A 230,686-nucleotide genomic window follows, 5' to 3' on the forward strand; every position below is an offset into this window, starting at 1 on the left:
GCTGTCGAATTGTCTTCCTGGTCGGCGGCATAGCGCAAGTGGAGGTCGTACGTCCCGCTACTGGGGACATCCGTCACAGTGAAACGCACCGCCGCGCCCTCTGGCTCGCGGTTCGGGTCGACCGGAACGTAGTGCGCGCCGAAGGCGTTGCGCCAGCGGTCGGCAGTAATCATGCCGTTCAGTGTGCCTGACTGGGCCTGGATGAACTCACCGACGCCGAACGACTCGTCGATATAGGCCTCCATACGGTCGGCAGCCATCTGGATACCGCCCAGATAGTTCGGGTACATCGCGAGCTGTTTGGCGCGCGTAGTCTGGATCTGGTCGCCTTCGCTGTCGTTGAACGTGATGTCGAAGATGCCGGGCTGGTAGCTCGTCGGCCCGGCAAGCATCCGGGTGAACGGAAGAAGGACGTGGTGGTCGCGGCCGACGTTCGCGCCCAGCGAGTCGAAGCCGTCGTACTCCTGGGCCTTGACCACTTCGCGGGCCGCGACGTTCGGGTACGTCCGGATTTCTCCCGTTGGCTTGAGACCCTCGTGAATCTCCAGCATCTGCCGGTTCGCGGCGGCCTGCTGGATGACGAATCGATGGTGGTTGACCGAAATCTGACAGTGTTGGTTGTGCGAGGGGGTCGAGCCGTCGCCGTCAAAGCCCAGTCCGGGGTCCGAGACGTAGCCGTTCTTGATAGACCGAATACCGGCGTTCTCGTAGCCGGAAAAGATGTTGTCGGTGTTGATTTCGTCCTCGTAGGTGACGATGTTTCCGGCCGTCTCGTTGTGCATCGTCATCTTGACGGGGTTCGAGCGGCTTGCACCGTAGTCGGTGACCGCCTGAACGTCGAAATCCGGATAGGATTCGTCGACGGCCATCTCTAACCCAGTGCCGTCCCCGGGGTAGGTGTCCCAGCCCTGATTCCATCCTTCGGCGAGCACACTGTCGATACTGTGCTCGGCGGCGAATTTCATGTACCGCTTCATCCGCTCGGTCCGCGCTCCGTGGACGTACTCGGCGGGGTTGTTGCCGTTGCTCTCGATCTCGCTGTCGCTCTTGTACTCCCAGTTCGCGCTGCCCGCGATCATCGTCCACCAGATACCGGTGTACTTCCGGCCGCTTTCCAGCCAACTGGTGTCGGCGGAACCATCGGAATTCGTCGGGAACGCACTCTCATCCAGCGGGTCAGCGAGCAGTGGCACCAGCTGTGATTCGACGAGATCACCGGGCGAGGTCCCGATCTGGACAGTCCGCCAGGGCGTGACGTGCGGTGCCGACGCCGCCACCTTGTTTCCGTCCGGGAGCGGCGCCAGGTCGACGGCCATCTCCCTACTCCCGCTGTCGGACTGGGCAGCGAGTGCCATCGACGCGTAGTCGTCGAGGTTCGACTCGTGAACGCTGAGATACGTGCCGTCGCCGGCCGCCATCGTCAGCGGGGTGTGTGCACCGGCGCGAACGACGTTGTCGTTGGGACGAATCGTCTTATTCCCGGCCGGAATGTCGCTGAGCGAGCTCTCGGTGTACTCCTGTTCGAAGCGGGGATTGACGTACTCGTTCTCAATCCACCACGCGGTGTAATCGCCGCTGAAGTTGAACTCCGTCGTCTCGCTGCTGATGGTGAAATCGCCGAAGTCGTCGTCGAACGCGACGCGGAAGCCGAGGCCGTCGTTGAACACGCGCACTTCGATGTTCGCTGACCGGCCGGGACTCACCGTTTCTTCGAGGCCGACCCGGAGATAGCTGTACTCCTCGGAGACTGTCGCGAAATCACCCCATTCCGGCTCCCACGTCTCTGTGGTGGTTCCGCTCTCGCTTCCCGTGACAGTGATGTCCGGTCCGGACCCGCTGACGGCTGTGCCAAAGGCCGCCTGATCCGCGAACTCGAACCCGATCGGCGACGGAGCGATGTAGGTCGTCCCGCCGAACGCAACCTCGTACTGCGGGACGCCCGAGGAGACATCGACAGTGACTGCAATGGTGCCATCCGGAGATGTCACCTGCTGGGTATCGGAGCTGTCACCGGCAGTTACCTGTGCTGCCACCGCATCGGGGACCTCCTTGGAGTACGCTGCGGCTGCCACCAGCCCTGAGAGGCCGCTGAGGAAGTCACGCCGATTCACCGAACGATCGTGCCAATCGTCGTCAGTCATCCGTGTTGTAAATTTACAATAATCTTAATAAACTTTTCTTTATATCAGCTGACAGTCGTGTGGTCCGGCGATTACATCATCGCACAAACTATTTTCCGCTCTCCGTAGTGACTACGCAAAAGCGGTCGCCCCAATTCGAAACCCCGACAAGTAATACCATCCGAGAAATAGTGACTCTCATGAGCCTCAAAGCCGATATCGACGACCTCTGGCAACGGAAACAGGACGGCCTGTCAGCGACCGACGCGACGGACGACCACCTCGCCGTACTCGACGAGTTCCTCGCGGCGCTGGAAGCCGGCGAGGTCCGCGCCGCGGAGAAGGCAGGCGGCGAGTGGGACGCAAACGCCTGGGTCAAACAGGGAATTCTGCTGAACTTCGGCCTCCGCGAGACGGTGGCCCGCGAGTACGGCGGCGTCGACTACCACGACGTACTGCCGCTGCGCCAGACGAGCGACCTCGGCGAGCGCGGGACCCGCAACACGCCGGACGGCACGACCATCCGCCGGGGCGCGTACCTCGGCGAGGACTGCATCATGATGTCGCCCTCCTTCGTCAACATCGGGGCCTACGTCGGCGACGGCACGCTCGTCGACTCCTGTGACACCGTCGGCTCCTGCGCGCAGATCGGCGAGAACGTCAAGCTCGGGGCGAACACGCTCATCGGCGGCGTCCTCGAACCGGTCGAGAACGCGCCGGTCATCGTCGAGGACGAGGTCTCGCTGGGCGCTGGCTGTCGCGTCACCAGCGGCTTTGTCGTCGGCGAGGGCTCGATTGTCGGCGAGAACACGCTCCTGACCCCGCGGATTCCCGTCTACGACCTCGTCGAAGACGAAGTGCTGTACGGCGAACTCCCGCCGGAGCGCCGCGCCTTCCAGCGCTTCGTCGACTCCTCCGTCGGCGAGAACGACCTCATCCCCGGCGGGGCGTACAAGCCCGCCGTCGTGGCGACTGATGTGGAAGAGGAGACGCTGGAAGCGACGGAGCGGGAAGACGCGCTTCGGGAGTAGCGAGGGTCTGAGCGCAGCGAAGACCCTCGATAGCGAGCGGGGAGCGGAGTGACCCGCGAGCAGTGACAGGCGCGACCGTGGTGAGCGGGCCTCGACGGAACGGCAAACGTCGTGAGCCGTGGAGTAGCGAGGGTCTGAGCGCAGCGAAGACCCTCGATAGCGAGCGGGGAACGGAGTGACCCGCGAGTAGCGAGAGGCGCGACCGTAGTGAGCGGGCCTCGACGGAACGGCGAACGTCGTGAGCGGAGCGCGAAACCGAGCCCCGCCGACAGCCCTTGAACCTGATTCGTACGGGAAACTGACCCCAGCAGACCTGTAAGGCCACGGGCTGTACTATCGCCTGTTATTTGGTACCACTCAACACACTATTGCACATGAGTCAGCAACACACCGATACTCGCCTCGGGAACCTGATACGGTTCAGGTGGGTCGCCGGGGCCGCGAGCGGGCTGGTCGCCGGTATCGGCATGGGCGTCGTCTTCCACGCGGGGGCGAACCTCATGCCGTTCGTCGGAGCGCTGTAGGGTGGCCGACAGTCGTCGGCGGGTGGGTCGTCCACCTGGTGAACAGCGCCGTCGCCGGGCTGGTGTTTGCGGTCATCGTCTCCCGGCCAGTGTTTCACAGCCAGATCGAGTCTGTCGGGGAGAGCGTCGCGGCTGGCGTGGGCTTCGCGGCCGCGATCGGACTGCTCTCGACGGGCTTCTTGCTCCCGGTCTCGATGAGCGCGCTGGAGGTACAATCGTTCCCGGAGCCGCTGGTCCCGCTGCCGGGCATGCTCGGGAGCTTCCTCGTCGTGGCGTCGGTGGGCGTCGCCCACCTCGTGTACGGCCTGCTCCTCGGCTGGACCTACGCCGCGGCTAGGGGCCGCAAAGCTCCCGACAGCGTGACGAGCGAGGCATGATGGGCGTCGCCAGTCGCTCTCACGCCGCTGGCATGTCGGCGCTCTCGTCGAGTGTTGTCTGCCGGCCGCCTAGAGCCTTCTTCCGACTCCGGTAGGACTCTCGGAGTGTGAGCGCCAGTACACCGAGGCCGAGCAGGAACGCAACCAGTTCAAGCAGGCTGCCAAGGACTGGAATCACGCCGTGGAGAGCGAAGCCGACGAGGCCGACGACAAGCGCGAGCGTAGCGACCCGGAGGTCGTCGCTGGGGAGTCTGGAAGGCATGCGATTTGATTGTGTTAGTAATATTATAAATGTGTGCTGATGATATCAGGCAGCGAGAACGCCACCCGAACAGTGTGAATCGAGCCGCACGCGTCCAGACCGAGCGGTCTGTCCGCGACGCGGCGTTGTCATCGCTGATGGAGAGGAGACACCGAAAACAATGGAGCCAGAAAACGCACTCAGGGAGAAGTGAGTGCGCAGAGTACCGGCCTCAAAACGTGGACATCGGCCTCTGAGGCTGGACTGAAGCGAGTATTTCTGTGTCGCTATCTAAGGTAGTGATAGATCGGCAGCAGTTTCTGACGATGCTCTCCAGCGGTCTCACAGACGACATGTCGACCGTATTTTAGGACTGTATTGGGAAGGGTGTAACCTAAAATAGTTTCTATCTGCCCGATATTTTGATTTTTGTAATCTCTACTGGCTACATTACCCTGAAACCTTAAGTGTTGGTGGCATGAAAGATTTGTCGTAGATATGTCTAGTGACAGCAAGCAACAGAGCGTCACCGAGCGGAAGTCAGCGATAAAGAAGCGTCACACACAGGCGGCAAACGAGGTGCTGCCGGATCGGCGGGAACTGTACATCGGTGGGGAATGGGTCCAGAGCAGCGCCGGGGAGACATTCGAAACCATAGACCCGACAACCGGTGAAACGCTTGCGGAAGTACAAGCCGGCACTGCGGAGGACATTGACAGTGCGGTTGCGGCCGCATGGGACGCATACGACGAGACGTATAGCGAGATGTCGACAGGCGCACGCCAGGCAATGCTGGACAGTATCGCAGATGCCATTGCGGAGCGCAGCGAGGAGTTCGCGAAGCTCGAAAGTTTAGATAACGGGAAACCGATTAGCGAGGCTCGGATCGATATTGACCTCGTTATCGACCACTTCCGGTATTTCGCAGGTCTCGCTCGGTCGGGCGAGGGACGGACCATCGAAACTGACGACAGCCGGCACGTCCAGACACTCCGGGAGCCGTATGGGGTTGTTGGACAGATAATCCCGTGGAACTTCCCGCTGCTGATGGCGGCCTGGAAGCTCGCCCCGGCGCTGTCGGCTGGTAACACCGTCGTACTGAAGCCTGCCGAGGAGACGCCGCTGAGTATTCTCAAACTGATGGAAATTACGGAAGATGTGATTCCTGACGGCGTCGTTAACGTCGTCACCGGGTTCGGTCCGGAGGCGGGGGAGCCGCTCTCGAAACATCCTGACATCCGGAAACTAGCGTTCACTGGATCGACAGAAATTGGGAGTGAAGTGATGCAAAGCGCCGCCGAAACCATAACCGACGTGACGCTGGAGCTGGGCGGAAAGAGTCCGCTCATTGTGTTCCCCGATGCGGACCTGGAACAGGCTGTCCAGACGACGATTACGGCAATCTTCTTTAATACTGGTGAGTGCTGCTGTGCCGGGTCACGGTTGTTCGTCCATGAAGACATCAAAGACGAGTTCCTGAATGAGCTTGCGGCTGCAGCCGAGGACCTAACTGTCGATGACCCACTGCTGGAGGCGACAGACCTCGGCCCGAAAGTGACCGCGGAGCAGGTCGAGCGGACGCTGGGCTACATAGAGGAGGCAGAACAGGAAGGAGCCGCTTTCGTCACCGGAGGGAGTCAGCCGGATGACGAAGCCCTTTCCGATGGATGCTTCGTCGCGCCGACACTCATTGACGAGATTGACCACGACAGCAAACCGGTTCAGGAAGAAATCTTCGGCCCGGTCCAGGAAGTGTTCAGCTGGAGCGAGTACGATGAGATGATGGAACTGGCCAACGATGTCGACTACGGTCTCGCAGCAGGAGTCCTCACAGAAGACCTCTCGAAGGCCCACCAGTGTGCAAAAGACATCGAAGCGGGGAACATCTGGGTTAACACCTACAACGACTTCCCGGCAGGCCAGCCGTTCGGCGGATACAAGCAGTCGGGAATCGGTCGAGAGATCGGCGAGGAAACAATCGAACATTACACGCAGACGAAGACGGTGAATATTTCACTCGATTGATGTGAGCGTCCCGTTCCAGCAAGTCTCTCCCGGACAGATTGAAGCCGCCAACGTGTCCATCGCCCCCGACGGGACGGAATACGCCGTCCCGTCAGGGATGCACGAGCGGCTGTTCCGGGCAGTGGTGCCCGACGCGGCTGCGGGGACACGAGACCCCAAAACCGAACTGGCGCTGGCCGGATGGGTGTCACTGCACACCGATGGGCTGACCAGACGCGTGTACATCGATGCCCCGGATGACTTCACCGAAACGGCCATCCTAAAGCGGTTCGCCCGGTCACACGACGCCGAGTCGATTGTCATGGCACGCCACCCAAGCGGCAACGTGACCCGCTGGCAGTCGCCAAGCACTGTGTCCGTTACCGAACAGTGAACTCACCAGTGAGCAGCCTGTCTCTCAGGGTCGGTCCACCCTAGTACAATCAGGGATGCTGGCTCGCGGCTGGCAACAACGTTATTTTCACTCCGGCTGCCGACCTGTGGCTATGGATGAGCGAATCGACCCGGACGAACTGCTCGCTGCTGTCGGCTTTGATACAGACGAGAGCGTGCTAACGCGCCGGCAAGCGGAGGTCCTTGCGCTCCGGGAAAACGATGTCCGTCAGAGCGATATCGGGGAGTTACTCGGCACGTCACGCGCGAATATTTCGAGCATAGAGCGGAATGCGAGAGAGAACGTCGAGAAGGCACGCCAGACAGTCGCCTTTGCGAACACCCTGACTGCACCAGTTCGTGTCGACATTGCAGTCGGGACCGACATCTACGATGTTCCGCAAACGGTGTACGCCGCCTGTGATGAGGCCGGTGTCGAAGTCAATTACGGCTCCTCGAATCTGTTGCAACTCGTCGATGACGCCGTCGATGGTGCGATTCAGCAGGACACGGTGCAGGTGCCACTCCGAATTGATGTGACAAACGACGGTGTCGTACACGTTCGAGAACGGGCGGCAGAACGAACGGAGTGACCGGGAACAGTACCGCTGGCTCGAATCGGCAGGCAGGGCTCACATATCGAAGCGGAACCCTTGTTAGCCGCCGACACCGTTGTTTCCCCAATGAGCCACGACTCGCCGCCGGTCCGCCGCCTCGCGGACTGGGATCACGAGCGTCTGGAGGCGGTGGCTGCCGAACACGGCACGCCGCTGTACGTCGTCGACCTCGACCGCGTCGCCGAGAACTACGAGCGGTTCACCGCGGCGTTCCCCGACGCCCACGTCATGTACGCCGCGAAGGCCCACACCGGGCAGGCCGTCCTCTCGAAACTGCTTGAGACAGGCGCTGACATCGAGTGTGCCGCCTGGGGAGAGCTCCAGCGGGCTATCAATGCCGGGGCAGACCCGAACACGCTCCAGTACACGGCCGTCAATCCGCCGGATCGCGACCTCGACCGTGCCGTCGAGCTGGCCGCCGAGAACCCCGGGCTGACGATTACAGGAGGTGCGCGGGACACCTTCGACCGCCTCGAAGAGCGCGGCTACGATGGCCGGGTCGCCATCCGCATCAACCCCGGCATCGGCACGGGCCACCACGAGAAGGTCGCCACCGGCAAGGACGCCAAGTTCGGCATCCCCTACGACGAGGTGCCCGAGGTCGCCGCAGACGTGCGCGAGCGGTTCGACCTCGTCGGTCTGCATGCCCACGCCGGTAGCGGCGTCCTCCACGATGACCTGGACGACCACTGTCGGGCCATCGGGAAGGTCGCCGACATGGGCCGGGAGGTCATCGCCGACGGCGCGGAGCTGGACTTTGTCGACTTCGGCGGCGGCTTCGGTGTGCCGTACCGCGAGACGACCGAGCCACTGGACATGGACGTGGTCGGCGAGAAGGTCCGCGAGGCCGTCGGCGACCTCGACGCGCAGGTCAAGCTCGAACCCGGCCGCTACGTCGTCGCCGACGCCGAACTGATTCTGAGCGAGGTCAACACGATCAAAGAAACGCCCGCGGCGACGGTCGTCGGCGTCGACGCCTCGCTGGCGACGCTCATCCGGCCGGCGATGTTCGGCTCCTACCACCCGATTCGGAACGTCACCGCGCCGGACCGGGAGGCCGAGCCGGTGTCGGTCGGCGGCCCCTGCTGTACGAGCGCCGACGTGTTCTGCACTGACCGCCCCGTCGCTCGACCCGAGCGAACTGACCTGCTGGCAATCGGCAACGCCGGCGCATACGGGTACGAACTGGCGAACCAGTTCCACTCCCAGCCCCGTCCCGCGGAAATTGCCTTCGAGGGCGGCGAGACGCGAGTTGTCAGGGAGCGCGAGACGCTGACGGACGTGACCCGCATGGAACAGTAATGTCGTTCGACATCCCCTCATTCCACCGGCGGGCCGTCGAAACGCCGTCACACGAGCGCGTCGACGAGATGCGCTCACTGCTGGTCGACACGCTGGAGGACGCCGGCGAGTACCCGGAGGTAGACGGCCTCGGCAACGTCGTCGTCTCACGAGGCGATCCCGACGGGACCCACATCCTCCTCAACACGCACATCGACACCGTGCCGCCACATCTGCCCTACGAGCGGCGGACGGAGCCGCCGGGACTGGACGAGACCGTCGATGGCACCGGCGGCGACGGAGACGGCGACATCGTCTGTGGTCGCGGGGCCTGTGACGCGAAAGGGCCACTCGTGGCGCTCCTTGATGCCTTCCTCACTGTGACGCCCGACGACGGCCGGGTGACACTGGCGATTTCCACCGACGAGGAGACCACACAGACCGGCGGCGCACACCTCGCGGACACCATCGACGCCGACGGCTACATCGTCGGCGAGCCAACCGGCTTCGACGTGTGTACGGCCGCCCGCGGGCAGTTCGAGGGGACAGTCACCATCCACGGCGAGAGCGCCCACGCCGCCGACCCCGGCAGCGGCCACAACGCGATTCGGGCCGCTGCGCCGATACTGCAGGCGATGGAGAGCTACGAGGACAAGAAAGGCCCGGGGGAACACGAAACGCTTGGCTACCCCATTCTCACGCCGTCGATGGTGGAGGGCGGCGAGGCGACCAATCAGGTCCCGGCAGAGTGTACCATCACCTTCGACCGGCGGAGCGTCCCGCCGGAAACGAGCGAGTCCTTCTGTGCCGACCTGCAGGCCCACCTCGAACAGTGGCTCCCGGAGTCGATGGGCGTCACCGTGGACCTCATCCGCCCGGACACGCCGTTCCCCGAGGCGTTCGCCACCGACGCCGACGCGGAGCTGGTCCGGACGCTACAGGAAGCCAGCGGCGGCGCAGTCCGGCAGTTCGGGGCCGCGACAGAGGCCTCGTATTTTGCAAGCAACGGGCCGACTGTGGTGTTCGGCCCCGGTGACCTGAGCGACGAAACAGGAGCGGTCGCTCACTCGAAACGCGAGTACGTCCGCCTCTCAGAAGTGCGAACCGCCGCGCGAGCCGTACGGGAGACGGTTGAACGGCTGATCTGAGTGGCGGCCTCGCCGACGGACTGGCCTACGCCGACCGTCGCTGGACGAGATCTGAGAGCGCCGTCGTCGCGTCTTCGTCCGTTATGCTGTCGAACTCCTCGTAGTAGTCCGCGGTGGCCTGAAACGCCGCCGGTTTTAGCGGGACGACAACGTCGTCCGCCCACCGTTGCACCTCCTCAAGCACGTCCGGCGGCGCGACGGGGGCGGCGGCGAGAACCTCGTTTGCGCCTGCCTTCCGGAGACGCTGTATCGCGACGCGCATCGCCGCACCCGTCGGAATCCCATCATCGACCAGCAGAACCCGTTTGCCGGCCACGTCAAGCGGCCCCCACGTCTCGCCGTAGTCGACCGCTCGCGACTCGACAGTGTCACTCGCGTGAATCTTCGCCTCTTGAATGTACTCCCAGTTCACGTCCAGAAACCGCATCATCGGGCTGTTGATCCACGAGAAACCGCCGGGGGCGACGGCCCCAATAGTCAGCTCTGGGTGGTTTGGGGCCTGTATGCGCTGTATTACAATGACATCCATCGGGAGCCCAGTCGCGTCAGCGACCACGGTTCCGACGGGGACACCGTCCGGTGCAAGCGTGACGACGATATCGGCGACGGCATCCCGCCGGCGCAGCGCGGTCACGAGCTGTTGCGCCGCATCCGAGCGGTCTGTGAACATACCACATTATATGGAATCGTGCATCCTAACCATTCCGGTCAGTAGTCACCGTGGCTGGCGGACGAGCAGTCAGGTGGCGTTCTCGCGCTCAGTCCTGCGGTGCCGGCTGGTCTGACTCCGGCCCGAGGTCCAGCGTCTCCTCGACCTGTGTGTACGTCAGGACGAGTCCGACAAACGCGAGCGCGGCCCCGGCGGTGAAGGGCGTGCTGAACGAGCCGGCGTTGTACAGCAGGCCCGACGCCAGCGGCCCGATAGCGACGCCGAGGCCGAACGCCATCGTCAGGACCGACAGCGTCGTTCCGGACCCGCGTGCGCCGGCCAGATCACCGGCAAGAGCAAGCGACGGGGCGAACACGAGCGCGACGGCGATGCCCTGAACGAACCGCGCCAGGAGCATGCTCCACGGCCCTGTCACGACACCCTGTGCAAACACCGACGGAACAAGGATGACGAACCCGGCGACGATGAACGGTCGCCGGCCGAATCGGTCGCTCGCTCGACCGATGGGTACCTGAAAGACGACGTTCGCGATAACGACGGCGGCGAACTGAACGCTGAAAAACAGCGTCGACTCGTCCAGTCGCATCCGAATCGGGCCTTCGAGGGTGGCAAACAGCGCGATGGTGGACGCCATCATGAACGTGCCGACGCCGAGGACGAACACCGAATCCAGCCCCTCACCCTCCCGGTCGAAGACGGCTATCGAGAGGTCCTTGCCCGCGTCGGCCTCGAACGGCGGGTCCTGAATCAGCGCCCAGACGAGGGCAAAGCTCACAACAGCGCCCAGTACGGCGATGGCGAAGGCGGCGGTGAAGCCAGATATCGCAGTGCCGGCGACCCAGTAGGTCACCACATCGGTCGCCGCGAGTCCGCCGGTGATGACGACACCGGCGATAATCGGTCCGAAGCCAAAGCCGATGAGCCGGAAGGTGTTGAACACGCCGAAGTTCCCGCCACGCTCGGCGTCACTCGCCGCGTAGTCGTTGACCAGTGCGACCGTCGCCGGAATCGTAAAGGCCGCACCGAGACCCTGAAACGCCCGGGCAGCGAGGACCGTCCAGTACGAGGAGAGGAACGGATAGGCCGCGCTGCCGATAGCGAACAGCACCAGCCCGGTGAGGACGAACACCCGGCGCTTGCCGGTCCGGTCCGAGAGCCGCCCGGTGACGGGCTGGCCGAAACTGTTCAGCAGGCCGAACAGGGACAACACCAGCCCGATAAGCGTCTCCGTCTGGAGTGTGAACCCGAGTATCTGTTGGCCGGCGATACCGGCCAGCGACACCTGCCCGCTGGCGATGTACAGGGGGAGGACGATGATGAGAAACGAGTTGCCGAGCGCGTCCGCCATCCGGGCGAACGCCAGCGTCAGAACTCGCGTGTCAGTGCCGAGAACCATCTATCACTGATGAAGGCGGCCACACTCGTGATAGTTGCGTTCGCCGCGGTGGCGCGTAGCAACCTGAAAACAGCGGTGAAGTAGCGATTCTCAGCTGTCGTCGGCCTGCTGTTCGGCAATACCAGTGTAGTCGGTCGGCGTCAGCGCCTCCAGTTCTGCCCGCACGTCGTCGCTCACGTCGAGGTCCGCGAACATGTCGTGGAAGTCCTCGATGGTGACCTCGCGGCCCCGCGTCGCCTTCTTGACCTGCTCGTAGGCGTCGGCGTACCCCTCGCGCCGGAGGATGGTCTGGACGGCCTCGCCGATGATTTCCGGCGTGTCCGCGAGGTCGTCGGCCATCACCTGCTCGTTGGGGACGACCTTCGCCAGCCCGTTCTGGCACTTGCCGTAGCCGATGAGGCAGTGCGCGAAGGCGGCCCCGATGTTGCGCTTGACCGTCGAGTCTGAGAGGTCCCGCTGGAGCCGGGAGTTCGTCACGTAGTCCCCGAGGAAGACGAGGTCGGAGTTGGCCTTCGAGAGGTTCCCCTCGCTGTTCTCGAAGTCGATGGGATTGACCTTGTGGGGCATCGTCGAGGACCCGGTCTCGCCCTCGACGGCCTCCTGGCCGAGGTAGCGGTCCGAGACGTACAGCCACACGTCCAGGTCGAGGTCGAGCAGGACGTTGTTCGCGCCACGAAGCGCGTCGAACAGGACCGCGAGGTCGTCACAGGGGTTGACCTGTGTCGTCAGCGGTTCGTGTTCGAGGCCGAGGTCGTTGACGAAGGACTCGGCGAACGCCGGCCAGTCCACGTCGGGGTAAGCGGCGATGTGGGCCGCGTAGGTCCCCGACGCGCCGGCCAGTTTGCCCGACAGGCTCTCGGCGGCGCGCTCCACCCGCGTGATGGCCCGGCCCAGCCGGGAGGCGTAGACGGCCATCTCCTTGCCGAAGGTCGTCGGCGTCGCGGGCTGGCCGTGGGTGCGGGCGAGCATCGGCACGTCGGCGTAGGTGTGGGCCATCTCGACCAGCGCGTCCCGTATCTCGCGGAGTTCGGGCACCAGCACCGTCTCGGCGGCGGGCTTGACGAGCAGCCGCTGAGCGAGGTTGTTCACGTCCTCGCTGGTCAGCCCGAAGTGAATCCAGTTGGCGGCGTCGAGGCCCTCGGGCATACCCAGTCGGATGAAGTACTCGATGGCCTTTACGTCGTGGTTGGTCGCCGCGTACTCGCCGTAGCCCTCGGTTTCGAGCTGTTTGACGACGCTCGCGTCCTCGTCGTCGAACTCCTCGTACAGCGCCCGGAGCGTCGCGCGCTGGTCGTCGTCGATGGACAGCGGCGTGGCGTCGAGGTCCGCGAGCGCGATGAGATACTCGACTTCGACTTCCACGCGGGCGCGCATCAGCGCCCGCTCGCTGGCGTACGGGACGAGCGGTTCGGTGTAGCGGGCGTATCGGCCGTCGAGCGGCGAGACGGCGGCCAGTGGCCCTCTCTCGGTCATACCCGAGTGTGCGCGGGAGGCGCGAAAAAGCGTGTCGTTCTCCCGCAACTGTGGCGCGGTGGAGCGGCCCGAAGGCGCGGCGACGGGGACGGACTGGAGGAAGAGACCGTCAGTTGCTGAACTCGTTGCAGACTGGAATACCGACCGTGTTGTAGTCACTCATCGCGGCCAGTTCGTCGGGTACCTGATGGATGTCGACCGTCTCCTCGACCAGTGCAGTCGGGTCGAGTTTGCTCGACTCCACCATATCAAGCATCTCGCTGTAGCGCGACGGCTGGAGGCCGAGCGACCCTTTGAAATCGATTTCTTTGGCGACGAACTCGTCGGTCGGGAGCGGCACCATCCCCTCCTCCTCGCTGGTGGTGAGTCCGATCTGGACGTGCGTCCCGCCCTTGCGTAGCGAGTTCACCGCGTTCTGGCAGGTCGTCGCGATGCCGAGGGCATCTGCAGATACATCGGCCCCGCCGTCAGTGATGTCTCTGACCTCTTTAGCGGGGTCATCGACCTCCTGTGCGTTGACGGTAGCGACAGCACCGAGGTCTTCAGCCCGCTCCAGTTTCTCGTCCATCAGGTCCACCCCGATGACGTTGCCGCCAAGGGCGTTCGCGATGTGGACCGCCGAGAGGCCGATGCCACCGCAGCCGTGGATGACCACGTCGTCGCCGGCGCTGACCGGTGCTCGGTGGGCCATCGCGTGGAACGAGGTCATGAACCGACAGCCCATCCCAGCGGCCGATTCGGCGTCAATGTCGTCCGGAAGCGGAACGGCGTTGAGGTCGGCGTTGGGAATGTGGACCTCCTCCGCGAACGCGCCGGGCGCCTGATTCATGAACCCGAGCCCGATGTGGTTCTCACAGATGTTTTCGCGTCCGTTCCGACAGAGGTCACAGCTCCCGCAGGCAAAGTTGAACGGAATCGCGACCTCCTGCCCTTCCTCGACGTTTTCGACGTTCTCGCCGACAGAGACGATTCGGCCTGTCGGCTCGTGACCGAGGACGTGTGGCGGGTCAGGGCGGTAGCCGAACCAGTCCCAGTCTCCCTGCCAGCAGTGCCAGTCGGACCGACAGATACCACAGCCGATGACCTCGGCGACAGCCCCGTCCGGCTCCGGCTCGGGCCGTTCGACATCCTGTACTGTTAGCGGTTCCTGAAACTCTTCTAGTAGTACTGCCTGCATTACAGTATTAACATTGCATATCTTACTAATGAACATTATGGTTTTCAAACTACCATACTGTCGGGGTCCAGAGACATCAATGCGCTAGTTTTATCATATAATGATGTTCTCTGGATAAGTCTACACTCTCTTTAAATTCTCAGCTACAGCAGCCAAATCCAGCACAACGTGTCAGAAATATCTATACCCACCCGCACCGGAATGCCTTCGAAAGAGAGTGACGATCTGGTCCCCAGCGGACACGCCTCAGCCCAGCCAGCCGTAGTCGCCATCGGCATCGCCAAAGCGGCCGTCCGGCGGGTCAAAGCGGTAGAGGTCCTGTCCGAGTGCGACCCACGCGAGGCCGTATGCGGTTGCCGTCGCAGGCTGGACCTCGAATCCGAGGAACGCGATAGTCCCGAGGCCGAGTACCACGCCAAGCCACGGCGGCTGGATACGCGTCCTGACGAGACCGACAGCGACCAGCAGTGACCCGCTGACCAGTACGAGTACGCCGACCGCGATGATTGCCTCGCCGCCGCCGGAGAGGAGACGGACCAGTTGCCCGGCAGCGAAGACGAGACCGCCGAGGCCGCCGGCCCACGCGCCGACGGTCCCGGGTCGTTTCATCCGTGCACCGTAGAAATCCTCGATGGCATAGTGGCCGGCCACGACGCCGAGTGCGGAAACGATGGTTCCAGCGATAATCGGCAGGCTCGTGGCTGTCTGGCCGGTCGCGGACAGCGCCGCGGCCCAGCCGATCCAGACGATACCGCCAACGGCAGCGACCGCGCCAGCGCGCTGACACCGAAGCTTCGCCATACGGGCGAGTTGGTGGCGGGCTACAAATGCACACCGGACCGACAGACGTCGACACCACGGAGGATAATCATGTATCGTGATCGCATACGACAAGCTTCTCGGGGGTTTCGCAACAACTTTGCACGGGCCGGTCCGTCGGTCGCACATGAAACTCGCCGGTATGGCCAGCAACCGCGGCCGAAACCTCATGAACATCGCGGACCGCGCCCCGGGCGGGGCGTCCTTCGCTGTCGTTCTGACGAACGACGCGGACGCGCCAGTACTGGAAGCAGCAGCCGAGCGCGGCATCCCGACCGAAGTCGTCGAGCGCGACGACGACGAGGCCCGGGGGGCTCACGAGGAGCGCGTCCTCGATGCTCTCTCGGAGTACGACTTCGACCTCGTCACGCTGGACGGCTACATGCGCGTCCTCAGCGAGACGTTCCTGGACGAGACACCGACTGCGCTGAACGTTCACCCGAGTCTCCTGCCGAACTTCACCGGAGCGAACGCACACGAGCAGGTCCTCGACGCCGGTGTGAAGGTCACCGGCTGTACCGTCCACGTCCTCGACGAGAGCGTCGACGGCGGCCCCATCGTCACGCAGGAGCCGATCCCCGTCTTCGAGGACGACGACGAGGACAGCCTCAAGGAGCGCGTCCTCTACGAGAGCGAATTCACCGCCTACCCCCGCGTCGTCGAGTGGTTCGCCGAAGACCGCGTCACAATCGACTGGGACGAAGGCACCGTCTCGGTCGAAGGTGACGACGGCGGCGACTTCCCCGCCCGCCGCATCGTCTCAGACGACCTCGCGTCGAATCTGCGCTACGGGGAGAACCCGCATCAGGACGCCGCGCTGTACACTGACACGACCGTTTCAGAGGCCAGCGTCGTCCATGCCGACCAGCTCAACGAGGGCGCGAAGGCGCTGTCGTACAACAACTACAACGACGCCGACGGCGCGTTGAACCTCATCAAAGAGTTCGAAGAGCCCGCCGCCGCGGTCATCAAACACACCAACCCTGCGGGCTGTGCGACCGCCGACTCCGTCGCCGAGGCCTACGAGCGGGCCCTCTCGACGGACCCGATGAGCGCCTTCGGCGGCATCGTCGCGCTGAACCGCGAATGTGACGCCGCCACCGCCGAGCAGATCATCGACTCGTTCAAGGAGGTCGTCGTCGCGCCCGGCTACACCGACGCCGCCCTGGACGTGCTCTTCGAGAAGGAGAACCTCCGCGTGCTGGACGTGAACCGCGGGGACGGCCGGCCGGGCGAGGCCGGCCGGTCCGACAACTTCGAGGTCACGGACACGCTGACCGAGAAGCCGCTGGTCGGTGGCCGACTCGTGCAGGAGCGGGACACCCAGCACCTCTCGGCCGACGATCTGGAGGTCGTTACCGAGCGCGAGCCGACCGACGAGCAGGTCGAGTCGATGCTGTTCGCCTGGCACACGCTCAAACACGTCAAGTCCAACGGCATCCTCCTTGCCGACGGAACGGAGACGGTCGGCATCGGCATGGGGCAAGTCTCCCGTGTCGACGCCGTCCGGCTCGCCGCAATGAAAGCCGACGAACACGCCGAAGGGAAAGACGCCGCGGGCGCGGTGATGGCCTCGGACGCCTTCTTCCCGTTCCCGGACGGTATCGAGGAGGCCGCCGACGCCGGCATCGAGGCCGTCATCCAGCCCGGCGGCTCGAAGAACGACGACAGCGTCATCGAGGCCGCGGACGAACACGACATGGCGATGGTGTTCACCGGCCAGCGCAGTTTCCGCCACGACTGAGCGGGCCGCGCGGTCGGGACCGGCAACGAAAGAGGTTTTTCGGAGGGTTCTGAACCCGCTCCCGATGGCAAACGACAACGACAGGGAGGAGGCGGTCCGCGACGCGGTGGACGTGTCCCGGAGCGGCGCGCCGGCGGGTGGCAGCGTCATCCGTGACCGGTTCTCCGCCGACGAGATTTTCCAGCGTATCATCGTCGCGGCCGACGAGGAGGTGACGTCCGGAACCCGGGAGCTCTTTTTCAGCGGACTCGCCGGCGGCTTCGCTATCACAGTGACGTTCCTGCTGTACGCGTCGCTGTATGGCACGACCGGTGGCGACCCGATACTGAGTGCGCTGCTGTATCCACTCGGGTTCATATTTATCATTCTCGGGGATTACCAGCTGTACACCGAGAACACGCTCCCGCCGGTCGCGCTCGTCCTCGAACGGCTATCGAGCCTCCCGTCGCTGCTTCGCATCTGGGGCGTCGTCCTCGTGTCAAACGTCTTCGGCGGGATGCTGGGGGCGGCGGCGCTGGCGTTCACTGACGTACTCTCGACCGACGCATCTGTCGCTGCCGCTGGCTTCGCACAGAAAGCCATCGAGACTTCACAGATAACACTGTTCTCGAAAGCGGTGTTCGCCGGCCTCATCGTCGCTGGCGTCGTCTGGGTCGACTACTCGCTACGGGACAGCATCTCGCGGCTCGTGTTGATCTACATCTCGTTCCTGGCGATCCCGTTTGGAAATCTCTATCACGTTGTCGTCTCTGCGACGGAGATGTTCTACCTAGTTTTCATCGGCGAGCTGGCACTTTCCGTCGGTCTCTGGCAGTTCGTTCTGCCGGTACTCATCGGTAACTCCGTCGGTGGCGTCGTCCTCGTCACCGTCGTCAACTACTTCCATACGACCGAGCGACGGCTCGAAACAGCGCGGGATGAAGGGTCCAAGCGCCAGCTCACTATCCGGGAGTGGATCTGGGGCGGATGGTCCGCCTCGGGCCGCTCGTACGTGCCGGCGACTGACGAGATTCCCCGAAGCGATCCGGAGTCGCGAGAGAACGAGCGCTGACACAAACCATTTCAACGCCCTCCGGTTATCGTATGTGTGAACTGGGTGAGAGATAACCGGCTATTGCTTCTGTTTGCCGCTGTCGTTCTGACGACACTGGGCGCTGTCGGGCTGGGGATCGTCGGTGTCGTCGCGACAGTCGGGGCACTTCTGGGTGGCGGCGCGGTTGTCCAGACCTTCGCCGGATTTCTGCTTGGCACGCTGTTGCTTGTGGGCGTCGACATCGTCTTCTCGGTCGCGCTGGTCCGTGCGCTGGCCCGGCGGGCGTCGGTGCCGAAGAGCCAGCGCGTCGCTGGTGGACTCGCCCGTCTCGAAGCCGTCGTCCCACCGCTCGCGTCGCTCGGTCTCTCGGACGTGTTCGCGCCGCCGGAGCCGACAGTCGAGGAGCGACACGAGGCGTTGACGCGCCGGTACGTTGAGGGGGAACTCTCCGAGGTCGAATACGAGCGGGAACTGCGGGCGCTTCTCGACGAAGACGAGGACAGGGGGATAGAACCGCAAGACGCCGCCGATATCGAGTCCGAGCTATCGCGGACCACGGCGACCGATGCCGAGTACGAACCGGCCCGGGAATAATACTGAGCGGGTTTTACATGCTCGCCCGACGACGGGTCGAATATGGACACACCTACGTTTCTCGAAGTCGAGGTGGAGCGGGACGCCGTCGCCTCGGTGCTTGACGCCGTCCCCGGCGTCGCTGTTGTCGACGACGCCACTGCTGTCCCCGCATCTGGACTGGAAGGGCCGGATGGAGCCGAGGATTCCGGTCCCGGTCTCGCGGACCGTCTCGGCTCGCTATGGCGACAATGGGGGCTGCTCGGCACTGGGGTGTCGCTTATCGCGCTCGGCGCAGCGACGGCCGGCCTCTGGTGGTACCGCCGCCGCACTGCCGACGAAACCCATGTCGAGAGCCCCGACGAGGACACGTCGGAATGGGCCACGGAGCGTGCAAGCGAGACGCCACCACCGGCTGAACAGACCGTCGATACGCCATCCCCGACCGACACGGAGTTCGAGCCGAAACCAGCGGTCGCAGAAGCCGAGGACACGCCGACTCCAGAGGCACAGGAAACTGCGCTGGCCGGAGAGGAGCCACAGACTGCGTCCGAGTCCCGGCGGCAGGACACTGGGATTGACACGGAGCTATCTGGCGCTCCCGAGTCAGAGACCGAGACGGACACTCCGGAGCAAGAGGAAACAGAGTCCGCTGGGACAGACACGGAAGACCGACCGGGAGCGAAGATCGACCCGGCACCGCTGCTGGGTGCCGCGTTCCTGATTCTGTCGAGCGCGCTCGGTCGGTGGGCCACGCGCGAACAGAGTGAGCGGACGTAACTGTCGCTTCGAGGTCGGTGGCGATATAGTAACAATTGAAACAATTCACACACCAATCGCACTGCAGCCGTGCGATCGGATATATTGATTTTCAATGACTACTGTAGTCTGGGGCGCGGGCGCTCGGGGCGTCTTCGGGCCGGAGACACACAACAGTCCGACAGGCTAAAGCGAACGGCTCCGATAGCCCGACCATGGAGTTCCACGAGGCCGCGAACTTCCTCTTCGAGTTGCGCCGGTTCGCCCCACGACCCGGTACTGATGCCACGCAGGACCTGCTCTCGTCGCTCGGTGACCCACAGGAGGGACTTCGCTGCGTCCAGATTGCGGGGTCCAACGGGAAGGGGTCCACCGCGCGGATGGTCGAACGAACGTTGCGGGAAGCCGGCCTCGATGTCGGGCTGTACACCTCGCCGCATCTCGACGACGTGCGCGAGCGGATTCGTATCAACGGCCGGAAGCTCTCCGAGGCCGCCCTCGTCGAGTTCGTCGAATCGGTCCAGACATACGTGACCGAACAGGGCGCGGCCAGCGACTCGCCCACCTTCTTCGAGACGATGACCGCGATGGCGCTGTGGGAATTCGACCGTCAGGACGTAGATATCGCGGTGCTGGAAGTCGGTATCGGCGGCCGATACGACGCTACGAGCGTGGTCGACCCGGACGCCAGCGCTGTCACGTCGGTGACGCTCGAACACACCCATATTCTCGGCGATACCGTCGCGGAGATCGCCCACGACAAGGCCCACGTCGCTCCCGAGGACACCCCGCTGGTAACCGGGACGACCGGCGACGCGCTGGCTGCCGTCCGCGAGGTCGCCGACGATGTTGTGACTGTCGGCGAGGGCAGCGACGCCGACGTGACGGCCACGTATGCCGGTCGCGAGGGACTGGAGGGGTCGGTCTCGGTTGACGGTCCCGACTGGAGCGTCGACACCTACCTCCCGCTGCTGGGTGCACACCAGGCACAGAACGCCGGAATCGCAGCCACGCTGTGCCAGCAAGTCGCGGACATCTCACAGACAGACCTCGAACGCGGCCTGCGAAACGCCCACTGGCCCGGTCGGTTCGAGGTCATGAACGAGTCGCCGCTGGTCGTCCTCGACGGGGCACACAACCCCGGAAGCATCGAGCGCACCGCCGAAACGCTGTCCTCGTTCGACTACGACGCCCTCCACGTCGTCATCGGCGCGATGGTCGACAAGGACCACGAGCGCATCGCCGCGGCGCTGCCGGACCCGGACCACGTCGTCGCTTGCCAGCCCAACGTCGACCGGGCTGAGTCCCACCATGTCGTCGCGACCGCAGTGGAAAACGCGACCGACGCGACGGTCGAGACGCGCAGCGACGTTGCGGGGGCGCTCGATATCGCACTCGACGCTGCGGCTTCCAGCGATGCGGTCCTCGTGGTCGGGTCGCTGTACGCTGTGCGGGAGGCCCGGACCAACTGGTCGCGCTCGCTGGTCCCCAAACAGGTCGACTCGCTGGCCGAGGCCCGCGAGACAATGGAGAGCGCCCACGTTACCGCGGCCGGGACCCAGCGGATGCGAGGCAAGGGCGTCCACCGCGTCCTTCGCACCCGCGTCCAGCCGCGACAGGCCCAGTATCTCAAGGAAGAACTGCTGTCACTGGGCGGCGAATGTGCGGTTTCCGGCCTGAGCGGTCAGGACGAGGAGGCCATCGATGTGGTCATGATGGCGACGATGGCCCAGTACAGACGCCTCGCGGAGAAGTTGGACGGTCAGTCCGACGGGCTCGCGTCGTTCACCGACGAACTACGGGCGGCGCTCTCTCTCCAGCAGCCCGAGCCAGGCACGTCGACAGCGTATCCGTGGGACGACGGGACAGCCGTGATGGGCATCTGCAACATCACGCCGGACTCGTTCCACGACGGCGGCGAGTACAACGCCGTTGAAGACGCCGTCGCTCGCGCCGAGCGGATGGTCGAAGCCGGCGCGGACATCCTCGATATCGGCGGGGAGTCGACTCGGCCCGGTGCTGAGCCGGTCCCGGTCGAGGAGGAGATCGACCGCGTGGTGCCCGTTATCGAGGCGCTGTCAGAGCTGGACGTCGCTATCTCGGTCGACACGCGGAAGGCCCCTGTCGCGCGAGCCGCGCTCGATGCCGGTGCAGACATTCTGAACGACGTGTCCGGACTCGAAGACCCGGAGATGCGCCTCGTCGCCGCCGAGTACGACGTCCCGGTTGTCGTGATGCACTCCATCGAGACGCCGGTTGACCCGGATAGCGACATCCACTACGACGACGTGGTCGAGGACTGTATCGACCAGTTGACCGAGCGCGTCTTGCTCGCCGAAAAGGCCGGGCTCGACCGCGACCAGATTATCGTCGACCCGGGCATCGGCTTCGGAAAGTCGGCCACAGAGAGCTTCGAACTGCTCGACCGACTGCCGGAGTTCGAGGCGCTCGGCTGCCCTATTCTGGTCGGACACTCTCACAAGTCGCTGTTCAGGCTGGCCGGACAGGAAGCGGGCGACTGCCTGGAGGCGACCATCGCCGGGACGACGCTGGCGGCCGAGAGAGGGGCCGACATCGTTCGTGTCCACGATGTTCCGGAGAACGTTGCTGCCGTTCGCGTCGCCGAGGCGGCCCGTGACCCACAGAAGTTCACGGACTGAGTCGACCAACCAAACAGACAGTCGGACAACTGCCAGACGGGACCGTCAAACCCAAACGTTACCTCTGGTTATTTATGTTTCTCAATGATGAGAATCAGGGGCGAACATATAACCCCTGTGTCGGTTGACTCCCCGCCATGGCATTCCAGAGCGAGAGTCCAAGCTCTCGAAAACGTATCACTAAATCTGATAGGGCTGGCGTCGATGGCGGGACGCTGACCGACCGTATCGGACTGGACGCCGGGGAGATACGCTGGCGAAAGGAGTTCACTGGATTCGACGAGTCGGATGTCGACAATCTCACCGCGATGGCAGACGAGACGAACGCCCGGGCCGAATCTGTCGTCGACGATTTCTACGATCATCTCCAGTCGTTCGATGAAACCGTCGAGATTTTTGGGCGATCAACCAAGTCAGTCGACCAACTCAAAAACACGCAGACGCAGTACCTCCGGGACCTCGTCGCCGGGAGCTACGACAAACAGTACTTCGAGAATCGGGCCCGTATCGGGAAGATACACGATATGCTCGACCTCGGGCCGAAGATCTATCTCGGGGCTTACAGCATCTATTTCGAACACTTCTTGCGGACAATTGTCGAGGACCTGCAATCGGGTGACGCTGCCCGGGACGAGGCGCTCGAAGAAATGCAGTCGCGGGCGCTCTCCGTGTTCAAACTCCTCAACCTCGACCAGCAGGTCGCGATGGATACCTACATCGACTCGTACAGCCAGCGGCTCGAATCAGCAATCGATGACCAGCAGGCGCTGATGGAGGAGGTCGAGAGCGGATTGCAGGAGCCTATCGACGAACTGAGTACCTCCGCCGAGGCGGTCGCGGAGACGAACAAGCAGATCACTGCGACAGCCGAAACCCAATCCCAGTCGATGGACGAGGTAGCAGGCGAGGTCGCGGATATGAGCGCGACCATCGAGGAGATTGCGTCGACCGCCGAGGAAGTCGCGAGTACCAGCACGTCAGCCGAACAAAAAGCTGCACGCGGAAACGAAGCCGCACAGCAGGCCGCGGCCATGATGAACGACGTCGACGACGCCGTCGATACGGTTTCGGAAGATATCGCGGGCTTACAGGAGCAGGCCGACGAAATCGATGACATCGTCGAAGTGATAAACGACATCGCGGACCAGACCAATATGCTCGCGCTGAACGCCTCCATCGAAGCCGCACGCGCCGGCGAGGCGGGCGACGGGTTCGCCGTCGTCGCCGACGAAATCAAGACGCTCGCCGGGGATTCACAGGAACACGCGAACCGGATCGAAGACACCGTCACGGAGATTCAGGACGAGACTGTCGACGCCGTCGAGAGCCTCGAAACCGTGACCGAACAGGTAACGGAGGGCATCGATCAAGTCGAGACAGCAGCTGAGCGACTCGAAGAGATTGTTTCGGCGGTCAACGAGGCGTCACAGGGCATTCAGGAGGTTTCTGCGGCGACCGACGACCAGGCGGCGTCGACAGAAGAAGTCGCCAGCATGATCGACGAGCTGTCGAGCGGAATCGACGACATGACCGCACAGCTCGACGACCTTGCAGCGACGAACGAACGGCAGACAGAGAAGATTCAGGACGTGGCCGAGACCGCGCGCCGCCTCGATACAGATACGGCGTAACTTCGATTCCCACTCAGCCACGTATGCTGGTGGATACCCGGGTGGTACCCGCTCACACGCCCCCCAAAGAGCTATTCCGGACCGTCGAGAGCACTGCGTATGACTCGACGCGACATCGTCCGCGAGGGCTACGACGATATCGCCGCGACCTATGCGGCCGAGCGTGACGGTGAGGGTCACGAGCGCGATCTGGTCGCGCGCCTCGCGGATCGTCTGCCTGCCGAGAGCCGGATTCTCGATGCCGGCTGTGGCGCTGGGACGCCTGCGATGGACGTTCTCGCAACCGATCACACCGTCACGGGACTGGATCTCTCTCGTGAACAGCTACGAACGGCGCGCGAGCGGGTCCCCGGACCGCGGCTCTGTCAGGGGGACCTGGCAGCGCTGCCGTTCCCGGAAGACACGTTCGATGCGGTCGTCTCACTGCACGCGGTCATCCACGTCCCGCGAGCGGAACACGCCGCCGTCTTCGCGGAGTTCGAGCGCGTTCTCGAACCGGGCGGTCGACTACTGGCCGCGCTGGGCGACGACCAGTGGGAGGGCACCAACGAGAACTGGCTGGGGACCGATACCGAGATGGCCTGGAGCTTCCACGGCCGCGAACGTAATCGCGAGCTACTAACCGAGGCCGGCTTCTCCATCACCGGCGTCGAAACCGTCGACGACGAACTCGGTGGGGTGTTCGCGTTTTTCGAGGCGCGAGCGTAGCCCCCTCCCTGCTCACTCCGTCTCGGCCGGCGGCTCGACGGCCTCGGCCTCCGTCTCGGTGACGCGGATGCCCTTCGAAGCGAGGTGGCGCATCTGTCGGCGGACGAAGTCCTCTTCGGTCGTCCCTCGCGTCGCGAGAATGACCATCCGGGCGTTGCCGGCGGGGCGCATCGTCCGCCCGGCCCGCTGTGCGCCCTGGCGGCGGGACCCGCCAAGTCCGGAGGCGACGATAGCGAGTTCGGCGTCCGGCAGGTCGATGCCCTCGTCGCCGACCCGGGAGACGACCAGCGTGTCCAGTTCGCCCCGGCGGAACTCGTCGAACAGCTTCTCTCGGCGAGCGTGTGGCGTCTCGCCGCTGATGAAGGGTGCGCCGATGGCCTCGCTGATGGCCTCTCCCTGATCGAGGTACTCGATGAACACCAGGGCCTTCGCCGCGGGGTTCTCGGCCAGGGCGTAGCGTATCTCGTCGATCTTCCCGGTGTTGCTTGCGGCGGCCTGCCGTCGGTCGTGGCCCGACGTGGAACTGTACTCGGACTGCTCGGTCTCGTCGCCCCACGGCACGAGGCGGATTTCGACCTCCGGCTCGGCGACGTAACCCTCGTCGAACAGTTTGCCCCAGTCGGTCCCGATTGGCGGGCCGACAAGCGTGAATATCTCCTCCTCGTCGTCGCTCTCTCTGGTCGGCGTGGCGGTCAGCCCCAGGCGGTGTTTAGTCTGGAGGTCCGCGCTCCGGCGGTGAATCGGCGACGGGACGTGGTGGACCTCGTCGTAGACGATGAGGCCCCACTTGCGCTGGTCGAACAGTTTCCGGTGGCGGTCCATCCCAGCGGTGCGGTAGGTGGCGATGGTGACCGGGCGGATGGACTTCTCGCCGCCGTGGTACTCGCCGATGTCGTCGTCAGTGAGCGAGGTATGGCGAACCAGTTCGTCGCGCCACTGGGAGGCAAGTTCGCGCGAGGGGACGAGAATCAGCGTCTCGCCGCCGATGGCGGCCATCGCCCCCATCGCGGCGACGGTCTTGCCCGAGCCGGGCGGGCCGACGAACACGCCCGATCCCTGCTCGGTGAACCGCTCCACCCAGTCTTGCTGGTAGTCCCGCAGGCGCAGGCGCAGATCCATCTCGATGGCGTCGCCCGTTTCGAGGTCGCGGTCGTCCCGGACCGGATAGCCCGCCTCGTACAGCGTCCGCTTGATTTCGGCGGTCGCGTCCTCGTTGACCCACGACTCCGAGTCCGAGATAGGGGCACGGAGGTGGTCGTCGTCGAGTTTCGGCCGGGCGACGTTGCCCATCAGGTCGTCGCTTTCGGCTTCGAGGACGACGTACCCGTCCTCGTGGGTCTTCAGGCGGAACTTCCGGGCGCGTTCCCACTGACTCGTCACCCACTCTTCGAGGTGGGGCGAGCGCTCGCCCAGCACGTCCCGCATCGTCGCGAGCAGGTCGTCCAGCGACTCGTGGGGCGCGGCCCAGATATCCTCCTCTCGGAGTTCGTACACGTAGCCGCCCGAGCGGTTGGTGTCCTGCAGGCGGGCGAACTGCGAGAGTTGCGCCCGGGTGAACTGGTCGGGGTGTTCGACCACCACTTCACGGCGGTCGGGAAACAGGACGACGCGCTCGCGGTCTGTCACCTCTGCGATGTCCGTCGGATACCATACAGACTCGACCTCGGACACGTCCTGGCGCTCGATGTCGCCATCGTCGGCGAGTCGCTTCAGCGCCGCCCGCGCCTCGTCTGGCGTCAGATCCGTTTTGCGGGAGAACTCCGTCGCCGTCAGATGTGGGCGGCCGACGGCGTCGATAGCGTCGTAGACGGCGTCGAGTTCGAGTTCCGTGGCGGGGTCCGAGTCGTCGTCTCGGTCGGCTGGCTCCTCGGCTGTCACTACCGAATGGAGGGTGTCGACGCTCAAACGGGTTTCGTCTGGACACTCCCTGAGACGGGCACGAATACATACCTTAATATGGCGCCACCTAGACCTGCCGGCATGGTTGAGGGAATCGCGGCTGGACCGTGGTCGGTCGTCCCCGCGCTCGTCGCAATCGGGCTCGCCTGGTACACCCGGGACGCGCTTATCGGGCTATTCGTGGGCATCGTCATCACAGGCATGCTCGTCGGCGCGTTACACCCCCAAGCAGTCGGGGTCCCGTCGGACCTGATCACTGCCGGCGGGGAGGTGGCGACAGTCCAGCCACAGGCCGAGGACGGGAGTCCGTGGACGGTCGGCGTCGGTGGCATCGTGCTTGGAGGTATCTTCGGGCTGAAGCTCGTGCCGGAGATAATCGCGACGGCCCCGCTGTTTGGAGAGTGGTACGTCAAGAACGTCCTGCTCGCCATCTTCGCCATCGGCGGACTGATCGGGCTGATGATTCGAGCCGGTGCGATACAGGGCGTGCTGGAGGCGCTTGTGTCGCGGGCCGAATCTGCCGCAGACGCCGAGAAGGCCGCGTTTCTGGCCGGTATCGCCATCCACATCGACGACTACTTCAACTGCCTCGTGGTCGGCTCGATGATGCGGCCGCTGACCGACAAGTTCGACGTTTCGCGGGCCAAGCTGGCCTACTACGTCGACTCAGCGGGATCGCCGGCATCCCGGCTCGCGTTCTACTCGACGTGGGGCGCGGCGATGGTCGGCTTCATCGGTGGCGGCCTCGTCGAGGCACAGCAACAGGGGACGCTCCCGTCGGGCATGACCAACTTCGTCAACACCGGCGGCGAGCAGGTCACTGCGGCGACCGGGGCCGTCTGGCCGCTGTTTTTCAACACGCTGTTTACCGGCTTCTACTCGTGGATTGCGCTCGGCCTCGCTGGCCTTGTCGCGTGGCAAGTCGTCCCGAATATCTACGGGATGGGGACCGAAGAGTCCCGGGCGAGAAACGAAGGGAAGGTCGTCGGCGACGACGCGGACCCGATGATTTCCGCGGAGATGGACGAATACGAGGTGTCCGAAACCGCCACACCGGACTGGCGGAACTTCGCCTGGCCGATTCTCACGATGATTGTCGTCGGCCTCGGCGCGATGTTCTGGCGGGCCAGTCCCGTCATCTACGTCAAAGGGAAGGAAGGAATGGGGACCACACTGCTCCAGCTCGGCAGTTGGCAGCTAGTCACGCCGCCGAGCGGACCGTGGGCGTTCAATATCGGCGGCGTCCAGCTCGGTCTGGCCTCGTTCTCCGCGCTTATCGTCGCCTTCCTGCTGTATCGCTGGAAGGGCGACATCCCGTCCAACGACGACGCGACTGATGCGATGATGGTCGGCTTCAAGGGCATCCTTCTCGCGGCTGTCATCCTGATGTTCGCCAGTTCCATCCAGAACGCAGTGACGATACTAGGTATCTCGTCGTTCGTGACGAACGTCTTTGGCGGCGTGCCGGCGTTCATCATTCCAGTCGGGGTCTTCCTCGTAACCTCGTTTGTCAGCTTCTCTGACGGCTCCTCGTGGTCGACCTACGGCATCATGTTCCCCATCGCCATTCCGCTGGCGTTCTCGACTGGGGCGAACCTCCCGCTGGTCCTCGGTGCAGTGTTCAGCGGCGGCATCTTCGGCGACCACACCTCACCCATCAGCGACACGACCGTGCTGGCGTCGTCGACGAGCGGCAGCGACCACATGGTCCACGTCAAGAGTCAGGCCCCCTACGCCCTCATCGCGGCTGGTGTCGCGGCCGTGTTGTTCCTCGTGTTCGGGTTGGTGCTTCCCGAAGGGTTCCGCGTCATCCCGTACTGACTGGCGGCAATTTGTCCGCGTCGTCAGCGCGGCTGCGTGCTGTTTCGATTAGAGAAGCCCGGTCTCCTCGATTTGCTTCTCGTAGAGGTCCTCGTACGCTGCTCGGACCTGCGAATGGTCGAATTCGGCACAGGATTCGTCGACGGTCCGGCGCTCGAACCCGGCCGATTCAGTGATTTTGTCGGCGATTTCCTGCGGGTTCGTCACTCGAAACGCACGGTCGCGCTGCTCGATGAGTTCGTGGGCCGACGACTCGGCCTGGTACTCCACGATGCCGATACAGCCACAGGCCATCGCCCAGAGGAGGTCCGTGGCGAAACACTCCCGGAACGCCGTCTGGACGAACACGTGCGCGCCCTTGTAAATCGAGACGCGCTCCTCGACATCGCACGCGCCGGCGAAGGTCACGCGGTCGTCGATGCGGAGGTCGGCCGCCTCCTGTTCGTAGTGCGCTCGCTCCGGGCCGTCGCCGATGATCGTCGCCGACCAGCCCTTCTGTCTGAGTTCAGCCAGACCAAGCAGGAGCGACTCGACGTTCGCGCTGCCGTCCAGTCGGTGGGCGTACACCACGTCGATTTCCTCGCCGGCATCGGTCTCTCTAACGAGGTCCATGTCGATGCTCTGTGGGAGAATTGCGGTCTGGTCCGCTGTCGCTCCCCGCTCGCGGACTCGCGTGCGGACGAGTTCCGACGGGGTGACGAGACAGTCCGACGCCCGGAGCGCGAGGGCGGCCCGGCGGCTCTCGGGCACGTCTTCGTCGCCGAACCACTCCGTGAGCATCGGGGCGCGCGACAGTGTTGCACCGGTCTTGGCCGCCAGCGCGACTGATGCCGGCGTCGGGTGGACGTGGACGACATCTGGACGGAACCGAGCGAGCATGACCGGCAGGCGGACACAGAAAGAGGGGACGGTCGGCGAGACGGTGACAGCACGGTACGTGACGCCGTCGCGCTCGCGCTGATTGTCGAACCCCTGCCACCACTGGGAACAGAACACGGTCACGTCGTGGCCGGCCGCGGCGAGTTCGGTAGCCACCCGCTCCAGCCGGGTTCGGCCCACTGTGTCCCGGTACTGACTCGTCTCCATGGCGACGACCGCGACACGCATACAGGGGCGACGACGTGGCCGCTCAAAAAGCCCTCGTTTGCAACAAAAGGTTTTGGCCATGCCCGACCACCCTCCCGTTGTGACTGCGTACGACCTCTCGCGCTATCTCAACGTCCGGAGTGCATACGGCAGTTCGTTCGCGCCGGACGGGACGCTCGCCTTCCTGATGAACACGACCGGCGTCGCCCAGCTCTGGTCGCTTACCGAACCACAGGGCTGGCCCGAACAACTGACCTTCTACGACGACACTGTGAGCTTCGTCGACTACTCGCCCGAGCGCCGGGAACTCGTCTTCGGCATGGACGAGGGCGGCAACGAGCGGGCGCAGCTATACCGGCTCGATACGGATGGACACGTCCACGAACTCACGGGGATGCCCGACGCGAAACACCGCTGGGGCGGCTGGTCGCCGGACGGCGAGCGCTTCGCCTTCGCGTCGAACCGCCGCGACGAGGCCGTCTTCGACATCTACGTGCAGGACCGCGACGCGACCGGCGACGACGCAGAACTGGTCTGGGAGGGCCACGGCTGGCTCTCCGTGGGCGGGTTCTCGCCCGACGGTGACCGACTGCTGGTCAGCGAAGCTCACTCCAGTTTCGACCAGGACATCTACGTACTTGACATCGACAACGAGGACCTCAGCCATCTCACGCCACACGAGGGGAAGGTCCGCTACACCAGCGCGTCGTGGGGGCCGGAAGGGGACGCGGTGTATCTCGTCACCGACGCCGAGAGCGACACGCTCGAACTCGCCCGCCTCTCGCTCGATGGCGGCCTCGACATCGTGCGCTCGGACGACCAGTGGAACATCGACGGCGTCGCACTTGACAAGGACAGCGGCCGCCTCGCGTACTCGCGCAACGTCGACGGCTACAACGAACTCACCGTCGGCGAACTGACGGGGACGGCGACTATCGAGACGTTCCCGACGCCGGACCTCCCGGGCGGGCTGGCCGGCGGCGTCTCGTGGGGACCCGACGCCGAGCGGTTTGCCGTCAGCGTCACCGGGCGGACAGTCAACACCAATGTGTTCGTCGTGGAGGCCGAAACCGGCGAGAGCGAGCAGTGGACGGCCGCCTCGACGGCCGGCATCCCGCGTGAGACGTTTATCGAGTCCGAGGTGGTCCGGTTCGAATCCTTCGACGGACGGGAGATTCCGGCGCTGTTCTCGCTGCCGAACGGTGCAGCCGACGGGGCCAGCGCTGACAGCGACACGCCGGTCATCGTGGACATCCACGGCGGCCCGGAGAGCCAGCGCCGCCCGTCGTTTTCCGGCCTGACCCAGTACTTCCTCTCGCGGGGCTACGCCGTCTTCGAGCCGAACGTTCGCGGGTCGACCGGCTACGGGAAGGCCTACACCCACCTCGACGACGTGGAAAAGCGGATGGACTCCGTGAAGGACCTGCGGGCCGGCGTCGACTGGCTCCACGACCACCCCGCGGTCGACCCCGACCGCATCGTGGCGATGGGCGGCTCCTACGGCGGCTTCATGGTGCTTGCGGCACTGACGGAGTACCCCGACCTCTGGGCGGCCGGCGTCGACGTGGTCGGCATCGCCAACTTCGTCACCTTCTTAGAGAACACCGGCGACTGGCGGCGCGAACTCCGCGAGGCCGAGTACGGCTCCCTGGAGTCGGACCGGGAGTTCCTCGAATCCATCTCGCCCATCAACAACGTCGACCGCATCTCGGCTCCGCTGTTCGTCCTCCACGGGGCCAACGACCCTCGCGTCCCGGTCGGCGAGGCCGAACAAATCGCCGAGCAGGCCGCCGAGCAGGGCGTTCCCGTAGAGAAGCTCGTCTTCGACGACGAGGGCCACGGCATCAGCAAACGCCAGAACCGCATCGAGGCGTACACCGCTGTCGTCGAATTCCTCGACGACCACGTCTGAGCGCTAAGACAGAAACCCGGCGACTGCGACGGCACGGCGTTTTTATAGGGGTGTTTCAAGCGACGAAAACGTTCAGGCGGCTTTATCATGATGCCGAAGCAGCGTTTCGTATGGAGATAGCCGAGCGCTCGCGAGCGCGGGTCCAAGAGCGCCTCGCCCGCCTCGAACAGGAGTTCGGCTCGACACCGGTGGACCAGACCACCTTTTCGGTGGGTGGGGAAGCGTACCAGCGTGCTGTCGAGCGCTCACGAGAGGGACAGGTGGACGTCCACGCGTTCGTCCACAACGAGTCGGGTGACGTGTTGCTGAGGGACACTGACGGGTCCTGGGAGGTCCCCAAGGGCCAGACGCAGGGGGCCGAGCGGCCGGCGGCAGCGGTCAAGCGGGTCGTCACCGAAACCGCCGGCGTCGAGTGTACGGTTCAGGACGCGGTTCGGGCGACCATCTGTGGCGTGCGAAACGAGTCGGACTCGAACGCCGAGACGGTGTACCGACTCAGTATCGTGTTCAACGCCAAAATCAACGGTGCTGCGCTCGACGACGGCGACGGTACCGAGGCGGTCGACGAGACAGAAGCGTCGATTCGATGGGACGACGCCAGCGACGTCGCGGTCGCGGAACTGGTTTAGATGACGCCGGTGACCGTCGCCGCCTCTATCGCCGCTTCCTCGCTCATCCCGTCGCCAAGCACCGTGTAGCGGTCGCGGATCTGGTGGGCCGTGGTCAGCGCTTCGATGACCGTCTCGTCGTCGATGCCGAGTTCATCCGCCGTCGTCGGCGCGCCGATAGCCGCCAGCGCGTCTCTGGCGTCTTTCCACTTGCCTTTCTGGCCGCTGTGGAGGTACTCGGTCATGATGGAGCCGACGCCGACCTGGTGGCCGTGAAGTGCGCCATTGGGGACGAGACGGTCCAGCTGGTGGGAAAACAGGTGTTCCGCGCCACTTGCCGGCCGCGAGGAGCCGGCGATGGACATCGCGACGCCGGAGGAGACAAGTGCCTTCACGACTATCCAGGACGACTCCTCCAGCCCCTGTTTGATCGAATCAGCGCTCTCGACGAGCATCTCGGCGGTCATCTGGGAGAGCGCGCCGGCGTACTCTGAGTAGTGAACGTTTTTGAGACGGTGGGCGAGCTGCCAGTCCCGGACTGCGGTGTAGTTCGAGATTATGTCGGCACAGCCGGCGGTGGTCAGTCGCCAGGGGGCCTCAGCCAGCACCTCGGTGTCGGCGATGACGGCCAGTGGCGGCTCGGCGGCGACGCTGTGGCGCGTATCGCCCTCGGGAACGGACCCGCGGCCGGAGACGATGCCGTCGTGGCTCGCGGCCGTCGGGACCGAGACGAACCCCAGTCCGAGGTCGTCGGCCGCCATCTTCGTGATGTCGATGGCTTTCCCACCGCCGACCCCCAGCAGGAAGCCCGCGTCAATCTCCGACGCGTGGTCGATGACCTGCTGCACGGCGTCGAAACTGGCCTCCTCAATGACGATTTCCGAGGGGTCGTACCCCGCGTCCTCGAACTGTTCGACGACCCGCTTGCCGGCGACCTCGTGTGGCGTCGGACTGGAGACGACGAGCGGCCGGCCGGTCAGATGAAGCTCGCTCACGGCCTCGATTGTCCGGCCGAGGACACCGTGCCCGACCACGACGTTCCGTGGCAGGCGAATCCAGGTACGTTTCTCGAACATGGTTGCCTGTCCCCGGGCACGCGTGAAAACAGTTTAGGTGCAGATGAACTGAGACCGGGTATTTTGTTTCATGCAGCCGAGCGTAGCGGTCACTCGGTCAGACGGTCAATGAGCGCAGTCTCCGTGTCTCGGTCAGGGCCGAACTCCCGGCCGGTTCGCTCGTTCTCCCGATGTTCAGCGACGGTCACGGCCAGTGCCGTGTCATGCGGCGTCGACGACCAGCCCAGGTCGCGGAGCTTCGCCGTCGACAGCAGATGCGGCGAGTCGCGATACATGGGAAAATCGTCGGGGTCCAGCCCCGCGGTCGCGAGTTCACGCTCGCCGACGCCGATTGTCTCGATGTCCGTCTCGTGTACGCCGGCGAGCAGGTCGATCCACTCACGGAGCGTCGGCGCGTGTTCGTCGCCGACGTTGTACGCCTCGCCGGCCGTCCCTCGTTCCGCGACGAGACGGAGCGCACTCGCCACGTCCTCGACGTAGGCCATCTGCCACAGACTGAGGCCGTCGCTGGGAACGACAACGCGGTCGTACTCGGCCACGCGGTCGACCCAGTAGGCGAAGCGTTCGGTGTAATCGTAGGGGCCGTACACGACGGTCGGCCGGACACTCATCGCCCGCACGCCGTCCGCCGCGGCGGCGAACACCTCGCGGTCGCCCTCGGCTTTCCGCGGGCCGTAGGTCTCGCGGCTGTCAGTCGTCGCCTGCGCGTCGGTACAGCCCGCAAGCGGCGTCTCGCCCTCCCGCTTTGGCGTCCGCTCGACGCCGTAGGCCGCGCCGCTTGAGACGTAGACGTACGCCTCGGCGTCGGCGAACACGTCGGTCGCTTCCCGCACGTCGCGCGGGAAGTACGCCACACAGTCAACGACTACGTCCGGGTCGACCCGCTCGCGAGCGGCTTCGAGTGTCTCCCGGTCGTTTCGGTCGCCTCCCACGTGGGCGACGTTGGTGTCCGCGAACGGGTTCGGGCGCTGTCCGCGGGTGAGCATCGTCACGTCGTAGCCTGCGTCGCGGAACTCTGTGACTGTGTGCCGGCCGATGAACCGCCCACCGCCGATGACGAGGACACTGTCCATACACCGTACTCGGACGGGATCCGCAAAACAGTGTGGCTCACCGTGGGCGTCTGCCGCGGGTCCGTCGATTGATGCCGTTTATCTGTTGGAGCGACTGGGAACCGATTTTTCCGCAGAACGGCAAGCTAGGTCTCGAATTCTCCGTTCAGAGTGACATCTCACGACGCTCCCGTTGCGGATATTTTTACGTAGCCAGCGAGTAATAGATCCAGTGGCAGGTGAGTTTCGTGCTGTCTCCTCGGTCATTTCAGTTATCCTCCTCGTGGCGGTAACTGTCGTTCTTGCAGCGGTGCTGTCAGTGGCGACGCTTGGCCTCGCGGAGAAACTGGATGACACCGCGCCTGTGGTCGGCCAATCGGCGGGTGAGTTCGCCGCACAGGATGGGTTCGACGGGGGTATCGTCCGTATCACGCACGTCGCTGGAGATGTCGTCCGTGTCGCGGAGATCGAAGTAGCAGTCAGTGCCGAATGTAGCGGCGACGGGGCTGAAAAGAACGGGCGGTTAGTCGATCTCCCGGCGAAATCCGGTGACCGGCCACAGAGTGACAACATCGAAGGCGACGATATCTTCGACGAGAGTACTGGCTCGCTCACGGAACGCGGTGCCGACGATACCGGGGCACTGGTCACAGATGAGTTCCGCCCCGGAGACGTGATCGTCTTCCGGATCGCAGGCGGTGACTGTGACTTGCAGTCGGGCGACACGGTGACCGTCCGAGTTGTACACACCCCGTCAAACGCGGTTATTATTCGACAGCAGTTAACTGCCTGATTCGACGGGGCTGTGCCCGGCCTGTCCCGATATCGCTACCATGCCGTGCAAGGACCGGTGGTCCTCAGCGACAGGTGACACAGCGAAATAAAAGACGAAACGAGGCGTACCCTCGCGTCTGCGGTCAGTTGCCGCCCGTCGCGTTCGTCACGTTTGTCGAGAACCCGGTATCGGCACTCGAAGTGTTGCCACCGCTGTGCCTGCCAGTCTGCAGGATGATCGGTGTCCCTTCGTCGTCAGTCGCCAGAATGACCTTATCCGAATCGTCGATGCTCTGGACGTACTGCTGTTTCAGCACGACCGGATTGTCCCGCAGCGCCTCACCGCGAATTTCGATGACCCGGGCGTCGGCTTCGGCCCGAATCTCCTGTCGTTCCTTTTCGCGTTCGGCCTGTTGAATCTCGAATTTCTTCTCTTCGACGCGCTGCTTTGCAATTTCTTTGTCGTTGAGCGCCTGGTCGTACGAGTCCGGGAGGTCGACGTCACGGACCTGCACCTCTTCGAGGACGAGCGCTTCGCCCTCGAACGCTGATTTGAGCTTTTGCTGTGCTGCCTCGCCAAGCCGCTCGCGGCCGCTGCTGGTGTATATTTCACTGGTCTGGATACCGGCAGCCTCGTCGCGGAGTTGCGACCGGACGGACGGTCGGATGAGTCGCTCTTCTGCCTGTTCGACGGTCCGCCATTGAACGACGAACCCTGACGCGTCCGCTTCATCCACCTTGTATCGGACGGTGATGTCGATGTCGACCGTCGTTCCGTTGACCGTCTGGACGGTCACTGCATCCGATTGTGTCGCCCTGTCTCCTTCGCCCTCGGTGTTGGCCATGGTGTAGGTCCGCGGCCGGATTTCCACGTCCTGGACGGTGTCCCTGACAGGCACAATAATGTGTGCGCCCGGTTGGAGTTCGGCGCCAGTTACCGCACCGAACGATTTCTGGACGCCGACGTGGCCTTCCGGGACCTGGTGATAGCCGCCAAACAGCGCCGTTGCGACGGCGAGGGCGACAACGACGCTGGCGGCGATGCGAAGGCCTCGGCTGACATCGATGTCGATGTCCGACCCGGAATCGGGATCGGGCCCGGGGATGTCACTCATGCTGTGCTCCGATGTGATACGGCGGCGGTTGTACGGGGACCATGTCCAGCACTTTGGCCCGACAGCTATAGAGCCAGCGGTTGCGTGTCACGGGTTCGCATCGCGGCTGCTGGAGTCCCTTCGAATCATGGTCACAAGAAAAGTAGCTATGGCGTGTACGAAAGCGCCGACCGGCGGCGCTTCAGTCGTCGGTGGAGGCGATGAAGTCAGTCTCGGCGGCTTCAGCGCTCGGCGCGGCCTTGGCCGGCGGTTCGTTGCGCACGTCATCGCGCTCGCGGTCGGCGATGACCTCGGCGTAGGCGTCGGGCATCACCTTCGTGAAGTTCTCCAGTTCGGCGTCCCAGTCATCGAGGAGTTCCGCCGCTCGGTCTGAGTCGGTGTAGGCGGCGTGGTTCTCGACGAGTCGGGTGATCATCTGGCGGTCCTTGCCCTCCAGCGTGTCGGACAGGGACACCATGCCGGTGTTCGCCTTCTCTTCGAACTCGCCGTCGGGGTCGTAGACGTAGGCGACGCCGCCGGACATCCCGGCCGCGAAGTTCTTGCCGGTCTCGCCCAGCACGACGATGGCGCCGCCGGTCATGTACTCACAGCCGTGGTCGCCGACGCCCTCGACGACGCCCTTGACGCCGGAGTTGCGGACGGCGAAGCGCTCGCCGGCCATGCCGTTGACGTAGGCCTCGCCCTGGGTCGCGCCGTACAGCGCGACGTTGCCGATGACGATGTTCTCCGTCGGGTCGAACGGGGCGTTGTCCGGCGTGTTCAGGATGAGCTTCCCGCCGGAGAGGCCCTTGCCGACGTAGTCGTTTGCCGTCCCGGTCAGCTCCATCGTCACGCCCTGTGCGAGGAACGCGCCGAAGGACTGGCCGGCCGTGCCGTCGAAGTCGACCCGGATGGTGTCGTCCGCGAGGCCCTCGCTGGCGTGCTCGCGGGAGATGCGGTTCGAGAGCGTCGCCCCGACCGCGCGGTCGACGTTGCTGATGTCGGCGTCGATTGCGACCGGGTCGCCGCTGTAGATAGCGTCCTCGGCGGCGTCGATGAGGTCCCAGTCGAGTTGCTTGTCGACCTCGTGGGTCTGCTCGCGTTGTTTGTAGCGGCCGTCGTTGTCGGCCGGCTCGGCGATGACCGAGGAGAGGTCGAGCTTCTGGGCCTTGGGCTGGCTCACGTCGTCGCGCTGTTGCAGGACGCTCGGCCGGCCGATCATCTCGTCGATGGTCTCGAAGCCGAGTTCGGCCATAATCTCGCGCAGTTCCTGTGCCACGAACGTCATGTAGTTGACGACGTGCTGTGGCTCGCCGGGGAACCGCTCGCGGAGGTTCTCGTTCTGGGTGGCGATGCCGACCGGACAGGTGTTCTCGTGGCACTGCCGGGCCATCACGCAGCCGGAGGTGACCATCGAGGCGGTCCCGAAGGTGTACCCCTCCGCGCCGAGCAGCGCGGCGACGGCCACGTCGCGGCCGGTCTTCATGCCGCCGTCGGTCGTAACCTTGATGCGCGAACGCAGGCCGGTCGCCCGGAGCATCTGGTTGGCCTCCGAAACACCGAGTTCCCACGGGAGGCCGGCGTTCTTGATGGAGGTCTTCGGCGACGCGCCGGTCCCGCCGTCGTGGCCCGAGATGTGGACCACGTCGGCGTTGGCCTTGGCGACGCCGGCCGCGATGGTCCCGATGCCGTCCTCGGAGACCAGTTTGACGTTGATGTCGGCCTCGGGGTTGGAGGCTTTCAGGTCGTGGATGAGCTGCTTGAGGTCCTCGATGGAGTAGATGTCGTGCAGCGGCGGCGGCGAGATGAGGCCGACGCCCGGCGTCGCGTACCGGACGTGGGCGATCATCTCGTTGACCTTCTTGCCGGGCAGGTGGCCACCCTCGCCGGGTTTGGAACCCTGGGCCATCTTTATCTGGAGTTCGTCGGCCGACGCGAGGTAGTCGGAAGTGACGCCGAAGCGGCCGGAGGCGACCTGCTTTGTCGTACACTCCTTCTCGGTGTCGAACCGCTCGGGCGGCTCGCCGCCCTCGCCGGTGTTGGCGTTGGCCCCGAGCCGGTTCATCGCGATGGCGTTGTTCTCGTGCATCTCGGGCGACAGCGACCCGAGCGACATCGCCGCCGTCTCGAAGCGCTCGACGATGTCCTCGACCGGTTCGACCTCCTCGATGGGGATGGACTCGCGGTCGGAGTCGAACTCAAGCAGCCCCCGGAGCGTCTGGAGCTCCTCGTTCTGGTCGTTGACCAGCTCGGCGAACTCCTTGTAGATGTCGTAGTCGCCCATCCGGACGGCCTGCTGAATCTTGCCGACCGTGTTGGGGTTCCACTGGTGGTGGATGCCGTTCGAGCGGAACTCGTACTCGCCCTGGCGGGGCATGTCGGGCTCCTCCTCGCTCCAGGCGACCTCGTGACGCTGGGTGAGATCGTCCTCGATTTCCTCGATGCCGATGCCCTCGGTCCGGCAGGTCGTCCCCTCGAAGTACTCGGCGACGAAGTCCGAGGAGAGGCCGACGGCCTCGAAGATCTGGGCACCCTGGTAGCTCTCGACCGTGGAGATGCCCATCTTGGCCATCGTCTTCAGGAGGCCGTCCTCGACGGCGGTGATGTAGGCGTCGATGGCGTCGGCCAGGTCCGCGCCGTCCGGGCCGGCCACCAGGTCCTCGATGGTCTGGTAGGCCAGGTAGGGGTTGACGGCTCCGGCCCCGTAGCCGATGAGCGTCGCGAAGTGGTGCACCGCACGCGGGTCGCCGGACTCGAGGACGATGCCGACGTGGTTGCGGAGGCCGTTGCGGACGAGGTGGTGGTGGATGCCACCGACGGCCAGCAGGCTCGGAATCGGCACACGGTCCTCGTCCGCGCCACGGTCCGAGAGGACGAGGATGTCGTGTTCCTTGGCGGCGGCGTCAGCCTCGGCCCGTACGTCTTCGACGGCCTGGCGAAGGTCGCTGCCCTTCTCGTAGGTGATGTCGATGACCTTCGTAGACATGCCGTTCGCGTCCAGGTCCTTGATCGACTGGGTCTCCTCGTCGGTGAGGATCGGCGAGTCCAGGACGAGCTGGCGGGCGTGGCCTTGGCTCTCGTCTAGGATGTTTCGCTGATGGCCCAGACGGGACTCCAGTGAGGTGACGAGTTCCTCGCGGATGTAGTCAAGCGGCGGGTTCGTCACCTGGGCGAACAGCTGCTTGAAATAAGTAAACAGCGGGCGGTTGAACTGTGAGAGGACCGACAGCGGCGTGTCATCGCCCATGGAGCCGACGGGGTCTTTCCCCTTCTCGGCCATCGGCTCGATGAGGTGGTCCACCTCGTCGTACGTGTAACCGTACATGGCCTGGTGGCTCCGGAGCGCGTCTGACGGGTCCCGTGGCGCGTTGTCCTCACGGTCGGCCACGTCGTCGATATCGACCTGTTCCTCGGCGACCCACTCGCCGTACTTGTCGTCGGTGATGTCATCGAAGACTTCCGCGTCGGGGATGACCCGTCCCTCCTCGGGGTCAGCGAGGAAGCACTGTCCGGGCTGGAGCCGGCCGCGCTCTTGAATCTCGCTTGCGTCGTGTTCCAGCGCGCCAGCTTCCGAGGACATCACGAGCGTATTGTCCTCCAGCACGTCGTAGCGGCACGGGCGGAGGCCGTTGCGGTCCAGCACCGCGCCGATGCGGTCGCCGTCGGTCGCGGCGACGAGCGCTGGCCCGTCCCACGGCTCGACGAGCGAGGCGTGGTAGTCGTAGAAGTCGCGTCGGTCGCCGGTCACGTCGTTCATCTCGCCGCGCCATGCCTCGGGGATGAGCATTCGGAGCGCGTGCGGGAGGTCGCGACCGCCCTGAAGCAGGAGTTCGAGCGCGTTATCGACGCTCGCGGTGTCCGACTGCTCGGGGTCGTCGATGATGGGCTTGATCTTCTCTAGGTCCCCCTCGAACTCGTCGCTCTGGATGTCGGTCTCCCGAGCGCGCATCCAGTTGATGTTCCCCTGTATCGTGTTGAACTCGCCGTTGTGGATGACGCGACGATACGGGTGCGCGAGGTGCCACGCACCGAGGGTGTTCGTCGAGAAGCGGGCGTGGACCATCGCGAACGTCGACTGCATCCGCTCGTCACCGAGGTCGGGGTAGTAGTCTTCCAGCTGTTCGGCCTTGAGCAGGCCCTTGTAGACGACGACATCGGTTGCGAGCGAGACGACGTAGAACCGCTCGTGGCCCGGCGGTTTCTCTTCCTCGACGGTGTTTTCAAGCGCCCGGCGGCCGATGTATAGCTGATTCTCGAAGGCATCACCGGTCTTGCCCGTCGCGGAGGTGACGAAAAACTGGACGATGTCGGGCTCGGATTCCAGCGCCGTTGCGCCGAGGTCGCTGTTGTCCGTGGGAACGTCGCGCCAGTCAAGGACATCGAGGCCCTCAGCGGCGAGTTCCGCCTCGACGAGATCTTTCAGACTCTCCGCGACCTCGTCGTCTTCCGGGAGAAAGAGCGTGCCGACGGCGTACTCGCCAGCGGGCGGCAGGTCGGCGTCGACTTCGGCAGTGAAAAACTCGTGTGGAATCTGGAGCATGATGCCCGCTCCGTCGCCCGTATCTTGCTCGGCTCCTGTCGTCCCTCGATGTTCGAGGTTGTCGAGGAGTTCGAGTCCGTCCGATACAACCCAGTGGTCGCTGTCGCCGTCGAGGTCCATGACGACCCCGACACCACAGTTCGACCGTTCGTCCGTAGGTTCTGCAAGCCCGGCGTCGCCTGCAGAGAGACCTGTCTGTCGCTCAACCATGTGTTTCACGACTGGGGATGCCACTATAAGAGGGTAATCCTAATGGTATTAGTGTTGTTTAACCCCACATTAGGGAGTATATATCCTTCATGATTGTTTGAACTGTATCATCATTTATAAACCGTTGTCCGAGAGCAGGCGGTTTTACACGGTGTTCAACCGAGCACAGGTGCAGCTGACTGCTCGATACCCGAAACGTAGGCCGTCATGTCAGTTGTCGTTAACATTCCGACGACACCTTCTGTCTCGTCGACGACCGGGAGATGGTGGACAGTATGGTCCAGCATCAGACTTGCGGCCGCCTCGACGGAGTCGTTTGCCGTTACTGTAACCAAGTCCGTCGTCATGTAGTCAGAGACGGCTAACTCCGTCGTATCGCCGCCCTCCGCGGCGATTTCGACGAAGTCCGTAGAGGTGAGAATCCCCTGCAACTCTCCATCGGCGGCGGCGACAACAACAGAACTGATGTTCTCGTCGAGCATCCGCTTGGCGACCGTTTTCGCGTTCGCATCGGCGGCAACAGTGGTGACAGGCGATGACATAATCCGTCCGACAAATACGTCGTCCATGATAGCAGATAACATGGGCCATGATATAACCGTGTTGGTTCCGGATATCTGTCGGTTCCACCAACTGAGAAATATATAAGGTCTTAATATTCTACGGTTGCCGCGACGAATCCGCCGTCCGAGAAGTCGCCCGCTATCCTTGATGGCCCACGCCTGCTGGTCGACCACCACAGGGATATCGAGGTCGCACTGCTGTCGGAAACTATCGGCTGGATTATGGTTCCCACGACGGTATCTGTTCGCCGTTTGGCGTTTGTATGACCCTAGTCTGACGGCGATTTATATACATAGGGACAGCAGTGGTCATCGGGGGCACGGAGGAAAATGTCACACGCTCCCCGACCCCATCCTTCCTTCATACTACTGGCTGTGCCGTGATGAAGACGCGTGCCACCTCTCGGTAGCAACACATTTTCACGGGCGGACAGCCGGCAGTATCGGTGGGCCGGCACTTATCTATGCAAGCTCTTCCTATATGAATTAAACCATGTCTGGTCATGGCCCCAGCGTCGCCATCGCCTGTCAGGGCGGCGGCAGCCACAGTGCGTTTACCGCCGGTGCGCTGCAGCGACTCCTGCCAGCGGTCGACACAGAGTACGATCTCGTTGGACTGAGTGGCACCTCCGGCGGCGCTCTGTGCGCAGTCAGGGCTTGGTATGGCCTGCTCAGTGACGGCCCCGACCATGCCGGGGAGCTACTCGAAGATGTCTGGTGTGATGTCGCCGCAACAACACCGCCTTCGTTCCTGCTGAACGAATCTCTCGTGTGGCACAAACGACTGCAGAACCGAATGCTCCCCGCGGCCGATATCTCGCCCTACGCGACGCCGGGCGCTGTCGGCCACGATTGGTACCTGTCGCTGCTTGACCGCCACATCGCGTTCGAGGAGTTCGACAGCCTCACCGACGAGGCACCGCCACATGTGACCATCGGCACGGTCAACGTCAACAGCGGCGTGTTCGAGACGTTCACCGACGATGCCATCACGCCGAAAGCGGTGCTTGCCTCGGCCGCGTTCCCGCTGCTGTACGAGGCCGTCGAACTGAACGGCCACTGGCACTGGGACGGCCTGTTCTCGCAGAACCCGCCGATTCGGGAGTTCCTGACCAGCGACCGGCCGAAACCGGACGAGATCTGGGTCATCCAGATCGAGCCACAGACCCGCGACGACCGGCCGACATCGCTGGCAGAGATCACCGACCGCCGGCAGGAACTATCCGGGAATCTCTCGCTGAATCAGGAGCTGTTCTTCGTCCGGAAAGTCAACGACTGGGTGGAAAAAGGGTATCTCCCGGACGATTTCAAACACGTGGAGATACGGCGACTGCAACTCGATAAAACGCTGACAGCAGCCTCGAAACGCGACCGCGACCCCCGGTTCATCGAAGATCTCATGGAAACGGGCCGGGCCGAAGCCGACGCGTTTCTGGACCGATTGCCGGAGTAGACCTCAGTAACTCTTCGCGAAGTACGCCGTCTCTTCTGCGTCCTCGCCGCAGATAGCGCAGTCGTCGTGGATCGGCTCCTCGTCGCGGTCCAGCGGGACCATCACGATTTCGGCCGCGATGGCCTCCTTGATCGGCTCCTCGCAGTCCTCGTCGCCACACCAGCCACATTTCACGTAGCCGCCGTGCTGGCCGATGGTGCCGAGAATCTCCTCACGGGACTCCGCCTCTCGGATTTCGCCTTCCAGCGTCTCCTCGGCCTCGGCGTACAGTTTGGCGTGGACGGTGTCGAGGTGCTCCTCGACCGTCTCGGCGATGCCCTCGCGGTCGACCGTGGCGTTCTCGCCGTCGGGGCGGTGAACGAGCGTCGCTTCGCCGTCCTCGACCTCGTGGGGGCCGATTTCGACGCGGAGCGGGACGCCGTGGAGTTCGTGCTCGTTGTACTTGAAGCCGGGATTGCGGTGTTCGCGGTCGTCGAGTTCGACGCGGACGCCGGCCTCGTCGAGTTCGGCGGCGAGGTCCGCGGCGTAGTCGATGACCTCGTCCTTGTTGTCCTCCTGCCAGATGGGGACGACGACGACCTGGTCGGGTGCGAGCGCGGGCGGGAGCACGAGGCCTTGGTCGTCGGAGTGGGTCATGATGAGCGCGCCCATCGCGCGCCAGGACAGGCCCCACGAGGTGGTGTGGGCGGTGTTCTCCTCCTCGTCGGCGTCGGCGTAGGTGATGTCGAACGCCTCGCCGAAGGAGGTCCCGAGGTAGTGGGAGGTGGCCGCCTGCACGGTCTTGCCGTCGGGCATCAGCGTCTCGATGGTGGTCGTGGTGTGTGCGCCGGGGAACTTGTCGTGGGGCGGCTTGCGGCCCTTCAGCGGCGGCATCGCCATGACCTCCTCGTAGAGGCGGGCGTACTGGTCGAGGCGGGTCATCGTCTCCTCCCACGCGCCGTCCTCGTCGGCGTGGGCGGTGTGGCCCTCCTGCCAGAGGAACTCCTTGGTGCGGAAGAACGGCTTCGTCTCGGTGGCTTCCCACCGGACGACCGAACACCACTGGTTCAGCCGCATCGGGAGGTCCCGGTGCGAGCGGGTCCACTGCGCCATGAACGGGGCGATGATGGACTCGCTGGTGGGCCGGACGGCGAGGCGCTCTTCGAGTTCGTCGTGGCCGCCGTGGGTCACCCACGCGACTTCGGGGTCGAACCCCTCGACCACGTCTTTCTCTTTCTCCAGATAGCTCTCGGGAATAAACAGCGGGAAGTAGGCGTTCTGGACGCCGGTGTCCTTGAACCAGCCGTCGAGGTTGTCCTGGATGCGCTCCCAGATGGCGTAGCCACGGGGACGCGTGACGATGAACCCGCCCATGGGGGCGTAGTCCGCGAGGCCGGCCTTCTGGACGACCTCGGCGTACCACTCGCCGGGTGAATGCTCCTTGCTCTCGGTGATGCCGAGTTCCTGCTCGCCACTCATTAGGTGTGTCGTGGCCCACGGCGGTAATAAACTCCCCGAAGGGTGCTGAGACGCTGGCACGCCGACCGGAGCCGGCGTCCGGGAGTGTCAGGCCCGGACCGCGAGTTCGTCGCCCGGTTCCGGCTGGCCGAAGGCCGCCGCCGCAGAGCCGCCACGCAGGAACAGTTCCTGGTAGGGGTCCCCGCCGCCCGCGGAACCGGGCACGACGGCGAGTGCCCCCTCCGGGACCGCCGAGACGGCGTCCCTGACAACGACCTCACGGGACTCGCCGTTGAGTTCGACGACGACCGTGTCGCGTCCCGGGTCGAACGCCGAGGTCCGAATCGAGGTCTTGACGTTCCCGTAGCCGTCGACGTGACAGACCACGGATTCGGGCGGGGCCGGCACGTCCGCGAGCGACCGCTCCGCGCCCAGCGACGAGCGGTTCCCGTTCGCGATTTCGGCGACGCGCCGCGGGAACAGGTCTCGCGAGCGGAACTGGCCGGTGTCGGCCGGCAGTTCGACCTCGCGGAAGGTCGTGGCGTGGTCGGCGATAAACGAGAGGTTGTAGCCGGCGTCGACAGCGACAACGGGAACGCCGTTGTCCAGTTCGAGGTAGCACAGCGGGCCGCCGGTATCGGCCCGTTCTGGCGTTGATTCCGTCGTTCGCGGTGCCGTATTCGAGTAAATCAGCAGGTCGTCGAAGGAGGGGTTGTGGACGCCGAGCTGTGCGAGCCAAAAGCCCGTCGCGACGGTCGAGAACGGCTGGACCTCCGTCGACTGGACGGTCATCGTCGGGTCGGCGGCAGTGAGACGGTGGACGACCTCCGAAAAGGCCGGGTCAGCCGGGCCGTAATCCGCGACGAGATGGACGAACGTGCTCATGTGAAGCTCCGGTCGCTACCACGTCGGTGCGCCTGTATAATCTTGTGCCTTGATGACAGGGAACGGTGTCGAATGTGTCCGGCGGCACCGTCCGCTCAGGCCCCAATCGTCGTCAGCGAGGCGATAGAGTCGGCGACGCGGCGTTCCATGCCGGTCCCAGTGAATCCCGGAACGGGGTCGACAGCCTGTGCATACACTTCCGATTCGCTTTCGACGAACTCGACGCAGAGCGCCCGCGCGCCAAAACGGTCCAGCAGCTCCCGGACGCGGGCCGCGAGCGTCACCTCGACAGTTTCCTCGTTGATGACGCAGTCCAGCCCGGACACCTCCGACCGGACCTGAATCGCTCGCAGATGAGTCTCGCGGCCGTCATTGACGGCGAAGTACTTGTACTCGACCGGTTCCTCCCGAACACAGGCCTGATAGAAGTCGCCCTCGTCGCTGTCCGCTGGCACACCGTCCCACGAGTAGCGAGTCCGGGCAATGTAGTCACAGTTCGGCTTCTCGAACCAGACGGTTGGGACCTGACAACCGACCTGCTCCAGTCCGTGCAGGGCAACGAGCCGGCAGGCAAGCGCCGTTGTCGGCAGGAAGCCGTTCCACGTCTCGATACCAGTCCTGTCAGCGTACCACAGTGCGCTGAACGACTCGGGCCGAAGCGTCGTGTTGACAAGTGCAGCCAGATCGTCGATATCGGCTTTGGCCACCGGGTTTCCGGGGCGGAGAAACTGGATGTCGAACCCCCGGGCGGAGAGCCGCTCTGCGACGGCACCAAACACCGGGTGTTCAGGCTCGCAGATGAAGCCGATGCAGTCCATACCGCCACGTCTCAGCGGTCCGATAAAAAAGTCGCGCAAAACCGAACAACTGAGGCGTCGTGACTCCGAAGTAGACACCTGATGAAACCGCTCAGTACTGGGGGCCACCTCGGCACCGGGAGCTGGGACATTGCCGCCGTTATTGTCCTCTCTGCTGTGGCCGGCGCAGTCCTGTGTGGGCTCGCTCTGGCCGCGTACCGACAGCGCGGAACGCGTGCATATCTGCTGATTGCACTCGCGCTCGCCGCGCTGTTTGCCCGCCCGCTCGTCGCGTTGCTGTCGGGGTTCTCGCTGGTCTCGGGACCGACACACCACTTCCTCGAACACGCGCTGGATACCCTCTTCGTCGCTCTCGTCCTCGGCGCAGTGTACTACGCGCGAACAGTCGAGAAGCGCCTCGACGAGGAGGGACTATGAACGACACCAGAGCGCGGATTTACCGGCATATCAACGCCAACCCAGGCGTCCACTTCCGAGAGCTAACACGGGCGCTGGACCTCGCAACGGGACAGGTCCAGTACCACTTGGCTCGACTCGACTGCGTTCACAGTGAGTCGGTCAACGGGCGCACACACTACTACACATCGTCGTTCGACCCCTGGGAGCGCCACGCCATCGCCTTTCTCCGGCGGGAGACGGCGAGAGATGTTCTCGTCGCGCTCATGGAGTACGAAACCGCTCGCCCCGGCGAAGTCGCCGACCACCTCGACATCGCGCGGAGTACGCTCGAACACCATCTCAGCGGCCTGATCGAACACGATATCGTCGAGAAGCGTCGGAGCGAGGGACGAGTGACGCTGGCGCTCTGCCGGCCGGACTCGACTGTCGAGCTGCTCGCAGCGGTCGACCCCACGGCATCGGACCGCCTGTCGGATCGCTTCACCCGGTTACTCGACCGCCTCTTGGATGGCGGCTAGCTCGACTGCCCGGGCAGGGGTGCTTTCGAGTCCCGTACCACAATCCAATTGGACAAGCAGGCCATAGAATGGGTGATGACTGAACGCGGGATTTCCCGACGCGAGTTCGCCAAAAGCGCCGTCGCCATCGGCGGCACCGCGGCGCTGGCCGCCTGTCTCGACCGCGGGTCGGGAACGATACCCGAAGGAACCGACGACCCCACGTCGCTCCCGGACCGCCAGCACGCCTGGGACGCGTTGCTGGCGACCGACGACGCGGGGAATCATCGGCTGTCGCGACACCACGTCCTCTTGCTACTGGACTACACCGGGGACGGGACACCGTCGGCTGGCGACCGCGAGCAGGTCGAAACGGCGCTTCGAGACCTCGAACGGGCCTACGAATGGAGCAACGAGGGGCTGCTGTTCACGCTCGGGTACAGCCCGGCTTACTTCGACCGCTTCGAAGCCGACGTGGCTGGCGTCGACCTGCCAGAGCCGATGGCGCTTGCCCCCTTCGAAGACCCCGAACTCGACACGCCCGACGCGCTACTGCATCTCGCCAGTGACGACGAGCGAGTCGTCATCGAGGCCGAGGAGGCGCTGAAAGGCAATCGCGACAGCGCCAACGACCATGAAATGAGCGCGACCTTCGAAGGCGTCCTTCGTGAGGCGGAGCGCCGGACGGGGTTCGTCGGGGCCGGCCTGCCCGCCGAGAATCAGGATGTCGACGGGATTCCGGACTCCGACCCGGTCCCCGAAGATGCGCCGCTTTTCATGGGATTCAAGTCCGGGTTCAAGGAAAATCAGGCCTCAGAGGACCGAGTGACGGTCGATTCGGGACCGTTCGCCGGCGGCGCGACTCAGCACCTCTCGAAGATCCGACTGCAACTCCAGCAGTGGTACGAACAGGATTCCCGGGACCAGCGCGTCTCGAAGATGTTCTGTCCGGCCCACGCCGCCGAAGACAAAGTGGAGGGCGTCGGCGAGAACCTCGGTACGGACAACGGTGCCGGCGAGTGTCCCGAGGACGTGGTCGACAGCGGCCGGCGGGAGGGCGTCGTCGGTCACGCACAGAAGATGTCCCGCGTCAGGGAAGACGGAACACCGACCATTCTCCGCCGGGACTTCGATTCGACCGACGGCGGCGAAGCGGGACTGCACTTCCTCTCGCTGCAGCGCTCTATCGCCGACTTCGTCGCCACGAAACAGGCAATGAACGGAACGGACGTCGCTAACGAGTCCGCCGTCGGTCAGCAGGTGAACAACGGCATTCTCCAGTACATGACGGTCACGCGGCGCGGGAACTACCTGCTCCCGCCGCGGTCACTACGTTCCCTGCCCCGAGCGAACCCGGACGCGTAAGTGGGAGGCGGAGCCACGCAGTCCTGCTTTCGGCCACCGTACCAGAACGGTCTTTCAGATGAGGACCCAAAGGCGGTCCATGAATCGACGACAGTTCCTCGCCAGTGCCGGCCTCGCCGGCACGACGGTCCTGGCGGGGTGTGGTTCGCTGAGTTCCCAGTCGACACGCGCCCCACCGCTGGTCGAGAACCGCCCCGATGCAACGTACCGCCCCACGCACGCCGAGGGAATGGGGATGGCCGGGATGGCACAGGCTGGGGAGTACATGGTCGGACTGAGCTACTCCTTCCCCCACCGCTTCTGGACGGTGACCGGGACGACGGCCGAAAAGGTCGACATCCGGAGCGAGGACAGCGTCCACCTGATGGCGACCGTCTGGGACCCCGAGACCGAGATGGTCCTCCCGGTGTCGGCCGGGCTCTCGATTACCATCGAGCGTGACGGCGAGACGGTTGCCGACAAATCCCCGTGGCCGATGATCTCCCAGAACATGGGCTTTCACTACGGCGACAACTACGCGCTCGATGGCGACGGCGTCTACCAGCTCTCGGTTCGCGTCAACGGCATGAATGAGCGGAGGCTCGGAGCCTTCGACGGTCGATTCGGCGAGGCCGGCGAGGCCACCGTTGAATTCGACTTCGCACAGAGTACCCGCGATCAACTCTCCTTCGAACAGTTCCCGGAGACGCAGGGCGAACGCGCGGCAGTCGACCTGATGAACATGGACATGGTGCCGACCTCACAGGTCCCTGAAGTGTCTGCGCTGCCCGGAACCGTGCTTGGGACAGACAAAGGAAGCGACGGCGTTTATGCCGTCACGTGGCTGCAGGACGCCGCATTCCTCGCCGAGGGGGAGTCGTATCTCGCCGTCTCCGCCCGGACGCCGTACAACCGCGTTCCCATGCCAATGATGTCTCTCGACGGAACCGTAGAGGCCGACGGCGAGACGGTGTTTGACGACGCGCTGACCGCCGCGGTTCACCCCGAACTCGGCTATCACTACGGAGGCATCGTCGAGACAACAGCGCAGGAGCCGTCTGTCGGTGTCGACGTCATCGCCCCGCCACAGGTGTCCCGTCACGAGGGATACGAGACGGCGTTCCTGACGACGCCGTCGTTCTCATTTTCGGGCACCTGACCACGATCAGTCGATCCATTCGACGTAGTCCTGACAGTCGTCGCATTCCGTGCGAGTCGCCCATCCGTCACCACGGTCGTGGTCCGACGGTGCCACCTTGATTACGGTGACGTTCACCGAGCCACACCTCGGGCACTGGCCTGGTATTTTGGAGTTAGACATCAGATGTTATTACCTATTTGAGACATATTTTCCAGCTGTCACTAAGGTATTTTCCCTCAGTCAGGCTCAGCAGCGTGCGACGCAAATGACAGCAATCCCTGATGTAAGTACACGCAACAAGGCCGACCTCACTCTACAGCGAATGGGCTCTCGGTCTGTTGCCACGGCCAGCCCGGGACCCGCGTCTGGACCCCGGCCGCGAGCGCGGCATCGAGATCGTCAGTACCCGCGGTCGCTGTATCGGCTCCGTGGGTTCGCACGTCCGCGACGTGGAAGGTCGCTTCCGCAAGCAGCCGGAGCGGCTGTTCGCCGGCGATCATCGCTGCTAACTCGCGGCCGAGGAGTTCGTCGACAACAAAGCCCGGGTAATCGCCTGCAACGTCCAGCTTTCGGAGTAAGCGGACCAGCGCGGCGACGTTGACCGCCCGGTCGCCGTCGGCGAACACCCCGTCGATGGCGGCCGTGTAGGCGTCGTCTGTAAGCGTGTCAACGTCGACGCCGAACTGCGAGCCCAGGTGGGCTCTCGTTTCGTTTATCAGCGGGACGACCTCGCCACTCCGTTCCTGCACCCAGTCGTACTCTTCACGGACGGTTTCAGGTGTCAATCGCATGCCGGCGTCTCACGTGGAGGCCGCTTACCACTTGTGGGCACACGCAACGGCGGCTGCGGGACAGGTCCGACCTCCGTATTGCGAAGGCTTTTATAACACGAGGGGAATACTGAGAAATAGAGGACGGTTTTCCGGACATCTCTCCACGTCCGGAGGCAACTCACCGATAACTGATGACTTTATTAGAGAGCGTACATCCCGCGGCACCAGGTCAGCCCGCACCAGCCGTGGACGGCCCCGCTACCGGGATGACACCCCGTTTTGAGCTATGAGCACTGTAGACAAGCAACTCGAAGACGTGAAGGCAACGATCGACGAGGAAGTCCCGCGCCGGATCTCCGTCTCTGATGTCACGTACGAGGGACCGGAACTCGTTATATACACGCGGGACCCGAAGGAGTTTGCCGCGAACAGCGACCTCGTTCGCCGGCTCGCATCGAAACTCCGCAAACGCATCACTGTTCGTCCGGACCCGGACGTGCTGGCCCCGCCAGCCGAGGCCGAGGAGGCGATTCGGGACCTCATCCCCGAGGAAGCCGGCGTCATGGACCTGAATTTCCACGCTGACACCGGCGAAGTCGTCATTCAGGCACAGAAGCCCGGCGTCGTCATCGGTCGGCGCGGCGCGACCCTGCGTGAGATCACACAGGAGGTCGGGTGGACCCCCGAAGTCGTTCGTACGCCACCAATCGAGTCCTCGACAGTCGAGAACGTCCGGAACTTCCTCAAGCAAGAGCGCGAAGACCGTCGTGACATCCTCGAACGCGTCGGCCGGCAGATCCACCGCGAGCCGATGTCCGACGACGAGTACGTCCGCATCACGACGCTTGGCTGCTGTCGTGAGGTCGGCCGCGCCGCGTTCATCCTCTCGACGCCGGATACGCGAATCCTCATCGACTGCGGGAACAAGCCCGGCGCGAACGGCGAGCAGCCGTATCTGGACATCCCGGAGGCGTTCGGGGCCGGGACGAACGGTATCGACGCCGTCGTCCTGACCCACGCACATCTGGACCACTCCGCGCTGGTCCCCTTGCTGTTCGAGTACGGCTACGACGGCCCCATCTACTGTACCGAGCCGACGCGGGACCTGATGGGCCTGCTGACGCTCGATTACCTCGATACCGCCGCGGACGACGGCCGGACCCCGCCGTACGACTCCGAGATGGTCCGGGAGGCCATCAAACACACCATCCCGCTGGAGTACGGCGACGTGACCGATATTGCACCCGATATCAAACTGACGCTGCACAACGCCGGCCACATCCTCGGCTCGTCGGTGTGTCACTTCCACGTCGGCGACGGGCTGTACAACGTCGCTTTCTCCGGCGACATCCACTACGACGACACGCGGCTGTTCGACGGCGCTGTCAACGACTTCCCGCGGGTGGAGACGCTCGTGCTGGAGTCGACATACGGCGGCCGCAACGACTACCAGACCGACCAAGAGGACTCGGAGCGAAAGCTCAAGCAGATCGTCCAGAACGCCTACGACCGCGACGGGACGGTTCTCATTCCGACCTTCGCTGCGGGGCGGTCGCAGGAACTCATGCTCGTCCTCGAAGAGGCGATGCGGAACGGCGACATCCCCGAGATGCCGGTCCATCTCGACGGGATGATCTGGGAGGCGACAGCCGTTCACACGACCTACCCCGAGTATCTCCGCGACGGCCTGCAGGACCGCATCTTCGACGAAGACGAGAACCCGTTTCTGGCTGACCAGTTCAACCCGATCGACGGCGGCGACGAGGAACGGGCGGAAATCGCTGACGGCGACTCTGCCATCATCCTCTCGACGTCCGGGATGCTCACCGGCGGCCCGGTCATGTCCTGGCTCGAACAACTCGCCCCCGACCCGGACTCGACGCTTACCTTCGTCGGCTACCAGGCACAGGGGACGCTCGGTAAGCGAATCCAGCGCGGCATCGACGAGGTGCCCGTCGGCCGTAGCGGGCACAGCGAGACTGTCCCGATGGAGATGAACGTGGAAACGGTCGACGGCTTCTCCGGCCACGCCGACCGCCAGGGGCTAGAGAACTTCGTGAAGACGATGAACCCCCGGCCCGAGAAAATCCTCTGCGTCCACGGCGACGAATCCGCGACACAGGACCTCTCCTCGTCGCTGTACCACGACCAGAACATCCGGACCTTCGCGCCGGAGAACCTCGAAACGTTCCGCTTCCGCTGACCGGGTTGCTGTTCTGGGTTCGTTCACTCTCCCCGATAGCCAGACGAACCTCTATACGGCAGGCGGGTGAACTACCGCGTATGGACATCACCCAGTATCTCGACGAGCTCGAACCGGTCGGGATGGTACTCATCGGACTCGTGCTGTTTATCATCCCGGAGCCTGCGACGTCGACACTCGGAATCGGCCTGATGGTGCTCGGTGGGGCATGGTGGTTCTACGAGTGGAACCGCTGAGATAACTCGGAGCAGTCGTCATGAATCACGACCGCATTCACGCACAGGAGCCGTCACACCACCGCGACCGCTGGACGGTCGGCACAATCGCCGAGCTAGCGGAGCGAGACGGCCACTGTGTCGTCACTGTGGAAGACGAGTCCGGCGAGCCAACCGAACTCATCGTCACCATGGCCATTCGTGACCTGTTCATCAGTCGGCTGGACATCGATGCCGACGAAAATCCGGTCGGCGAGCGCGTCTGGTTCCGGAAACGTGGCGGACAGTAGCTAATGCATTTGCTCCGGTTTGACCGTCGCTACGACAGGTCGACGGTCCGGTCGGCAAAGCGCCGGAGTCGGTCGAGCGCGTCCCGCTCGGCCCGTGACACCGGGTCGTCGACGCCCAGTTCGTCGCTGTCGAAGGCGTTGAGGACGGCCACATCCGCCACGTCACAGTAGTCGATGAGCCGGTCGACTGCGGCGGCCTCGTGCTGGAACGGAATCGTCGCGTCGTTGACGAACACCGCTCGCGGGTTCGCCGGAAGCGTGGCCATCTGTCGCTCGGCGCGGCGCGCGTTCTCGCGGGCGAGCGCGACCGCCCCGTCGGCCGTCTCGCTCTCGGCGCGGGGGGCGCTGGCGTCGATGCGACCGACCCAGACCGCCTCGGGCAGCGTGACGAATCGGTCGAGGCGGCCGCCAAGGATGGTCCCGTCCCGTTCGAGTTCCGGTGCGAAATCGAGGACGACGCCGTCGGTTCCCTCGCGGTCGAGCCAGGCGTCGAGGGCGGCGGCGGTCGTCTGCGTCTTGCCGGCGTTCGAGGGGCCGGTGACGAGCGTCGACCCGGACAGCGGGAACTCGACGCCGGTCACGCGAGGAGTTCCTCCCGCAGGAACTTCCCGCCGAGGCCGGCCATGGCGAGAGCGAGCGCGACAGCGAAGGCCAGCACGAACCCGGAGAGCGGGCCGACACCGCCGCCGAGCTGTTCGACGACGAAGTTCGCGGCGAGTCCGCCCGAGACGGCGACGAGCGCCAATCCGCCGACGTTGGCCAGCGTCGAGTTCTGTTCCGGGACCGCGTCGGAGTTCAGGAGGTAGAGGACGAGGGCGATGACAAACGGTGTGCCGACGGTGCCGAGGGCGAGGACGAGGACGAGCTGGCCGAGTACGTTCCCGCCGATGAACGCGCCGGGTGCGGAGAGCAGCGCGACAGCGACGAGGAGCCCGCGGTAGCGGCTGTCCTCGATAGTAGTGCCCCACCCGAGCTTGTCGGCGAGCAGGAACGGCGGGACGATGGTGTTGCCCCCGAGCGTCGACACGGCAGCGCCCCAGAGGCCGAGCAGGAACAGCCAGCGGGCGCTGTCGCCGACGAGCGGCCCCAGCGCCTCCGCAGCGCCGACCGTCGTCAGGTCCCCGGAGGTGAGCACGCTCGCGGTCACCAGGAAGATGGCGAGGCTGTAGACGCCGAAGGCCACCAGCATGGACGCCCCGACGTCGACCGTCGCGAGGTCGTAGTCCTCGCGGGTCCAGCCACGGGCCCGCATCGTGTAGGAGTGCATCGTGATGAGCGTGATGTGGACCGCGCCGCCGAGGATGCCGGCCGCGACCAGCGCGCTCCCGGACGGGACCGAGGGGACCAGCCCGGTCGCCGCCGCGCCGGCGTCGATGGGGACGACGAACAGGCTGGCGACGAACGCGACGACCACGAGCAAGACGAGGACTTTCGCGGCCAGTTCCAGGAAGCGGTAGCCGCCGCCGGCCAGCCCCACGGCGAGGAGGAGCGCCCAGGCGACGCCCCAGACCCGCGCGTCGATGCCCGTCACCGTCGCCGAGACCGTGGCGACGGTCTTCATGATGACCAACTGTGCCACGCCCGCGGCCAGCACCGCGTCGCCGACCAGCAGCCAGGCCCACATTTCGCCGAGGTGGTCCTCGACGACGGCGACGATGCCCCGCTCGGTCAGCAGTCCCAGCCGCATCGCGAGGTACTGGGCCAGCGCCCCCGCCCCCGCGGAGAGGACGACGACCCACAGGAGGCTGTAGCCGAACGCCCCGCCCGCGGTGACGAGGCTGGCAATCGTCGCCGGGCCAGCGGCGATTGCGCCCGCAATCCAGGACGGGCCCATGGCTTCGACGTAGTCACCGATTGTCTCCCTGCTAACAGCCGAACTATCGACAGTTTCGGTCGAACTCATACCTCCGGCTTGGGAGAGGCCCCCTCAAAACACTGCCGACATATTGTTCGGTGGTATTCTGCGGTAATTCGACTTCAGTACAGCGATTACGCCGAGACAGTGTGTTGGACAGGCGACACACCATCCGCCAAGTGGGAGCCGTCGAAAGCGGGAGAACCGCCCCTCTGCTCAGAGCTCGATGGTTCCGAGGTCCGATTCCAGGTCCTCGACGTGCTCGTTGTAGGCGTCGACGAAGTCCGCGAACTGCGGGGCGTACTCGCGGATGTCGGCCGCCGACGGCGGTTCGTACTGCGAGAGGAGATACAGGCCGCTGCTCCCGCCGACCCGGAGATACGACGCGCCGTCGGTGTCCCACTTCAGTTCCCAGCGCGTGCCGTTGATTCTCTCGGTGAACGTGCCGTAGTCGCCGCCCTCGTAGCGCTGGAGTTCCCGGGCGATCCGGTCACAGACCTCGCGGATGCGGCCGAGGACGCGGTCCCGCTCGGCCACGACGCCGTCGGTCGTCGCAATTTCCGGGAACTCTGTCGACACGTCGTCGAGGACGCCGTCGAGCGAGGCGACGTAGTCGTTGAATCCCGCAACGAAGGCGTCGTAGTCGGCGAGCGCGGCCGCGAGTGGCTCCGGCTCAGGGGGCTGTTTCGTCGAGATGACGTAGGTGTCCGAGCCGCGCGAGGGTGAGAACCGGAGGTACTCCAGGTCGCCGCCCTCGTATTTCACGGTCCACTCGCCGCGGTCGGTCTCGATGTCCGCCTGCCCGTAGTCGCCACCCTCCAGTCGAGCAAGCTGGTAGGCGACCTGTCCGGCGTGGTCCCGGACCGCCGCGACCAGTTCGTCACGCTGCTGTGCAACGGCCGATGCGTCGGCGGGGTCCGCCGGTGGCCACTCAGTCACAGTAGACGGAAGCGACGGGACAGCAATAACAGGCTCGGTCGGCTACTCGGACTCCAGGAGCGCGTCGTCGCCGTGGCGCTCTCGGAGCGCCTCGAAGTACTCACGTTGCTCGTCGATGTTCGGCGTCGACTCGGCGTACACGTCGACAAAGAGGTCCGTCGGCTCGGCGGCGTGAGACTCAGCGTTGTCGATAATCTCGCCGAGGCGCTCGTCGATGGTGTCGTCCATCACGTCGAGTTTCCGGTCGTCCAGTAGATTGCAGTTCCGGAGGAACGCCTCCATGCGGTCCAGCGGGTCGCGCTCGCGCCACGCCTCGACCTCCGCGTCGTCGCGGTACACGTCCGGGTCGTCGGCGGTCGTGTGCGCGCCGAAGCGGTACTGTACCGCCTCGATGAAGACCGGCTCTGGCTCGCTTCCGTCGGCCCCAACTGCCCGCTCACGGGCAGCCTCGGTGACGGTGTGGGTCGCGAGCGGGTCCATGCCGTCGACCTGCACGCCGTCGAAGCCGTAGGCATCGGCTTTCTGCGCGAGCGTCTCGCTGGCGGTCTGGCGCTCCCGGGGCACGGAGATGGCCCACTGGTTGTTGTTACAGAAGAACACTGTCGGCGTCTCGAACACGCCGGCGAAGTTCATCGCCTCGTGGAAGTCGCCCTCGCTGGTGGCCCCGTCGCCGAAGTGGACGACACCCGCCCGCTCGTCGCCCTTTTTCTTAGCCGCCCACGACCACCCCACGGCGTGAGGGAGGTGCGCGCCGATGGAGATGTTCAGCGGGAACACGTTCACGTCGCCGAGAGCGGCGTTACCCCCTTCGTGGCCCATCCAGTAGAGAACGTACTCCCAGGGGAGCCCACGGGCGACGAGCGAACCGTGTTCCCGGTACTGGTAGAAGATGGTGTCTTCGTCGGCCAGCGCGTACGTCGACCCGACCTGTGCCCCCTCCTGACCCGCCAGCGAGGAGTAGGTGCCGAGCCGACCCTGTCGCTGGAGGCTTATCATCCGCTCGTCGAACCGGCGGGCAAAACGCATATCGCGGTACATCGACACCAGTTCCGCATCAGAGAGGTCCGGGATGAGGTCCGGGTCGACGATCTCACCGTCTGAATCGAGCGCCTGTATCCGGTCGTCGGGCGCTCGATTGAGAACGTCCTGTGTCATTTCGTACCCTACCCTCGGAGAGGACCGTCAAAAAGCTGTGTTCGGATCTGGTCAGTCGAGCCACTCCAGCACGCACCGACAGTCTGGCCCGAGTATTCATGCCGTTTCCGGCCAACGTGTCCATAATGCTCGGCAAGGAGGGTCCGGAGACAGACAGTGAGAGGGAGACGATCTGGCGAGAACACCACCTGTCGCCTACGCATGCGGTACTCTGGACTGTCGTCCTCGTCGCAACAGTCGGTGACGTCCTCCTGACGATGACCGGCCTCACAGTCGGCCTGCAGGAGGGCAACGTCGTCGTCAGCGCGATGCTTGCGGAGTTCGGGCTGGCGGGCCTCTGGCTCGTGAAGTTCGGGGCAATGCTGTGGCTGGTCGTCGGGTGGCGACTGCTCTCCGAGCGCAACGCGACGGTCTTTCTCGCCCTGTTCGCGGTGGTGACGCTCGCGGTCGTCGCCTACAACTCAGTCACCATCCTGCAGTACCGCGGGATAATAACGGCCGCTGCAGGTATTTGAAGGCCTGATACCTTAGAATTCAGGAACACCGGGGTTAAGTACCACTGGGTGTGACCACGGAGTAATGGATAGACGTTCCTTCCTGACAGCGGCCGGCGCGACGGTGTCCGCCTCGGTTGCCGGCTGTGCCGGGCTGGGCGGCGGTGGCGAGGAATCGAGCACGGACGAGTCGACGGGCACCGGAACGAGCACCGGCGACGCCGGGGGTGCCGACGAGACGCTGGTCGTCGGGACGTACAGCGCGTTCGTCGACTCCCCGTCGACGAGTCCGGGCGCGTGGGTGAAACAGCGCTTCGAAGAGGAGTTCGACGCCCGCCTGATCTGGCAGACGCCGAGCAACGAGGTCAACCACTACATCGAGCGCCGGAACGCCGGCGTCGACATCGAGGCCGACATGTATCTCGGGCTGAACACGGACCACCTCGTCCGGGTCGACGAGAACCTCGACGACGGGCTGTTCGCCGAGGTCGGCGACGTGGCCGGGCAGGACGACATCAAGCCCGGCCTGCAGTTCGACCCCGACGGGCGGGCGATTCCCTACGACACCGGTTACATCAGCCTGGTGTTCGACGGCACAGCCACCACCGCGCCGGAGACCTTCGACGGCCTCCTCGCTGACGAACACGCCGGCGACCTCATCACGCAGAACCCCGCGAGTTCCGCGACCGGGCGGGCGTTCCTGCTGCACACGGTCAAGCAGTTCGGCCCGGACGGCTACCTGGACTACTGGAGCGACCTGCAGGACAACGACGTTCGGGTCCTCGGGTCGTGGAGCGACGCCTACAGCGCGTGGTCGGGCGGCGAAGCGCCGATGGTCGTCTCCTACTCCACGGACCAGGTTTTCGCCGACCGGAACGACGCGAACATGGAGAAACACCAGATTCGCTTCCTGAACGACCAGGGCTACGCCAATCCCGAGGGGATGGCGGTGTTCGAGGGCGCGGACACGCCCGACCTCGCCCGGGAGTTCATGGGCTTCCTGCTGCGGCCGGAGATTCAGGGCGAAATCGCCGTCCGGAACGTCCAGTTCCCGGCGACCGAATCGGCCGACCTCCCGGCGGACTACGCCGAACTCGCACAGGAGCCCCCGGAGCCGGTCACGTTCGGCTACGACGAGCTCAGGGGCTCGGTTTCGGGCTGGATTTCCGACTGGGAGCGGCAGTTCGCCTCGAACTAACGACCACGGACTGTGGCCCGAGATGTCGACGGCGGCGCGGCTGGTGCTGGCAGTGACGACAGCGAAACGGCGACAGAGACAGCGAGTCGTCCGTCCGGCGAGCAAGGCCGGAGCGTCCGGACCACTATCGAGCGTCGGGGGGTCGTCGGACTCGCAGTCGCCACCATCGCGCTGTTGCTCGGCATCTTCTACTACCCGGTGGCAACGGTGTTCGTCGACAGCGTTCTCGTCGACGGCCGCTGGACTGCCCAGGTGTTCGTCTCGATACTGCAGGACCCGTTCTACTTCGGCGAACTGGCCCGGTTGCTCTCCGGCGAACCAGTGAGAGCTGTCATCGAAAGCATCCGCTCGCCGGACCGGCGGCTGGGCGTCATCGGCTTCACGACGTATCAGGCGGCCCTCTCGACCGTCGCCAGCGTTGCGCTCGGCCTGCCAGCGGCGTATCTGCTGGCCCGGTTCGAATTCCCGGGACGACGCACACTCCGGTCGCTGACGATTCTCCCGTTCGTCCTCCCGTCGATAATGGTCGCCGTCGGCTTCGTCGCGACATTCGGTCAGAACGGAACGCTCAACGCCGTGCTCGGCGCGCTCGGTCTGGGAGAAGTCAATCTCCTGTTCACGCTGGAAGCCGTCGTCATCGCCCATGCCTTCTACAACGCGCCCCTCGTCGCCCGAGTGACCACCGCCGCCTGGGAGTCCGTCGACGCCAGCGCGGTCGAGACGGCTCGGAGCCTCGGCGCGAGTCCCCTCCGGGCGTTCCGGGACGTGGTCGCCCCCCAGCTCGTCCCATCGGTGCTGATGGGCGCGGCGCTTACCTTCGTGTTCACCTTCTCGACGTTCCCAATCGTCCTCGCGCTCGGCGGCTTCCAGCTTGCGACCGTCGAGGTGTTCGTCTACCGGCTCATCCGCGACCTGGAGTACGCGGAAGCGGCCGCCCTCGCGCTCATCGAACTCGGCATCTCACTTGGCTTGCTGTACGCATATCTCCGGTACGAGGCCAGACACACCGTTCAGTCACGAGGGATACGGCCGCTCCCGCGGCGGCCACTGACGCCCCCGTCGTTTTCCATCCGGGAACTGCTCCCCAGAGCCGGGCTCGCCGCCTACGCCGTCGTCGCGCTGGCGGTGTTCGTCGCGCCGATAGCGAGCATGGTACTGGCCAGCCTCAGCGGGCCGGAGGGGCTGACGCTGGCAAACTACCGGTTCCTCGTCGACCGCCAGACGACCGGCGCGTCGTTCCAGGTCCAGCCGTGGGATGCGGTCAGGAACTCACTGCTGTTCGGCGTCGCCTCGCTCGCCGTCGCGCTCCCGATGGGCGTCGTCGTCGCCGTCCTCACCACGCGGGACTACCGCGGCCGGAAGGTCGTCGACGCGGTGGCGATGGCCCCGCTGGCCGTGTCGGGTATCGTCGTCGGCCTCGGCCTGCTCCGGGGCCTCGTCTTCGGGTTCGAAATCGGCGGCACCCGTCTCGCCGTGGGCGGCGGCCTCGCCATCGTCGCCGCCCACGCCGTCGCCGGCTATCCGTTCGTCGTTCGGACGGTCGCACCCGGGCTGGAAGGCATCGACCGCACGCTGGTCGAATCAGCCCGCGCGCTCGGCGCGCCGCGTGCCAGAGCGCTGCTGGACATCGAACTCCCCCTCGTGTGGCCAGCCGTCGTCGCCGGCGCGGCGTTCGCCTTCGCCATCTCCATCGGGGAGTTCTCGGCGACGATTGTGCTTGCCTCGGGGACGAACCAGTTCACGATGCCAATCGCCATCGAGCGGTTCATCGGTCGCCGCCTCGGCCCCGCGACAGCGATGGGTGTCGTTCTGCTCGTGGTTACCAGCGCGAGCTTCTTGCTCATCGACCGGCTGGGGGGTGACGACGTTGGGTTCTAAGGGACCCCGATCAGACAGTGCTGCCGTGAACCGGACTGCCCCGCCGGCGGTCGAACTCGACGGTGTCACCAGACGCTACGGCGAGACGACCGCCGTCGAGGACCTGTCGCTCTCCGTGCAAGAAGGCGAGTTCTTTACGCTGGTCGGTCCCTCCGGCTGTGGGAAGACGACGACGCTCCGACTTATCGCCGGTTTCGAGGACCCGACGCGGGGCACGGTCCGGTTCGGCGGCGAGTCCGTCACCGGCGTCCCGCCGGAGGACCGCGACGTGGGCGTCGTCTTCCAGAACTACGCGCTGTTCCCCCACATGACCGTCGGGGAGAACGTCGCCTACGGGCTCCAGTTCTCCGACCCGCCGGGCGGCGGCAGCGACGAGGCTCGGGTGCGTGAACTGCTTGAGCTGGTTGACCTCGGCGGCATGGCGGACCGGGACCCGGACACGCTCTCGGGCGGCCAGCAACAGCGGGTGGCGATGGCCCGCGCACTGGCTCCCGGCCCCGACGTACTCTTGCTGGACGAGCCGATGAGCGCCCTCGATGCGAAGCTCCGGGAGCGCCTCCGCGTGCAGGTTCGCGAGATTCAGCAGGAACTGGGTATTACGACGATTTACGTCACCCACGACCAGGAGGAAGCCCTGGCCGTGTCCGACCGCGTGGCAGTCATGCGCGACGGGACGCCGGAACAGGTCGCGCCACCGCGGACCATCTACCGCGAGCCGGCGACTGAGTTCGTCGCCACCTTCGTCGGCGACAACAACGTTCTCAGTGGTGCGGTAACGGCGGTGCGGTCGGCCGATGCCCCCGACGGTTCTGGGGCTGAGAGGGGACACCCTATCGCGGACGTGACGGTCGACGGGACGACGCTCTCAGTGGCCCTGGAGGGCGACAGCGACCCGGCGGCTGTCTCGTCTGGAGATCGACTCACGTTCTGCGTTCGGCCGGAACGGCTTGCTGTCGACGCCGACCGAAACGCGCTGACGGCGACCGTCACGAGCGCGGAGTTCCTCGGGGAGACCACGCGTGTACACCTCGAATGGGAGGGCCGAGAACTCCTGTTGCGAGCCGAAGACCCGCCGACCGGCACCGTGACAGTCGGCTTTGCCCCGACTGACGCACACATCGTCGACAGGCAGTCGTAAGGTACCAACCCTCACGCCCACACCGGAATGGAGTCTGTTTTAACCCACCTGTGGCTATCGCCGATATCAGTATGACACGCAGTGCCGTCGCAACTGTTCGAAACGGGTGTATCGGAGCGTGTCGACAGGGTTTGCGAAAATCACCGGCCCCAGACCAGAGCCATGCCGGAGTCCTGCCGGATAGGCGCGACGGGGTGCGGTGATGGTCGAGTTCGAACCCCGGCTGTTCGACGATATCGACCCGTCTGAGCGGCCGTCGCTGGGTGCCGCGCTCGTGCCTATCGCGGGAATGATCGTATTCCTCAGCGTAGGCCTCATTGCCTTCGATCTCGACCCACAGTTCCCGCTGTTCTGGGGAATTGCCTTCACCGGCCTGTTCGCACGGTATCACCTCGGGCTGTCGTGGGAAGACCTGTACGACGGCATCGCCAGTAGCCTGCTCATGGGGATGCGGGTGATTCTCATCATGTTCACCGTCTATGCACTCATCGCGTCGTGGATTCAGGCGGGCACGATTCCCGGCCTGATGTACTTCGGGCTGGAGTTGTTCACTCCGACAGTGTTTCTCCCGGTGGCGGCGATTCTCTCTGCCATAATCTCTTTCGCCGTTGGGTCCTCGTGGACGACGGCCGGGACGCTCGGGGTGGCGCTCATCGGTATCGGTTCGGGCCTGGGTATTTCCGAGCCGATGACTGCCGGCGCAATTCTCAGCGGGGCATACACGGGAGACAAGCAGTCCCCGCTCTCGGATACGACGAACCTCGCCGCCGCAGTGACAGACACGGACCTGTACGAACACATCAATGCGATGCGGGCCGGCACGCTCGTCGCGTTCACGATTGCCGTCCTCCTGTACGCCGGCCTCGGACTGCGGGCCGCTGGGGCTATTCCCGCTGACCGCGTTGCGTCCATTCAGGCGGCCATCGAAAGCACGTACGTCGTCTCACCGCTCGTGTTTTTGCCGGTCGTCGTGACCTTTGGACTTGCACTGCGGGGCATCCCCGCCCTGCCGACGCTCGGAACAGGCGTCTTCGCGGGCGTCGGGACCGCGATGCTTGTACAGGGAACCGGATTCGCCGCTGCCTGGTCGGCGGCACAGTCCGGGACGGCCCCAGAGACGGGCATGGAACTCGTGAACGGCCTCTTAGAGAGCGGCGGGCTGATCGGCGGCGCGTGGATCGTGACAATCGCGATTGCCGCACTCGCGCTGGGTGGCCTGCTCGAACGTGCTGGCGTGCTCGCGGTGCTTTCCCACCATCTCGGACGACTCTGCCACAATGTTGCGAGCCTCACGGGCGTGACCGCTGTGTCCGCTGTCTCGATGAATATTCTCGCGGCGGAACAGTATGTGAGTATCGTGGTGCCGGGGATGACGCTCGGGAATCTGTACAACGAACAGGGACTCAAGAGCCAGAACCTCTCCCGGGCCATCGAAGCGTCGGGGACGACGACGAGTGCGCTTATCCCGTGGAGCAGCGGCGGGCTGTTCATGGCCGGGACGCTCGGCGTCCCGACGCTTTCCTACGCGCCGTACTACTTCTTCGGCTTCCTCTCGCCGCTCGTGTTGCTGTTCATGGGGGTGACCGGCTGGCAAATCGTCTATGCGGACCGAGCTGACGCCCAAGACACGGCCGCGAAGTCCGGCGGTGCCGGGTCAGTGACAGCGGGCGAGGACTAATCGACCCTGCACCACCGACAGTGATCGCAGGCTCGCGTTCGCGTGCGCGTGCGCGCGAAGCCCTGATAAGTCCACAGCCCCTACAGTATATGATGACACCACAGAAGCCATCCGCTGACGGCGAGCAGGCTGCCGACAGTCGGGCGAGCGACGCAGGCCCGGCAGTCGACTACGAGACGGTGTCGGTCCCAGTGCTGGTCGTCGGCGCTGGCGCTGCCGGGGCGCGGGTCGCCATCGGGCTTGCCGAGAACGGTGTCGAACCGCTGGTCATCGGCAAGCGGGACCACGGTGACGCCCACACGACGTGGGCGGCCGGCGGTATCAACGCCTCGCTGGGGTCGCTGGACCCCGAGGACGACTGGACCATCCATGCAGCGGATACGCTTGACGAGGGGCATTTCATCAACGACCCGAAAGCGGTCGAGCTAACGGCCAAGCACATGCCCGACCGCATCCGGGAACTCGACGACTGGGGGATGCCCTTCGACCGAACCGACGACGGGAAGATCAATCAGCGGTACTTCGGCGCGCAGTCGTTCCGCCGGACCTGCTTCGTCGGCGACCGCACGGGCGAGGCGATGCTGAATACGCTCGTCGACAAGGCTCAGTCCCTCGAAATTCCCTATCGCGACAACGTGATGATTACGCGCCTGCTGTCGGACGGCGACCGCGTCTACGGCGCGGCCGGCTACGACATGGAGAGCGGCGAGTTCATCCTCTTCGAGTCGGACCACGTCGTTCTGGCGGCGGGTGGCTCCTCCGCGCTGTACAACCGCCACTCCTCGCGCGACGAGGAGAACAACGGCGATGGCCCGGCACTGGCGCTCGACGCCGGCGCGTCGCTGCTGGACATGGAGTTCGTGCAGTTCCACCCGACGGGGATGGTCGGCGACCGCTACGGCGAGGACTGGGACGGCCGCCTCGTCACCGAAGCGGTCCGCGGGGAAGGCGGTCGGCTGCTCAATGCCGATGGCGAGCGATTCATGGAAGAGTACTCGCCCGACCAGATGGAACTCGACGCGCGGGACGTGGTGGCCCGCGCCATCGCACAGGAACTCCGCGAGGGCCGTGGAACGGAGAACGGCGGGGTCTATCTGGACATCTCCCATCGCGACGACGAGTACATCAAATCGCGGCTCCCGCGGATGTACGAGCGGTTCATGGACCTCGGCGTCGACATCACAGAGCAGCCCATGGAAGTCGCGCCGACCGCCCACTATTCGATGGGCGGCGTCGACATCGACTTCGAGACCGGCGAGACGGGCGTCGATGGACTCTACGCCGTCGGCGAGACGGTGGCGGGCGTTCACGGCGCGAACCGGCTCGGCGGGAACTCGCTGGCGGAGACGGTCGCCATCGGCGCGCTCGTCGGCGACCACGTCACGGCGCAGGTGACAGATGACGACCGCGACGACGCCCTGCCGGCTGGTCAGCGTGCCATCGCAGAGCGCGAGTTCCGGTCGCTGCAGGAACTTGCGGCGTCGGACGGCGACGAGACCCCCGAAGAACTCCTCGCGGACCTCGGCGACTTGCTGTGGGCACACGCCGGAATTCTCCGTAACGAGGAGTCGCTGTCGGTCGGGCTGAAGAAACTCCGAGACCTCCGCGAGCGGACGGGAGACATCGGCGTCGACGGCGACCGGACAAGCCTGTCGTTCGAACTCGCTGTCGACCTCTCGTTCAGCCTCACGGTCGCTGAGGCCCTGCTGCTGAGCGCACGCGAGCGCGACGAGTCACGCGGCGCACACTACCGCACTGACGCCTCCGACGTGGAGCCCGACTGGCGGAGAAACATCCTCGTGAACCGCGGCGACACCGGCCTCGAACTGACGACCCGCGGCGTCGCCGAGCCGAGCGAAGCCGTCAGCGAGGCGGTCGACGTCGGCTACGAACTCGACTACCACCACCTCGAATAGCCCGGTCGGCGGCGGGGCGTACCCGCGGGCACGACTTCAATCGCGGTACGCGCAGTGGAAGCCGGCGACCTGCTGGTAGAAGGTCGGAAGCACCTCCGTCCGGAGGTCCGCGTCGGGGTCGTTCTCGAACTCCTGGCGCGTGAACTCCCGGGCGTCCTCGATAGCCGCCTCGACGTGGGGCGGGACGCCGGGTTCGTCAATCGTACCGATGTAGGCCCAGATGAACGCCGCCTCCAGCGTGTCGAAGAACTCCGGCGTCGGTTCGAACGCGGGTTCACCGTCCGCCGCGAGTCGGTTGTACGTCCGGCTGATGAGGACGCTCCCGTCGTCGAGGCCGTGGTCTGCGAACGACTCCGTGGTCGTACACTCCTCGTCGCCGTCGCGGTCTGGCGTGGTGTCACTCGGCATACCTCGACAGAGGGTAGGTAACTAAAAGTAACCAACCGGAGTGTGTCCAGTAATGACACACCCCAGACGCTTTTTTACCACACCGAGATTCAAGCCGGTTCCAGTCGACGCTCTATTCACTGTGGTACCGACCCGCCGAACCGTCCTCGCCCGCGGTGGCTCCGCACTCGCCGGTCTCACCGCCGTTTCAGGCTGTCTGGGTGCCGACGACGCGGACGTGTCGTGTCCGCTCTCAGTCCCGACAGACGCGTCCCTGCGCATCGGCTTCGTCGGCGACGTGATGCTGGGCCGGAGCGTCGACGAACGCTGGCGCGATGCCCCCGACGGACCGACCGCCGTCTGGGGGTCGATGGTCGACCAACTCCAGTCACTCGATGGGCTGGTAGCGAACCTCGAATGCTGTCTCTCGGACCGCGGCGAACCACGGCCCGGCCGTCGGTTCCACTTCCGGGCGAGCCCCGACTGGGCCGTGCCCGCGCTGGAACGTGCCGACGTCTCCTGTGCCGGACTGGCGAACAACCACCTGCTCGATTTCGGCCCGGCGGCGCTCGCGGACACGCCGGCCACCCTCGCCGACGCTGGCATCGCCTCGACCGGCGCTGGTGAGACCCGGAGCGCCGCGTTCGAGCCGGCGGTCGTCGAGATCGGCGGGCTCTCGGTCGCCGTCGTTGCCGTCACTGACCAGTCGCCCAGCTACGCAGCCGACGGCGACAGCCCCGGCACGGCCTACACACCGCTTGACCCGACCCACCCGCTGACTCGCCGCCGCGTCGGGGGCGCGCTGGCGGGGGCTCGCGAGGCCGACCCGGACCTGCTCGTCGTCACTGCCCACTGGGGGCCAAACTGGGTGACAGAGCCGGCTGAGACACAGCAGGCATTCGCCCGCTGGCTGATTGACAACGGGGCTGACGTGGTCCACGGCCACAGTGCCCACGTCATTCAGGGCATCGAGGTGTATCGCGGTCGCCCAATCATGTACGACACCGGCAACTTCGTCGACGACTACGCGGTCAAGGACGGCTACCGCAACGACCGGAGCTTCCTGTTCGAACTGCACATCGAGGCCGGGCGGCTGGCCGCGCTCGAACTGACGCCGGTCGAGAACGCGTACACCCGGGTCAGGCACGCGGACGAGGCAGTGGCTGAGTGGCTTCGTGAGACAGTACGTGAGCGCTCACGGCCTTTCGGAACCGGTATCGAGCGTGCCGGCCGGGGACTCCGGGTCCCGCTGTCGTGTCCGGCATAGCATCTGTTGTGCGTTTCCGGTTCGGCGCGGGTTCGGCTGCTACCTGTCAACAGCCACAACCGCGGCCATTATTTCATCGACGAGCTGTGGGTTGTACGTCCAGAGGCCCCGGAACGGGCCATCGTCCGTTTCTTCGGCGACGAGCGCGCACTTGTTCTGGTCGTCACCCGCAGCGTCGAACGCCAGCAACCACACCTGTTCGAGGGCGGTATCTGTGAGCGGATGGAAGGTGATGCCGGTAGTCGGCGGCGGCTCCCAGTCGTCCTGTCCGTAGACGTGGATATCGAGGGTCGTGTCGCTGGCAAGCGTCTCATACCGGGCGCGCTGAGAGCGGAAGATCGACAGCGACTGGAAGCTCACTCGAAGGACTCCTTCTCCGACGCGGTAGGCCCGGTCCTCGAACTCGTGGGACGTTGCGAGCAGCTGTGCCGGCGTGAGCGATGCCAGAAGCGTGTTCGCAAGCGCCGAGTGGAGAAGCTGTCTGCCCGGATCACTGTCAGGCGGTCCGTTATCATCGGACCCGACCGTCGGCTTGCATAAGAATGCCTGCAGCGCGGTGAGGGGGATAGTCTCGGCGAACACGCCGTCCCGCCGGATGACGGCAAACGCATCTTCATGGCCGGTCGGGAGTTTCCGCCAGGTGGCGTCGATGCCCTGGCTTTCGAGACGCTCGACCACAGCCGTCGCTTCGGATGGGCCGTACACAGTCATGGTCACATCCGAGCGCTCAAACCGTCTGAGAAGCGTGCTGACGGTCATCGGCAGCTCGTCAGTCTCCGTGGTCTGTCTCACCATCCAGTTCGAGTATCGTTGCAAGAACCTCGGCTGTCGACGGCGGCAGCGACACCAGCGTCGCGGTCTGCTGGTCAGCATCGTAGCTAACAATGCCAGCAGCGGCGAGAACGGGAAGGTGGCGGTGGTGGAGCGCGGTGCGGGTTTCGTCCCAGTTGCAGGCGTCGGTGGCTCGCCCACGCGCTTTCGTCCAGCCCACGACCACGTCAGTGAGTTCCGCGATCGTGGCCGAGTCGTGTTCGGCGAGGTAGGTGTATATCATCCGCCGCGGCTCGGCTGCCAGCGCGCGCAACAGCGTATCGAGTTGCTCAGACGAGAGTTGCGGCGTCTTTGCAGGCTGTTCGTGCTGATTCATATCAACCAATTATCCACTCGCAGTATTAATATCATTTGTCGAGAACTAGTCACAGATGTGACGGAATCCATTTACGTGCCAGCACCGTCTAAAATGTATGAACTACGAGTCCGCTCTACAGCGTGCGTATGACGTGCTACCAGACCAGCCCCGGGAAGCCGGTGAACGGCTCTCGATTCCGGACCCCGAAGGCCAAACGGACGGTGCATTCACACGCCTGACAAACTTGGAGGCAGTCGCTGACGCCGTCTCACGGGACGCCCAGCACCTCCACCGAGCCATCCAGCGCGAGTTCGGGACCAACGGCCAGTTCGACGGCGGCGAAGCCCGCTACAACGGTTCGTTCGACACCGCTGACTTCGAGGCCGCCATCGACGCGTACGTCGCCGAGTACGTCACCTGTTCGGAGTGTGGCCTGCCCGACACCGTTCTCAAGAACGAGGACGGCGTCGACATGCTGCGCTGTCAGGCCTGTGGTGCGTTCCGCCCGGTCGCCAAGGGTGCGAGTTCGAACACGCAGCAGGACCGACCGACGCTCGAAGAGGGCGAGACCTACGAAGTCAAGATCACCGGCACCGGCCGCGAGGGTGACGGTGTCGCCGAAAAGGGCAAGTACACCATTTTCGTCTCCGGAGCGCGCGAGGGACAGGTCGTCGACGCCTACATCGAGAGCATCAGCGGCACGCTAGCGTTCGGCCGCGTTCAGTAGGCCGTCCACCGGACAGGAGACACCACAGAAAGCATTTATTTCGCCTGCTCAGTGTCGTAGTATGCTCGACAATCACGGCGAGGCGGGCCTGTACGCCGTCGCACTGCTAGCCCTCGGCCTCGGTGGCGTCCACGTCCTCTCAGGGGGACTGACACTCGTCTCGCTCGGCTCAGCAGGAGCAATGATCCGTGCGGGCAGTCAGGCCGTGCTGGGACTGCTCCTCGTTCCCACCGGCGTCGCGCTCGTGTTCCGGAAACCGTGGAGCCGCTGGGTCGGCGTCGTCGCGTTCGGCGGTATCGCCGTCGTCCAGTTGCTCCCCCTCGTGACGGGCACCACGTTCGCGGTCCCGCTCGCGGGCGTCCTCCTCGCTACTGGGTGCTCGCTGCACCTTCTGCTGGCGGGTGAAGCGTTCGAGACGGAGGCCGACGACCGGGCGCTGACCGAGGACACGAACCCTCACGAGTTCGTCCGGTGAAGCCCGCTCAGTCGCCGTCCCAGAGGTCCGTCGAGAGGTAGCGCTCGCCGGTGTCCGGCAGGACGACGACCACCGTCTCGTCGGGGTTCTCGCCCGCGTACTCCGCGGCCGCGTGCAGCGCCGCTCCCGACGAGATGCCGACCATTATTCCTTCCTCGCCGGCGAGGCGGTGGGACGCCGCCATGGCGGCCGCTTTGCTAGCGGTCCGCACCTCGTCGATGAGGTCCCGCCGGAGGATGTCCGGAACAAACCCGGGACCGATACCCTGGATGTCGTGACTGTCCGGGTCGTCCGCCGAGAGCAGTTGCGACTGTTCCGGTTCGACGGCGACCGAGGTGAGGTCCGCGCCGACCTCCTCCTCGATGTACTCCGAGATGCCGGTAATCGTGCCGCCGGTCCCGACGCCGGCGACGACGGCGTCCACATCGCCGCCCGTGTCAGACCAGATCTCCGGACCCGTCGTCTCGCGGTGGGCGCGCGGGTTCGCTTCGTTCTCGAACTGCCGGGCGCGGACGGTCCCGGGCGCGTCCGCGAGTTCGTTTGCCCGCTCGATGGCCCCGCTCATCCCGCCGTCGGCCGGCGTGAGTTCGAGGTCCGCACCCAGCCCCGACAGCAACTGCCGGCGCTCCTCGCTCATCGATTCGGGCATCGTCAGCACGCAGTCGTACCCCCGTGCAGCACAGACAGCGGCCAGTCCGATACCAGTGTTACCGCTGGTCGCCTCGACGACCGTCCCGTCATCCGGGAGGTCGCCGGAGTCGGCGGCCGCTTCGACCATGTACAGCGCGATGCGGTCCTTGACTGAGTAGGGATTTGCCGCTTCGACCATGTACAGCGCGATGCGGTCCTTGACTGAGTAGGGATTTGCCGCTTCGACCTTGCCGAGTAGATTGTCTGCGAAGCTGTCGAGACAGACCAGCGGCGTCTCGCCGATGAGGTCAGTCACGCTGGCCGCGACAGTGCCGTCATCATCTCGCTTGGCGTACGACTGCATACATCGGGAGAAGAACAGTGGTCCCCGTAACGGAGTACCCAGAATACTGTGGGTCGAATAGATTCACTCGATTCCGAGTCTCCAGAAGCTTATATCGGCCCCATCCGATGTGTCCAGTAATGCCCGAGATTACCGTCTCAGAAGGCCTGTACCGACAGCTATCCGCCGCGGAAAATCAGGTCGACGAAGAGACGCTCTGGAAAATGCTGCACCAGTTCAAGCGCCAGAACACGCCGAGCGAGTAACCCCGTCACTACCCGGCCGGTTCGATGAGTTCCGGCGAGTCGTTGGCCGGACTGTTGACCGCTGACGAAACCGGATAGGTCTGCATGGGCCCGTCGTACGGGTCAAGCAGTGCCGATACGTCGTCGGTGCTACCTTGGAGCCACGTCGACTCCTCGTCGGGGTCGAGGATGACAGCCATCCGGTGATGGAGGTCAGCAACAGCCTCGTTTGGCTCGGTTGTCACTATCGTGAACGACTCGACGATATCGTCTTCGCCGCCCGAATCGCCGCCGCTTGCACCGAACTCCCCCAGTCCGGTCTGGCGCTGTGGCGGCTCCCACCGCTCGTACAGCCCCGCCATCGCGAACAGGTCGTCGTCCGGCAGCGCCACGCGGTACGGTTGCTTGCCGTCGCTCGTCTCGACCCACTCGTAGAACCCATCAGCGGGAACCAGACAGCGCCGGGACTCGTAGGCATCGGCAAACGAGCGTTTTTCCGAGAGAGTCTCGGCGCGGGCGTTGATATGCCCGTGGTCTGTTCGGCTGTCGGCCCAACTCGGAATCAGTCCCCACTCCAGCCGCTGGATTGTTCCGGGCGACTCGCCAGTGATGACCGGCAGGTCCTGACTCGGAGCGGCGTTGTATCGGGGCTCGTGGTCGAAGCTAAATTCGGCATCAAATCGCGCCTCGATGTCTTCGCGGGGGGAAAACAAACTGTAGCGGCCACACATGGCCTGTTCTTGTCGCGCCTGGTGGATAAACCCATTACTCGCGCATCCACTCGCTTGCCTGTGGCTCCGTCGGGTCGGTCCTGACCTCGACGAGCGTCGGCGCGTCCGTCTGAACCGCCTCGCGAGCCGTCGTCCGGATTTCAGACGGCGTGTTGGCCTGCATGGCCTCCATCCCCATCCCGGCAGCGATAGTCCCGAAATCAATCGGCGTCTTGCTCCACCCGTACGCCTGCTGGTCGAGGTCGTAGCTGCGCCCGGCCTCCTCGCTGATAATCGCGTAATCGTCGTTGTTGAGGACGATCACGGTGATCGGGAGGTCTTCGGCCACCGCAGTATGAAGCTCGTGAACGCACATCATGAGACCGCCATCACCTGTCAGCGCAACGACGGGCGTGTCCGGGTTCGCTAGCTGTGCCCCAATCGCCGACGGCAGTCCCGTCCCCATCGTCGCCCACGACCCGGGGTTGACGTAGCTGCGTGGCCCGTGCGCCTCGAACACATTTAGCGCCCAGACGCGGAATCCGCCGGCGTCGACGGCTGTAATGGCATCCGCAGGGAGTGCGTCTCGAAGGATTTGCAGCACATGGACGGAGGTGAGTGGGGGTTCCGAATCCACCAGCGGTTCGATTCGACGCGCAGTGGCAGCACGGACGGCCTGTGCGCGTTCAGTGCCGTCCGTCTTCGGGACGGGAGCGGTGTCAGCCGCCGCAATTTTGTTCTCAATCGCCGCCATCGCCTCCGCAGCATCCGCGAGGATGCCGACGGTCGGGTTATACCCCGTTCCGAGGTCGTCAGCGTCCATGGTGACGTGAACGAGCGTTTCAGGCAGTTCGACGGACCACCCGCGTGTCCCGTGTGCGTCAAGGTCGGAGCCGACGGCGAGGAGGGCATCGGCCTCGGCGAGGCAATCCAGTAGCTCTGGGCTCGCGCTTCCGGCCAACACGCCGGCGCTGAGAGCGTGGTCCTCCGGGAACACGCCTTTGCCTTTGTACGTCGTCACGACGGGCGCAGCAAGTCGCTCGGCGAGGCTTCGGAGTGCCGCCGAGCCCTCCGACGCTCGCACACCGCCGCCGGCCAGAATAAGCGGCCGCTCGGCCGCGAGCAGGTGCTCGGCGACTCTCGAAACCGCTTGCTCCGGGACGGTGCTGGGAGACGGCGTTGCGGGTGTACTTGCACCAGCGAGCGGCACATCCATCTGCAGATAATTCTTGGGGAGTCCGACCCTGACCGGCCCCTTCGGGGGTGTTTGAGCGACCTGCACCGCCCGGTCGATCGTCGCCGCCGTCGTTTCGGGATTTTTCAGCAGGATGTTCTCTTTGACGACGTTGTCGTAGGTGTCCGGTGGGGTTTCGTGAATCGCATCACCGCCCCGGAGTGCCGGCTCGGTTTCGATAGCGAAATGCACCAGCGGCGTACAGTCGTTCAGCGCGTTTTTCAGGCCGTTCATCGCGTTCATATCGCCGGGGCCGGGGACGACGACAGTACTCGCTATCTCTCCGCTCGTCTCTGCATAGCCCCAGGCCTGGTGTGAGACCGCAGTTTCGTGTCGTGCCACGACGAAGCGGATATCGTCTCGCTTGCCGATGGCTTCGTTCAGCGGGAGGGACTGCTTTCCGGGGATTCCAAAGACGGTATCGATACCGTTCGCGACGAGACGGTCTACCACCGCCAGACTAACGCGCATACTGATTCCTCACGCGTAACTCAAGTCACGCTCATGTCTTTAGTTCGCCGCCGGCCATGCTAGACCGCATGGGGTCACCACAGCCGCGGGGAGGGCAGATACAACTGAAGTCTGCATGGCCCGCGAATTTAAATCCGAAAGCGCCCAACTACGTGACAGATGACCACGGACCCCTCGTTCAGCATCCCCGCACACCCACAGCGGCGCTTTCCCCACGGGAGCGGGGTCGAATACGAGGGCGGGACGGAGTTCCGACTCATCCCGGAACAGGAGCAGGCGACGCCGGACCTCGCCGAGACGGTCGCCAATATGCTTGAGGCGGGGCCGTACCGTTTCGGTGATTTCCACGACCTGCCGATGCCGCTGTGGCTGGTCCGCGACGAGGAGACGACCGACGTGTTCCGCGTCGCGGTCCGCGACGGGACGGTGCGACTGCACGTCCTGCCCACCACTGAGTCTGCCGGGCTACAGCGCTTCTTCGAGCGCCTGTCTGAGACCAGCACAGCAGGGTCGTGGGCGGTGCAGCGACACGTCGACGGGCAGTAACCGGACGGCCGAGGGAGTGCAGACCCAAAACCGTCTTACACACCTGCCTCCATGTGTTCGCCATGACCGTCTCTCGCGAAGTCGAGCTAGAGGGCCACATCATCGACTCCGGGATGATGCAGTCCTGTTTCGGCATCATCATGGACCTGGGCGGCTCCTTTTCCGTCCAGGAGTTCGATATCGGCCGCCACAAGGACGAGGAGTCCTACGCCCGGATGCTCGTCGAGGCCGACGACGAGGACCAGCTCCAGTCGATTGTCCACGAACTCCACCAGCACGGCGTCAACCCCTCGGACCCGAAAGACGCCACGCTCGTCCCCGCGCCCGACGACCAGGTCGTCCCGCACGGCTTCTACTCGACGACGAACCACCCGACGTACATCCGTCACGACGGCGAGTGGATCGAAGTCGAGGACATGGAAATGGACTGCGCGGTCGTCGTAGAGGACGGCGACTCCCCTCAGGCATACACCAAGGTCCTCAACGCTATCGAAGAGGGCGATCTGGTCGTCACCGACGAAACCGGCATCAAGGTCCAGCCGCCGGAGCGCCCGCGCGACTCCGGCGGCGCGTTCGGCTTCATGCAGGGCGGGGTCTCCTCGGAGCGACCGTCGGAGTCGACCATCCGCAAGATAGCGAACGCCATCCGTGAGACAAAAAAGGAGGGCGGCAAGGTGCTGGCCGTCTGCGGCCCGGCGCTCATCCACTCCGGCGCGCGCGAGGACCTGGCGCGACTCGTCCGCGAGGGCTACGTCGACATGCTGTCGGCGGGCAACGGCTTCGCCGTCCACGACATCGAGCGGGACATCTACGGCACGTCGCTCGGGATGGACACCGAGAGCCTGGACCACCCCCGCCACGGCCACAAGCACCACATCTACACCATCAGCGAGGTCATCCGCGAGGGCGGTATCGAGGAAGCCGTCGAGTCGGGAACCATCGAGTCCGGCGTCATGTACGAGTGCGTCGACAACGACCGGCCGTTCGTGCTGGCCGGGTCCATCCGCGACGACGGCCCGCTGCCTGACACCATCACCGACGCCGTCGAGGCCCAGAACGCCATCCGCGAACAGGCTCACGAGGCAGATATGGTGCTGATGCTCTCGACGCTCCTCCATTCGGTCGCCGTCGGGAACTGCCTCCCGTCGACGACGCGGGTCGTCTGCGTCGACATCAACCCCGCGACGGTCACGCAACTGCTCGACCGCGGGTCCGCGCAGGCCGTCGGGATGGTCACGGACATTGGGACCTTCGTGCCGATTCTGGCCGAGCAGTTGCTCGACGAGGAGTAGGGCGACCCGAGTGGCTAACTCTCCGCCCGAATTTGTGTACTGATTCTGGACAGACAGTCGTTTCAGGCAGATAAACACCGACCACAGCACTTCAAACAGCACCATAGCCGCAACTACTGTTTCGCGCGTCACCGATTATCACTCGCTGACCTCTCGCGAGATGCTTATTATCCCCCATCCGATACTCCATCTATGTCCTCTTCCGAGCGGCAGTTCACGCAGCTTTCTAGCGGTATCTCTGGCCTTGATTCGCTTCTCAGAGGTGGACTGGTCGAAGGGCGACTCTATCTCGTTATCGGGCCGCCCGGAACCGGTAAAACACTGCTTGGCACGCAGTTTCTCGAAGCAGGGCTCGAAGCTGGCGACGACGTGCTGTTCATTCATGCCGAAGAGTCTGCTTCCGACCTGCTCGCGAACACTGCCGAACTCGGTATCGATATCAGCGACGCGACGTTTCTCGACGTCGGCCCCGACTCGGAGTTCTTCGAGGAGGCCGAGTCATACGACGTGGTCAAGCCGCGCGACGTCGAAGACGGACATCTGATTTCGGATATCCGCGAGGCTATCGAGCGGGTCGACCCGGACCGCGTCCTCATCGACCCGATAACGCACTTCCAGTATCTCGAACCAACCGAGTACCAGTTCCGCAAGCGCGTCATCTCCTTCGCACGCTTTCTGCAGGACAGGGAGACGACCGTGCTGGCGACCAAGACGCCGAGCAATCAGATGGACAGCCAACTCAGGTCGCTCAGCGACGGCATCATTTCGCTCAGCTACGGCGACGAGAAGGCGGGGCGGCGGATTCGACTGCGAAAGCATCGCGGCATCGGCCAGCAGGACGGTTCACACGGAATGGAAATCCGAGAGTCCGGCGTCAAAGTCTACCCGGCGCTCGAACCGGAACAGCGGGCCAGATCGTTCGACCCGACGCAGTTTTCCGCCGGGGTCCCGGAGCTAGACGCGCTTCTGGATGGCGGACTCGAACGCGGGACAGTGACGATTCTCAGTGGCCCCGCTGGAGTTGGCAAATCGACGACAGCAACGGAGTTTCTGGCCTCCGCAGCGGCGGACGGGTCCCCGGCGCTCGCCTACCTGTTCGACGAATCAATCGACACGTTCACACACCGGTGTGAGACGTTTGGAATGCCACTCTCGCGATTACGCGACGAGGGAACGCTGCTCGTCGAGGAGGTCGAATCGCTGGCGCTGTCGCCCGAGGAGTTCGCCAACCGCGTCAAGACCCAGACCGAGGAGCGCGGGGCCGAACTCGTCGTCATCGACGGCATCGCAGGCTACAAGAACGCCATCAAACACGGACAGGACGGCGTGGAACTGCGCCGGCGGCTCCACGCCTTGACACAGTATCTCACGCGCGAGAACGCCGCCGTCATCCTGATAGACCAGCGCAGAGACGTGACAGGCCTGCACGAACCGACGAGTGAGAACGTCAGCTACCTCGCGGACAACATCGTCTTCGAGAACTACATCGAGGTCGAGGGGGAACTCCAGCGCGTCGTCGGCGCGCTGAAAAAACGCGTCGGCGGGTTCGAGACGGTGCCGCGCCGGTTCGAGATAACCACCGACGGCCTGCAGGTCGGCGATCCCGTCTCAGGGATGCACGGCGTGTTCGAGGGCGTTCCTGAACAGCATGGAGACAACGACAGGCACTCGTCCACTCGCTAACGACCGATGGCTGACATCCAGTTACTGCTGGCCGGCGATGGCAACCGGGAGGCACTCGCCTCCGTCGTCGCCGAACACCACACGCCGCTCACGGACGACGAATTCCGGGAGGCCGACCTCCACATTGTCGACGAGTCGTCGTTTCCGAAATACAGAGCGGCGATAGAGGCGTACAAACAACGGGCAGATCCGGTGTTCTGTCCCGTAATTCTGGTCCGTCGCGAGGGGTCCAAAGCAAGGGTCGACCTCCCCGATATCGACGCTGCCGAGCAGCCACTCGTCGTGAACGACATCGTGACAGCACCGATTGACACGCAGGCGCTCTTTCGAACTATCGTGAACCTCCTCGCGCGCCGGCGTCACACTGAGGACCTCGTCGAGGACCTCAGAGAGCAAAACAGCGAACTCCGGCGGTTCAGAAACGCCGTCGAACACGCGGGCCACGCGATTCTGATAACGGACACGAACGGCGTCATCGAGTACGTCAACCCGGCATTCGAAGAACTCACCGGATTTAGCGCCGACGAGGCGATCGGCCGAACGCCGCGGATACTCAAGTCCGGTGAACAGGGCGAGCAGTTCTACGAACGCCTCTGGGACACGATCTGTCGCGGCGAGGTCTGGACGAGCGAGATCGTAAACGAGCGAAAGTCCGGCGAGCGGTTCATCATCAACCAGACCATCGCACCGATTCAGGATGCGGATGGAACGATTCAGGGATTTGTCGGGATGCAGGACGAAATCACTGGTCGTCGGCTGCGCGAGCAACAACTCACCGTCTTTCATCGGATTCTCCGGCACAATCTCCGGAACAACGGCACGACGATCAGCGGACGCGCAGATATCTTGTCAGGGTTAGTCGAGGACGACGATGCTCTCGACCATCTTGAGACGATCAAAACGAACGTGCAGTCCCTGCTCGATATCAGCGAGAAAGCCCACCACGTACAGGAACTGCTCGCGGACTCGCTGACCGACGATGTCGAACGGGAACTCGAAGCCGTGCTCAGTGACATTACGGACGGGCTGGCCGCAGCGTACCCCGACGCCGAGTTCGTCGTCGAAAGCGACTCCGAGCCGTCGACGATAGACGCAAAGGTCGTCCCCGCGTTGCAGGAACTCATCGAGAACGGTATCAAGCACTCGGACGCCTCGGCACCGCGGGTCGACGTCCGGACGGAGCGCCACGGCTCGACAGCGACGGTGACGATTGCGGACAACGGACCGGGCGTCCCAGATCAGGAGCGGCGAGTCATCGAAGCCGCAGAGGAAAAGCCGCTCGAACACGGGTCCGGGCTTGGCCTGTGGTTCGCGTACTGGCTTATCAGCTACGTCGGTGGCGATATCGACATCCAGACCGATGGTGACGGGACGAGAATTGCCGTGACTATCCCCGTGCGGTGACCGCGAGCGTTAGATAGCGACCCATGCCAGCACAATGACAGCAGCTCCGACCGCCGTTGAGCCGACGGCGTGCGTTCGGAGTTCGTCGAGGAGGTCGTGGGAGTGGTCGTGGAGTTCACAGACTTCATCGATCTCGCTGCCGGCCTCGCAGTTCGGCAGGAAGTCCATCGCGACGTGGAGGAAGATGCCGGCGGCGAACCCGAAGATGACTGCGTTGAGGAGCGCAGACTCCGGAACTGGTAGCAGCGCGGACGGAATCGCCGTCAGACCGACGCCGGCCGCGGGGAGCAGCAGTGCCGTGGCGGACTTGTCGCTACGTCCGAGCCGTCGGGCGGCAGCGTAGCCGGCCGGGCCTTTGTGCGAGACGATAGCGAGTCCGAGCAGGATACCCAGTTCCGGCATCGAGGCGTAGACCAGCCCGATGACCAGCCCGGCCGAGAGCGCGTGGGCGGTAATAGCCAGTGTCGTCATGTCGAAAGACGTCTCGACGTGGGTGAGCCGGTGACCGATGGTGTGGGTGCCGTAGCCGACGACCAGTCCGGCGGCGATGCCGACGCCGCCGATTCGCGCGGCACCGGCTTGCCCGCCAAGCCCCATCGCCTGCGGGACCAGGAACATGGCCGCCGACGTGACCATTGCCCCACTCGCGAGCCCGTAGCCCCAGACCAGTCGGTAGGGATTCGTCTTGTCAGCCCGCGAGCCGAGCCACGCGCCCGCTGCCATTGCAACAAACGCAACCCAGGAGATAACGAGTACTTTGCTCGCTCCGCCGGTGACTGCGATGGCCGACAGGAGCAGCAGGCCGACGACACTCGCGAGGCCAGTGGCGGACATACTCCCATTATTATTAAAAACCGAGATTGAGTTAATAGACATTATCTATAATCACCGGCCTATTGCCAATAAACCCATCGATGGCGGTTACCGCGTCGCTGACCGATAGTCGCCCCAGTCGAGGACATCACCGTCCAGCGCTGACGGGTCCGCATCACGGAGCGCCCAGAGAACCATTTCGGCAACGGATTCCGGGTCACGGCCACCGTCACCGGAGAGGTCAGTCGCGACCTGTCCGGGGTCGACTGCACCGACCGGCGTATCGAGTTCGGCCGCGAATCCGCGAGTGACAGCCTCCGCAGCAGCCTTCGAAACGGCGTAGGAGCCGTAGCCGGGCATCCCCTCGCGAGCGACGACGCCCGTCGGGACGACGATGCGGGCATCCGGACCGAGGTGTGGAACGGCTTCCCGGATCGTCGAGAACACGCCACGGGCGTTCGTCCGGAGGTGGTCGTCAAAGGCGGTGTAGGATTCTTCTGTGAGCGGCGTCTCGCCGGCGGTTCCGTGGTAGACGCCAGCGTTGGCGACGACGTACTGTATTGCACCGTTGCCGGCGCGCGTGGCAGTCTCGACCAGCCGTTCCACGTCGTACTCGTCGCGCACGTCCGTCCGAATCGCAGTCACGGAGCCGCCAGCGTCCCGGATGTCGGTTGCGACCGCGTCGAGCGCCTCGGCGTCGCGGGCACAGATGACCGTCTGTGCGCCCGCACCCGCTACCGCGTGGGCTATCTGCTCGCCGATACCTCTGCTCGCACCCGTGACAACAGCGGTTGCGCTGTCCATCGCTGGGACCATAGCGGGGGTACCGGTGCCAGCCACAAGGTCGTTGCTCAAACTCGGTTGGGTGGGAGCGGTAGTCTCTTGTCGAACGCCCGCTACCGACCGGGCATGGACATCACCATTGCCGAGTCGACGGTCGAGGGGACAGCGCAAGCGCCGCCGTCGAAGAGCTACACGCACCGAGCGGTGCTGGCCGCGGGCTATGCGGATGGCGCAGTAGTCCGCGACCCGCTCGTGAGCGCGGACACGAAGGCCACGATGCGAGCGGTCGAGGCCTACGGCGGCGATGTCTCGCTGGCCGACGACGGATCGACGGTCGAGGTGACGGGCTTCGACGGCCGACCGGAGACGCCGGACGATGTCATCGACTGTGCCAACAGCGGGACGACGATGCGACTGGTCACCGCAACAGCCGCCCTGCAGGACAAGCTCGCGGTGCTGACTGGTGACGAGTCCCTCCGGTCGCGCCCGCAGGGGCCGCTGCTCGACGCCATCGAACAGCTGGACGGCGACGCCGAGTCGACTCGCCGGAACGGGCAGGCCCCGCTCGTGGTTGGCGGTGGCATCGACGGCGGCGCAGTCGAGATTCCCGGCGACGTGTCCTCGCAGTACATCACTGCGCTGGTGATGGCAGGTGCCGTCTCGCCGGAGGGCATCGACATCGATCTGACAACCGGCCTGAAGTCGTCGCCGTACGTCGATATCACGCTGGAGGTGCTCGCCGACTTCGGCGTCGACGCCGAGAAGACCGACGACGGGTTCACCGTGGAGGGCGGCCAGTCCTACGCGCCCGACGGCGGCGACTACAACGTCCCCGGGGACTTCTCGTCGATGAGCTACCTGCTCGCGGCCGGCGCGCTTGCCGCCGAGGACGGCCTGCGCGTCACGTCGGCGTTCCCCAGTGCACAGGGCGACGCCGCCATCGTCGACATCCTCGACCGGATGGGCGCAGACCTCGACTGGGACAGGGAAAACGGCGAAATCACCGTCTCGAAATCCGAACTGACCGGTGTCGAGGTGGGCGTCGAAGACACGCCAGACCTCCTGCCGACCATCGCGACGCTAGGGGCTGTAGCTGACGGCGTCACGCGGATTACCGACGCCGAGCACGTCCGGTACAAGGAGACCGACCGCGTGAGCGCCATGGCCGAGGAACTGACGAAGATGGGTGCCGAGGTAGAGGAACACCAGGACGAACTCATCGTCTACGGCGAAGACAGCGACCTCGTCGGCACGACCGTCGAGGGTCGCGTGGACCACCGCATCATCATGTCACTGGCCGTCGCCGGACTCGTCGCCGACGGCGAGACGACGGTGACCGGCGCGGAACACGTCGACGTGTCTTTCCCTGAGTTCTTCGACGCGCTCGAATCGCTCGGTGCGGCCATCAAGCGGTAGGCCCGGCGGTCACCGACGCGCCGGTTTTTGCGACGAAAGACAGTTATATATCTGATAGATAGGTGCGCTTATACTACGTGAAGAGTATTTACAACACACATTGTAAACAAACCGGACGACGCCACGCGGCCCCCCGCGGAGGCCGCGAGAGTCCTCTACGTCGACGACGACCAGCTGCTGCTTGACCTGCAGGCCGACATCGCCGCCGAACGCGAGGCAATCGAACTCGTAACGACGACGGACACCGACCGGGCGAAGGCGCTGCTGGACGACCGCGAGTTCGACTACGTCGTCGTCGGTGGCAAGCGCACTGTCACGGCAGCGTGCAGATTTGCCCGCGAGGTCCGGGCGGCACATCCCGACACGCCCCTGGTACGGTATGACTGGGAGGCCAGTGGAGATGACGTAGACGCAGTATTCGATTCGGTTCTGGAAAAACAGGTCGAAGCGACGGGGACGGTACAGCTCCTCGACCGCGTCAGGTGGCTCGACGACTGAGGGGCGCATCTACAAGGTTCAAATGCCCGCAACCCCGACACCACTGTAATGAACGGCAACGAGTTCGGTCGTCTGTTCCGCATGACGACCTACGGCGAGTCTCACGGGGATGCGATGGGCTGTACCGTCTCCGGTGTTCCAGCGGGCGTCGAACTCTCGGAAGCGGAGATACAGAAGGACCTCGACCGGCGCAAGCCCGGCCAGTCGATGATTACCACCTCGCGGGGGGAACCCGACAAGGTGAGCATCCAGTCCGGGATTCAGGACGGCTACACGACCGGGACCCCCATCGGCATGGTCATCCAGAACAAGGACGCCCGCTCGGGCAAGTACGAGCCGTTCATCACGGCTCCGCGGCCCTCCCACGGCGACTACACCTACTCCGCGAAGTTCGGCACGCGGAACTGGGGCGGCGGCGGCCGCTCCTCGGCCCGCGAGACGGTCAACTGGGTCGCCGCCGGCGGCGTCGCCAAGCAGGTCCTCGAACAGTCCGACTACGACATCCAGATAAAGGCCCACGTCTGCCAGATCGGCGACGTGGTCGCCGACGACGTGACCTTCGAGGAGATGCTCGAACACAGCGAGGAAAACGAGGTCCGCTGTGGCGACCCCGAGGCCGCCGAAGAGATGCGGGAACTGGCCGACAAGTACCAGAAGGAGGGCGACTCCATCGGCGGGGCCATCTACTTCGAGTGTCGCGGCGTCCCCCGCGGGCTGGGCGCGCCTCGCTTCGACTCAATTCCCTCGCGGCTCGGCCAGGCGATGTACTCCATCCCGGCTGTCACCGACTTCGAACTCGGCATCGGCCGCGAGGCCCGCACTGCCACCGGGTCGGAGTACACTGAGGACTGGGAGTTCTCGGCCGACGGCGACCCGGTCCCCGTGGGCAACGACCACGGTGGCCTCCAAGGCGGTATCACGACGGGCGACCCCATCTACGGCGAGGTCACCTGGCACGCGCCCGTCTCCTTCCCGAAGACTCAGAAGACCGTCGACTGGGAGACGGGCGAGGAAAAGGAGATCACCGTCACCGGCCGGCACGACCCAGTCCTGCCGCCGCGAGCCGTCCCGGTCGTCGAGGCCATGCTCGCCTGTACGATACTAGACTTCATGCTGCTCGGCGGCCGCATTAACCCCGACCGACTCGACGGCCGGCCGGGCGAGTACGACACCGACTACCACCCGTCCAGCCCGCAAAACGACCCGGAAGACGCGGACACCCACGCGAAAACCATCGACGACGACTAACATGGACGCACATCAGGAGTCCAAGTCGAACCCGTTCGGGATGGACGAGGAGTGCCAGAACTGCCCCGCGCTCTGTGAGACGCGCGCGAACGTCGTCCACGGCTACGGCGACGTGGGTGCCGAGTTCATCGTCCTCGGTGACTCGCCCGCAGTCGGCACAGACGAGTCTGGCATCCCCTTCACCGGCGAGCGCGAGCGCGAACTGCTCGATATTCTCGCGGCGGTCGACATGTGTTCGGACCCGGACGCCGACAGACCGCAGTTAGAGAATGCCTTCCTGACCTACGTCACGCGCTGTCGGCATCCCGACCGGGCCGCGACCGACGAGGAAGTCGTCAACTGCGAACCGTACCTCAACAGCGAGATACGGATGATAAATCCCGAGATTCTGCTGCCAGTTGGGCAGCGCCCCCTCGAAGAGCTGGCCTTCGAGTACACGACAATGAGTGAAGACGAACTCGACATCGAAGACCGACATGCGACGACGATTCGCGGCCGCGGGTTCGAAATCCTGCCGATGCTCCCGCCCGCCGAACAGACCGACGCGGAACGGACGGCGTTTCTGGAACACTTCAGCGAGACGCTCGGACAGGACTACCGGCAGACGAAGGGCCGACGCGGGCGGTAGTCAGGTGTCAGACTGGACTTCGGTGTCAGCATTTTGAATGCACTCGTCCGGGCTCGACACTGTTCCGTACTCTGTGGCTGCCTGTAGCCGGTTTTCGGCGTCATGGCGGTACTGGCTCGCCTGTGTCGATTCGCCCTGTTCGCTGGCGTAGGTCATCCCGCTGAGCCACTCGGCCGCCTGCCAGAGACAGGTCGCTTTCTTGCGCGCTCGTTCCGACAACTCTGCCAGCCCGTTGTCGTCTGCTTCACGGACAGCCGTCGTAAACTCCTCGACGCTTTCCTCGAAGTCCGCTGCGGCACTGTCGAACCCGCCTCGAGCCAGCGCCATCTCTCCGTCTTCGACAGTCTCCAGTGCGTCGGATAGCTGACGGCGCGCCTCACGATACCGGATGTAGCCGACATGGTACGCCCGCTGGGCCGCTGCGGTCCCGGACAGCGTGGCTTCGCGTTCGCAGTCGCGGCACACGATCTTCGGTTGCGACTCTCCAAGAACACGGTACTCCGACCCACATCCATCACATTTGTAGGTCTGGGATTGCTCCATATAGTTTCTCTTAGTTATCAAATACTACTCACATCTTATAATTGTTCTGTCGCTGCACGGGAACACAAGGGACTAATCACAGTCGGGCCGAGAAGACAGTATGACTACGGTAACTGTGCTGGCTGACCCGCCAGTCGAAGGGTTCGTGTTACAGGATCTGGCTGGCGGCATTGTAGACGACGCCGAGGCTGCTGAGCTATACGAGGCCATGTTGCTCGACGTCTGTCGTGCAGTGGAGATCAGCGGTGCCGAGTTGTTGGTGAACTACCGACCCTCGGAACAGGTCCCGGACGGCGTCGACCCCGAGGCCGCGGTGCGGGAGCCGGTGACGGAGGCCCTCGAATCACCGAGCAACGCTCGGTTTGAGGTACAGGTCGGGTCGACGTTCGCGGGTCGAGTCGGCAACACAGTGACGCACCTCCTTACCCGGGAAGACGTCGCAACTGTCGCCGCCGTCGAACCGACAGCGGTGCTGTTGACACGCCAGCTTATCGACAGTGCGGCGATGAAACTTCGATCCAGCGGCGTGGTTCTCGGCCCCGCTTCGAGCGGCCGCGTGTACTACGCCGGCTTCGGCGAACCGATAGATTTCGAGGACAGTTACGCTACCCCGGCAATCGAAACTATCGGTGAGCGTGCTGCCGACGCCGGTCTCGATGTCGACTTTCTCCCATCGGCACCCACTCTCGAAACACAAACCGATCTCAAGACCATCGTGCCGCTGCTACGCGCCCGAAACCGGGCTGGCCGGGTCGTACCGCAACGGACGATGGCCTTTCTCGATGACCTCGGAATACGCGTTGTCGACGACGATGGCGAGCCGAGCGTGGTCCGAGAGACCGACAGGCCTTAGAAGGCCCACCGAATATGCTTGACTGCGGTGGGATGGCAGAGCGGCCTATTGCGCCTGCCTTGAAAGCAGGTATCCTCACGGATTCCTGGGTTCAAATCCCAGTCCCACCGTATTTTCCCACGAACAAACCGTGAGTGGCAGGTACGCCAGCTGAGATTCGAACCCGAAAAGTTCCGTCGCAGGAACACAGTGAGTGATCCGCCTTGCTCTGGAGCGAATCGGGTCTAAAGCACCAGACTGCGCGTGCAACAACACCGCAATGTGGGACCACAGAATTCGCCTCCTTCTGAGTCGTAAGGACAGTTTACTGGATCGAGGCAATCGGGCGGTTTTATGTCGATGGTCCGGATTATATCCGTATAATGGTACGTGAAGAGAGGTCCCCAAAGCAGCACCTTCCGAGCCTCCTCTCGGTCTGCGTCGTTGTCCTCCTCCTTGCAGCGACGGCAGCAGGGCCCGCTGTCGCTGAACCGAGTCTATTCGTGTCCGGTGCGTCAAAGGACGCAAATACGATACTTGCCGGTGACTCAGTGAACGTCACCGCGACAGTCCAGAACACCGGCAGTTCGGGCGGTGCAATGAACATTGAGTACGTAGTAAACGGCACAACTAGAGTGACTGAGCGGGTAGTCGTCGACGCCGGTTCTTCAGTTGAGCGAACACAGGCGTTGAAGTTGAATACTCCCGGAACATACAGAATTAAAGTCCAGAGTCCGGGGAAATCAGCCGGACGAGTCAGAGTCAAGCCCGCAATTGTAGAGACGACTAGGATGGACCCGACTACGCGGCAACTCAAGATACGAGGTGGGATGGTCCCGACGAACGAACCCTACGTCATGAACGCCTCGGGGCCAGCGAACCGATCATTCACGCTCCAGTCTTGGACAGTCAACGCGTCACGAGAGGCGTTCGCGCAGGATGTGACGGAGTACACCGATCCCAGCGCGGTAGACATCTCAGTGCCATCCGGTGACGACGCAGCAGTGTTTGGCGTGGTTACCGTCGGATCGTCGGCAGGGGTCCAGCCGTCGTCGATGCAGTTCGTGTTGAACCGCTCGAATCTCCAGTCGGCCGGCATAGACGCTTCGGCGGTCCGCGTGTATCACCGTGTGAACGGATCATGGCGAGCCGCCGAAACGAGCGTTGTCGAGGAGCGGACCGAGCAAGTCGTCTACCAGGCGGACACGGCGGGGGCATCGGCCTACGCGATTGGGAAGATCGAACCTGCATTCAGCATCACGCGAACCTCAGTTGTCAGCGAGCAAGTTTCTGAGGGGCAACAGGTCGTCGTTGAAGCAACGGTCTCCAACAGCGGCGGTATCGAAGGGACCTACGACGCGCAGATGCAGGTGGACGATGAAGTCGTCAATCAGACATCGGTAACTGTGCCAGCAGACGCCGAGCGGACAGTGACGCTGTCGACGGTCGTGACGACGCCGGGACAGTTCCAGATCAAATTCAACAACGTCAACGCCGGCGATATTCGGGTGACTGAGAGCGAGGTCCAGACCGACGGAAACGGCGGCGCCGAACCAGAGGCGGAACCGACGGACACGGAGCCAGCGGTCCAGACTGAACCCGCGGTCGGCGGTGGCGGCGGACTCGGACCGCTCCCGGCGACAGTCATGGGTATCAGTACGATGCTGGTCATCGGCGGACTGCTCGGTGCGTTCCTCCTGTTCGGCATCGTCATCGCAATCCTCCGACGGGGCGGCAGCCGGAACGACAGCGGCTTCGAACTGTAGACGGGGAGAGAAACCCTTTTTATGCCAGTGTCCAGAGAACCGCGTATGGATTGGCCACACGATCCGGACGGTGAGGAAGGAAGCGAGGGCCGGCGCAAGTACGGTCACGCTGTGCTGGCGAAGAAAGTCGACGAAGACGAGGACTTCCCACTGACCGCCGAGGAATACGTCGAACAGTACGGCGACCACCCGGTTCGGATCGACTACGAGACGGTCGTTAGCGTGGCGGACATCTTCGACCATGTCGACCAGGAGGAGTTCGAGGACTTCCCGGACTTCCACAAATCGCTCGGGCGCGCGCTGCGCGAGGCGGACTGGTGGCCGTACAGACTCGAACAGGCCTGACTGTGTAGTGTGTGGGCACGACACATACTTGTGGGTGGCCGGTGTAGCGTCGCGTATGGCGACGACATCTTCAAATGGCGATACCGGACAGGGGCTTCCCGAAGAAGTTATTGCTGACCTGTTGTCGAACGACACTCGCCGTCGCGCGCTGTCGATACTGGCTGACCGCGATGAGCCAGTCGTCGTGTCTGACCTCGCCGCGGCGGTTCTGGCGGCCGAGCGTGACATCAAGCCGGCAGCAGTCCCGGACACTGCGAGAGCCGAACTCACCGAGGAACTGTTCACCGAACACCTTCCAAAGCTGACGGCAACAGACATCGTTGCGTACAACTCGATGGTCGGGACCGTCGAGATACAGCAGCGCGACGTAGTACCGACTGACCACTGTTGATACTGGTTCGCGTCCGAAATCCGAGACTGATGGGACCGGGTTACAGTCCCCGCTGCCGGTACATTTCGATAGAGCAATACCCGTTGCTTCCAAACTGTCGATGGACAGTGACTAACACCCAGATAACCCATATACAGATAGACAACTACGGCCCGTGGACCGTGACGCCGGAACCCCGCCGTGAAGTCGATCTTCAAACACTCCAATCTCGGCTGTACGCTGACCTCGCACAACTGTTCGGGAACCGCGACGGCTACATCTTCTTCTCGCGGTTCGACAACATGATCGCCGTGACGAACGGATTGGACGAGGCGGCACACGCACTCATTCAGGAGTCTGTCGGTAACCGCTACCCGGTGACGATGAGCCTCTCTGTCGCGACGGGAACGACACCCGTTTCGGCGCTGGGGACGGCGACGGAACAACTTCAGGAGGCCGGTAGTGCGCAGGACAAGGGGCGGCGAGAAGTGCTACGCGGCCAGACGATCGACGATGAGTTCCGGAAGCCCACAGACGTACAACTCGCGCACTTCGATGTCGACGACGCCACCGAAAAGTACACCGACCAGCTCAACGAGTTTGACACGTTCATCCAGATAGAGCAGGGGTACGCGGCGCTCATGAAGTATATGCGTGAGGCCCACGACTCGCTGTCGTTTTTCGTCGGCGGCGATAACGTCATCGCAGTCTGCCCGGACTTAGACGAGGCGGACTACCACGATGCAATCGACCACGTCCGCGACGCCGTCGACGTGGAGCTGAAAGTCGGCGTCGGACGCGGACGGACGGCAGCGACGGCCGGGATGGACGCTAAACACGCGTTAGAGACCTGTCGGGCGACCGGCGAGGCCGTCACCATCGAAACCGAGACAACCGAGTAATTTGTGATTCACGCGATATAAACGTAGTGGAGGTATCTTTTAGACCGGGCGTGTGGTAACCACACACATGAACGGTGAGGTCACTGTGCGGGAGGTTATGAACCGAGAGTACGTCGGTGCGAGCGAGTCCGACGACCTCCTCGAAACGACGGAGTTGCTGATCCGTGAGGACCAGCACCCGATTCTTGTATTGCGGGGAAACGAACCGGTCGGCGTCGCGACGGACAGGGATGTGCTGGCATACATCGTCGATGGCGGCGACCCGGACACCGCCACAGTTGGCGACGTGATGCGTGAGTCCATTCCAACGATTGACCCTGACGCCGGGCTTCCGGAGGCCCGCGACCGAATGGCGACGCGGTCAGCCGAATTCCTCCTGGTCACGGCGGACAGTGAACCGCTCGGAACGCTGACCGAGCATGACATCCTCTCGACCGCGAGACTAGAGAGCGAGTCGACGACCGCCGTCGAGCAGCCCTCACCGGTTGCAACGACCGGTCAGGAAGCCACCACCGATGGGATGCAGTCCGCCGCCGAAGATTCGTTCGATAATCAGGGCATCTGTTCCGCCTGCAGCACGTTTACACGGGATCTGGCGTCGTTCAACGGACAGCTCCTCTGTGCGGACTGTCGTGATGTCTGAACCGCGCTAGTGGGTCTCTGCTCTTACAGCAGACAGAGACGGCGGCGTAGCCGAACTGTTTTGACCGTACGCCACGGAGTACCACTGTGGAGATTGCCACCGCCTCGATGGATGACGTGGACACCATCGTCGACCTGTGGGTCCGACTGGCGGAGAGCCAGCGTGCCCACGGGTCACATCTGTTCGGGGACCGGAACCGGACCGCAGTCCGAGAGACTGTCGTACAGCGCATCGTCGCCGAAAACGTCTGTATCGCCCGTATAGACCGACACGTCGTCGGGTTCGTTATGGTCACCATCGACAGCGGCCGGTACGAACAAGATAAGACGCGGGGCATCATCGAGAATATCTTCGTCGAACCGGTCCACAGGAACCGAGGAATCGGCAGCGAACTGCTCGATACGGCGGAAGAACTACTCCGCCAGGCCGGTGCGGATATCCTCGCGCTGGAAGCGATGGCTGACAACGAGTCCGCCCGACAATTATATCGCGCACACGGCTACACACCACATCGGATCGAGTTCGAAAAGCCGACCGAAAACGATACTCTCTAAACGGTCCCCACACAACGCTGGTATGCAACCGCGCCAGGGGAGCTTGGGTGGTCCAAGCACTCGACTTGTAATCGAGAGTTCGTGGGTTCAAATCCCACCCCTGGCTTCGCCAGTTCGGTTCGGAACCTGACATTGGACCCCGATCTGAGCCCATCGTTTTTCGATTCAGTCTCGGGCACATAGGTCTACAGCGTGTTTCTTCAGCGCGGCCCGTTCGCCGACCACTGTGACACAGCACCACCTTCGAGGCAGTCTCCAAATGTGGCTGTTTTTGGATGGAAATGCGACTAACAATACAATATGAACGTACGCTCTTGTGAAGTACATTGTTGGTGAGTCAGAGAACTTCTCGGATAATCTGTTTCAGTGCTTCTCGTCCCGGTTTGCGGAGGACTCGTCGCCGAAGTTGGAACGGTCTGAGATACGCTGTCAGTTTGTCTTTTGAGACACCTCGGTGCGGCGAGAGCCACCGTCGCGCCAGCGACGCGTGGCTCTCGCACGTGTTCACGTGTGCGTCTTCATCAACGTACTCGCCGTCACCGTGAATTACTGATTCTCGGTGGAAGCTCTCGTCATCGTCGAGTGGATCGTAGGCCCGAAATCCGTCCGTGTAGACGGTCAGCGACTCCTTCTCGTGGTTGTCGAGAAGGAGTCGCACGGTCGCTTCATCGGTGGATTTCGCTGGGACGACGTATCGCTGACCGCTGCCGCGATCAACGAGCGTGAACACTGGCGGTTTGTCTCCCTCATACGTTCCTCGTCCGCGTTTCGAGAGAGCACGCGAGCGCGACTCTTGGTCGCGCTCGCGGCCTTTCTTCCCAGCAGAGACGTAGAACTCGTCAATCTCGACCGGGCCAACGAGGTTGATGGCTGGCGCGTCGAGCGTTCTGGCGAACTGCTCGACGCGCCGGCGAAGCGAGCGATACGAAACGTCAATTTCAGCGTCTAGCTGGCGGATACTCGTATTGAACCGGAGGAACGAGTAGAACGCGAATAACAGCTTGTCAAGGCCGATCTTCGCGTGCGCGAAGATCGTGCCGGTCTTGTCGTTGAACGTGCGGTCGCAATCCTTACAGAGATACCGTTGATACTCTCGATAGCTGCCGTGTTTGRTCACCGATTCAGACCGGCAGCGCGGGCAACAGAGGCCCTCGCGCCAGCGAACCTGCTCCAGCAGGTTCGCGGCGCTCTCCTCTGAACTCAGCAATTCAAATGGGAACATTGCGTCCGGGTGACGCGTTCGCGTCACCCTTGCCCGCTACGCTTTCACAGCGACAGCTCTACCCGACCAACAATCTGCTTCGGAAGAGCGTATACGATATATAAATTAGCAGAATTAATAGATGATTGGAAACGTGGGCTGAGAGAGGATCCTTCAGGAATCTGCGTACACCTAAATCGAAGTACTTGATATCATCAAGGATAGGGGGACTCCCACCCTTGATGTGGCTACCGGACGAACTCCATATTATCTACTGATGTTCGATAACATCCTCGTCCCGACTGACGGAAGCGACTGTGCACAGGCAGCTGTCGGGTACGCCGCAGATCTGGCGAGACGCTATGACGCGAGAGTACACGCGCTCTGTGTGGTCGATTCCAGAACGCTCGAAAATGCCCCGCAGTACGACCAAACCAAGAAAGAACGTGAGGAGGTCGCTGAAAGGACCTGCGATGACATTTCTGTGAGTGACGTACCCGTTGAACAAGCTGTCCGTACTGACATCCCACACAAGGCGATTCTCAGGTACACGACCGAACAGGACATCGATCTCGTCGTGATGGGGACACACGGTCGGACCGGCGTCGAACGGTATCTACTCGGGAGTGTCACCGAGAAGGTTGTCCGGCTCTCGGATGTGCCAGTATTAACGGTCAAGGCGGAAGACGACGGCAAGGTTACGTACCCCTACACCGACATCTTGGTGCCGACCGACGGAAGTGAGGGATCTGAGGCCGCTATTGACCCAGCTGTCGATGTTGCAAGCACCTACGATGCTCGCCTCCATGCCCTCTCGGTCATCGATACGATGGCAATGGGCATTGATGTCCGTTCAGGTGCAATCCTCGACGCACTCGAAGAATCGGCCCAATCCGCGGTAGAAACCATCGAAAAGCAAGCGACCCAAGCGTCCGTGTCTGCAGTCGAAACCGAGATCGAACACGGGAGTCCCTACCGAGGGATTCGTTCCTACGTTGAGGAGCACGATATCGATCTCGTCGTAATGGGAACCCACGGACGCAGCGGTATCGAGCGATACCTTCTCGGAAGCGTGGCTGAAAAGACAGTGCGCACGTCACCAGTTCCTGTCATGACCGTTCGCCAGTCAGAGTGAACCAGCGGTCAGGAATCTCTTTTGGACTGTCTCACGGCGTAGAATCTACCGTTCTCAATACTGACTCCGTCCTGAATCGCCCCTATGGTCAAAGGGTACCCTGCTTCTGTACTCGACGCTGACCACTAAGTCGCCCCCCAGCGTACTTCCGATAACTAATGGCTGTCTCCGCTTCGACGGACACCGAATCCTGGTATTCGCGGGGGTTAAGCCAGATTTACGACTCTCTTGACGCCGATTCAGATGGTCTCTCGACCGAGGAAGCTGAAAGCCGACGCTCTGAACACGGCCCAAATCGCCTCCCAAAGGCAAAGCCGGTCACCGTGTGGCAGATCTTCCTCCGTCAGTTCAAGAACCCGCTCATCTACATTCTCGCTATCGCGGCAATCGTCTCGTTCGCCATTGGCGAAGAGACTGACGCTGGATTCATCGCCCTGGTGCTGTTGATCAACGCTCTTGTCGGGGGCATCCAAGAGTGGCGTGCGGAACGCAGCAGTCAGGCACTTCAGCAACTCGTCCGTACCCGCGCGACGGTCATCCGCGATGGGGAGACACGCGACATCGATGGGGAAGACGTGGTTCCGGGCGACGTCGTCCTCCTTGAATCGGGCTATCGCGTTCCTGCAGACATTCGTCTGGTCTCCACGCATGGTCTGGAAATCGACGAGTCGGCACTCACTGGTGAATCAGCACCCGTTCTGAAAGACGAGGAGTGGGCAGGCGACGACCGTGCTTCACTCGGGGATCGGCGCAATATGGCCTACGCTGGCACTGTGGTTAATCGGGGACGGGGACGTGGTATCGTCGTCGAAACGGGTGCGGACACGGTCGTCGGCCGACTGGCAGAGGACGTTACGGCCGTCGAGGGTGGGCAACCGCCACTCGTGACGCGCATGGAGCGGTTCACCCGTATTGTCGGTCTTGTCGTCCTCGTCGCCGCGGCGCTCACAGCGCTTCTCGGGATTTTCGTCCAGCAGTACGATGCCGTGGAGATGTTCCTGTTCGCCGTGGCACTGGCCGTGTCGGCGATTCCTGAAGGGCTTCCTGTTGGGATTACGGTCGCGTTGGGCGTCGCTAGCCGACGAATGGCGAAAGTCGGTGTCATCGTTCGTCGCCTAGTGGCTGTCGAGGGGCTTGGCAGCTGTACGATGATCGCGTCGGACAAGACGGGGACGCTGACGGCGAACGAACTGACCGTCAAACAGGTGCAACTTCCCGATGGAAGCACGTTTGAGGTGACCGGCGAAGGGTATGCTCCAGAAGGGAACATCCTCCAAGACGGTCATCCTCCGAAGCCAGACCTCGCCGATGAGTTGTCTCGTCTCGCCCGAGCGTCTGTGCTCTGCAACGAGGGCCACCTGTCTCGACGGAACGACGAGTGGACGTGGCGCGGTGACCCGACTGACATTGCCCTCCTCGCCCTCGGTCGCAAGCTCGGGTGGTCTCGCCAGTCGGCGCTCGATGCGCATCCACAGATCGACGAGATTCCCTTCGAGCCCGAACAGCGCTATGCGGCGACGTTCCACCGGACAGACGACGAGACGCGGGTATTCGTCAAGGGCGCGCCCGAGCGTGTTCTGGAAATGTGTGCGGATGCAAGCGAGGGCGAATTTTCACAGCCAGCCCTCCAGCAACAGGCAAACGAGATGGCCCACAACGGGTACCGCGTGCTCGTTGTTGCGGAAGGAACAGTGGAGACCGACGGGGACCTGGGACAGCCGCCTTCCGAACCAACCGACCTGACGTTTCTGGGCTTTCTCGGGCTGATCGATCCACTTCGAACCGGTGTCGAGGAGGCGATTGCGTCGGCGCAGCAGGCAGGTATCACAGTCACGATGATTACCGGAGACCATCCGGAGACGGCACTCGCCATCGCCCGTAATCTCGGACTTGCCGAGTCGTCAGACGAGGTTACCACTGGTGCCGAACTCATGGACGCCTCGCAAGAGAAACTCGAAGAAATCCTCGAAAAGACCCTGGTGTTCGCACGCGTCTCGCCGGACCAGAAACTCAAGATCGTCGAAGCTGCCCGAGGGATGGGACACTACGTAGCCGTCACGGGTGACGGGGTCAACGACGCACCGGCGCTTCGACAGGCAAACATTGGGATCGCTATGGGGAAGATGGGAACCGATGTTGCCCGGGATGCGGCCGAACTCGTCATCAGCGACGACAACTTTGCGACGATAGTCGCCGGTATCGAACAGGGCCGTGTCGCGTTCGACAACATCCGCAAGGTGATTTTCTTGCTTATCTCCACCGGCGCTGGCGAAGTCGCCCTCGTCCTGTTGAGCCTGGCGGCCGGACTGCCACTCCCGCTGGTGCCCGTCCAGATCCTCTGGCTGAACCTCGTCACGAACGGGATTCAGGACGTCGCCCTCGCCTTCGAACCCAAGGAGGGAGACGTATTGAATCGTCCACCACGCTCGCCGGACGAACGAATCTTCAATCAGATTATGATCGAACGAACGCTCGTCGCCGCGCTGGTGATCGGCGTGATCGGGTTCGGGACGTTCGTCTGGTTGCTGGACCAGGGGCTCTCGGAGGCTGCCGTCCGCAACCACCTGCTCCTCCTGGTAGTCCTGTTCCAGATGGTTAACATCGGTAATGCCCGATCCGAGACGACGTCGCTGTTCCAACTCTCACCGTTCCGGAGCCCGATATTGCTCACCGGGACGATTACAGCGTTCCTGGTCCACCTCGGGGCGATGTACTTCCCGCCCGCTCAGGCGGTCCTCGGAACCGCACCTGTCGCGCTGGAACAGTGGCTCGTTCTCGGCGGGATTGCCCTGACCATCGCTGTCGCTATCGAACTCCACAAACTGAGCTGGAAAGCGCGGTACCCCCCACGCTCTGAGACAGAGGGACAATCACCCTCGAAAACTCACGACAAAGAAGTGTAGGGATCGAAGGGTGTTGGTACCTCAGTCCTACTCCTCGCCCCGAACAGTTAGTACGGGAACAGGCGACCGTCGAACCACTCGTTCGGCGACGCTTCCCATAACGACCCGGTCGAGACCGGTTCGACCGTGGGTCCCCATGATGACCATGTCGATGCCGTGCTCGGAGACGTATGACAGAATCTCTTCGTGCGGATTCCCCTCTGCGATCTCTGTCACGACCGTCAGACCAGCCTGCGTTCCGGCCACCTCGACATCTCGTACTGCTTGGCGACCTTCGTCTCGGAGTGTTTCGAGTAACGGTCCAGAACGGGCTAATCGGGTATCGACGACGTACAGGGCGTGAAGAGTCGCATCCCACTGTGACGCGATTTCTATGCCGTGCTCGAGCGCGGCGTTCGCTCCATAACTTCCGTCTGTCGGAACCAAGATGTCGTCGTACATACCCTCCCTTAGAACGGAGGCGCTATCAAGGCTACACCGGTAACGGCTGTCCGCGTCATCGCTACGCCCACCTGACCTATATTCTCTATCTATTCATCACCGAACGAAAAGCCGTGTTGGAGTCTATTTGATGGGACAATCCTCTGTGGAATCATCATAGACCTATTGAATCAAGTTATGAGATACCACTTGGATATTTCCCGTGCTTCCGGTAGTGGGCAACGACCTTGAGGAATGCACCAATGTGCAGTCCGACGATGATGACGATCGAGAGCGCGTAGAGGAGGTGAAGTGGATCCTCTGTCGGGCCCCCGCCTCGAAGGAAAGTCTGGTCGTAGATATGTACCGTAAAGAGCCAGAACATGACGTACGTTCCGTGGCTCTGGTGCCACTTCCAGGCTTTGGGCCCCATGAGTCGATACGCCCAGATGTTCGACGTGAACAGGAGAACAACAGCGATTACAACACCGACGAGAGCAGCGAACGCCCACGCGCTCATGCCCACCACGAATCCGACGACGTCCCACCCGAACAACTGGAACACCAAGAGCACGTGTCCCAGAGACCAGATTACGAACCAGATGCCGAGTTCAGATCGAAAGTACAGCGGGAAATTCCCCTCGAACCGCTGATTGATCGACGGCCAGATCTTCGTCACCGGCCCGATAATCAGTACCAGAAACAGAAGGAACCAGGGAACGGCGGCGATGATCCGCGAAAACCTGTATCCGGCGGCCCACAACAACGCTGCTAACGCGAGACTTCCAACGACGACGGCAGCGTGGTGATTGCCGCGATTGAACGGATCGACGGTCATTTCCATCATTATCGTTCACGCTCAACAAAAAATCACCGTGCATTGGGGTAGATGCCGGCGACCCCGACTAAATTGGAATAGTGGAGATCGCCCATTCAGCATCGACCATCCTCTTCTGTTCCATTGATTCAGTATGAATGGTGTATGGTATCTCGATGAGGTGTCTCTCCAATGTGCTGATCTCCTCGTAATGACCACTGCCCCCCGACAAAACTAACCACCAACCGACGGAAGTTTCAGTTATCTACTCGGATGGTTGCTGAACTAGCACTAACGACGGATCTTGCGATTATCCTCGTGGCGGCAGCCTTCGTCGCAATTTTCGCACATCAGACCGGCCAGCCCACTCTCGTCGGCTATCTCCTCACCGGACTGTTGCTCGGCCCCGCCGTTCTCGGCATCGTCGAATCCGGTGAGATCACCACAACGATGGCCGAACTGGGGCTGGCGTTCCTGTTGTTTCTGTTAGGGATCAAGATGCGAATCGAGGAGATACGGCCCATCTTTCACCCCATCATCAAGATATCGCTCCCGCAGATGGCCCTCGTCTTTCTCGCCGGACTGGGCACCGCGATGGTACTCGGGTTTCCCGTCTGGGAAGCCCTGCTGATTGGGGCGGTCGTAATGTACAGCTCGACCGCGGTCGTCATCAAGATGTTGACCGACAAGGACGCGGTCACATCCCTCCCGGGGAAGATAGACGTCGGCGTCCTTCTCGTTCAGGATGTTGTCGTCGTGGTTCTACTCACACTATTGGCTTCAGGTCGCCCCGAGAGCGCAGCTGATCTCGGCATCACACTCCTCACGATCTTCGGTCTGGTAGCCAGTATCGGGGTGATAACTGTCGCGGCTACGCGACATCTGTTGCCCGAACTGTTCCGGCGTATCGCGGACGATAAAGACGCGTTCTTTCTGGTCGCAGTTGCGTGGGCATTCCTGTTCATTCTCGTTTTTGACGAGCTCGAGCTCTCCATCGAAATGGGTGCATTTCTAGCCGGTGTGTCACTCGCGCAACTCCCGTATAGTACGGAACTCCGCGACCGCATCTCTCCACTAACGAATCTGTTCATACTGATATTCTTCGTCTCGATCGGGTTGCAGCTGGAGGCAGGAGACCTATTCGTGTACTGGTGGGAGGCCGTTGTCGCCGCCTTCGTCCTGATTCCGGCCAAGTTTCTCATCTTCTTCACACTCCTCGACTGGCAGGGATTCAGCCTCGAGACGACGTTTCTCGGCAGCGTGAACATGATTCAAGTCAGCGAGTTCGCGCTCGTTGCCGGAGCCGTTGCAGTCGCCGAAGGATTCGTCGGGGAACCCATCCTCGGCTTTCTCAGCCTGCTGGCCGTGCTTACGATGAGCATCTCCGTATATGTCATCAAGTACAACCAGCAACTGTACGAGCGGCTGTACCCGTTCTTGAGTCGCTGGGAGACGGCTGGCAAAGAAGGCGTGATCGAACAGAAGCGCTATCGAGACCACGCGGTCGTGATCGGGTACGACGAGTTGACACGGGGTGTCCTCCCTCGGCTTGAAGAGTTCTACGACGACGTCGTCGTCATCGACCGAAAAGTCGCACACATCGAGGAGCTCGAAGACGCCGGGTACGACGTCGTCTATGGCGACTTTCGCCACGCCGAGATTCGGAACGAGAGCGGGCTGAAACGGGCCGATTTCGTTCTCTCGTCGTCAGCCGAACCCGATGTGAACAAGGCGCTACTCGCAGATGTCAGCGAGAGAACGACGGTTTTCGTCGAAGCCGAGTGGCCCCAGGATGCTCGTGAGCTCTACGATCACGGTGCCCATTACGTCGTGTTGAGCCCGCAACTCACCGCCGAACGGCTCGCAGAGTACCTTGACGCGTACTTCGAGGACCGTGAGGTGTTCAGTGTGGCTGCAGAGACCGATATCGTGAACTCACGACGTTCTGGCACGGTTTCCGGGCCGGGCGGGGATTCGGACGGTGGTTTCGGTGAGTGAACTCCTCACTGCGCTCTCGGTGGTCTTTGTCATCGGCGGAGCGTTCCTCTTCGTGGCACATCGGTTCAAGCTACCGATTGTTCCCTTCTTCATCTTTGCAGGAATCGTCGCAGGTCCATTCGTCGAGGAAGAACTCACGCTCGAACTCGCTCGCTATGGTATCGTCTTGCTCGTATTCACGTTCAGCGTGCAGATCCAGTTCGAGTCGGTCAGAACGGTGCTCAGTGACAGCGAGGTCATCGCTCTCGGACAGACCGTGGTACTCGGTGGGATTGGAGTCATTGTTAGCGTGTTGATCGGTCTTCCGGCCGACCAGGCACTCTATATCGGTATCGCTGCTGCACTCTCCTCGACCATCGTCGGGACGGGGCTCCTCCGGACGGGGCGGTACAGAAATCTCGTCTACGGACGATTAGCCGAGTCGATCCACTACGTCCAGGATCTCATTGCGATCCTCCTCATCCTCGTCTTGAGTGCCGAGACGTTTGCCGCCGACCCCGTTGCAACGCAACTGGGGTATGGTGTCGTTCTAATCGGGGCCGCCGTCATCGTCAACAGACAGCTCTTCGATCTTCTCGGCCGAGTGTCGGGAGGATCCGACGAACTTATGCTCGTTAGTGTCATCGCTCTTCTCATCGCGTTCCTCGGCGCGGCTGAATTAGCCGGCGTCTCTCTCGCCGTCGGGGCGTTCGTCGCCGGCCTTGCAGTTCGCCGGGATCCGACCGAACATCTCGGGATGCTCAACGGTCTCCAATCGATTCGGGACTTCTTCACAGCCATCTTTTTCGTCACCCTCGGGACACTCGTGACCGTTCCAACCGTCGAGGTGATTATCATTGCGGGGCTCCTCACGATCCTGACAGTACTTGTCAAACCAGCAGTCACTATCTCCCTTTTACTGTACAAAGGCTACGAGGCGCGGTCAGCGACGCTCACGAGCCTCAATCTCGTGCAAGTGAGCGAGTTCGCTCTCATCATCGCCATCGAGGGACTGGTTGTCGGGATGCTAGCGCAACCAGTGTTCGCTGCCATCATTCTCGCGGCGACGGTGACAATGCTCACTTCTAGTCTCACCAGTCGCTATGACGAACGAATCTACCGGACACTCTCTGACCGTGGGCTTCTAAGAAAACAGTACGAGAAGGTTGACGAACGGAGCGCCGTGCCCGACGATATTGCCCACCACGTCATTATTGTCGGCTACGGTAGACAGGGGCGACGCCTCGTCGAAACGTGTGAAGCAAGCGATAGACCGTACGTCGTCGTCGAGAACGACCCTGTTCTGTTGCAGGACCTAGAATCGGAGTGTGAGGCGTATGTCTTCGGTGACGCGATGGAACAGTATACTTGGACGAAGGCGAATGTTGAACGCGCAGAACTCGTCGTTTCGACTGTGGACTCGAACAGTGTCTCCAATTGGATACTGGCGCTTGCAGAGGACGGAGACGTTGACATCGTCCTTCGTGCTCGAACGGTCTCGACAGCCCGTGACCTAATAGAACGGGGGGCGCTCTACGTGAGTGTCCCAGAGGTTCTGGCTGCTGAGCAGCTCGTCGAACACGTAGAGGCGGTGGCGGCAGGCGAGATCTCGGGGTCTGAAATACGAGCGGACTCTCTGGCGGAACTCGAACAACGGGCAGAGTCTGAGTATTACACCACGGCGGACGAGATCAAGGCAATGCGATGAGGGACCGGCCGGACGCAATCGATAGAACAGAACCGTGAGTGTGCATTTTCGGATCGGATGATTGAATCGGCCTTATTGAAACCCTCAATCGGTGATAAATTCCAGTATCCGTGCTGAATATAGGGCGCGAATCTTGCACAGCCGAACGATTCCACGCGGCATTTTTTATTCGTAAAGTCAGCGCCTGGTAGTGGTACAGAGAGGCGAGAACTGACTGCTCCCGTTCGCTATCGTAAGGTTCGATGGAACACCCCGAGAGATAATACCTGGCAGTGCAAACTTGTAGCATGAACTCTACCCTTGACGACATCAGGTTTCTCGCGGATTCGACGAACCGTGTCGACGCGCTCGTCGCATTACGCGAGGGGCCGTGTGACCGGGACGACCTGCAGGCGACGACCGGGGCGTCCGCGGCTACCGTCGGGCGTATCCTCGGTGACTTCGAGGAGCGGGGCTGGGTCGGTCGCGACGGTCACGAGTACGAACTGACGAAACCCGGTGCCTTCGTCGCGGAACACTTCACGAACTTCTTCGACCGGATGAACACGGAGCGACGCCTCCGCAACGTCTGGGGGTGGCTCCCGAGCGAGGTGAACGGCTTCACGCTGGAGATGATCGCCGGGGCGGTCGTAACGGTCGTTGAGCCCGGCGATCCGTACGGACCGGCAAACCGCTGTGCGCAACTGTACCGGGAGACCGAGTGCCTCCTCGGGTTCGACGCCGCTCTGACGGCACCACACCACTTCGAGGTCCTGTACCACCAGATCGTCGAAGGGATGGACACGGAGATCGTCTTTCCGCCCGCAGTCTCGGCAAACATCGCATCGACGTACCCGGAGAAGGCCGCTGAAGTGTTCGGAAGCGACTCGTTTACGCTCTGGTTGCACGACTCTCTGCCGCTCTTCAGGATCCTCATCTACGACGACCGCATCGGGATCGGCGGGTACGATCCCGACAGCGGGGTGTTGCAGGTGTACGTTGACACCGACGCACCCGAAGCACGTGAGTGGGCGATATCGACGTTCGAGTCGTATCGCCAGGAGGCCCGGCGTGTCACTCCGGACCGAGTCTCCTCGGAAGCCAGCGGATAGGGACACGGTGTGAAACCCCGACACGCCCTGAAAGTCCCACGTGGGTCCGCGTCGTTTCACTAAATAGGTATTTGGACCGATTTCGCATCTGTATGCGTACCCGGGGAACCATCCGCACGATGCCGATGGATCCGGGGTGAATTACCAATGACACAGGAAAGCAACCGGCCCCCGGATCACGACCCGGTCGACGTGGAAGACCGCCAGATGCCGCTATACGGCCGCTACGGGGACGCACCCAGGGAAGCGACGATCACTGACCGGGCGAAGACGACCAGCGGGACCGAGACGGACCCGTTCCACGGCGTCATCGAACCGGGGAGCCGGGATTACGGGATCGCCTGGGAATTCGGTATCCACAGCGCCGTCGGGGGGTTCCACGACGCCCCGAATCCTGGTGACATCCTCTGTGCGGCCCTCGCTGCATGCCTCGATTCGACCATTCGCATCGTCGCCGGACGGCTCGACGTCACGCTCGAGCACCTCGCAGTAGAGGTCACCGCGGACGTGGACGTCCGTGGAACACTGGTCGTCGAGCAGGACGTCCCGGTCGGCTTTCAGGAGATGCAGTGCCACGTCGACATCCGGACGGCGAACGGCACGGACCCCGAACTCGTCAAGCAGCTCATCGACGCTGCGGAATACAGTTGTGTGAACCTCCAGACGCTACGCTCCGGCGTCCCGGTGGAGACGAACGTGGACGTGGACCAAGGGTAAACTCCCTGACGTTCATGTCCCCCAATTCCAACGAGACGATGGACGAGTCCGAGAGGACCATCGATGTCGAGTTCACGTCTGACGAGTACGACCGATTGGTCGAGGTAGCGGACGATCCCGCTGCCATCGTCCGGAGCGCGACGATGGCACGGGTGAACCTCGCCGAGGCTATCGCGTACACCGAGGCGGGGGAGTTCGCCGGACCGGAGGGCTTCGCGAAGCTCGCCAATCAAGACATGCCGTCGTGGCCCTACGGGGCGCTGGCCGGCCTCGAAACCGTCGCGATCGACGAAGGCGAGTCCCGCTGGGCGATGCACATCGGACCGGAACACGCCAACCCGATGGGCACGGTTCACGGCGGTGTGCTCTGTGACTTGGGCGACGCGGCGATGGGGACTGCCTACATGAGCACGGTCGAGCCGGACGAGTCGTTCACGACCGTTGATCTCGCGGCGAATTTCCTTCGGCCGGTCCGGACCGGGCGGATCGAGGCCGTCGGGCGCGTCGTCCACCGGGGACGGACTATCGGCCTCGTCGAGTGTGACATCACCAACGAGGAGGGGGAGCTTGTCTCCCGCCTGTCGAGTACGTGCCTCACTCTCCGCGAGTAGGTGACTCCCACGTTACCGTGACCGAGATGTGTCGCCCTCATCGGTGCGGGCTGGGAAGTGGGTAACCGACACTCCGATCGATTCTCCCAGGCCCTCAAACGGGGAGCAACCTGCCCCTTCCTCCCCTCGCCGAAACGCTAAGATACTCGCTATCCTACATCATGCATGAGATCAGGCATCGACAATATCCAGTTCTTGGCCAACTCGGCCCACCGAGTCGGCGTCCTCGAAGTATTGCGCGACGGACCAACCGACCGTCCGGAGTCGTGTGAAGAGGAGCACAATAAAGCACATAATCCATAATGCGGCTCTCGCCCTAAGGGAAATGCAATGAGTTTCATCGCCGAGTTCGAGGTCGCTTCACCAATCATGCGCGAGAGCGCGAAGGCGGTCCCGGCCATGGTGTTCCGCACTGAGGACCTCCATCTTGGCGAGAATGCGAAGTTCGTCTTTTGGGCCTCCGGCAATGATTTTGACCAGCTTGAATCGGCACTCGTGACCGACCCCACCATCAAGGACTACACCCTGCTTACCGAACTCAGTGACCGGCGGTTGTACCGAGTGACACTCACCGACAAGGGGAAACAAGCGATGACCTATCCGGCAGCAACGGAGTACGATATCGTGTTTCTCGATGTTGCGGCGACACACGAAGAGTCCCGAATTCGTGCCCGGGTGCCGACACGCGAGGCACTGAAAGCGTATCGAGACGCGTGTGAGGAGCGAGGAATTCCTTTCCACCTTGACCGGCTCTATCGTGAAGAGCCCGACGACCTAACTACCCGCTACGGATTGATGCCGGCCCAACGAGAAGTGCTCGTGCGAGCGCACGAACGGGGCTACTTCAACGACCCACGTAGTATCACGCTCGAAGAGTTAGCCGAGGAGTTCGATGTTACCCCGTCTGCACTCGGGCGGCGGATGCGACGTGCGCAGGACGCGCTCATCGAGCACACACTTCGCTCAGAGAACTAATATCGGAGGGCTGACTCAAACCAAACCGGGATGCTATTTAAACTCGCAGATAGCGACTAGAGAGCCTCACCTGTGTACGGTCCTCAGTCATGAGTAGATGAGTTCACGCGAGACCGCTGTCGAGTACGCGTACAATGAGAACCAAGCGCCGAGCGAAGCGGTCGTCGCCGCCGTTGCGGCCGCATGCAACCGTGACCCGCTGGAGATGGACCCACTCTACGAGTCCATCGATCCGGATGCGTTGAACGCTGTCTTCCGTTCCCGCCCCAACACTGATTCGGATCCCGGCGACATCCATATTGAATTCCGTATTGACGCCGGCCACGTTACAGTGACCGCAGAACACGTTCGCGTCCACAATACCGATGACGCGTGAGCCGGCTGATCGAGACACGAAACCAATGAGCGACATGGCTAATTCGGAGAGCGGTCAGGCAATCCGGGAGACGTATACCGAATACCCGCAGGGCGACCACACGATTGCCGAAATCGGCGATCCAGCCAACGAAGACGCGTGGATAACCTCGACCCTCACCTACACTATTGAACCGTAGCGCAATGTCGGATCCTCATCCAATAGATGACGTCGAATCGTTACGATCCGCTCTCACGGAGCTACTGGAAGAAGCAGAGTGCAATGACGTAGAGATCGAGGGTGGGTTGACGATTCGAACGACGACCAGTCAGCACCCCGATTGGGAAGTCCAGGTCTGGCAGATTGAATAAATCTTTGCCCCTACACCAACGGGTCTAATTGAGAGTTACGTCCGATGAAATTGCTTTCGATGATCAGTCGTAGCGGCCATGCTGACTTCATCCTCTCTATTCAGCAGTCCATTTCTCTCAGAATCACGGACATTTGCCCACCTCGTGTGAAATAGCGAGGCTTCGCTCTAGATTGTGAACGATGCACTTGATGGCGAGTTCGCGGAACTGCTTCAACCAGCGGTGTGACCAAACGAATGCCCCGGATTTCTGTTAGATCGTCGCGTTGACTGTCTTGTTCATCTTCCGCCTGTGGTAGAGGTCGCTGTTTCAGTCGAGCATTCCATGCCTTGTGGAGAGATGTGTACTCCCGGTGTTTGATCAGTGGTCGAATATCGTGGTCAGGGGCGAGCTGCCGGAGCTTCTGGTCGTCATATCCCTTGGCACCGGTCAACACCGCGATGGAGGTGATGTTCCGCTTCACTACCTGCGTTGCAATCTGCGTATCGTGTTTCCGGGTCGTCGTTACGTGAATGTCGAGAATAACATTGATCGCTGTATCGACCAACAGCGCCGTCTTCAATAGCTGGATGGTGAGGTTCGTTCGCTTCGTGTAGTGGGTTGGTGCATGCGCCCGGTCAAACCCGGGAACATCAATACCGGTGATACCGTTGAGCGGTAAGTCCGCGAACGAGACGTTCAGCAGCACCCGCCAGACGACCATCTCCAACCGGTTGAACGCCTTGCAGAGTCTCGAGGGTGCAGGTAATCGAATCGAGGTCAAAGGCGTCTCGAATGCACGGCATCTCGATGCGTTTGTCAACAAGTCGCGGTACGCCGTTGTCTTCTTGATCTTCAGAAAGGACAGAACAGAACGACGTGTTGTCGGAGTACAAATCGCTTCCGTGAATATCGGGTTGAGAACCGTGTAACAGCACGTCGAGCCAGCACCATAGCACGCTCAACAAATCAGAAAGGACGTGATTACGGGAGGTATCCATCTTATCTTCCGGTAATCACTCGTCATGTTTCTCAGAAAGGGTTTCAACAAAGCCATTGAATCCATTCTCGTTCCCGTATTACCGACAGTAGACGACTCTCATCCAGTATCTTGTCGTACGGTGAGGACGGGCGCATCGCTCGTGCGCAAGACCCTCTCGGTGACGCTTCCAAGTAGATGACGGCGTATCCCCGAGCGCCCGTGTGTTCCCATTGTTATGAGGTCGATCCCGTGAGCACTGACGAAATTATTGATTACCTCGTGGGGTATTCCGGGCTGCACGTGGGTTGTGAGGGAGACGTCGCGGTCCGATGCTCGCTCCGAAACTGCTTCAAGCACCTCGACTGCTTCGTCACGAAGCGCGTCACCGATTGGTGGAAGTCCCGTCTCACCTTCGATCACACAGAGGACGCGTACTGAGGCTTCCAACCGTTCTGCAATGGATATTCCGTGTTCGACCGCAGCAGTCGCACCAGGGCTCCCGTCTGTCGGGATCAGAATCTTATCGTATCCCTCTCGCTCTCGACCGATTGCATGTGGTGGGACTGCTACCACGGGATCGTTACTCAACCGAATCACGCGCTCGGTGACACTGCCGAGGAGGACACGACTCAGCCCACGTCGCCCGTGCGTGCCCATGACGATGAGATCGATGTCGTTCTCTGATGCATAGGAAAGGATCGCCTCGTACGGGGTTCCCTGCTCGATGACCGACTGGCATGAAAGGTCAGACTCCTGCTCGAAGAGCTCCTCGAGGTGAGAAATGGCGTCTTTGGCCTGTGCTTTCGCAAGTCGTTCATCACGTTCTCTCTCACCAGTGACGCTAATGACGTGGACGGACGCGCCGAATGCTTCTGCGATCACGAGTCCATGGCGAGCGGCAGCTTCTGCGGATGGGCTTCCGTCGGTCGGAACGAGTATTCGGTCGTACATAGCGGAGTCTTAGCGCCCGTCGTACTATGTTTTTGCTTCACATGGTATACGACAACATAGCTTATGCAGTTGCCTCCACTATCTCAAGCGTATGGACGAACGACAGAACGCCAGCGCTTGCCAACCGTCGAGCGACCCGACGACGAGCGCTACAACCGCTCGGAACCTGCCCGATGAGGACCGTCGCCGTCTGTTGACTGCGATGGGTGGTGTCGGAGTCACCGTGCTTGCGGGCTGTCTCGGGGACGGCGAGAGTGACGCCGCCTCGTACACCGTGGTATTTCTCGACCAGGACGGACGGACCGAGGTCGAGATATCCGAAGACGAGAAACTGCTGTACCCGGCACTCGACGCCGATGTCGAGATTCCGTACGCGTGTGAAGTGGTCAGATGTGGACAGTGTACGGGGAAGTACGACGGCAACGCCAACGAGGTAGTCACCCACGACGGGAACCAGTTCCTCGACGAGGACCAGATCGAGGCGGGGTGGCTGCTAACGTGCGTCGCGTATCCCAGAGGCAATTTCGAACTCGAAATTGCCCATCCAGACGAAGAGTGATCCATCTCATACGTGACTGGGTTATTACCCGAGAATCCACCACTCACCGTGTCAGAACCGATTCTATTCGAGGGAGAAGCTCTGATTCTCTGTGTGTGTTCTCGCTGTGGACCTGTACAGCTACCACCGCAAAAACGGCGGTGAGCAGTTATCCGATTTCGAGTTCGCCACCGTCTTCTCCATCTTCCGGCCATTTGAGTTCGAACTCGATGCTCAACTCTTTCGGCCCGTTGGTCGGTCCTTCGCGTTCGGCTTTCACCTCGAACGTCGGCTGAGGAGGAGGAGCGAGAGTCACGGAGTCCCCATCTGCCTGAAGCGTAACCGCATCACCAGCGTTGAGCTTATCGACGACAGTCTGAAGATACGATGCGATTTCTTCCCGGCTCATGCGCTGCTCTGATTTAAACAGGACTTCCTCTGGCATACAGCGAGTGATTACGTGACGAGGGTTATTAAGCAGATGTGGCGACCTTCTATCTTCGAGGTACTCAATCCTCAGTCCCAGCTTCTTGTTGTCCAGTAACCTCGTCAGGCGTGAGCCGGAAGAATCGGAAATCTAGCGTAAGCGGATGACTGTCATACACGTCCACGAACGGAATTCTCACTCGCTGCATCGCCTCGGTAACGTCGGGGTCAAGTGCTGATTTCGTGATTTCGTCCAGTCTACCGGTTGCGATGACGCTTCGCCAGCCACGGTCGGTTTCGTCGTACGTAACGAATGCAATCTCCCTGTCTTCATCGAGGATATCTCTCTTTCCGGCATCCTCGGGACCGACGGCAAGCCGGAAATAGAAATTCCCAGTATCTGGGTCGTATCCATACGAAATTGGCCGGGTGTACGGGGGGCCATCGCTCGGTGGAGTGAACGAAATGACGCCGGTCCCACCACTACCTAAGAATTCGTCCTGTTCTTCCTTACTCATCCGTACCGAGCGGATATCTTCCATACGAATATTTTCGAGGTCGGTCGTCAAAAGTAGTGTCTCCAGTTCGGTGCTCACGTCTCAATCCATATCTTTTCCCGGCAGTTGATGACGATCAGACGCTATTGGGCGACGGAACTGTTGGCAGGACCTCCCCGATAACCCCCAAGTGTGGCGAGAGTGAATACCCGGTAATGAGCGACCTCCCACACAGCCGTTCAGCCGAAGATGTCCTGGCGGATTTCGATGCCTCTGCCGAGGGACTGACTTCGGGGGAGGTCAGACAACGGCTCGCGGAGTATGGCGAGAACGAGGTCGTCCAGGCTAGCGAACGAACGCTGCTATCGATCTTCCTTGTGCAGTTTAACAGCGTGCTCATCTGGGTGCTGCTGGCAGCGGCCGTGCTGTCGGCCTTGGCCGGCCACGCCATCGACGCCGTACTCATCACCGTCATCGTCGTCGTTAACGGAATCTTCGGATTCGTCCAGGATTACCGCGCCGAACAGAGCCTCGAAGCGCTCCGTGAATTGACTGCGCCGACGGCGACCGTCCGACGGGACGGAACGACTGTCGAGGTCGCTGCGACCGAACTCGTACCCGGTGACGTAATCGAACTGGAAAGTGGCGATGTTGTTCCCGCCGATGGACGGCTGCTCGAAGATGTTGACCTCGAAGTTGATGAGGCGGCGCTCACCGGTGAGAGTGCACCGGTCTCGAAGTCGCCGGAGCCTGTCGATCCCGATACACCGCTCGCCGAGCGCGAGAACATGGTGTTCAAAAGCACGAACGTCACGCGTGGCAGAGGAGTCGCTGTCGTCACTGCGACGGGGATGGACACCGAAGTCGGGTCGATCGCACGGGAGCTTGCGGCCACCGAGGAGACACGGACGCCGCTCCAGGGGGAACTGGACGAACTCGGCCGCCGGCTCGGCATCGGCGTGTCCGTACTGGCCGCGCTCGTGATCCCGCTGTTGTTGATGCGGGACACGCCACTCGTCGAAGCAGGGCTCACCGCGGTGTCGCTGGCGGTCGCCGCCATTCCCGAGGGGCTGCCGGCTGTGGTGACATTAACCCTCGCGCTCGGGGTGCGGACGATGGCGGACGAGAACGCGCTCGTTCGACGTTTGCCGGCGGTCGAAGCGCTCGGCTCGGTGGACGTCATCTGTACCGACAAGACTGGAACGCTCACCGAGGGACAGATGACCGTCAGCAGGGTGTGGGTGAACGACTCGGTCGTCGAACTCGACGAAACTGGCGTTGAACCACCGTCCGACCGCATCGACCTGTTGTTACGTGCTGGGGTACTCTGCAACGACGCCACCGCCGATACAGGTGATCCGACCGAGCAGGCGCTGGTCGAGGCCGCCGAGAATCACAGGATCGACGTCGAAGCACTCCGCAAAGAGCACCCCCGAACCGACGAGATTCCGTTCTCCTCTGAGCAGAAGTGGATGGGAACCGTCCACGGCGACGTGGGGTACGTCAAGGGCGCCCCGGGGGTCGTCCTGTCGAAGTGTTCTCGCGTGCTCACCGACGACGGACCGGCCGACCTCACCTCGGAAGGAGCCGACCGCGTCCACGACCAGGTCCGGACGTTCGCTGACGACGCCCTTCGTGTACTCGCGGTCGCCTACACGGAAAACCCAGAGACGCTCTTGTGAAGTACATTGTTGGTGAGTCAGAGAACTTCTCGGATAATCTGTTTCAGTGCTTCTCGTCCCGGTTTGCGGAGGACTCGTCGCCGAAGTTGGAACGGTCTGAGATACGCTGTCAGTTTGTCTTTTGAGACACCTCGGTGCGGCGAGAGCCACCGTCGCGCCAGCGACGCGTGGCTCTCGCACGTGTTCACGTGTGCGTCTTCATCAACGTACTCGCCGTCACCGTGAATTACTGATTCTCGGTGGAAGCTCTCGTCATCGTCGAGTGGATCGTAGGCCCGAAATCCGTCCGTGTAGACGGTCAGCGACTCCTTCTCGTGGTTGTCGAGAAGGAGTCGCACGGTCGCTTCATCGGTGGATTTCGCTGGGACGACGTATCGCTGACCGCTGCCGCGATCAACGAGCGTGAACACTGGCGGTTTGTCTCCCTCATACGTTCCTCGTCCGCGTTTCGAGAGAGCACGCGAGCGCGACTCTTGGTCGCGCTCGCGGCCTTTCTTCCCAGCAGAGACGTAGAACTCGTCAATCTCGACCGGGCCAACGAGGTTGATGGCTGGCGCGTCGAGCGTTCTGGCGAACTGCTCGACGCGCCGGCGAAGCGAGCGATACGAAACGTCAATTTCAGCGTCTAGCTGGCGGATACTCGTATTGAACCGGAGGAACGAGTAGAACGCGAATAACAGCTTGTCAAGGCCGATCTTCGCGTGCGCGAAGATCGTGCCGGTCTTGTCGTTGAACGTGCGGTCGCAATCCTTACAGAGATACCGTTGATACTCTCGATAGCTGCCGTGTTTGATCACCGATTCAGACCGGCAGCGCGGGCAACAGAGGCCCTCGCGCCAGCGAACCTGCTCCAGCAGGTTCGCGGCGCTCTCCTCTGAACTCAGCAATTCAAATGGGAACATTGCGTCCGGGTGACGCGTTCGCGTCACCCTTGCCCGCTACGCTTTCACAGCGACAGCTCTACCCGACCAACAATCTGCTTCGGAAGAGCGAAATCATAACTCCGCGCTGTCACTGACTCAGGACAGGCACCATCGCTGGAGAGACCATATCCCATTCGAGGTCTGCAGGATTATACCATACCGAGCGGTCATCAAAGACGTTACTCACAGTCTTCATCACTGCTTACAGCAGCTTCGCTTCGATGTACCGGTCGATATTCTCATCGTCGTCAAGTTCAGCAAGCGTGTCCAGCGCCCCTTCCATCGAGTCGAGGTCCTCGGCGGTGAAGTCGTCCTGCTGGGCTACCCGCCCCAGACTCACGAGGAGTTTGATCTTGCTCACGTCCGTATCTAGACCCATCACTTTCGTCACGACGTTCTCGTCGTCGGGACCGTCGAGACGGACGAACGCCGGCGGGACCGCCGCGTGTAAGACTGCGGAGACGTGGAGGTCCGCATCAGTGGCATCGGCCGGGATATCGCTGAGCATCTGACCCACAAGGTCGGCGTCGTCGTCAGCTTCGGCGTCCACGACATTACGGACGAATGCCCCCGTATTGACCCGCCGGAGGTCACGCTCCTCGTCGACCGTGACGCGGATCAGTCGCAAGTCTTCGTTGGGGAACGAGCGAGCGATGTCGTCGCGGTGGAGACAGACATCGGCGCCGTACTCGCCTACGTCGAGGGCAGCGAACGGGTCCGCGAGGTCGAGGTCGTCAACCGCTTCCTGTTCGAGGTCTTCGCCGTCGAGAAGATACGCGTCGGGGGATCCTGTTAGTTCCTCTGTGGGGTCGTACGGATGGTCTCGAAGCACGAGCATGATGTGGCCAGTGTCAAACTCTGTTACGCGCCACGCCGGCGTTTGACGCACGCGATCGGGCCCGCCGAACTGTTCGGCGACCGACTCGGAGACGACTGTTATCCACGAGAGTTCGTCGACGTGGGCCGGAATCGGGCGACCATCCGGCACGACGCTCTCGTAGCCGCCGTGTCCATCGGTGATAGAACTCCAGACGTACTCTGGGTCGACGAGAGGGACGAGTGCGCCGACCAGGTCCACGAGTTCCTCGATTCTGGTGTGATACACGGTGTCTTCGTGTAGACTCCCATCTATCTCGGTCGTCTGAAAACTAATACTCGCACGCCCCCACTGCGCTTCGAGTTCGTTCTCTGGTGTGGTGAATCCGACGCGAAGCGTCATCCCGGCCTCGGTCCAGAAAGTTAGCTGCCCGCTCTCTGCCTGGTCGAGGGTCTCCAGCGCGTTTTCTGTGGCATCGTTCGTCCGAGACTCGGTGCCAACTTTGTATCTCGCGACCTGGCCTGTCCGACCGTCGTGCGTGGTCGTCAGACCCTGTTCAAGACACCGTTCGTGGAGTGCTCTGACGTTGGGCGTCTCGTCGGTCACGAACCCGATATGGTATGGTACGTCCATGTTATCCGATAGTCGATGTCTCGTCTGGGGAGACGAACCTGAGGTCACTGTCGGGATCGAACCCGTCGGCGAAGTCCGCATCTTCGATTGCTCTCGAGATAATATCGTTCGAGCGAGGGTTTTCCGTCGGCGTCACAATGACCATTTCGTCTCGATTTCGGGAGACCACGTTGAATTTGTTACGGAGGTCATCGTATAAGTTCTCGCGATAATCGCCCACTGGTGGGACGCTGTCATAGTCCTGATTCTTTGATTCCACACCGATGGTCCTCCCATCCGTGGATTCGATGTCAATGTCTACTTCGGATTCTCGACGCCCCTCACCCGGTATGGTCGCACTCATTCCATCATCGCCATCGACCGACATATCTTTCACAACCACGTTGTCGTTGTTATCCATCAGGTCAGTGGTAATGTCGACCTCTTGATCGAGCCCTTTTAATTGCGTGTCACTATTGACCCCGTTCTTGATCGCACTGTCTAGTCCGCCGACCTCGGACTCTGCAATCTGGTCGATGTCCTTCTGTACGTCGGCGACGTCACGCGTGGCGATGTCGGAGTTACGGTAACTATCGTAGGATGTCAGGAGGTCGTCGACCTCGCTGTCGGTGAGGACGCTGTGTTTCCGACTGCCGAGGTCCGTCGCACCGTTGGTAACTCTGACGCCGTCGGCGCCGAGGTCGTTGACCATGTCCACCGCGGCCTGTTGGCTGTCTCCGTCCAGTGTTTCGACCGCGTCGACAGCGTCACTGAAGTCTTCCTCGACATCGATGTCGGGATCGTTACTCGCTTTCGCGAGTCCGGCCCGGAAATCGGCTTTATCGTCGTCAGACAGGCAACTCCCACTCGCGAGTGCCGCCATAGAGCGAGACGGTGCGTTCACCGAATAGTAGGCCTCGTCAGTCAGCGATCCGGCACCACCGAGACTCGACCGCCCGGGGCCACACCCGAGAGACATGATGTCGTCGAAGGTGTCGCTGTCCGTCCGCGCCGCGAGTTTGGTTGCGTCGTCACCGTTGCGGGCCAGCATGTCGTCGAACTCCTGCTTCCCGTCCGAATCTAGCCCGTCGTACCGTCGCAACGCCGTCCCGAGTTCGTCACCGTCGACCTCGCCGCTATCGTACGCTCTGGTGAACCGCCACTGCGTGTTGGGGTCCATCTCCAGCAGCACGTCGGCGGCCTCGCGGTCGCCGTCGGCGAGGTCGTTCAGCGCCCGACGGCCCTTCGGCCCGGTGTTCTCGAAGAGGTCCGCGGCTTTCAGCGACGCATCGTCGACGTCGGTGTTGCCCAGGTAGTCCGACCCGTCGCTGTCGAGGCGGTCGAACTGCTCGGTGGTCCGCTGGCGCCGCGGCCCGGGCATGTCGTTTAATTTTGCGCTCATGCGCCCGGTCGGCACGTCGGCGTCGGGGACCGCATCGTCGACCTTTCCGGCCCGTCGCAGCGCCGTCGGCTTGATCCCGTTTGGCACCCGACTCGGGACCGCCGAATCGGCGGCGTCGACCAGCCGTCTGAGTTTCGAGGAGCTACGCAGCCCCTTCTGGAGGACACTTCCACTGCCGCCCGAGGCGGCCTTAGCTGCGACCGTTCCAGTCGGTCAGTGCGTGCGACGTTGAGTGTCCAAAGAAACACCAGTCACAGCAGCCGCTCTCGGATGTACTGGTCGACGTTCTCGGTGTCGTCGAGTTCGGCGAGCGTGTCCAGCGCCCCTTCCATCGAGTCGAGGTCCTCGGCGGTGAAGTCGTCCTGCTGAGCGACGCGGCCGAGGCTCACGAGGAGTTTTATCTTGCTCACGGTAGTGTCGAGCTCCATCACCTTCGTCACGACGTTCTCGTCGTCGGGGTCGTTCAGTCGAACGAACGACGGCGGAATTACGTCACGGAGCAGGGCCGAAACGTATAGGTCCTCGTCAGTAGCGTCGGCAGGAACGTCAGCAAGCATCCGCTTGACTACTGAGCGGCGGTCGTTTGAATTGGCCACGACAACGTTTCGGACGAATCTATCGGAGTCGACGCGGCGCAAATCGCGGTTCTCGTCGACGCGAACACGGACCAGTTCCAGAATTTCGTTCGGGAACTCCGTGCTGATGTCGTCACGGTGGACGCATACATCTGCACCGTAGCCACCGACGGCGAGTGCTGCGAAGGGGTCGGCGAGGGGTACTGAGGGGGACTCGGTATCGTCACTCACCTGTCTGTCCCCTCTAACAGATGCCGATCGACCGGATGGTCGCGACCAAGATCTGCCCACGGCGCTCGTGTGCGAACAAGCAGTATGCTGCCAGTCTCAAGTTCCTCAACGTGCCAGGCGGGAGCGCTCATCACGTGGTCACGACCGCCGAAGTCGTTGATGAGCGACGACGAGTAGATACCGAACCACGGAATCCGCTCGAGTTCGAACTCGGCCGCCATCGGAATGACGTCAGTCGGGTCCGGGCCGATCTCTGGCTCCGGGTTCGGTGACATGACGTAGTACGGCTCATATTCGACGGCCAGCGCGCGAACAAGTTCGAGTACGGCACCAGTCAACCCCTGATACTCGCCCGCATCGTCATCTGGAACGAACATCTGTCTCCGCATAGAGATGTCCAAAAAACACTTCGGCATAGCATCGTAGATGAATCCGACAGAGACACGGCCTGGCCCGTCCTGCCAGTATAAATCGAACGCGCCTGACTCATCGACGGAGAAATCCGCCGGTCCAACTGTCTTGTCCGGCGGACCGAGTTCGAAGCCGTCTATCGACCTGCATATTTCCAGTGTCTGTCTGACAAGCTCTTTGGACCGCCACGGCTCGGTCCGATAGAATCCGAACCATATTCGAGACATGTTAGTCGCCTTCGCTAAATCGTTCGAACCTAATTTCAATTCCGAAGTCTGACTCCACTTCAGTTGCGACGTCTCCGAGCGTGGATATCTCGTCGGTGTCCAGTGTTCCAGTGTTAATCCTGCTGCTGGTCCGAAGCTTGTCCAGCACGTCGTCAGAGAACGCACGGTCTGGGCCCCGACTGACGGTGATCGTGATACTCCCGCCGTCCCCGTGCGCCGCAATCGTGTTCAATTTCTTCCAGAGATCGGAGATATCCTCCGCCCGCCGTCGATACGCGAAGTCCGCCTCAGCGAACGGCTCGAAGTCGGTTTTCTTGATTTCGGTACTCGACCCCCCGTCGACGTTGACGTCGATGTCGGTCTCCTCGAAGAGGTCGGTGTCCGGATCGAGGTCAGTCTCGCTCTCCACGTCATCTATGTCGCTTTGGTCGAGCTCGATATCGTCCTCGAGGTGGAGGTTGTTCGGGTCGACACCGTCGTCTAGTTTTTCCGTTGCATCCTGAGCTGCACCGTCAACTCCTCTGAAGTTCTTTGCGTTGCCACCGCCAGTTCGTTCTCGAATCATACTGTCTAGACCATCGACACCCCCATCCTTGGCATTTGCAAGCTGGTCGAGATCGTCCTGGACGTCTCGCGGACTCCGGGCGCCATCGAACTCTGCACGCCGGTAGCTGTCGTATGAGACGATGAGATCTCCGACCTCACCATCGGAGAGCCCGTCGACGCTGTCACTCAATGCATCGGCGTCGTTGACGGTGCTGACCCCCGTGTCACCCATCCCATCGATCAGGTCGGTCGCTGCGTCCTGTCCGTCCCCGTCGAGCTCGCTAATCGACTGTCTGACATCGTTTACATCGTCGGCATCGAGGTCCCCGTCGACGTTCGTGAGCGCATCTTGCAGGTCATTTTCGACGTCGTCGGGGAGGTCCGGACAGCTTCCACCGCTCTGTGCGAGCGTCGATGGCGACGCTTCGACCGAGTGGTATCGGTCGGTCCGGAACGAGCCCGCCCCTCCGAGCGACGGTGCACCGCGAGCCCCACAAGGAGAGATGACGGCGTCGAACGTGTCCGAGTCCGTGCGGCCTGCGAAGTCGGCCGCGTCGTCCCCGTTGCGTGCCAGCAGATCGTCGAACTCGTCCTTCCCATCGCTATCCAACTCATCGTACCGCTTGAGCGCCGTCCCGAGTTCGTCGCTGTCGAGGTCGCCGCTCTCGTAGGCCCGCCGGAACTGCCACTGCGTCGTCCCGACATCCTCGGGCACGACCACGCGGCTCCGGCCGTCGGGACGCTCGAGTACGAAGTCGGAGTTGCCGCTACGGTGCCGGGCTTTACTCCTAGCCAGGTATCGCTACGGTTCCAGTAAGTAGTCCTCTACTCCCGTACTCAGTAGATTGCCGCTGGGTCAAACGTATGGCGTCCCCACTCGTCGGTCGTCACCGACAGGTTGTACCAGAAATCGTCCCACTCGTAGCACTCTCGTTTAATTTCCGCCGGTGAAACCGCTTCGTCAAGCTTCCCGAGAAACGTCCCGAGTCGCTCTCTGTTTACTCGCGCAGGCTCGCTACCTCCCATCCAGACATCACTATGGAGATTTACGGATATCACAGTCTTGTATTCTGTATCGACGGGATCAGATTCTTTGCTCCGGTAGTGAGTAACGCTGCATTCCATTGGTGCTGGAAGGACCCCATCTGGTCGAGGCTCACCTTTCATGTACTGAATGCAATCCTGCCTATCGACGAGTTTGTCACCCTGTCTTAATCGAAGTTTTATCCGCGCCCATCTGATACGAATATCTGTTAAATATGAAACGCCGTTCCCTTCACTTTTAGTCGCCGCTGCGACATCCGGCGGTGATATCTCCTCGCCAGTTAACACTATCTCGTTTCTATCTCTCGGGTTTCGGTCCTGGCCAACATCTACAAGCCTTCGGTCTTCGTCGTGAATCTCAACTTCTGTCTGGATTTCAGTCGGGATGATGAGGTCTCCAAACGCTTCGAATAGCTGTTGATAGCGACGGATACATTCCTCGGTAACCTCCGACAATGTCGTGGCACGCGACGGGACGACGAAGTCCCATGCGGCGGCGCACTCAATCGAGACGCCAACTTTTGACTCGGTATTCTCTGTCATACAGTAACCGTACGAGTAGTCCCGTCGTTTGCGACTATGCGAATCTCCTTGGCATGAACTGTCCCACCATACGAATCGATGGCACTATTAACCGCCATTTCAGCGCTATCAAGTTCACTCTTCGGTTCTGTAGTGCGGACTTCTAGGACGCTTTGATCCTCACTGACTGTAGAGCCTGCCTCGTCGAATTTTTTGTTAACCGACTCAAGTTGCCTTTTTACCCAGTCATCATTGAATTCACCGTCTCCCAGCCTCGTCTTCACCTCGACGTAGTCCGTTCCGGTGTATTGGTTGTCGACTTTCAGGTCGTACGCACCGTCCACTGGCTCCAGTTCAACCTCACTCCCTTCCTGATCAGCGTATCTAAAGGCGCTGGCCGTCTCGCCGTTCTGACTAGGGATCTTAGCAGGTTGGTCGGAGGTTTCGTCCATCAGCTTTTCGGGGTTGGTTATAGAGTCTCTGTTCTTCGCTTCGGCAACGTCATCGATGTGTTGGTTGACGGCGTCATCATCGATATTATCCCGCCTGTGAGCACGGGTCATCTTCGTTCGCCATTTGTCGATACTGTTGAAGTCAGCCTCAGCGTAGGCGTCATTGTTACCGATGTCGAAGAACCGCTCTCTCCGACTGCTGTCCATCTGGTCGACGAATCTGATTCCGTCTGCACCGGTGTCACCGAAGAGCCGTTTCAGACCGTCCTGCCGGTAGCCAGATTGGACACTCTCGACTTTATTTATCACATTGGTACGGCTAATATCGCTGTTCTCTCGCGCTGCTTCGCTGACACTGCTGTAGAAGCGCCCTTCCTCTGCATCAGTGAGTCCGTCGCTACAGCCAGCGGTAGCCAGCGTTTCCAATTCCGGCGAGTCGACGGCATGATATCGGTCACCGTGCAGGTCTGCAGGGGCACCGACTGACGATGTACGGCCACAATTCAAGCCCAAGAACCGGCGAGTCTGGTCCGAATCTAGACCTGCAACGAACCAGACGCCATCATCACCTGCGGCATCCACCAGCTCGTCGAACTCTTGCTTCCCGTTGCTATCCAACTCATCGTACCGCTTGAGCGCCGTCGCGAGTTCGTCACTATCGACGGAATCGCTGTCGTAGGCCCGGGCGAAATCGCTCCGGGTACGGCCATTCATCTCGACCCGGGTCAGAGCATCAATTTCGTCCTGGTCCATTTGCCGGACGGCACGGGCAACGGCTGGATCGTTTTCTGTAAGCAGTGTACCGAGGCGTCGCTGTTGGGCTGGGTCCAACTCCGCCATGTCAACGTCTGTCCGACGGATTGTGTGCCGGATGCGGACTGTATCAATTGCTGTTCTAGCGGGTTTGAGGACACGGCGAGCGCCGTCGTCTGTGAAAAGCTACCGCAGTCACAGAAGCTTTTGTTCGATGTACTGGTCGATACCGTCCTGGTCGTCCATCTCACCAAGCTCGTCCAGTATCCCCTCGATAGTACTCATAACATCGTCGGAGACGTCTGCCGAGCGCGCAGTTCGGGCCAGACTCACCAGCAGGTCGAACTTGCTGGTCACGATGTCCAACGCCATGGTCTTCGAGACGACCGACTCGTCTTCGGGACCGTCCAACTGGACGAACGCCGGCGGAATCGACCCTTCGATGAGCGCCGACAGCCGCTCGTCGTCTTGGTCAACACCGGCCGGTAGCTCGCCGATCGGGCCGTCGTTGATGAGCCGCCTGACGAACGAGTCGTCGTCTATACGACGGAGGTTGTCAGACTCGTCCCGATAGACCCGCTCCAGCGTCAGCGCTTCGTTGGTGAACTCCGGGGCGAGATCGTCCGTCGTAATGACTGCATCCGTCCCGTACTCATCCGGGTCGAGCGCGGTGAACGGGTCCGAGAGACCACGTTCCTCGTCGGCATCCCCACGCTTCAGGTCCCTCCGCTCTGAGTCGGTGAATGGGGGGTTCTGCCAGGGGCCGTCAGCAGTCATGGCCAAGACGTGTCCACTGTCCAGTTCCGCATACCGCCACGGTTCCCCGCCGTACAGCCCATCGAAACCGCCTAGCTCTTCCAGCAGTGACCTAGAATAGACAGCCAGTTGCGGGACCTGATCAATGTGGTCGGCGAACGGCATGCCCGTCGGTGCGATTGCGTTATGGCTCCCAGTTTTGAACAGTGACACGTATTCCGCGTCATATGCAGAGGCTAATTCACAAGCGAGATTGATGATAGCGGCCACGAATTCGGCGTGGTTCTGACTGTTCGACCAGTTCGACGGAAAGAGGATATCCGAGAGTCCCACGGATAGAACGCGTTCGTACGGCGCTCTATCCGAGGAGACATCGAACATGAACGAAACGGTCGTCTTGTCGTAATTGCCGTTGAAATACGGCCAGTCATCATCATCCGGTTCCTGATCTCTGTCAATGTCGAAGCCAGCCGCTTCAGCCGCGTCGAAGCCGGTCGAAACGATGTCACCGGCAAACTCGGGAACGTGGACCGTGAGGTGGCGAGGTGACATTGTTATATGTCACCATAGCTAGTTACTTCAACTGTTACGTCTTTCGATATCCCCAGCTCATCTGCCAGCGTCGTTTCGATGTCGTTTTCCAGTCTGTTGCTCAGAACCTCTCGGGACGATGAGCTACTGCTCCCGCCGAGACGGTTAGCCTCCACGTCGATATAGTCTTGATCCATGGCCACGACGATTTCATCTTCGCCTGCGACTGCGTGGGTCCGTAGCTTCTTTTTCAAGCCGTTCCAGTTGTCTATTCTGAAGAATTCAGCGCTGTCCGGATCGAGGTTTTTGGATTCGATTGCCGGGTCCTCAAGCGTCCGGCCGTTGATTTCTACCTCAGTGTTCACCTTCGCATCGATGTCACTACTTGAGCCACCTCTGGCACTATCAACATTCTTGAACGCATCACTGTTTTCGACATCGTCGGCAATGTCCTGACTGTACTCATCGGCGATATCATCTGCAGAGAGGTCTTTTTCGAGTGCGACATCGCCATCGTTGGCATCGATCTCGGCCCGGTCATCGAGTGCTCTTCCGACATATCCTTCACCGGAAAGACCTTTGAACCCCTTTTTATTACCCTGAATATCTCTCACAATTTCGTCAATCTCGTCGAAACCGTCACGACCTTGCAGATCGTCCAGCAAACCTTCCAGTTCGTCGGCGCTGGTGATTGGCCCGCTATCGACGTCCACTCCCGCATTTAATGCAGAAAGATATTTGCTCTTCTCACTACCCGACAGTCCCAACTTGTCGGGGAGACAGCCATTGTCGCTCTGCAGGGACGGCGACGGTGTTGCAACCGAGTGATACCTATCGGACCGCAGCGAGCCAGCAGCACCGAGAGATGGTGCACTGCTAAGGCCACATCCTCTAAACGTCGAGTCGAACGTGTCCGAGTCCGTGCGGCCTGCAAACTCTGCCGCGTCGTCACCGTTGCGCGCCAGCAGGTCGTCGAACTCTCGCTTCCCATCGCTATCCAGACTGTCGTACCGCTTGAGCGCCGTCGCCATCTCGTCGCTGTCGATAGAATCGCTCTCGTAGGCCTCAGTAAAGCGCCGCTGGGTGGCGGCGTCGTCCATCTGGAGGAGCGCGTCGGCGGCGTCCTGTTCGCTTTCCGCCAGATCGTTGAGCGCGCGACGCCCACTGGGACCGGTGTTCTCGAAGAGATCGGTGGCCTCGTGTGAGTATCGTTACCGTCGAAGTAGTCCTTCATTGACCAATCGAACTGGTCGTTATTCGTTCCGCCAATTATTCGTTGGAGCCACTTTCTTCCATTTCGTTCAGCATCTCCTCCAGTCTCCTTCGGGCATAGGCTGCTTCTTTGAAAAATTGGCGCTTCCCAATATCATGCTTCCCTCGTAGTTCTGGGTCATCGCAGTAAACATCACATGCAAAGAATAACGGTTCGAGTACTTCGTATGGCTCGTCTGGAGCAACATCGTGGTAATCCTCCTTGAACTCAGTCAGATACGTATGCATGAATTCTGACGCTTCTATTTCTCCATCTGTGTAGGAGCGTATAAGATCTAAATACTTGTTGGCTCTCTGAACAGCTTTCATAGTCATCCCCCTCCAATAACTCCCGTGTTTCGTATATTCTTCCTTTGTCCCTGAGTCAATTTGAATCCAGTGAGGAACTCCCCGTCGTCGATGATGATATCATTTCCAGTGTTTGGATTGTATATGTGTGTGACACTTTGGTCACCTTCTAATCGAGTGTATCGACCTTCGATTCGTTCCGTATTTGGATTAACCGCATGCTCAGCGATTGCCTCTCTGAACGCTTCCTGATTTTCTGGGTTGTTGTTACCGGTCACGCCGAAGTCATCAGCATGTTTGTATTTGCGCTCAATTTGGCCGTCTGGGAGGTCTATCTCCCCGACTTGATCCATCCTCCGCAGCGTATCCGTCCCAACAGAGCCTGATTCGTCGTATTGTCTGATCAGCGCTCGTGAGAAGCGATCGTCTCTGTTGATGACATCAGTGACATCACAACCCTCGTCGGTGGCGAGCTGTTTCGTGTCTCCGAGGAGGTCGGCTGCCCGGTCATCGCTTATTTCGCCTCGTTGGACGCCTCCCAATAGATTGTTTCGGAAGGTGGTGGCGTCATTGGAACTGACTGAATCAGTTTGTTTGAGTCCATGCCAGGCCTCAGTGAAACTGTCACAGGGACTGTTACAGACCTGCTCATCGAGGAGTGAGACGCCATCGTCACCGCCACGCATCACCATCGCATCGGCCGTTCGTTTTTCGTTCGCGTCCAACTCGTCGTACCGCTTGAGAGCCGTCGCCATTTCGTCACTGTCCAGTTCGCCGTTATCGTAGGCCCGGGTAAACCGCCACTGGGTAGCGGCGTCGTCCATCCGCAGCAGCACGTCGCGGCGTCAGGGTTGCTGTCGGTCAGGTCGTTGAGCGCTTCCCGCCCACTTGGACCAGTATTTTTGAAGTAGTCGGTCGCTTCGCTCGCGGGATTGTACTGCCCATCGACATCGTCGAAGTGGTTTTTCGTCGAACTGGTTCGAGACGCGCTGGCGGCGAGCGCCGGGCATCCCGTCGAATTTATCCGTGATCTGTCGGGTATAGAAGTCTGCGCAGCTTTCGGCAACTTTCTGGAGGAGGAATTGTTTTTATCAATTCCCATGTACACTTTTTTGAATACTGTCGAGTCGACGCCCAAACCCAGATATAACTCAAAATGCAGCAGATGGCTCTATGCAGTTCCTATTTCATTTCTGATGCTGGTTGTATCCTCCAGCCATCTTGACTATCTTTGACAAATTTTGTTTCATTTTCAGGGTAAATCACTCTCACAGTGGTTCCGTTGTCGTATTTGTCATCCGGTAACCCCTTACCAAGGTATAGTTGTACCTTCTCGTCAGGCGAACTGCCTCGTGTTGAGGTAGCGAGAGGATTCATTTTTTCCTCAATGTACTCCAGTCGGATATCAACCCCGTCAGAATCCATCCATTGGAAATTTTCAAGTACCCACTCGATTGCGTGCTGCTCCTGCAGTGAAGGACACGCGGGGATCTCCTGTTCTAATGTCTGTCGCCCGTTCGAAGATTCGAACATCAGTAATTCTATTTCAGCCGGCGCGATATTATCATACAATCTAAATATCGCAGTTTCCAGCCGTTTGTAATCGATTTTCGCGAGTGGTGTAGTTTCCGGTTGAGAGGTGCTGCCCCCCTCCTTCAGGAGCCAGTGACCCGAATGGCCGATGATACTCACTTTTTGTACTCGGGTAGGTCTGTGAGTACTTGCTTGACCAATTTTGAGTTCAAGAGGTACAAACGGCCCATGTAAATCTTTTTTGTTTTCACTTTTGATTAGCGCACTCCTGTCCGATTCGGGGAGATAATGGACACCATTTGATAGAGTAACACGCGTGCTTTCTGCTATTCTGACCCAACCCAAGCGACGCGTTTCGACGCTTTCAACGGTCTTCCTGATTGTCTCCACGATCTCCTCGGTACCCAGTCCGTCTGAGTCTGTTAGTTTCCGTTCACAATTCCCATTCTGGTCAGAACTAACTATTCCAAATTCAACTGCAGTCGGACGGACAAGATATCTGAACGAATCCAACACCTTTCTAGTCGTACTTATCAGACGGTCGGACTGTCGTTCAGTCTGTAGGTGCCCAATCGGTGCCTCAAATGTTATATCGAAGAGAGAACTGTCGTACGTAATATAGTCGTAGTCTTTAGTTCCCATTGTTTACCTCGTTATACGCCTTGCGGACGGAGAACTTTCCGTTGTCGACGGCTTCGCCGTTATCATTGATTATCTTTACTGTCATGCCAGGGTTATCCCAACCGGATAAGCTCTTAGGCAATCTATTGATGTCTTCGCCATTCCGCTTTGCTCTGATTAGCTCTTTGAAAGATTCTTTCGGTGTGTCAGTGCCCGTAGTAGTCGGGTTGAAGTCGTCAGGGATTTTCCCCTCAGCACCTATTTCAACGACTCGGTTGTGGTCTTTCGAGATTCCGTCGAATGAGCCATCGGCCTTGTGTATTCTGTCCTTCAATTCCAACCCACCTTTGAGGTCACCTTTGACATTCTTTTGTTCCACATACAGTGGTTTAGAGCTGCTTCCCCTGTTAACAAGCAAATCCGGCTCTCCCTGTCCACTAGTTGCTGGCTCTACAGTCACATCGCCGTACTCCTCTGCATAGTATTTTGTTCGACTAGCTTCGAATTTTTGACCGCGAATCTGGCTAGCTGTTGGGTCTTCAATCGTTTCTTCTACGAGCCCTTCCGAATTCTTTATATCTATATTGTCACTGCCTTTTAACTTCTGTATACCACGGACATCCTTTGCATATTGGGCGATACCCTCCGATTGAACGGGAGAGTCTGAATCACCAGACTTCCGAGCAAGCCCGTTTCGCCATTTTGCCATATCGGCGCCTTGCAGATCAGCCTGAATGAACGACTGCAACGCATCTCCCTTTGCTTTGCCTAACTCGTCAATAATCCTGGCACCATCTGCCCCAGTCTCATCAACCAGATCCTTCGCTCGCTCTGCATCTTTTGTATTCAGTTTATTAATCCGATCGTCTACCCGAGTAATCATCGCCGAATCCACACTGTCGTCAGCCAGTAGATCGGCTTTCGTCCGGTCGTACCCGTCGATACCCCCGTCAGCCACCACTCGCTGGACGGTATTGTCGTCGGCTTCGGCGAGGAATTCCGTACCATCGTCGCCCGTATCAGCAATTAGCTCGTCAGCCGCATCCTGCTCTCGGCTATCCAGCTCGTCGTACCGCTTGAGCGCCGTCGCCATCTCGTCGCTGCCGAGGTCGCCGCTCTCGTATGCGCGGGCGAAGGCCCGCTGTGTGGCGGGCACGTCGTCCATCGCGACGAACGTTTCCAGCGCTCGTTGGTCCCCGGAGCTATGCAGATCCAACATCAGCTCCCGTCCAGAATCGCCAGTTCGTCGCATCGACCGACTAACTCGTTCGGTTCGGGATGGGCCTGTAGCGCGCTCTGGGACCGATTCGATGAGTCGTGTCCATCGTGGTGAGTTCAGCCGCTGTGCATGGCGCACACGCTCGGGTATCGCCACCCGGCCGAGTGCGCGTCGGGTTCCTGCTGGCTTGATATCAGTGTCTTTCGAAATGGTTGATGCCATCTTAACTGACCGATGGAATGTCCAGCCTCTCGCTGTCGTTCCAGCATCGCCAACTGTGTCAGTTACCTTCCGCAATTTTGCGGCTTTCGAGACCGTTGAGCCACCACCGGTTGCGAGGCCAATACTGACCTCAGAGCCAGCGGTACCGGTGCCGTATCCCACCAACCAACTTTGACCATAGAGTTTGTAGTTTTCTGTCTCGGTACTCCGGTCGAACGGGTTCTGCCGATCCTGAAGATTCCTGGCTGCAGAGGGAAGGGTCTCAGGCGCTCTCAGCGCTGCGTCAGGAAGCTTTTCGAGATCTCCGAGCCAGGTGACAGCCGTCCACGGATGTGAGAGGAAGTAGGATATATCAAGTGCTGATTGCTGAATACCCCATACCCCTCCGCTTCGGTATGCTATTCCCGAGATCACGCGATCTTCGGTCACCTCGCCAGTAGCCGGATGATCAGCAGCGGTCTTGGCAAGCTCGGGAATTGCCCCCGGAGAAGTGTAGTCACTAGATCGCCTGTTCCTGTTGCTATCAATTGCTGTAACAGTTACCGGAGAGGTTTCGAAGAACTGACCAAGTTCCTGAAGGGCAAACACTCCAGCTTTGTCGACAGGTGTTCGAACGGTGAATTCGACTCGCCTGTACGATGTCGTTGTCTCATTGTCAAACTCGATTGTCTCTCCGTCAACCTGACACGCTGACTGTGGGACAGGGTCTAGATTCGAGCCTGCTTGACGAGCAAGATACTGACAATCCGGCTTCACCACCAATTTGGAGACGCCGCTCGGATCATGGGCACGTAAACGGACGGTGTACCGGTATTTTGCAACGAAAATAGAATTGGGACCATCCGAGTCTGTAACATCGATATTTTTGGGGCTTACCGTTTTTGTAGTACCCTGTTGCCTCACGACCACCTTCGTTGAATCTTTTATACGTTTTGTTCGAATGCCTTCGATCGTTACCGTTGGAGCACGGTGGTCGAACAGGACTGGAGCTGTACCACTTTCGAACTCTGTCTGATCGGGGATGCTGTCGCCATCAGTGTCAGCACGATTTGGGTCTGTCCCACGAAGGTGTTCAACGTTGTCTGCAAGTCCATCATCGTCGGTGTCAGACAGCAGCGGATCAGATATTGCGGTTGTATTCGTGAGATACGCCCGATTCGGTGAAGGGCTATTACCAGCCTCACTGAGCACTGAAACGTTGATATCAGTTTCTTTTGCGATTGCTATCGCGATGGCTCTCGAAGAACGGCTATCTGTACCACGGTTAATTGGGTGCTGGTACGCATCAGTCTCGCCACGGTACAATGAGCGCAGATATGATCTCAGTAATTGTTTCGAGGGATCGGGACGAGAAACGTTCAAATAGCCCTGTGACGCATTTGCACTGGTCGTCCGCTGAACTTCCCAGCCTGCGACTTCCTCCGCGTCGGTCAGGTTGTCGCCGTCAGTGTCGACCTGCCTTGGATTGGCGAGGTGCTTGTAATAGGAGACAGTTGTGCCGCGATACCTGACCTCCGTGTACTGGCCGATTTCTTTGCTGTCTGAGAGGCCGTCGCCGTCGGTATCGGCATCGGTCGGATCTGTTTGGATCGTCTCCCCGCTACCAATCCGTGTCTCAGCCCGCTCGACAGTATCTGGCAGTCCATCGCCGTCGCTATCCCGCTTGACGCGCACTCGGTCGACCGAAACGATTCCATTCTCCGCCGTTACTGCCAGTTCGAGTCGGCCGTTCGTTTCGGTGCCCGACGCATTGAGCCGGTAAACATCCCGCTTGGTAATGGACGCATTATCGAGGACACTGCCATTCGCGGTCTGGAGTGCGACCCGGCCGCCGCCGGTCGACGTGGCATTGATCTGTACAGTGAAGTTCTTGATCCCGTTAATCGATCCAAAGGTGCGCGTCACCTGACCATGCTCAGATGTCTCGGTGGACGAACCATCGTCAGGAGACACAGCAGAGCTGTTGATGATTACCGACTCTCCGAAGTATGACGGATCATCACGGTTGTCAGAAACATGATACTCAATGCCACCGGATTTGAGAGTCGTATCGACGCCAGAGATGTTGGCATACTGGTTACCTTGGGTGTCCGTCACGGTGAGTGATATCTGGCCATCTTTTCCCCATTCGATGCGGCCACGAAGCCAGCGGTCTTTGGGGAGCTGCGTATCTGTTTCCGCGAAAACATACTTGCTAGAACCGTGTTCCCTTCGGAGTTGAATTGGACTGTCACCCTGTCCGAGATAAGCATTGTAGAAGTGGTCAGCTTCATCGGTGACACCGAATCTGAAGCCCAGATCTCGTTCTTGCCCGTATTCGACGCCGTTGAAATGGACCCAGAAATCGAACGTATCACCTGCCGACGGATACCGGTCGAGGCCGCTTCTCGACTGGAGTTTGACACCAGATGCGACCTCGAGCAGGTTGCTCCCGTTCCGCGGTGTCACTTGAGGCGAGTCGGTTACTCTCACGTGATCGGACGAACCCTCGCGAAGATAATATTCGGACAAATCACCGTCTTCGAAGGTATCGATCGATTTCAGGCCGGTAGTCGAATCGTCTCCCGGACTAGTCACCTGCAGGCTGCCGTTCGTTACGCCAGCTTGGACTGCCATCCCTTGGGTCTGGGTCCACGATGGGAGATTCGCGATGGTCGTATTGGTGAAATTCTGATCAACACTCCAAGGAGAGGTGCGATTCCCGTCGAACTGTTTGACCCATTCCGTATAATCCATCGCCACGTACCGCGAGAAATGCGGCGTCTGTGTCCGTACAGTATTGTTCTCCGCATCGACAGTTGTATTCAGCGGGACGTAGGTTTGGGCCGACCGGTTGTATCGGAATATCGCCAGCGTGGATTCGTTGTTCGGAACCGCCGACTCATTGTAGGAGAATGCAATAGTCGCGTTGTCGAACTCGCGTTCACTTTCGAATTCAACGACAGGTGAAACGCTTGCATTCTGTAAGGAGTCAGTGACAACAGGTCCGTCGGTAACTCCCGAAGTACTCACGCTGGACGCGATATCGCCGGAGCCGTTGACTCGGACAGTCAAACCCAAGTCTTCGTCCGCTGTCGTTGTCGTGAACGTCTCGTTGCCGTCGCGGACACCATCGCTGTCCGAGTCTGGATTTGTCGGATCGGTACCCAGTGTGATCTCTTCGCCATCGAGTAAGCCGTCGTCGTCGGTGTCCGGATTCAACGCGTTCGTTCCATGTTCGATTTCACGTCCATCGGTGAAGCCATCGCTGTCGGAATCAGCTACGAACGGATCAGTCCCAGCCTCTAGTTCTTCGCCGGTAGTCAAATTATCCTGGTCTAGATTCCATTCGGAGTCTGAAACACCATCCCCGTTTGTGTCAGGGTCGGTCGGATCAACGCCCTGAAGTCGTGATTCGACCTCATCAGTGAGGCCGTCACCGTCTGTATCGTTGCTGTGAGGGTCAGTACCGAGTCGATATTCGCGATATGCCGGTAATGTATCATTATCCCAGTCTTCTGCGCCGTCGATCACAGCATCTCCGTCAGAGTCTGCTACCCTGGGGTCGGTTTTCGTGACGTTTCGCTCGTATGCATCGGGAAGTCCATCACCGTCAGTGTCGTTCGAGGCCGTCGAGCGTGTGGCGACGAGGAGCCACTGGATATCCCCGACATCGGTTCGGTTGTCTCCTGTGTAATCGTACGCACTCCAGTTGGCACCAACTGCTGTGGACCCCAAGTGACGAGACAGTGCGTCGACGTCGACGATATTGACAGCCCCATCGCCGTTGACATCTTCGTAGAGGCCGTCACCATCTGGATCTGTGGGCTGGTTATCATCGACGAGCGGGTACGGGTGAGAATCGTTTTCTCGGGGCGGTAACTGCGCAATGGCACTCGCATTCGGCTCTGTTGAGCCATTCCAGTTGGTCGAAAGTGGTCCAGTCGCCTGGTTCCCGGCCGCTGCGGCGGGTGTTTGTGTCGGCTCGTTTCCGGCCGTGGTGACAGCCTGGTTTCCGGCACTTGCACCGGGGGTGTCATTGCCGGCCGTCTGCAGCGGGCCAGCCCCGGCCCCGGTCATCATTCCCGAGACTGGACCGACAGTCACTAATAGTAATACACCAAATATCGCTTGTAATTTTGTCGTCGAACTTGTCATATAAACCCCCACCAGAGGTATTGTTGTAAATTTGAATCAGTAATCAGAATACTTAATCCTACTTATTGAGACTATACATTTAATGAGAAAGCTTGCGACAGTATTCGGCGTTTGTATAGCAGTATCCCTCTTGACGGGAGTGGCGATGGGGGCGGGAAYGACCAGTGTCGAAGTCCAGCCATCGACTGAGACCGTTACGGTTGGCAACACAACCACCGTTGATGTCGTCGTCACGTCGACTACAGGCGGGGTCGGCTCACTAGATATCGAGATTGCAAGTACCAACGAATCGGTTGCAACAATCTCAAACACGACTGTTGCTGGGACCCCAGAAACAGTCCAGTCCTCTGAAGAAAGCAATGGCGTTCGCATTGCGGCGACTGGAATGGATACCGCTGACAGTGGCTCGGCGTCTGTTGTYTCGGTGACRCTCACGGGCGAGGCTGTCGGGACGAGCGATGTGGACCTGACCGTTGCAGCCGTCGGTGACGAATCCGGGAACGCGTACAATGTCACCAGTGTAGGTGGTGGAACGCTGACAGTCGAGTCCGGAGATGACACAACAGCAACCCCAACGGAGACGCCAACACCAACTCCAACTGAGACAGAAACTCCAAGTTCAACGGAGACTCCTACCGAGGAAGACTCTTCGAGTTCCGGCGGTAGTAGTGATGGCGACGACGATGATAGCGATTCAAGCAGCAGTGACTCGAGCGACTCCAGCGACACAGCGACAGTAACGGAACCGACGCCCAGTGACACGCCAACAGCGACGACGACCGAAGTGACTGGACGCTCGACCAAAACGGACACCGAGGAATCAACCCCAACCCAGACCAACAGTGGTGGGCCAGCAATCACTCCGAACGTGACGGACACACCGTCTCAGACCGCGACCACAGATGTCGAGCCGTCGGGCGGCTCACCCACGAATCTGCTCATCGGTGGGAGTATTCTCGTGGCTGTTCTCGGTGGGCTCATCATCTATCGTCGGTTGTAGAAGCGATTCCAAGACACACGAGACATTCTCACCTCACTGACGACTCAATTGGAGGGTGTCTGTCAATTCCCTCTGAAGAGCGGCCGGCAACTTACTCACTGCCGATGATATCGTTCGCTTCGTCGCGGGTGCGTTTCGCGGCTTCCTGAGCGTAGCCCTCGTGTGTGGTTTCGATGGACTTGTGCCGGAGTACATCTTGGGCCAGCTGTGGATTCTCGCGATAGATTTCTCGTCCGAGGCCACGGCGAGCGCCGTGGGGCTTCAGGGGTTCCTCGAAGTCATACTCTGACCAGTCACAGAGGTCAGCGAGGACATTTCGTGCTGACTGCGTTGTGATCGACGGCGTCGGTTCCAACGCTTTCGCAGCGTTGTCGAGTCTGGGGAACACAGCCTCGTCATCATCGGGCTCCCGAAGTTGCTTCCAGCGCCGGAGTGGACGGATAGCATCGTCGAGGATCGGCGCAGACTCACGAGTGCGGTTCTTCCCGAACACCTGCATCGTACCGGCGTTGAGATCGACGTGTCGCCATCGGAGGCCGTTGCGGTCTTCATCGTCGGAGACGGCGACGAGTTCTGCGCTGCGAGCACCAGAGTAGGCGAGGAGGAAGACGAGTGCCTGATTGCGGTACGCCGCTGTCCGGTCGATGTCCTCGCTCTCGCCGGCTTCGTCGACGCGAGCAGTGGCAGTCGCACAGATGGCGTCGCGGTCGCGTGTGGTCCAGTACTGCTGGTCGCTCTCTGTCTCGTCGGTTGGAAGCGGGTCTTCGGCGTGGTTGGTCTTGGCTGGGTTTGTCTGGATTAGGCCCTCGTAGACAGCCCAAGTGAGGAACGAGCGCAGATAGGCGAAGTAGCGGCGGGCTGTTTCTGGGGAAATCTCATCTCGATCCTCGGCACGGGCGAGGTCACGAGCGTATTGCCGACAGAGGTCGTCGTCGATATGCTCTGGACTCGTGATACCGTGCTGGTCCCGACTCCATGCTGCGAATTTCCGGAGGACGCTCGCGACGTTGGTTCGATAGCGTCCGGAGTCGATATCGACGAGCCGCTTGTCGATGGCTGCTTCGAGGGCGTCATCCCCGGGAGTAGCGTCGTACTCAGGCGGAAGACGATTCATGCTTCCCGTACAGCGGCGGTGCGGGTAAATCTGGTGGTGCTTATTAGAGTAATACAAACCTAATTCCAAAACCAGAATATCGGCGGTTCAGGTTCTGTATATCGAGCTAGATGGACTTAATGGGTTTGGTAAAGTGCATATCGCTATACAAAATCCCGGGCCTTTGGAAGTTGAGACTACAGCGGGTTTAGCGGGCCTATGATGCGTGGTTTCGGCCGTTTCAGTGATCGGGAATTGGCTCAGATTGCTCTCCAAACGGCTATTCCTATTGAACTTCCAACGGCATGCGCGAATTTCGGCGACTTCCGACAGCATTGCCACTCAGACGCTACGCTAACACGGGTAAAACCTCTCTCTATCCGATTCCGGTTTCCTTCTTCAACAGCGTCAGCGTGTTATCGGCCGTCACAATTGGCGAATGCTCGTAGTCGTCGGTCAACTCAACTTGTACCAGCAGGTCCACCGCTCGCCAAATCGAGTACAGGAGACACGCGAACGCGAAATAAAAGAACCGTAACCCGAAATCCTTCGATGTCGTTGCGGCCATGAATCGCTTAATCGACCTGTAGCCACTCTCGATCTCCCAGCGATAGCCGTATTCAGTGAGGAAGCTACTACCGCGATTGGACATGAACACCGAGTACTGCCGGTGATCATCATATTCAGAGTCCTCCTTCCGTCGGTAGATCAGCGTTGTCTCGTGCCACTCGTTCTTCCCGAGATGGAGTTTGCGGTCGGTTTCGTATCGGTCTTGACCCCGCTGGAGCAATCGCTTGGCCTGTGCTTTCTCGCTCGTCTGCATTCTCTTTGGGACGACGTACGACAGCCCGCGCTGGCTGAGCATCTCTAGAACGTGCTGACTATCAAACTCGCGGTCCATCAGCACGTTATCGACGTGAACGAGGTCCTGGGCAGAGTTGAGCAAGTCTTCGACGATTTCTAGTCGTGTCTCTCCCTTTCGGACCGGGCGCGCATCCAGCACAATTGGAACGGCGTTGCCGACCAGTTGGACCGTCGCCCACTGATAGGCGTACTCATCGGTCTTCTCCTGTGTCCCAATAATCTCGTCTTCGTGCCCGGTCCTGTCGCCTGTGAACGGGTCCGCTTCAGTAATATCGATAGCGACGATCCCCGCTCGGAAGAACTCCTCTGTCTCCGCTACTTCTTCCAATAATCGAGTCACGGCTCGTCGGTACATCTCCCGAATCTGTTCAATCGACAGGTCGCGGATGTGCTCGCGATGGGCGTGGCCCAACGGCGTTCGATCCCGGGTTGATTCGTAGACGAAACTGCGGGCTCCTTCGTTAGCAGCCAACCGTTCTCGAAGCCCGAGATGTGTTTGTAAGTCCCAATACGCGTTCTCGTGGATTTCACAACCACCACCACGATTTAACGAGAAAACTGGGAAGACGATGCGGCTGATGTGGTTCGTAATCGACGCTGTTTCGTCTAGGACGGCTTGGTTACCCGTGTCTGATTCTTCCTCGTCACGCTGAAATGGAAGCTGACGTTCTGGCTCGCGCGGGACAGCAACGTCCGCGTCCTGAGCTTTGATCAGAATCGTCCGCGCAGCTGCTTCAACTGTCTCACGAAGCTCTGTAGTGAATCGTTCATGCCAGCTGCGCCACAGCGTTGACTGGTCTGGGATCGTCTCTAATTCTAGTTGCTCACGGAGTTCAGAGTGGTGAGTGAGATACGTGAGGAGTGCCGTTTCGTGGGTCCAGCCGTGAAGTTCTTTGAGTAGAAATAATCGGAACAGTTGAGCCATCTCGTACTGGGTGGCTCCAGAATACTGGTCATGTGGCCCAAACTCGACATACGCTACTGGGTAGTGAGACACGAACTCGTCGGTGGAGTGGTGTGCCTGATGGTCAAACCATGTGGAGGCAACGATACGTATGTCTTCTTCCAGGCCAGCGAGAGAACTTCGGTCATAGAGTGGTGTCGAATTATATGCTGGCCACTCAGCGTATGATTGCTGGGCGATCCGTCGAAACACACTGCGTTGGGAGTCACAACTCGTTACCACTACGAGATGCTGGCCACGGCAGGCTCAAGAACCCGTTTACTGCTCAGTACAGGCGAGATACTGAGTATATTAGATGAGGCTTCCAGTACCCCTCTCACTAGTCGCTACTAGACCACGACATCAAGCACGTTTTCAGCGAATTCAATAGTATTCCCTTTAGCCTGAGTTTCATCGTTGTGACCCCACGCATGGACACCCATAATATAGGCACCGTCGTCGTCGAGTTCGAAATATGGACATCCTGAATCTCCTCCGTCGGAGTCGTGATCTATGAAAACAACAGGTCCGTCGGTTGACTCCCAATTTACATTATCATACCGAAAGACCTCAGAGTGACTCCGACCCGTTTTGGCACCTTGGAAGCGAGACTTTTCGTTGTTAGCGACCATGTCTTCTATTCTGGAATTTGTTACGATTCCCTGGATATCCCAATCATAGTCTTCACCGGAACCGTTTTCGGAGGCAATCGAATAACGATAATCGTCTGACCGTTGAATGAAGCCTACGTCAGCTTCACCCCACTCACCATACTGATCTGATATCCCGATGGTTCTGCCTTCAGCTGGCTGCTGCATCTTAATCGAGGATTCACGACTGAGGACATGTGCGGCCGTCACCCAGCCGTAGCTATTTCCATCGATACCGTATGCGGGGGTTGTGACTGTTCCCCAATTACCATTCTCCTTTGCGATTTGGCAACCGCCAGGAACAGACGGATAGGATTTATCAAAGTAGTTCTGTTCGTAATCAACAGATTTGGTCAGTTTTACAGGTATATTGCTCCGTGTTGCTTCCTTGCTTTTGGTAGAGACGGACCCAGACACTTCTTTTGGAACGATTTTTCGTAGTTTTTCTAAATTAATGCCCTCGTTCTGCTCGTTCACCTTTTGCCGTCTGTCCGGATATTGCGTCTTTTCGACGACGACACCGAGGCTGGAATTGTTTATGTTTGTTGTGATCCCGATGCTGATCTCCTCCCATTCAGGAAGTTGTTTCCTAATCCCAGAAGATGAAATCTTATTTCCGATCCGCTCAGCAGCATTTTTTGTCGTTTCTATGCGCACCCACCTATCGCGTGGAATTGTATAATACACTGGTTCCCGTTTCGGGGCAGCTTTGTTTTTCTTAATATCGCTGTGATTTGTATGTTTGTAATACTTAATCCGTGGAACTCGATTCTCTGGGTTATCAGTTAGTTTTTTCAGGTCTTCTGAAGTTAAGTTAGCTGCTGCTTTGCCTGTTACCCCCATTGATAGGAGGGCGCTCACGAAGCCACGACGGCCCATCTGACCAAGTCGAGTAGATTTAGTCACCATCGCATGTCGGGTTGTGTAATACAGTTTATTAATTCTATTGGTAAATTCTGATTCACATGTATTATCATTTAGTATTTGTATAGAGTGATATCGTCAGTCAAGTTCTATTGCGTCTTTTGATTAATCCGCAGAAAATATTTATTGGTAGACAATCATATGGTGGTATGAGATTGTCTAGACGAGCAGTCCTTCGGCTGACTGGTGTTGCATTCAGTGGAAGCCTCACAGGGTGTTCGTCAGTAGACTCGGATGAGCCCGCAACACAGTCACCTAAAACCATGCCCCAGCAGCAGCAGCCAGCGCTAAAACTCACGGGAAAGGTTGTACGTCAATCATCAGACGACGCGCCAGCGCGAGTGGGAGCGACGCTAACAAACACTGGAAGTGGCTCTATCCGTCTCGGTTTCGGTCCGACACTGCTATTCACCGATACGGGACCTGACGAAAACATAACCCGAACCGACACCCTTGTGCTTGATCCCGAGTCTCGGGGCGTATTGCGGGCCGACCCTGTGCGAACGTCGTCAGGGTGCTGGCGATATCCCCAGGATGGGAGAGACGGGATTCAGAGTTCTCTGGAGTACCGGGAACTCGCCCCTGAGGACAAACTTACCGAGGAGTACAACATTTACACGGCTGCCGAGGCTGATTCGTGTCTCCCAGCGGGCACATATCGACATCAAGATATCGTCGAAACACCCGAACCAGTTCGGTCAGCGACGCTAACGCTCCGGATAGATATCGACGAACAACAGCGGATCTCAGTATCCGGTGAGGTGTCGGCATTCAGGAGCGAGACACCCACCTAATAGGCTCATAAGTAATGCGGAATGTCGATGACCCTCTTAAAAAGAGTAATCCGTTGAACACCGTTCACGATATTCACTTCCGTCAGTTCCAATAGGTGAAGTTGCCAGTTACCTGTTCCATAGACGTATGCATTGAGAGCACCAGTCTCAACTACCACCGGGCCTTGGAAGTTCACAGTTTCGGAGGATGGACTATTTCTGAGTGAGATTACTGTCGACTCGGGACATTCCGTTCCGAACAACCATCGATATCGAACTAATAACAGGCCACACTTCAAGTGATTGTGATAAAATCCACGTATTCTGGCGCTGCCGAACAGCGTTGCCACTGTCGAACTGCGGATTCAGTGGGAGTTCAGCCCATCAGTCAGGCGGGATCAACGCCGAGACAACAATCTCAACACACTCACCTGCGGTTAGGACCGGCACGTACTCCATCTCACTGTCGACACCCGCTTTCAGCAGGAAGTCGGTCAGCCGCCAGATATTGTAGAGTAGTACTGCGAAAACGAAGTAGAACAGACGCACGCGGTAGTCTTTCGAGGATGTCTTCGCGAGAAAGTCGTTCTTGATGGACTTATACTCGTTTTCGATCTGCCAGCGGCGGCTGTAGCGCCGACAGAATGACTCAGCCTGGTCCGGCCCCACCGGGAGGTTCGTCGCGAACACCGCTGTTCCATCACCTTTCGTCGAGGGGACGTACAGAAACCGCATCGGGTGTGAGCCTGCCTCGACCTCAACAGAGGCCGTTTCGACAGCAACATCTTGTCCGTCTGCCTCCATCGTCTCGATGGCCTCGCGTTCTGTACTGGAGATTCGTTTCGGAATCAGGTAGTTCACGCCGAGATTCGAGAGCGTCTGGTACACGCGCATCGAATCGAACTCCCGGTCACACAGAACTGTCTCGATGGGGACGTGGTCTTTCGCTCGCGTCACGAGTCGCCGGACGACACGATGCACCTGATTCGACTGATTGTCGTCCCAAGCAGAGCTCTCACGAACGGGTTCGATTGCCAGGATGAGCGGCACGTTCTCACCGACAACCGAGAGCGTCGCGAATTTGAACGCTCGTTCCTCCTCGCCTCCGATTCCACTGACCATCGGCATTCCCTCGACATCGCCGTAGTAGGGCACGGTCGTGATGTCGATCGCTGCAGTCACCGGGCGTCGAAACGACGCCTCATCAGCGATTGCAGACAGCAGGCGGTCACTGGCCTGATCAAACCCCTCAACGAGTTCTGTGGGTTCGAACTGCTTGACCGCCCGCAGGTGCGTGTCGCCGTGTGGACCGTACTCCTCGCCGCGCCGGAATTGGAAGCGAGCGGCTCCCTGCGCAGTCCCGCAGCCTACCATTCCCATGAACGTCTGTAACTCGAAAAACTGCGTGTCTTCGTAGGAGGCGTTCTCTGCTCGTCCCGAGTCGAACCCGTCGAAGCCGTGGTCTCGTGCGAGGCGCGTCGTCCGGTGGATCTGTTCGTCCGAAAACGCACGACTACTCTCTTCATCGTCAGCGGGCGAGTCCTCATCAGACTCAATGACGTCCTCTTTCGGCCGTACTGCAGAGACGGCGGGGCCGTGGTCGTGGATCTCTTTGACGACGAAGTGGGCAGCGACGGTCACGTACTCACGAACACCGTCGGTGAATCGATTGCGCCAAGCGCGAGAGAGGACTGACTCGTCGGGGATGTGTTCCAACCCGAACGGTTCAGCGAGTTCCTGGTACGTTTCGAGGGTCCGGTAACTGTCGCCCGTAATCTCCCGATATATGAACAGCCGGAGCATTCCCTGGAACGAATCGGGTGCTGGGTGCCAGTCAGGGTAGCCGTCTTCGAGATGCTCGGTGTGGATGGTGACCTCGCTCACAGCCGTCCGGAGACAGACTCCATCTCGTAGTGTTTCCCTAAGGTGGATCCCGGTCTTGTAGGCGTAAGTCATGCGGCAGGCACGGTCCGAGAGCGGGTCCAGGGTCTCCGACATTGATGCGCGCTTATGTCGGCAGCATAGAAGTGGTCGCGGTCTCGTCTATATCAGTATCCTCCGTCGATAGAAAAGCTCAGTAAGGACTTCGCAGGCCAGCGCAGAACCACCGGATTGAAGCGACTGATCCTAGAAGCCACTCATATTCCACCCGCGCCGATGAGTGAACCAGACCAGCCGCCCACACCCGACCGCCTGGCTGCCCTTCTCAAGGAAGGGGACCACCAGGAGACGGCGGCGTATCTCGACCGGCTCGGTGCGGCTGATGCCGAGACTCGTAAGCGGGCACTACGACCAATCCGGGATATCGCCGAAGAGTCGTCGTGCTCCTTCGAAGATCTCGCTGGCCCACTTTCGACGTTCCTGACCGACGAGGACCGCGCGGTCAGACTGACAACCGCGAAACTGTTTGTCACATTAGCACAGTCTGATTCGGCGGCCGTCCTTCCCGTCGTCGCCACACTCGCCGACCGTCTGGTCGACGATGAGGAGTTCTATTACTTCCGGGCCCGTTGTGCCGAGGCGCTTGGCTACACCGCGGTCGACTCGCCCGAGGAAGTCACCGACCTGGAGACGTTGGCCGACCTCCGTATCGGACTGTCCTTCGACGAATCCGAGGTCAAAGAGAAGCTAGCGAAGGCGCTGGCGTACGTCGCACTCGGCGATCCGGGTTGGCTCCGACACCAAGTCGACTCGCTGGCTGAGGATCTCACGGATGAGAACGAACTCGTCCAGTATCACCTCTGTGTAGCGTTCGTCGTCGTGGGCTGTGTACATCCAAAAAAGTTGGCCGACGCCGATGACGTGCACCGCGGACGACAGCCCGACGAGAACCCGTACGTTCAGGGATGGGCGGTTGAGGCGCTCGGACTGTTGGCGAAGTCGGACGTACCGGTCGAGTCGACCCATTATCTTGAACACATCAACGCCGATGGCGAGGAAACACCATCGTTCCTGAACGATCGCTTACAATTTTATCCGGGACGGCTGGTCGATGAGCTGTCTAGGTCGACGTCGGCACCGTCGAGTTGGATCGAGAGGAGACAGACGCCATGGTTGAGGTGATGACCAGTCCCGATGGAGGGGAGTGTCCCCACTGTGGATTCGCGTCCTCCAATAGCGGCCCGTCGATGTGCCCGTATTGTGGAGCCCCACGCTGAGGGGATTTGGCTGGCCTAAAAATCGGAATATTTTTAATCCTTTAGGCGAGCCTAAATCGCATGGCAGACAACTCCAGCGGCCACGAGGCACCGACACGGCGTAAGTACATGAAGTTCGGCGGAGCAGTTTTAGGTGGGGGATTGCTCGCCGGTTGTGCGGGCCAGTCTGATAGCGGGTCGACCCCGACTGAAACGGAGATTAGCGAGTCAACTACGACCTCAACGTCCGAAGACGATAGCTACACGGTATCGATGGCCCCCGCCGGGGAGATCACCTTCGATAGCATTCCCGAGAAGTGGGCGACCTACTACCCGGGTTATGCGGATATGGGTGTCGCACTCGGTCTGAGCGATGATTTGACCGGTGTCGGCCAGCCCTCGGAGTATTACACCGAGTTCTATGACGCCGTTCCAGGTGTCTCGGTCGATTCCGATTCGCTGACGGCGTTGTGGGCAGATGGGATCGACAAAGAGATCTTCTACGAACTGGAAAATGACGTACATCTTATCAGTCCAGAGAACATGAAACGGTCATTCGACTGGTCCGACGAAGACCTGGCCGAAATCACGGAGAACGTTGGACCGTTCATCGGTAATCGGATCTACCGCCGGTCCGATGAATGGCACGATCACCGCTACTACACGATGTACGAGGCCTTCGAGAAGGTCGCGCAAGTATTTCAGAAAGAGGATCAGTACCAGACGTTCAAGGAATTCCACGACGAGTTCATCGCTGATATTCAGTCACAACTCCCGGCAGAAAGCGACCGGCCGAGTGTCCTGCTCACCTACGAAGCGTCAGATGAACCGGAGACGTTCTCACCGTATCGGCTTGATGATAGGGGGACGAACAAGAAACAATGGCATGACCTCGGGGTTACCGATGCACTCGCCAACACGAGCGTGGAACAACTCAGTGCCGAAAACCGGAGCGAACTCGATTTCGAGAACCTGCTGACGATCGATCCCGAGGTGTTACTCATACGAGGACACGAAGAGAAATCCGCCAGTGAGTTCGAGGAGACGGTCCTCGCCTCTCTGCAGGACCATACAGTCGCTAGTGAATTGACCGCCGTACAGAACGGACGAGTGTATCGTGGTGGACTACTCTGGCAAGGCCCAGTTCAGAATCTCTTCCTAACCGAACAAGCCGCACAACAACTGTATCCGGACATTTTCGGTGAGGTAACCGCCGACGAGAAACTGTTTGACCGCCAGCGCGTCGCAGACATCATCAACGGAAACACATAATCGAGAAGAATCAGTTCACGACCCCGAGATCATCTAAGGTGGATTTTCATCGTTGTGGCCTTGGACATCGACACTTCGCTTTGTATTCTTAGATCGGCCATGTTTAGACGCTAGTAAGAGCGGTTGAGAGCGCTGTTTCCCGAGTCCGTGAGTCAGAATAGTCGTCGAGTCTCGCTAGTTTTCGAGCCGAAGTTAGTCTGATCAGCCCGGATAGGTTGCAATAGCTGGGCAATTCGGTACGAGGAAGTAAATGGACGAGCCGAATTACTGGCGTCTGTTCATCCCCGATCGAGACATAGGCTCTCAACAGTCTGCAATTCGGCGTCTAAACAAGGTCCTTAGATCCACTTCCCGTCTATGGTGTCTCAAGACGCTCCACGAGCTGCAGAGTGACTCGGATCAGTAACGAGGACAGAGACATCATCCGGGAAAGCGATTTAGTGAATGAGATTCTAAACTAAACCCTGATGGATGGGATTACTTTGTGGTTGGGTCCTGATCAGCGACTACGACCGTCGTATGATAGAGGGGACTACGACGGAACACCTCCATCGAAGGGTGTCCGACCATTATCACTCGTCGCTGGCTAATGTCCCATCCTTCATAGCGAGCGGATTCGGGACAGTCGTCCGACAGTAGTCGAGGTCATCGCCACGAATTCGCATGGCTGTGAGAGCCTTGTGGACCATTTTGTCGTCGAACAGCGATTCGCGATGCCAGTCGACCCGGGCTGTCGCCACAGCCGAGTCCGCTTCAAGCTGATCGAAGACCCGCTCACAAACCTCCCTGACAGCTACCCAACAATCGCCTTCGTCTACGGGCTCGATATCGGCCAGCCGGCCGATGAGTTCCCCAAGCTGGTTCTGGAAGAGAGTATACCACAGTTTCTCTCTGGTCGCATCCGGATTGGTCGTAGTGATGTTCGAATCGGGATAAGTTGTCAGTTCTCGTCCCTGGGTTTTAAGGCGAGGTTCGTGAATCCGGATGCCCCCGAAGTCACTGACGAGCACTCCTGTCGGCTCACCGTCCGAAAACACGAGATAGGTGTTCTGGAGATGGGCTTCAAGCGCGATGCCGTACTTGACGAGTAATCTGAGTGTCCCAGGAACGACCGTGTCAACGTACGCCTCGAGGAACCGGTGTACGATGTCCTCGCGAGTAGCCGCCTCAGATCGATTCGCGAACGTGTCGATGACGCCAGACAGAATCGACTTGCGGCCACGGGGTGTGCAGGCGAGAAGACTCGCTGCCGTCACCACGGTACTCTCCGGTCCGACTAACCGATGTGACTGTGGGTGCTGCCTGACTAAGGCCGAGAGGTTCCGTGCATCATCATACTTTTCTCCCTCCGGATGAGGGCCACCGGGGGGATGATAACAGGCTCCAGCAAGTTCCTCAAGTACACCGAGACGGCTAATCGGCTCCGACGAGAACACATCTCTGAGTAGACTCGTGATTGCCGGTCCGTTCGAGACTGCATGAGGTGAGAGTGTTCGGACAACGTTCGTTAACTGGACGCCCAATGGCACTTTAAAGTGGGGCGCAGAGTCAGTCGCTGTCTCACTGTCGTCCGGAACTAGCGTCCGGACAGACAGCAACGGTGTCGCAGGACGCTCGATGCCATGTATCGGGATTATCGTGTCGTTGTGACGGACTTCGTCGTACCGAGAGCTCAGGACGCGCTGAAACTGCCAAGGGTGGGCTGGCAACACGGTATATTCCTTCCCGGATGCCCCTGCGGGGAGCTGCTGATTGACGGTTGATCGAAGCGTCGGGTAACAGTCCAAGACGCGGTCAGTGAGTGATGAGCCGTCAACGCTCGATTCTAGAGTATGTCCGGCATGGATCGCGACGAAGCGGATACCGATAGATCCCGTAAGTTCCGGAGCGAATGACAGTCCAGCAGCCGGATCCATCCCTCGTCTAATCTTTGTCCCTGGGTGAAACGGATGTCCGTCGGTGACCAGCCGGTCCATCGCAGCTGTCGGATCGGTCCCCTCGATATCGACTGTCATGGGTGTTGGCGGGTCAGTCACTGATTGCCATTGAACTTGTTTTGCGAGTCGTGCCAAACCGAGGTTCGCCACACTTTCATCGACTTCGCTCCGGAAACGGTCGGCGTCGGCTGCAGACTCGAATATTCCCGCCTCTTCTAGGCAGTCAACGATAGTTACTGGCGTGCTTACGGTGGCTACATCGTCGTAGCGTTGAATTGTCACCGGCATATCGAATCGATACCGCTTGAAGGATCGAACGGTGACGACAGGCACAACGATCACGACACCTGCCGCGGGGATCGGCACCACGAGGAGCCTTTGATCAGGGTGTGCCGAGACGATCGTCGGAATGTCGAGTCCGTCCGGGAGGTCCGTATCGGCTATCGAGCTGGAACCATCTGTCTCGACTATGCCCGGAGTTTCGACCCCTGATGGACAGTCCCGTGCGAGTCCACCGATCAATCGGCAAAGAATCAATCGTCGGGCCATTGGGAGAATAGCTAGATAGGCATCTTCCGGCGGGGTGGAGAGATCGTTGGTAGCCGCGTATAGCCGTGCAGCCGGGAGTACGTCTCGCTCGCGAGCTGTGAGGTCGTCGAATCCCAACGGATCAGCTTCAGCCCACGTCCCTACTGGTTCGTAACGTGTCATCGATGGATGCTGGTTAATCGAACCGGTGGAGGGGGTTTTCCAGTGTACCGTGATACTGAACTTTCGGCCGGGTACTGCTGTCTTCGTAGCCGTTGTCCAGCATCCGGTTGCGATTCAAACAGTAGTTACGGAATCTAGGTCGATAAAGATCGAACAGATCAAACCGGTCTTCGTATTCTGGGAACCGGTCGTGGTACTTTTGGATGGCACGGTGTAGCTGTTGCCAGAATCGCGATTCCGGATATCCGTGATTGCGTGCGAGCAGATCCGACACAAATCGGCCGATCCCGTCGAGGACCGTTCCGACGATCCGATGGGTCAGCAACACCGGAGGCTTCCGCTTGAGGATGTAGTGTTTGAACTGATCACCGTCTTGGAACTTTTGTGGAAGCTTCTCGATCAGCTCGGGGAAATCCCTGTCGACGAGTGCGACCTCGTCGACGAAATCAGTGATCGCGATGCGTTTCGGTTCACCCTCCTCGTGGATCAGACTCACGTTGGTACCATGGGGCATGAACACCAGCCCGTACTTATAGAGGTAGTGTAGAATAGGGAATAGGAAGACCTCGAAAAATTTGTCAAGCCATGTCTCGATATCGCGACCTGATCGCTCAGCGAGCTTACTAACTACTGGAGTCCCATCGAAGTCTTCGTGGATCACTGCAGCGAGCAAGAGAGATGATTCTTTCTCCCTCACAGGAGCTACCGCGCTCTCTCGCCAGATACAAGCCAGTAGCTCGTGATACTGATAGGGCGCGTCGTCGAGCTGGGAGTATTTCGGATGCTGGTAATTGACACTCGCGATCTCACCAGGCAGCACTAAGTCGAGTTCATCCCGTAAGTACGGATCGTCGTCACGGATCGATTTGATAACCTCCGTGACATCGGGAGCAGCCATAGCCTGTTCACCGAGGATGCCGCGATAGACGTTGGTATTTCGGATCTTGAGAGGGAGTTTCACTTGATGTTTCGTCGGGTCGGTCAGGTTCGTAAACGTCCGAATCGATTGCTGTGGGAGGTATTCGTTGGGACCCTTACCAAGAGGGATGAGCGCTCCAGAGGCGATCTCGCCTGCGAACAACTGTGCGATGCTGTCGTTCCACTGCCAGTCGTGGACTGGCATGAAATGATAGTTATCGGGCTCGTATCCCTGCTCTGAGACGACCGTCTTGAACTGCTGGTACTGCTCACCCAGCTCCGTCGTGAGGAGGTCTTCTGCAGTCACTCCCTCAACAGACTTGAAGGTAGCCCTGTCATTCCGTACGGCAAGCCACGATAACGTTTGTCGCTGTTTTGATTCGGGCACGTACGCGAGGTAGTCGTCGTAATCGAATCCCATCCGACCCTTGTTATAGGTGTACTTGGGGTGCCCCTCCATCTCACCGTCGACTGCGGCAAACGGAAGGTCGAGAATCGATTCATCCTCTCGATCGGCTTTCTGGGCGCGGATGTGTGTGTCTGCAACGAGTGTATTGTAAAACTCGCGGAGCAGATGGCCAGTTGTCACGGAATCGATCCCGATGAGATGGCGTGCATCGAGGATGAACTGGAGTGGATCAGTCGCTTCGGTCCATTCCTCGTTGTCCTTACGTCTGTAAGTCGACCCCACCCGAATCCGATAACAACTAAATGGACGTGGGTTGGCGTCGAATCGGTACTCAACACCATCGTCCACTCCTACAACATAGCGCCCCCAGCTATCGCTTGGTTCGCTCTCCGTGGCTTGGACTGTCCCGATCTGTGTCGGTGTCAGAATCGATTCCCGCATGAACTCCCGGAGAACACGCCGTAGCATCTCGCTATTGGCTGTTTTCCAATGACCGCTTCGCATTACGCTCTGGAGCCGTTCATAGTTCTCCATCGATCAGTCACCTCGGCAGGCACGCATTCCAATTTCCCTATTGTCCATTCTCATTGTTACGTCCAATTTTTAGGCTTGCCTAAAGATTAAAATAGCTAATGTATTAACTCCTAGAGGATGCTAGAATATCATGTTATGAATTTCCATTTTTATTTATAATATAGTGGGGCAAATCACAACGCATCGAGTCGCTTAATAGTGATATATCGGGCTGGCAGGTGAGCGATGACCATGTACAAATCTGCAAGGGAACCGATCTATCCTAAAACGGTAGTTACTGCCTCCTCGAATCGTGTTGCGACCTCGTCGATCTCGTTGGGACTCACCGTCAAAGGAGGGAGAAACCGGGCGACCGCGGAGTCACGACCGCCAGTTTCGATGACGAGTTGTCGTTCAAAGCACTCCGCTTTTACAGCGGCGGCGAGATCACCGTTGGGATCTGGGGGATCGTCGCCGTCGTCATGCTCATCAACAAACTCAACGCCGAGCATCAATCCTCGACCGCGAACGTCACCGATACGCTCGAACTGGGATTCCAATGACTGGAGTCGCGTAAGAAATCGTTCGCCCATCTGTGCAGCGTGATCGTCAAGGTCATTGTCCAATATCTCCCGGATTGTAGCCCGACCGGCAGCCATTGCGAGTTGGTGGCCTCGGAAGGTACCAGCATGGGCACCTGGCTCCCATTCGTCCAGGGAGTCATCGTAGATGACGACCGCCAGCGGCAATCCACCGCCGATCCCCTTTGAACAGGTTACTACATCTGGTATGATGTCTGCATGCTCGAACGCCCACATTTCTCCCGTCCGCCCCATCCCACTCTGAATCTCGTCGACAATCAAGGGTATCTCCTCCTGTCGGGTAAGTCGACGAATGTCCCGAATCCACTCTTCTGGTGCGGGATTGACCCCGCCTTCTCCTTGGACAGGCTCGAAAATCATTCCCGCAGGACTTGTAACACCACTCTTTGGGTCGGTCAACACCCGCTCAATGAACGCCGTCACTGGCTGGTGATTCTGCCCATCTAATCCGAAGGGGTGCCGGTACGGATCAGGGAACGGCAGGTGATGAGTTCCTGGCATCAGTCCTTGGACCGGCTCTTTCGTCGCTTTGTCTCCCATGAGGCTCAACGCCCCGTTCGTCATCCCGTGATATCCACCTTGGAACCCGAGGACTGGCTTATTTCCCGTCGCCGTTTTGACGAGCTTGATTGCCGCTTCGACGGCATCCGTTCCCGCAGGTGAGCAGAACTGTATTTTCGCCGACTCAGTGAACTCGTCTGGTAGACTTTCGAAGACCGCATCAACAAATGCCTCTTTTTCCGGCGTTGTTATATCAAGCGTGTGAAGCGGACGGTCCTCAGTGAGAAGCCTTTCGACTTCCTGAGTCACCTTTGGATGGTTGTGCCCAAGTACGAGTGTGCCCGCACCGGCTAAACAGTCGAGATACGTGTTCCCGTCGGCGTCACGTAGCTCAAGGCCCTGCGCATGATCAACAGCAAACGGTAATGACCGTGGATACGTCCGTGCGCTAGATTCACGTTCTTGCTGGCTTGTCCGGAGTTTTTCATTCGACTCGTCGTATCTCATCGGTTCCATCCCTCTTCTCCTGTCCTTCCTGAAATTGTGGCTTTAGTCATGGCCAATTTTTAGGTTGGCCTAAAAACAAAAAAGTGTTGTGGTATAATATATTATATTTAAATAAATTACCTTAGGTATGGGTCAATAGATCCTTCGAAGGCGATCACGATTCCAGGATCGCGCACTTTCGGTGAAGGCATCCCAGTGACTCCGCTTGACTTCCAGGTACGTCTCGAGTAGTTCGTCGCCAAGCACCTCGCGCATCGTCTCGTTGGTTGCAAGGGCATCTAACGCGGCGCCAAGTGTTTGAGGCAGCCGTTCGATTCCACGCTCAGCCCGTTGGGTCGGTGACAGTGTGCCTGGGTCGACAGTCACCGATTTTGGTGGCTCCAGTTCACGCTGGATGCCGTCCGCACCAGCGGCCAACAGCCCGATTAGAGCTAAATACGGGTTAATAGTATTATCTGCCCCACGGAACTCAATGCGAGTTGACTGCGCTTCGGTGCCGGCTTGGGTAGCTGGGATCCGAACTAGTGCTTCCCGGTTACCTGTTCCCCAGCAGACGAACCCGGCGGCACCGTACTGGGGGCGTAATCGGGTATATGAGTTTGCAGTTGGGGCAGTAAGTGCCAACAGTGCCGACGCATGAGTAAGAATCCCAGCAATAAACTGCTCGCACAGTTCGCTCGGCTCTCCCTTCGCCGAGTCGTAGAACCGATTGGCGTCATCCCAGAGCGATAAATGGATGTGACAGCCGTTTGTAGCGGTACCGAATGGTCTCGGAAGAAAGGTGGCCCGAAAGTCGTCTGTCCGGGCGACACTCTTGACAGTCTCCCGAAGTAGGATATGTTCGTCAACCGCTCGTAATCCTGGTTGGTGTCCAATTACGACCTCATGTTTCCCGGCCGCATATTCCGGGTAGTACTTCTCAACTACTAGGCCCTGGCTTTCGAGCGCGGTTACGATCCGGCGTATCGTCTCATGTGTCTCTCGCGTACTTTCGGTCAGATACACCCCTTTTGTGTCAAGTGGCTGGGCCTCACCGTCAGAGTCTCGGGTGAACAAGTGAAACTCACTTTCGAAGGCTACTGCCGGCTGGTAGGCCATTTCACTGATAAACTTTTGAAGTGACGACCGTGGATCGATAGGCCAGGGGTTACCGGCCAAGGTTTCAATATTACAGAGCATACATCCGGTTTGTTCGGCATATGGGAGCGATCGCATTGTCTCGGGATCTGGCTGAAGCTTAACCTCACCAGCAGCGCCGAGTCGCCCGTCCTTATCGCGCCGTCCGAATGCGTTGTAGCTCTGGACCAACTCAGAAATTGGTGTCCCGTTCTCAACGGCTGTGTCGACTTTCTCCGCGTTGATTTCATGCGCCCGAACGGCTCCACTCTGTGTAACAAAAACCAGACGGACCAAATCGAAGTTGGTATCGTTGGTGGGGACTTTATCTCCAGTCGTCATATTTCACCGATATATATTTTAGGTGGGCCTAAAAAGCTTCGGCTAAAGACGCTCCTGCCGGACTAGTTTCCGCATGCATTCTCAAATATCACTCACTGTGCTATCCGAAAGGACTTAGTTGATTTAGGCTGACCTAAAAATATGGGAACTAGAACACCATATTGGATGACAATATTGTGGCGGCTCCGTCAGAAGAGAGAGTTCAACAGCAACGGATCGACGGTAAACACAGATGAGTGGTGACGAGACATGGTCGGAAGGGATCGAAGCCTATCGAGACGATTCAAGGCGACCCCTAGTTAGATTGTACGACCGATACGGGCGAGCGAAGTCTCGAATACTTGCTATCGGCCTCATTGCCAGTATCCTTTCGTATGCTGCCGCACTCGTGACCCCCGTCGTACTCGGAACAACCATCGATGCGGTATTTACGAGAGAAAGTGAATATACTCTCCCGCTGGTACCGTCAGCATGGTTCCCGACCGAACCCGCTGAGCAATTCTGGATCTCGGTCGGTTTAGTGGGGATAGCGCTTGCAGTGACGACGATCATGGCGTGGCTTCGCGGTGTTGCCATGAACCATTTCGCCCATAGCGTCATGCTGGATATTCGTGCTGATGCTTATAAGCACCTTCAGAAATTAGATATGTCGTTTTTCGATACTCAGGAGACGGGCGAGCTGATGTCCGTACTTAACAACGACACGACGAACCTCGAACGGTTTCTCGACAACGCGATCCGGGAGAGTGTTAGGGTCGGTGTCACAGTCACGGGAATTACAGCCTTACTTCTCTACATGAACTGGCAACTCGCCATCATAACGCTCCTAATCGTGCCTGTACTTGTAGGTTTCACCTGGTGGTTTATGGTAACTATCGAACCTCGGTATACCAAGAAACGGTCAGCCGTAGGGGATCTCAACACGCGCCTTGAAAACGCACTGGCTGGGATCGGATTAGTCAAACGTGCCAGTGCAGAAGACTACGAGGGCGATCGGATTGATAGGGTCGCGTCAGACCTGTTCGACGCGGAAATGGCGGCGATCAGGCTGAGCGTCTTGTATCGACCCGGAATGGAGTTGCTTACGGGAGTCACTGTATTGGCGACGTTCCTCATTGGCGGACTCTGGGTTTTTGCCGGTCCACCGTTGTTTCTTACCGGGACATTGACGGTCGGTGAATTCGTCGTTTTCGTCTTATTGACGCAGCGGTTGGCACCACCACTGGCCCAACTGGCGAAGATTGTCGACTGGTACGAAAATGCGCGAGCCTCGGGGAAGCGCATTGCTGGGCTGTTGGATGCTCCCATTCGGATCGAAGACGACCCGAACCCGTTGGAACTTTCCGATTATGAAGGTCGCGTCGAGTACGACGATGTCACCTTCGCGTACGACGACGGAGATCGCGTCCTCAACGGGATCGATTTCTCTGTCGAAGCAGGTGAAACTGTCGCTCTAGTTGGACCAACAGGATCCGGAAAGTCAACCGCTGCGAAACTTCTCCTCCGGCTATACGAAGTCTCAGACGGTACGATCCGTATCGACGGCCACGATGTGCAGAAACTATCGCTGGAGAGCCTACGGCAGTCGGTTGGCTACGTTAGCCAAGATCCGGTCATGTTCGACGGAACAGTAGCCGAGAACATTCGGTACGGGCAATTCGAGGCGTCTGATCAAGCCGTTCGGGAGGCGGCCCGCGCTGCAGAAGCACACGAGTTTATTGAAGAATTCCCCGACGGATACGACACCCAAGTCGGCGAACGGGGAGTGAAAATCTCCGGTGGACAGCGTCAACGAATTGCGCTCGCAAGGGTTGTACTCTGGGATCCAACGATCCTAGTACTTGACGAGGCAACCGCGAGTGTCGATACCAGGACTGAACTTGCGATTCAGCGATCGTTAGATCGGATTAATACCGAGCGGACAACATTCGTCATTGCCCATCGGCTCTCGACGGTCACAGATGCCGACTGTATTCTAGTACTCAATGATGGCAAGATCGTCGAACGTGGGACTCACGACGAACTCGTTGCGCAAGGTGACCTCTATGCGGATCTCTGGTCTGTTCAATCCGGTGGCCATCGATCACTATCCGACGACGTACTCCACTGAACGACGGCAACAGGCAGCCAGTGCCGCAGTCTTGGCAGGAGACCAACCTATGCGGCACAGTGCAGTTACCGTCGCGAACGTTGCTATGGACGGTTCCGATTCCCCTTCCCCCCATTCACTTCGTTTCATCTGAAACTAGAAAGAACACTGCTCGCAAGCAAATCCGTACCTTATCGATCAATAGTAGTTTTACACCACCGACTAAGACCAACACACACTCATTTGGAAACTACTGCCTGAATAGACCCTCTATCGTGCTCTTTTCTCCAGAATCCACGGAGCCAGAAATATTGGCCCAATCAAGCTCCGAGACCAGTCAGCGTACAAACACTGGCATGATCTCGGCATCAAGGACGCTTGCACTAGAACGTAACAACGTTCACGACTGATCGAGGTATGATTGATTACCAGTCACTGCTGAATCTCGATTCCGAAGTCCTGATGTCCTTCTTGGACACACCGGGCAGTCAAAGATTTCCAGTCGACGGCACTGTCTAGTTCAGCACCTCCACCGGAGTTTTGCCGTCAAGAGCTTGATTCGGCCGCTGCTGGTTGTAATACTGCCGGAATTGCTGGCACCACTCAGTGACGGCCCGCCGACTGCCCACCCAGCTCGTATGGAAGCGGTCGGAGCGCATTTTGAACGTGTGAAACCACTTTTCGATGTGGTTTCGGTCAGCGTGTTCGACTCGACCGCTGAGTCCTAATCGAGAAAGGGCAGTCCGATAGCCATAGGCATCGACGAGAAATTCGGTGTCGGCGAGGTCGTATTTCTCGGTGAGACGGTGGAGGAACGCCGCCGCAGGATCCGTGCCGTGGCGGCTGAAGACGGTACAATCCAGCAGATACAGCGAATCCAGATCGACTGCCGCGTACAGCCACTGCCACTCACCGTCGATTTTGACAGCGGTTTCGTCGACCGCGACCCGCGCCGGCTGGGCCGGCGGCGGGTCTTGCTCGCTGTCGGCCAGCCGATGCGTCCATTGCCAGATCGCGCCGTGGGAGCGTTCGACACCTAGCAAGCCGAGAACGGCACTCGTCTCCCGAACTGACAGCCCAATCGAGTGGAGACGCACCCCGAAACAGCGGACGGGTGTCGGGGTGCGCTCGTTCTCCCAAACGTCTTGGCTGTCCACATCTAAGGTCTCTCTGAGCAGGTCTGCGAGTCGCATGAGCACTTCTCGCTACGACCTGCTCATTTCTAACACCCTCAACTAGACAGTGCCGGTAGTACGAAGTCATATTTTATTATTGTAGCATAGTTTGAAATAAAGGCACACATCAATTTTACCCTCCGAAGTAGTGGAAGTTGAGACTACACCGGATTTAGAGAGGCTGTGATGCGTGAATTTGGCCGATTCAGTCAACGCAAATCACCTCATATCACTCCCTAAGCGGTCATTCTTGTCATACTTTCAATTGTATGGGCGAATTTTCGCGACTTCCAACAGTGTAGCCACTCAGACGGCGCGCTAACCTAGACAGAGTGTCTCTCTACCCAATTCCAGTCTCCTTCTTCAGCAGCGTCAGCGTATTGTCGGCTGTTACGATCGGCGAATGTTCGTACTCACCAGTCAACTCAACCTGCACGAGCAGATCGACAGCTCGCCAGATCGAGTACAGGAGACACGCGAATGCGAAGTAGAAGAACCTTAGCCCGAAGTCCTTCAACGTGGTGGCAGCCATGAACCGTTTGATCGACCTGTACCCACTCTCGATCTCCCACCGATACCCGTACTCAGTGAGGAAGCCACTACCGCGATTGGACATGAACACCGAGTACTGCCGGTAATCATCATGCTCAGCGTCTTCTTTCCGTCGGTAGATCAGCGTCGTCTCGTACCACTCGTTCTTCCCGAGATGGAGTTTCCTATCAGTCTCGTATCGGTCTTGGCCCCGCTGGAGCAGGCGTTTGGCCTGGGCTTTCTCGCTGGTTTGCATTCGTTTCGGCACCACATACGAAAGCCCTCGTTGGCTGAGCATCTCCAGAATGTGCTGGCTGTCGAACTCTCGATCCATCAGTACGTTATCAACGTGAACAGCGTTTTGGGCTGAACCCAGCAGATCCTTCACTACCGCTTTCCGTGATTCACCTCATATCTCAGAGCTTTCCGACTTCGCCGTCGAATCTTACGTAAACCTGGTCGAGAACCTCTCAAAGAAATCGTCCGAACCGTTCTCTGACTCACGAATAATGTGCTTCGCATGAGCGACAATCGAAAATACTATAATTAGAAGACATGAACGATTACTTGCATGTCAATCAACCGACAAGAAGTAGTGAAGACTCTCGGAATAGCAGCCGCAAGTGCAGGGTTCTCTGGAATCGGAAGTGCGACCCAGAACAGTAGTGTTCAGGTCAATTCTATCTACGGTTCAGAGGAGAGTCCGCTTTCCGAAGGCGATATTATAGACACTCAACAGCAGACCAAGGCAAATTCGGAGGCCTCCTCCTCGATAACAGTGAAACCAGACGATTCGTATGGTCGCATTGTTGGATTTGTGTACGGTATCGACGAGTCGGGACGAGCGACTTTTTATGTAGCCAAGGAACCGGAAGAGGAAGCAGTTGAACCACAGGACCAGAGTGAAAGCGCTGTCTCAAAGGCTAAGAAATTTGAATCGGAACTGAAGAAGGCAAATCGATTATTCACCGAGACGAGTGTCGTAAGTCCCAGCGGCATCGACCCGGAGTGGAATCATGTTACTAACGGATACACGCCGTACGATCGCCGTCCGTACGGGAAGCTAGTGGAGTCCGTCGACGTCTACGAACTCGACGAAGACACCACAACCAATCGCTTCGCGATGAGACAAAACGCCAATATTTATCCAGGACAAGCCGAATGGGATAACGGTTATCACTGGTGGTATGCCGAACCTGAACACAAGTGGGATCAAGGAGTACTCGATTACAATCCCGTAGATAGAGCACCGAGAGATGACAAAACTGGGGGGGTTGATAAAAAGAGTGTGGCTATCAGCGCTGGAGGCCCTGAAATTAGTTGGCAGTTCTCTCAGCCCGATGTGGCACGATACGACGAATCGAACTCACAGGTAGCAAAGTGGCACTGGAACGCGATGACTGACCCACTTAGTTATGGGGATAATCAACACGCGCTGTTCAAAACCGGCAGCACTGCGGAGACTAGGGACAATCCGTCCGACGGCGACACGCTACTGGGGTGGGGAACTATGGCGAAATTTACGTCACGGGACCGGGTGGACGCTGACGTCGACGAGTTCGGTGCTGGCGGCCGACTTGAGTACGACGACTGAAAGCGGAATGAAACCGCAATAATTATCAGGTTGGTACAGATCGTGTGAGTATAAATGGAATATCATACACGACGCGCATTTCTTGGAGCGGTGACCCTTTTCTTCGCCGGGTGTACGAGTGCGACTAAGAAGTTTGATGGCAAAAAAACTCAATCTGACTCAGTTTCATTAGACGAGTCGTGGCCACAGTCCCGCGGAAATGCGAAGAAGACTGCGTACAGCCAGAACTCAATTGCTTCCGAGCCCCATCAGAGGCGATGGCAAGCAGATGTTGGCACGCATCCAAACGGCGCATCGATGATTGGAGCCGGACAGATCGTCGCCTCAACTATCGGTGACGGAATATCACTAGTCAATGGGCACGGGGAAGTCATGGACACGGAATCCGTTGGGTTAACTGCGACAACAACACCTGCTCTCATCGGACAAGATTTCGTTGTATCTGCATACGATGAGGCGGTTTATCGAATCAGCTCTGAAGAGAGTTCGGTTCACTGGAAGTCACAAATAGATGGACGGCCTAGTCCGGTTACTGTTACTGAAGACCTGAATAGTGTGATTGTGGGGACATCAAAAGGTGAACTGACAGGAATCCGCGCCGAAGACGGCTATCCTCAGTGGAATATCAACATTGACGATCCAATCAAAGCCTCACCAGCCGTTTTCGACGGGCGCGCGTACGTTGGTGGATATAACAGTGGGATCACAGCTGTTTCTATCGAGAATGGAGAAGAGCTGTGGTCCGTTGATACGGACGGTTGTATTGGGCCTGTGGCAGTTGATAGTAACAATGAGACCACTATCATCGCTGCTGGCCGAGACAAGATTCTCCGAGGGATTAGCGCCACCAGCGGCGATGTTCAGTGGGAAAGGCCGGTGGGGAAACGTTTGACACCTCCAGCTATTGTTGACGGGACAGTGTTCGTCGGTGCTGAGACGAGAGTTGAAAGCTTTGACGTTTCTTCTGGCAATCGTGAATGGAGAGTTGATTTGGAGAATGTGGTTACGCCACCCGTCGTTACCTCCGAGTCGGCAGTTGTCGCCGCCGGTAATGAACTCGTAGCCATTAATCATAACGGGGAAGTTGATCTTACTATTGGTCGGACTAAGAGTCCGGCGATTACCCATCCTGTGGTACTTCCAGAAGGGATTCTCATAGGGACCGAAGACGGCTATTTAGTGGCGTATATATCTTCGTAAGGTAACCTCAACGGGATTTTGAACGACAGAAGCGACTCGGCCGGTTTGTACATTTACTCTGAAGCCACCGCTAAGTCTAAGAGGGGCTGAATTCCGACAGAGGTAACGAACACTCAGCCCTCTCTTGTTTACTCAGCTTTGCACGTTAGCCTCGGGGAAGTCCGTAATCGGCATCATCTGTCCCTGCTGCTACCTACGTAACGCTCCTGCTTCGCCGCAGACCACCAATAAAATAGTATCAGCGGGTTCTTGTAGGATGGATAAGGCTGGCGGTCAGTAACCGCGGAGTTCGCTCTTGACAACCCTTTCCTATCTGTTATGTGAACTGGTACGTGAAAGAGTAGGATGAAAAAATACCGGCTTTAGATAACAAGCGTACAAACATTATTTTGAGTGATTTGGTAACAAGTCTGAAAGAGACATTCTGAGTGTGTCAACTGGAAACTCCACCAGAGTATGAAATCTCAGGATATCAAATTCGACCACACTATAACGCTAGAACCCTTGTAGTACGCAAAATAGAGAAGGATGGGGAGGAGTGAGATTGCGACAACAGTAGCGATTGTCCAAGAGAGGATATCTGCTGGATGTACTGCTATTGCAATGACCATCGATACTCCTAGTAGTCCACAAACGAGTCCACCGGCAGTATGGGCTGGTAGCAATGAGGAGGGGTGAGGGGACATTTTGATGGGTAAAGAAGTCGTAGTGTCTTGCTGCAGCTCGCATAAAGTGGTGCTGTCACCTGCGAGGAGTCCGGTGAGCGACTCTTCGAACACCCACTCCCTGAGAGCGAACATTAGGGCCCTGAATTACTGTTTTGGAGTGGAAAGTTATGTTATATTTCTGCCCTGAAAATCACAGCGAAAAACCACCACTTTCATAATTCGTAGTGCCCAGCTATAGTCGGGCAGCATCTCATGAATGAACTCCGCGGTCGTTACGGATCATTGCAATAAGCCTCCGGAGAACTACTGGATCACGGAGGGTCTTCAGCGGCATTGTATGTTGGAAAAACCGCTAGAAAGGACCATAGAACAAACAAATCCCTCTATCTTACAGATGTACACTTGTTATATCATGATAGTGTTACCTATACTTGTAAATTCAATCTATATGTGTGAGAAATGTTGTATGTCATTACATAGCATGGATGCAGCGTTTTGGTCTGTTACACTATCGGCCACTGCTTCTGATCCCTTAATAGTGCCCGAGAACACCCCGTTTTCGCGCTTTAGCTGTTCCAACCCGGAAGACAAATAATCCTATCGCTAGGTAGGCAACCGCCTGCCCGACCAATACCCCAAGGTCGAATACTGGAAGTTCCCATACGCGGAGTCCATCCGTCATTACTCGTTGCAATAAGTGGCTCCCCAGCGACATTGGAAAGAGCTTCAACAATGCATACTCTCCGACTGGCAAGACAATCAGGGCTGCAAACGAGAGTTGGATCAGTGGGAACACCTTCTCAATTTGCTTGTAGACGAGCGCCACTCCGCCGAAGACGAACCCGAGACCGACCACGGGGAGCAGCGTCAACACACAGAGCACGACGACCGAAAGCGGTGCAACCGAAAGCCAGGTCCCTGTCGTCACCATCATCGATATCAGAAGGGCGATGCCAGTAGCAAACGTTCCCAAGAGGTTAACTAGAGTCTTTACCGCCACAATCTCTGTGAAGCCGAACGGAGACATCGACAGCTGCTCCAGTGTTCCCCACTGCGCCTCGTCAGTCAAGTCATGCGTGAGATCAGCATATGCCGACACTGCCATTGTAAAGAGGAAATACCCTACAACGAGCAGTCCGACTGACTGTGAAACTAAATCTTCTGCCACAAACTGTCCGCCGAAAAAAATGAGTGCGAAAAACACATACAGCGTTATGAGTCCCACCACTGTATTCACGAGATAGCGACGCGAGAGCGTTACTGATTTACTCGCAATCGCTCGAAACAAAGCGAGATGTCGATTCATGACTCTGTCTCCTCTGGTGGCAGTGATTCAGATGTTGTCAGCTCAACGAAAACATCTTCTAGATCGGGATCAATTTCAGTGAACGACCGGACAGTCGCTTCTGCTGTCTGCAGTATGTCGACACACTCGAAGAATTCTTCACTGCCTGCAAGCCCGATCTCAAATTCCACGCAGTCAGTGTCGGTCCGCCAGTTGAGTAGCCGGAAGCGGGTGTCAAGTTGCTCTCGGAGGTGTGCTGGCGGGGTCTCGGTCAGTTGGACACGATATGATTGAGACTGAAAGACATCGAGTAAGTTGTCGACGGAATCATCAGCGACGATTTCGCCGTCATTGAGAACAATCACACGGTCACAGACGACTTCGATGATATCCATATCGTGACTCGTAATCACTATAGTTTTGCCCTCTTCTTGGACGAGGCGTTGTAGTTCGGTTTGGAGGTCACGGGTTGTTTCTACATCGAGCCCAAGCATCGGTTCGTCAAGGAAGAGAACAGGCGTTTCGCGAGCGAGCGCACAGCCAAGGGCGACTTTCTGCTTCATGCCACGCGAGAGGTTCTTTGCCGGTTCGTCCGCCTTTCCAGTAAGTCCAAGCGTGTCGATAATCGCCTCATGTCTGTCGACACGTGCCTGTGGATCGATGCCGTGGAGGCCAGCGAAAAATGCGAGGTTTTCACGAGCGCTCAATCGCCAATATACGTTGCGTGCGCCTTCGAGGACAGCACTCACATAGTTGTATGTGCGTGAACGGGCCTCATGAACAGGGATGCCGTGGATAGAAATATCGCCATGTGTGGGGGTAATGAGCCCGAGAACCGTTTTGACGGTTGTTGTTTTGCCAGCACCGTTTGGGCCGAGGAGTCCGACGATTTGTCCGGGCTGAATATCGAAGGAAATGTTATCAACGGCTGTGACGCGTCCCGATTCTCCTGTATAGCGTTTTGTGAGGCCCGTGACCGAAACTACAGGCTCATGTTCTGGAGGATCAGTTGAGCGGGGGCACATCGTTTGCAGTCCCCTATTCGGTGGACAGTCTTAAGAATACTTAGGATGATAGGCTCTTATATACTGCTACGGAAGGTCCTGATAACGGGTTATTCGATGTTTGGCTCGATTGATTCGCAAGCCAGAGTGAGTGACCGAACGATGCCGAAGGTGTAAACAGCTTGTTCCAAGCCTTGCTTAGTATAAGATTCGGAATTTCCGTAGCCACGGTGAAACAAGCGAAAAGAGGCACTTATGCTTGTTAATGCGGACACCGCATTCGTCTTTAGCTAATACTCACGGTAATACTGTTAGACAGTGTTTTTCGGTCGAATTTGGCCTACACACCACACCAAAACGCCAAAAACCACCGATTTTAGCGAACCTCCTCGCAGGAACTCACAAGGAACAGCTTCTCAACCGACAGAATTGTTTCTTCCAGGACTCATAGTTATAATCATACCTCAAAGAATTACTACTGGTGCTAGCTAAAGACGAATGGCGGACACCGTCAGACGATGAGAATTACAATTGTGAATGAATCCGGAAGTCATGCTCCATCTCTCTGCATGCTTGGAGTCCGTCAGTTCAGGCCCATCTCAGTGGCGGCTCCGTCAGCGTGAGTGAAAGTACGCCCACGCTATGGACGGGACGTGGACCCCTCAAAATTCCTTGAGTCGGCACTCGATGTGGGCAACTAATGGTTCCGTGTCGATCTTGACGCCGAACTCAATCAACTCTTGGAACATTCTGCCGAATACCAGTTGAATAAACCCCACTCTCAGCCTGTCGCTGGCTCAGTGTAACTACAGGTCTATCCATCACATTACACAAGAGCGGTGGCTCTGTACATCACACTCCACCCGAACTTCATCAGCGGGTGAATTAACTCCCACAGAGTGAAAATACTACTATCAGGTGAAAGACTCCCTATCAATTGAGACGAAATTTTCCAGTAGTTATAAGTTCAAACGAGCTACAGGACAATCTGCAATGTCGCACCAAACAGTGGTCGACATCATCGAGCGGTCGATGAGTGACCTAACCTTCGCGCATCGTTTCAAATCAGATCCGGAAAGCATCCTCAAGGAGTATGATGACCTGACTAAAGAGGAGACTGAAGCACTGAAGTCAGGGAATCAGAACAAACTGAATCAGATCGTCGAGAAGCGGGCGAACGGTATCCAGATCGCAGGTATCGTCCTGCCATCGTCCGAGGCTTGAGAAAGTAGCCTCATATTTTTACCAATGACTACAAGCACACAGAGCAACCCGATTGATATATACATCATTGGGACTGGAATGGTGGGCTACACTCAACTGACTCGTGAAGCTGAAAACGCACTCCAAGCTTCTGAGCGGGTGTATCTACTTGACGGTCAACCGATGGTGGAGAATCATATCAAAGAGACCTATACCGAAGACGTAGTTATGCTCAACCGCGAGTACAATGAAGGCGAAGATAGAGTCGCCACATATGACCGGATGTCAGAAGAAGTACTTAAGGGAGCTACAGAGGTCGATGGACCGATCACATTTGCTCTCTACGGACATCCGATGATATTCGTCAATCCAAGCAGGAGCGTCATTCGACAAGGGCGGGAACAAGGATTGAACGTCGAAGTTCAGCCAGGAATATCCGCCATCGATTGTGTATACTCAGATATTGCTTTTGACCCTGCGGCAAACGGCGTTCAAATGTTCGAAGCTACCGATTTATTGCTTCGAGAGTGGGAACTCAATCCGGAAGTTCCAGCAATGATTTGGCAGGTAAGCGTGGTAGAGACTGATCGACATTCCGAAAAGAAAAGTAAAGAAAGTCGATTCACCCGTTTCAAAGAATATCTCCAGAATTTCTATCCGGAAGACCATACCGGGTATTTACTCCAAACAGCCACTTATCCAATTGCCGAATCACAACGACATGAGTTCGAAATATCAAACCTTGAACAGATGGCCCCAATACTCGATAAAGGCTATTACATCCTTCATCTACCCCCAATCAATGAACGTGACCTCCAAAATGAGGAGCTGTTACAAGAAGTTCGGTCAGAAGACCACCTAGAAGAGATAACTGTCAGAGATAATTAAATATACTGTCGTTATTTACCTATGGACAATCCACCCGAGACAAAACGGTCTAACACGAGCGATCTTTTTCATGGTGAAGTCGTCCCTGATCCATACCAATGGCTTGAAAACGAGGACGAAGAAGTATACCACTGGGTAAAGAAGCAAAATCTCTATACTGATAGTGTTCTTTCGACCGATACTCGCGAGTTTCTCAAAGATCAGCCCGAGTTCTCCACTAACATTTCGGATCCAGGGACGATAACCCCGACAAAAAACGGATACTACCAACTACGACGTGAGGCGGGTAAGGACCACTCAAATTTAACGTTTCGACAGACCCTCACTGACTCACCGACTACGATCTGCGATCCCACAGAAGACTTGAATAGTGACCTGAGTGCGATTGATTGGTTTGTTCCTTCTCCACAAGGTGAATACGTCGCGTTTGGCGTATCACAGGGTGGCCGCGAGCAGTATGATATTCACGTTGTTCATAGCGGACAGCGGACCATATTAGTAGAACCGGACTGTGGTCGGACAAACGCTGGTGGGTTTGCGTGGGGAGAAAACGGATTCTACTATCTTCAAACTGAACCCTGCGAGGAGGGTCTCATCAAAAAGAGTGTTGATTACTACGATCTAAGTACTGACGAATCTAACACCGTTGTAGATAGTATAGCGCAACGGTTATGGCCACAAATCGTCCCGCAAAAAGGAACTGATAACGCGATCGTTGCACTGCATGATGGCACGAATCGAACTCAATTATATCATCTTTCCCAATCCGGGTTCGATCCGATATACATTGAGAGTGAAAGCCACTTTAGACCGGTGAAGTACACGGATCTGGGTGAACTCTATGTACTTACAGATGTCCAGTCGTCTACCTATGAGCTTATTTCTCTCTCCGCTTCCAAAACATATCCTGATAAAGCCTCTCTCCAGGCCAGCAGTAAACAGATACTCCAAAGTGACCGGCTTCTCCGTGATGTCTCGGTGCTGGACGATCACATTGTCGGACACTATCAAAAGAACGCTAACTCGCGGCTTACCATTTACGACCGGTCAGGGTGCTTTACTCAACCAGTGGAATTACCAGACTATTGCACTTTAATGGCAAATAGCTTAGCAGCGATTCCGAACGCATTTGTATTCAACCTCACATCCTTTGTGACTTCACCATCCACAATAGAGATTCAGGTTGATCAAAGCGCTGCCAAGTCTAACTCCGACAATTATCTCTCTAAAACAGTTATAAACGAGCCGGCGCTGGATTATCAATCAGAGTTTGAGGTGGCACAGTGCTGGTTTTCAGCCGATGACGGCGCTGAGATCCCATTCTTTATCGTATGTAAAGAGGATATAGAACTCAAGACACCCAATCCTGCCCTCATTAATGTTTATGGTGGATTCGGTGTGACTATGACACCGAGCTTTGATCGCTTTATATTTCCCTTCCTTCGTAACGGTGGCATCTATCTACAACCCAATATTCGCGGCGGTGGTGTATTCGGAGAGTCATGGCATCGGCAAGGAATGCAGGAGCAAAAACAGCGTACTTTCGACGATGTAATCAATTTTGCCGAGCATCTTGTCAAAAATAATTATACTAATCCTGAGAAGCTCGCAATCACTGGGGAGAGCAATGGTGGACTTACTGTCGGCGCGACTGTAATGCAACGGCCGGATCTATTCAGTGCTGCTATCTGTGAAGTCCCCCTGTTGGATATGATCCGATTTAACCAGATTGGGCTTGGAGAAACATGGGTCTCAGAATATGGTAATCCGAATGATAAAGACGCGTATCGGAATCTAAAATCATATTCACCATATCATAATATTAATGAAATTGAATATCCGATAATGCTATTCCGTACTGCAATTGGTGACACGCGTGTCCTTCCATGTCACGCTTGGAAAATGGCCGCAAGGATGCAGTCAAAGGCTCAAGGTGATAGTCCAGTTCTCCTCAGGACTACAGAAAATGCAGGTCATGGAGTTGGAACCTCCACACACGGAGAACTAACCAATGAACTTGACAAATGGACGGTGATTTTTGAAAGTGTAATAAGCTCAAATACGCTTTAATATAAATCATTTTGTCATATATTTTAAAATAAAACTAATACAGTCCGATAACTCTTCCTGATATGTCCCCTCCATCCCCCTCCATTGAGGAATTCATTCCTGAGGTTCACCAACGGATTGATTTTTTTGAGTTCCTATCAAACTCACCTGCTAGCCAGAAGGAACTTAACCGAGAATTAGACAAGTCACAGTCTACAATTTACCGCGGACTCAACTCAATGGAGGAGTACGGTTTAATAGAGAAACGAGATGATGAGTATCAACTAACACCATTTGGAGTGCTGATTTTCGACGAATATCGACGGTTTTCAGAGACTATAAAATCCTTACTACAGAATAGAGAGGTATTTGATACAACACAGCCGATCAACGCAGTTCTTCACCCATCGCTCTTCCAAGGAGCGAGAATTCTATCAACAAATGATTACATCGTGGAGGAGATATATGAGAAGTTACAGTCGTCTATTTCTGAAGCCTCACATCTCTATGGGGTCGCGCCAACAATCTTTCCTAACCAAATTGACCTGCATCTTGAGAAGACGACTGCCAACGAATTGACGGCTGAATTCATTTTGCCACATAGCGCTATTGAGTATCTCCAATCTAATTTTAACGGGAAATTAGATACACTCCAGAGCAGTGATAATTTCTCGATACGGGTCAGTCAAGAGACTCCTCCGGTTGGTCTTATCACCGTCTTAGAACCGAGTAAGAAAGTGGTTATCGTCATCCATGACGAGATTGGTACAATTCGAGGATTGGTCATTTCGGAGAATCCCGAATCTATTACGTGGGGGAAGAGGACCTACCAGAGTTTCCGAGAGGATTCGATTAGTTTTGAATCCTACGCTACTTCATAGACATTTTGAGAAATAATAAGCTCTCGTGATTCGGTTCAGCGGAAGTGAACCTCTCTTGGACTGGAATAGCTGAGGATACGAAACAGACTGGAGTATAATCAATATCTTATATACAAAATAGGATACTCATGGTGGTTTGATGGAGTTGTTTGAGGGTGTCATAGAACGATTAGCACACCAGAGAGCAGGGTGAATGCTGGGGTGGTATGGACTCAGCAACCCTGCAAGATGATCCTTCGATAGAGTCGTTGTTCAATGTCGCGGAGACGGAGACGTTAGCGTTGTTTGAGCATCTCTCCTTTGAGTTTCTCGCATAGTTCAACGTGTTCGCCCCGGCAGAGACGGGGCGAACACGAGAGCATGAGCCACCAGTGATGATGTGTGGCTTCCTCCATTGCTACTACAAAGACATCTACGGCATTGGTCCGGTTGAGGGGGCGCTTCAGAACACGGTTGTTTGTCTGAGCTGTGGCTTCGATCGACCGTGGTCAAGAGACACGGTCAATCGCTTTCCACCGACCTCAAACACGTCGTTGGCGATGTCTTCGACCACCTCGTCGAGCAGGCCGCCCGCCCCGGCCTGCTCGACTTGACCTACTGCATTGATTTGTATGACGTGAGGCGATGCCTGCCGATCAAAACGCTTCGGAGTGCTACGATCCAACCGGTGACGAGTACTACTACGGATACGGCTGTACGATCGTTTCGACCGGGCAAAAGTTCCCAATTGCAGCCGAGTTCACCGAGAGCAAACAAGCGCCAGAGGAACGGCGATGCGTGTCACGCACGACGCGCTGGCCGTCGGCAAGCTGAGATGGATGCTCGGAGACAGTGCCTACGACATCCTCGACTGGCACGACCTCCTGCGGCGTCGTGCCAATCGCTCCGTACAACCCGCGAAACACTGACGACCCGAAAGATATCGAGTACAGAGTTGAAGACCGCATCGAGGAATACAGCAAGGACGTTCAGCTGAAGCAATCCATCTTAGACGAGACGTACAATCACCGGACAGGAGTCGAACGAACCAACGACGTGGTCAAGGACTGCGGCCTCGGGCACGTCCGCGCCCGAGGCCGCGTCCACGCACGAACAGAGGTGTATCTTGCACTGTGTCTCCGACTCGTCATTGCAATCACCAACTACGAGCGGGGCGACGATCCTGGCCGCGAGAAGCTCAAGCTATGAGATGGATTCTATGACAGGCTCATTGTATTGTTCCCTCTGACGCTACTCGTCCTATTCTGGCTCTATAACAGGGGAAAGACCCAAGCATTACGTGAGAGAAATACCTCCAAGCCGAGGTCATCTGTTGATAAGTAAGCAGCTTAACTGAGTAGCTGATCCAGTCAAAGTATTTCTGAATAAAACTGGGGTGGCTCATATTGTATGCATTGATACGGTCAGTCTCGACTACTGCTGTTTGGTGGATGTTTAGACTACAGGGAGTCTAGCAGGCCTGTGATACGCAATTTCAACGATAGTGGCAAGGAAAACTGCTTCAGATCACTTCGTGCGAGTTACTTCATTCCGTAGCCCATCTTTCGCAGTTCATCTTCAACTGTCCGAGATTCATCATTAGCAGCCAATACGATTGCCTCGCAAACATCAATCTTGTACACAGATTCCGATGCGAAGATATCGTCCATGGTATCAACAATCTCTTCAACTCGGGATTCAGCCTCGTCTCGAAGGAAGAAATTTGCGTGGCTTCGTTCGTCTTGAACACTATCACGTCGGTACTTGAACGGCAGTGCCTCAGTGTCTTGATTAGCGGTTTCAATCACCTGTGTCTCGGTGTCGATCTGGTCGGCCTGCTTAGCCTCTTCTCCCGTCTCGTTCCCCTCAGCGTCGTCATCTACGTCGAAATCGTCCTCGAACGGGGACCCTGCGCCGGATTTCATGCGTCAAACGCCTCCTCGATGTCGGCCGCGAGGTCATCGTACTTTTCCAGCGTTTCGTGCTCGCGGTCAGGAACCCGTCGGATGCCCTTCTCGCCGTCCTTGAAGGCCTCATCGACCACCTCATAGGCAGTCGCCCGAGCGTCCCACATCTCCTGCATGAGCGACTCGCGTTTGCGGAATACCGTCGGAACGTCGTAGTCGACATCTTCCTTGAGCGTCGCGAGGTGTTGCTTCTGACCGGTTGTATCACCAAAGGCGATGGGCACGATTCCTAGAACCCCGACCTCGATGCCGAGGTTGTCCTCAAGTCCGTCGACCAACTGCTCCAGGCCGTCGATGCTGAGCGAGCCTTTGCCCGACAGTTCGACCGGGATGAGAACCGTCTGTGTGACCATGACCGCGTTGTAGAGGGCCTGTCCCTCGGATGCTTGTGGGTCACAAATGATGACATCGTACTGTTCGTGGATGCCGTTGCGACCGAGAAGTTGGTACAGTTGCTCTTCTTCAACCCACTCGGCATCAGGATTCATCTGCTCTTCAGTCTCTTTAGCTCGACGCATCGTCGTATCCAGCGATGAGAGCATATTGTGGGCTGGGATGACATCGAGGTTGTCGACACCAGTGTCCTCTCGAATGAGACCCTCAAACGATCCCTTGCCACGGCCTACCATGTGCCGGACAAGGTTGTCCGCAGCACCGTCATCGCGGTCGTCGTCGACGTCGAAGATATACGAGAGTGAGGCCTCCTGTGGGTCGAGGTCGATGACGAGCGTTTTGAGGCCGTTCCGAGCGTGCGCGTGGGCGAGATTCGCTGCGGTCGTTGTCTTCCCGACCCCGCCAGCCTCGCTGTAGGTTGTGTATGCCAGCATTTGCTATTACTGTGTTTTACTACTACTAATAATTAGCGTGTGTTAGTAACGCTTGTTGCCAGTGTATATAACAAACAGTAGTAGTTTGCGCTAGTAATTTACAGTAGTAACTATAGTTAGTAACTAATAGTAATAATTTTCATGTGTAATGGGAAGTAGTAATTTATGTTAGTATTGTCTGGTGGTAACATCCCGGAAATAGAAGGGTGCGATAACATATTGCTGGCGGGGTGTTAGGCTAAAAGAATCTTTCAAATGTTATACCGACACTCAGACCAGTCTCATCACTCATTTTGTATAACCATCCCGACTAAGGGTTCCAAACAATGCACGACCTGTCCGACAGCCAAAACAAAGCATTGCTCACCGAACTCGCAACCTACCAGAACCGAAAGCTCCTGCTCTGGCAACTCGCAGCCGACGGCCGTTCGTTCTGCAGTGTCCGATTCGTTGCTCGGGAACGCGACCTGCAGAACGCGCCCGTCGACGAACAGGTCCAAGCGTTCGTCGACGATATGCTCTCGGACGATGAAATCCGGCCAGAGTACGATACGATGGCTGACTGGGACGCCCTGGAAGCAACCCATGGCGACACTGCCGACCAGTTCCTTTAGATCGGACTCCCTCCCGTAGCGATTTTCTGCGGCCTCCGTGGCTGGAGGCTTTCCAGTATGTTGCCTACAGCCGAAGTCCCGTTTGAACCGATCTTCGTTGAAGAACCACTGCTTATCCCAAACTACCGAGAGGCGATCATCAGCAACGTCGGCTTACCGTTCTACGCCGATGTTGACCGTCCTGATGAGGTTCCCGCAGACGAGCAAGAACGCACAATCGACCTTGCAGAACGTATCCTGCGCGCCGGCGGCGTCCGAACCGGGTTCGGCCATCACGAAGAGGTCCGAACCTCGATGGAGTCGTGGGCTCCCGATGCCGACGAGGACCGTGACGCCGGTCCCGGCTACTGGCGGTCGTCAGTCCTCTTGATGTCGCCCCGCGAGATGAATTTCGGACAGCTAGACGGTGAACCAGAAGAGAAGCACAAGAAAGCCAAGACGGTCCTTGCCTGGGCTGAGGACTGTATCGACACCGAGGTCCTCCAAGAGATTGAACGGTCCCAAGCCGACGATATCAAGCAGGCATGGAGGGATGCAGCGGAAGCCGAACTGACTCAGCGCGAGATCGAACAGTTCGCCGAGGAGCCGCCGGAAGAACTCGATGGCTGGCAGAGACTTGACGCCGGCCACGACGCCGTTGAAGTGGCCTACGTTGCTGACAACCACGGAACGCCGTCGGTTGCAGCCGTGTTCGAAGCCGCTGACGGTGAGCTGAAGGCCCACGAGTTCACGCTGGAAGCGTGGGAGGAGAACGATGGGAATCCTCGCGAGGCCCGGCTGAACCGGTATTGCGTCACCACTGACGGCGACGGAGCCTACGCCTGTCTTCGATCACATCTGCTTACCTTCGAGGTCGAGCCTATGGAGCAGCTCGAAGTGTGAGTTAGTCTCGCTCTGAGTACATTGAAGGCCGACAGTACCGCTGGTCGTACTCCGCTCTGCTGAACTGCTTAGAACATTGTAGGAGCCAGTCATCAGGTGCGGACCAGAACGTGATTGTATCTTAGTCGCGTTTAAGCGTTTCCTCAGGGAGCAGTATCTCGGGTCGTTGGCGGCAATCTGCAGCCCGTGCGAACGCTCTAATTCGATCCCACTCGTCGGGTGTGAGGTTGCTGTCCATAATTGAAAACTATCCGTTTGAAGCCTTAATATTTTCTATATTTATATAAAATAAAAGGTAGTTAAGGAAAGCAACGAGGACACCAACCCCAGGTAACCCCTACGACACCTTCTTGAGATCTGGCCAGTCCCGGACTCGACACACCGGATTTCAAGTGAAACACCATCGCTGTCTGGTGGTTTTCTCCGGAAACAGTGGTGTGTGCCAATTCTTCAGCAATTGCGTGCCCAGACTGAGAGTTTTTTTGCACCCACAGCCGGGTGAGAGGTGCTCCAGCGGGAGCGTTCTGAAAAGAACTATGGCTTCGAAGACTACCAACAGCGGTCAGACCGGAGAACAGGCAGAACCCAATGAATCGCAGTCGTTCCCAGAGTTGACCGTCCAAGCTGAAGGGACCGCAGACCGACTGCGGCGCGTGAATGAAACTGGGAAGGCCGATTGTCTCGAAACAATCGAAGTTGAGCTTGCTGTCGAGCACGATATCGACTCCTCCGACGAGTGGCGCAATCTCGTCGACCCGGAGTACATCAAACACGGACGGACCGTTGAGAAGGGCACGGTCATCGACGACTTGCTCGACGGACTCGAAGGACACTACCGCTGGCAGTCGTCCTCAAGCTACGAGGCCCTGGACTGGAATCTCACTGTGACTGGCTCGGCGACCGCCTGGCGACGCCTCTTCATAGAGTGTACGCAACTGCGTGGTTCAGATTCCGACCGGGCCGACAAAGCCGCCATCCGTCTCAAGCAGTTGCTCGCGACCGATCTTGCAGACACAGGCGCAGCGCTGGCTGCCCTCGAACTCATCGACCAGCACGACCTCGATAGGTCACCAGATCCATTCATCAAAGAGGTCGCGGACGGCACGGACGGCGAGTAGCCAGCTCACGCTCTATCTCGGCTGCATTCGTTTTCTGTGACCCTCGGGGCCGGAGTTTAAATACGATGACGAACGCAACCAAGCGTGTGACTGACCGAAATCCTGAGTACGACCCCGCGGATATCCTCGGTGCAGCGAGTTCTGACCCTGAAACAAGGGGGAACGGACGGGAACGGGTCCTCGAATCCACCAGGTATCCAGAGGGAACAGAGGATGGTGCTCGCACCTGTTCGACCTGCGGACAGGAGATTCAACAAGATAACCGCCAGTGTCCGTTCTGCGCTCAAACCGGTGTCTCAGAGAGTCCTTCCGGCAATCAGGATAACAGCCCACTTGGGGAGTGGACGTTCGGCCGGGTCGTACTCGCACTCGTCGACGCGAACACTAACTTCCACGCACGGGCACTGGGCGCTGCGGCCTTCTCCGTGTCCGACAGCATCGCGAGTGGCGAGGATACCTCTCACGGCACGGTGAAGTGTCGAGCAGCATTTGGCACCGAGCCAGCGTCGAATCTTACTCGCGGTTGGCCCGACCTGCCGACCGAAACCACGCTCGACGAGGAAACTGGACAGGCGCTACTGGAGGCAGCCGACGAGCAGACCAACTGGGACGGCGACGTCCAGCCACGGATCTATCTCGAGGATGGATCACCAGTCACCGATCGCTCTGAGTTCCAGCGTCTCACAGAGGAGTTCAAACAGGACGATGGGACGTACTGGCTTGTGCCCGGCGTCGTGCAGCGCCACCAAGCGAGAGCCGAACCGGAGATAGTTGGTATCGAGTTTTATTGTCGGCAGTGTGGCGCCGTGACGGGACACGAATCTCACGGGCTCGATGGCTTCGAGTGCCATACCCATCTCGACCGTATGATCTGGATCTGCAGGGAATGCGGACAGCACCGACACGAGCCCGAACAGGAGGATGACACGGAGGAGGTGACGGGCTATGAGCATCTTCCCGACGGCGTCTCACCCGAGGACATCCACGGCGACGAGCCAGACTTCCAGGAGCAGGAGTTCCAAGACCAGATCAGTGCCTATCGCGAGCGGTACGGGTTCTTCCCGTGGGAGCGGTAGCTATTCTGTTGCTTCGGATAGGATTTGAGAATACAGGTCATCAGAGATTCAAAAGCCAGCATCACGAGGGATGTCAACTCCACATTTTTTGCGGTCGTCAATACTTGCTTCGCGGAGTAGAATCCTGATGACACTGTAACGGTCAAATGGTGTCTGGCGTCGGGTTCGTCAAGAGACAACCCACCAGCTATTTTACTGGAACTATCGACGGCTGATGTGTGGAGAGCAGGGTAGCATCTGGACGGGCTGCCATCAGAGCAGTTGTGTCGCCTCAAGCAGTTGGACTGGGAGTCTCTAGTCTCATCCTTCTCACGGGGTTGTTCTCGAAACCACCAGCAGGACTGTCGATAGCTGGCCAGCGAGCGATAATGGTCTTCCTTGTCGCACTTGTGCTGTGGCTTACCAGACCGGTCCCATATATCGTCTCAAGCATTCTCAGCGTCACACTCCTGTATGCGCTGGGAGTTGTTGAGTCATTCGCGGTAGCGACGACGGGCTATGCATCGTCGCTCATCTTTTTTTTGCTGGCGTTGTTATTGTTAGGCAACGCTATCGCGGATGTCGATCTCGACCGACAGGTAGCACAGCAACTTCTTAGGGCTGAAACAACGCCCCAACGAACGCTTCAGTCTATTGCTGGGAGTATTCTGGGCCTGGCGCTGGTGATGCCGTCAGCGATGGCCCGTGCGGTGACGTTTATTCCAATTGTTGAGCAGATCGCGTCTGAATTCAACTATGCGGATGGAAGCGATTTCGAACAAGCCGCGTTCCTCATTTTGGGACACGTCAACCCGATTGCGTCAATGGCACTGATGACTGGTGGTGGGATGGCGCTGGTTACCTCGGAAATCATTAACAGCACGGTACGGTCGATATCGTGGGTTGACTGGGCACTTCTCATGGTGCCGCCGACAGTCCTGTTGTATGTGTTGGCCACGGTTGCAGCAATCATCTTCACGACAATTGGTGAGGCCAGACAGCAAAATCACGAGGCAGCAAAAACTACTGACTCCCAAAGCGAAGGGGGTGGGATTGCTGCCGAAACGACACAGTCACTATCCCGTGAGCAGTGGATTGTTGCTGCAGTCACCGGTGGAGCTGTCGTCAGTTGGATTATCGGCTCGTTCATCGGAATCCCGACTGTCCTCCCAGCTGTTGTTGCTGTGACTGTTCTCGCACTTCCCCGTATCGAGGTCATTACAGCCACGGATGCTGCTGATGTGAGCTGGGGGATTATATTCCTGATCGGAGCAATGCTGTCGATATTGGATGCTATGCAGACGACAGGGGCAATCCAGTACATCGTTGATCTGTTGACGGTGCTCGTTCCGTTTGGGGTACTTGCACAGTGGCAAATAATCGGCGTCCTGTTAGCTATCGCCGTCGGTGTCCGTGTCCTTTTTTCAACTGGTTCAGCGGCCATCGTAGTTGCCCTGCCGATTGTCTTGGAGTTCGGCGGTGAATTCGGCATCAACCAACTGTATCTCGCGTTGGCGGTGTTACTCGTCGTCGGTTCAACGACCCTGCTGCCGTTCAATACGACAGCCGTTCTCGTCTCGATGGATCACGGGCCTCTCTCGCATCGAAATGTCGCGACGTTTGGGACAGTAATGATGGTCCTCTCAGTGATAGTCGCTGCTGGGACGTGGTTAATATACTGGCCCCTCGTCACCTGAGGCGTGAGACATATATGTCTGAGACTGACCTGATAGGAGCAGGGGAGTAAACTATCCTACGCGTCGAGTTCACAACGATACCGACCGGTGTGATGGCCCAGCTGAGCCAGCAAATTGATGGCGTGCGGAGTATCGAACTCGACAATACGTTCTACGTTGAGGACGGTGTCTGGATTGAATCGCTTACTATCTCAGCCGATAACCAGTTCGATATTGAACGCGTTCTTGCAGAGATATCTGGTGTGTCACTGTTCTATATGAGTAAGATCCCAACAGGATCGGCCGAGGCAGATATTCAGCGGGTTACCATACTAGCTAATGAATCCTACCCGTTCATCTTGGGGCTTATTCTGCGTCAAGAGGCTATCCCGAACCGGATTGTCCTACAAAATGACACAGTCGAAGTTGTTATTACGACCCGAGATTGGGACCAGTTTCGGGCTGTGGCTGACGAGGTTCAGAAGACGCTTGGGGAATTCGAATTGCGCTCGGTAACACAAAACGAAGAACCCGGAGAGCCACTTGATAGCGGCCGGCTCACCGAGGTCCTTGTCTCGAAACTTACCGATGAACAATTAGAGATACTTGAAATCGCATATAACGAGGGATATTTCGACGTCCCTCGGAAGATTTCTGAGACGGAGCTCGCAAAAGAGCTTGATATTGCACAGTCAACAGTTAATGAGCGCTTACGAACTGCTGAACGAGCTCTACTCGGACTTATTTACGGTGCGAAAGAGGATTGAAAGATTCTGATAGTATGTGGAGTGCTGTGTAGCGCGAGACTCAATCTGGCAGTCCAATCTGTACTACTGATATAGAGCGTGTCATCTAATAGCTCTCAACCAGAATATTTCGCGGCTTGTTGTCTGAATAGAGGCTGGAGTTCGGTGTTGCCCCAACTCAAGCGAGAGATGAAGCAGTCAAAATCACTGCGTAGTGGGTGTGAATCATATTCTATGACATGCTGGATATAGGCTAGTACTGGAATCTCGGCATTGACACCCGTTGTCCGGTTACCCTCGTTCCTGAAAGCGGAGTAGTCGTCTTATATTCCTCATAGTGGAACTGTGGTCCGCTATTGTTCAATGAGTCTAAACATGGCTTATAAAGCATGATAGATATCGGTCTGTATCGGGATTAAAACGATTCCAGATACCCCGGAATGGGAAGACGAAATGGGACAGAAAGATGATGGAGAATTCGGCAGTGGACAAGGCAACCGACTAACCCGTCGCGGATACCTTACCGCGACAACCGCGTTGGGCGTGGGCGCACTTGCAGGGTGTAGCGGCGGTGACGGCGGTGATGGCGGTGGCGGCCAGAATCTCACTCCGAACGCACCCGATGGGACTCCAGAAAACGTCGAAACACAGTACTGGCGCAATTGGGACACGTTTGATGCCGACTCGCCGTCACTCGACTACAGCGCGACGGCCGGTGCAGTGCTTGACCCACTGCCGGTTGAGTTCTCAAGCCAAGACGACCCGTGGATGCGCGAACACGCGCTCATGGTGCAGCGGGGGCTGAACGACTTAGGTATCGAGGCGCAGTTGAACGACAGACCTCTGAACCAGTTGTACGCACAGAGCTGGTCGACCGATGGTCTGGATGCAGCCATCTCGATGAGTACGCACGGGCCCGATCCACAGCGCGGGCTTGACCCGAACCCACTGTTGATGCGCAGAACCGAAGGCAACCTCTCGAATTACGACAACTACTATCACCCTGAACTACAGGAGATACTCATCGAGCAGTCACAGGAAACGGACCGAGCGCGTCGAGAAGAACTCGTTAATCAGGCACAGGAGATCTTCGCGGAAGATGTCGGTGCGCTCATCACGCTATTCTCGGATGTCGTCACGGCTGTCAACACGAAGAAGTGGTCGGGATACGTGAAAACGCCCGGGAACGGGCCGACCGGTGACTCCTTCCAGTGGACGGAAGTTAATCTTCAGCCGGAGGCTGACGACCGAGACTACGTGAAAGGCGTTACCACGTCGATGAACTCGCTAAACCTCCCTTGGGCGGCCGGAGGTGCAGAAGAAAAACGCTTGACATTCATCTATGACGGCCTCTTCGATGCAACTCCCGACCTAGATGTGACGCCGGCACTGGCAACCGGTGGCGGGTTCGTCGACGACACGACAGTCGAACTTTCGCTACGTGAGGGTGTTGAATGGCACGACGGGGAACCCTTCACCGCAGAAGACGTGAAATTCACTGTCGAATTCTACAAGGAGTACTCTGCGTCGAGCCAGACACCGTTCTACGAGCCAATCGAGTCCGTAGAAGTGCTGGGCGACCACGAGGTTCGGATCAATCTCAAAAATCCGGACGCCGCTTTCATGACCCAGCGGGTGGTTCGGAGCGTCATTATCCCGAAACACCGGTGGGAGGATGTCGACAACCCATCCCAGCACAATCCAGATAACCCAGTCGGAACCGGCCCCTTCCAGTTCGAAGACTGGGAGCAGGGAACCCGGTTCGAGGTGTCCCGTAACGACGGTCACTGGATGTTTGACGACGAGTGGCGAGCTGATACCCTCGGTGACATGGCTGAAAGCGGCGAGGGAATCGACCGCGTCATCTGGATCAACGTGGGCAACGTAGACTCCATGATTGGGTCCCTTCAGGGCGGCGAAATTGACGCTGTCGGAACGACACTCTCGAACAGCCAAGCAAGCCGCGCCTCGAGTAACAGCAGCGTGGAGACAATGGTGTCCGGAAACTTCGCCCCACTGGACAACAAGCTCGCGTTCACCTGTCCGCTCATCCGCGATAAGGAGTTCCGTGTCGCACTTTCGAAGGCGGTTGATCCAGAGGGATTCGTCGAAGAGGTGCTACAGGGCCGCGGCTCTGTGCCGACAGGAGAAAACCCGATATCTGATCTCACACAGTGGCACAACGGCGACGTCACCGACTACGGCTACGACGTGGACGAGGCACGGTCACTGCTCGAACAGGCAGGCTACACGTGGGACGAGAATGACAATCTCCGGTATCCCAACGGTGAAGCGTGGGCTGCATTCGTTGAGCGCATTCAGGACGGCAATCAGTACAAGCGGCGGGAAGATCTGAATCAGCCGGACTTCTCCTGATTAGTGAGCACACAATGAGATACACAACCAACCGACCGTTCCAACAAACGGAGGGACAATGAGTCAATTCCAACGGTTCCTGGCCAAGCGACTTGCGATCTCTATCGGACTGACGCTGATCGCAGTGTCAGTAATCTTCGTCGTCTTGCGGCTACTGCCGGGGAGTCCTTTCGAGGCGCTCGTAACCTCCGGGAACCTCAACCAGCAGCAAATCAACGAGATACGAGCACTCTACGGATTGGATCAACCGATGTGGCGACAGTACATCGATTATATGACGAGCATCCTCACATTCCAGTTCGGCTACTCCATTCTCCGGAGTCAGCCGGTCTGGGACGTGCTGGAACCGCGATTAGTCAATACGCTGATCCTGCTTGTGCCGGCATTGGTGACGACGGCTATCCTTAGCTCCGCAATTGGGATGTATGCTGGCTGGAATCGCGGCAGTCTACTGGAGAAAGGTAGTATCATCACAACGACGTTCCTGCGGTCAACGCCGGTGTTTATTACTGCAATTTTCTTTATTATCATGTTCGCGTACAACTTCGAGCTCGTTCCGGCGTTCGGCATGCGATCCGTCACGGCATCGCCGGAGGGATACATCGATACGTTCCTCTCGCTTGACTTCCTGCACCACTACATCCTGCCGTTTACCGTGGCGGTCCTGTACTACAGTGGTGACTTCCTGCTGCTTGCGCGGAACGGAATCGTCGAAAAACGCGGCTCTGAGTTCCTCAAACTCCACAAGGCGAAGGGGCTCACGGAAATGCAGCAGTTGGCTCGTGCTGGCCGGAACTCCATGCTGCCGATACTAACCTACTTCGCACTCCGGCTCGGGATGATTTTCCAGGGACTCATTCTCTTGGAGGTTGTGTTCGGATGGCCGGGCATCGGCCGCGAACTCGTCCTTGCCATCCAACAGCAGGACTACCCGCTGGTACAGGCCGCGGTGTTCATCATGGCACTTGCTGTTATCATTGCGAACCTAGCTGCAGACGTCCTATACGCGTACTTCGACCCAACAGTCTCAACCGGCGGAGGGAGCTCAGCATGAGTACGGAAACTAAACCAAAGGGACAACTGTACAAGCGGCTTGATCGAATTCGAGGGATAATCCGTAACCAGTTCGAGTTCCTCCGACAGGACCGACTGGCTACTATCGGCGTCATCTTCGTCGCCGGATTCGTCTTCCTCGGACTGTTCGGGCCAGCATTGGCCCCACACGACCCGATCGAACACGACGTCCGCAACGATGACGGACAGATTCTCCGTCTCGCCGAGCCGTCTGGTGAGGCCGTCTTAGGAACTACGGCGTTCGGAAAAGACGTCCTTAGTCAGTTCCTCGCCGGCGCACAGCCGACGTTGATCGTCGGGCTATTCGGTGGGATCGGAACCGGAGCAATCGGGTTCCTCATCGGCCTTGTGAGCGGGTACTATGGTGGCTGGGTTGACGAACTATTGATGCGATTGACTGATCTGACGTTCTCGTTGCCGTTCATGCCGATGGCGTTGTTGCTGCTGACGTTCGTCACCCCGAATATCTGGCTGATGACCGCGATTATCGCGGGGTTCCTCTGGAAGATGCCGGCTCGCGTCGTCCGTTCAGAGGTGTTATCGGTTCGAGAACGAACCTTCGTCAAGTCCGCACGGGCAAGCGGAGCGAGTGATCTCCGGACGATGTTGTATCACGTCGCTCCGAATGTGTTGCCTATCGGCTTCCTGTACACTGCATACGGGGTTGCTTGGGCTATTGCCGCACAAGCGAGTCTCGCGTTCCTCGGATTCGGCGACCCGACAATGACCAGCTGGGGGCGGATGCTCCGGCAGGTCTTCGAGTCCGGGAATATGCGTGTGGCTTGGTGGTGGGTTATCCCACCAGCCATCGGTATCGCTGCGATAACGACCTCAGTCTTCCTCATCGGTCGTGCGTACGAGGAAGTCATCAATCCCGAAATCCAGACTGAACAATGACATTACTAGACGTTGAGAACCTCAAAGTCACGTACACCACCGAAGACGACACCGTCCACGCTGTCAACGATGTCTCCTTTAGCATTGACGAAGGCGTCAACTATGGCTTGGCCGGCGAATCAGGGTCGGGAAAATCAACGATAGCAGAAGCGCTGTTAGGGCTACTCCCGGGCAACGGGACCGTCGAGCGAGGAAAAATCACGTTCAATGGCCGGGACATTACATCGCTGTCTAATACCGAACGTCGGGACATGCTTTGGGAGGATATCGCCTATATTCCCCAGAGTGCGATGGACTCGCTCGACCCAGTGATGTCGACCGGGGATCAAATCATCCAATCGATACAGGCCCACCGGTCCGTTTCGGACGAAAAGGCGCGGAGTCGCGTCGAAGAACTGTTCGAGATTGTTGGTTTGGATCCAGATCGGATCGACGACTATCCCCACGAATTCTCGGGTGGGATGCGCCAGCGCGTTACGATTGCGATGGCACTCGCACTGGAACCGGACCTCATCATTGCGGACGAGCCGACGACCGGGCTTGACGTCATCGTCCAAGACAAGATCATCGACAAAATCCTCGAGATCCAAGAACGGATGGACAGCTCGTTATTGCTTATTACCCACGAAATCGGCGTTATCGCCGAAACGTGTGACGAACTCTCCATCCTCTACGGTGGAAAAGTGATGGAGCAGGGGAGCGTTGACAACGTCCTCGTCAACCCGACGAACCCGTACACGATGGGGTTGAAGAACTCGTTCCCAGAGATTGACGGGAGCAATGAAGACGCAGTTGCGATACCCGGGTCACCGCCGAACCTGAATCACGAACCGACGGCGTGTGTGTTCAAAGATCGGTGTCCGTTCGCAACCGACGAATGCGGAGATTCACATCCGGATCTCGTTTCGCTTCCGAACCGTAACCATCGGTCGGCCTGCCACCACGTCGATAAGGCGGCCCAGATGCGGCGTGACGCCAAGAACCCGGAGACATGGGATATTCCCGAAGCAGAAGACACTGCCACCGACACAGGTGAAGTGGTCCTCGAAACAGACAACCTGGAGAAGTACTACGAACAGAGCCAGTCACTGTTGAGCCAGTTCCGCGGTGAAGACCCAGATTACGTGAAAGCCGTCGACGGTGTTTCACTGTCAGTCCGTCGCTCGGAAGTCGTTGGCATCGCAGGGGAATCCGGCTGTGGGAAGTCGACGCTGGGCGAGACGATGGCTCTGTTGGAGGATCCCACCGGCGGCGAGTTCGTCTTCGACGGAGAACCATACGAGTACTATCAGAACAGCAATCTGGAGGAATTCCGACGGAAGGTCCAGATCATCTTCCAGGACCCCTTCGATTCGCTCAACCCGCGCCAGACGGTCAGGAAACTCGTCGGTGAGCCGTTGACGATCCATGATTACCGGAGCGATGAACACGAGCAGGCCATCATCGAGACATTAGAGAAGGTCGGGCTGACACCCGCAGAGAAATTCCTTGACCAGTACCCACACGAGCTTTCGGGCGGCCAGCGCCAGCGTGTCGCAGTGGCGAAAGCGCTCGTACTGGACCCGGACTTCTTGATCTGTGACGAGCCGGCGTCAATGCTTGACGTTTCGCTCAAGGTGAACTTACTGAACCTGCTCAGAGAGCTGGCAGATACCGAAGATATCGGGATCGTCTATATCTCACACGACCTCGCGAGCCTGATGCAAGTTTCGGACAGGCTCGCAATAATGTACCTCGGACGGATAATCGAAGAAGGGACCGTCGATCGTATCGCGAACCAACCAAAACATCCGTATACCACCTCGTTACTCTCAGCGGCACCCGAGAAAGACCCGACTACGGATCGAGCCCGGGTGCTTCTGGACGGTGAGCCACCCGACCCGGTCGATCTCCCAACAGGCTGTAAATTCGCCCCGCGGTGTCCAAAAGCTGAAGAAGAGTGCTGGGCCACTGAACCAGCACTAGATGAGTCTGAAGACGAGGACCACCGTGCGGCGTGTTACTTCCCGGACGATGAGACGGCTGAGACTGCGGTAGAGGCCTCTCAGACGGACGACCCTGATCAGTCGACCAACGCTGGTTCATTGAGCGACTGAGCCTATGACCGCTTCCGAGCGATGTATCATGATGGCAGAAATTGGATTCCCGTTGTCAGCGAACGGTGACATCCGACAATTCGCTGTTGAGACACCAGTACAGACGGTTTCGACAGATGTAGTCACGGCTGCTGGTATCGGGGCCCTAGTGGTGCTGTTACTGTTGTCGGCGTTCTTTTCGTCCTCGGAGATAGCGATGTTCTCGTTGGCGCGACATCGCCTAGAAGCATTGATTCAAGACGGCGTTGATGGGGCGACGACGGCGGCCGAACTGAAAGACGACCCGCATCGGTTGCTTGTCACCATCCTTGTTGGGAACAACCTCGTCAACATCGCGATGTCATCGGTTGCGACAGCGTTACTTGCAATCTATCTCACGCAGGGTGAGGCTGTTCTCGCTGCGACATTCGGCGTTACAGCCGTCGTGTTATTGTTCGGAGAGAGCGCTCCGAAGTCCTACGCAATAGAGAATACGGAGTCATGGGTCCTGACGATTGCCCGGCCGCTCAAATGGTCAGAATACGCGCTGTATCCCCTCGTAATCGTGTTTGATCGCCTCACTAGGGTGGTAAACCGACTGACAGGCGGCGGGACAACCGTCGAATCGTCATATGTCACACGTGAGGAGATCCGTGAGATGATCCAGACTGGGGAGAACGAAGGGGTTATTGGGGCTGATGAGAGGGAAATGCTCCGCCGCGTATTCCGGTTTACCGATACGATCGCCAAGGAAGTGATGACACCACGGTTAGATGTCACTGCAATTCCGGGAACAGCCACGGTCGACGAAGCCATTGATGCGTGTATCGAGAACGGCCACACACGGGTACCGGTGTACAAGAGCGATCTCGATACGATCATCGGTATCGTTGAACTGGGAGAGCTAATCCAGCGACGGGACGAAGCTGACACGGCCAGCACTGCTGCGGAGTGCTGCGCTTCGACACTGCACGTGCCAGAGAGTAAGCACGTTGATGAACTGTTCCGTGAAATGCGCGACGAGCGTATCCAGCAGGTCGTTGTCGTCGATGAGTTTGGAACGACTGAAGGGATCATCACAACAGAAGATATCGTCGAGACCGTTGTCGGCGAAATTCTCGATGAAGAAGAAGCAGAACCGATCGAAGTGGTTGATGACCGGACTGTCCGAGTCGCTGGCAGTGTTACCATTGAGGCGGTCAACGATGCTGTCAGCGTGGACTTTCCGGAGGGTGAAGAATTTGAGACGATTGCAGGTTTTGTGTTCAATCGAACTGGGAGACTCGTCGACCCCGGCGAGACACTGGTCTACGATGGAGTCGAACTAACTATGGAATCGACCAGCAAGACTCGAATTGAACGCGTCCGAATCACCGAACCCGAACCCTCGATCGCTAATGGCGGGTCTGCAACTGTTCTGGGTAAACAGTGACGGGCTACTCGGTGTCGTCTATTACTGTCACAACCGGACAATCAGCCTCGAAAAGCACGGCCTGTGTTGTGCTTCCGAAAACAGCCTTTCCGGCCGGTGACCGCTCCCGTCCTCCAATGACAAGATACTGTGCAGCAACCTCGTCAGCTACTGCGGTAATTTCTGAAACTGGATCTCCAACTCGACCGAGAGTGGAGATACAATTGAAATCAGCGTCGTCGAATGTGTTGACCACGACTTCGTTTGCGACATTTGCAGCGGCATCCGCCCGCTGTGACTTGCTATACCCGTCGATCGATCCCACTCGTTCAACTGTCGCCTTCCGTTCCTCAAACTCCGACTGTGTGACACAGTGGAGGACGTGTAGCTCCGTGTCATATGCTGAAGCGAGATCAAATGCTGTTTCGACGACCGGGTCTGCTTCTGTGGTTCCGTCAACTGCTGCTAGTATCGACATACAAAAAATATCAAATATATGATACTTATACGTTTCGGTTTGGGCCAGCAGGGGGCATGGATAGTAACCGTAATTGACGGCAGAAATACGCCAAGACTGGTGAAATAGGTTAAAATCAGGTAGTATGGTTTTCTGAGCTAGCGCGTTGAATGACAACACTAAGATTAGTTTCTAAACCGACTATCTGCTATAGTTTTACGATATTATATATGTGAGCCTGAGCCAACTGGCTAGCCTGATTTTGTGACTCCCGTGTGACTGGAGGAGAGAATGTGTGCAACAAACGAGCCTTCGTTCGAGGAGTATGACTTCGACCACGGTGACCGCGTTTGCGTCGACTGGACAGACGGACTGGGACCACTCGACGAGGTCGTGGGCACTGTCTCAGGAATCTCGCGCAGCGCAGGCGACGTGATCGTCGCTGTCGAGGCCGACGACGATCAGTACCTAGACAACACGATTTATTACGGGACCCATGACTGCGCTCCTGAGTGGGTCGATCCGCTAGAGCAATCCTAGTCTGACGATCTGCGTAGCCAGTGGCGGTGTCATTTCAGGATTGTCGAGGATACATCGTCTGCTCATTGACCGCTGAGTGATCTATCGACGAATTCAGTAATGTCGTTGCAATTCCGGCTCTAGTTTGACATATTTTCAGCCGAAGGCCATGTCCAGAGTGGAACAAGCCATGTCTGGATTGTGGCCTTAGAAATACTGAGACACGACTCAGCGGCACCTGACCGATAACATTATATTCACCTGCTATAATCTTGGATGAGGACGCAGGTTACTCCGTTGCCTTTGTGGCGGGGACTGACCTAGTAAGCATGTGTGGTCACAGCGCACGTGTGCTGACGACTTGCTGCCGACTGGGCGGAACAAGTACCACCTGAAGAATTCCTCGCTACGGGTTCACCAAAAGCTAACCAACAAAAGGGGGATCACGCAGATGTTGGTTAGCCCAAGCGTTCCTCAGACGTAGGACACGGTTTGAGCTTGCTGGGCTTCTTTGGGATCAATGCAGATTGGGCCCAGCGTGGAGGCCGGGAGTGCAATGGATATGAGAAGAGTTAATCCTACACCCCCACCCCACTGGTTCCGCTGTTAGAGGATAGATAGACGGCACCACCCCCGTGGGAGGGGGTGCTTTGCTATCTTGGTGATAACGTTATACGGATACCTTTTCTTATTCAGATACTTGAACTTATTCACTAGCTCTAGAGATATTAGGGCTAATCTCAATGACATTCACCACAAGCGTCTATTGCTAACAGCGGAACCAGTGGGGTGGGGGTTCCCCACCTCACGTCTCAGACAGTCTGGTTTCGGGTAGTTGCGACGGAAGTAATTGAAATAGACTTGCGACAGCTCAGTAAATACCAGCGGCAGCACTTTGCACAGCTAACAGCGGAACCAGTGGGGTGGGGGTCTTCATCCGCTCACTCTCATCTCGATCCGGTCTTTTTCCCTCAAGACCGATTGCCTAACAAATCAATAGTGAAAGCAGTGTAGTGATCACCATGTTCTCCATCTAACAGCGGAAGCAGTGGGGTTGGCTATTTATATACTAATCCGAACAGCGGAAGCAGCGGAACCAAAGGTTAAGACACTTCGTGTCGCAACCACAGACAAATGAGTGATATCACGTTTTCGCCGACGTCTACGATATTCGAGCAACGTGAGGCACTGCTTGAAGAGTGGACCCCAGATGAGCTTGTCGGGCGTGACGAAGAACTCCAGAAGTATCACGCTGCTCTCCAGCCAGTCATCAACAATGAGACCCCTTCAAACATCTTCCTGTATGGAAAAAGCGGGGTCGGCAAGACTGCTGCCACCCGATATCTTCTGTCCGCTTTGGAACGTGATGCGAGCGACGTTGACGGACTGGACCTCAGTACGGTTGAAGTCAATTGTGACGGGCTCAATTCGAGCTATCAGGCTGCGGTCGCCATTGTAAACACACTGCGTGATCCTGCTAACCAGATTTCCAACACCGGATATCCACAGGCATCAGTGTATCAGTTCCTCTTCGAGGCGCTCGATGATCTGGGTGGCACGGTACTCATTGTTCTTGACGAGGTCGATCACATTGAGGACGATTCACTGCTCTACAAACTGCCACGCGCGAGGTCGAATGGCGATATCTCCGATGCGAAATTAGGTGTCATCGGTATCTCGAACGATCTTGATTTCCGCAACCAACTTTCATCGAAAGTCCGTTCCAGTCTGTGTGAAAAGGAAGTCTCATTTTCAGCATACAACGCCAATGAGCTTCAACTCGTGTTGAAACAGCGTGAGGCTGTCGCGTTCAAAGACGATGTCATCGATGATGGTGTCATCGAAATGTGTGCTGCCTACGGAGCCAAGGACTCTGGAGACGCCCGCCAAGCTCTAGATCTCTTGCTTGAGGCGGGTGATCTTGCCCGAGAATATGATGATGAACTCGTGACTGAACACCACGTAAGCGAAGCCCGACAACGACTCCAGACTGATCAGGTCGTTGAGGGTATCCGCAACTACTCTGAGCATGGTCAACTGGTTCTCTATGCGCTCACTGGACTTGCTGAAGACGGTGACACACCTGCCCGGACGCGAGATATCCTAGGGGCGTATCAGGAGTTAGCCCGTGGGGAAGGTCTGGACCCCGTTTCAGAGCGGTCGGTCCGTGATTATCTTGGTGAACTCACGCAACTCGGCATTATTTCTTCAACTGAGTACAACCGAGGGAAGGGTGGAGGGAAGTACAAGGAATTCGAGTTAGAGCAATCCATCAGTTCGATCAAAACAGGCCTTTCGGAGCTCCTCAAAACGAATCCGTAAACGCACTCGATTGAGGGGCACCCCACCGGTTCCGCTGTTAGATGTGGGGTGCACTGTCTCATTGCTGTCGCTGTGCATACGATTTGTTTGTTCATGGAATCGGCTGAACCAACCGCTCAGCCTGGCGTGTGGCTTTCACCGAGACTCTTACCGTTTCATATCATAGTTGTAGAGCGGTGCAAGATACAGGGCGCGTATCCAGTGGGGGAGAACTCGTAGACGTACTCGATTGGAAGACTTGTTCATGTAACTCGCTGGCAAAGAATTAATTCACGTCCGTCAGAAGCGCCTGTATGGACAGTCGACGAAACCTCTACATCGCTGCGTTTGTTGGTGCGTCGCTGTCATACATATTCAACGTTCTCGCTTTCACTGGTACCTTGGATGTCTTCCGTTGGTTCGTGTTCGCTGTCGTCTTTCTCGGGTTTACCTATGGGTACGAGAAGTTCATTGAGTGGCAGACTGGATAATGCTGCATCAATTTGCCTCACAGTCGTCATCGCGTGCTGACTACACCCTCTATATTCAGCACACAAGCTTAACCTGAAATCAGATAGATTAAGACTCGAACCGTTCTCTACTTGACCTGTGTTAATCGATTGCGGATGGTGGAAGTATTAGAACCGTGGGATCCTATACACTCGAAATAGAGTGTATGTAGCCCGCTTAACTATAGATGGATTGTGTCATCAGGACAGAGATGCTAACCAACGCTTCGAATAAAATCTCTCCAACGTTGGTTAGTCCTACCGTTCACAACTCGGCCGGTTCCACATCTTGTGAATTCACTCTGTCGCCGTCGTGACTGGCCCAACGTACTGGCTCGTGACTGTCTCCCCGTCTCGCCACTGGAGGTAGTAGTAGTCCCGCCCGTCGATGGTCTTCGTCGTGAGCGTTCCTTTCGAGGCCGGGATGTCTGCCTTCTCGCGTGCAGTTTCCAGTTTCTCTTCCCACTCCGCTTCGTCCTCATCCCATCCTTCAGGTGTCTCCGGTTCGTGTTCATCCGATTCGGCGGCTTCCTCGAATTGCTCTGTGAGCGCCCGGGTACTATCGACTGCTTGTTCGTATGTTGCTGTCAGTTCCGCATCGAGATCTGCTCTCTCGATGGCCTGGAGTTGTTCGAGGGCATCGGCTGCGCGATCTTGGTTGTTCATCTACTAACCAACATTGTGTCCGTATAACTTCGCTTTGTTGGTTAGCCTAATCGGTGGCTTACTCCAGTGGCTGGTCGAGAATGTCAAAGATATCGACGGTTTTGAATTCCTGATACTGCTCATTCTCAGTCGTTTCGGTCAGGATGTCCTGGGCCACAAGTCCTCGGATTACGTTCCGTGCTGTCTGTGGGGTCAGATCTAGTAGCTCGTCTCCTAGAGTTGCCGACGTGAGTGGAGTTCTGTTACGCAACTATTTGGAACAGTATAAGTAAAATATAGCGAAGAATCAGTTCGTTTGTTTGGTGGGCCGCTTGTTGATTCGGTAATCGACATATAAACGGAGAAACCCAAGAGGAGTAATAAAGAAGAATATGTAGATGCTTGTCGAAGCAATCTCAACCACGCTAAAGTGGTCTAGAACAGCTAATAGAATTACTGCGGCGAGAATAACGTCTACCACTCGCCCTGGACGCGTTTCAGAGAGGGCTTTAGGCATATATTCGGGTGCAGTCCAAGAACACTAAAAGTTGCTGAGGTTTATTTCTGACAGGTGGGGGAAAAATTCTGTGAAGGTAGTTTTGTTTTGATTCACGATCGTTCGACTGTCCGGTTGTACGCTCGGATCATATTATTGTACTCTGCATCGGTGAGATCTCCATTATTCCAGTCCTGTTCCGCTTGGTTGAGTTCACTCGATTCGATCCGACCATTGGTGTTGGTGTCGTGCTCTGCTGCTGTCGAACCGAAATTGTAGATCGGCTTGTAGACCGGAGATTCTACTCGCACCCCGGCTACCATCAAGATGTAGTTTGAATTCGACTCCTGCTCCTTTGTCACCCTGATACTGGACTATGCGGCGAAAAACATCGGTTTGCAGTATCTCCGGCGTCGGCAAAACGCAGACGCCGGAGGCGCACCTGTAGACGTGCGCTTGAATCGCGGGACGCTGAACGTGAGTGGGGAGTACAACCCCCTGCCTCTGCTGAGGCATAGAACGGGAGTCCACGCGAAAGCCCTCCCCTCAACGAGCGAGCGGGGCGATTGCCCCCGAGCGAAGTAGGGGAGGGTAGTTTGCGCTGTTGTGTTTTCGAGGAGGCGAAGTTCGCGATCATCCAGCGACGCGTGGCTCTCGCCCCACCAAGGAGTGTCAAAAGACAAGCTAAGGCCGTATCTTAGAGCGTTTCAGCTCCGCCGCGAACTCTACAGAAAACCAGGTGACGAAGCGCTCAAACATGCTCTTAACGCCGTCCTCTGATAATCAACAACGTGCTTCACAAGAGCGCACTGGGCATGTCGGATTTCGGCTGAGCCGAAGAGGTAGTTCTTCGATGTAGTAAGCAGATAAGACAGAACGGCCATCATTGAGACCAATTTGACCAATCTTCCTATTATCACATCTGTTGTGACGCCTCCTTCTGGTGGCTGTATCCTTCGACTGTTACAATCGCACGCTGTTACTTATAGAACCAAGAGGCCTTCCGACTCCTGCAGCTAGCAAACAGCGGCGTCGCAGCGGCAGGGCACGTGCCACCGCGTCCAGCAGCGTCGATTGAGTGTCGGTTCGTGTCCTATCCGGCGTGTGTCACAGGGTTAGGGTGTGGACTCCACCACAACGGGTGTGACGCCACCTGTCGCGGCTTTGTGGTCGCTGTTCTCCAAGAGATCGAGGCCGATGTAGCGTTTTTCGAGCAACCCTTCGGCGGCCTTCATATCCATCGCGATGATCTCGGTTTGGGTCTGGTCTCGCCCGACCTGCCGGGTTTTCTCGACGATGTCGTCGCCGCCCAATTCGACGAGCGTCTCCCAGACACGCTTGATCGTCTGGCGATGGGGCTCTTTCCCGAGTTCGGCAGTCAAAGCCGTTTGCAGATCAGCTCTGGTCATGAACACGCCGCTACCGTCGGTACGCTTAGTGGCAAACTCCGGCCAGCGTTTGGCGACGGCAATCGCCCGATAGGTGTTCTGTCGGTTCGAACGCTCGACGAACATCGTCTTGACTTTTGACTGGCGGCAGTTCGCGAAGAAATCCAGTGGCGAACTGCTGGGTTCGATGCCCTCGGGCAGCTGCTCGGCGTCCTCTTGCTGGTCGGTGTCGGCTTCGAGTTGCTGGGCCTTGGCGATGGCACTCTTGGCGATATCGTGGGTGGTCTCCTGCTGGGCTTCGACGTCGTTGAGGCGGCTCTCGTTTTCGGCGGCGTCACCGACGGCTGTCGTCGCAACGTCGTGGGTCTGTTCGAGGTCGGCCTCTAGATCGTCGACGCGGGCATGGAGGTCGTCAATAGTCGCGACCAGCGTCTCAAGAACACTCGAAACGGGGGGTGATACTTCGTCGCCGAGTTCGCTGACAAGTGACTGGAGGTCGTCGGTATCAGTGTCATCCTGTTCGATGTCCATGTCAAGGTGGTCGGCGAGGGCTTTGTCGGTGGCTGTGTCGTCGGTGCCGTCGTTGTTGGGGTTTGTTTGTCGTGGCATTGTGACCACAGGACCCGTGCTCGGAATCGAACCGAGCAGTGCTGACCACAGCACGGGCTATCGAGGTGTCGACTGACGCTGGACCGCTGACTGGGGCCGGTGTCTTGTGGCAGGCGGAGTGACGTTTGAGCGCCTGCTAGCCTCAACGCCGGCCAGTAGCGGCGCTGGTGGGAATCCCGTAGCGGATCACATCTCGATCACCGCCGAGCGCTTGCTGCCGATGTCATGGACGAGATCACCGACCACGTTGCGGAGTCGCCACTTATCGGGCTGTGTGGGCGCTGTGTTGCGTTCAGTCGCGGCCGTGGTGTCGCGGGCCATCTACTGCTTCCCTCCCGCGAACGGCTCAGGACGGCTGCTGTCGTGTTCGACTCGCACATAGTCTGTCAGTGGGACAGTGAACGACATGGACTCGTCAGCGCGCTCGACGGCGGTGGCCACCTGCCGGCGCGTGGCTGTGTCTGGCTTAGACGCTCGTAGTCGGTGGAGTGTCTCGGTCGACAGGTCGGCGAGCAAGACGCCTGTGACCTGCTCGGCGTCGACAGCACAGACCAGCAGGAAGGGATCGCTGTCGGTGGTCGTGATGGCGACAATCTCGCCGACAGTCGGCTGGGACGTCATCGGCCCACCTCCCCGTAGGATAAACGGCTTGTCAGCGGGCGGCCGCTCGGCCGCAAATCAATGGACAGCGGAACGGTATCACAGCTATTTTGTTTACCAACCACATATCGTTCGGTTAGGTTCTGGTCCCCGCCCCACTTCCTGCTGACTCCCCCCAAATTCATCGATTGGTTTGGGTCCAGAACCTGTTGTCGTTGGTGACGATTTCGGGTGGTACGTGGCAGGCCATTTGCCCATGGCTGCCCACCATCCGTCTGTTGCTTCGGACGGCTGAACAGTACGTTTTGACGGCAACTGGGCGAAGTCGAGACTCTGTTGCCGTTATATTCTGTCGTGGAAAAGCCAGTAAACCGAGAGCTTAGACGGCTCAAGCTGTCGATTCTGGTGACATAAGAACTAATTATTGAACGTGCAGTATATCTAAACGGGTTCGGGTCACTGCCCAACTCGCTCAGACAGCCCATCTGAGCCACCGACTGGACTGGACCCAGAACCCGCGCGTGCCTCTGACAACAACCGGGCGACACCTGTGCCCATGGTCGCCCAGATTTTGCTTTCTGGTAAGAATATAAAATAGATGTGGTGTTGTTGTGACGATAATGAAGAATCACTGTCGGCCACCTCCAACGACGTGTCGGGGCTGGTCACACAGGCTAGCGAGCGTGTCGGCATGGCGCTGGAGCAGGTGTCTGCCAGCGTCAGTCAGCGTATACACGTTGGTGCGGGCGTCGAGTTCGTCCCGGGCGATGAGGTCCAGCTCGGCAAGGCGGTCGAGATTCTGGTAGAGGCGGCTGTGGTTGATCGGGTCGGCGTAGCGCTCGTCGAGGTAGTCCTTGAGCGCGAGGCCATAGGGCTCGTCGTCGACGCCGGCGATGGCTTCCAGCAGATCGCGCTGGAAGCCAGTCAGTTCGTAGTAGGTCGTCATTGGTGGCCTCCGGTGGAATGCATCTGGCTGGGACTGGGACAGGACATGGGAAAAGTCTGGGGCGCGCGTGAACGGAAGTCGATTTTTGGCGACCGATTCTCGTCTGTGGCCCGCTGTGGGGTGTTCGTGGGCCGCTCAGACGATGAACGGATAATCATCGGAAGTGAACGGAAGTACCGCCGTCTGGCGATTTCCAAATGAACGGAAATCGAGGCTGGCGAGCGATGCGACTCTTCGTGGGTGGGCTTGCGGGTGGTCATGGGGTCGGTGCGACGCTGTGTGCGAGAGTAGGCGTCGCTTATTTCGTGATGTTACACCCGACACCCATAATACTTGCTCTAGAAGAACACTTGTAGAGAGACATTACTATGTCCGAACCAACCAAAATACTCTCAAAGTGTCTAAGCCCGGACCAGACCCAACGGTCACCAAAATCGACGTTTTGAAAGAAATTAGGCTAGCTTATCCACCAGTTCAGGCCCCTAAAGATCTCGCTGAACGCTTGGAGATTAGCAATACGGCAGTCAGCAATAAGCTAAAAGATATGGAGAAAAACGGGTGGGTCGAATCAGAGCGTGTGGGACGTGCCCGGGTGTATTGGATAACGGACAATGGGCGAGCTCAGTTAGATCCAGAGTTCTCGTCAGGCAACCAGTAGACAACTGCATTTCCTACTTTGTGACGTTCTATTCGAACATCTGGCCCCATTGATTGCAAACGCTGTCGGATTCGAGTTTTAGACAATCCAACCCGCGTAGCAATGTCTGAGGTAGTCACAAACGGCTTCTCTACATCTTCAAAACATTCGAGTAGTTCCTTATCACTGACTTGCCGCTCTGGGCCTCGGGCAGACATCTTGTCTCATTCGGTAGTTGTTTTTCTAGGGCAATAGTTTTTTGTTTGCCCAGCCCAACAGTATTAGATAGGAACGCACGCGCCGCTGGTCGATTTCTCACGAAATCGCCCCGGTGCTGAGACACCGAGGCGCGTGGTTCCGTCCAAGAACCAATGGCAACTACGCAATCCAATCCACAAGAACGTACCGCCCGCGAACTACTGACCCAAGGTCGACCGCTGTTTCTCGGCGTGGACGGCGAGGGTGCAGCGCATTACTGGGACAGTTACGAGTTCGCCGTGGCTGTTGTTTCTGCCAACGGGGAGGCAGAGAAGGTCGAGCTCGCAGCGACGCCCTTCGAGACGCTTTCGCAGTGGTGTGAGTACACGCGCTCGGAGCGTGGGTGGGACATCGGGCCGCACATCGGTGGGTCGCTCGTCGACGATCTCGTTCGAGGTGTTGAGGCGTGAGCTGTACCGTCGAGGAACGCAAGCGAGTGCGGCGGGCGGCACGGGCGATTCAAGAGGAGGTGGCTACTGAGTCGGTCGATGTGCTCGCGCCGAGTGCGAGTCAGTACAATGCGTGGACGCTCGACGCCGTGCTTCGGGATGCAGAGGGTGTACCGCCGGAGGTGTTGCGGGAACTGGCGTTAGCTGGGTTGACGCTCCAGCCGACGCCGTCGCAGGCTGAATATCAGCACGTGGCAGCGACAGTGTAGATTGCTTTGTCGAAGATGGTAATAAATTAGATTTCTCGGCTCTGCACGTTTATAAACAGCCCTCAGAGCGAAAATCTGAGACCGGGAGTTTCAGATTTCAAAACCAACTATATCGCGGCCTTAGTTAATGGCCAGAGCCGAGGAACTAGACAGTGTCTCCTGTAGCCTTCTTGAACCGGTGAATGAGGTATCTTTCCTTACCGGCTCGAAGACCCACTTCGTGACATGCTTGGCAACCTGTCCTGACTGACTGTGCCTAACTGAGCAGCGAGGTTTGCTAAATGGCATAATCCTACACGTCAGATATCAAACCACAAATCCCTGTCATGAATAGAGACCGTCGACGTAGGGTACAACGCATTCATTTGAGCCGAGGGCTACTTTTCGGTACTGGATGGTCGAGACTCCGTATTCGACTACGAAGCGCTTGCTCGGCAACACTGTCCAAGCGCTCGGCTGATATCGGCAGATCAGCGAAATCGTCGTGATGTGCGCTATTGCAAACACGGACTGCCCTGTGAGCCCAACTATGGCTCAGGTTCCCTATCTATACCAGAGTGTTGAGATATTTTGGACGAGAACTATTGTATGAGATCCTCTTCAATAGAAGCATTAGGATGAACGATAAGAAACCTAGAATTCCAAATAGCGATGAGGTTTCCATAGATGATATCTATCCTGAGTCTGATTTGGGCGGAGCCGATCTTTCGGAATCATATCTCTGTGACGTGAACCTTTCAAAAGCAAGGTTAGGGAAAGCTGACATTTCGAAAGCGAACTTACAGGAGGCTGATCTCTCCGAAGTGAGTCTGTATAATGCTAACGCCCATATGACTCGTCTGAATGGGACCACCCTCTCGATGGCAAATATGCATAGTAGTACTTTTTCCGGGGCGAGACTGCGTGGGGCTGACCTTTCAGAAGGGATATTGACTGAAGCTAATCTTTCGGAAGCGAAATTAAATAGAGCTGACCTCTCGAAAGCAAAATTGCGTGATGCCGACCTTCTAAATGCAAGACTGAGGGGTGCAAATCTCTCAAGGGCTAACCTGAAGAGAGCAAATCTGACAGAAGCGAATCTGAGAAAAGCTGATATTACGAAGGCAGCTCTAAGAAGTGCCTACCTCTCGGATGCATACTTGAAGAAGGCAGACCTTTCTGAGGCACACTTGGTGAAAACAGATCTCTCAAATGCGAATCTAGAGAGTGCAGACATCTCGGATGCATATCTGCCGAGAGCTGACCTTTCGGGAGCTGAATTGAAGGATGCAAATCTTTCGGGAGCGGACTTGTCTGAAGCAAACCTTTCGGGAGCTGAGTTGAAGGATGCAAATCTTTCGAGAGCAGACTTGTCTGAAGCAGACCTCTCGGAAGCAGACTTGATGGATGCAGATTTGTCGAAGGCAAACCTCCGAGAGGCAGACCTCTCAGATGCAAATATAGAGAGGGCGAATCTTCTGAGTGTGAACCTACTGGATGCTGATCTCTCGAAGGCGAATTTAGAGGGGGCTGACCTTTCGAAGGCAAGGTTAGTCAATGCTGACCTCTCAAAGACGGAACTACGTGGAGCTGATCTCTTGAAGGCTGATCTAGCCAATGCGACTTTGACAGGTGCTCTGTTGATCGACACATCACTCTCCGGCACGTTACTTTCTCGGGGTACCAGCTTTGAACCGCCAAGTCAGCGAATCAAACAGTTTTCCGAACATGAAAATGTTGGGTTACTATCTAATTCAGTTGAGTTCTATGATACTGTTGCACGAGCAAACCACGAGTTGAAGATAGCATTCAGCGAGAACGGGTTGATTGGCCAAGCCCGAAAGGCCCGTGTTCGGGAGCGCAAGGCACGCCGACGAGAAGCTAAAGCCGATGACACATTCCGAGGAACGTTGGCATACATTGGGTCGCGAGCGTCACAGGTGACCACTGGATATGGTGTTCAGTTACTCCCCGTAGTTGGAGTTATGCTAATGCTGTTTCTCTGTTCCGCTGGTATCTATTGGATGACTGGTATTGGTATTCAGGAGAGTCTATACTATAGTGCGATTACGTTCACTACATCACCTCCCTCTCCACCTGAGCCAGGACTGATGCGATGGACAGCGGGGGTTGAGACATTCCTTGGAACTACGGCCATCGTCTTCTTAGGATACGTACTGGGTACCCGCGAACAGGTCTGACGGTCCGTCTAAAGTCGTACTGACTGTCCATCTCCGAACTACTCACCTAAGATCGACTACCCTTCCTCGGCGGCGACGGCGAGAAAGTTGAGTTGGTTGATACGCCGTTTGAGACGCTTTCTGAATGGTGCGAATACACGCGTCGGAGCATGGGTGGGACATCGGGCCGCACGTCGGTGGGTCGCTCGTCGGGGATCTCGTTCGGGCGGTGGACGCATGAGTGAGACTGTCACCGACCCGACCGGTTTCGTGTACGAGCCGGTGCGAGGGCCGAAGCGGAAGATCGAGTTCGAGCCGCGAAGCGATGGCGGCTTCGAGCGTATCGAGGCCGTCTGGAATGGCTGTCAGTGGCGAGTGACTGGTCGGGATGTCGTGACGACGATGCGCCGGATTTGAGCGTCGCTTTCCACTCTGCAATTAGACTAACGCTGCGACCGACCCCGCTCCAGGCCGAGTTTCGGCACATTATCGCACAGGGTAGATCCACGAAGAAGATACAATTTATTCAATAATTGACTGGGTGCATCGCATTTATTATTTTCGAGTAGACATTGTTTCGTAATGGAATTTCATGCAATCGAAGTATCGGGATACCGATCTCTTGCTTCGGATGTGGAGCTTAGGTTCGAGTCTAATATTACTACATTAGTCGGTCCCAATGAAAGTGGCAAATCCAATCTTATCAGTACAATTGAAAAAGTCAAGCCACGACCAAGGTATAACGATTCAGATTATAGCTACATATCTGAGGATTCTCTGGATATAGTTGTGGAAATCCATAATATTAAATCAGAAATTGTTCTGGAAGACTTACCAATTTATAACCGTAGATTAGATAGAAATGAAGTACCGGATAAATTTAATATCAAAATCGATTTAGCTGGTGAGGCACCCACCGTTGTTAGCTCAGATGAGCCAAGTTTCTTAGAAACTATAGAATCTTCGAGGATCACTGAAATACAGGAAGTGGCAAGACGTTTTTCTGAAGAAGTGGGGGAAGAAGCCAATCATGACGTATCTCTTGCGATAAGAAGATTGACTGGCGATATCGTTTCGGATGCTCACAATCCAAATATGGGACCTGGCTTCCAAGACACAGGCAGTCTGGAGCTAAGAAAAATGGCCCGTACCCTTTCTGAAAGAGCAAAAAGGGAGAATGTTTATTCAGAAAATGAGGAATTTCTCTCGTATATTGAGGATTTATCCCAGACGCTCGCACAACACATCCTGCAGGCTATACCAAGTGTTCAGAAATATGATGGTCCGAAACCCATCCCAGATGAACAAAGCATCTCTGAACTCGAAGAGGGCGATTTTTATTACGAACTACTCCGGTATGCAGAACTTAAGCCAAGCGAATTCAATGAACTAAATCCGATTAAACGGAGAAAAATCAGGGAGTTAGCCTCAAAAGAATTGACAGAGTTATTCAACGAATTTTGGCGACAGGAAGACATGGCTGTGTTGAATCGCCATACAGCAGTGGAATTCACTGTTTCACGGCTCGCTTGATGTTATAGACGACACACATCAGCGCGATTTCACGGAACTCCCGGAACCAAGTACGCGCTCGCACGGCGAAGCCGAGCGAGCGCTTCACAGCCGAGTTCACAGTCTCGGTCATCGAGCGCTGATTGTAGCGCTGTTCGTCGATTCTGGCGTTGTGCGCGTGGTCGTAAGGTGCGAAGATACGATGTTTGATGAGCGGGCGAATCCCGAGGTTACGAAGGGATTCGCGGAGCGATTGCTTGTCATAGCCTTTGTCGGCAGCGAGAGACCGCAGATCGCCCGCGTTCCGGCGGGCGATCTGCTCGGCGAGATCGGCATCGCTTCCTTCTCGGTTCGTCGAGCAGTGAACGTCAAGGACAGCTTGAGAGTCTGTATCGACGAGTTTCGTGACCTTCAGCTTCTGTACGCGGTAGCTGATTCGCTGGCAGTAGTGACGGCTCGCAGCTGAGCGTTCGTAGAATGTTGCGTCGATAGCACCGTGTTTCGAGGGGTCGTGCAGCTGCGCCGACTGGCGCAGCAGCACTCGGCAGACGCTCATACTGATCCGGTCGAACGCCTTACACAACGTGGATGGCGAGGGGAGATCGGCCGCTTCGAGGCCGATCTCCCCGGTTATTTGTGGCATCTCCTTCAGGAGGTCTATCGTCATCCGGTAGGACGTGTCGAGGTAAATCCGCAGACAATGGAGGGAGACGAGCGCATAGTCGGCGAATCCGCCGCCACCTTCCGGGGCGGCGGATTCGTCTCCATCGCCAGTAACTCTTTGAGAAATCGGGACAATCTCGCCAGTGAAGCGGGAGATTTGCGTCATGACCATTCGCAGTCTCCCGCTTCAACTCCTTTGATTTAGCGACCTATCCCGTCGCCATCTAGTGATTCAACACAGCCCAATGAATCGCTTAAACGGGGACGAAAGTTTGACATGAAGCTAGCGAGCCTGACGAATTAACCACGACGAGCAGGCCTCGTACGTGTCTGTCCGCTGGGAGGGTCAAACTATATGTTGGAGGACATGACGCTCGTAAGTATCTCCTACCGACTGTCCCTGCTAACCCGCTCTATCGTTCTGTTCATCCCATCTGCTCAGCTTGACAGGCGGGGTCATGTTGTGGTATTCAATTTCGGAACCCAGTGACTAACAAAGACTATCTGACGGATTCAGTACGACAATGGACGAGTCGACGCTTTCAGATGGGGCCGGTTCTACTGTCTCAACAGTACCTGAGCAGAACAATGCAATCACGATGGACGATAGCCGACCACTGCTGGCATTCTTCATCCCAGACCTTTCCGTCGGCGGTGCGGAGCAGGTCGCAATCACAATCGCGAACGGACTGGTCACCCGAGGATACGACATTGACCTGCTCTTGTCACGGGCAAGCGGTGAGCTCCGCTCGGAGTTATCCGAACAGGTGTCTATCGTCGAACTGCCACCATCGAAGACACCTGTGGTCGGAGTGGCCGCACATCTACCGTTTCTGGCTGCATATTTAAATAGACAAAAACCAGCAGCACTGTTTCCCCATCTTGAACACCCCAGCATTGTCTCACTCGCTATCAATCGGTTCCTCGACGCCGATACTACGGTGATTCCGACGCAACACTCCGCGTTCGGACACGACGTTGAGGCGACACCGAAAGACCAGATTGTCAGACGTATCGTTCCCAGGCTGTACCCCGCGTCGGACCAGATAGTCAGTGTTTCCGAAGGCGTCGCGGATAGCCTCGTTGATAGAACACCAGTCGACCGATCAGATATTTCTGTCCTACACAACCCTGTGGATGTCGAACAGATTCGTGATCGGGCCAGACAGCCAGTCGAACACGAGTGGGTAGAAAACGATGATCGGGATGTTGTCCTGTTCGTTGGGCGACACGCACGGCAAAAGAATCTCGATGGATGGGTCCGTGCGTTCGAGAAAGTAGTCAATAGGAACGCCAATGCTCGTGCAATCATTGCGGGCAAAGGACCGTGCAGAGCGCAAGTTCAGGCAACAGTTGAGCGGTTGGGGTTATCAGACGTGGTGTCTCTTCCCGGATTCGTCGATAACCCGTATCGGTACATGACAAAATCAGATGTGTTTCTCCTCTCGTCCCGGTATGAGGGGTTACCGACGGTTCTGATCGAGTGTCTGGCGGTCGGATGCCCGATCGTGTCGACAGACTGTCCAAGTGGTCCCAGGGAAATCCTCTCCGATGGGGAGCATGGTACACTTGTCCCAATAGACGACACGAACGGATTGGCCAACGCAGTCTGTGACACGCTTGCTGACCCGCCTGATCCTGACCGGTTGCGGTCCCGTGCTGATGACTTCTCGCCGAAACCCGTGTTTGATGAGTACGAGCGGTTCCTCGAAAAGCACGTCTTCACAGCGTAACAGCACTACCTGCTATACATTACCCTAAGACTTCAGCCGCGGGGAGGTGGCCGTCATTGATGATTGATTTGTGCAGGGTCGCAAGTCGTTGCCCGTGTGCCTCCCACGTCCACCCCTTCGAGACCAACCGTTCCTTTCCGTTTGTTCCCATTCGTTCTCGCTCTTTTGAATTACTGATGAGACTGTTCAGAGCGGTAGCAAGCGCATCGGAGTCTTTTTTCGGGATCAAGAGACCCGTCTCCTCGTCTACAACCTGTTCTGGGATCCCGGACACAGCAGAGGCGACAACCGCTGTTTCGCTGGCCATTGACTCGTATATGGTGTTCGGCCGGCCTTCTGCGTGGCTTGGGAGCATGAAAATATCTGCGGTAGCGAACCATCGACGAAGACCCAGTGGCGGGACTTCCCAGAGAACTCGATAGTTCTCGTGATGGCTAGCTTTGAGTTCGGCGAGGAGTTCTGTTCGGAGGTCACCGTAATGACCGACGAAAACGAAGGCTACGTCGTCGTTACGAATGTTATCCAGAGCGTCACAGATTTCTTCGACCCCTTTCCGTTCCGTATAACCGCCACAGAACATGATGAGCGTAGTATCTTGGTCGATTCCTAGTTCTCGTCGAATCGCTGCCTCGTTATCCGTTGGATACCGTGACGGATCCGCGCCGTTGGGGAGTACAGTGGCTTTCGGGGTTTCAGTGATATTGTTGGCAATACGTGCGAGTGATTTACTCACGCAAAATATCCCATCCGCGTAATCGAGAGTCTCCCTGATCTTCCGTCGGCTTATCTGTGAGAGGTCGTAGAAATTATTCAAGATTTTCCCACGCCCCATGACTGTCAGCGGGATTTCGTTGCTCCTGCAATACGGAACCAGCCCGAAACCATCGTAGTGGATGTGGCCAGCATGGCAGATGTCTGGTGTTTCAAAGTTCGATGAGATATATTTCGGAAGCATCTCCGAAAACGACTTGGATGAGAGTGTGTATTTAAACAGTTTTTGTGGTAGCAGGTAAAGGAATCTGGGATAATGGACCTCGTGAGAACTGTAATCATGTCGGCTCGGGATATCACTGAACTCGGAATAGGGACCGATTGGGGGCGCTCTCGGACGAGGAGTTACAACATCCAAGCTGGCGTCTGTCGTACTGAGCGCTTTGAGAGACCGGAAATTGAACAGCCCCATGTAGGGATTAAAGGGGTCTGGATGGTTCATCGCGCTTACGACTGCATCGTACATAAATGCTAACTAGAAATGGGCCTCATTAAGTATACATCCGGTACTGGTGTTTTCTTTGACGCATGGTTTAGAAGCCAGACGATAACAAATAAAATTATAGATATTGAGTGGTCTTGTTCACTCTGGAATACTACGCTGTCGAGGGCAACCATCGCGGCAAAGCCATCTCTGACCAATCAATTATGATTGATGTGATACGAGGGGCCTAACTGTTACTTGATTCGGAATATGTACGTTGGCCCACCAATTTCTGTGGGCTTTCGGTCGAAAGCAGGGTATTATCTAACGTGCCACTTAAATGCGTTTTATACAACCCTACACATTCTACGTCGGACCGATATAACATCTGGCGAGTACAGGTATTGAATCCAAAACTCAGGGGAGCCTTCCCATCCACGACTGGTGCTAACATTACAAATGTGTACCATTATAAAGCTGGTATACTGGCAGATGGACGGTCAAAGCTGCGCGATGTATTCGGTCTAAAATCTGGACCGATTCTTCGCTACGAAAGAACGGGCATCACACGTCTAAAGAGGACATATACGAGCAGTATCCAACCGATCCATTTGGCCCAGCGAAGACCGTGGGTCCAACTCATATCGGCCTTCGGCGAAACCAGGAGTACGCTCAAGACCAGAAACCACAGGAAGGCGATGACATAGTAGACGCTGAATCCCGTGAACCCAACCCACCACATCGCCAGCGAAAGCGATACGAACACGCTGATATAAATCAGTAGGAACCGGCGGAGTCGAGGCTCTGTGTCCGATTTCGGTGATGCGAGCGTCAACCGTTTGATGCCAGTGTCTGGTCCATTCATGGTTGAGGTGTCTGATAGTTGCGATGGGTACGCGCTCGGTGACTGTCGGTGAGTCTCTGTGCAGACATGTTGGGTTACCTCCACACAACTGAGTGTGACGCAGTGTTGATTCCGACAGCCGATGGCGACGGCACTGATGGCTCGAACGGTGCTTGCCCCTTTGCATCCGTTTCGACCGTGAGGTCAGCTGTGTTGCCCAGCCCACCCTGATTATTGTTCCGTGCCAAGGTCCGGATAGTGCCATTTGATGAGTTCAGATCGAACACCTTGCCATTACACTCATGGACTGAGAGTCGGCCGATATCGATATCCGAGAACCATCCCGAGTCCCGGTCTCTGATAACCTCATCGTCCTCTCGTATGTTCGTTTTTGTGATTGCTATCATATCTCCCTCGATGGTCATCTCGTCAATCCGACACTGGAGCGCGTAGTCTGTCATATTTGTCGTAACAACGTCATTAAGACGTACTGTCGGTGGAGTGTCCGCTCGGGAAGCGATACGCTGGATGAACTGTCGGCCATCAAACTCGTGTCCGGGGATGTCATCAAGCTTCGCTTCGAGCGAGGGTGTGTTCGCGCGGTGGAAGACACGACGGACATCCAACAGGGATGCGGCACTCAATTTACAAAAATTCGCACCAGTACCAGTCACATAGCAGTTTCTGACAGATATCTTGCCGGCGTTAAACCGGACATCTATTGCGCTTCCAGAACAATCGATGAATCGAGAGTTCGTCACTTTGAGGGGATTGCCTTTGCTCGCGTGGGTAGTGATGTGATGGCCGACGTGTCCGCCATCCGAATAATTGTGATCGGCGATAGCATTGTCCTCAAACGTACATCGGTTGACGGTCCGTAGCACATCCCGTCCAAGGATAGCCTCTTGGTACCAGCCGCGGATATGAGCGTTCGATAGGTGGAGATCACCGTCGCCACCGACTTTGATACATCTTGATCCGCCACCAGCACCGCGGAGATCCGGGAGATTCTCATAGTTTCCGTTGAGGCGGATATCCCTAACAACGACCGTCCCGTGGTCCACATCGTCCATGTAGCGGAAGCCGGTCTGAACCGGGTGTGAACCGGCCTGAAGTCGCTCGGTAATAGCGAGTTCCGATGCCTCTGGGCCGGCCCCACAGATTGAGATGCCGGGTGGCATATCCCCGTCGACACCGATCCGATTGAAAGGTTCGTACTGCGCTCCTCTACGGCCAATGTAGTACGTTCCCTCTGGGACGTAAATAGACCCGTGGGCACCAGCCGCCTGAGCAGCAGCTTGGAGGGCATTCAGATTCCGCTCTGCGGCCTCAATACTCGGATCGTCCGGATTCGGTTTCGCACCGTGCGCCCTGATATTCTCCCCGCTCGTCTCTGTCCGTTCCTGATCTGGTTTTGCCTCCGGCGTCTCTTCCACGCTGGCCAGCGGCCCCTCACTGGGCCCAGTAAACCGACCCTCAAGCACTTGATGAGCGACACCGCCAGTGACCGCGGCTGATCCGAGGAGGGCAAGGAGCTTCCGTCGGCCGATCTGCGACGCCAACCCTGAGTCATCAGTCATTGTTTTTATACGTGTAAATCGAGTTATGTATCGTCGGAGCGCAGATCACTTGTTGCGAACCCAGTAAGCATACCCACATATGCTGTGATTGATAGCATTGTTATTCCCTTCTTAACCTATTCTTATACCCACTGACGGGAATAACATAATTCATCAGACGGCACACCTCCAGTTGCCCCTCAACTCCGGGAGTGGTATGATTTTCTGGCGTGTATCTAACTGCTGGTCGAGACGTTGTCCGGATTTCGAGGAGGGATTTCTCCAGTGGGTGAGGTCTACTAGACGGTACCAGCGATATGTCCGGCCGACGACTTGCGGCTTGGGGGCACCAGTAGGTGCTGAATAGTGAACACCGTCAGTCCCGACCACAATACCGAAGCCACATGAATGAGTCCGTGGACGCGGAAGGAGCGACAACGCCGCTCGTAAGCGCAATCATACCGACGTACGGCCGGAACGAAAGGCTATCGCGCGCCATCCAGAGTGTTCTAGAGCAGACGTATGAAAACATTGAGTTGCTCGTCGTCGATGACGCATCTCCGACTCCTGTTAGAGAAACGCTGGACTCATTCGATCCGACAGTGGACAGCTCCTTTCGGATCCTCCGCCATGACAAGAACCGGGGAGCGAACGCTGCCAGGAATACGGGTATAAGAGCAGCCGACGGCCGATACGTCGCATTTTTGGACGATGACGACCGGTGGGACGAGACGAAGATTACAAAACAGGTGCAAGCATTTCAGCAGTCTGGCTCGGAGACTGGTGTGGTGTACACCGGCGTTCGGAAGGACGGGCCAGAGGGCACGACAGTGTCGACACCAATCGCATCGGGCGACGTAATGACTGACCTCCTGACCGGCACGAACTTCGGTCAGTTCTCCTCGGTTATGGTCGATACAACGGTCATAGAGACTGCAGGATTACCCGACGAGAGATTGCCTGCTTGGCAAGACCGCGAGTGGTTCGTCCGCCTGGCACAGCACGCACACTTCCGGCCAGTTCGTGAGACGCTGACGTACCGGCAGACCGGCCTCCCCGACAGCATTACGAAGAAATTTGAAGAGAAGCGAGACGTGGCTTATCCAATGCTCATCTCGAAGCATGACTGGGTTGGGGCGGAGTACGGGACCTACTACGAGCGGATGTTTATAGCCACAATGCGTCGCTCGCTGGCACGGTCTGCAGTTAGAGCCAACCGCTATAGGGAGGCTAGAAAGTACTTTCTCTTATCCGCGCTCGCGAATCCGTTGTACTGGTCAGTGTATCCGCATCTGGTTGCGTCGCTCGGTGGGAGATGGTCTTATGAATCGATTGCCTCTCTTCGACAGAAGGTGACTAGCGGTCCTGCTTCCGGTACGTGAACCCTCCTGGCTTCCAGCATGGCGGCGACGACACACCATCGGGAAGCCGGACACTGCGGCATCGGCTCAACTGAACCGGTGTTGTCGTTTTCATTCCATCCGCGGATGGATGATGATACAGACCATGTCACAGTCAGTCAAGTATGCACAACAGACGGGAGCAGAACCTTCGCCGTCGGACTGTGGATTCTTCCGGCGACCCTGTGGGGACAGCTAAATGGTCGCATAACAATGTATGCAATTCGGAAAGTAGAATATATGCAAGCACGATCAAGTGAAGGATCAGCTGATGCTCTTGATCAACATTCCTCTCGCTCGACAATGTGGTTCTTCCAGCGAGGTCTCAGGGAGCGACACCGATGAGCCGAGCCCGGCACCTCGAACTGCTTACGCTTCTGGGGACGGGGCTACTTATACTTGCAGTCGCAGTCGTTTCTGCGGTGCCATCGGCAACTAAGTATGAAATATCTATCTACGGGGCTCTCCCATCGTATTTTTGGGTCTCGATCGTCGGGGCACTGTTTGTGGGCGGCCTTGTTATACTCTTGAGCGCGGCTGAGCCTGCGGATACGACGTGGCAACCGGCACTCGCGCTCATGATCCTCTCTAACTTAGTCCTCTTTCTCATGCCGTTCCTGCGCGGGTATCAGATGTATGGGCGGGAAGACCCTATGTCACATCTCGGGTATATCCGCGATTTTGTTGTTACCGGCGAGATCGGCGCTAACATCTACCCGCCGGCCCACGTTCTGGCCGTCACTGTCTCCGATGCGACGGGTCTCGACTGGATGACGGTCGTGATGGTGCTGTCTCCCGTGTTTTCTCTGCTATACTACGGAGCGATGTTCTATCTGTTGCGGACCGTGTTCGACTCCCGACGAGAGATGCTCTTCGGGATTCCGTTCGTCATGCTCCCTGTGCTTCGGTTCGCACATCTCGGGTTCCGCCCCTTCGCACTGAGTATCATGCTGATACCGTTCTCGCTGTACCTTCTCTTCAAGAGCGATCAAAGCGCCACACCTGCAACCCGGACTGCATTCGTGATTGTACTCTTCGCACAGACCTTTTATCATCCGCTAACTGCGCTTTTTGTCATCGGGGTATTCGTCCTGTATCGCGGAAGCAATCACGTTCCGAGTATGGGCGGCCCCTTCCCCACTACAAAAAACCTCTTTTCGATCTCAGTAGCATTGTTTGCGGTTTGGTACACGCAGTACGCGGGTATCCTTCTGCGCTTCAAGCGGATCTACACCACCCTGTTCGGTGTCGATCAAGGGGAACCGCCGGTGGCCGCTTATCAGCAGACTATTCAAGAGTCTTCTCCGGCCCTAATCGATATTCTTCGAGTGATACTATTCAAATATGGCGTCGAATTCATGCTGTTTGGGCTCGGGTTCACATTTACAGTCGCTGCAGCTGCTCTGGTCTGGAAAGGTCGATATGTCCCAACACCACACCTCGGAATGTTTACTGGAACGGTAGTCGTATTCAGCTTTGGAGGGTTGTTATTCTTAGTCTCAGACCTCATCGTCCCGCCGAACCGACCATTCCAGATCGCTAAGATCGGCGCTATCGTCTTGGTCGGACAGCTGTTGTATGTCGGCTGGATAAAGATCGACTGGAGCGAGAGACGGATCGGACGGACTGTCGGATTCTGGCCGACCGCTGTGGTAGTTCTCCTACTGCTCGCAAGCCTTTCCACATTCAGTGTGTATAAATCACCGCTGAGTTCTGAACGGAATCCACAGGTAACCGAGATGGAACTTGAGGGGAGCGCGTGGCTGATGGGCCACGGCGAGGCCACCGAAAATCTCGACCGCTTCGGGATTACCTTTCACCGACACCACGACTACCGGAACGGTGTTCAGACATCGGACAACTTCGACGAAGGAACACCGCCGAGTCATTTCAATTACACCACCCGACAGTATCTCGGGAGTAGTTACGACTCCGACCACTACCTTACAATCACGCGGAAGGGCCGGATCACGTATCCAGAGCTTTTCCCGGGCTATCGTGACCGATGGCGATACACACCCGGTGATTTTGATCAGCTCGAACGGGACCAGACGGTCAACCGACTGTACGACAACGGGGATTATACGCAGTACCTCGTCAATGCTACCGCAAACGACGGAGCGACAGCGAGTCCGAACTGATTTCACCAACCGGAATGTCGGTATCGGGCCCAAGCAGTCGAGTAGTTCTGTGAGATATTGATCCAGAAGCCGTGTTTAGTGGTGATAGTGCCGGGTCTAGTGTTCTACTCGGTTAGGGAACGTATAATTATTTTCTTGAAAGTTGCTAAACTACCCATGTCGAATCCAAAGTGGATACACACGAGAGACGATTTGATGAACAGCGAACGGATTCGATTTGTGGGATATGGTTCCGGCCAGTGGGGGCAGTGGCAATGAAAAATATCGTTTTCATTACGGTGGACTCACTGCGTGCTGACTATGTTACCGGGCCGAAGGCTCCTGACTCGCTCGAAACGCTTCCGCAACTGATCGAAGAGTGGCTCACTTGCTCCACTGCATACGCGAATGCACCGTACACGAAACAGTCGTTTCTCTCGATTCTGAGCGGGAGCTATCCCTGGACGTTCGAATCAGCGGAGACAGGCTTCGATCCGGACCGGGTGCATATTGCGGAGCGGTTGTCCGAAGAAGGATACGCCACGGGTGGCTTTCACTCGAACACGTATCTAAGCCCGACATACAACTACGATAGAGGGTTCGACTATTATCTGGGTCGTGACAGTGGGGGCGATGGGGACACAGAGTCAGAGCTTACGTCTCTGTTCAACACGGCCGTGGAACGGGCTGTCGCTACCGAGCAACTCTCGGATCTCGTTCTTTGGACGTACCAGAACGCCGGTAAGCGGTTGGGGATTCAGCTTGGTAGTAACCTCTACAAACCGGCCGAAGAGTTGAATCAGCATATCGTCAACTGGACCCAACAGCAGTCTGAACCCGTCTTCGTATGGGCACATTACATGGATGTCCATAATCCGTACTATCCTCACGAGGGGACAGTCAGCGAGGGGATCAGCCGGAGGCGTGCGGTAAAACTGTTTCATAAAGTTAACCAGCAACGGTCCGAGGCCGCCGAGAGCGATATAAACGCGCTTGAGCGTCTGTATCGTGGTGAAATAGAGTATTTCGACCGGCAGCTTGGGAACCTGCTAGAGCGACTCGACGAGACGATCGGTCTAGAGGAGACGCTCCTTGTGTTCACGTCGGACCATGGCGAAGCGTTCAACGAGAAGGGACTTGTTTTTCATCCGGGAAGCGCTCTCTATGAAGAGAACGTTCATGTTCCAATGCTGATTGATGGACCTGAGATTAGCGGTGGCGAGATAGAGACTCCGGTTTCACATGTCGATCTTGTCCCGACGATACTGAAAAGAGCCGGTATCGAGGCACCTGAGTCAGTCGACGGGCGAGATATCGCCGGGCCCGGTTTTGATGCTACCAGCGACAGGATCGTATTCACTGAGAGCTACGACCATGACGACGGCGGACTGATGGGTACTGACGGAGAGTATAAGCTCATCAGGGATCTGGAGACGGGCAAGGAGATTTTTTGCAGACGTCACTCCGAACCGGAAGAAATCACCCAACCAGACGAGAGTGAGTCTGTCGCCTACGACAGGCTGGCCGGGGCTTTAGACGACCACATGAAGTCGGTAACAAGCGCCGAGGTTATGACTACTGACGGCGAAATTTCCGAAAACGTTCGACTCCAGCTTCGCAAGCTCGGCTACAAGGAGTGACAAACCGTATCTGGATGGACATTGCAACTTCGCGCTACAGACAGGGAGATGAATAACACGAAATGGGAACTACAGCGGTTCGCTCAGACTATCCACCTGATTCTCAACGTCATTCACTGTGATCCGAAGTTCGTCGACTTGACCACGGTCTCGCAATCGGTGCGTGTAACTGTCCTGTTCCCCGCTGACACGGGTGCTATCGGCAGCCACCACTGTTCCCTGAGAGAGGAGCGTCGTGACGACCATATCGAGGTCCCCATCGGCGTCCGTAACGGTCCAGTCAACATCGAATCGTGACCAGTCATCAGTATTTGTACGGTTCACTTCGACGGCTTCAATCTTCGGGGGGCTCGAAGCCGTCCCATTGTCTACGGTCACGGTAGCTGCGGCAGTAGCGTCGTTTCCGGCAGAGTCGGTCACACGCGCTTCGAGTCGGTAGTCGCCCCCGTCAACTCCTGTCGTGTCCCACGTGTCCTCGTGATACCCAGTCTCAGCGTTGTATGTGGCCGTCTTCCAGCTAGCGTCGCCAAGGCGGTGTTCTACAGTCAGTGCCTCTGCGGCGTCTTCCTCGTCGTTCGCTGCGATCTGTAACGTCACTTCGCCACTCGCTACCTCACCGTCAGTCGGCGTTGCCCAGGAAACAGATGGCGTCGTATCTGTCGTCTCGGAGTCAAGGAATTGAGCGGTGGAACCGCCGGTCACAGCACTGAACACGTCCGTTTCGACTGGTTGCGGGTCGAACGATCCAAGCCCAACCCACCCGTCAGCGTGGTCGCTGTCAGTCTCGACAACGTCCCACTCGGTTGGTTCGTCCGTTCCAGCAGGCCAGACCTTTGCTTTCAGCTCGGACCCCTCCGCACGGAACCGCCTGTAGAAGTATTCATTCTCCTGTGGCGTGCCGAATCGGGCTATCGTTCTCACGGTCCCGTCGGTGTATTTACCGAGGCGGAACGCGTCTGCACGGTCTTCGACCTCTATCCAGTAGCCGTTGGCATTACCGTTAACCGTCGAGCCACGGAGATACACCCGGGCGTGGAACCCGTATTCTGTGTCCGCAGCGAACGATGGAACTCGAAACTTATCTAGTACCTCAACGTCCGCCGGTCGGCCGACATTGTCCGCGGAAATGGCGTATCGGGTACGGTTCCCGTCGGTGTTCTCGAAGGCGAGGGCGGAGTTTCCTGCGAACTGCGATCCGGTGTCGACACTCCAATCGCTCGTGGAACTAGACCACTGCGGTGTCCAGTGATCGAACAGCGGTGACTCGGAGGGAGTGGTTGTTTCCTCCTCGGAGTCGTCGGACGCTGAGTTGATACCGACATCGGAAGCAGTCGGCACGTCGGGTGTGAGCGGGTCGGCACCCTGCTCGTCAGCCTCGATCCTGATAGCGCCGGTGTCGCCGAGACCGCCGTTCCCATCACGCGCGAGTGTTTTGATAGCCCCGTCCGAGTCCTGCGTCCCGAACAATGCCCGCTCGCAGTTGTGCACTGACACGCGGTCGAGAGCCACATCAGAGAAATGCGCCCCGTCACGGTCACGGAACACTTCGTCAGCTAGCTCGAACGTTGCGTTGTGGATCGCAAAGTTGTCACCCTGAAGGTTCAGTTGTCCGGCGGCAGCCTGGATAGCGTATCCCATGTGGTCCCTGGTTTCGACATCCTCGAGATACACTGTCGGTACGCCACCGGTGCGATCGGATAGCCTGTTGATGAAACACCGGCCATAAAAGTTCTCGCCCGACTTCTCGTCGAGTTTGGATTCGAGCGAAGGCGTGTTGGCGCGATGGTATACTCGTCGGACATCGAACAGCGATGAGGCACTCAACTTACACAGGTTGGCACCGGTCCCTGTCACGTAACAGTCCCGCATCCGGATCTCGCCAGTGTTAAACCGGACATCTATGGCGCTCCCGGAACAGTCGATGAAATGGGAGTTCGTCACTGTGAGGGGGTTGCCCTCGCTCGCGTGGGTGGTGATGTGGTGGCCGATGTGTCCACCGCCCGAATAGTTATGATCCGCAATGGCGTTGTCTTCGAACGTACACCGGTCGACGGTCCGTAGCACGTCTCGGCCAAGGATAGCCTCTTGATACCAGCCGCGGATATGCGCATTTGAGAAATGTACGTCTCCGCTGCCAGCGATATTCATACATCGAGAACCCCCGCCAGCACCGCGAAGGTCCGGTAGGTTCTCGTAGTTCCCGTCCAGCCGAATATCTCGGATGGTGACCGTACCGTGATCGGCACCATCGTCGTAGTAGAATCCTGTCTGGATCGGGTGGGATGACGCGTCAGTGTGTCTGCTCACCCCTAACGCTGAGCGCTCTGGACCAGCCCCGGTGATTGATATGCCGGCGGGCTCCTGTCCACCGAACTCAAAGAACGAAGACCGACTGTCACGGGCGAAATAAAACGTTCCCTCTGGGACGTAAATTTCGCCACCGTCGCCAGTAGCATTTGCCGCGTCAAGCACTGCCCTCCAGTTACGTTTCGCCGCATCGAACGAAGGGTCGTCCGGGTTCGCCACCGCACCGTGGTCGGTTATGTCTTCAGTCATAGCGCGTACTCACTGAAATCAGTCATATACTGCGTCTGCTGGGACGATGCGGTTGCAGTGACGCTGTTCGCACCGACGAGTGCGGCGACTGTGACGGCACCCGCTTTGAGATAGTCCCTGCGGTTAATTGTACCTTGTCGGCCCCCGTCAAGTGATTTGTTCCGCCCGTTCTTTCCGTCCGCTTCGTCAGTTAATGAGTTATTACTTTGCTCCGATTCGGTATTCATCACACTCACCGCTGGTGTAGGTCCCGTATTTACTGATGCTACCAGTCAAAGTGAGTTTGGCTCTTTTTAATTACCAACTAAAGATATTTACAGGCAGTTAGCTTGTCTTAAGTTAATAATACAGGATGAGAGTAAGAGGATCCTACCATGAGACAGAGCTTCGTCCAGAGTGGTTGACCCGCATCGTTGAGCACGGGACACTATACTCAGCCGTATAGATGTATTACTTCAGTCTGACACTAAAATCTGACTCGTATTGAACGGCACACCACCGATTGCGATCAATGACATACTGAAACTGTGATTTTGACTGTTACGACTGTAATCTGAGTTATTTTGGTTATCCGGTTTGTCAGGAGCGGGGTTCATTAACCAAGATCCATTTCTGAGGATGCTACCGACTGATCTGTATGGTATACAAAGTCGATGAATACTCTGACCTGAACGCCTCAGATTCTGTTTATGGGGGTTTTGTTTGAGAGACAGATCAATGTGGTTTATTATAATACAGGGTGACAGTTTGACTATATTTTGGTCTATCAGTTCACTTTATTCAAGGTCGAGAATCGATAATAAGTCGATATATACTGATTCAATAGTGCACGTAACGGATTCAGGTTCGGAACGCCACAAGAGTATCAAACGTATACTAATACACCCGTCAGGGGTACAGTGCAACGATTCGATGTTGATGAGTAGCGATAGGCGAGCGGACACGGGACCGTCGTCAGAATGGAGGGAGGAACATCTGAGAGTGGGCCAAACGATGGACACACTTCACGACGATGACGACTGACTGCGTCATCGTCTCTCAGCGGTATCCCCCTGAAAAGGGCGGCAATGCATCCAGAATTCACGACACAGCCGTCAATCTCGGTGACGGCTTCGACGTGACCGTTCTGGCGCCGTCCAGCTGTTACCCACCGGGAAACTTCGAACGGACTTGGAAGCGAAAACAGACAGACCGCGATAAGGGTGTGGTCGTCCACCGTCTGTGGACGTGGCAGCCACAGAGAGAGAACCCCTCTCTGCTTCGTCGACTTCCATACTACCTGATATTCGCACTGCATGCGGCTCTCTGGCTAGTCTTGAATTTCCGGCAGTACGACGTTGTCATGACATCTACGCCACCAATCACCACTGGGTTCCCCGGACTCGTGGCTGCTGCCATTGGAACTCCCTGGGTGATCGATGTCCGCGACCTGTGGATTGAGAACTCAATCGCCCTCGGATACATTTCAGCAGACAGTCCCCTGGTAACAGCCGGTCGTACGTTCCAGCGCCTTGCGCTGCACTCCGCCGACCGCATTACGGTAACGACTGAGACCCTTGGGGATGCAGTCGCTGACACGTACGGGAGCGAGCTCAGGGACCGGGTTCAAGTCATCCCGAACGGTGTTGACATCAACCGGTTTTCTTCGGTATCGACCCCTGAAAGCAGCGGTTCCCGAATTGTTTACACCGGGAATATCGGGAGTGCGCAGGCACTCGAACCGTGTATCCGGGCAATGCAACACGTTTCAAGCGACGATGCAGTGCTTCAGTTGGTTGGCGACGGGGACGAGGTGTCTCGGCTCAAAGATGTGACAGCCCGACTTGGGCTTGAAGACCGCGTAGAGTTTGTCGGACTGGTGGACCGTGATCGAATCCCGGAGATTCTTGATACTGCAACTATCGGATTGGCTCCAATCAAGGACAGTCCAGAGCTGGACTACGCGATACCCACGAAGCTCTACGAGTACATGGCGTGCTCGCTACCCGTCGTCGTCACCGGAAGAGGGGAAATCAAGCGGCTCGCAACGGACACAGACGCAGGGATTCACACAGAACCCACTCCAGAGAGCATTGGGGCAGCGATTGACAGTCTCCTCGAAAACCCCGACAAGCGAGTGGCGATGGGTCGAGACGGATACAGAGTCGTCTCCGAAGCGTATGATCGGCAGGCCATCGCGGGTCGACTTGGCGAGGTGTTTCGGACATTGAAGACAGATGAACGACTGGAATCGTACACGGCCCCAGACCCAGACCATGACTGAGCACCTGCAGGCGCTTCCCAAAGCGGTCAGGTTGTACGGACACACGCTCACACAGTTGGAGCCTGCTCAGGTACTCGGGATGGTTGAGCGAACAACTCGTAACTCCGTGCTCACACGACTCCCGCTGGACTTCGACGCGAGATACGACGCAGCAATCCCTCAAACCCTCTCAGTAGCGACCAATCCGGTCAAAACGGATCTTCGCCTGCTTCGGACAGAACTTTCCGAGACGACCGTCGAGATGTTCCAGCAACGGAGCCGTCGGGCGGCCGACGGTAATCTGACGTTCCTCAACAAGACCATACAGCTACGGTCGCCAGACCAGCTTAACTGGTTTGACGACCGGTTCGACGACTATCCGTTGCTCTGGCCGCTGAAACTATACGCGTTCGAGCCGCTTCGATGGGCGTCGCTGGGGTTCAAAGACCCACAGTCGGCCCCGGATAGGGTTGTCGAGGTGTTCGACCAGTGGATACGGGACTGGACCGATAGTATCGAGATCGGCCAGCCGGGGTACCTCCGAGACGTGTGGACGCCGTGGGCAGTGTCACTCCGCATTCAAACACTCACACGATACCTCGCGTGGCGAACTGGAGGTCCCCGGAAAGACGTTCCAGAGAGACTCACTGAGGCCCTTACCAAAGAGATATATCGGAATTCGCTCTTCCTTGCAAACCATATCGAAGGCGATGTCGGGGGGAATCACCTCGTCGAGAACGGGCTCGCACTGCTCATGGGCGGACTCACTTTCCCAGATGCTGATACGTCCTGGGTTTCAGATGGGATCTCTGTACTTGGCCGTACAGGGGCTGAGCAGTTCCTTTCTGACGGTGGCCACTATGAGCGCTCGCCGATGTATCATGCAATCGTGACAACGAGGTTCGTGACAGCGTGCGCCGTACTGGCAGCCAGTAATCGCTCACTCCCAAACTGGCTGACAGCGATGACGAGGCAGGCCGTAGCGTATCTGCGGTACCTCTGTCCCCCAGACGAACGGCTTCCGCTCTGTAACGACGCCGTGTTCGGTCAGGCGCTTCCGCTTGGCGACTGTTTGGGGTACGCTACTGCCGCCGGATTTGGGTTGGGTGACCGTCCCGCCCCGGCTCACAATCCAGCGAGCGGGGAGACAGGGTACTACTGGCTCGATACAGACCATGGACGCCTGTTAGTGGACGGCGGCCCGGTCGGGCCTTCGCATTTACCCGGTCACTCCCACAACGATATGCTGAGTATCTTGCTCTGGGTCGGTGGACAGCGTGTGCTTACCGATACCGGTGTATATGATTATGCCAGCAACGACCGCAGACAGTACGTCAGAGGTGTCGCTGGCCACAATACGGTACAGGTCGGCACCACCGAGCCGATAGAGATCGGTGGAAAGTATCTGATGGGGGCGCGGACAGAACCGACGGTACAGTACGAGCGGACAGATCCGGCGGCTTTCGGTGGGCACTACGTGACGAACCCACATTCGCCAGCGTCATATCAACACACCAGGAAAATTGTAGCGGCAGACGACTGGTGGCTTGTCCGCGATACACTCCGCGGGCCTGACACTGAGACCGAGCCATGCATTTCTCGTCTCCATTTCCACCCGGATATTGCTGTCACAATCAACGAGTCTGGGACAATACGGGCATCTCACCAGACAGTGGCCGATGACGATCCGCCCTTGCTGAACGTTCACCCACTGGGTACAAACGACGTTCGCACTACTACAACCGAATACTTCGCCGAATTTGGCGTCGCTCAGGAGCGACAGACCGTGGAGTTACGAGTCGGTCCGAAGTCAGGAACAACAGCTCTGGGTTATCTTCTTGCCCCAAGCGGCAGCGATGGGAATAGATATGACTCCTCTATTGAAAGTGAGGAATAATCGCCTGCGGGCTAAAACCGCTACCCCATCGGATAAGGGCGGTTTGGACATTGCAGCTGATGGGTAATCCGGCGTTTGGGATTGTAGCCGCAACTCATGGATTATATCCGCCCGTGCAAGTGGCTCAATCCGCTATGCCGTTCGATGGATCTCCGACGTTGGCGGGGTATAGCTCCGACTCAACTGAACAGACGCTTCAGCCGAGCCACGAGACTCTTCGAACGATCACCACCACGACGGCGCGGCTGCGTCGAATCGGTACTCGTGGACTCGGAGCCATCGACATCGGACCCAGTGTCCGATGCGTCGCCGTCAGCAGCCGCAATCGCATCAGCGATCATGCCTTCGGCGTCGTTAACAGCGTCTTTGACTGTGCCTTTAATTAGCGGAATACCGCCGAACCGGTCCTGACTGACCGACGTGTCCGAGGCGATGATGGCGGCGTCGGCGGACTCGATATCCGAGTCGGAGAGCTCGTTCTCCGCACCCATCGCGCCCTGTACTTCTACCTTGATATCGTGCCCCTGTTCTTCGGCTGTCTGTTCGAGGTTCTCCGCTGCCATTTGACTGTGTGCAATCCCAGTCGGGCAGGAGGTGACTGCGACGAGTTTCATGTGTCTAATGTGGTATGGACTTCGCTTCGTGTTGCGGCGAGTCGGGCGCGGTCCGCACGCTCACTCGCGGTGTTGTACTCGGTGTCGCGGACGGCCGTCTTGACCTCCGGAATCGTCACGGCGCTCATGCTGAGTTCGTCAAGGCCGAGACCGACAAGCAGCTCGGTCAAATCGGGGTCGCCAGCCATCTCGCCACACATTCCGACCCAGGCGTCCTCAGCGTGAGCTGCAGTAACTGTCTGATGGATTGCCCGGAGGACGCCCGGATGAGTGGGGTCGTGCAGGTCGCCGACGCGCTCGTTCTCGCGGTCGGCGGCCATCACGTACTGCGTCAGGTCGTTCGTTCCGAGAGAGAGGAAATCGACTCGCGCCGCGAGTTCGCCGGCCATGAAGGCGGCGCTCGGTGTTTCTATCATGACGCCGACTTCGACATCAACGGCGTCGGCGTCGCACTCTTCAATATCAGCCGCTGCTGTGTCCAGCGCGTCGAGTGCAGCGTCGAGTTCGGTAACCGTAGCGACCATCGGAAACATGATGGCGAGGTCCCCAGCGCCGTCCGAAGCAGCACGCAGGAGTGCACGGAGTTGCGTGGCGAAAAGGTCCGAATCCGGGTCAAGCGAGCGCCGGATGCCGCGCTCGCCGAGGAAGGGGTTCTCCTCGTCTGGCTGGTCGAGATACGGAATCTGCTTGTCGCCACCGATATCCAGCGTCCGGACGACAACGCGACCATCCGGGAACATATCGAGTGTCTCACGGATAGCCTCGTACTGCTCGTCTTCCGACGGCGGTGTCTCCCGGTCGAGGAAGAGAAACTCGGTCCGGTAGAGCCCAACGCCGTCAGCCCCTCGGTCTACTGTGGGCTTTAGTTCCGCCGGCTGGCCGATATTTGCCGCCACTTCGACGTGTCGCCCGTCAGTGGTTTCGACAGACGCATCGACGACAGCGGCTCCCGAGTCGCTTGCCGCGGCCGCTCGCTCGGAGTCGTCAGGGGCGACCAGCACCTCACCGCTGTCGCCGTCGATCACGACCGCTGTGCCATCTTCGACGGTGTCGAGTGCTTCCCCGACACCGACAACGGCCGGCAGGGCCAGCGAGCGGGCGAAAATCGACGCGTGAGATGTTCGTCCCCCTGTAACTGTAGCGAAGCCGGCGACGCGTTCCGGGTCGAGTTGTGCCGTGTCACTCGGTGTCAGCCGCTCGGCGAGGACGACACTGCCGTCGGGCAAGTCTCCGAGATCGACCCGTTCCCCGTCCGTCAACAGACGGAGAAGTCGGTCACGGACGTCTCGAAGGTCGTCCGCACGCTCGGCCATTCGGCCGTCCATCCCCTCGAACTGCTCGATGTGGTCGCCAAACGCGGCGTCCACGGCGTTCGGGGCGGGGTGCCCCTCGCCGATCATCGTCTCGACGGCCTCCTCGATAGTCGGGTCTTCGAGGAACTGGATATGCGCGTCGAACACTGCGGCTTCGTCTTCGCCAACGCGTTCGGCAGTCGCTTCGCGCTCGGACTCTAGTTCGGCGCGGGCGGTGTCGACGGCGTCAGCGAACCGCTGGCTCTCTGGCTCGGGTTCGACTTCCACGTCGTCCGGATCCGGGAGCGAGATGTCGCGGCCGTACCAGACAACCGTTCCGACCCCGGAGCGCGGCGTGGCACCGGTCCCGTGGAGTGTGCGTTCAGCCATCGTCAGTGTCCAGTTCTCCTTCTGGTGTTGTTAGTATTCGCTCCAGTTCGTCGAGTACGGCTTCGGCGTCCGGGCCGTCGGCGACCAGTTTGATGTCGTCGCCCTGTCCGACACCGAGGCTGGTGACGGCGATCATACTCGCCGCCTGGACGAGGTCACCATCCGGACGCCCAGCCGAGACCTCTGCCTCGTGGTCGTTGACGGCCTGGACGAACGCTGACGCCGGCCGGGCGTGCAGGCCCGCTTCCGGGACAATCGTCACGGTGCGTTCGACGGTCATGCGATGGCCTCCCGGAGCACGTCCTGGACGGTCGCTTCGTCCTCCGCCGCGTGGAGCCGGTCCCGAACGTCGTCGTGCATCAGGGCCCGGGAGAGGGAGCTGAGGATGTCGAGGTGCTCCTCGCCACCGGCCTCCGGGACGAGAATCATGAACACGAGCGTTGCCGGCTCGCCGTCCATGGAGCCGAAGTCGACGCCCGCCTCGGAACGGACGAACGCGAGCGACGGGCGGTTTACGGCGTCGGTCTTCGCGTGCGGGATGCCGATGCCCATGCCGACGCCGGTCGTGGTCTCCGATTCGCGTTCCAGCAGCGCGTCGAGTGCTCGCTCGCGGTCCTCGACCCTTTCGGCGTCAACCAGCAGGTCGAGCAGGTATTCGATGCAGGCTTCCTTCTCGGCGGGTGGTTCGGACAGCGAGATGTGGTTCGCCGGAATCAGCTCGTCGATGTCATCCGTTGAGATTGTGTCTGTCATTGGTGTACTGTGGTTAGTCGTTGGTCGGTTGTGCACTGGTCGTTTCCTTGCCAGTGTCGACGCGGTCCTCGAAGTCCGGTTTGATAACCGTCGCGATGACGGCCGTCACGAGCGAACCCAGCAGAATGCTGCCTATGAACGCGAGCGGCTGATTTGACAGCAGGACGACGAAGATGCCGCCGTGGGGAGCGGGCATCGTGACGCCGAGGGCCATCGAGGTCGCGCCGCCGACCGCGCTGCCGGCGACGATAGCCGGAATAACGCGGAGCGGGTCCGCGGCCGCGTAGGGGATCGCACCCTCAGTGATGAACGATAGGCCGAGCACGATACCGCTTTTCCCGTTCTCGTACATTTCGGCCGCGTACTTGTGCGGGGCAATAAAATTCGAGAGCGCGAGGCCAATCGGCGGAATCATCCCGCCGATCATTACCGCAGCCATCGGCGCGTAGATCTCTTCGGTGATGAGTCCGGTCGCGAACACGTACGCGACCTTGTTTACCGGGCCACCCATGTCGAAGGCCATCATCCCGCCGAGGATGAGGCCGACGACGATAGCCTGACCGCCCTGCATCGACTGCAGGAACGAGGTCAGAGCCTCGTTCGCGAGCGCGACAGGAACGCCAAGCACGAAGAGCATGATTGGCGTCAGCACCGCCATCGTCGCGACGGGGATGAGCAACACGGGCATCATCGGCTGGATGAACTCGGGAACGTCGAGATTCTTGAAGAAGCGCGCGACGTACCCGGCCAGCAGTCCAGCGACGATTGCGCCGAGATAGCCGGCACCGGCTTCGCCGCCGGAGATGCCGATTACTGTCGCCGCTTCGGCGACGACGTTCCCTTGCTGGAGGATGTATGCCAGCAGGAATCCTGGAGCAAGTCCCGGACGGTCGGCGATGGCGTACGCGATGTACCCGCCGAGAATTGGAACCATAATCGTCAGCCCGGCCACGCCAATCTGTGCGAGGAACCAGCCTGCCGAGCCGGTGTTCCCGAACACTGCCTGTGTGTCCCCTATCGCGTACGCGACCGCGAGGAAAATCCCCCCGATAGTCACGAAAGGAATCATGAACGATACGCCCGTCATCAGGTCCTCCTTGACGGAGGTCACGTGAGCGCGAAGCGCACTCTCAGCCCGGTCTTGATCTGTCATGGTCAACGACATCGACAGCTACGCCGATTGCATAATATAAATGTACACGTTTGAGCGTGTTATTTACCGAAACTGCTCGATATATGGATATCGGCGATTGTTTCTGAACGGAAATAGGTCCGGGAGCCCTATTAAATAACAGGCATATGTTTGTTAGCCACTTCCATCTATTAGGGTGAATGTCTGGATGATCGGTGCCACGCGCGCCATAGTACTTATGCCCGTAACCCGCTCACACCGAAACATGGGTTCACGCTCGGTATCTGGGGAAGTGGCGACCGTCACCGTCGAAAAGATAGGGGGCATCGACGAGACGACAGTCGAGGTCCCGCCAGGGGTGACGGTGCTCCAGGGCCGTAACGCGACGAATCGGACCTCGTTCCTGCAGGCGGTGATGGCCGCTCACGGGAGCGAGTGGGCAAGCGTCAAAGGTGACGCTGATCAGGGGCACATCGAGTTCTCACTGGGCGGAGAGCCGTACACCCGAACACTGACCAGAACCGACGACGGGGTTGTCGGGTCGGGCCTCGGGCTTCTCACGGACCCGACTGTTGCGGACCTGTTCGCGTTCCTACTCGAAGACAACGAGGCCAGGCGGGCTGTCGAACGGGGTGATGACCTCCGGGAGATCATCATGCGACCCGTCGACGTGGCGTCTATCCACCGACAGATACGTGCAGCCGAGCAGCGCAAAGAAGAGATCGACGAGGAACTCGATCGTATCGCGTCGCTCAAGCGTGAGCTTCCCGACTTGGAGCGCCAACGGGCTGATCTCCGCGAGGAAATTGCCGAGACGAGAGACGAACTCCAGCGCGTCGAAGAACGCATCGACGAGCGGGATGTCGATTTCCAGACGACACAGGAAAACAGGGACGAACTCGAGACGGCTCTCGATGAGCTACAGGCGACTCGGTCCGAACTGAAACGCGTCCGCGAGGATATTCAGTCAGAACAGGAGAGCATTGCGGCGTTACGCGACGAGCGAGGAAACCTCGCAGTCGAACGGTCCGGGCTCCCAGACGCACCAGATGACCGACTCGAATCGCTGGAATCAGACATCGAACGACTGCGAGAACGGGAGCGTGAACTCTCAGAGTACACCACCCGACTACAGAATGTCATTGAGTTCAACGAAGAACTGCTATCGGGCGAACATCATGAAATAACGGATGCCATCGACGCAAAGCCCGAGAGCGTCGGTGACATCACGGAACAGTTGTACAAGGGATCAAAGACGACCTGCTGGACCTGTGGCTCGCGAGTAAAGCCGGCCCGTATCGAGTCGACGCTCCAGAGTATGCGTGACCATCTTCAGGAGACAGTCGGGGAGATAGACGATATCGAAGACGACCTCGACGGACTAACCGACCAGCGTGACGAAATTGCTGAGACGCGCGCGCGGGCACAAAAGCTGGACGAGACAATTACGGAGGTCGACACCGAAATCGAGCGCCGGCAGTCGGACGTAGCGGACCTCCGGGAGCGACGCGACAACCTCTCGGCCCGCGTCGAGGAACTGGAGGCCCGGGTGACCACGCTCCGGACGGAAGAGTTCGACGAAGTGCTGGACCTCCACACGGAGGCAAACGAACTGGAGCTAGAACTTGACCGACTCGAATCCGAACGAGATACGATAAGCGAAGAGATCGCCGACATCGAGTCAGAAATCCGCCGGAATGACGAACTGGCCGACCGACGGGAAGAAGTAGTCGACGAGCTGATCGACCTTCGGTCACGTATCGACCGCCTCGAAGCCGAGGCGACTGACCAGTTCAACGAGAAGATGGACGACTTGCTCGACATTCTCGGTTACGGCAACATTGAACGGATCTGGATCGAACGGACGGACACACCAGATGACCCGGTCCATACCAGCGACGACGGCGTCACGGGGTCGACGTTCACCCTCCACGTCGTCAGGAGCACCGACGGCGGGACGGTGTACGAGGACACGGTCGGCCACCTGAGCGAGAGCGAGCGGGAGGTGACCGGGCTTGTGTTCGCGCTCGCCGGCTACCTCGTCCACGACGTGTACGAGGAGGTCCCGTTCATGCTGCTTGACTCGCTGGAGGCAATCGACGCGGACCGCATCGCCGCCCTTGTAGAGTACTTCGCGGAGTTCCCCACCTACCTCGTCGTCGCGTTGCTCCCCGAGGACGCACAAGCACTCCCCGAGAAGTACACCCGGATTACCGACATCTGAGGGAGTAGGGACAGACCACGCGGGACGCTACCGGCAGTTACAGCCGCCGCGGTCAAGGAGGTCGCTGATGCTGTGGCGCGTCCCGCAGTCCTGACAGCGGATGTCGATGCTGACGAACACGCGGTACTCGCCGACAGTGAGCGTGTCGGCGGCCTGCAGTCGGTCGACGGTGTCCCGGACAATTGTCTCGACCCGGCTGCGGAGGCGGTCGATGGTGTCGCGTTCCCGCTCTACCTGGTCGGTCCCGCGGTCGGGGTCGTAGCTCGCCCCGCGAACCTCCGTCAAGTAGTAGCGAATCGCCTGGTAGGTGACGAACTCGTCTTCCAGCCGCTCGACGTCGATACCGGCCCGTTCGAGTCGGTTCCGGGCCTCGACACGCTTGCCCGCGCTGACATCTTCGGCCGTCAGGAGGCGGTAGAAGTTCGCCGGCTCGCCGTCGACCACGTCCATCCCCGCGTCGCGTATCGCGGCCACGAGCAGGGCTCGGTTGAACCGGTCAGCGAGGTCACGGAGGCTCTGGCGCTCCTGACCGTCCCCGAGCCAGGCCCGTTCCAGCTCCGAACCCATCGACTCCAGACCGTACGTTTCGATTAGTCGTCCGACTTTGGACTGCGCCGACCCCATTACCGCCGGAACGCGGCGGCCCGGTTTAGCCGTTGTGTTGCGGCTCCGCGTTCGTCGGTAGCGGGCAGTTGGCATGCCAGGCGAGAATGGTACTCACCGACAACTACAGAATGTGCATATTATAAACCATCAGTACCGAATATAGATTTAAATCAGCCATCAGTGTTTCCAGATTTGAAGTAATCGGTGTAAGCCGTCGACATCGGTTCAGCGTACGGGCCATCTGGCACGACCCGGTGGCTGTCAGTCTACCGCGAGGATTTTATACCTGACAGCGCAAGCGGGAAGGTGCACGATGGTCCCCTTCACCCGACGTTCCCTCCTTCACAGCGCCTGCGGGCTGGCAACGCTGTTTGCCGGCTGCAGCGGGCTGTTCGAGGGTGGCACTGGTTCGACACGCACTCCAACGGAAAGCGACGACGCGGCTGGTCCGAAGGTCGGCTCGGTATTCGACCCGGACACGGTCGTCTCTCGCGTAGATGCCGACCGGAAGCCGGTCTGGCTCGACGACGACGGCCGGCCGACCGAAAGCCGACACAGAGACCGGCTGGAGTCCGAAATTATCGACACCGCGGCGAAAGCCGACCGGCTCGGCGTCGCCGAAGCCGTGGACCGCGAGCCAATCGAGAGTTTCCTTGCCGAAACTGACTTCGAGACAGAGGGTATATACATCCAGAACGTACTCATCGAGGAATGTTTTCGGTTGTCGCTCTGTAGAATCCAGTGGTCGCCAAACAGGATTTCGACCGACTACGGCCGGGTGAGCCGTCCCTACGACGAACGTTGCACGGCGGGCAAGACGGTGTATGCGGTGTGGTTCATCCGTATTCCGGAGGCGCTCGACGCCGACGAGGTCACCAGGTTCTCCTCCTCTATCGGGGGCAGTGGCTGTGACGGCCCACAGAGAGGTGCCGAAAGCGAAGGTAACGGCGGGTCAGGGCAGAGCGATGCCCGTCGGTCCGGTGGTGAGCGAGCATGACGGACGATACGTCCGGAGCGGGCGGGGACTGTGCGGGGATGACCCGTCGCGGGATGCTCGCGCTGGCAGGGGCCAGCGCCATCGCCGGCTGTGGCAGTATCGGCAACACCGGGGGCGAGCCGACTATCGATGCCTACGACCTGCCCGACATCCGACGCGACGAGGAGTTGGAGTCACCGGTGCCCCCGGCGGTCCCGGTCGACGTCGCAACGAGCCACTTCGAGGCCGCGCGCGAGCGGGTCCACTCGCTCCTGGCAACGCTGCCGACGCCGCTTGGTCCCGACGAGGTTCCGAACGGCCACGTTCGCCAGCACCTGACCGACGCCGCCAGCACCGCCTCGGACGGCCTCGACGAGGCGCGGACGGCCCGAACAGGGTTGGTGGCGCTTCGAGATCTCCGGTCGGCGCGCGAGCACGCCCGCTACGCCGCGGCGGGCTGGAGCGTCGTCGACCGCGGACGTACTGACGCCCCATTCCGAGAGGAACACAGCCGGACCGTGTTGGCGGCCCGCGAAGCCAGGCAGGCACACGAGTACGTCGGGACCGACCCGGTGCGCGCGGCGCTGGTTCACGCCCGCATCGAGACGGGACTGCGACGGGCCGACCAGACAGATGGCGCGCCCAGAGCGGACTCGGAGTTGCTAGCGGTGGCCGAGTGGGGCGAGCGGGCCGAGTCGGCGCAGGCGTATCTCGACAACGCCCGCCACCTGGGGTCGCAGTTCGAGGCCGCGCTCCCGGCCGATGTCGGGACGCTTGAGTCGGTACTGGCCGACGGGGCGCAGACGTTGCTCGCGGCCGTCCGGGACCGGCGAGAGGCCCTGCCCCCGGAAGGGACGGCCGGTGACCGTACCCCAGGGCGGATGGTCCTCGAAGACCTCCGCTGGGAGGCCGAGAGCGGCACTAGCAGTCTCTCGGAGGCTATCGGGCCAGCGAGTGCCGTCGTCGACGCGACCGGGCGACTCGCCCAGTTCCGGGCGCTCGAACGCATCGGGACGCGTCGGGAGGCCGACGAACTCGCTCGCCCGACGAGCGCGGCGGCGATCCGGGACATCAGACGGACCGCACGCGACGCGCTCACGGCGGCCCTCGAATCGAGTGCCCGGCCGGAACTGGTCCGAACGATACTGGTCGACGCTGGCTACAAAGTCATGGGCGCGGACCGCCATCTGTCTCAGCACCGAGGAGCGGTTTCGGTGTCCGCGCTCGACAGAAGCGTCGCGGGCTACTGGCACGCGACGGCGCTGGCCCGAGCAGCGCCGCCGGCCGCCCGACAGGCCGTACAGGCGCTCAAGTCCGGCTGACGAAACACTGTGGGTAGCAGCGGTCCGAAACGCAACGTAATTTCACGCTGACAGTTTGTGGGAATCACAATGTTACCACTGTTATTTCAGTGGCGTAGCGACGGAGGAGGGGTACAACAATCGTCACCAACGAGCAGGGAGCGGTGCAAAACTCGTCATGTCCCGTCGATTATAGGTTAGGGCAGGCTGTCGGACGTGACTGTTCGACGGCCAAGCCCCAGTAGCTGTCTCCGTCAGGACCGTACCCGGCGAAACCGTTAGACGCCTGCGCCGGGACGACATACCATGGACAGTCGAACGCGACGGCCCGGCACCTCTGGACGAGACACATGATTGCAGACCAGCCCATCGGCGAGTTCCTCGACGCTGTGGCGTCGGAACGGGTGACGCCCAGCGGCGGTGCCGTCGCCGCCGTCGGCGGGGCGATGGGGGCGGCCCTGTGCGAGATGACCTGTATTCACACCGTTCGCGGTGACGGGTCAGACGCGGCGGACCTGTCGGCCGTGCGGGACACTCTGGCAGACAGACGGGCGCAATTGCTCACGCTCGCTGACGAGGACGCAGCGGCGGTCGAGACGGTCCAGACCGCGTTCGCGTCGGGCGACGACGCGCGGGTCCAGGCGGCGCTGGAGCGGTCGACGACGGTCCCGATGGAGACCGCCGAAGCGTGTCTGGACGTGGTCGAACACGCCGTCACCGTGACGGCGGCGGGGACGCCGGTCGCCGTCCCGGACGCGGCCGTCGGGGCGATGCTCGCGCACGCGGCGCTGGACGGGTCCGTATCGACAGTGCGTGCGAACATAGAGAAGATAGCCGACGAAGCGTTCGTCGCGGAGATGGCGGGCCGGGCAGACGAGGCGGAAGCGGCCGGCGAGGCGGCACTCAGCACGGTTCGGGCGAACGCGAGGCCGTAGTCAGAACAGCCCCGAGATGTTGCCGTCCTCGTCGATGTCCATGTCCGCCGCGGCCGGCCGGGCCGGCAGGCCAGGCATCGTGAGCGCGTCGGCCGTGAGCGCGACGAGGAAGCCGGCCCCGGCGGACGGGTACACCTCACTGATTTCGAGTTCCCAGCCCTCCGGCGCACCCTTTCGGCTGGCGTCGTCGCTCAGTGAGTGGAACGTCTTGGACATGACGACCGGGTAGTCGTCGAAGTCGAGTTCGTTCATCTGCTCGATGTCGTCGAGCGCGCCGCCGGTGTATTTCACGTCGTCAGCGCCGTAAATCTCGGTCGCAACTGTGTGAATCTTCTCCTTGATACTATCCTCGTCGTCGTACAGCATCCGGAAGTCTGCCTCGTTGCTCTCCTCGGTTGCTTCGATGACGTTCTCCGCAAGGTCGACGCCGCCCTCGCTCCCGTCGGAGAACACGTTCGACTCAGCGGCACGCACGCCGAGGTCCTCTCGGCAGTGGTCCAGTACGGCCTGAATCTCCGCGTCGGTGTCGTCCGGGAAGCGGTTGACCGAGACGACGACCGGGACGCCGAACTTCTGGAGGTTCCGGGCGTGCTTGTCGAGGTTCGAGAAGCCGGCTTCGACGGCGTCGACGCCGGCCGCGTCGATCTCGTCGTAGTCGACCGGCCACTGGTCGAGACCGTGGTACTTGAGCGCCCGAACGGACGCCACCAGCACAACGGCGTTGGGCGTCATGTCGCCCTTGCGACAGACCACGTCCATGAACTTCTCGGCCCCGAGGTCGGAGCCGAAGCCGGCCTCGGTAACGAGGTAGTCACCCATGCCGAACGCGGTTTTGTCGGCGACCAGTGAGTTCGTCCCGTGGGCGATGTTCGCGAAGGGGCCGCCGTGGACCAGCGCCGGCGTCCCCTCGATGGTCTGAACGACGTTCGGCTTGATGGCGTCCCGGAGCAGCATCGTGGCCGGACCGGTCGCCTCGATGTCGTCGACGGTGACCGGGTCACCGGCCTCGTCGTAGGCGACGATGATGCGACTAACGCGCTCTTTCAGATCGCCGATGTCGGTGGCCAGACAGAGGACCGCCATCAGCTCGGAGGCCGCCGTCAGGATGAAGCTATCCTCCCGCGGCGTCCCGCCAGTCTTGCCGCCGAGACCGACGACCGTTTCTCGGAGCGCACGGTCGTTCATGTCGATTGCGCGCGGCCACGAGACGTTGTTGATGTCGATGTCTAAGTCGTCGCCCTGCGATATTTTCGCGTCGAGCATCGCAGCGATGAGGTTGTGCGCGGAGGTGAGCGCGTGGAGGTCCCCGGTGAAGTGGAGGTTTATATCCTCCATTGGAAGGACCTGCGACCGGCCGCCGCCCGCGGCACCGCCCTTGACGCCGAACACCGGGCCGAGCGACGGCTCCCGGATGGCTATCATCGCTTCCTCCCCGACGTGGTTGAGCGTCTGGCCGAGGCCGACAGTCGTTACCGTCTTCCCCTCGCCTTTCGGCGTCGGCGTCATTCCGGTTACCAGAACGAGACTCTGTTCCTTGTTCTCGGCCTGTTCGCGGAGGCGCTCGATGGCGTGTTGTTTGACTTTCGCAGTGTATTCACCGAAGTACTGGAGGTCGTCGAGCCCGAGTCCCCACGGCTCGACCAGCTCCCAGATCGGCTCCATGTCAGTCGACTGGGCGATATCGTAGTCCGTGGGAATCGGCTCCTGACTCTCTTCGGTCGAAGATTGCTCGTCCTGTGAAGACATCTCTACTAACCCTTCCCTGCACCGTCGTAATAATGTTAGTGAACCTGACACTACCGGGATAGGATGTGTTCGAGTCGCCGGAGGAAACCACAGAAGCCACATCATGTATCACGGATTACGAGATTGGTTCCCAGACCCGACAACAGGGCGACCGCGAGGGGAGGATGTACCACGCGTTATCAGGATAGAGTTACCCTGGCGATACATTAATCAGGCCGCCGGCGACCAGTTATGGTATGGAGTACCACGAGTCGGCGGACTACTTGCAGTCGTTACAGCGTCGTCGGCCCAAGTTGGGAACCGATACGACGGCGCGGATGCTTTCACATCTCGGTGACCCGGACGACAGTTTCGACAGCGTGCAGATCGCCGGGTCGAACGGAAAGGGAAGCACCGCCCGGATGACCGAGAGCGTACTCAGGGCCGCCGGGCTAGATGTCGGTCTATTCACCTCGCCAGGGTTGAACGGCTTCCGGGAGCAGATCACGGTCAACGGCGGTCGGGTACCGAAAGAGCGAGTGACGGAGTTCGTCGAGCAGATCAAGCCCTGTATCGACCAACTGGCTGCCGAGGACGACAAGCCGACGCATTTCGAGGTTCTCACCGCGCTAGCGCTCTATCACTTCGATGTCGAGGATGTCGATGTCGCGGTGCTGGAAGTCGGCATCGGTGGCCGCTACGATGCCACGAGCGCAGTCGAGCCCGTCGCAAGCGCCGTCACCAGCATCAGTTTAGAACACACCGACCTGCTCGGCGACACAGTCGAAGCAATCGCTCGTGACAAGGCGCAGGTCGCGCCGCGGGACGCCCCGCTCGTGACAGGAACGACCGGCGCTGCTCTCGAGACGATTCAGGGGATTACCGATACGATCACCGTCGGCGACGCCGGGGCCGACGTCACCGCTGTCGAGAACGGCATGCGCTCGGCCGTCGAGAACCGCATCTCACTCACTGGGCCGGACTGGGCTCTCGAATCGAATCTTAAGCTACTCGGACAGCATCAAGCAGAGAACGCCGGTGTCGCAGCGACGCTGGCCCGACAACTCATCGACGTGGACACGGAAACCGTCTCCGAAGGACTGCGGGCTGCAACCTTACCGGGCCGGTTCGAAATCCGGTCGACTGACCCGATGGTGGTCCTCGATGGCTCCCACAACCCCGGTGCGATGGAGACGCTGACGACACTCATCGAGCGATACGAGTACGACGACCTCCATGTGGTTTTCGCCGCGATGAACGACAAGGAGTACGAACGAATGATTGCGACGCTTCCGGCCGTCGAGACGGCCTTTACCGCGCGACCGGAAGTCGACCGAGCCGCGAGCACCGAATCGCTCGCTGCGGCGTTTGAGGGGCAAGCGACCCGGGTACAGCGGGTCGAGTCCGTTCCAGAAGCCACCGAACGAGCGATAGCCACGGCTGACACGAACGATTTCGTCCTCGTGGCCGGCTCACTCTACGCAGTTGCCGAAGCACGGGACCGCTGGAGCCGCCTCGTTGTGCCCACAGAGAACCTCCGGCAAGCATCTACGGGCGGAGCTGATGGAGTCGGAAGTGAGCCAGAGATTCGCCAGCGAGTACTTTCGGTCACGTTGCGACGCGACCAGGCAGGCGTCGTCAAGCAGACGTTCGAGGACTGCGGTGGCACCTGCACCCGTTCGACTGTCGGGATGCCGGAGAAGCTCGTCGACACGACACTGTCGGGGACGCCGCGACAGTTCCGACGGCTCACTGACCGACTGGCCTCGGCGGGACTGGGGCTCGGCAGACTCGCCATGCAACTCGAAGACGCATTGGCTGACAGATCGTTCCCGCCACCGTTCGACACTGATTCGGCAGCCGTGATGGGGATTCTCAACGTCACGCCGGACAGTTTCTACGACGGTGGCGAGTACAATCGTCGCGACCTCGCTATCAGTCATGCGGAACAGCTGATCGAATCTGGGGCGGATATCGTCGATATCGGCGGTGAGAGCACGCGCCCCGGGGCCGAACCAGTGACCGTCGAAACAGAGATTGACCGCGTAGTGCCGGTCATCGAGGCCGTTTCGTCGCTCGATACGACTGTCTCTGTAGATACCCGAAAAGCTGCCGTCGCTGACGCGGCGCTGGATGCCGGGGCCGACATCGTCAACGATGTGTCGGGACTGTCAGACCCCGAGATGCGGTTCGTGGTTGCCGACCACGACGCGTCCGTCATCCTGATGCATAGTCTGTCCGCGCCAGTGGATCCGGGTCGAACTGTAACGTACGACGATGTCGTCGATGACGTGCTTCGAGACCTCACGGAACAGGTACTGCTCGCCGAGCAGGCCGGTATTGACCGCGAGCAGGTTATCATCGACCCCGGCTGTGGGTTCGGGAAGAACGCCGCCGAATCGTTCGAACTCGTCGACCGTCTCCACGAGTTCCACGCGCTCGGCTGTCCGGTGCTGGTCGGCCACTCTCGGAAATCGATGTTTGCAGATATAAGCGACGCAGAAGCGGACAGGCTGCCGCCGACGCTGGCAACAACGGCACTTGCCGCCGAACGCGGAGCGGACGCCGTCAGAGTCCACGATGTCTCCGAGAACAACGCCGTCCTCAAGACTGTTTCAGCGACGGCGGCTCGGCCGTCCCAGCTTCGACAACAGTGATACATCTGGAGTCCAAACAGTATGTATGCTACAGTTCCTCATGCAGTTCGGCTCGGGCCTGCTCGAATCCGTCGGGCAGGTGGCAGCAGTCGCTGGGACTGTCGTTCTGCTACTGATACTCGTTGGTCTGGGTGCCTTCGCGTACAAGAGCCTCGCTGGAGACGGAATCCGCTGGCCTGATGAGCGGGACGAAATGGACAGTGACGATGACGACGGCGTCGTGCAGGGAAGCCGTGACGACGACTGGAAGTATTACTGAGGGCAGAATCGAACTCGTGTGGCAGAACTGGACAGCACGCCGGCTGGTGCACCCATCCTCTAATCCGTACTGTGGTCGTATGAGTGTTCGAACTCCCAGTGGTACCGACAGTCTGTACAGGTCGCCCACTCGGGGATGTCGAACCGCTCGGGATGCCGTCGGCCGTGTTCCATCCGGCCTCGACAGACCGGACACGTGAGATACAGGAGTGTGAGGTCGGCGAACTCGTCGTGGCTGTACTCGCCGACACACCGCGGACAGTCGATGCTGTCACGCGCGTTGTGCTGGAAGATCTCCGACTCGCATCGCGGACACTCGACCGTCGCTGGCGGCCGTCTCGCCCACCCGCTGTCACCGTCGTACGTCGTCGTCGCCGTGTCCATGCTCGACAGTCTGAACTTGTTTGGACCGTCACCCCGCCGGAGTGGGGCGGCGATCCGCTCCCCGAGCCAGACGAGCTTCGAGAACAGGACCGCGAGCCATCCAGACACTATTCTCTAGTACGGATTCTGACGGCTTAAATTTCCGGGCAGCACCGACGCTGACCCGGGACTCTGCGGTCGATAGGTTTTCACGGCGACCCACAGTATGTATGGTATGGCTTTTGACGCCGTTGTCGATATCGCGCCGAGCGTCATGGGGCTGGCAGCAGCAACCGGAGGACACGTCGTAGGACAGCTGGAGCCCAGCGTTGCCGCCGAGCTATCCAGGCCACTTCGCGGGCTCGTCTCGTTTATTCTTGTTGTCGTGTCCGGCGCGGTGATACTCCGGCTGCGGCGGGCTTCTGTCGCCGATTCTATCGACGCGATATCGGCCAGCCCGGCGACCGCCGTCCTCTACGGCATCGCTGGATACGTGATATTCGGGATCGTCGGTCTCTACGGGACCACGACTTTGGCGCGCCTCGGTGTCGCCGGCGGCGTATTCGTCCGTCTCGTCGTTCTTGCCAGTAGCGCCGTTTTCCTGTTACTCACCGGCTTCGGGTTCCTCGTCGTCGGGACGCTGCTCACTGAACTCCTGTACCATCGTCAGCCGTCGCACGGGCTACTCATCGGCGCGTCTCTCAGTGCACTCACATGGGTCCTGTTGTCACCTGCCGGCAGTATCGTCGCCAGTCTCGGCATCGCCGCGTTCGGAATCGGCGGCTCTGTGCGGGTCTGGATACACTCTGAACGAACGGTCGAGACAGAGGTCGACCCACGCTAACACTCGTTATTCGAACTGTCGCTACGGGTCGCCTGGAAAACGTCAAAACGAGAGTGCGTCAGTCGGTCCCCGTCGCAGCGTCGTCGCTCCGTTCGGAGATGTCCGTCACCATCTCGTCGCCAGCAGTCACGATATCCATGTCGTCCCGTTCGGAGAGGTCCTGGATGGTTTCCGCGAACTCCTCAGACTCGAGTATCTGGTACTCATTGTCGAGCCCCAGATACACCGTGTAACACATCAGACACAGGATGAGCGCGAACGGGAGTCCTGTAGTGATTGCGGCCGTCTGGAGCGCCGTCAGGCCGCCACCGATGAGCAGGATGGATGCGACAAGTCCCTCCGTGAGGGCCCAGAATATCCGTTGCGTTCGCGGAACGTCGTGTTTGCCGCCCGAGGTCAGGTGGTCGATCACCAGCGACCCTGAGTCCGACGACGTGACGAAGAACGTGATGACCAGCAGGGTCGCGAGCAGTCCGCTGACGACACCGAGCGGGAACTGCTCCAGCAGGGCGAACATCGCGACGGTCTGGCCGACTTCGTTGTAGGTCGCTAACGCCTGCCCGTTCCCCATGAGCGAATTGAACATCGCGCTCCCACCGAACACCGACAGCCAGAGCGTCGAGAACAGCGACGGAAGGAACAGCACGCCCAGGACGAACTCCCGAACGGACCGGCCCTTCGAAATGCGCGCGATGAACATGCCGACGAACGGCGACCACGCGATCCACCAGCCCCAGTAGAACACGGTCCAGGCGGTGGGGGTGCCGTTCGCGGCTTCGTTGAGCGTCCCGGTGAAGAACCCGAGCGCAAGGATGTTCCCGAAGTACGCGCCGAGCCCCTCGACCCACGTCCCGAAGATGTACACCGTGGGACCCACGATAACGAGGAACCCGAGAAGCGCGAACATCAGGTAGAGGTTGAGCGTACTCAGGCGTTTGACCCCACCGTCGAGCCCTGCCGCAACTGAGAGCGTCGCGATGAGCGTGATACCGGCGATGAGTGCGACCTGCGGCCAGGTCCCCGTCGGGACACTCACCGCACCGAGCATGTCCCCGCCAACGTAGGACAGTCCCGTGTTGACCTGCGCAACACCGAGTCCCAGCGAGGTCGACAGCCCGAACAGCGTCGCGAACACCGTCACGAGGTCGATGATGTGGCCCGGCCAGCCGTAGATTCGCTCACCAAGGAGGGGCCAGAATATCGACCGGAACGTGAGCGGAAGCCCGCGGTTGAACGAGAAGAACGCGAGGCCCAGTCCCACCAGTCCGTACACCGCCCACGGGTGAAAGCCCCAGTGGAAGAACGTCTGTGCCATCGCAGCGGCCGCTGCGCCGCCGGTGCCGGCCTCGGCTCCGAAGAAACTCGGTGGGTTCTGGAAGTAGTACAGCGGTTCCGAGACGCTGAAGAACATGAGTCCGATGCCCATACCGGCGCTGAACAGCATCGCCATCCAGGAGAAGTCGCTGAACTCCTTCTCGGCCTCGACGCCGCCGATTTTTATTTTACCGTACTTGCTGAACGCAAAGTACAGCAATGTGACGATGAACACGTTCACCGCCAGCAGGTAGAACCAGCCGAAGGTGTCCCCGATTGTGTTGAACAACCACGTGTACGCTGAGGCTGCTGTGTCGCCGAGCAGTATCGTCACTGCGATAAACAGCGCAATTATCGCCAGTGCCACCGGGAAGACAACTGGATGAATGTCGAATCCAGCCGCCTGGATGTTCGTGTCACCGGGCTCACGGTCTGACTCCGGGTGGAACAGCTCTACCTGCAGTCCGTCCGACATATCACCGGTTGGATCGTCACTATCTGCCATACGTTACCCCTCTCGAACGTGGTACTGGTCTGTGGAGTCTCATTGTCGTAGTCTCGGTCTTGCTCTGTCACGGTCCGCTGCCACCGTCATGCCAGCGATGTCCCAGCGATAGGCGTCTGCAGCGTTCGCATCCTGTTTGACTCTCTGTGCTCGCTTGCAGGCACTGTGTGCCCGCGGGGCTATTGTCGACGTATTTTATGTGCTACTGAGTCTCATACGTATCCACTGATGCAACTCTAATAAAGGTTCACATTAAACACCAATATATGAGGGATTAGGGCGCTATACTGCCGTGGTTCGGCAGACATTTACATTATCTAGTACATTGTGGTTTGGTACTTCCCCGCGAGTCGGTCGCCAATCGCGTACCCCGGTGAGTGTTTTTATTTCGGACTCCCGCCTATCGCCGCTATGGCACGACTTCTGGCGACGGGAGCGGCCGCGGTGGCAGCACTGCTGATGGGCGTCGGTCTCATCGGGATGACAGCTGGCGACTTTCGGCTCGCAGGATTTAGCTTCCTCAGTGCGAGTCTGGTGATTTACATACGCGAAACGCGGCTGATAGACGCGTAGCGGTTGTCAAATATCGTTGACGCTCATCCGCTGGCTGATGACTGGCACGCTCGACGTTCTGACCACCTTGTCCGTCGTCCCGCCGAGGAGGTTTCCGAGTTTCCCGCGGAACGCCGACCCCAGAACGATTGCGTCCATCCCTTCATCTTCGGCGAACTCCACGATCTCTTCGCTGGGCGCACCGGTTTTGAAATGCGTCTCGTAGTCGACGCCGTGTTCTTCGGCGACAGTCCCGAGATTCGCCAACACCTCCTCGCCGTAGTTCCGATACTCCTCTCGCATTTCCTCCTCGTCATCCCTGAGCGCGAGCGCACGCGGTGTCCCCGGGAGGTCGATGACGTACAATGCATGCACTGTCGAGCCGAGCGCAGCAGCGAGTTCGATGCCGTGTTCTGCCCCTTTCCTGGCCTCGTCGCTGCCGTCGTACGGGACGAGTATGTGGTCGTACATGGTACTTGACTCATGTGTAATTCCCACACATACCTGTTATAGGTTTCCCCGCGTCTGGCGTCAAGCCGTCGATCTGAGCGCGGATTCGGCTTACAGTGCGCCGTTCTGGGCCTTGCGTGCGACGTTGTCGACAGGATAGCCTGCGTCACGAATCGCTGTGATGATGGTTTGTGCGTGCTCGGCACCACTCGTCTCGACGTTGAACACGAGGTAGGCCTCCCCGATTTCGAGATTCTCGACGGACCGTTCGTGTCTGACATCGTGGATATTGGCACCCTGTCTGGCGATGACACCGGATATTTCTTCCATCACGCCCGGCTGATCGTTGATGCGGACCCGGAGCTGCAGGAGCTGTTGGCGCTCTGTGAGCGCGTGGATGAGAACCTCACGCATCTGTGTCATGTCGAGGTTCCCACCACAGAGTAGCGGCATCACTGTCTCCCCAGACACGTCGAGGCCGTCGCTCAGCACAGCGGCCACGGAGGCGGCCCCGGCACCTTCGACGACCTGTTTGGCCCGTTCCATCAGCAGGAGAATCGCCTGTGCAATATCGGTGTCCGAAACCGTCACGACCTCGTCGACGTTCGCCTCGATAATGCCAAGCGTCGTCTCCGAGATACCGCCGGTGGCGATACCGTCGGCGATTGTGTCGACCTCGTCAAGCACGACCGGAATCCCCTTGTCGAGGCTCTCGTGGACGGTCTCCGCACCGGTCGCCTGAACGCCGACGACGCGCGTTTCGGGCGAGAGATGTTTGATAGCAGTTGAGACACCGCTGATGAGACCGCCGCCGCCGATGGGAACGACGACCGTGTCGACATCGGGGCAGTCGTGGTACATCTCCGTGCCGAGGGTCCCCTGTCCGGCGATGATGTCCAGGTCGTCGTAGGCGTGGACGAACGCGGCATCGGTCTCCTCGACGGCGGCCTGGGCGTGGGACATCGTCTCCTGGAAGTCGTTGCCGACCAGTTCGACGCTCGCGCCGTAGCCTCTTGTGGCATCGATCTTCGCCTGTGGTGCGTTCTCCGGCATGAAAATAGTCGCCTCCGCCCCGCACTTCGTCGCGGCGAGGGCGACGCCCTGCGCGTGGTTGCCAGCGCTGGCGGCGACGAATGACTCCACGCCGTCGGCGACATCCTGTGAGATTTTGTTGTACGCGCCTCTGGTTTTAAACGAGCCAGTCCACTGGAGGTGTTCCATCTTCAGGTGTACCTCAGCATCGACAAACCCGCCGAGGGACGTACTCCGCTCGACCGGCGTCTTTTTCACGACTGTGTCGTCGTCCAGTCGTTCGCGGGCTCGTTCGATGTCTGCGTACGTGACGGGCAGCGTGTCCGATTCTGTTTGTGTCATAATTGGTATCGTCTCGGGGCGTCTGTCAAAGTTGTTGGGTCATGTCCCGCTATCTGATGATTCGCTCTCGGGCCGGATCGAACAGCGGTTCGTCACGCACCGTCGCGTCGTATGTCTCGCCCTCGCACTGTATCTGAACCGACGTGCCGGCTTCGGCGTGTTCGGTCGGGACGTACGTGTACGCGATCGACTCGTCGATGCTGTAGCCGTAGTTCCCGGCCTGCACGTAGCCGAGTGCCTCGCCGTCTTTCAGAACTGGTCGGCCGCTCAGCATGATATCTGTCGAGTCGTCCAGCGTCACCGGCGTGATTTTGCTGTCGATACCCGCCTCGCGTGCGGTTTCCAGCGCCGCCTTGCCGATGAACTCGGTGTCCATGTCGACGGCGAAGGGCAGCCCGGCCTCGAAGGGGTTCGAGTCCGTGTCGATGTCCGTCCCCCAGAGGCGGTAGCCTTTCTCTAATCGCATGGAACCGAGCGCGCCGCCGCCCATCGGCCGGACGCCGAGGTCCTGGCCGGCCTCCCACAGCGTCTCCCAGAGGCGCTGGCCGTACTCCGTCGGAGCCCACAGCTCCCAGCCGAGTTCGCCGACGTAGGAGACCCGCAACGCGATGACCGGCACGTCGCCGACGTACATCCGCTTGGCCCGGAAGTACGGGAAGCCATCGTTGGTCACGTCGGCGTCGGTACACCGCTGGAGGAGGAGCCGGGCGTTCGGGCCCCAGAGACCGATTGTCGATTTCGCCCCTTCCTCGACGTGGACCGACACCGTCTCGGGGGCGTGGTCCTCCAGCCAGCCGCCGTGGATGCCGGGCGAGTTGCCGCCGCCGGTCGTCACCATGTACTCCTCGTCGTCGAGTTTGACGACAGTGATGTCCGCGAGAATCCCGCCGCCGTCGTTCAGCAGCAGGGAGTAGCGGACCTGCCCGGTGTCGATGTCCATGTCGTTGCTACAGACCCGCTGGAGGAACGCCCCGCTGCCATCGCCCTCGACCATAATCGAGGAGAACGTCGACATGTCGAACATCGACACCTTCTCGCGGGTGTGGAGGTGTTCGGCGGCCTCGATTTTCGAGCGGTTGATTCCCTGCCAGCCGTCCTGGTTGGGAATCCGGTCCTCGTACTTCGCTACCAGGTCGGCGTTTGACTCGTAGTACTGTGGCGTCTCCCAGCCGCCGCTCTGGTAGAACTCCGCGCCGAGTTCTTTCTGTTGGTGGTAGAACGGGCTCGTCCGGAGTCCCCGGTGGTCGTCGGGCTGCCACCGCGGCTCGACGATGCTGTACACCTGCTCGTAGCGCTTGGCCCCGCGGTCGACGAAGTAGTCCTTCTCGCCGGCGTGGGGCTCGAACCGCCGGACGTGGATGCCGCCGGTGTCGACCGGGCCCGAGGGCAGTCGCGGAACGCCGTTTTCCATCCACTCCGCGAGGATGCGGCCGTACCCACCGGAGTGAGTCCACCAGATGGCCAGCCCCGTCCAGAGGCCGTCGACCTGCGCCGTCTCGCCGACGGCGGGCATCCCGTCGGGCGTGAACACGAAGATGCCGTTCTCGGTGGCCTCGTACTCTACGTCCTGAGTCGCCGGGAGCAGTTCGTCGAAGGCCTGCTTGGCTGACTTGTCCCGCCCGCGGTGGGTCGGCGTCTCCCAGTGTTCTTTCGTGAACCCTCTGACCGAAGCCTGGTGTTCCTCGGTGTTTTTCCCCATCGCTTCGGGGTCGACCGAGAGCGTCTCGTGGTTGTACGACCCCATCCCGAGCGCGTCGCCGTGGGTCCGGAAGTACAGCGAGTGGTCCTGGTCGCGGCCGACGGGCTGGTGTGGCCCCTCGCTCATGTACTCCGCGATAGAGCGGTCCCCAGGAACATCGAGGCCGGTCGTGTTGTCCCCGACAGAGGTCTCGGCGTCGGCGAGTTCGTCCATCGGTTCGGTGACGACGTACTGGTGTTCGACCGGTGCAATCGGCAGGTCCAGCCCGGCGAGTTGGCCGGTCTGGTAGCCCCAGTTGTTGGTTGCGATGACCGCTCGCTCGCAGTCGATTCGCCCCTTGTCTGTCTCGACGGCGGTGATTTCACCGCCCGACACATCCAGATCCGTGACCTCCGTGTTCCCGTAGAACGACGCCGAGGAGTGTTCCATGTACCACTGGAGCGCGGCGATGCCGTCGACGCGGCCGTCGGTCGGCGAGTAGTAGCCGCCAAGAATCTCGTCCTCGTCGACCAGCGGGAGGTGTTCGGTGACCTCTTCGGGCGAGAGCAGTTGTGGCTCGGGCAGTCCGTAAGAGGTGGCCCACTCGACGCGCCGCCGGAGGAAGTCCATCCGCTCCTCGCTCCGGGCCACCTCGATGCCACCGACCTCGTCGTAGACACCGGCGTCGGA

General features: G+C 59.1%; 194 protein-coding genes, 2 tRNA genes and 8 pseudogenes (2 of these 204 only partly in view). 113 read left to right on the top strand and 91 right to left on the bottom strand.

The features are described 5' to 3' along the window. Positions 1-2,141: the 5' portion of a glycoside hydrolase family 97 catalytic domain-containing protein gene (locus AMS69_RS13205; RefSeq protein WP_053968539.1), read on the bottom strand. It extends 1,081 nt beyond the left edge of the window; 2,141 of the gene's 3,222 nt are visible here — the first part of the coding sequence; the start codon lies at positions 2,139-2,141; its stop codon lies beyond the left edge, outside the window. A gap of 179 nt (positions 2,142-2,320) precedes the next feature. Here AMS69_RS13205 and AMS69_RS13210 point away from each other — a divergent pair, with 179 nt between their 5' ends. The 3 genes from AMS69_RS13210 to AMS69_RS20890 all read left to right on the top strand — a co-directional run bounded on the left by AMS69_RS13210 (position 2,321) and on the right by AMS69_RS20890 (position 4,052). After that, a complete protein-coding gene (locus AMS69_RS13210; RefSeq protein WP_053968540.1) occupies positions 2,321-3,151 on the top strand; it encodes a 2,3,4,5-tetrahydropyridine-2,6-dicarboxylate N-succinyltransferase in 831 nt (276 codons plus the stop codon). A gap of 374 nt (positions 3,152-3,525) precedes the next feature. Further along, complete coding sequence (locus AMS69_RS20885; RefSeq protein WP_238378424.1) at positions 3,526-3,675, top strand: hypothetical protein; 150 nt, start codon at positions 3,526-3,528, stop codon at positions 3,673-3,675. Between the two features lie 38 nt (positions 3,676-3,713). Then, on the top strand, positions 3,714-4,052 hold the full coding sequence (locus tag AMS69_RS20890) for a hypothetical protein (protein ID WP_238378426.1): 339 nt from the start codon (positions 3,714-3,716) through the stop codon (positions 4,050-4,052). Between the two features lie 19 nt (positions 4,053-4,071). Here the strand turns inward: AMS69_RS20890 and AMS69_RS13220 are convergent, their stop codons facing one another. After that, complete coding sequence (locus tag AMS69_RS13220) at positions 4,072-4,314, bottom strand: hypothetical protein (RefSeq protein ID WP_053968541.1); 243 nt, start codon at positions 4,312-4,314, stop codon at positions 4,072-4,074. A 477-nt stretch (positions 4,315-4,791) separates the two neighbouring features. Between AMS69_RS13220 and AMS69_RS13225 the strand changes: the two genes are divergently transcribed. The 5 genes from AMS69_RS13225 to AMS69_RS13245 all read left to right on the top strand — a co-directional run bounded on the left by AMS69_RS13225 (position 4,792) and on the right by AMS69_RS13245 (position 9,736). Further along, positions 4,792-6,318 (top strand): aldehyde dehydrogenase family protein, encoded by a 1,527-nt coding sequence (locus AMS69_RS13225; protein WP_053968542.1) that lies wholly within the window; start codon positions 4,792-4,794, stop codon positions 6,316-6,318. Position 6,319: 1 nt separating this feature from the next. Further along, positions 6,320-6,691: a hypothetical protein gene (locus AMS69_RS13230; RefSeq protein WP_053968543.1), complete on the top strand. Its 372-nt coding sequence runs from the start codon at positions 6,320-6,322 to the stop codon at positions 6,689-6,691. Between the two features lie 55 nt (positions 6,692-6,746). Then, the gene (locus AMS69_RS13235) at positions 6,747-7,283 is read left to right on the top strand and encodes a Tfx family DNA-binding protein (protein WP_077067801.1); all 537 of its coding nucleotides are present in this window, start codon (positions 6,747-6,749) and stop codon (positions 7,281-7,283) included. Between the two features lie 90 nt (positions 7,284-7,373). Continuing rightward, on the top strand, positions 7,374-8,609 hold the full coding sequence (gene lysA, locus AMS69_RS13240) for a diaminopimelate decarboxylase (protein ID WP_053968545.1): 1,236 nt from the start codon (positions 7,374-7,376) through the stop codon (positions 8,607-8,609). Further along, entirely contained in the window at positions 8,609-9,736 is a 1,128-nt protein-coding gene (locus AMS69_RS13245; RefSeq protein WP_053968546.1) for a M20 family metallopeptidase, read from the top strand. Before lysA ends, AMS69_RS13245 begins: the two co-directional genes overlap by 1 nt. A 25-nt stretch (positions 9,737-9,761) precedes the next feature. On the opposite strand, the gene AMS69_RS13250 is transcribed toward AMS69_RS13245, so the two are convergent. The 5 genes from AMS69_RS13250 to AMS69_RS13270 all read right to left on the bottom strand — a co-directional run bounded on the left by AMS69_RS13250 (position 9,762) and on the right by AMS69_RS13270 (position 15,253). Further along, positions 9,762-10,406 (bottom strand): phosphoribosyltransferase, encoded by a 645-nt coding sequence (locus AMS69_RS13250; protein ID WP_053968547.1) that lies wholly within the window; start codon positions 10,404-10,406, stop codon positions 9,762-9,764. A gap of 88 nt (positions 10,407-10,494) precedes the next feature. Then, positions 10,495-11,802, bottom strand: a complete 1,308-nt coding sequence (locus tag AMS69_RS13255) for an MFS transporter (RefSeq protein WP_053968548.1) — start codon at positions 11,800-11,802, stop codon at positions 10,495-10,497. Positions 11,803-11,892: 90 nt separating this feature from the next. Next, positions 11,893-13,275: an adenylosuccinate lyase gene (gene purB / locus AMS69_RS13260; protein ID WP_053968549.1), complete on the bottom strand. Its 1,383-nt coding sequence runs from the start codon at positions 13,273-13,275 to the stop codon at positions 11,893-11,895. 109 nt (positions 13,276-13,384) lie between these two features. Then, complete coding sequence (locus AMS69_RS13265) at positions 13,385-14,452, bottom strand: zinc-dependent alcohol dehydrogenase family protein (RefSeq protein ID WP_053968550.1); 1,068 nt, start codon at positions 14,450-14,452, stop codon at positions 13,385-13,387. A gap of 246 nt (positions 14,453-14,698) precedes the next feature. After that, complete coding sequence (locus AMS69_RS13270; protein WP_053968551.1) at positions 14,699-15,253, bottom strand: hypothetical protein; 555 nt, start codon at positions 15,251-15,253, stop codon at positions 14,699-14,701. Between the two features lie 145 nt (positions 15,254-15,398). On the opposite strand from AMS69_RS13270, the gene purH reads away from it, so the two are divergent. The 7 genes from purH (at position 15,399) to AMS69_RS13305 (ending at position 24,379) form a co-directional block, all read left to right on the top strand. Continuing rightward, entirely contained in the window at positions 15,399-17,015 is a 1,617-nt protein-coding gene (gene purH / locus AMS69_RS13275) for a bifunctional phosphoribosylaminoimidazolecarboxamide formyltransferase/IMP cyclohydrolase (protein WP_053968552.1), read from the top strand. 64 nt (positions 17,016-17,079) lie between these two features. Beyond that, positions 17,080-18,066 carry a formate/nitrite transporter family protein gene (locus AMS69_RS13280; RefSeq protein ID WP_053968553.1) on the top strand — a complete coding sequence of 329 codons (987 nt, stop codon included), beginning with the start codon at positions 17,080-17,082 and terminating at the stop codon, positions 18,064-18,066. A 36-nt stretch (positions 18,067-18,102) separates the two neighbouring features. Next, entirely contained in the window at positions 18,103-18,642 is a 540-nt protein-coding gene (locus tag AMS69_RS13285) for a hypothetical protein (protein WP_053968554.1), read from the top strand. Between the two features lie 42 nt (positions 18,643-18,684). Beyond that, positions 18,685-19,401 (top strand): hypothetical protein, encoded by a 717-nt coding sequence (locus AMS69_RS13290; RefSeq protein ID WP_053968555.1) that lies wholly within the window; start codon positions 18,685-18,687, stop codon positions 19,399-19,401. Between the two features lie 194 nt (positions 19,402-19,595). Then, on the top strand, positions 19,596-22,040 hold the full coding sequence (gene folP / locus AMS69_RS13295; RefSeq protein WP_053968556.1) for a dihydropteroate synthase: 2,445 nt from the start codon (positions 19,596-19,598) through the stop codon (positions 22,038-22,040). Between the two features lie 137 nt (positions 22,041-22,177). Then, positions 22,178-23,671 (top strand): globin-coupled sensor protein, encoded by a 1,494-nt coding sequence (locus AMS69_RS13300; protein ID WP_053968557.1) that lies wholly within the window; start codon positions 22,178-22,180, stop codon positions 23,669-23,671. A gap of 99 nt (positions 23,672-23,770) precedes the next feature. Continuing rightward, positions 23,771-24,379, top strand: coding sequence for a class I SAM-dependent methyltransferase (locus AMS69_RS13305; RefSeq protein ID WP_053968558.1), 609 nt, complete (start codon positions 23,771-23,773; stop codon positions 24,377-24,379). Between the two features lie 12 nt (positions 24,380-24,391). On the opposite strand, the gene AMS69_RS13310 is transcribed toward AMS69_RS13305, so the two are convergent. Next, complete coding sequence (locus AMS69_RS13310) at positions 24,392-26,257, bottom strand: DEAD/DEAH box helicase (protein ID WP_053968559.1); 1,866 nt, start codon at positions 26,255-26,257, stop codon at positions 24,392-24,394. 102 nt (positions 26,258-26,359) lie between these two features. Here AMS69_RS13310 and AMS69_RS13315 point away from each other — a divergent pair, with 102 nt between their 5' ends. After that, positions 26,360-28,099, top strand: coding sequence for a Na+/H+ antiporter NhaC family protein (locus AMS69_RS13315; protein WP_053968560.1), 1,740 nt, complete (start codon positions 26,360-26,362; stop codon positions 28,097-28,099). Between the two features lie 48 nt (positions 28,100-28,147). Here the strand turns inward: AMS69_RS13315 and AMS69_RS13320 are convergent, their stop codons facing one another. Next, complete coding sequence (locus tag AMS69_RS13320) at positions 28,148-29,206, bottom strand: glycosyltransferase (protein WP_053968561.1); 1,059 nt, start codon at positions 29,204-29,206, stop codon at positions 28,148-28,150. Between the two features lie 79 nt (positions 29,207-29,285). Here AMS69_RS13320 and AMS69_RS13325 point away from each other — a divergent pair, with 79 nt between their 5' ends. Together AMS69_RS13325 and AMS69_RS13330 are read left to right on the top strand one after the other, a co-directional pair. Next, complete coding sequence (locus AMS69_RS13325; protein ID WP_053968562.1) at positions 29,286-31,097, top strand: S9 family peptidase; 1,812 nt, start codon at positions 29,286-29,288, stop codon at positions 31,095-31,097. A gap of 110 nt (positions 31,098-31,207) precedes the next feature. Further along, complete coding sequence (locus tag AMS69_RS13330) at positions 31,208-31,726, top strand: NUDIX hydrolase (protein ID WP_053968563.1); 519 nt, start codon at positions 31,208-31,210, stop codon at positions 31,724-31,726. Here the strand turns inward: AMS69_RS13330 and AMS69_RS13335 are convergent. Together AMS69_RS13335 and AMS69_RS13340 are read right to left on the bottom strand one after the other, a co-directional pair. Then, positions 31,723-32,781, bottom strand: coding sequence for an NAD(P)-dependent glycerol-1-phosphate dehydrogenase (locus AMS69_RS13335; RefSeq protein ID WP_053968564.1), 1,059 nt, complete (start codon positions 32,779-32,781; stop codon positions 31,723-31,725). The two genes, AMS69_RS13330 and AMS69_RS13335, sit on opposite strands and share 4 nt — an antisense overlap. An 89-nt stretch (positions 32,782-32,870) precedes the next feature. Continuing rightward, entirely contained in the window at positions 32,871-33,854 is a 984-nt protein-coding gene (locus tag AMS69_RS13340) for an NAD-dependent epimerase/dehydratase family protein (RefSeq protein WP_202904549.1), read from the bottom strand. Positions 33,855-34,065: 211 nt separating this feature from the next. Here AMS69_RS13340 and AMS69_RS13345 point away from each other — a divergent pair, with 211 nt between their 5' ends. Then, positions 34,066-34,626, top strand: a complete 561-nt coding sequence (locus tag AMS69_RS13345) for a type IV pilin (RefSeq protein WP_077067802.1) — start codon at positions 34,066-34,068, stop codon at positions 34,624-34,626. 124 nt (positions 34,627-34,750) lie between these two features. Here the strand turns inward: AMS69_RS13345 and AMS69_RS13350 are convergent, their stop codons facing one another. The 3 genes from AMS69_RS13350 to AMS69_RS13360 all read right to left on the bottom strand — a co-directional run bounded on the left by AMS69_RS13350 (position 34,751) and on the right by AMS69_RS13360 (position 41,020). Continuing rightward, complete coding sequence (locus AMS69_RS13350; RefSeq protein WP_053968566.1) at positions 34,751-35,722, bottom strand: prohibitin family protein; 972 nt, start codon at positions 35,720-35,722, stop codon at positions 34,751-34,753. Positions 35,723-35,903: 181 nt separating this feature from the next. Beyond that, positions 35,904-40,451 carry a glutamate synthase large subunit gene (gene gltB, locus AMS69_RS13355; RefSeq protein ID WP_053968567.1) on the bottom strand — a complete coding sequence of 1,516 codons (4,548 nt, stop codon included), beginning with the start codon at positions 40,449-40,451 and terminating at the stop codon, positions 35,904-35,906. A gap of 155 nt (positions 40,452-40,606) precedes the next feature. Next, on the bottom strand, positions 40,607-41,020 hold the full coding sequence (locus AMS69_RS13360; RefSeq protein ID WP_053968568.1) for a CBS domain-containing protein: 414 nt from the start codon (positions 41,018-41,020) through the stop codon (positions 40,607-40,609). A gap of 487 nt (positions 41,021-41,507) precedes the next feature. On the opposite strand from AMS69_RS13360, the gene AMS69_RS13365 reads away from it, so the two are divergent. Continuing rightward, on the top strand, positions 41,508-42,467 hold the full coding sequence (locus AMS69_RS13365; RefSeq protein ID WP_053968569.1) for a patatin-like phospholipase family protein: 960 nt from the start codon (positions 41,508-41,510) through the stop codon (positions 42,465-42,467). A gap of 3 nt (positions 42,468-42,470) precedes the next feature. Here the strand turns inward: AMS69_RS13365 and proS are convergent, their stop codons facing one another. The 3 genes from proS to AMS69_RS13380 form a co-directional block, all read right to left on the bottom strand. Further along, a complete protein-coding gene (proS, locus tag AMS69_RS13370; RefSeq protein ID WP_053968570.1) occupies positions 42,471-43,925 on the bottom strand; it encodes a proline--tRNA ligase in 1,455 nt (484 codons plus the stop codon). Between the two features lie 87 nt (positions 43,926-44,012). After that, positions 44,013-44,789 carry an SAM hydroxide adenosyltransferase gene (locus AMS69_RS13375; protein ID WP_053968571.1) on the bottom strand — a complete coding sequence of 259 codons (777 nt, stop codon included), beginning with the start codon at positions 44,787-44,789 and terminating at the stop codon, positions 44,013-44,015. Positions 44,790-44,884: 95 nt separating this feature from the next. Then, on the bottom strand, positions 44,885-45,607 hold the full coding sequence (locus AMS69_RS13380) for a hypothetical protein (RefSeq protein WP_053968572.1): 723 nt from the start codon (positions 45,605-45,607) through the stop codon (positions 44,885-44,887). A gap of 81 nt (positions 45,608-45,688) precedes the next feature. Between AMS69_RS13380 and AMS69_RS13385 the strand changes: the two genes are divergently transcribed. From AMS69_RS13385 to AMS69_RS13400, 4 genes are all read left to right on the top strand, one after another. After that, positions 45,689-46,024 (top strand): DUF7471 family protein, encoded by a 336-nt coding sequence (locus AMS69_RS13385; protein WP_053968573.1) that lies wholly within the window; start codon positions 45,689-45,691, stop codon positions 46,022-46,024. Further along, complete coding sequence (locus AMS69_RS13390) at positions 46,021-46,524, top strand: winged helix-turn-helix transcriptional regulator (RefSeq protein ID WP_053968574.1); 504 nt, start codon at positions 46,021-46,023, stop codon at positions 46,522-46,524. Before AMS69_RS13385 ends, AMS69_RS13390 begins: the two co-directional genes overlap by 4 nt. A 75-nt stretch (positions 46,525-46,599) precedes the next feature. Then, positions 46,600-47,868 (top strand): DUF7405 family protein, encoded by a 1,269-nt coding sequence (locus AMS69_RS13395; protein WP_053968575.1) that lies wholly within the window; start codon positions 46,600-46,602, stop codon positions 47,866-47,868. Between the two features lie 79 nt (positions 47,869-47,947). After that, positions 47,948-49,006 (top strand): DUF7350 domain-containing protein, encoded by a 1,059-nt coding sequence (locus AMS69_RS13400; protein WP_053968576.1) that lies wholly within the window; start codon positions 47,948-47,950, stop codon positions 49,004-49,006. Positions 49,007-49,296: 290 nt separating this feature from the next. On the opposite strand, the gene AMS69_RS13405 is transcribed toward AMS69_RS13400, so the two are convergent. Beyond that, positions 49,297-49,779, bottom strand: coding sequence for a hypothetical protein (locus AMS69_RS13405; protein ID WP_053968577.1), 483 nt, complete (start codon positions 49,777-49,779; stop codon positions 49,297-49,299). Positions 49,780-50,047: 268 nt separating this feature from the next. On the opposite strand from AMS69_RS13405, the gene AMS69_RS13410 reads away from it, so the two are divergent. The 3 genes from AMS69_RS13410 (at position 50,048) to AMS69_RS13415 (ending at position 52,469) form a co-directional block, all read left to right on the top strand. Continuing rightward, entirely contained in the window at positions 50,048-51,964 is a 1,917-nt protein-coding gene (locus tag AMS69_RS13410) for a beta-CASP ribonuclease aCPSF1 (protein ID WP_053968578.1), read from the top strand. Positions 51,965-52,044: 80 nt separating this feature from the next. After that, positions 52,045-52,200 carry a hypothetical protein gene (locus AMS69_RS20675; RefSeq protein WP_170083780.1) on the top strand — a complete coding sequence of 52 codons (156 nt, stop codon included), beginning with the start codon at positions 52,045-52,047 and terminating at the stop codon, positions 52,198-52,200. A 20-nt stretch (positions 52,201-52,220) separates the two neighbouring features. Then, a complete protein-coding gene (locus tag AMS69_RS13415; RefSeq protein WP_053968579.1) occupies positions 52,221-52,469 on the top strand; it encodes a DUF7861 family protein in 249 nt (82 codons plus the stop codon). Positions 52,470-52,498: 29 nt separating this feature from the next. On the opposite strand, the gene AMS69_RS13420 is transcribed toward AMS69_RS13415, so the two are convergent. The 4 genes from AMS69_RS13420 to pdhA form a co-directional block, all read right to left on the bottom strand. Then, positions 52,499-53,050, bottom strand: coding sequence for a hypothetical protein (locus AMS69_RS13420; RefSeq protein ID WP_053968580.1), 552 nt, complete (start codon positions 53,048-53,050; stop codon positions 52,499-52,501). After that, positions 53,047-54,372 carry a divalent metal cation transporter gene (locus AMS69_RS13425; protein WP_053968581.1) on the bottom strand — a complete coding sequence of 442 codons (1,326 nt, stop codon included), beginning with the start codon at positions 54,370-54,372 and terminating at the stop codon, positions 53,047-53,049. The genes AMS69_RS13420 and AMS69_RS13425 overlap by 4 nt, the downstream gene beginning before the upstream one ends. A 168-nt stretch (positions 54,373-54,540) precedes the next feature. After that, entirely contained in the window at positions 54,541-55,263 is a 723-nt protein-coding gene (locus AMS69_RS13430) for a hypothetical protein (RefSeq protein WP_053968582.1), read from the bottom strand. A 42-nt stretch (positions 55,264-55,305) separates the two neighbouring features. Beyond that, entirely contained in the window at positions 55,306-56,418 is a 1,113-nt protein-coding gene (gene pdhA / locus AMS69_RS13435) for a pyruvate dehydrogenase (acetyl-transferring) E1 component subunit alpha (RefSeq protein ID WP_053968583.1), read from the bottom strand. Between the two features lie 98 nt (positions 56,419-56,516). On the opposite strand from pdhA, the gene AMS69_RS13440 reads away from it, so the two are divergent. The 6 genes from AMS69_RS13440 (at position 56,517) to AMS69_RS13465 (ending at position 64,720) form a co-directional block, all read left to right on the top strand. Further along, positions 56,517-56,933 (top strand): DUF5658 family protein, encoded by a 417-nt coding sequence (locus AMS69_RS13440; protein ID WP_202904550.1) that lies wholly within the window; start codon positions 56,517-56,519, stop codon positions 56,931-56,933. Positions 56,934-56,997: 64 nt separating this feature from the next. Next, positions 56,998-58,110, top strand: a complete 1,113-nt coding sequence (locus AMS69_RS13445) for a thiamine ABC transporter substrate-binding protein (protein WP_053968584.1) — start codon at positions 56,998-57,000, stop codon at positions 58,108-58,110. A gap of 12 nt (positions 58,111-58,122) precedes the next feature. Beyond that, positions 58,123-59,988 (top strand): ABC transporter permease, encoded by a 1,866-nt coding sequence (locus tag AMS69_RS13450; protein ID WP_053968585.1) that lies wholly within the window; start codon positions 58,123-58,125, stop codon positions 59,986-59,988. 25 nt (positions 59,989-60,013) lie between these two features. Continuing rightward, positions 60,014-61,126 (top strand): ABC transporter ATP-binding protein, encoded by a 1,113-nt coding sequence (locus AMS69_RS13455; RefSeq protein ID WP_053968586.1) that lies wholly within the window; start codon positions 60,014-60,016, stop codon positions 61,124-61,126. A 202-nt stretch (positions 61,127-61,328) separates the two neighbouring features. Then, positions 61,329-62,804 (top strand): arginine/ornithine antiporter ArcD, encoded by a 1,476-nt coding sequence (gene arcD, locus AMS69_RS13460; RefSeq protein ID WP_053968587.1) that lies wholly within the window; start codon positions 61,329-61,331, stop codon positions 62,802-62,804. A gap of 92 nt (positions 62,805-62,896) precedes the next feature. After that, positions 62,897-64,720 carry an L-aspartate oxidase gene (locus tag AMS69_RS13465; protein WP_053968588.1) on the top strand — a complete coding sequence of 608 codons (1,824 nt, stop codon included), beginning with the start codon at positions 62,897-62,899 and terminating at the stop codon, positions 64,718-64,720. A gap of 36 nt (positions 64,721-64,756) precedes the next feature. On the opposite strand, the gene AMS69_RS13470 is transcribed toward AMS69_RS13465, so the two are convergent. Beyond that, a complete protein-coding gene (locus AMS69_RS13470) occupies positions 64,757-65,128 on the bottom strand; it encodes a hypothetical protein (protein WP_053968589.1) in 372 nt (123 codons plus the stop codon). Between the two features lie 121 nt (positions 65,129-65,249). Between AMS69_RS13470 and AMS69_RS13475 the strand changes: the two genes are divergently transcribed. Next, positions 65,250-66,374, top strand: coding sequence for a CapA family protein (locus AMS69_RS13475; RefSeq protein WP_053968590.1), 1,125 nt, complete (start codon positions 65,250-65,252; stop codon positions 66,372-66,374). A gap of 39 nt (positions 66,375-66,413) precedes the next feature. Here the strand turns inward: AMS69_RS13475 and AMS69_RS13480 are convergent, their stop codons facing one another. Together AMS69_RS13480 and AMS69_RS13485 are read right to left on the bottom strand one after the other, a co-directional pair. Further along, on the bottom strand, positions 66,414-67,133 hold the full coding sequence (locus AMS69_RS13480; protein WP_053968875.1) for a DICT sensory domain-containing protein: 720 nt from the start codon (positions 67,131-67,133) through the stop codon (positions 66,414-66,416). Positions 67,134-67,143: 10 nt separating this feature from the next. Beyond that, a complete protein-coding gene (locus tag AMS69_RS13485) occupies positions 67,144-67,521 on the bottom strand; it encodes a DUF7344 domain-containing protein (protein ID WP_053968591.1) in 378 nt (125 codons plus the stop codon). A gap of 97 nt (positions 67,522-67,618) precedes the next feature. Between AMS69_RS13485 and AMS69_RS13490 the strand changes: the two genes are divergently transcribed. Both AMS69_RS13490 and AMS69_RS13495 read left to right on the top strand, forming a co-directional pair. Beyond that, positions 67,619-68,230 (top strand): translation initiation factor IF-2 subunit beta, encoded by a 612-nt coding sequence (locus AMS69_RS13490; RefSeq protein ID WP_053968592.1) that lies wholly within the window; start codon positions 67,619-67,621, stop codon positions 68,228-68,230. A 61-nt stretch (positions 68,231-68,291) separates the two neighbouring features. Then, positions 68,292-68,705 (top strand): hypothetical protein, encoded by a 414-nt coding sequence (locus tag AMS69_RS13495; RefSeq protein WP_053968593.1) that lies wholly within the window; start codon positions 68,292-68,294, stop codon positions 68,703-68,705. Between the two features lie 7 nt (positions 68,706-68,712). On the opposite strand, the gene cysK is transcribed toward AMS69_RS13495, so the two are convergent. Continuing rightward, the gene (cysK, locus tag AMS69_RS13500; RefSeq protein WP_053968594.1) at positions 68,713-69,699 is read right to left on the bottom strand and encodes a cysteine synthase A; all 987 of its coding nucleotides are present in this window, start codon (positions 69,697-69,699) and stop codon (positions 68,713-68,715) included. Positions 69,700-69,818: 119 nt separating this feature from the next. On the opposite strand from cysK, the gene AMS69_RS21125 reads away from it, so the two are divergent. Beyond that, positions 69,819-69,944: a hypothetical protein gene (locus AMS69_RS21125; protein ID WP_255410214.1), complete on the top strand. Its 126-nt coding sequence runs from the start codon at positions 69,819-69,821 to the stop codon at positions 69,942-69,944. 8 nt (positions 69,945-69,952) lie between these two features. Here the strand turns inward: AMS69_RS21125 and AMS69_RS13505 are convergent, their stop codons facing one another. Beyond that, positions 69,953-70,654: an SOS response-associated peptidase gene (locus AMS69_RS13505; protein ID WP_053968595.1), complete on the bottom strand. Its 702-nt coding sequence runs from the start codon at positions 70,652-70,654 to the stop codon at positions 69,953-69,955. 34 nt (positions 70,655-70,688) lie between these two features. Further along, positions 70,689-72,338: a thiamine pyrophosphate-binding protein gene (locus tag AMS69_RS13510; RefSeq protein WP_053968596.1), complete on the bottom strand. Its 1,650-nt coding sequence runs from the start codon at positions 72,336-72,338 to the stop codon at positions 70,689-70,691. A gap of 159 nt (positions 72,339-72,497) precedes the next feature. Between AMS69_RS13510 and AMS69_RS13515 the strand changes: the two genes are divergently transcribed. The 4 genes from AMS69_RS13515 to AMS69_RS13530 all read left to right on the top strand — a co-directional run bounded on the left by AMS69_RS13515 (position 72,498) and on the right by AMS69_RS13530 (position 77,263). Further along, on the top strand, positions 72,498-72,884 hold the full coding sequence (locus AMS69_RS13515; RefSeq protein WP_053968597.1) for a hypothetical protein: 387 nt from the start codon (positions 72,498-72,500) through the stop codon (positions 72,882-72,884). 62 nt (positions 72,885-72,946) lie between these two features. Next, the gene (locus AMS69_RS13520; RefSeq protein ID WP_053968598.1) at positions 72,947-74,176 is read left to right on the top strand and encodes an ornithine cyclodeaminase; all 1,230 of its coding nucleotides are present in this window, start codon (positions 72,947-72,949) and stop codon (positions 74,174-74,176) included. 192 nt (positions 74,177-74,368) lie between these two features. Next, complete coding sequence (locus tag AMS69_RS13525) at positions 74,369-75,859, top strand: ATPase domain-containing protein (RefSeq protein ID WP_053968599.1); 1,491 nt, start codon at positions 74,369-74,371, stop codon at positions 75,857-75,859. A 6-nt stretch (positions 75,860-75,865) separates the two neighbouring features. Further along, a complete protein-coding gene (locus AMS69_RS13530; RefSeq protein ID WP_053968600.1) occupies positions 75,866-77,263 on the top strand; it encodes a PAS domain S-box protein in 1,398 nt (465 codons plus the stop codon). Positions 77,264-77,272: 9 nt separating this feature from the next. Here the strand turns inward: AMS69_RS13530 and AMS69_RS13535 are convergent, their stop codons facing one another. Both AMS69_RS13535 and AMS69_RS13540 read right to left on the bottom strand, forming a co-directional pair. After that, positions 77,273-78,139, bottom strand: a complete 867-nt coding sequence (locus AMS69_RS13535) for a ZIP family metal transporter (RefSeq protein WP_053968601.1) — start codon at positions 78,137-78,139, stop codon at positions 77,273-77,275. A 45-nt stretch (positions 78,140-78,184) separates the two neighbouring features. Further along, the gene (locus AMS69_RS13540; protein ID WP_202904551.1) at positions 78,185-78,892 is read right to left on the bottom strand and encodes an SDR family NAD(P)-dependent oxidoreductase; all 708 of its coding nucleotides are present in this window, start codon (positions 78,890-78,892) and stop codon (positions 78,185-78,187) included. 93 nt (positions 78,893-78,985) lie between these two features. On the opposite strand from AMS69_RS13540, the gene aroA reads away from it, so the two are divergent. Then, positions 78,986-80,275 (top strand): 3-phosphoshikimate 1-carboxyvinyltransferase, encoded by a 1,290-nt coding sequence (aroA, locus tag AMS69_RS13545; protein ID WP_053968603.1) that lies wholly within the window; start codon positions 78,986-78,988, stop codon positions 80,273-80,275. Between the two features lie 9 nt (positions 80,276-80,284). Here aroA and AMS69_RS20210 read toward each other — a convergent pair whose 3' ends face one another. After that, complete coding sequence (locus AMS69_RS20210; RefSeq protein ID WP_053968604.1) at positions 80,285-80,782, bottom strand: hypothetical protein; 498 nt, start codon at positions 80,780-80,782, stop codon at positions 80,285-80,287. Positions 80,783-80,821: 39 nt separating this feature from the next. Here AMS69_RS20210 and aroC point away from each other — a divergent pair, with 39 nt between their 5' ends. Further along, complete coding sequence (gene aroC / locus AMS69_RS13555; protein ID WP_053968605.1) at positions 80,822-82,021, top strand: chorismate synthase; 1,200 nt, start codon at positions 80,822-80,824, stop codon at positions 82,019-82,021. 1 nt (position 82,022) lies between these two features. Beyond that, positions 82,023-82,649, top strand: a complete 627-nt coding sequence (locus AMS69_RS13560) for a uracil-DNA glycosylase (RefSeq protein ID WP_053968606.1) — start codon at positions 82,023-82,025, stop codon at positions 82,647-82,649. Here AMS69_RS13560 and AMS69_RS13565 read toward each other — a convergent pair whose 3' ends face one another. Then, on the bottom strand, positions 82,650-83,192 hold the full coding sequence (locus AMS69_RS13565) for a hypothetical protein (RefSeq protein WP_053968607.1): 543 nt from the start codon (positions 83,190-83,192) through the stop codon (positions 82,650-82,652). 100 nt (positions 83,193-83,292) lie between these two features. On the opposite strand from AMS69_RS13565, the gene AMS69_RS13570 reads away from it, so the two are divergent. The 9 genes from AMS69_RS13570 (at position 83,293) to AMS69_RS13610 (ending at position 88,710) form a co-directional block, all read left to right on the top strand. Continuing rightward, positions 83,293-84,045, top strand: coding sequence for a hypothetical protein (locus AMS69_RS13570; RefSeq protein ID WP_053968608.1), 753 nt, complete (start codon positions 83,293-83,295; stop codon positions 84,043-84,045). A 26-nt stretch (positions 84,046-84,071) separates the two neighbouring features. Further along, positions 84,072-84,155 (top strand) — tRNA-Ser (locus tag AMS69_RS13575). A 372-nt stretch (positions 84,156-84,527) separates the two neighbouring features. Further along, positions 84,528-85,790, top strand: coding sequence for a PGF-pre-PGF domain-containing protein (locus AMS69_RS13580; protein ID WP_053968876.1), 1,263 nt, complete (start codon positions 84,528-84,530; stop codon positions 85,788-85,790). A 45-nt stretch (positions 85,791-85,835) separates the two neighbouring features. After that, positions 85,836-86,135 (top strand): DUF5785 family protein, encoded by a 300-nt coding sequence (locus AMS69_RS13585; protein ID WP_053968609.1) that lies wholly within the window; start codon positions 85,836-85,838, stop codon positions 86,133-86,135. A 55-nt stretch (positions 86,136-86,190) separates the two neighbouring features. After that, complete coding sequence (locus AMS69_RS13590; protein WP_053968610.1) at positions 86,191-86,526, top strand: DUF7344 domain-containing protein; 336 nt, start codon at positions 86,191-86,193, stop codon at positions 86,524-86,526. 107 nt (positions 86,527-86,633) lie between these two features. Continuing rightward, the gene (locus AMS69_RS13595) at positions 86,634-87,407 is read left to right on the top strand and encodes a GTP cyclohydrolase III (protein ID WP_053968611.1); all 774 of its coding nucleotides are present in this window, start codon (positions 86,634-86,636) and stop codon (positions 87,405-87,407) included. Positions 87,408-87,474: 67 nt separating this feature from the next. Continuing rightward, complete coding sequence (locus AMS69_RS13600) at positions 87,475-88,050, top strand: CBS domain-containing protein (RefSeq protein ID WP_053968612.1); 576 nt, start codon at positions 87,475-87,477, stop codon at positions 88,048-88,050. An 86-nt stretch (positions 88,051-88,136) separates the two neighbouring features. Beyond that, complete coding sequence (locus tag AMS69_RS13605) at positions 88,137-88,604, top strand: GNAT family N-acetyltransferase (protein WP_202904552.1); 468 nt, start codon at positions 88,137-88,139, stop codon at positions 88,602-88,604. Between the two features lie 32 nt (positions 88,605-88,636). Continuing rightward, a tRNA-Thr gene (locus AMS69_RS13610) sits at positions 88,637-88,710 on the top strand. 231 nt (positions 88,711-88,941) lie between these two features. On the opposite strand, the gene AMS69_RS13615 is transcribed toward AMS69_RS13610, so the two are convergent. Beyond that, entirely contained in the window at positions 88,942-89,826 is an 885-nt protein-coding gene (locus tag AMS69_RS13615; RefSeq protein ID WP_053968878.1) for an IS1595 family transposase, read from the bottom strand. Between the two features lie 256 nt (positions 89,827-90,082). On the opposite strand from AMS69_RS13615, the gene AMS69_RS13620 reads away from it, so the two are divergent. Together AMS69_RS13620 and AMS69_RS13625 are read left to right on the top strand one after the other, a co-directional pair. Next, positions 90,083-90,940, top strand: coding sequence for a universal stress protein (locus AMS69_RS13620; protein WP_053968613.1), 858 nt, complete (start codon positions 90,083-90,085; stop codon positions 90,938-90,940). A gap of 158 nt (positions 90,941-91,098) precedes the next feature. Beyond that, positions 91,099-93,843: a cation-translocating P-type ATPase gene (locus AMS69_RS13625; protein WP_053968614.1), complete on the top strand. Its 2,745-nt coding sequence runs from the start codon at positions 91,099-91,101 to the stop codon at positions 93,841-93,843. A 27-nt stretch (positions 93,844-93,870) separates the two neighbouring features. On the opposite strand, the gene AMS69_RS13630 is transcribed toward AMS69_RS13625, so the two are convergent. Then, positions 93,871-94,284: a universal stress protein gene (locus AMS69_RS13630; protein ID WP_053968615.1), complete on the bottom strand. Its 414-nt coding sequence runs from the start codon at positions 94,282-94,284 to the stop codon at positions 93,871-93,873. A gap of 175 nt (positions 94,285-94,459) precedes the next feature. Further along, positions 94,460-95,101, bottom strand: a complete 642-nt coding sequence (locus AMS69_RS13635; protein ID WP_053968616.1) for a hypothetical protein — start codon at positions 95,099-95,101, stop codon at positions 94,460-94,462. Positions 95,102-95,353: 252 nt separating this feature from the next. On the opposite strand from AMS69_RS13635, the gene AMS69_RS13640 reads away from it, so the two are divergent. The 8 genes from AMS69_RS13640 (at position 95,354) to AMS69_RS20680 (ending at position 102,713) form a co-directional block, all read left to right on the top strand. Beyond that, the gene (locus AMS69_RS13640; RefSeq protein WP_053968617.1) at positions 95,354-97,078 is read left to right on the top strand and encodes a cation:proton antiporter domain-containing protein; all 1,725 of its coding nucleotides are present in this window, start codon (positions 95,354-95,356) and stop codon (positions 97,076-97,078) included. Then, positions 97,071-98,765 carry a cation:proton antiporter domain-containing protein gene (locus tag AMS69_RS13645; RefSeq protein WP_053968879.1) on the top strand — a complete coding sequence of 565 codons (1,695 nt, stop codon included), beginning with the start codon at positions 97,071-97,073 and terminating at the stop codon, positions 98,763-98,765. The genes AMS69_RS13640 and AMS69_RS13645 overlap by 8 nt, the downstream gene beginning before the upstream one ends. 287 nt (positions 98,766-99,052) lie before the next feature. Next, the gene (locus AMS69_RS13650; protein WP_053968618.1) at positions 99,053-99,856 is read left to right on the top strand and encodes a helix-turn-helix transcriptional regulator; all 804 of its coding nucleotides are present in this window, start codon (positions 99,053-99,055) and stop codon (positions 99,854-99,856) included. Positions 99,857-100,003: 147 nt separating this feature from the next. Then, complete coding sequence (locus tag AMS69_RS13655; protein WP_053968619.1) at positions 100,004-100,573, top strand: OsmC family protein; 570 nt, start codon at positions 100,004-100,006, stop codon at positions 100,571-100,573. A gap of 38 nt (positions 100,574-100,611) precedes the next feature. Then, complete coding sequence (locus AMS69_RS13660; RefSeq protein WP_162230989.1) at positions 100,612-101,184, top strand: PaaI family thioesterase; 573 nt, start codon at positions 100,612-100,614, stop codon at positions 101,182-101,184. Positions 101,185-101,514: 330 nt separating this feature from the next. Further along, a complete protein-coding gene (locus AMS69_RS13665; RefSeq protein WP_053968620.1) occupies positions 101,515-102,159 on the top strand; it encodes a helix-turn-helix domain-containing protein in 645 nt (214 codons plus the stop codon). A gap of 97 nt (positions 102,160-102,256) precedes the next feature. Next, positions 102,257-102,535, top strand: coding sequence for a HalOD1 output domain-containing protein (locus tag AMS69_RS13670; protein WP_053968621.1), 279 nt, complete (start codon positions 102,257-102,259; stop codon positions 102,533-102,535). Between the two features lie 25 nt (positions 102,536-102,560). Beyond that, on the top strand, positions 102,561-102,713 hold the full coding sequence (locus tag AMS69_RS20680; RefSeq protein ID WP_202904553.1) for a hypothetical protein: 153 nt from the start codon (positions 102,561-102,563) through the stop codon (positions 102,711-102,713). A 295-nt stretch (positions 102,714-103,008) separates the two neighbouring features. Here the strand turns inward: AMS69_RS20680 and AMS69_RS13680 are convergent. Continuing rightward, positions 103,009-103,818 (bottom strand): annotated as a pseudogene (locus AMS69_RS13680) (transposase). A gap of 145 nt (positions 103,819-103,963) precedes the next feature. Further along, positions 103,964-104,797, bottom strand: a complete 834-nt coding sequence (locus tag AMS69_RS13685; protein ID WP_053968623.1) for a universal stress protein — start codon at positions 104,795-104,797, stop codon at positions 103,964-103,966. A gap of 91 nt (positions 104,798-104,888) precedes the next feature. Between AMS69_RS13685 and AMS69_RS13690 the strand changes: the two genes are divergently transcribed. Continuing rightward, positions 104,889-105,356 carry a 2Fe-2S iron-sulfur cluster-binding protein gene (locus AMS69_RS13690; protein WP_053968624.1) on the top strand — a complete coding sequence of 156 codons (468 nt, stop codon included), beginning with the start codon at positions 104,889-104,891 and terminating at the stop codon, positions 105,354-105,356. A gap of 148 nt (positions 105,357-105,504) precedes the next feature. On the opposite strand, the gene AMS69_RS13695 is transcribed toward AMS69_RS13690, so the two are convergent. Both AMS69_RS13695 and AMS69_RS13700 read right to left on the bottom strand, forming a co-directional pair. Continuing rightward, on the bottom strand, positions 105,505-105,780 hold the full coding sequence (locus AMS69_RS13695; protein ID WP_053968625.1) for an amphi-Trp domain-containing protein: 276 nt from the start codon (positions 105,778-105,780) through the stop codon (positions 105,505-105,507). A gap of 64 nt (positions 105,781-105,844) precedes the next feature. Beyond that, positions 105,845-106,303 (bottom strand): pyridoxamine 5'-phosphate oxidase family protein, encoded by a 459-nt coding sequence (locus AMS69_RS13700; RefSeq protein WP_053968626.1) that lies wholly within the window; start codon positions 106,301-106,303, stop codon positions 105,845-105,847. A gap of 170 nt (positions 106,304-106,473) precedes the next feature. Here AMS69_RS13700 and AMS69_RS13705 point away from each other — a divergent pair. Next, a pseudogene (locus AMS69_RS13705) lies at positions 106,474-107,922 on the top strand (cation-translocating P-type ATPase); the annotation flags it as partial. 35 nt (positions 107,923-107,957) lie between these two features. On the opposite strand, the gene AMS69_RS13710 reads toward AMS69_RS13705, so the two are convergent. The 14 genes from AMS69_RS13710 to AMS69_RS13775 all read right to left on the bottom strand — a co-directional run bounded on the left by AMS69_RS13710 (position 107,958) and on the right by AMS69_RS13775 (position 127,034). Then, complete coding sequence (locus AMS69_RS13710) at positions 107,958-108,842, bottom strand: IS1595 family transposase (RefSeq protein ID WP_053968371.1); 885 nt, start codon at positions 108,840-108,842, stop codon at positions 107,958-107,960. A gap of 223 nt (positions 108,843-109,065) precedes the next feature. Next, positions 109,066-110,313, bottom strand: coding sequence for a hypothetical protein (locus tag AMS69_RS20895; protein ID WP_238378436.1), 1,248 nt, complete (start codon positions 110,311-110,313; stop codon positions 109,066-109,068). Between the two features lies 1 nt (position 110,314). Further along, positions 110,315-111,781 (bottom strand): hypothetical protein, encoded by a 1,467-nt coding sequence (locus tag AMS69_RS13720; RefSeq protein WP_238378444.1) that lies wholly within the window; start codon positions 111,779-111,781, stop codon positions 110,315-110,317. A gap of 164 nt (positions 111,782-111,945) precedes the next feature. Continuing rightward, positions 111,946-112,500: a hypothetical protein gene (locus AMS69_RS13725; protein WP_053968627.1), complete on the bottom strand. Its 555-nt coding sequence runs from the start codon at positions 112,498-112,500 to the stop codon at positions 111,946-111,948. Further along, positions 112,497-112,877, bottom strand: coding sequence for a hypothetical protein (locus AMS69_RS20215; RefSeq protein ID WP_155119965.1), 381 nt, complete (start codon positions 112,875-112,877; stop codon positions 112,497-112,499). The genes AMS69_RS13725 and AMS69_RS20215 overlap by 4 nt, the downstream gene beginning before the upstream one ends. Before the next feature lie 262 nt (positions 112,878-113,139). Then, positions 113,140-114,399 (bottom strand): hypothetical protein, encoded by a 1,260-nt coding sequence (locus tag AMS69_RS13735; protein ID WP_053968882.1) that lies wholly within the window; start codon positions 114,397-114,399, stop codon positions 113,140-113,142. A 122-nt stretch (positions 114,400-114,521) separates the two neighbouring features. Next, positions 114,522-115,271 (bottom strand): hypothetical protein, encoded by a 750-nt coding sequence (locus AMS69_RS13740; RefSeq protein ID WP_053968629.1) that lies wholly within the window; start codon positions 115,269-115,271, stop codon positions 114,522-114,524. Then, positions 115,268-116,455 carry a hypothetical protein gene (locus tag AMS69_RS13745; RefSeq protein WP_155119966.1) on the bottom strand — a complete coding sequence of 396 codons (1,188 nt, stop codon included), beginning with the start codon at positions 116,453-116,455 and terminating at the stop codon, positions 115,268-115,270. Before AMS69_RS13745 ends, AMS69_RS13740 begins: the two co-directional genes overlap by 4 nt. A 195-nt stretch (positions 116,456-116,650) precedes the next feature. After that, positions 116,651-117,763, bottom strand: coding sequence for a hypothetical protein (locus AMS69_RS13750; protein WP_053968631.1), 1,113 nt, complete (start codon positions 117,761-117,763; stop codon positions 116,651-116,653). Positions 117,764-117,765: 2 nt separating this feature from the next. Then, the gene (locus tag AMS69_RS20685; RefSeq protein ID WP_053968632.1) at positions 117,766-118,842 is read right to left on the bottom strand and encodes a hypothetical protein; all 1,077 of its coding nucleotides are present in this window, start codon (positions 118,840-118,842) and stop codon (positions 117,766-117,768) included. 169 nt (positions 118,843-119,011) lie between these two features. After that, positions 119,012-119,323 (bottom strand): colicin immunity domain-containing protein, encoded by a 312-nt coding sequence (locus AMS69_RS13760; RefSeq protein ID WP_162230990.1) that lies wholly within the window; start codon positions 119,321-119,323, stop codon positions 119,012-119,014. Positions 119,324-119,325: 2 nt separating this feature from the next. Next, positions 119,326-120,126: a colicin D domain-containing protein gene (locus tag AMS69_RS13765; protein ID WP_155119967.1), complete on the bottom strand. Its 801-nt coding sequence runs from the start codon at positions 120,124-120,126 to the stop codon at positions 119,326-119,328. A 358-nt stretch (positions 120,127-120,484) separates the two neighbouring features. Further along, positions 120,485-121,477, bottom strand: coding sequence for a hypothetical protein (locus tag AMS69_RS20225; RefSeq protein WP_155119968.1), 993 nt, complete (start codon positions 121,475-121,477; stop codon positions 120,485-120,487). Then, positions 121,467-127,034 (bottom strand): dockerin type I domain-containing protein, encoded by a 5,568-nt coding sequence (locus AMS69_RS13775; RefSeq protein WP_155119969.1) that lies wholly within the window; start codon positions 127,032-127,034, stop codon positions 121,467-121,469. The genes AMS69_RS20225 and AMS69_RS13775 overlap by 11 nt, the downstream gene beginning before the upstream one ends. A gap of 145 nt (positions 127,035-127,179) precedes the next feature. Between AMS69_RS13775 and AMS69_RS13780 the strand changes: the two genes are divergently transcribed. Continuing rightward, positions 127,180-128,034 (top strand): hypothetical protein, encoded by an 855-nt coding sequence (locus AMS69_RS13780; protein ID WP_053968637.1) that lies wholly within the window; start codon positions 127,180-127,182, stop codon positions 128,032-128,034. Between the two features lie 91 nt (positions 128,035-128,125). Here AMS69_RS13780 and AMS69_RS13785 read toward each other — a convergent pair whose 3' ends face one another. The 4 genes from AMS69_RS13785 to AMS69_RS13800 all read right to left on the bottom strand — a co-directional run bounded on the left by AMS69_RS13785 (position 128,126) and on the right by AMS69_RS13800 (position 135,279). Next, the gene (locus AMS69_RS13785; protein WP_053968638.1) at positions 128,126-129,148 is read right to left on the bottom strand and encodes a tyrosine-type recombinase/integrase; all 1,023 of its coding nucleotides are present in this window, start codon (positions 129,146-129,148) and stop codon (positions 128,126-128,128) included. Between the two features lie 355 nt (positions 129,149-129,503). Continuing rightward, positions 129,504-131,177 carry a transposase gene (locus AMS69_RS13790; protein ID WP_053968639.1) on the bottom strand — a complete coding sequence of 558 codons (1,674 nt, stop codon included), beginning with the start codon at positions 131,175-131,177 and terminating at the stop codon, positions 129,504-129,506. Between the two features lie 107 nt (positions 131,178-131,284). Continuing rightward, positions 131,285-132,493 (bottom strand): hypothetical protein, encoded by a 1,209-nt coding sequence (locus tag AMS69_RS20230; RefSeq protein WP_155119970.1) that lies wholly within the window; start codon positions 132,491-132,493, stop codon positions 131,285-131,287. 1,172 nt (positions 132,494-133,665) lie between these two features. After that, positions 133,666-135,279, bottom strand: a complete 1,614-nt coding sequence (locus AMS69_RS13800) for a transposase (protein WP_053968641.1) — start codon at positions 135,277-135,279, stop codon at positions 133,666-133,668. Positions 135,280-135,438: 159 nt separating this feature from the next. Between AMS69_RS13800 and AMS69_RS13805 the strand changes: the two genes are divergently transcribed. After that, complete coding sequence (locus AMS69_RS13805; RefSeq protein ID WP_202904554.1) at positions 135,439-136,344, top strand: HEAT repeat domain-containing protein; 906 nt, start codon at positions 135,439-135,441, stop codon at positions 136,342-136,344. Positions 136,345-136,499: 155 nt separating this feature from the next. Continuing rightward, positions 136,500-137,690, top strand: coding sequence for an ABC transporter substrate-binding protein (locus AMS69_RS13810; protein WP_053968642.1), 1,191 nt, complete (start codon positions 136,500-136,502; stop codon positions 137,688-137,690). A gap of 572 nt (positions 137,691-138,262) precedes the next feature. Here the strand turns inward: AMS69_RS13810 and AMS69_RS21130 are convergent. The 4 genes from AMS69_RS21130 to glnA2 form a co-directional block, all read right to left on the bottom strand. Next, on the bottom strand, positions 138,263-140,338 hold the full coding sequence (locus AMS69_RS21130) for an IucA/IucC family protein (protein WP_077067803.1): 2,076 nt from the start codon (positions 140,336-140,338) through the stop codon (positions 138,263-138,265). Between the two features lie 13 nt (positions 140,339-140,351). Continuing rightward, positions 140,352-142,199 carry an IucA/IucC family protein gene (locus AMS69_RS13820; RefSeq protein WP_053968644.1) on the bottom strand — a complete coding sequence of 616 codons (1,848 nt, stop codon included), beginning with the start codon at positions 142,197-142,199 and terminating at the stop codon, positions 140,352-140,354. A 257-nt stretch (positions 142,200-142,456) separates the two neighbouring features. After that, positions 142,457-143,788: a diaminobutyrate--2-oxoglutarate transaminase family protein gene (locus AMS69_RS13825; RefSeq protein ID WP_053968883.1), complete on the bottom strand. Its 1,332-nt coding sequence runs from the start codon at positions 143,786-143,788 to the stop codon at positions 142,457-142,459. A 132-nt stretch (positions 143,789-143,920) separates the two neighbouring features. Next, a complete protein-coding gene (glnA2, locus tag AMS69_RS13830) occupies positions 143,921-145,246 on the bottom strand; it encodes a gamma-glutamylputrescine synthetase (protein WP_053968645.1) in 1,326 nt (441 codons plus the stop codon). 232 nt (positions 145,247-145,478) lie between these two features. Here glnA2 and AMS69_RS13835 point away from each other — a divergent pair, with 232 nt between their 5' ends. Next, complete coding sequence (locus AMS69_RS13835; RefSeq protein WP_053968646.1) at positions 145,479-147,356, top strand: ABC transporter ATP-binding protein; 1,878 nt, start codon at positions 145,479-145,481, stop codon at positions 147,354-147,356. A gap of 494 nt (positions 147,357-147,850) precedes the next feature. Here the strand turns inward: AMS69_RS13835 and AMS69_RS13840 are convergent, their stop codons facing one another. Both AMS69_RS13840 and AMS69_RS13845 read right to left on the bottom strand, forming a co-directional pair. Further along, on the bottom strand, positions 147,851-148,528 hold the full coding sequence (locus AMS69_RS13840) for an IS6 family transposase (protein WP_053968647.1): 678 nt from the start codon (positions 148,526-148,528) through the stop codon (positions 147,851-147,853). A gap of 322 nt (positions 148,529-148,850) precedes the next feature. Beyond that, a pseudogene (locus AMS69_RS13845) lies at positions 148,851-149,450 on the bottom strand (transposase); the annotation flags it as partial. Between AMS69_RS13845 and AMS69_RS20235 the strand changes: the two are divergent. The 3 genes and pseudogenes from AMS69_RS20235 to AMS69_RS19760 all read left to right on the top strand — a co-directional run. After that, a pseudogene (locus tag AMS69_RS20235) lies at positions 149,448-149,540 on the top strand (IS1595 family transposase); the annotation flags it as partial. The pseudogenes AMS69_RS13845 and AMS69_RS20235 overlap by 3 nt on opposite strands. A gap of 72 nt (positions 149,541-149,612) precedes the next feature. Continuing rightward, the gene (locus AMS69_RS13850) at positions 149,613-150,635 is read left to right on the top strand and encodes a hypothetical protein (RefSeq protein ID WP_053968648.1); all 1,023 of its coding nucleotides are present in this window, start codon (positions 149,613-149,615) and stop codon (positions 150,633-150,635) included. A 54-nt stretch (positions 150,636-150,689) separates the two neighbouring features. Then, a complete protein-coding gene (locus tag AMS69_RS19760; protein WP_080508835.1) occupies positions 150,690-151,835 on the top strand; it encodes an outer membrane protein assembly factor BamB family protein in 1,146 nt (381 codons plus the stop codon). A gap of 1,200 nt (positions 151,836-153,035) precedes the next feature. On the opposite strand, the gene AMS69_RS13855 is transcribed toward AMS69_RS19760, so the two are convergent. The 3 genes and pseudogenes from AMS69_RS13855 to AMS69_RS20240 form a co-directional block, all read right to left on the bottom strand. Next, on the bottom strand, positions 153,036-153,728 hold the full coding sequence (locus tag AMS69_RS13855; protein ID WP_238378446.1) for an ABC transporter permease: 693 nt from the start codon (positions 153,726-153,728) through the stop codon (positions 153,036-153,038). Between the two features lie 77 nt (positions 153,729-153,805). Further along, on the bottom strand, positions 153,806-154,813 hold the full coding sequence (locus tag AMS69_RS13860; RefSeq protein WP_053968650.1) for an ABC transporter ATP-binding protein: 1,008 nt from the start codon (positions 154,811-154,813) through the stop codon (positions 153,806-153,808). Positions 154,814-154,902: 89 nt separating this feature from the next. Further along, positions 154,903-155,068: pseudogene (locus tag AMS69_RS20240) on the bottom strand (IS1595 family transposase); the annotation flags it as partial. Positions 155,069-155,785: 717 nt separating this feature from the next. On the opposite strand from AMS69_RS20240, the gene AMS69_RS13865 reads away from it, so the two are divergent. The 5 genes and pseudogenes from AMS69_RS13865 to AMS69_RS13885 all read left to right on the top strand — a co-directional run bounded on the left by AMS69_RS13865 (position 155,786) and on the right by AMS69_RS13885 (position 161,001). Then, a complete protein-coding gene (locus AMS69_RS13865; RefSeq protein ID WP_053968651.1) occupies positions 155,786-156,016 on the top strand; it encodes a hypothetical protein in 231 nt (76 codons plus the stop codon). A 24-nt stretch (positions 156,017-156,040) separates the two neighbouring features. Further along, on the top strand, positions 156,041-156,883 hold the full coding sequence (locus tag AMS69_RS13870; RefSeq protein WP_053968652.1) for an SAM-dependent methyltransferase: 843 nt from the start codon (positions 156,041-156,043) through the stop codon (positions 156,881-156,883). 21 nt (positions 156,884-156,904) lie between these two features. After that, positions 156,905-158,953: a prolyl oligopeptidase family serine peptidase gene (locus tag AMS69_RS19765; RefSeq protein ID WP_077067805.1), complete on the top strand. Its 2,049-nt coding sequence runs from the start codon at positions 156,905-156,907 to the stop codon at positions 158,951-158,953. Positions 158,954-159,015: 62 nt separating this feature from the next. Further along, positions 159,016-159,813, top strand: coding sequence for a helix-turn-helix transcriptional regulator (locus tag AMS69_RS13880; protein ID WP_077067806.1), 798 nt, complete (start codon positions 159,016-159,018; stop codon positions 159,811-159,813). A gap of 206 nt (positions 159,814-160,019) precedes the next feature. Then, positions 160,020-161,001: pseudogene (locus AMS69_RS13885) on the top strand (transposase). 332 nt (positions 161,002-161,333) lie between these two features. Here AMS69_RS13885 and AMS69_RS13890 read toward each other — a convergent pair. Together AMS69_RS13890 and AMS69_RS13895 are read right to left on the bottom strand one after the other, a co-directional pair. Beyond that, a complete protein-coding gene (locus AMS69_RS13890; RefSeq protein WP_053968655.1) occupies positions 161,334-161,717 on the bottom strand; it encodes a hypothetical protein in 384 nt (127 codons plus the stop codon). Continuing rightward, positions 161,714-162,586, bottom strand: a complete 873-nt coding sequence (locus tag AMS69_RS13895; RefSeq protein WP_053968656.1) for a ParA family protein — start codon at positions 162,584-162,586, stop codon at positions 161,714-161,716. The genes AMS69_RS13890 and AMS69_RS13895 overlap by 4 nt, the downstream gene beginning before the upstream one ends. Positions 162,587-162,912: 326 nt before the next feature. Here AMS69_RS13895 and AMS69_RS13900 point away from each other — a divergent pair, with 326 nt between their 5' ends. The 11 genes from AMS69_RS13900 (at position 162,913) to AMS69_RS13950 (ending at position 176,531) form a co-directional block, all read left to right on the top strand. Continuing rightward, entirely contained in the window at positions 162,913-163,200 is a 288-nt protein-coding gene (locus AMS69_RS13900) for a hypothetical protein (RefSeq protein ID WP_053968657.1), read from the top strand. Positions 163,201-163,257: 57 nt separating this feature from the next. Further along, positions 163,258-164,082, top strand: a complete 825-nt coding sequence (locus AMS69_RS13905) for a hypothetical protein (RefSeq protein ID WP_053968658.1) — start codon at positions 163,258-163,260, stop codon at positions 164,080-164,082. A gap of 536 nt (positions 164,083-164,618) precedes the next feature. Continuing rightward, a complete protein-coding gene (locus AMS69_RS13910; protein ID WP_053968659.1) occupies positions 164,619-165,200 on the top strand; it encodes a hypothetical protein in 582 nt (193 codons plus the stop codon). A gap of 65 nt (positions 165,201-165,265) precedes the next feature. Then, positions 165,266-166,276 (top strand): hypothetical protein, encoded by a 1,011-nt coding sequence (locus AMS69_RS13915; protein WP_053968660.1) that lies wholly within the window; start codon positions 165,266-165,268, stop codon positions 166,274-166,276. A 368-nt stretch (positions 166,277-166,644) separates the two neighbouring features. Beyond that, positions 166,645-167,952 (top strand): SLC13 family permease, encoded by a 1,308-nt coding sequence (locus AMS69_RS13920; RefSeq protein ID WP_394325231.1) that lies wholly within the window; start codon positions 166,645-166,647, stop codon positions 167,950-167,952. Between the two features lie 92 nt (positions 167,953-168,044). Then, complete coding sequence (locus AMS69_RS13925; RefSeq protein WP_053968662.1) at positions 168,045-168,698, top strand: helix-turn-helix domain-containing protein; 654 nt, start codon at positions 168,045-168,047, stop codon at positions 168,696-168,698. A gap of 432 nt (positions 168,699-169,130) precedes the next feature. Continuing rightward, complete coding sequence (locus tag AMS69_RS13930; RefSeq protein WP_053968663.1) at positions 169,131-171,053, top strand: ABC transporter substrate-binding protein; 1,923 nt, start codon at positions 169,131-169,133, stop codon at positions 171,051-171,053. Positions 171,054-171,111: 58 nt separating this feature from the next. Continuing rightward, entirely contained in the window at positions 171,112-172,107 is a 996-nt protein-coding gene (locus tag AMS69_RS13935) for an ABC transporter permease (protein WP_053968664.1), read from the top strand. Beyond that, positions 172,104-173,024: an ABC transporter permease gene (locus AMS69_RS13940; protein ID WP_053968665.1), complete on the top strand. Its 921-nt coding sequence runs from the start codon at positions 172,104-172,106 to the stop codon at positions 173,022-173,024. The genes AMS69_RS13935 and AMS69_RS13940 overlap by 4 nt, the downstream gene beginning before the upstream one ends. Further along, positions 173,021-175,120, top strand: a complete 2,100-nt coding sequence (locus AMS69_RS13945) for a dipeptide ABC transporter ATP-binding protein (protein ID WP_053968666.1) — start codon at positions 173,021-173,023, stop codon at positions 175,118-175,120. The genes AMS69_RS13940 and AMS69_RS13945 overlap by 4 nt, the downstream gene beginning before the upstream one ends. A 31-nt stretch (positions 175,121-175,151) precedes the next feature. Further along, complete coding sequence (locus AMS69_RS13950) at positions 175,152-176,531, top strand: hemolysin family protein (RefSeq protein WP_238378448.1); 1,380 nt, start codon at positions 175,152-175,154, stop codon at positions 176,529-176,531. 4 nt (positions 176,532-176,535) lie between these two features. On the opposite strand, the gene AMS69_RS13955 is transcribed toward AMS69_RS13950, so the two are convergent. Then, a complete protein-coding gene (locus tag AMS69_RS13955; protein WP_053968667.1) occupies positions 176,536-176,988 on the bottom strand; it encodes a universal stress protein in 453 nt (150 codons plus the stop codon). A gap of 270 nt (positions 176,989-177,258) precedes the next feature. On the opposite strand from AMS69_RS13955, the gene AMS69_RS13960 reads away from it, so the two are divergent. From AMS69_RS13960 to AMS69_RS20690, 3 genes are all read left to right on the top strand, one after another. Further along, positions 177,259-177,507: a hypothetical protein gene (locus tag AMS69_RS13960; RefSeq protein ID WP_053968668.1), complete on the top strand. Its 249-nt coding sequence runs from the start codon at positions 177,259-177,261 to the stop codon at positions 177,505-177,507. Between the two features lie 1,113 nt (positions 177,508-178,620). Next, on the top strand, positions 178,621-179,808 hold the full coding sequence (locus tag AMS69_RS13965) for an orc1/cdc6 family replication initiation protein (protein WP_053968669.1): 1,188 nt from the start codon (positions 178,621-178,623) through the stop codon (positions 179,806-179,808). Positions 179,809-180,101: 293 nt separating this feature from the next. Continuing rightward, positions 180,102-180,278: a hypothetical protein gene (locus AMS69_RS20690; protein WP_170083131.1), complete on the top strand. Its 177-nt coding sequence runs from the start codon at positions 180,102-180,104 to the stop codon at positions 180,276-180,278. A gap of 315 nt (positions 180,279-180,593) precedes the next feature. On the opposite strand, the gene AMS69_RS13970 is transcribed toward AMS69_RS20690, so the two are convergent. After that, positions 180,594-180,962 carry a hypothetical protein gene (locus AMS69_RS13970; RefSeq protein WP_053968670.1) on the bottom strand — a complete coding sequence of 123 codons (369 nt, stop codon included), beginning with the start codon at positions 180,960-180,962 and terminating at the stop codon, positions 180,594-180,596. Positions 180,963-181,815: 853 nt separating this feature from the next. On the opposite strand from AMS69_RS13970, the pseudogene AMS69_RS20910 reads away from it, so the two are divergent. Together AMS69_RS20910 and AMS69_RS20250 are read left to right on the top strand one after the other, a co-directional pair. Beyond that, positions 181,816-181,955 (top strand): annotated as a pseudogene (locus AMS69_RS20910) (RNA-guided endonuclease TnpB family protein); the annotation flags it as partial. A gap of 124 nt (positions 181,956-182,079) precedes the next feature. Then, positions 182,080-182,217 (top strand): annotated as a pseudogene (locus AMS69_RS20250) (IS1595 family transposase); the annotation flags it as partial. Positions 182,218-182,552: 335 nt separating this feature from the next. Here the strand turns inward: AMS69_RS20250 and AMS69_RS13985 are convergent. The 4 genes from AMS69_RS13985 to AMS69_RS13995 form a co-directional block, all read right to left on the bottom strand. Continuing rightward, a complete protein-coding gene (locus AMS69_RS13985) occupies positions 182,553-183,434 on the bottom strand; it encodes a hypothetical protein (RefSeq protein WP_053968673.1) in 882 nt (293 codons plus the stop codon). Between the two features lie 186 nt (positions 183,435-183,620). Beyond that, on the bottom strand, positions 183,621-183,755 hold the full coding sequence (locus tag AMS69_RS21135; protein WP_274378011.1) for a hypothetical protein: 135 nt from the start codon (positions 183,753-183,755) through the stop codon (positions 183,621-183,623). After that, the gene (locus AMS69_RS13990) at positions 183,756-184,055 is read right to left on the bottom strand and encodes a hypothetical protein (protein WP_053968674.1); all 300 of its coding nucleotides are present in this window, start codon (positions 184,053-184,055) and stop codon (positions 183,756-183,758) included. Positions 184,056-184,662: 607 nt separating this feature from the next. After that, complete coding sequence (locus tag AMS69_RS13995; RefSeq protein ID WP_053968675.1) at positions 184,663-184,980, bottom strand: PadR family transcriptional regulator; 318 nt, start codon at positions 184,978-184,980, stop codon at positions 184,663-184,665. A gap of 397 nt (positions 184,981-185,377) precedes the next feature. Here AMS69_RS13995 and AMS69_RS19785 point away from each other — a divergent pair, with 397 nt between their 5' ends. The 6 genes from AMS69_RS19785 to AMS69_RS19790 all read left to right on the top strand — a co-directional run bounded on the left by AMS69_RS19785 (position 185,378) and on the right by AMS69_RS19790 (position 190,225). Beyond that, the gene (locus tag AMS69_RS19785) at positions 185,378-185,638 is read left to right on the top strand and encodes an ArsR/SmtB family transcription factor (RefSeq protein WP_077067809.1); all 261 of its coding nucleotides are present in this window, start codon (positions 185,378-185,380) and stop codon (positions 185,636-185,638) included. 350 nt (positions 185,639-185,988) lie between these two features. Then, positions 185,989-186,285: a hypothetical protein gene (locus tag AMS69_RS14000; RefSeq protein WP_053968676.1), complete on the top strand. Its 297-nt coding sequence runs from the start codon at positions 185,989-185,991 to the stop codon at positions 186,283-186,285. Next, positions 186,282-186,533 (top strand): hypothetical protein, encoded by a 252-nt coding sequence (locus tag AMS69_RS14005; protein WP_053968677.1) that lies wholly within the window; start codon positions 186,282-186,284, stop codon positions 186,531-186,533. The genes AMS69_RS14000 and AMS69_RS14005 overlap by 4 nt, the downstream gene beginning before the upstream one ends. Before the next feature lie 617 nt (positions 186,534-187,150). Then, positions 187,151-188,713, top strand: a complete 1,563-nt coding sequence (locus AMS69_RS14010) for a pentapeptide repeat-containing protein (protein ID WP_053968678.1) — start codon at positions 187,151-187,153, stop codon at positions 188,711-188,713. Between the two features lie 216 nt (positions 188,714-188,929). Beyond that, positions 188,930-189,109 carry a hypothetical protein gene (locus tag AMS69_RS14015; protein WP_053968679.1) on the top strand — a complete coding sequence of 60 codons (180 nt, stop codon included), beginning with the start codon at positions 188,930-188,932 and terminating at the stop codon, positions 189,107-189,109. A gap of 165 nt (positions 189,110-189,274) precedes the next feature. Then, a complete protein-coding gene (locus AMS69_RS19790; RefSeq protein WP_077067810.1) occupies positions 189,275-190,225 on the top strand; it encodes an AAA family ATPase in 951 nt (316 codons plus the stop codon). Here AMS69_RS19790 and AMS69_RS14025 read toward each other — a convergent pair. Next, positions 190,203-191,033 (bottom strand): IS5-like element ISHwa3 family transposase, encoded by an 831-nt coding sequence (locus tag AMS69_RS14025; protein ID WP_053968373.1) that lies wholly within the window; start codon positions 191,031-191,033, stop codon positions 190,203-190,205. The two genes, AMS69_RS19790 and AMS69_RS14025, sit on opposite strands and share 23 nt — an antisense overlap. 358 nt (positions 191,034-191,391) lie before the next feature. On the opposite strand from AMS69_RS14025, the gene AMS69_RS14030 reads away from it, so the two are divergent. After that, on the top strand, positions 191,392-192,600 hold the full coding sequence (locus tag AMS69_RS14030; protein WP_053968681.1) for a glycosyltransferase: 1,209 nt from the start codon (positions 191,392-191,394) through the stop codon (positions 192,598-192,600). A 19-nt stretch (positions 192,601-192,619) separates the two neighbouring features. On the opposite strand, the gene AMS69_RS14035 is transcribed toward AMS69_RS14030, so the two are convergent. Continuing rightward, positions 192,620-193,837 carry a glycosyltransferase family 4 protein gene (locus tag AMS69_RS14035; RefSeq protein WP_053968682.1) on the bottom strand — a complete coding sequence of 406 codons (1,218 nt, stop codon included), beginning with the start codon at positions 193,835-193,837 and terminating at the stop codon, positions 192,620-192,622. 897 nt (positions 193,838-194,734) lie between these two features. Continuing rightward, a complete protein-coding gene (locus AMS69_RS14045; RefSeq protein WP_238378451.1) occupies positions 194,735-196,075 on the bottom strand; it encodes a right-handed parallel beta-helix repeat-containing protein in 1,341 nt (446 codons plus the stop codon). Between the two features lie 527 nt (positions 196,076-196,602). Here AMS69_RS14045 and AMS69_RS14050 point away from each other — a divergent pair. The 3 genes from AMS69_RS14050 to AMS69_RS14060 all read left to right on the top strand — a co-directional run bounded on the left by AMS69_RS14050 (position 196,603) and on the right by AMS69_RS14060 (position 201,358). Continuing rightward, complete coding sequence (locus AMS69_RS14050) at positions 196,603-197,580, top strand: glycosyltransferase family 2 protein (RefSeq protein WP_053968685.1); 978 nt, start codon at positions 196,603-196,605, stop codon at positions 197,578-197,580. A gap of 359 nt (positions 197,581-197,939) precedes the next feature. Further along, positions 197,940-199,739: a hypothetical protein gene (locus AMS69_RS14055; RefSeq protein ID WP_053968686.1), complete on the top strand. Its 1,800-nt coding sequence runs from the start codon at positions 197,940-197,942 to the stop codon at positions 199,737-199,739. A 239-nt stretch (positions 199,740-199,978) separates the two neighbouring features. Then, on the top strand, positions 199,979-201,358 hold the full coding sequence (locus AMS69_RS14060) for a sulfatase (protein ID WP_238378460.1): 1,380 nt from the start codon (positions 199,979-199,981) through the stop codon (positions 201,356-201,358). Positions 201,359-201,427: 69 nt separating this feature from the next. Here the strand turns inward: AMS69_RS14060 and AMS69_RS14065 are convergent, their stop codons facing one another. Both AMS69_RS14065 and AMS69_RS14070 read right to left on the bottom strand, forming a co-directional pair. Continuing rightward, positions 201,428-203,914 (bottom strand): right-handed parallel beta-helix repeat-containing protein, encoded by a 2,487-nt coding sequence (locus tag AMS69_RS14065; protein WP_053968688.1) that lies wholly within the window; start codon positions 203,912-203,914, stop codon positions 201,428-201,430. Beyond that, positions 203,911-204,141: a twin-arginine translocation signal domain-containing protein gene (locus tag AMS69_RS14070; RefSeq protein ID WP_053968689.1), complete on the bottom strand. Its 231-nt coding sequence runs from the start codon at positions 204,139-204,141 to the stop codon at positions 203,911-203,913. The genes AMS69_RS14065 and AMS69_RS14070 overlap by 4 nt, the downstream gene beginning before the upstream one ends. A 785-nt stretch (positions 204,142-204,926) precedes the next feature. Here AMS69_RS14070 and AMS69_RS14075 point away from each other — a divergent pair. Both AMS69_RS14075 and AMS69_RS14080 read left to right on the top strand, forming a co-directional pair. After that, positions 204,927-206,177 carry a glycosyltransferase family 4 protein gene (locus AMS69_RS14075; protein ID WP_053968690.1) on the top strand — a complete coding sequence of 417 codons (1,251 nt, stop codon included), beginning with the start codon at positions 204,927-204,929 and terminating at the stop codon, positions 206,175-206,177. Further along, positions 206,131-208,053 (top strand): heparinase II/III family protein, encoded by a 1,923-nt coding sequence (locus AMS69_RS14080; RefSeq protein WP_238378467.1) that lies wholly within the window; start codon positions 206,131-206,133, stop codon positions 208,051-208,053. Before AMS69_RS14075 ends, AMS69_RS14080 begins: the two co-directional genes overlap by 47 nt. A 179-nt stretch (positions 208,054-208,232) precedes the next feature. Here the strand turns inward: AMS69_RS14080 and AMS69_RS14085 are convergent, their stop codons facing one another. The 5 genes from AMS69_RS14085 to AMS69_RS14105 are packed head-to-tail and all read right to left on the bottom strand — an operon-like array spanning position 208,233 to position 212,267. Beyond that, a complete protein-coding gene (locus AMS69_RS14085; protein WP_053968691.1) occupies positions 208,233-208,667 on the bottom strand; it encodes a PTS fructose transporter subunit IIB in 435 nt (144 codons plus the stop codon). Then, positions 208,664-210,349, bottom strand: a complete 1,686-nt coding sequence (gene ptsP / locus AMS69_RS14090) for a phosphoenolpyruvate--protein phosphotransferase (protein WP_053968692.1) — start codon at positions 210,347-210,349, stop codon at positions 208,664-208,666. The genes AMS69_RS14085 and ptsP overlap by 4 nt, the downstream gene beginning before the upstream one ends. Further along, entirely contained in the window at positions 210,342-210,629 is a 288-nt protein-coding gene (locus AMS69_RS14095) for an HPr family phosphocarrier protein (protein WP_053968693.1), read from the bottom strand. The genes ptsP and AMS69_RS14095 overlap by 8 nt, the downstream gene beginning before the upstream one ends. After that, a complete protein-coding gene (locus AMS69_RS14100) occupies positions 210,626-211,102 on the bottom strand; it encodes a PTS sugar transporter subunit IIA (RefSeq protein ID WP_053968694.1) in 477 nt (158 codons plus the stop codon). Before AMS69_RS14100 ends, AMS69_RS14095 begins: the two co-directional genes overlap by 4 nt. Positions 211,103-211,115: 13 nt before the next feature. Further along, positions 211,116-212,267: a PTS fructose transporter subunit IIC gene (locus AMS69_RS14105; protein WP_155119972.1), complete on the bottom strand. Its 1,152-nt coding sequence runs from the start codon at positions 212,265-212,267 to the stop codon at positions 211,116-211,118. Positions 212,268-212,499: 232 nt separating this feature from the next. Here AMS69_RS14105 and AMS69_RS14110 point away from each other — a divergent pair, with 232 nt between their 5' ends. Then, complete coding sequence (locus AMS69_RS14110) at positions 212,500-214,458, top strand: archaea-specific SMC-related protein (RefSeq protein ID WP_053968695.1); 1,959 nt, start codon at positions 212,500-212,502, stop codon at positions 214,456-214,458. A gap of 27 nt (positions 214,459-214,485) precedes the next feature. On the opposite strand, the gene rdfA is transcribed toward AMS69_RS14110, so the two are convergent. Beyond that, positions 214,486-215,082, bottom strand: a complete 597-nt coding sequence (gene rdfA / locus AMS69_RS14115; protein WP_053968696.1) for a rod-determining factor RdfA — start codon at positions 215,080-215,082, stop codon at positions 214,486-214,488. A gap of 295 nt (positions 215,083-215,377) precedes the next feature. On the opposite strand from rdfA, the gene AMS69_RS14120 reads away from it, so the two are divergent. The 3 genes from AMS69_RS14120 (at position 215,378) to AMS69_RS14130 (ending at position 218,276) form a co-directional block, all read left to right on the top strand. Continuing rightward, a complete protein-coding gene (locus AMS69_RS14120; protein WP_238378470.1) occupies positions 215,378-216,061 on the top strand; it encodes a hypothetical protein in 684 nt (227 codons plus the stop codon). Then, a complete protein-coding gene (locus tag AMS69_RS14125) occupies positions 216,058-217,362 on the top strand; it encodes a hypothetical protein (RefSeq protein ID WP_202904555.1) in 1,305 nt (434 codons plus the stop codon). The genes AMS69_RS14120 and AMS69_RS14125 overlap by 4 nt, the downstream gene beginning before the upstream one ends. A gap of 329 nt (positions 217,363-217,691) precedes the next feature. Next, positions 217,692-218,276: a cyclodeaminase/cyclohydrolase family protein gene (locus AMS69_RS14130; protein ID WP_053968697.1), complete on the top strand. Its 585-nt coding sequence runs from the start codon at positions 217,692-217,694 to the stop codon at positions 218,274-218,276. Here AMS69_RS14130 and AMS69_RS14135 read toward each other — a convergent pair whose 3' ends face one another. Continuing rightward, positions 218,277-220,022: a formate--tetrahydrofolate ligase gene (locus AMS69_RS14135; RefSeq protein ID WP_053968698.1), complete on the bottom strand. Its 1,746-nt coding sequence runs from the start codon at positions 220,020-220,022 to the stop codon at positions 218,277-218,279. It abuts the gene before it with no gap. Between the two features lie 236 nt (positions 220,023-220,258). Here AMS69_RS14135 and folP (AMS69_RS14140) point away from each other — a divergent pair, with 236 nt between their 5' ends. Both folP (AMS69_RS14140) and AMS69_RS14145 read left to right on the top strand, forming a co-directional pair. Further along, the gene (folP, locus tag AMS69_RS14140; protein WP_053968699.1) at positions 220,259-222,658 is read left to right on the top strand and encodes a dihydropteroate synthase; all 2,400 of its coding nucleotides are present in this window, start codon (positions 220,259-220,261) and stop codon (positions 222,656-222,658) included. A 25-nt stretch (positions 222,659-222,683) separates the two neighbouring features. After that, the gene (locus AMS69_RS14145; RefSeq protein ID WP_053968700.1) at positions 222,684-222,917 is read left to right on the top strand and encodes a hypothetical protein; all 234 of its coding nucleotides are present in this window, start codon (positions 222,684-222,686) and stop codon (positions 222,915-222,917) included. Between the two features lie 59 nt (positions 222,918-222,976). Here the strand turns inward: AMS69_RS14145 and AMS69_RS14150 are convergent, their stop codons facing one another. After that, complete coding sequence (locus AMS69_RS14150) at positions 222,977-223,408, bottom strand: hypothetical protein (RefSeq protein WP_238378480.1); 432 nt, start codon at positions 223,406-223,408, stop codon at positions 222,977-222,979. A gap of 106 nt (positions 223,409-223,514) precedes the next feature. Between AMS69_RS14150 and AMS69_RS14155 the strand changes: the two genes are divergently transcribed. Further along, positions 223,515-224,123: a hypothetical protein gene (locus tag AMS69_RS14155; protein ID WP_053968701.1), complete on the top strand. Its 609-nt coding sequence runs from the start codon at positions 223,515-223,517 to the stop codon at positions 224,121-224,123. A gap of 58 nt (positions 224,124-224,181) precedes the next feature. Here the strand turns inward: AMS69_RS14155 and AMS69_RS14160 are convergent, their stop codons facing one another. Beyond that, the gene (locus AMS69_RS14160) at positions 224,182-225,942 is read right to left on the bottom strand and encodes a BCCT family transporter (protein WP_053968702.1); all 1,761 of its coding nucleotides are present in this window, start codon (positions 225,940-225,942) and stop codon (positions 224,182-224,184) included. A gap of 411 nt (positions 225,943-226,353) precedes the next feature. Between AMS69_RS14160 and AMS69_RS20260 the strand changes: the two genes are divergently transcribed. Continuing rightward, on the top strand, positions 226,354-226,515 hold the full coding sequence (locus AMS69_RS20260) for a hypothetical protein (RefSeq protein WP_155119973.1): 162 nt from the start codon (positions 226,354-226,356) through the stop codon (positions 226,513-226,515). Positions 226,516-226,521: 6 nt separating this feature from the next. On the opposite strand, the gene AMS69_RS14165 is transcribed toward AMS69_RS20260, so the two are convergent. From AMS69_RS14165 to AMS69_RS14175, 3 genes are all read right to left on the bottom strand, one after another. Next, on the bottom strand, positions 226,522-226,965 hold the full coding sequence (locus AMS69_RS14165; protein ID WP_053968703.1) for a universal stress protein: 444 nt from the start codon (positions 226,963-226,965) through the stop codon (positions 226,522-226,524). Positions 226,966-227,055: 90 nt separating this feature from the next. Then, positions 227,056-228,318 carry a threonine ammonia-lyase gene (gene ilvA, locus AMS69_RS14170; protein WP_053968704.1) on the bottom strand — a complete coding sequence of 421 codons (1,263 nt, stop codon included), beginning with the start codon at positions 228,316-228,318 and terminating at the stop codon, positions 227,056-227,058. Positions 228,319-228,367: 49 nt separating this feature from the next. Then, on the bottom strand, positions 228,368-230,686 hold the 3' portion of the coding sequence (locus tag AMS69_RS14175; RefSeq protein ID WP_053968705.1) for a GcvT family protein. Its footprint extends 234 nt past the window's final position; the window shows 2,319 of its 2,553 coding nt (coding positions 235-2,553); the start codon falls outside the window, past its right edge; it ends in the stop codon at positions 228,368-228,370.

This window comes from Haloarcula rubripromontorii, assembly GCF_001280425.1.
Lineage (GTDB): Archaea > Halobacteriota > Halobacteria > Halobacteriales > Haloarculaceae > Haloarcula > Haloarcula rubripromontorii.

Coding starts and splice junctions, on each gene's coding strand:
- AMS69_RS13210 (WP_053968540.1), top strand. CDS start 2,321: ATGAGCCTCAAAGCCGATATCGACGACCTCTGGCAACGGAAACAGGAC.
- AMS69_RS20885 (WP_238378424.1), top strand. CDS start 3,526: ATGAGTCAGCAACACACCGATACTCGCCTCGGGAACCTGATACGGTTC.
- AMS69_RS13220 (WP_053968541.1), bottom strand. CDS start 4,314: ATGCCTTCCAGACTCCCCAGCGACGACCTCCGGGTCGCTACGCTCGCG.
- AMS69_RS13225 (WP_053968542.1), top strand. CDS start 4,792: ATGTCTAGTGACAGCAAGCAACAGAGCGTCACCGAGCGGAAGTCAGCG.
- AMS69_RS13235 (WP_077067801.1), top strand. CDS start 6,747: ATGCTGGCTCGCGGCTGGCAACAACGTTATTTTCACTCCGGCTGCCGA.
- lysA (WP_053968545.1), top strand. CDS start 7,374: ATGAGCCACGACTCGCCGCCGGTCCGCCGCCTCGCGGACTGGGATCAC.
- AMS69_RS13245 (WP_053968546.1), top strand. CDS start 8,609: ATGTCGTTCGACATCCCCTCATTCCACCGGCGGGCCGTCGAAACGCCG.
- AMS69_RS13250 (WP_053968547.1), bottom strand. CDS start 10,406: ATGTTCACAGACCGCTCGGATGCGGCGCAACAGCTCGTGACCGCGCTG.
- AMS69_RS13255 (WP_053968548.1), bottom strand. CDS start 11,802: ATGGTTCTCGGCACTGACACGCGAGTTCTGACGCTGGCGTTCGCCCGG.
- purB (WP_053968549.1), bottom strand. CDS start 13,275: ATGACCGAGAGAGGGCCACTGGCCGCCGTCTCGCCGCTCGACGGCCGA.
- AMS69_RS13265 (WP_053968550.1), bottom strand. CDS start 14,452: ATGCAGGCAGTACTACTAGAAGAGTTTCAGGAACCGCTAACAGTACAG.
- AMS69_RS13270 (WP_053968551.1), bottom strand. CDS start 15,253: ATGGCGAAGCTTCGGTGTCAGCGCGCTGGCGCGGTCGCTGCCGTTGGC.
- purH (WP_053968552.1), top strand. CDS start 15,399: ATGAAACTCGCCGGTATGGCCAGCAACCGCGGCCGAAACCTCATGAAC.
- AMS69_RS13280 (WP_053968553.1), top strand. CDS start 17,080: ATGGCAAACGACAACGACAGGGAGGAGGCGGTCCGCGACGCGGTGGAC.
- AMS69_RS13290 (WP_053968555.1), top strand. CDS start 18,685: ATGGACACACCTACGTTTCTCGAAGTCGAGGTGGAGCGGGACGCCGTC.
- folP (WP_053968556.1), top strand. CDS start 19,596: ATGGAGTTCCACGAGGCCGCGAACTTCCTCTTCGAGTTGCGCCGGTTC.
- AMS69_RS13300 (WP_053968557.1), top strand. CDS start 22,178: ATGGCATTCCAGAGCGAGAGTCCAAGCTCTCGAAAACGTATCACTAAA.
- AMS69_RS13305 (WP_053968558.1), top strand. CDS start 23,771: ATGACTCGACGCGACATCGTCCGCGAGGGCTACGACGATATCGCCGCG.
- AMS69_RS13315 (WP_053968560.1), top strand. CDS start 26,360: ATGGTTGAGGGAATCGCGGCTGGACCGTGGTCGGTCGTCCCCGCGCTC.
- AMS69_RS13320 (WP_053968561.1), bottom strand. CDS start 29,206: ATGCGTGTCGCGGTCGTCGCCATGGAGACGAGTCAGTACCGGGACACA.
- AMS69_RS13330 (WP_053968563.1), top strand. CDS start 31,208: ATGGAGATAGCCGAGCGCTCGCGAGCGCGGGTCCAAGAGCGCCTCGCC.
- AMS69_RS13335 (WP_053968564.1), bottom strand. CDS start 32,781: ATGTTCGAGAAACGTACCTGGATTCGCCTGCCACGGAACGTCGTGGTC.
- AMS69_RS13340 (WP_202904549.1), bottom strand. CDS start 33,854: ATGGACAGTGTCCTCGTCATCGGCGGTGGGCGGTTCATCGGCCGGCAC.
- AMS69_RS13350 (WP_053968566.1), bottom strand. CDS start 35,722: ATGAGTGACATCCCCGGGCCCGATCCCGATTCCGGGTCGGACATCGAC.
- gltB (WP_053968567.1), bottom strand. CDS start 40,451: ATGGTTGAGCGACAGACAGGTCTCTCTGCAGGCGACGCCGGGCTTGCA.
- AMS69_RS13360 (WP_053968568.1), bottom strand. CDS start 41,020: ATGGACGACGTATTTGTCGGACGGATTATGTCATCGCCTGTCACCACT.
- AMS69_RS13365 (WP_053968569.1), top strand. CDS start 41,508: ATGTCTGGTCATGGCCCCAGCGTCGCCATCGCCTGTCAGGGCGGCGGC.
- proS (WP_053968570.1), bottom strand. CDS start 43,925: ATGAGTGGCGAGCAGGAACTCGGCATCACCGAGAGCAAGGAGCATTCA.
- AMS69_RS13375 (WP_053968571.1), bottom strand. CDS start 44,789: ATGAGCACGTTCGTCCATCTCGTCGCGGATTACGGCCCGGCTGACCCG.
- AMS69_RS13380 (WP_053968572.1), bottom strand. CDS start 45,607: ATGGACTGCATCGGCTTCATCTGCGAGCCTGAACACCCGGTGTTTGGT.
- AMS69_RS13385 (WP_053968573.1), top strand. CDS start 45,689: ATGAAACCGCTCAGTACTGGGGGCCACCTCGGCACCGGGAGCTGGGAC.
- AMS69_RS13390 (WP_053968574.1), top strand. CDS start 46,021: ATGAACGACACCAGAGCGCGGATTTACCGGCATATCAACGCCAACCCA.
- AMS69_RS13395 (WP_053968575.1), top strand. CDS start 46,600: ATGACTGAACGCGGGATTTCCCGACGCGAGTTCGCCAAAAGCGCCGTC.
- AMS69_RS13400 (WP_053968576.1), top strand. CDS start 47,948: ATGAATCGACGACAGTTCCTCGCCAGTGCCGGCCTCGCCGGCACGACG.
- AMS69_RS13405 (WP_053968577.1), bottom strand. CDS start 49,779: ATGCGATTGACACCTGAAACCGTCCGTGAAGAGTACGACTGGGTGCAG.
- AMS69_RS13410 (WP_053968578.1), top strand. CDS start 50,048: ATGAGCACTGTAGACAAGCAACTCGAAGACGTGAAGGCAACGATCGAC.
- AMS69_RS20675 (WP_170083780.1), top strand. CDS start 52,045: ATGGACATCACCCAGTATCTCGACGAGCTCGAACCGGTCGGGATGGTA.
- AMS69_RS13415 (WP_053968579.1), top strand. CDS start 52,221: ATGAATCACGACCGCATTCACGCACAGGAGCCGTCACACCACCGCGAC.
- AMS69_RS13425 (WP_053968581.1), bottom strand. CDS start 54,372: ATGAGTTCGACCGAAACTGTCGATAGTTCGGCTGTTAGCAGGGAGACA.
- pdhA (WP_053968583.1), bottom strand. CDS start 56,418: ATGACACAGGACGTTCTCAATCGAGCGCCCGACGACCGGATACAGGCG.
- AMS69_RS13440 (WP_202904550.1), top strand. CDS start 56,517: ATGCCGTTTCCGGCCAACGTGTCCATAATGCTCGGCAAGGAGGGTCCG.
- AMS69_RS13445 (WP_053968584.1), top strand. CDS start 56,998: ATGGATAGACGTTCCTTCCTGACAGCGGCCGGCGCGACGGTGTCCGCC.
- arcD (WP_053968587.1), top strand. CDS start 61,329: ATGGTCGAGTTCGAACCCCGGCTGTTCGACGATATCGACCCGTCTGAG.
- AMS69_RS13465 (WP_053968588.1), top strand. CDS start 62,897: ATGACACCACAGAAGCCATCCGCTGACGGCGAGCAGGCTGCCGACAGT.
- AMS69_RS13470 (WP_053968589.1), bottom strand. CDS start 65,128: ATGCCGAGTGACACCACGCCAGACCGCGACGGCGACGAGGAGTGTACG.
- AMS69_RS13480 (WP_053968875.1), bottom strand. CDS start 67,133: ATGACCGTCAGCACGCTTCTCAGACGGTTTGAGCGCTCGGATGTGACC.
- AMS69_RS13485 (WP_053968591.1), bottom strand. CDS start 67,521: ATGAATCAGCACGAACAGCCTGCAAAGACGCCGCAACTCTCGTCTGAG.
- AMS69_RS13490 (WP_053968592.1), top strand. CDS start 67,619: ATGAACTACGAGTCCGCTCTACAGCGTGCGTATGACGTGCTACCAGAC.
- AMS69_RS13495 (WP_053968593.1), top strand. CDS start 68,292: ATGCTCGACAATCACGGCGAGGCGGGCCTGTACGCCGTCGCACTGCTA.
- cysK (WP_053968594.1), bottom strand. CDS start 69,699: ATGCAGTCGTACGCCAAGCGAGATGATGACGGCACTGTCGCGGCCAGC.
- AMS69_RS21125 (WP_255410214.1), top strand. CDS start 69,819: ATGCCCGAGATTACCGTCTCAGAAGGCCTGTACCGACAGCTATCCGCC.
- AMS69_RS13505 (WP_053968595.1), bottom strand. CDS start 70,654: ATGTGTGGCCGCTACAGTTTGTTTTCCCCCCGCGAAGACATCGAGGCG.
- AMS69_RS13510 (WP_053968596.1), bottom strand. CDS start 72,338: ATGCGCGTTAGTCTGGCGGTGGTAGACCGTCTCGTCGCGAACGGTATC.
- AMS69_RS13515 (WP_053968597.1), top strand. CDS start 72,498: ATGACCACGGACCCCTCGTTCAGCATCCCCGCACACCCACAGCGGCGC.
- AMS69_RS13520 (WP_053968598.1), top strand. CDS start 72,947: ATGACCGTCTCTCGCGAAGTCGAGCTAGAGGGCCACATCATCGACTCC.
- AMS69_RS13525 (WP_053968599.1), top strand. CDS start 74,369: ATGTCCTCTTCCGAGCGGCAGTTCACGCAGCTTTCTAGCGGTATCTCT.
- AMS69_RS13530 (WP_053968600.1), top strand. CDS start 75,866: ATGGCTGACATCCAGTTACTGCTGGCCGGCGATGGCAACCGGGAGGCA.
- AMS69_RS13535 (WP_053968601.1), bottom strand. CDS start 78,139: ATGTCTATTAACTCAATCTCGGTTTTTAATAATAATGGGAGTATGTCC.
- AMS69_RS13540 (WP_202904551.1), bottom strand. CDS start 78,892: ATGGTCCCAGCGATGGACAGCGCAACCGCTGTTGTCACGGGTGCGAGC.
- aroA (WP_053968603.1), top strand. CDS start 78,986: ATGGACATCACCATTGCCGAGTCGACGGTCGAGGGGACAGCGCAAGCG.
- AMS69_RS20210 (WP_053968604.1), bottom strand. CDS start 80,782: ATGCGCCCCTCAGTCGTCGAGCCACCTGACGCGGTCGAGGAGCTGTAC.
- aroC (WP_053968605.1), top strand. CDS start 80,822: ATGAACGGCAACGAGTTCGGTCGTCTGTTCCGCATGACGACCTACGGC.
- AMS69_RS13560 (WP_053968606.1), top strand. CDS start 82,023: ATGGACGCACATCAGGAGTCCAAGTCGAACCCGTTCGGGATGGACGAG.
- AMS69_RS13565 (WP_053968607.1), bottom strand. CDS start 83,192: ATGGAGCAATCCCAGACCTACAAATGTGATGGATGTGGGTCGGAGTAC.
- AMS69_RS13570 (WP_053968608.1), top strand. CDS start 83,293: ATGACTACGGTAACTGTGCTGGCTGACCCGCCAGTCGAAGGGTTCGTG.
- AMS69_RS13585 (WP_053968609.1), top strand. CDS start 85,836: ATGGATTGGCCACACGATCCGGACGGTGAGGAAGGAAGCGAGGGCCGG.
- AMS69_RS13590 (WP_053968610.1), top strand. CDS start 86,191: ATGGCGACGACATCTTCAAATGGCGATACCGGACAGGGGCTTCCCGAA.
- AMS69_RS13600 (WP_053968612.1), top strand. CDS start 87,475: ATGAACGGTGAGGTCACTGTGCGGGAGGTTATGAACCGAGAGTACGTC.
- AMS69_RS13620 (WP_053968613.1), top strand. CDS start 90,083: ATGTTCGATAACATCCTCGTCCCGACTGACGGAAGCGACTGTGCACAG.
- AMS69_RS13625 (WP_053968614.1), top strand. CDS start 91,099: ATGGCTGTCTCCGCTTCGACGGACACCGAATCCTGGTATTCGCGGGGG.
- AMS69_RS13630 (WP_053968615.1), bottom strand. CDS start 94,284: ATGTACGACGACATCTTGGTTCCGACAGACGGAAGTTATGGAGCGAAC.
- AMS69_RS13635 (WP_053968616.1), bottom strand. CDS start 95,101: ATGACCGTCGATCCGTTCAATCGCGGCAATCACCACGCTGCCGTCGTC.
- AMS69_RS13640 (WP_053968617.1), top strand. CDS start 95,354: ATGGTTGCTGAACTAGCACTAACGACGGATCTTGCGATTATCCTCGTG.
- AMS69_RS13650 (WP_053968618.1), top strand. CDS start 99,053: ATGAACTCTACCCTTGACGACATCAGGTTTCTCGCGGATTCGACGAAC.
- AMS69_RS13655 (WP_053968619.1), top strand. CDS start 100,004: ATGACACAGGAAAGCAACCGGCCCCCGGATCACGACCCGGTCGACGTG.
- AMS69_RS13660 (WP_162230989.1), top strand. CDS start 100,612: ATGGACGAGTCCGAGAGGACCATCGATGTCGAGTTCACGTCTGACGAG.
- AMS69_RS13665 (WP_053968620.1), top strand. CDS start 101,515: ATGAGTTTCATCGCCGAGTTCGAGGTCGCTTCACCAATCATGCGCGAG.
- AMS69_RS13670 (WP_053968621.1), top strand. CDS start 102,257: ATGAGTTCACGCGAGACCGCTGTCGAGTACGCGTACAATGAGAACCAA.
- AMS69_RS20680 (WP_202904553.1), top strand. CDS start 102,561: ATGAGCGACATGGCTAATTCGGAGAGCGGTCAGGCAATCCGGGAGACG.
- AMS69_RS13685 (WP_053968623.1), bottom strand. CDS start 104,797: ATGTACGACCGAATACTCGTTCCGACCGACGGAAGCCCATCCGCAGAA.
- AMS69_RS13690 (WP_053968624.1), top strand. CDS start 104,889: ATGGACGAACGACAGAACGCCAGCGCTTGCCAACCGTCGAGCGACCCG.
- AMS69_RS13695 (WP_053968625.1), bottom strand. CDS start 105,780: ATGCCAGAGGAAGTCCTGTTTAAATCAGAGCAGCGCATGAGCCGGGAA.
- AMS69_RS13700 (WP_053968626.1), bottom strand. CDS start 106,303: ATGGAAGATATCCGCTCGGTACGGATGAGTAAGGAAGAACAGGACGAA.
- AMS69_RS13710 (WP_053968371.1), bottom strand. CDS start 108,842: ATGTTCCCATTTGAATTGCTGAGTTCAGAGGAGAGCGCCGCGAACCTG.
- AMS69_RS20895 (WP_238378436.1), bottom strand. CDS start 110,313: ATGGACGTACCATACCATATCGGGTTCGTGACCGACGAGACGCCCAAC.
- AMS69_RS20215 (WP_155119965.1), bottom strand. CDS start 112,877: ATGTTCGTTCCAGATGACGATGCGGGCGAGTATCAGGGGTTGACTGGT.
- AMS69_RS13740 (WP_053968629.1), bottom strand. CDS start 115,271: ATGACAGAGAATACCGAGTCAAAAGTTGGCGTCTCGATTGAGTGCGCC.
- AMS69_RS13745 (WP_155119966.1), bottom strand. CDS start 116,455: ATGGACCAGGACGAAATTGATGCTCTGACCCGGGTCGAGATGAATGGC.
- AMS69_RS13750 (WP_053968631.1), bottom strand. CDS start 117,763: ATGTCACCTCGCCACCTCACGGTCCACGTTCCCGAGTTTGCCGGTGAC.
- AMS69_RS20685 (WP_053968632.1), bottom strand. CDS start 118,842: ATGGACGACGCCGCCACCCAGCGGCGCTTTACTGAGGCCTACGAGAGC.
- AMS69_RS13760 (WP_162230990.1), bottom strand. CDS start 119,323: ATGAAAGCTGTTCAGAGAGCCAACAAGTATTTAGATCTTATACGCTCC.
- AMS69_RS13765 (WP_155119967.1), bottom strand. CDS start 120,126: ATGGACGACGCCGCTACCCAGTGGCGGTTTACCCGGGCCTACGATAAC.
- AMS69_RS20225 (WP_155119968.1), bottom strand. CDS start 121,477: ATGGGAACTAAAGACTACGACTATATTACGTACGACAGTTCTCTCTTC.
- AMS69_RS13775 (WP_155119969.1), bottom strand. CDS start 127,034: ATGACAAGTTCGACGACAAAATTACAAGCGATATTTGGTGTATTACTA.
- AMS69_RS13785 (WP_053968638.1), bottom strand. CDS start 129,148: ATGAATCGTCTTCCGCCTGAGTACGACGCTACTCCCGGGGATGACGCC.
- AMS69_RS20230 (WP_155119970.1), bottom strand. CDS start 132,493: ATGGTGACTAAATCTACTCGACTTGGTCAGATGGGCCGTCGTGGCTTC.
- AMS69_RS13800 (WP_053968641.1), bottom strand. CDS start 135,279: ATGTCGGAGACCCTGGACCCGCTCTCGGACCGTGCCTGCCGCATGACT.
- AMS69_RS13805 (WP_202904554.1), top strand. CDS start 135,439: ATGAGTGAACCAGACCAGCCGCCCACACCCGACCGCCTGGCTGCCCTT.
- AMS69_RS13810 (WP_053968642.1), top strand. CDS start 136,500: ATGGCAGACAACTCCAGCGGCCACGAGGCACCGACACGGCGTAAGTAC.
- AMS69_RS21130 (WP_077067803.1), bottom strand. CDS start 140,338: ATGACACGTTACGAACCAGTAGGGACGTGGGCTGAAGCTGATCCGTTG.
- AMS69_RS13820 (WP_053968644.1), bottom strand. CDS start 142,199: ATGGAGAACTATGAACGGCTCCAGAGCGTAATGCGAAGCGGTCATTGG.
- AMS69_RS13825 (WP_053968883.1), bottom strand. CDS start 143,788: ATGAGATACGACGAGTCGAATGAAAAACTCCGGACAAGCCAGCAAGAA.
- glnA2 (WP_053968645.1), bottom strand. CDS start 145,246: ATGACGACTGGAGATAAAGTCCCCACCAACGATACCAACTTCGATTTG.
- AMS69_RS13835 (WP_053968646.1), top strand. CDS start 145,479: ATGAGTGGTGACGAGACATGGTCGGAAGGGATCGAAGCCTATCGAGAC.
- AMS69_RS13840 (WP_053968647.1), bottom strand. CDS start 148,528: ATGCGACTCGCAGACCTGCTCAGAGAGACCTTAGATGTGGACAGCCAA.
- AMS69_RS13850 (WP_053968648.1), top strand. CDS start 149,613: ATGTCAATCAACCGACAAGAAGTAGTGAAGACTCTCGGAATAGCAGCC.
- AMS69_RS19760 (WP_080508835.1), top strand. CDS start 150,690: ATGGAATATCATACACGACGCGCATTTCTTGGAGCGGTGACCCTTTTC.
- AMS69_RS13860 (WP_053968650.1), bottom strand. CDS start 154,813: ATGTGCCCCCGCTCAACTGATCCTCCAGAACATGAGCCTGTAGTTTCG.
- AMS69_RS13865 (WP_053968651.1), top strand. CDS start 155,786: ATGTCGCACCAAACAGTGGTCGACATCATCGAGCGGTCGATGAGTGAC.
- AMS69_RS13870 (WP_053968652.1), top strand. CDS start 156,041: ATGACTACAAGCACACAGAGCAACCCGATTGATATATACATCATTGGG.
- AMS69_RS19765 (WP_077067805.1), top strand. CDS start 156,905: ATGGACAATCCACCCGAGACAAAACGGTCTAACACGAGCGATCTTTTT.
- AMS69_RS13880 (WP_077067806.1), top strand. CDS start 159,016: ATGTCCCCTCCATCCCCCTCCATTGAGGAATTCATTCCTGAGGTTCAC.
- AMS69_RS13890 (WP_053968655.1), bottom strand. CDS start 161,717: ATGAAATCCGGCGCAGGGTCCCCGTTCGAGGACGATTTCGACGTAGAT.
- AMS69_RS13895 (WP_053968656.1), bottom strand. CDS start 162,586: ATGCTGGCATACACAACCTACAGCGAGGCTGGCGGGGTCGGGAAGACA.
- AMS69_RS13900 (WP_053968657.1), top strand. CDS start 162,913: ATGCACGACCTGTCCGACAGCCAAAACAAAGCATTGCTCACCGAACTC.
- AMS69_RS13905 (WP_053968658.1), top strand. CDS start 163,258: ATGTTGCCTACAGCCGAAGTCCCGTTTGAACCGATCTTCGTTGAAGAA.
- AMS69_RS13910 (WP_053968659.1), top strand. CDS start 164,619: ATGGCTTCGAAGACTACCAACAGCGGTCAGACCGGAGAACAGGCAGAA.
- AMS69_RS13915 (WP_053968660.1), top strand. CDS start 165,266: ATGACGAACGCAACCAAGCGTGTGACTGACCGAAATCCTGAGTACGAC.
- AMS69_RS13920 (WP_394325231.1), top strand. CDS start 166,645: ATGGTCTTCCTTGTCGCACTTGTGCTGTGGCTTACCAGACCGGTCCCA.
- AMS69_RS13925 (WP_053968662.1), top strand. CDS start 168,045: ATGGCCCAGCTGAGCCAGCAAATTGATGGCGTGCGGAGTATCGAACTC.
- AMS69_RS13930 (WP_053968663.1), top strand. CDS start 169,131: ATGGGACAGAAAGATGATGGAGAATTCGGCAGTGGACAAGGCAACCGA.
- AMS69_RS13935 (WP_053968664.1), top strand. CDS start 171,112: ATGAGTCAATTCCAACGGTTCCTGGCCAAGCGACTTGCGATCTCTATC.
- AMS69_RS13940 (WP_053968665.1), top strand. CDS start 172,104: ATGAGTACGGAAACTAAACCAAAGGGACAACTGTACAAGCGGCTTGAT.
- AMS69_RS13945 (WP_053968666.1), top strand. CDS start 173,021: ATGACATTACTAGACGTTGAGAACCTCAAAGTCACGTACACCACCGAA.
- AMS69_RS13950 (WP_238378448.1), top strand. CDS start 175,152: ATGGCAGAAATTGGATTCCCGTTGTCAGCGAACGGTGACATCCGACAA.
- AMS69_RS13955 (WP_053968667.1), bottom strand. CDS start 176,988: ATGTCGATACTAGCAGCAGTTGACGGAACCACAGAAGCAGACCCGGTC.
- AMS69_RS13960 (WP_053968668.1), top strand. CDS start 177,259: ATGTGTGCAACAAACGAGCCTTCGTTCGAGGAGTATGACTTCGACCAC.
- AMS69_RS13965 (WP_053968669.1), top strand. CDS start 178,621: ATGAGTGATATCACGTTTTCGCCGACGTCTACGATATTCGAGCAACGT.
- AMS69_RS20690 (WP_170083131.1), top strand. CDS start 180,102: ATGGACAGTCGACGAAACCTCTACATCGCTGCGTTTGTTGGTGCGTCG.
- AMS69_RS13970 (WP_053968670.1), bottom strand. CDS start 180,962: ATGAACAACCAAGATCGCGCAGCCGATGCCCTCGAACAACTCCAGGCC.
- AMS69_RS13985 (WP_053968673.1), bottom strand. CDS start 183,434: ATGCCACGACAAACAAACCCCAACAACGACGGCACCGACGACACAGCC.
- AMS69_RS21135 (WP_274378011.1), bottom strand. CDS start 183,755: ATGGCCCGCGACACCACGGCCGCGACTGAACGCAACACAGCGCCCACA.
- AMS69_RS13990 (WP_053968674.1), bottom strand. CDS start 184,055: ATGACGTCCCAGCCGACTGTCGGCGAGATTGTCGCCATCACGACCACC.
- AMS69_RS13995 (WP_053968675.1), bottom strand. CDS start 184,980: ATGACGACCTACTACGAACTGACTGGCTTCCAGCGCGATCTGCTGGAA.
- AMS69_RS14000 (WP_053968676.1), top strand. CDS start 185,989: ATGGCAACTACGCAATCCAATCCACAAGAACGTACCGCCCGCGAACTA.
- AMS69_RS14010 (WP_053968678.1), top strand. CDS start 187,151: ATGAACGATAAGAAACCTAGAATTCCAAATAGCGATGAGGTTTCCATA.
- AMS69_RS14015 (WP_053968679.1), top strand. CDS start 188,930: ATGAGTGAGACTGTCACCGACCCGACCGGTTTCGTGTACGAGCCGGTG.
- AMS69_RS19790 (WP_077067810.1), top strand. CDS start 189,275: ATGGAATTTCATGCAATCGAAGTATCGGGATACCGATCTCTTGCTTCG.
- AMS69_RS14025 (WP_053968373.1), bottom strand. CDS start 191,033: ATGACGCAAATCTCCCGCTTCACTGGCGAGATTGTCCCGATTTCTCAA.
- AMS69_RS14030 (WP_053968681.1), top strand. CDS start 191,392: ATGGACGAGTCGACGCTTTCAGATGGGGCCGGTTCTACTGTCTCAACA.
- AMS69_RS14035 (WP_053968682.1), bottom strand. CDS start 193,837: ATGTACGATGCAGTCGTAAGCGCGATGAACCATCCAGACCCCTTTAAT.
- AMS69_RS14050 (WP_053968685.1), top strand. CDS start 196,603: ATGAATGAGTCCGTGGACGCGGAAGGAGCGACAACGCCGCTCGTAAGC.
- AMS69_RS14055 (WP_053968686.1), top strand. CDS start 197,940: ATGAGCCGAGCCCGGCACCTCGAACTGCTTACGCTTCTGGGGACGGGG.
- AMS69_RS14065 (WP_053968688.1), bottom strand. CDS start 203,914: ATGACTGAAGACATAACCGACCACGGTGCGGTGGCGAACCCGGACGAC.
- AMS69_RS14070 (WP_053968689.1), bottom strand. CDS start 204,141: ATGAATACCGAATCGGAGCAAAGTAATAACTCATTAACTGACGAAGCG.
- AMS69_RS14075 (WP_053968690.1), top strand. CDS start 204,927: ATGACGACTGACTGCGTCATCGTCTCTCAGCGGTATCCCCCTGAAAAG.
- AMS69_RS14080 (WP_238378467.1), top strand. CDS start 206,131: ATGAACGACTGGAATCGTACACGGCCCCAGACCCAGACCATGACTGAG.
- AMS69_RS14085 (WP_053968691.1), bottom strand. CDS start 208,667: ATGAAACTCGTCGCAGTCACCTCCTGCCCGACTGGGATTGCACACAGT.
- ptsP (WP_053968692.1), bottom strand. CDS start 210,349: ATGGCTGAACGCACACTCCACGGGACCGGTGCCACGCCGCGCTCCGGG.
- AMS69_RS14095 (WP_053968693.1), bottom strand. CDS start 210,629: ATGACCGTCGAACGCACCGTGACGATTGTCCCGGAAGCGGGCCTGCAC.
- AMS69_RS14100 (WP_053968694.1), bottom strand. CDS start 211,102: ATGACAGACACAATCTCAACGGATGACATCGACGAGCTGATTCCGGCG.
- AMS69_RS14105 (WP_155119972.1), bottom strand. CDS start 212,267: ATGTCGTTGACCATGACAGATCAAGACCGGGCTGAGAGTGCGCTTCGC.
- AMS69_RS14110 (WP_053968695.1), top strand. CDS start 212,500: ATGGGTTCACGCTCGGTATCTGGGGAAGTGGCGACCGTCACCGTCGAA.
- rdfA (WP_053968696.1), bottom strand. CDS start 215,082: ATGGGGTCGGCGCAGTCCAAAGTCGGACGACTAATCGAAACGTACGGT.
- AMS69_RS14120 (WP_238378470.1), top strand. CDS start 215,378: ATGGTCCCCTTCACCCGACGTTCCCTCCTTCACAGCGCCTGCGGGCTG.
- AMS69_RS14125 (WP_202904555.1), top strand. CDS start 216,058: ATGACGGACGATACGTCCGGAGCGGGCGGGGACTGTGCGGGGATGACC.
- AMS69_RS14130 (WP_053968697.1), top strand. CDS start 217,692: ATGATTGCAGACCAGCCCATCGGCGAGTTCCTCGACGCTGTGGCGTCG.
- AMS69_RS14135 (WP_053968698.1), bottom strand. CDS start 220,022: ATGTCTTCACAGGACGAGCAATCTTCGACCGAAGAGAGTCAGGAGCCG.
- folP (WP_053968699.1), top strand. CDS start 220,259: ATGGAGTACCACGAGTCGGCGGACTACTTGCAGTCGTTACAGCGTCGT.
- AMS69_RS14145 (WP_053968700.1), top strand. CDS start 222,684: ATGCTACAGTTCCTCATGCAGTTCGGCTCGGGCCTGCTCGAATCCGTC.
- AMS69_RS14155 (WP_053968701.1), top strand. CDS start 223,515: ATGGCTTTTGACGCCGTTGTCGATATCGCGCCGAGCGTCATGGGGCTG.
- AMS69_RS14160 (WP_053968702.1), bottom strand. CDS start 225,942: ATGGCAGATAGTGACGATCCAACCGGTGATATGTCGGACGGACTGCAG.
- AMS69_RS20260 (WP_155119973.1), top strand. CDS start 226,354: ATGGCACGACTTCTGGCGACGGGAGCGGCCGCGGTGGCAGCACTGCTG.
- AMS69_RS14165 (WP_053968703.1), bottom strand. CDS start 226,965: ATGTACGACCACATACTCGTCCCGTACGACGGCAGCGACGAGGCCAGG.
- ilvA (WP_053968704.1), bottom strand. CDS start 228,318: ATGACACAAACAGAATCGGACACGCTGCCCGTCACGTACGCAGACATC.